This window comes from Vibrio rumoiensis (genome assembly GCF_002218045.2).
GTDB lineage: Bacteria > Pseudomonadota > Gammaproteobacteria > Enterobacterales > Vibrionaceae > Vibrio > Vibrio rumoiensis.
On the sequence record NZ_AP018685.1, the window covers coordinates 56905 to 287590 of the forward strand.

The 230686-nt window shown below is 43.0% G+C and carries 167 protein-coding genes, 15 tRNA genes, 10 rRNA genes, 3 pseudogenes and 3 riboswitches (2 of these 198 running past the window's edge); of the genes and pseudogenes, 130 read left to right on the forward strand and 65 right to left on the reverse strand.

From position 1 onward, the window contains the following. On the forward strand, positions 1 to 475 hold the 3' end of the coding sequence (locus VRUMOI_RS00295; RefSeq protein ID WP_089138069.1) for a class I adenylate cyclase. Its footprint begins 2066 nt before the window's first position; the window shows 475 of its 2541 coding nt (coding positions 2067–2541); its start codon lies off the left edge, out of view; it ends in the stop codon at positions 473 to 475. Positions 476 to 558: 83 nt separating this feature from the next. Here VRUMOI_RS00295 and fadA read toward each other — a convergent pair whose 3' ends face one another. Beyond that, positions 559 to 1728: an acetyl-CoA C-acyltransferase FadA gene (gene fadA / locus VRUMOI_RS00300; protein WP_089138070.1), complete on the reverse strand. Its 1170-nt coding sequence runs from the start codon at positions 1726 to 1728 to the stop codon at positions 559 to 561. Between the two features lie 24 nt (positions 1729 to 1752). Continuing rightward, entirely contained in the window at positions 1753 to 3918 is a 2166-nt protein-coding gene (fadB, locus tag VRUMOI_RS00305) for a fatty acid oxidation complex subunit alpha FadB (protein WP_089138071.1), read from the reverse strand. A gap of 217 nt (positions 3919 to 4135) precedes the next feature. Here fadB and VRUMOI_RS00310 point away from each other — a divergent pair, with 217 nt between their 5' ends. Together VRUMOI_RS00310 and VRUMOI_RS00315 are read left to right on the forward strand one after the other, a co-directional pair. After that, positions 4136 to 4756: a YigZ family protein gene (locus tag VRUMOI_RS00310; RefSeq protein ID WP_089138072.1), complete on the forward strand. Its 621-nt coding sequence runs from the start codon at positions 4136 to 4138 to the stop codon at positions 4754 to 4756. Between the two features lie 46 nt (positions 4757 to 4802). After that, positions 4803 to 5642 (forward strand): annotated as a pseudogene (locus VRUMOI_RS00315) (potassium transporter TrkG); the annotation flags it as partial. Between the two features lie 5 nt (positions 5643 to 5647). Here the strand turns inward: VRUMOI_RS00315 and VRUMOI_RS00320 are convergent. After that, positions 5648 to 6673 (reverse strand): IS630 family transposase, encoded by a 1026-nt coding sequence (locus VRUMOI_RS00320; RefSeq protein WP_110410610.1) that lies wholly within the window; start codon positions 6671 to 6673, stop codon positions 5648 to 5650. Between the two features lie 56 nt (positions 6674 to 6729). Here VRUMOI_RS00320 and VRUMOI_RS00325 point away from each other — a divergent pair. From VRUMOI_RS00325 to VRUMOI_RS00365, 9 genes and pseudogenes are all read left to right on the forward strand, one after another. Continuing rightward, positions 6730 to 7353 (forward strand): annotated as a pseudogene (locus VRUMOI_RS00325) (potassium transporter TrkG); the annotation flags it as partial. 6 nt (positions 7354 to 7359) lie between these two features. Continuing rightward, positions 7360 to 7890, forward strand: a complete 531-nt coding sequence (hemG, locus tag VRUMOI_RS00330) for a menaquinone-dependent protoporphyrinogen IX dehydrogenase (protein ID WP_110410611.1) — start codon at positions 7360 to 7362, stop codon at positions 7888 to 7890. A gap of 486 nt (positions 7891 to 8376) precedes the next feature. Continuing rightward, positions 8377 to 9915, forward strand: a 16S ribosomal RNA gene (locus VRUMOI_RS00335). A 92-nt stretch (positions 9916 to 10007) separates the two neighbouring features. Beyond that, positions 10008 to 10083 (forward strand) — tRNA-Glu (locus VRUMOI_RS00340). A gap of 1 nt (position 10084) precedes the next feature. Next, a tRNA-Lys gene (locus tag VRUMOI_RS00345) sits at positions 10085 to 10160 on the forward strand. A 43-nt stretch (positions 10161 to 10203) separates the two neighbouring features. Next, a tRNA-Val gene (locus VRUMOI_RS00350) sits at positions 10204 to 10279 on the forward strand. Positions 10280 to 10628: 349 nt separating this feature from the next. Continuing rightward, a 23S ribosomal RNA gene (locus VRUMOI_RS00355) occupies positions 10629 to 13510 on the forward strand. A gap of 123 nt (positions 13511 to 13633) precedes the next feature. Continuing rightward, a 5S ribosomal RNA gene (gene rrf, locus VRUMOI_RS00360) occupies positions 13634 to 13749 on the forward strand. The 16S, 23S and 5S rRNA genes sit together here with 4 tRNA genes alongside, the layout of an rRNA operon. 67 nt (positions 13750 to 13816) lie before the next feature. Further along, positions 13817 to 13907: transfer RNA gene (locus tag VRUMOI_RS00365), tRNA-Ser, on the forward strand. Between the two features lie 519 nt (positions 13908 to 14426). Here the strand turns inward: VRUMOI_RS00365 and plsB are convergent. Further along, complete coding sequence (plsB, locus tag VRUMOI_RS00370; protein ID WP_089139907.1) at positions 14427 to 16853, reverse strand: glycerol-3-phosphate 1-O-acyltransferase PlsB; 2427 nt, start codon at positions 16851 to 16853, stop codon at positions 14427 to 14429. Positions 16854 to 17076: 223 nt separating this feature from the next. On the opposite strand from plsB, the gene lexA reads away from it, so the two are divergent. From lexA to dinF, 3 genes are all read left to right on the forward strand, one after another. Further along, positions 17077 to 17700, forward strand: coding sequence for a transcriptional repressor LexA (gene lexA / locus VRUMOI_RS00375; protein ID WP_089125060.1), 624 nt, complete (start codon positions 17077 to 17079; stop codon positions 17698 to 17700). A gap of 100 nt (positions 17701 to 17800) precedes the next feature. Then, on the forward strand, positions 17801 to 18625 hold the full coding sequence (locus VRUMOI_RS00380) for a class I SAM-dependent methyltransferase (protein WP_089139906.1): 825 nt from the start codon (positions 17801 to 17803) through the stop codon (positions 18623 to 18625). A gap of 72 nt (positions 18626 to 18697) precedes the next feature. Further along, positions 18698 to 20065: an MATE family efflux transporter DinF gene (gene dinF, locus VRUMOI_RS00385; RefSeq protein WP_162598323.1), complete on the forward strand. Its 1368-nt coding sequence runs from the start codon at positions 18698 to 18700 to the stop codon at positions 20063 to 20065. 72 nt (positions 20066 to 20137) lie between these two features. On the opposite strand, the gene sthA is transcribed toward dinF, so the two are convergent. Beyond that, on the reverse strand, positions 20138 to 21538 hold the full coding sequence (sthA, locus tag VRUMOI_RS00390) for a Si-specific NAD(P)(+) transhydrogenase (protein ID WP_089139905.1): 1401 nt from the start codon (positions 21536 to 21538) through the stop codon (positions 20138 to 20140). A gap of 283 nt (positions 21539 to 21821) precedes the next feature. Between sthA and fabR the strand changes: the two genes are divergently transcribed. Then, on the forward strand, positions 21822 to 22436 hold the full coding sequence (gene fabR, locus VRUMOI_RS00395) for an HTH-type transcriptional repressor FabR (RefSeq protein WP_089139904.1): 615 nt from the start codon (positions 21822 to 21824) through the stop codon (positions 22434 to 22436). Between the two features lie 105 nt (positions 22437 to 22541). Here fabR and trmA read toward each other — a convergent pair whose 3' ends face one another. Continuing rightward, the gene (gene trmA / locus VRUMOI_RS00400) at positions 22542 to 23648 is read right to left on the reverse strand and encodes a tRNA (uridine(54)-C5)-methyltransferase TrmA (RefSeq protein ID WP_089139903.1); all 1107 of its coding nucleotides are present in this window, start codon (positions 23646 to 23648) and stop codon (positions 22542 to 22544) included. 156 nt (positions 23649 to 23804) lie between these two features. Continuing rightward, a riboswitch (cobalamin riboswitch) is annotated at positions 23805 to 24031 on the forward strand. A gap of 37 nt (positions 24032 to 24068) precedes the next feature. Here trmA and VRUMOI_RS00405 point away from each other — a divergent pair. Next, entirely contained in the window at positions 24069 to 25904 is a 1836-nt protein-coding gene (locus tag VRUMOI_RS00405) for a TonB-dependent receptor domain-containing protein (protein WP_089139902.1), read from the forward strand. Between the two features lie 126 nt (positions 25905 to 26030). Further along, complete coding sequence (gene murI, locus VRUMOI_RS00410) at positions 26031 to 26846, forward strand: glutamate racemase (RefSeq protein ID WP_089139901.1); 816 nt, start codon at positions 26031 to 26033, stop codon at positions 26844 to 26846. Here the strand turns inward: murI and VRUMOI_RS00415 are convergent. Continuing rightward, a complete protein-coding gene (locus VRUMOI_RS00415; RefSeq protein ID WP_089139900.1) occupies positions 26809 to 27264 on the reverse strand; it encodes an RNA recognition motif domain-containing protein in 456 nt (151 codons plus the stop codon). The genes murI and VRUMOI_RS00415 overlap by 38 nt on opposite strands. A gap of 605 nt (positions 27265 to 27869) precedes the next feature. Between VRUMOI_RS00415 and VRUMOI_RS00420 the strand changes: the two genes are divergently transcribed. The 13 genes from VRUMOI_RS00420 (at position 27870) to thiH (ending at position 41298) form a co-directional block, all read left to right on the forward strand. Then, positions 27870 to 29410: ribosomal RNA gene (locus tag VRUMOI_RS00420) — 16S ribosomal RNA — on the forward strand. A 70-nt stretch (positions 29411 to 29480) separates the two neighbouring features. Next, positions 29481 to 29557 (forward strand) — tRNA-Ile (locus VRUMOI_RS00425). A gap of 40 nt (positions 29558 to 29597) precedes the next feature. Next, positions 29598 to 29673, forward strand: a tRNA-Ala gene (locus VRUMOI_RS00430). Between the two features lie 295 nt (positions 29674 to 29968). Then, a 23S ribosomal RNA gene (locus VRUMOI_RS00435) occupies positions 29969 to 32856 on the forward strand. A gap of 123 nt (positions 32857 to 32979) precedes the next feature. Beyond that, positions 32980 to 33095 (forward strand): 5S ribosomal RNA (gene rrf / locus VRUMOI_RS00440). Between the two features lie 31 nt (positions 33096 to 33126). After that, positions 33127 to 33203, forward strand: a tRNA-Asp gene (locus tag VRUMOI_RS00445). A 184-nt stretch (positions 33204 to 33387) separates the two neighbouring features. Continuing rightward, positions 33388 to 33458, forward strand: a riboswitch (Fluoride riboswitch). Between the two features lie 47 nt (positions 33459 to 33505). Next, on the forward strand, positions 33506 to 34912 hold the full coding sequence (locus tag VRUMOI_RS00450) for a voltage-gated chloride channel family protein (RefSeq protein WP_231897467.1): 1407 nt from the start codon (positions 33506 to 33508) through the stop codon (positions 34910 to 34912). 71 nt (positions 34913 to 34983) lie between these two features. Beyond that, a riboswitch (TPP riboswitch) is annotated at positions 34984 to 35081 on the forward strand. A gap of 117 nt (positions 35082 to 35198) precedes the next feature. Continuing rightward, positions 35199 to 37166: a phosphomethylpyrimidine synthase ThiC gene (thiC, locus tag VRUMOI_RS00455; RefSeq protein WP_089139596.1), complete on the forward strand. Its 1968-nt coding sequence runs from the start codon at positions 35199 to 35201 to the stop codon at positions 37164 to 37166. Then, entirely contained in the window at positions 37163 to 38374 is a 1212-nt protein-coding gene (gene thiE, locus VRUMOI_RS00460; protein ID WP_089139595.1) for a thiamine phosphate synthase, read from the forward strand. The genes thiC and thiE overlap by 4 nt, the downstream gene beginning before the upstream one ends. Before the next feature lie 23 nt (positions 38375 to 38397). Further along, positions 38398 to 39147 carry a HesA/MoeB/ThiF family protein gene (locus VRUMOI_RS00465; protein ID WP_162598379.1) on the forward strand — a complete coding sequence of 250 codons (750 nt, stop codon included), beginning with the start codon at positions 38398 to 38400 and terminating at the stop codon, positions 39145 to 39147. A 44-nt stretch (positions 39148 to 39191) separates the two neighbouring features. Continuing rightward, positions 39192 to 39395: a sulfur carrier protein ThiS gene (thiS, locus tag VRUMOI_RS00470; protein ID WP_089139593.1), complete on the forward strand. Its 204-nt coding sequence runs from the start codon at positions 39192 to 39194 to the stop codon at positions 39393 to 39395. Between the two features lie 4 nt (positions 39396 to 39399). Next, the gene (locus tag VRUMOI_RS00475; protein WP_089139592.1) at positions 39400 to 40179 is read left to right on the forward strand and encodes a thiazole synthase; all 780 of its coding nucleotides are present in this window, start codon (positions 39400 to 39402) and stop codon (positions 40177 to 40179) included. A 6-nt stretch (positions 40180 to 40185) separates the two neighbouring features. Further along, on the forward strand, positions 40186 to 41298 hold the full coding sequence (gene thiH, locus VRUMOI_RS00480; protein ID WP_089139591.1) for a 2-iminoacetate synthase ThiH: 1113 nt from the start codon (positions 40186 to 40188) through the stop codon (positions 41296 to 41298). A 157-nt stretch (positions 41299 to 41455) separates the two neighbouring features. Here thiH and VRUMOI_RS00485 read toward each other — a convergent pair whose 3' ends face one another. Continuing rightward, positions 41456 to 43237: an aminopeptidase P family protein gene (locus VRUMOI_RS00485; protein ID WP_089139590.1), complete on the reverse strand. Its 1782-nt coding sequence runs from the start codon at positions 43235 to 43237 to the stop codon at positions 41456 to 41458. A 361-nt stretch (positions 43238 to 43598) separates the two neighbouring features. Between VRUMOI_RS00485 and tsrA the strand changes: the two genes are divergently transcribed. After that, positions 43599 to 43886, forward strand: coding sequence for an H-NS-like global regulator TsrA (gene tsrA, locus VRUMOI_RS00490; protein WP_089139589.1), 288 nt, complete (start codon positions 43599 to 43601; stop codon positions 43884 to 43886). Between the two features lie 6 nt (positions 43887 to 43892). Here tsrA and VRUMOI_RS00495 read toward each other — a convergent pair whose 3' ends face one another. Next, on the reverse strand, positions 43893 to 44819 hold the full coding sequence (locus VRUMOI_RS00495; protein WP_089139588.1) for a DMT family transporter: 927 nt from the start codon (positions 44817 to 44819) through the stop codon (positions 43893 to 43895). 96 nt (positions 44820 to 44915) lie between these two features. Between VRUMOI_RS00495 and rmuC the strand changes: the two genes are divergently transcribed. From rmuC to tatC, 7 genes are all read left to right on the forward strand, one after another. Then, entirely contained in the window at positions 44916 to 46430 is a 1515-nt protein-coding gene (gene rmuC / locus VRUMOI_RS00500) for a DNA recombination protein RmuC (RefSeq protein ID WP_089139587.1), read from the forward strand. A 50-nt stretch (positions 46431 to 46480) separates the two neighbouring features. Next, positions 46481 to 47263 carry a bifunctional demethylmenaquinone methyltransferase/2-methoxy-6-polyprenyl-1,4-benzoquinol methylase UbiE gene (gene ubiE, locus VRUMOI_RS00505; RefSeq protein ID WP_089139598.1) on the forward strand — a complete coding sequence of 261 codons (783 nt, stop codon included), beginning with the start codon at positions 46481 to 46483 and terminating at the stop codon, positions 47261 to 47263. Between the two features lie 9 nt (positions 47264 to 47272). After that, positions 47273 to 47878, forward strand: coding sequence for a ubiquinone biosynthesis accessory factor UbiJ (locus tag VRUMOI_RS00510; RefSeq protein WP_089139586.1), 606 nt, complete (start codon positions 47273 to 47275; stop codon positions 47876 to 47878). Beyond that, entirely contained in the window at positions 47875 to 49518 is a 1644-nt protein-coding gene (ubiB, locus tag VRUMOI_RS00515) for a ubiquinone biosynthesis regulatory protein kinase UbiB (protein WP_089139585.1), read from the forward strand. The genes VRUMOI_RS00510 and ubiB overlap by 4 nt, the downstream gene beginning before the upstream one ends. Positions 49519 to 49575: 57 nt before the next feature. Then, positions 49576 to 49830: a Sec-independent protein translocase subunit TatA gene (gene tatA, locus VRUMOI_RS00520; protein ID WP_089139584.1), complete on the forward strand. Its 255-nt coding sequence runs from the start codon at positions 49576 to 49578 to the stop codon at positions 49828 to 49830. Between the two features lie 3 nt (positions 49831 to 49833). Continuing rightward, entirely contained in the window at positions 49834 to 50253 is a 420-nt protein-coding gene (tatB, locus tag VRUMOI_RS00525; protein ID WP_089139583.1) for a Sec-independent protein translocase protein TatB, read from the forward strand. 66 nt (positions 50254 to 50319) lie between these two features. Then, entirely contained in the window at positions 50320 to 51093 is a 774-nt protein-coding gene (gene tatC, locus VRUMOI_RS00530; RefSeq protein ID WP_089139582.1) for a twin-arginine translocase subunit TatC, read from the forward strand. 77 nt (positions 51094 to 51170) lie between these two features. Here tatC and VRUMOI_RS00535 read toward each other — a convergent pair whose 3' ends face one another. After that, positions 51171 to 51935: a TatD family hydrolase gene (locus VRUMOI_RS00535; protein WP_089139581.1), complete on the reverse strand. Its 765-nt coding sequence runs from the start codon at positions 51933 to 51935 to the stop codon at positions 51171 to 51173. A 171-nt stretch (positions 51936 to 52106) separates the two neighbouring features. Between VRUMOI_RS00535 and hemB the strand changes: the two genes are divergently transcribed. Further along, the gene (hemB, locus tag VRUMOI_RS00540) at positions 52107 to 53144 is read left to right on the forward strand and encodes a porphobilinogen synthase (protein ID WP_089139580.1); all 1038 of its coding nucleotides are present in this window, start codon (positions 52107 to 52109) and stop codon (positions 53142 to 53144) included. 79 nt (positions 53145 to 53223) lie between these two features. On the opposite strand, the gene gppA is transcribed toward hemB, so the two are convergent. Then, positions 53224 to 54717, reverse strand: a complete 1494-nt coding sequence (gppA, locus tag VRUMOI_RS00545; protein WP_089139579.1) for a guanosine-5'-triphosphate,3'-diphosphate diphosphatase — start codon at positions 54715 to 54717, stop codon at positions 53224 to 53226. A gap of 14 nt (positions 54718 to 54731) precedes the next feature. Next, complete coding sequence (rhlB, locus tag VRUMOI_RS00550) at positions 54732 to 56033, reverse strand: ATP-dependent RNA helicase RhlB (protein ID WP_089139578.1); 1302 nt, start codon at positions 56031 to 56033, stop codon at positions 54732 to 54734. A 113-nt stretch (positions 56034 to 56146) separates the two neighbouring features. Here rhlB and trxA point away from each other — a divergent pair, with 113 nt between their 5' ends. The 13 genes from trxA (at position 56147) to rrf (VRUMOI_RS00615) (ending at position 68134) form a co-directional block, all read left to right on the forward strand. After that, complete coding sequence (gene trxA / locus VRUMOI_RS00555) at positions 56147 to 56473, forward strand: thioredoxin TrxA (RefSeq protein WP_089139577.1); 327 nt, start codon at positions 56147 to 56149, stop codon at positions 56471 to 56473. A 206-nt stretch (positions 56474 to 56679) separates the two neighbouring features. Beyond that, positions 56680 to 57939, forward strand: coding sequence for a transcription termination factor Rho (gene rho, locus VRUMOI_RS00560; RefSeq protein WP_089139576.1), 1260 nt, complete (start codon positions 56680 to 56682; stop codon positions 57937 to 57939). A 143-nt stretch (positions 57940 to 58082) separates the two neighbouring features. Further along, positions 58083 to 59081, forward strand: a complete 999-nt coding sequence (locus tag VRUMOI_RS00565; RefSeq protein ID WP_089139575.1) for a hypothetical protein — start codon at positions 58083 to 58085, stop codon at positions 59079 to 59081. Between the two features lie 129 nt (positions 59082 to 59210). Further along, a complete protein-coding gene (gene ubiD / locus VRUMOI_RS00570; RefSeq protein ID WP_089139574.1) occupies positions 59211 to 61079 on the forward strand; it encodes a 4-hydroxy-3-polyprenylbenzoate decarboxylase in 1869 nt (622 codons plus the stop codon). 6 nt (positions 61080 to 61085) lie between these two features. Next, positions 61086 to 61358 (forward strand): 2Fe-2S iron-sulfur cluster-binding protein, encoded by a 273-nt coding sequence (locus tag VRUMOI_RS00575; protein ID WP_089139573.1) that lies wholly within the window; start codon positions 61086 to 61088, stop codon positions 61356 to 61358. A gap of 12 nt (positions 61359 to 61370) precedes the next feature. After that, positions 61371 to 62084, forward strand: a complete 714-nt coding sequence (gene fre / locus VRUMOI_RS00580; RefSeq protein WP_089139572.1) for an NAD(P)H-flavin reductase — start codon at positions 61371 to 61373, stop codon at positions 62082 to 62084. A 516-nt stretch (positions 62085 to 62600) separates the two neighbouring features. Continuing rightward, positions 62601 to 64142 (forward strand): 16S ribosomal RNA (locus tag VRUMOI_RS00585). Positions 64143 to 64212: 70 nt separating this feature from the next. Beyond that, positions 64213 to 64289, forward strand: a tRNA-Ile gene (locus tag VRUMOI_RS00590). Between the two features lie 40 nt (positions 64290 to 64329). Continuing rightward, positions 64330 to 64405: transfer RNA gene (locus VRUMOI_RS00595), tRNA-Ala, on the forward strand. Positions 64406 to 64699: 294 nt separating this feature from the next. Next, positions 64700 to 67586: ribosomal RNA gene (locus tag VRUMOI_RS00600) — 23S ribosomal RNA — on the forward strand. A gap of 123 nt (positions 67587 to 67709) precedes the next feature. Continuing rightward, a 5S ribosomal RNA gene (rrf, locus tag VRUMOI_RS00605) occupies positions 67710 to 67825 on the forward strand. A 70-nt stretch (positions 67826 to 67895) separates the two neighbouring features. Then, positions 67896 to 67972 (forward strand) — tRNA-Thr (locus VRUMOI_RS00610). 46 nt (positions 67973 to 68018) lie between these two features. Continuing rightward, positions 68019 to 68134, forward strand: a 5S ribosomal RNA gene (gene rrf, locus VRUMOI_RS00615). A 41-nt stretch (positions 68135 to 68175) separates the two neighbouring features. Here the strand turns inward: rrf (VRUMOI_RS00615) and ilvY are convergent. Next, the gene (gene ilvY / locus VRUMOI_RS00620) at positions 68176 to 69066 is read right to left on the reverse strand and encodes an HTH-type transcriptional activator IlvY (protein WP_089138767.1); all 891 of its coding nucleotides are present in this window, start codon (positions 69064 to 69066) and stop codon (positions 68176 to 68178) included. 163 nt (positions 69067 to 69229) lie between these two features. Between ilvY and ilvC the strand changes: the two genes are divergently transcribed. Then, positions 69230 to 70714 carry a ketol-acid reductoisomerase gene (gene ilvC / locus VRUMOI_RS00625; protein ID WP_089138768.1) on the forward strand — a complete coding sequence of 495 codons (1485 nt, stop codon included), beginning with the start codon at positions 69230 to 69232 and terminating at the stop codon, positions 70712 to 70714. 174 nt (positions 70715 to 70888) lie between these two features. On the opposite strand, the gene ubiK is transcribed toward ilvC, so the two are convergent. The 4 genes and pseudogenes from ubiK to VRUMOI_RS00645 all read right to left on the reverse strand — a co-directional run bounded on the left by ubiK (position 70889) and on the right by VRUMOI_RS00645 (position 76091). Then, on the reverse strand, positions 70889 to 71143 hold the full coding sequence (gene ubiK / locus VRUMOI_RS00630) for a ubiquinone biosynthesis accessory factor UbiK (protein ID WP_089138769.1): 255 nt from the start codon (positions 71141 to 71143) through the stop codon (positions 70889 to 70891). A 168-nt stretch (positions 71144 to 71311) separates the two neighbouring features. After that, a pseudogene (locus VRUMOI_RS00635) lies at positions 71312 to 74359 on the reverse strand (multidrug efflux RND transporter permease subunit); the annotation flags it as partial. 11 nt (positions 74360 to 74370) lie between these two features. Then, on the reverse strand, positions 74371 to 75477 hold the full coding sequence (locus tag VRUMOI_RS00640) for an efflux RND transporter periplasmic adaptor subunit (RefSeq protein WP_089138771.1): 1107 nt from the start codon (positions 75475 to 75477) through the stop codon (positions 74371 to 74373). A 20-nt stretch (positions 75478 to 75497) separates the two neighbouring features. Next, positions 75498 to 76091: a TetR/AcrR family transcriptional regulator gene (locus tag VRUMOI_RS00645; protein WP_089138772.1), complete on the reverse strand. Its 594-nt coding sequence runs from the start codon at positions 76089 to 76091 to the stop codon at positions 75498 to 75500. 137 nt (positions 76092 to 76228) lie between these two features. Between VRUMOI_RS00645 and rep the strand changes: the two genes are divergently transcribed. Beyond that, the gene (gene rep, locus VRUMOI_RS00650) at positions 76229 to 78247 is read left to right on the forward strand and encodes a DNA helicase Rep (protein WP_089138773.1); all 2019 of its coding nucleotides are present in this window, start codon (positions 76229 to 76231) and stop codon (positions 78245 to 78247) included. 88 nt (positions 78248 to 78335) lie between these two features. Here the strand turns inward: rep and VRUMOI_RS00655 are convergent, their stop codons facing one another. Further along, a complete protein-coding gene (locus VRUMOI_RS00655; RefSeq protein ID WP_089138774.1) occupies positions 78336 to 78749 on the reverse strand; it encodes a c-type cytochrome in 414 nt (137 codons plus the stop codon). Positions 78750 to 79035: 286 nt separating this feature from the next. Here VRUMOI_RS00655 and VRUMOI_RS00660 point away from each other — a divergent pair. From VRUMOI_RS00660 to VRUMOI_RS00705, 10 genes are all read left to right on the forward strand, one after another. Next, a tRNA-Arg gene (locus tag VRUMOI_RS00660) sits at positions 79036 to 79112 on the forward strand. 30 nt (positions 79113 to 79142) lie between these two features. After that, positions 79143 to 79218, forward strand: a tRNA-His gene (locus tag VRUMOI_RS00665). 95 nt (positions 79219 to 79313) lie between these two features. Beyond that, positions 79314 to 79390: transfer RNA gene (locus VRUMOI_RS00670), tRNA-Pro, on the forward strand. 39 nt (positions 79391 to 79429) lie between these two features. Further along, a tRNA-His gene (locus VRUMOI_RS00675) sits at positions 79430 to 79505 on the forward strand. 95 nt (positions 79506 to 79600) lie between these two features. Then, positions 79601 to 79677, forward strand: a tRNA-Pro gene (locus VRUMOI_RS00680). Between the two features lie 834 nt (positions 79678 to 80511). After that, positions 80512 to 82227: a dipeptide ABC transporter ATP-binding protein gene (locus VRUMOI_RS00685; RefSeq protein ID WP_089138819.1), complete on the forward strand. Its 1716-nt coding sequence runs from the start codon at positions 80512 to 80514 to the stop codon at positions 82225 to 82227. 111 nt (positions 82228 to 82338) lie between these two features. After that, positions 82339 to 83886, forward strand: a complete 1548-nt coding sequence (locus VRUMOI_RS00690; RefSeq protein WP_089138775.1) for an ABC transporter substrate-binding protein — start codon at positions 82339 to 82341, stop codon at positions 83884 to 83886. A 149-nt stretch (positions 83887 to 84035) separates the two neighbouring features. After that, entirely contained in the window at positions 84036 to 85019 is a 984-nt protein-coding gene (locus tag VRUMOI_RS00695; RefSeq protein ID WP_089138776.1) for an ABC transporter permease, read from the forward strand. Positions 85020 to 85021: 2 nt separating this feature from the next. After that, positions 85022 to 85966 carry an ABC transporter permease gene (locus tag VRUMOI_RS00700; protein ID WP_089138777.1) on the forward strand — a complete coding sequence of 315 codons (945 nt, stop codon included), beginning with the start codon at positions 85022 to 85024 and terminating at the stop codon, positions 85964 to 85966. 115 nt (positions 85967 to 86081) lie between these two features. Further along, positions 86082 to 87062 carry a Gfo/Idh/MocA family protein gene (locus tag VRUMOI_RS00705; RefSeq protein ID WP_089138778.1) on the forward strand — a complete coding sequence of 327 codons (981 nt, stop codon included), beginning with the start codon at positions 86082 to 86084 and terminating at the stop codon, positions 87060 to 87062. Positions 87063 to 87177: 115 nt separating this feature from the next. Here VRUMOI_RS00705 and VRUMOI_RS00710 read toward each other — a convergent pair whose 3' ends face one another. The 5 genes from VRUMOI_RS00710 to VRUMOI_RS00730 all read right to left on the reverse strand — a co-directional run bounded on the left by VRUMOI_RS00710 (position 87178) and on the right by VRUMOI_RS00730 (position 92997). Beyond that, positions 87178 to 88308: an outer membrane beta-barrel protein gene (locus tag VRUMOI_RS00710; protein WP_089138779.1), complete on the reverse strand. Its 1131-nt coding sequence runs from the start codon at positions 88306 to 88308 to the stop codon at positions 87178 to 87180. A gap of 201 nt (positions 88309 to 88509) precedes the next feature. Beyond that, positions 88510 to 89151, reverse strand: a complete 642-nt coding sequence (locus tag VRUMOI_RS00715) for an outer membrane beta-barrel protein (RefSeq protein WP_089138780.1) — start codon at positions 89149 to 89151, stop codon at positions 88510 to 88512. A 75-nt stretch (positions 89152 to 89226) separates the two neighbouring features. Further along, the gene (locus VRUMOI_RS00720) at positions 89227 to 90378 is read right to left on the reverse strand and encodes a hypothetical protein (protein ID WP_089138781.1); all 1152 of its coding nucleotides are present in this window, start codon (positions 90376 to 90378) and stop codon (positions 89227 to 89229) included. A 326-nt stretch (positions 90379 to 90704) separates the two neighbouring features. Then, complete coding sequence (gene gorA, locus VRUMOI_RS00725) at positions 90705 to 92060, reverse strand: glutathione-disulfide reductase (protein ID WP_089138782.1); 1356 nt, start codon at positions 92058 to 92060, stop codon at positions 90705 to 90707. 100 nt (positions 92061 to 92160) lie between these two features. Next, positions 92161 to 92997, reverse strand: a complete 837-nt coding sequence (locus VRUMOI_RS00730; protein ID WP_089138783.1) for a 23S rRNA (adenine(2030)-N(6))-methyltransferase RlmJ — start codon at positions 92995 to 92997, stop codon at positions 92161 to 92163. A gap of 272 nt (positions 92998 to 93269) precedes the next feature. Between VRUMOI_RS00730 and prlC the strand changes: the two genes are divergently transcribed. Together prlC and VRUMOI_RS00740 are read left to right on the forward strand one after the other, a co-directional pair. Then, positions 93270 to 95324, forward strand: a complete 2055-nt coding sequence (gene prlC / locus VRUMOI_RS00735) for an oligopeptidase A (RefSeq protein WP_089138784.1) — start codon at positions 93270 to 93272, stop codon at positions 95322 to 95324. Positions 95325 to 95569: 245 nt separating this feature from the next. Then, entirely contained in the window at positions 95570 to 96424 is an 855-nt protein-coding gene (locus tag VRUMOI_RS00740; protein WP_089138785.1) for an AraC family transcriptional regulator, read from the forward strand. Here VRUMOI_RS00740 and VRUMOI_RS00745 read toward each other — a convergent pair. Then, positions 96413 to 97300 carry an ArgP/LysG family DNA-binding transcriptional regulator gene (locus VRUMOI_RS00745; RefSeq protein ID WP_089138786.1) on the reverse strand — a complete coding sequence of 296 codons (888 nt, stop codon included), beginning with the start codon at positions 97298 to 97300 and terminating at the stop codon, positions 96413 to 96415. The genes VRUMOI_RS00740 and VRUMOI_RS00745 overlap by 12 nt on opposite strands. 108 nt (positions 97301 to 97408) lie before the next feature. On the opposite strand from VRUMOI_RS00745, the gene VRUMOI_RS00750 reads away from it, so the two are divergent. Further along, positions 97409 to 98032: a LysE/ArgO family amino acid transporter gene (locus tag VRUMOI_RS00750; RefSeq protein WP_089138787.1), complete on the forward strand. Its 624-nt coding sequence runs from the start codon at positions 97409 to 97411 to the stop codon at positions 98030 to 98032. A 423-nt stretch (positions 98033 to 98455) separates the two neighbouring features. Here VRUMOI_RS00750 and VRUMOI_RS00755 read toward each other — a convergent pair whose 3' ends face one another. Then, on the reverse strand, positions 98456 to 100069 hold the full coding sequence (locus tag VRUMOI_RS00755; protein WP_089138788.1) for an isocitrate lyase: 1614 nt from the start codon (positions 100067 to 100069) through the stop codon (positions 98456 to 98458). Between the two features lie 222 nt (positions 100070 to 100291). Further along, positions 100292 to 102469 (reverse strand): malate synthase G, encoded by a 2178-nt coding sequence (locus VRUMOI_RS00760; protein ID WP_231897498.1) that lies wholly within the window; start codon positions 102467 to 102469, stop codon positions 100292 to 100294. Between the two features lie 259 nt (positions 102470 to 102728). Between VRUMOI_RS00760 and VRUMOI_RS00765 the strand changes: the two genes are divergently transcribed. After that, entirely contained in the window at positions 102729 to 104282 is a 1554-nt protein-coding gene (locus VRUMOI_RS00765; RefSeq protein ID WP_089138790.1) for a DUF3612 domain-containing protein, read from the forward strand. A gap of 53 nt (positions 104283 to 104335) precedes the next feature. On the opposite strand, the gene VRUMOI_RS00770 is transcribed toward VRUMOI_RS00765, so the two are convergent. Beyond that, entirely contained in the window at positions 104336 to 106219 is a 1884-nt protein-coding gene (locus tag VRUMOI_RS00770) for a PhoX family protein (RefSeq protein ID WP_089138791.1), read from the reverse strand. A gap of 191 nt (positions 106220 to 106410) precedes the next feature. After that, positions 106411 to 106875, reverse strand: a complete 465-nt coding sequence (asnC, locus tag VRUMOI_RS00775) for a transcriptional regulator AsnC (protein ID WP_089138792.1) — start codon at positions 106873 to 106875, stop codon at positions 106411 to 106413. 264 nt (positions 106876 to 107139) lie between these two features. On the opposite strand from asnC, the gene VRUMOI_RS00780 reads away from it, so the two are divergent. From VRUMOI_RS00780 to VRUMOI_RS00795, 4 genes are all read left to right on the forward strand, one after another. Then, entirely contained in the window at positions 107140 to 109407 is a 2268-nt protein-coding gene (locus VRUMOI_RS00780; RefSeq protein ID WP_162598324.1) for a sensor domain-containing protein, read from the forward strand. Between the two features lie 41 nt (positions 109408 to 109448). Beyond that, complete coding sequence (locus VRUMOI_RS00785) at positions 109449 to 110237, forward strand: class I SAM-dependent methyltransferase (protein ID WP_089138794.1); 789 nt, start codon at positions 109449 to 109451, stop codon at positions 110235 to 110237. Between the two features lie 95 nt (positions 110238 to 110332). Further along, positions 110333 to 110848, forward strand: coding sequence for an ATP-dependent zinc protease family protein (locus VRUMOI_RS00790; RefSeq protein WP_089138795.1), 516 nt, complete (start codon positions 110333 to 110335; stop codon positions 110846 to 110848). A 151-nt stretch (positions 110849 to 110999) separates the two neighbouring features. Continuing rightward, positions 111000 to 111671, forward strand: a complete 672-nt coding sequence (locus VRUMOI_RS00795) for a hypothetical protein (protein WP_089138796.1) — start codon at positions 111000 to 111002, stop codon at positions 111669 to 111671. Positions 111672 to 111696: 25 nt separating this feature from the next. Here the strand turns inward: VRUMOI_RS00795 and VRUMOI_RS00800 are convergent, their stop codons facing one another. Further along, positions 111697 to 112290, reverse strand: a complete 594-nt coding sequence (locus tag VRUMOI_RS00800) for a response regulator transcription factor (protein ID WP_089138797.1) — start codon at positions 112288 to 112290, stop codon at positions 111697 to 111699. Between the two features lie 21 nt (positions 112291 to 112311). After that, positions 112312 to 114129: a sensor histidine kinase gene (locus VRUMOI_RS00805; RefSeq protein ID WP_231897468.1), complete on the reverse strand. Its 1818-nt coding sequence runs from the start codon at positions 114127 to 114129 to the stop codon at positions 112312 to 112314. 141 nt (positions 114130 to 114270) lie between these two features. Between VRUMOI_RS00805 and dsrO the strand changes: the two genes are divergently transcribed. Genes dsrO through VRUMOI_RS00820 form a run of 3 tightly spaced genes read left to right on the forward strand, consistent with a single transcriptional unit; the run spans position 114271 to position 119240 of the window. Then, positions 114271 to 115032 carry a sulfate reduction electron transfer complex DsrMKJOP subunit DsrO gene (dsrO, locus tag VRUMOI_RS00810; RefSeq protein ID WP_089138799.1) on the forward strand — a complete coding sequence of 254 codons (762 nt, stop codon included), beginning with the start codon at positions 114271 to 114273 and terminating at the stop codon, positions 115030 to 115032. After that, on the forward strand, positions 115029 to 116144 hold the full coding sequence (gene nrfD, locus VRUMOI_RS00815) for an NrfD/PsrC family molybdoenzyme membrane anchor subunit (protein WP_089138800.1): 1116 nt from the start codon (positions 115029 to 115031) through the stop codon (positions 116142 to 116144). The genes dsrO and nrfD overlap by 4 nt, the downstream gene beginning before the upstream one ends. A gap of 9 nt (positions 116145 to 116153) precedes the next feature. Then, entirely contained in the window at positions 116154 to 119240 is a 3087-nt protein-coding gene (locus VRUMOI_RS00820) for a tetrathionate reductase subunit A (protein WP_089138801.1), read from the forward strand. Between the two features lie 67 nt (positions 119241 to 119307). On the opposite strand, the gene VRUMOI_RS00825 is transcribed toward VRUMOI_RS00820, so the two are convergent. Together VRUMOI_RS00825 and VRUMOI_RS00830 are read right to left on the reverse strand one after the other, a co-directional pair. After that, positions 119308 to 120180, reverse strand: a complete 873-nt coding sequence (locus tag VRUMOI_RS00825; RefSeq protein WP_089138802.1) for a carboxylate/amino acid/amine transporter — start codon at positions 120178 to 120180, stop codon at positions 119308 to 119310. 61 nt (positions 120181 to 120241) lie between these two features. Further along, the gene (locus VRUMOI_RS00830; RefSeq protein ID WP_089138803.1) at positions 120242 to 120667 is read right to left on the reverse strand and encodes a universal stress protein; all 426 of its coding nucleotides are present in this window, start codon (positions 120665 to 120667) and stop codon (positions 120242 to 120244) included. Between the two features lie 272 nt (positions 120668 to 120939). On the opposite strand from VRUMOI_RS00830, the gene ftnA reads away from it, so the two are divergent. The 15 genes from ftnA (at position 120940) to VRUMOI_RS00905 (ending at position 144608) form a co-directional block, all read left to right on the forward strand. Continuing rightward, positions 120940 to 121470: a non-heme ferritin gene (gene ftnA, locus VRUMOI_RS00835; RefSeq protein WP_089138804.1), complete on the forward strand. Its 531-nt coding sequence runs from the start codon at positions 120940 to 120942 to the stop codon at positions 121468 to 121470. An 85-nt stretch (positions 121471 to 121555) separates the two neighbouring features. Then, positions 121556 to 121879, forward strand: coding sequence for a universal stress protein UspB (uspB, locus tag VRUMOI_RS00840; RefSeq protein WP_089138805.1), 324 nt, complete (start codon positions 121556 to 121558; stop codon positions 121877 to 121879). A 188-nt stretch (positions 121880 to 122067) separates the two neighbouring features. After that, positions 122068 to 123255, forward strand: a complete 1188-nt coding sequence (locus VRUMOI_RS00845; protein ID WP_089138806.1) for a BaiN/RdsA family NAD(P)/FAD-dependent oxidoreductase — start codon at positions 122068 to 122070, stop codon at positions 123253 to 123255. 132 nt (positions 123256 to 123387) lie between these two features. After that, complete coding sequence (locus tag VRUMOI_RS00850) at positions 123388 to 124215, forward strand: TnsA endonuclease N-terminal domain-containing protein (RefSeq protein WP_089138807.1); 828 nt, start codon at positions 123388 to 123390, stop codon at positions 124213 to 124215. Further along, on the forward strand, positions 124202 to 126340 hold the full coding sequence (locus VRUMOI_RS00855) for a DDE-type integrase/transposase/recombinase (RefSeq protein WP_089138808.1): 2139 nt from the start codon (positions 124202 to 124204) through the stop codon (positions 126338 to 126340). Before VRUMOI_RS00850 ends, VRUMOI_RS00855 begins: the two co-directional genes overlap by 14 nt. Continuing rightward, positions 126337 to 127773 (forward strand): ATP-binding protein, encoded by a 1437-nt coding sequence (locus tag VRUMOI_RS00860; RefSeq protein WP_089138809.1) that lies wholly within the window; start codon positions 126337 to 126339, stop codon positions 127771 to 127773. The genes VRUMOI_RS00855 and VRUMOI_RS00860 overlap by 4 nt, the downstream gene beginning before the upstream one ends. Positions 127774 to 127792: 19 nt before the next feature. After that, positions 127793 to 129367, forward strand: a complete 1575-nt coding sequence (locus VRUMOI_RS00865; protein WP_089138810.1) for a TnsD family Tn7-like transposition protein — start codon at positions 127793 to 127795, stop codon at positions 129365 to 129367. A gap of 224 nt (positions 129368 to 129591) precedes the next feature. Beyond that, a complete protein-coding gene (locus VRUMOI_RS00870) occupies positions 129592 to 130569 on the forward strand; it encodes an AAA family ATPase (protein ID WP_089138811.1) in 978 nt (325 codons plus the stop codon). Between the two features lie 24 nt (positions 130570 to 130593). Continuing rightward, positions 130594 to 132954 (forward strand): S8 family peptidase, encoded by a 2361-nt coding sequence (locus VRUMOI_RS00875; protein WP_089138812.1) that lies wholly within the window; start codon positions 130594 to 130596, stop codon positions 132952 to 132954. Between the two features lie 145 nt (positions 132955 to 133099). Then, the gene (gene hsdR, locus VRUMOI_RS00880) at positions 133100 to 136621 is read left to right on the forward strand and encodes a type I restriction-modification system endonuclease (RefSeq protein ID WP_089138813.1); all 3522 of its coding nucleotides are present in this window, start codon (positions 133100 to 133102) and stop codon (positions 136619 to 136621) included. Between the two features lie 51 nt (positions 136622 to 136672). Further along, positions 136673 to 138274 carry a class I SAM-dependent DNA methyltransferase gene (locus VRUMOI_RS00885; protein ID WP_089138814.1) on the forward strand — a complete coding sequence of 534 codons (1602 nt, stop codon included), beginning with the start codon at positions 136673 to 136675 and terminating at the stop codon, positions 138272 to 138274. Further along, positions 138274 to 139650, forward strand: a complete 1377-nt coding sequence (locus VRUMOI_RS00890) for a restriction endonuclease subunit S (RefSeq protein ID WP_089138815.1) — start codon at positions 138274 to 138276, stop codon at positions 139648 to 139650. The genes VRUMOI_RS00885 and VRUMOI_RS00890 overlap by 1 nt, the downstream gene beginning before the upstream one ends. Positions 139651 to 139739: 89 nt before the next feature. After that, entirely contained in the window at positions 139740 to 141710 is a 1971-nt protein-coding gene (locus tag VRUMOI_RS00895) for an RNA-binding domain-containing protein (RefSeq protein ID WP_089138816.1), read from the forward strand. A 37-nt stretch (positions 141711 to 141747) separates the two neighbouring features. Beyond that, the gene (locus VRUMOI_RS00900; RefSeq protein ID WP_089138817.1) at positions 141748 to 143454 is read left to right on the forward strand and encodes an AAA family ATPase; all 1707 of its coding nucleotides are present in this window, start codon (positions 141748 to 141750) and stop codon (positions 143452 to 143454) included. Beyond that, positions 143454 to 144608, forward strand: coding sequence for a hypothetical protein (locus VRUMOI_RS00905; RefSeq protein ID WP_089138818.1), 1155 nt, complete (start codon positions 143454 to 143456; stop codon positions 144606 to 144608). The genes VRUMOI_RS00900 and VRUMOI_RS00905 overlap by 1 nt, the downstream gene beginning before the upstream one ends. A gap of 740 nt (positions 144609 to 145348) precedes the next feature. On the opposite strand, the gene VRUMOI_RS00910 is transcribed toward VRUMOI_RS00905, so the two are convergent. Further along, the gene (locus VRUMOI_RS00910) at positions 145349 to 146296 is read right to left on the reverse strand and encodes an IS30 family transposase (protein ID WP_110410612.1); all 948 of its coding nucleotides are present in this window, start codon (positions 146294 to 146296) and stop codon (positions 145349 to 145351) included. Positions 146297 to 146374: 78 nt separating this feature from the next. On the opposite strand from VRUMOI_RS00910, the gene VRUMOI_RS00915 reads away from it, so the two are divergent. Beyond that, positions 146375 to 147487, forward strand: a complete 1113-nt coding sequence (locus VRUMOI_RS00915; protein ID WP_089139931.1) for a hypothetical protein — start codon at positions 146375 to 146377, stop codon at positions 147485 to 147487. A 398-nt stretch (positions 147488 to 147885) separates the two neighbouring features. Here VRUMOI_RS00915 and norW read toward each other — a convergent pair whose 3' ends face one another. After that, positions 147886 to 149061: an NADH:flavorubredoxin reductase NorW gene (gene norW / locus VRUMOI_RS00920; protein ID WP_089139932.1), complete on the reverse strand. Its 1176-nt coding sequence runs from the start codon at positions 149059 to 149061 to the stop codon at positions 147886 to 147888. Further along, on the reverse strand, positions 149061 to 150635 hold the full coding sequence (norV, locus tag VRUMOI_RS00925) for an anaerobic nitric oxide reductase flavorubredoxin (RefSeq protein WP_089139933.1): 1575 nt from the start codon (positions 150633 to 150635) through the stop codon (positions 149061 to 149063). The genes norW and norV overlap by 1 nt, the downstream gene beginning before the upstream one ends. Before the next feature lie 235 nt (positions 150636 to 150870). On the opposite strand from norV, the gene norR reads away from it, so the two are divergent. From norR to VRUMOI_RS00940, 3 genes are all read left to right on the forward strand, one after another. Continuing rightward, a complete protein-coding gene (gene norR / locus VRUMOI_RS00930) occupies positions 150871 to 152436 on the forward strand; it encodes a nitric oxide reductase transcriptional regulator NorR (RefSeq protein ID WP_089139934.1) in 1566 nt (521 codons plus the stop codon). A gap of 345 nt (positions 152437 to 152781) precedes the next feature. Further along, positions 152782 to 153252 carry a Dps family protein gene (locus tag VRUMOI_RS00935; RefSeq protein WP_089139935.1) on the forward strand — a complete coding sequence of 157 codons (471 nt, stop codon included), beginning with the start codon at positions 152782 to 152784 and terminating at the stop codon, positions 153250 to 153252. A gap of 234 nt (positions 153253 to 153486) precedes the next feature. Further along, positions 153487 to 154950, forward strand: coding sequence for an SLC13 family permease (locus tag VRUMOI_RS00940; protein ID WP_089139936.1), 1464 nt, complete (start codon positions 153487 to 153489; stop codon positions 154948 to 154950). A 152-nt stretch (positions 154951 to 155102) separates the two neighbouring features. Here VRUMOI_RS00940 and VRUMOI_RS00945 read toward each other — a convergent pair whose 3' ends face one another. The 8 genes from VRUMOI_RS00945 to VRUMOI_RS00980 all read right to left on the reverse strand — a co-directional run bounded on the left by VRUMOI_RS00945 (position 155103) and on the right by VRUMOI_RS00980 (position 161624). Next, positions 155103 to 156842, reverse strand: coding sequence for a lysophospholipid acyltransferase family protein (locus VRUMOI_RS00945; RefSeq protein ID WP_089139937.1), 1740 nt, complete (start codon positions 156840 to 156842; stop codon positions 155103 to 155105). Positions 156843 to 156864: 22 nt separating this feature from the next. Then, on the reverse strand, positions 156865 to 157398 hold the full coding sequence (locus VRUMOI_RS00950) for a hypothetical protein (RefSeq protein WP_089139938.1): 534 nt from the start codon (positions 157396 to 157398) through the stop codon (positions 156865 to 156867). 23 nt (positions 157399 to 157421) lie between these two features. Further along, the gene (locus tag VRUMOI_RS00955) at positions 157422 to 157886 is read right to left on the reverse strand and encodes a YHS domain-containing (seleno)protein (RefSeq protein WP_089139939.1); all 465 of its coding nucleotides are present in this window, start codon (positions 157884 to 157886) and stop codon (positions 157422 to 157424) included. Next, positions 157883 to 158629, reverse strand: coding sequence for an NRDE family protein (locus tag VRUMOI_RS00960; RefSeq protein ID WP_089139940.1), 747 nt, complete (start codon positions 158627 to 158629; stop codon positions 157883 to 157885). Before VRUMOI_RS00960 ends, VRUMOI_RS00955 begins: the two co-directional genes overlap by 4 nt. Next, positions 158629 to 159183: a DinB family protein gene (locus VRUMOI_RS00965; protein WP_089139941.1), complete on the reverse strand. Its 555-nt coding sequence runs from the start codon at positions 159181 to 159183 to the stop codon at positions 158629 to 158631. Before VRUMOI_RS00965 ends, VRUMOI_RS00960 begins: the two co-directional genes overlap by 1 nt. Before the next feature lie 64 nt (positions 159184 to 159247). Then, complete coding sequence (locus tag VRUMOI_RS00970; RefSeq protein ID WP_089140073.1) at positions 159248 to 160336, reverse strand: D-alanine--D-alanine ligase; 1089 nt, start codon at positions 160334 to 160336, stop codon at positions 159248 to 159250. A 73-nt stretch (positions 160337 to 160409) separates the two neighbouring features. Next, positions 160410 to 161057: a DedA family protein gene (locus VRUMOI_RS00975; protein ID WP_089139942.1), complete on the reverse strand. Its 648-nt coding sequence runs from the start codon at positions 161055 to 161057 to the stop codon at positions 160410 to 160412. Positions 161058 to 161315: 258 nt separating this feature from the next. Then, positions 161316 to 161624: a DUF4870 domain-containing protein gene (locus VRUMOI_RS00980; RefSeq protein ID WP_089139943.1), complete on the reverse strand. Its 309-nt coding sequence runs from the start codon at positions 161622 to 161624 to the stop codon at positions 161316 to 161318. 135 nt (positions 161625 to 161759) lie between these two features. Here VRUMOI_RS00980 and uvrD point away from each other — a divergent pair, with 135 nt between their 5' ends. The 3 genes from uvrD to pfkA all read left to right on the forward strand — a co-directional run bounded on the left by uvrD (position 161760) and on the right by pfkA (position 166162). Continuing rightward, positions 161760 to 163931: a DNA helicase II gene (gene uvrD, locus VRUMOI_RS00985; protein WP_089140074.1), complete on the forward strand. Its 2172-nt coding sequence runs from the start codon at positions 161760 to 161762 to the stop codon at positions 163929 to 163931. Positions 163932 to 163953: 22 nt separating this feature from the next. Beyond that, positions 163954 to 164853: a CDF family cation-efflux transporter FieF gene (gene fieF / locus VRUMOI_RS00990; protein ID WP_089139944.1), complete on the forward strand. Its 900-nt coding sequence runs from the start codon at positions 163954 to 163956 to the stop codon at positions 164851 to 164853. Positions 164854 to 165199: 346 nt separating this feature from the next. Beyond that, the gene (gene pfkA / locus VRUMOI_RS00995) at positions 165200 to 166162 is read left to right on the forward strand and encodes a 6-phosphofructokinase (protein WP_089139945.1); all 963 of its coding nucleotides are present in this window, start codon (positions 165200 to 165202) and stop codon (positions 166160 to 166162) included. Positions 166163 to 166305: 143 nt separating this feature from the next. Here pfkA and tpiA read toward each other — a convergent pair whose 3' ends face one another. Continuing rightward, positions 166306 to 167076 carry a triose-phosphate isomerase gene (gene tpiA / locus VRUMOI_RS01000; RefSeq protein ID WP_089139946.1) on the reverse strand — a complete coding sequence of 257 codons (771 nt, stop codon included), beginning with the start codon at positions 167074 to 167076 and terminating at the stop codon, positions 166306 to 166308. Between the two features lie 219 nt (positions 167077 to 167295). On the opposite strand from tpiA, the gene VRUMOI_RS01005 reads away from it, so the two are divergent. Both VRUMOI_RS01005 and VRUMOI_RS01010 read left to right on the forward strand, forming a co-directional pair. Continuing rightward, positions 167296 to 167652, forward strand: a complete 357-nt coding sequence (locus tag VRUMOI_RS01005) for a 5-carboxymethyl-2-hydroxymuconate Delta-isomerase (protein ID WP_089139947.1) — start codon at positions 167296 to 167298, stop codon at positions 167650 to 167652. A gap of 16 nt (positions 167653 to 167668) precedes the next feature. Then, positions 167669 to 168094 carry a DUF805 domain-containing protein gene (locus VRUMOI_RS01010; protein ID WP_089139948.1) on the forward strand — a complete coding sequence of 142 codons (426 nt, stop codon included), beginning with the start codon at positions 167669 to 167671 and terminating at the stop codon, positions 168092 to 168094. 64 nt (positions 168095 to 168158) lie between these two features. Here VRUMOI_RS01010 and VRUMOI_RS01015 read toward each other — a convergent pair whose 3' ends face one another. The 3 genes from VRUMOI_RS01015 to glpX form a co-directional block, all read right to left on the reverse strand. Further along, a complete protein-coding gene (locus tag VRUMOI_RS01015) occupies positions 168159 to 169442 on the reverse strand; it encodes an MATE family efflux transporter (protein ID WP_162598380.1) in 1284 nt (427 codons plus the stop codon). Positions 169443 to 169561: 119 nt separating this feature from the next. After that, entirely contained in the window at positions 169562 to 170182 is a 621-nt protein-coding gene (locus tag VRUMOI_RS01020) for a helix-turn-helix transcriptional regulator (RefSeq protein WP_089139950.1), read from the reverse strand. 431 nt (positions 170183 to 170613) lie between these two features. Beyond that, positions 170614 to 171621, reverse strand: coding sequence for a class II fructose-bisphosphatase (gene glpX, locus VRUMOI_RS01030; protein WP_089139951.1), 1008 nt, complete (start codon positions 171619 to 171621; stop codon positions 170614 to 170616). 308 nt (positions 171622 to 171929) lie between these two features. On the opposite strand from glpX, the gene zapB reads away from it, so the two are divergent. Further along, complete coding sequence (zapB, locus tag VRUMOI_RS01035; protein ID WP_089139952.1) at positions 171930 to 172172, forward strand: cell division protein ZapB; 243 nt, start codon at positions 171930 to 171932, stop codon at positions 172170 to 172172. Positions 172173 to 172262: 90 nt separating this feature from the next. On the opposite strand, the gene rraA is transcribed toward zapB, so the two are convergent. From rraA to priA, 7 genes are all read right to left on the reverse strand, one after another. Beyond that, complete coding sequence (gene rraA, locus VRUMOI_RS01040; protein WP_089139953.1) at positions 172263 to 172793, reverse strand: ribonuclease E activity regulator RraA; 531 nt, start codon at positions 172791 to 172793, stop codon at positions 172263 to 172265. Between the two features lie 128 nt (positions 172794 to 172921). Then, positions 172922 to 173830, reverse strand: a complete 909-nt coding sequence (locus VRUMOI_RS01045; RefSeq protein ID WP_089140075.1) for a 1,4-dihydroxy-2-naphthoate polyprenyltransferase — start codon at positions 173828 to 173830, stop codon at positions 172922 to 172924. 191 nt (positions 173831 to 174021) lie between these two features. Continuing rightward, the gene (gene hslU / locus VRUMOI_RS01050; protein WP_089139954.1) at positions 174022 to 175359 is read right to left on the reverse strand and encodes an HslU--HslV peptidase ATPase subunit; all 1338 of its coding nucleotides are present in this window, start codon (positions 175357 to 175359) and stop codon (positions 174022 to 174024) included. A 108-nt stretch (positions 175360 to 175467) separates the two neighbouring features. Continuing rightward, positions 175468 to 175986: an ATP-dependent protease subunit HslV gene (hslV, locus tag VRUMOI_RS01055; protein ID WP_089139955.1), complete on the reverse strand. Its 519-nt coding sequence runs from the start codon at positions 175984 to 175986 to the stop codon at positions 175468 to 175470. Positions 175987 to 176233: 247 nt separating this feature from the next. Beyond that, on the reverse strand, positions 176234 to 176809 hold the full coding sequence (locus VRUMOI_RS01060; RefSeq protein ID WP_089139956.1) for an SPOR domain-containing protein: 576 nt from the start codon (positions 176807 to 176809) through the stop codon (positions 176234 to 176236). A gap of 246 nt (positions 176810 to 177055) precedes the next feature. After that, positions 177056 to 178078, reverse strand: a complete 1023-nt coding sequence (gene cytR, locus VRUMOI_RS01065) for a DNA-binding transcriptional regulator CytR (RefSeq protein ID WP_331813018.1) — start codon at positions 178076 to 178078, stop codon at positions 177056 to 177058. Positions 178079 to 178311: 233 nt separating this feature from the next. Then, positions 178312 to 180513: a primosomal protein N' gene (priA, locus tag VRUMOI_RS01070; RefSeq protein ID WP_089139958.1), complete on the reverse strand. Its 2202-nt coding sequence runs from the start codon at positions 180511 to 180513 to the stop codon at positions 178312 to 178314. 272 nt (positions 180514 to 180785) lie between these two features. Here priA and rpmE point away from each other — a divergent pair, with 272 nt between their 5' ends. Continuing rightward, entirely contained in the window at positions 180786 to 181004 is a 219-nt protein-coding gene (rpmE, locus tag VRUMOI_RS01075) for a 50S ribosomal protein L31 (RefSeq protein WP_089139959.1), read from the forward strand. Positions 181005 to 181164: 160 nt separating this feature from the next. Next, positions 181165 to 182421, forward strand: a complete 1257-nt coding sequence (locus tag VRUMOI_RS01080; RefSeq protein WP_089139960.1) for a malic enzyme-like NAD(P)-binding protein — start codon at positions 181165 to 181167, stop codon at positions 182419 to 182421. 128 nt (positions 182422 to 182549) lie between these two features. Here VRUMOI_RS01080 and metJ read toward each other — a convergent pair whose 3' ends face one another. Further along, positions 182550 to 182867, reverse strand: coding sequence for a met regulon transcriptional regulator MetJ (metJ, locus tag VRUMOI_RS01085; RefSeq protein ID WP_089139961.1), 318 nt, complete (start codon positions 182865 to 182867; stop codon positions 182550 to 182552). A gap of 323 nt (positions 182868 to 183190) precedes the next feature. Between metJ and VRUMOI_RS01090 the strand changes: the two genes are divergently transcribed. The 3 genes from VRUMOI_RS01090 to metF all read left to right on the forward strand — a co-directional run bounded on the left by VRUMOI_RS01090 (position 183191) and on the right by metF (position 187967). After that, positions 183191 to 184357 carry an O-succinylhomoserine (thiol)-lyase gene (locus VRUMOI_RS01090; protein WP_089139962.1) on the forward strand — a complete coding sequence of 389 codons (1167 nt, stop codon included), beginning with the start codon at positions 183191 to 183193 and terminating at the stop codon, positions 184355 to 184357. Continuing rightward, on the forward strand, positions 184358 to 186769 hold the full coding sequence (locus tag VRUMOI_RS01095) for a bifunctional aspartate kinase/homoserine dehydrogenase II (RefSeq protein ID WP_089139963.1): 2412 nt from the start codon (positions 184358 to 184360) through the stop codon (positions 186767 to 186769). Between the two features lie 310 nt (positions 186770 to 187079). After that, a complete protein-coding gene (gene metF / locus VRUMOI_RS01100) occupies positions 187080 to 187967 on the forward strand; it encodes a methylenetetrahydrofolate reductase (protein WP_089139964.1) in 888 nt (295 codons plus the stop codon). A gap of 77 nt (positions 187968 to 188044) precedes the next feature. Here the strand turns inward: metF and VRUMOI_RS01105 are convergent, their stop codons facing one another. The 3 genes from VRUMOI_RS01105 to argE all read right to left on the reverse strand — a co-directional run bounded on the left by VRUMOI_RS01105 (position 188045) and on the right by argE (position 192912). Beyond that, positions 188045 to 188596 carry a PadR family transcriptional regulator gene (locus tag VRUMOI_RS01105; RefSeq protein ID WP_089139965.1) on the reverse strand — a complete coding sequence of 184 codons (552 nt, stop codon included), beginning with the start codon at positions 188594 to 188596 and terminating at the stop codon, positions 188045 to 188047. 247 nt (positions 188597 to 188843) lie between these two features. Beyond that, complete coding sequence (ppc, locus tag VRUMOI_RS01110) at positions 188844 to 191474, reverse strand: phosphoenolpyruvate carboxylase (RefSeq protein WP_089140076.1); 2631 nt, start codon at positions 191472 to 191474, stop codon at positions 188844 to 188846. A 283-nt stretch (positions 191475 to 191757) separates the two neighbouring features. Further along, positions 191758 to 192912, reverse strand: coding sequence for an acetylornithine deacetylase (gene argE, locus VRUMOI_RS01115; RefSeq protein WP_089139966.1), 1155 nt, complete (start codon positions 192910 to 192912; stop codon positions 191758 to 191760). 268 nt (positions 192913 to 193180) lie between these two features. Between argE and argC the strand changes: the two genes are divergently transcribed. The 8 genes from argC to oxyR all read left to right on the forward strand — a co-directional run bounded on the left by argC (position 193181) and on the right by oxyR (position 203233). Then, positions 193181 to 194182, forward strand: a complete 1002-nt coding sequence (argC, locus tag VRUMOI_RS01120; RefSeq protein WP_089139967.1) for an N-acetyl-gamma-glutamyl-phosphate reductase — start codon at positions 193181 to 193183, stop codon at positions 194180 to 194182. 5 nt (positions 194183 to 194187) lie between these two features. After that, a complete protein-coding gene (gene argB / locus VRUMOI_RS01125) occupies positions 194188 to 194970 on the forward strand; it encodes an acetylglutamate kinase (protein ID WP_089139968.1) in 783 nt (260 codons plus the stop codon). A 104-nt stretch (positions 194971 to 195074) separates the two neighbouring features. Then, entirely contained in the window at positions 195075 to 196307 is a 1233-nt protein-coding gene (locus tag VRUMOI_RS01130; protein ID WP_089139969.1) for an argininosuccinate synthase, read from the forward strand. Positions 196308 to 196487: 180 nt separating this feature from the next. Beyond that, on the forward strand, positions 196488 to 198362 hold the full coding sequence (gene argH / locus VRUMOI_RS01135; protein WP_089139970.1) for an argininosuccinate lyase: 1875 nt from the start codon (positions 196488 to 196490) through the stop codon (positions 198360 to 198362). A 334-nt stretch (positions 198363 to 198696) separates the two neighbouring features. Continuing rightward, positions 198697 to 198936: a DUF1656 domain-containing protein gene (locus VRUMOI_RS01140; protein WP_089139971.1), complete on the forward strand. Its 240-nt coding sequence runs from the start codon at positions 198697 to 198699 to the stop codon at positions 198934 to 198936. Positions 198937 to 199024: 88 nt separating this feature from the next. Next, the gene (locus VRUMOI_RS01145) at positions 199025 to 199882 is read left to right on the forward strand and encodes an efflux RND transporter periplasmic adaptor subunit (RefSeq protein ID WP_089139972.1); all 858 of its coding nucleotides are present in this window, start codon (positions 199025 to 199027) and stop codon (positions 199880 to 199882) included. An 11-nt stretch (positions 199883 to 199893) separates the two neighbouring features. Then, on the forward strand, positions 199894 to 201999 hold the full coding sequence (locus VRUMOI_RS01150; protein ID WP_089139973.1) for an FUSC family protein: 2106 nt from the start codon (positions 199894 to 199896) through the stop codon (positions 201997 to 201999). 340 nt (positions 202000 to 202339) lie between these two features. Then, a complete protein-coding gene (gene oxyR, locus VRUMOI_RS01155) occupies positions 202340 to 203233 on the forward strand; it encodes a DNA-binding transcriptional regulator OxyR (protein ID WP_089139974.1) in 894 nt (297 codons plus the stop codon). Between the two features lie 98 nt (positions 203234 to 203331). Here the strand turns inward: oxyR and VRUMOI_RS01160 are convergent, their stop codons facing one another. Further along, complete coding sequence (locus VRUMOI_RS01160; RefSeq protein WP_089139975.1) at positions 203332 to 205896, reverse strand: penicillin-binding protein 1A; 2565 nt, start codon at positions 205894 to 205896, stop codon at positions 203332 to 203334. A gap of 222 nt (positions 205897 to 206118) precedes the next feature. Here VRUMOI_RS01160 and pilM point away from each other — a divergent pair, with 222 nt between their 5' ends. The 12 genes from pilM (at position 206119) to trpS (ending at position 218186) form a co-directional block, all read left to right on the forward strand. After that, on the forward strand, positions 206119 to 207135 hold the full coding sequence (gene pilM / locus VRUMOI_RS01165) for a type IV pilus assembly protein PilM (RefSeq protein ID WP_089139976.1): 1017 nt from the start codon (positions 206119 to 206121) through the stop codon (positions 207133 to 207135). Beyond that, entirely contained in the window at positions 207125 to 207715 is a 591-nt protein-coding gene (locus VRUMOI_RS01170) for a PilN domain-containing protein (RefSeq protein WP_089139977.1), read from the forward strand. Before pilM ends, VRUMOI_RS01170 begins: the two co-directional genes overlap by 11 nt. Further along, positions 207715 to 208299, forward strand: a complete 585-nt coding sequence (locus VRUMOI_RS01175; RefSeq protein WP_089140077.1) for a type IV pilus inner membrane component PilO — start codon at positions 207715 to 207717, stop codon at positions 208297 to 208299. Before VRUMOI_RS01170 ends, VRUMOI_RS01175 begins: the two co-directional genes overlap by 1 nt. Further along, a complete protein-coding gene (locus VRUMOI_RS01180; protein ID WP_089139978.1) occupies positions 208296 to 208805 on the forward strand; it encodes a pilus assembly protein PilP in 510 nt (169 codons plus the stop codon). Before VRUMOI_RS01175 ends, VRUMOI_RS01180 begins: the two co-directional genes overlap by 4 nt. A 42-nt stretch (positions 208806 to 208847) precedes the next feature. After that, on the forward strand, positions 208848 to 210644 hold the full coding sequence (locus VRUMOI_RS01185; RefSeq protein WP_231897470.1) for a type IV pilus secretin PilQ: 1797 nt from the start codon (positions 208848 to 208850) through the stop codon (positions 210642 to 210644). 242 nt (positions 210645 to 210886) lie between these two features. Next, positions 210887 to 211405, forward strand: coding sequence for a shikimate kinase AroK (gene aroK, locus VRUMOI_RS01190; protein ID WP_089139979.1), 519 nt, complete (start codon positions 210887 to 210889; stop codon positions 211403 to 211405). A gap of 24 nt (positions 211406 to 211429) precedes the next feature. After that, positions 211430 to 212512: a 3-dehydroquinate synthase gene (gene aroB / locus VRUMOI_RS01195; RefSeq protein WP_089139980.1), complete on the forward strand. Its 1083-nt coding sequence runs from the start codon at positions 211430 to 211432 to the stop codon at positions 212510 to 212512. A gap of 132 nt (positions 212513 to 212644) precedes the next feature. Beyond that, positions 212645 to 214090, forward strand: coding sequence for an AAA family ATPase (locus VRUMOI_RS01200; protein WP_089139981.1), 1446 nt, complete (start codon positions 212645 to 212647; stop codon positions 214088 to 214090). A gap of 97 nt (positions 214091 to 214187) precedes the next feature. Beyond that, a complete protein-coding gene (locus VRUMOI_RS01205; RefSeq protein WP_089139982.1) occupies positions 214188 to 215009 on the forward strand; it encodes a Dam family site-specific DNA-(adenine-N6)-methyltransferase in 822 nt (273 codons plus the stop codon). A gap of 392 nt (positions 215010 to 215401) precedes the next feature. Further along, positions 215402 to 216073, forward strand: coding sequence for a ribulose-phosphate 3-epimerase (rpe, locus tag VRUMOI_RS01210; RefSeq protein ID WP_089124953.1), 672 nt, complete (start codon positions 215402 to 215404; stop codon positions 216071 to 216073). A gap of 231 nt (positions 216074 to 216304) precedes the next feature. After that, positions 216305 to 216991, forward strand: a complete 687-nt coding sequence (locus tag VRUMOI_RS01215) for a phosphoglycolate phosphatase (RefSeq protein WP_089140079.1) — start codon at positions 216305 to 216307, stop codon at positions 216989 to 216991. Between the two features lie 178 nt (positions 216992 to 217169). Beyond that, positions 217170 to 218186: a tryptophan--tRNA ligase gene (gene trpS / locus VRUMOI_RS01220; protein ID WP_089139983.1), complete on the forward strand. Its 1017-nt coding sequence runs from the start codon at positions 217170 to 217172 to the stop codon at positions 218184 to 218186. A gap of 82 nt (positions 218187 to 218268) precedes the next feature. Here trpS and VRUMOI_RS01225 read toward each other — a convergent pair whose 3' ends face one another. Further along, on the reverse strand, positions 218269 to 219840 hold the full coding sequence (locus VRUMOI_RS01225) for a long-chain-fatty-acid--CoA ligase (RefSeq protein ID WP_089139984.1): 1572 nt from the start codon (positions 219838 to 219840) through the stop codon (positions 218269 to 218271). Positions 219841 to 219895: 55 nt separating this feature from the next. Beyond that, positions 219896 to 221569, reverse strand: a complete 1674-nt coding sequence (locus tag VRUMOI_RS01230; RefSeq protein ID WP_197712948.1) for an acyl-CoA dehydrogenase family protein — start codon at positions 221567 to 221569, stop codon at positions 219896 to 219898. 238 nt (positions 221570 to 221807) lie between these two features. On the opposite strand from VRUMOI_RS01230, the gene VRUMOI_RS01235 reads away from it, so the two are divergent. The 4 genes from VRUMOI_RS01235 (at position 221808) to VRUMOI_RS01250 (ending at position 225913) form a co-directional block, all read left to right on the forward strand. Beyond that, positions 221808 to 222386 carry an aminodeoxychorismate/anthranilate synthase component II gene (locus VRUMOI_RS01235; protein WP_089139986.1) on the forward strand — a complete coding sequence of 193 codons (579 nt, stop codon included), beginning with the start codon at positions 221808 to 221810 and terminating at the stop codon, positions 222384 to 222386. A gap of 222 nt (positions 222387 to 222608) precedes the next feature. Continuing rightward, positions 222609 to 223820, forward strand: a complete 1212-nt coding sequence (locus VRUMOI_RS01240; protein WP_089139987.1) for an aspartate aminotransferase family protein — start codon at positions 222609 to 222611, stop codon at positions 223818 to 223820. A 158-nt stretch (positions 223821 to 223978) separates the two neighbouring features. After that, positions 223979 to 225007, forward strand: a complete 1029-nt coding sequence (astA, locus tag VRUMOI_RS01245; RefSeq protein WP_089139988.1) for an arginine N-succinyltransferase — start codon at positions 223979 to 223981, stop codon at positions 225005 to 225007. Positions 225008 to 225115: 108 nt separating this feature from the next. Further along, a complete protein-coding gene (locus VRUMOI_RS01250; RefSeq protein WP_089139989.1) occupies positions 225116 to 225913 on the forward strand; it encodes a DUF1338 domain-containing protein in 798 nt (265 codons plus the stop codon). 66 nt (positions 225914 to 225979) lie between these two features. On the opposite strand, the gene spoT is transcribed toward VRUMOI_RS01250, so the two are convergent. The 4 genes from spoT to VRUMOI_RS01270 all read right to left on the reverse strand — a co-directional run. Beyond that, positions 225980 to 228106: a bifunctional GTP diphosphokinase/guanosine-3',5'-bis pyrophosphate 3'-pyrophosphohydrolase gene (spoT, locus tag VRUMOI_RS01255; protein WP_089139990.1), complete on the reverse strand. Its 2127-nt coding sequence runs from the start codon at positions 228104 to 228106 to the stop codon at positions 225980 to 225982. Between the two features lie 25 nt (positions 228107 to 228131). Continuing rightward, entirely contained in the window at positions 228132 to 228404 is a 273-nt protein-coding gene (gene rpoZ / locus VRUMOI_RS01260; RefSeq protein WP_027696467.1) for a DNA-directed RNA polymerase subunit omega, read from the reverse strand. A gap of 121 nt (positions 228405 to 228525) precedes the next feature. Continuing rightward, positions 228526 to 229149: a guanylate kinase gene (gmk, locus tag VRUMOI_RS01265; protein WP_089140080.1), complete on the reverse strand. Its 624-nt coding sequence runs from the start codon at positions 229147 to 229149 to the stop codon at positions 228526 to 228528. Between the two features lie 212 nt (positions 229150 to 229361). Next, positions 229362 to 230686: the 3' portion of a Na+/H+ antiporter NhaC family protein gene (locus VRUMOI_RS01270; RefSeq protein WP_089139991.1), read on the reverse strand. 31 nt of this gene lie beyond the right edge of the window; the window shows 1325 of its 1356 coding nt (coding positions 32–1356); its start codon lies off the right edge, out of view — the gene reads right to left on this strand; the stop codon is at positions 229362 to 229364.

Genomic DNA, 230686 nt, shown 5'->3' on the forward strand with positions numbered 1-230686 from the left:
GGCCAATCAAATGTATGGTCTCTTTTTCGAACGTCGCGGTGTGTCGGTGATGAAACTTGAGAATTCTATTGATTTTTATAGCAGCATATCGACCAATAAACTGCAGGGTGCGCCTTTACTTAAAGTGGGTAAAAACCAAGAATTGCCGCCACCTGATGTGGTGGATGCTTACGCCAGTGAAGGATTGATTCAGTTTTTCTTTGAAGGGGATGATGACGGCTTCAACATTTATGTTTTGGATGAAAGCAATCGAGTTGAAGTCTATCGACAGTTTGATGGTAATCGTGATGATATGGTGAGAACCGTGAATCGTTTTTACACCAATAACACTGAAGGGCTTGAATCTGAATCGAAATGTAATTTCAACCTACCGCAGTATTATCAGATTATTCACCCTGATAGTGGAGAAAGTTATGTGGTGCCATATCGCAGTACCGCGACCAATTGCTCTAGTAGCGAAATGCATGTCAAATAACGTTTTCCGAGCGACAAAAGTATAAAAATAAGGGCCACTTCATTTGAGTGGCCCTTGTTGTTTTTGGCTAAAATTAAAATGATTTAGCTATCGACGCGCTCAAAGACGGTTGCGATACCTTGGCCAAGTCCGATACACATCGTGGCAAGGCCAAACTGAACATCGTTGGCTTCCATTAGGTTAATCAGAGTAGTTGAGATGCGAGAGCCAGAGCAACCTAGTGGGTGACCAAGTGCAATGGCACCACCATTTAAGTTAACTTTTTCGTCCATCACATCCAGTAAGCCAAGGTCTTTAGCACACGGTAGCGCTTGGGCAGCAAAGGCTTCATTTAGCTCAATCATGCCCATATCTTCAATTGATAATCCTGCGCGTTTTAACGCTTTTTGTGTGGCAGGAACAGGGCCGTAACCCATGGTCGATGGATCGCAACCTGCTACTGCCATCGCGCGAATACGTGCACGAATTGGTAAACCTAGCTCTTTTGCTTTGGCTTCGCTCATCACCAACATTGCCGAAGCGCCATCTGACAGTGCTGATGAGGTTCCTGCTGTGACTGTGCCATTGGCTGGGTCAAAAACAGGGCGAAGTTGAGCCAGTGTTTCGACAGTGGTTTCTGGGCGAATCACTTCATCGTAGTCATATAACTTTAATGAACCATCTTCGGTATGACCTTCTGTCGGTAGAATTTCATTTTTGAAGCGGCCTTCTACTGTTGCAGCATGTGCACGACGGTGAGAGCGAGCTCCAAATTCATCTTGCGCTTCACGACTGATGCCATGAACTTTACCTAGCATCTCTGCGGTAAGTCCCATCATACCTGCCGCTTTTGCGACATTTTTTGCTAGACCAGGGTGGAAATCAACACCATGGTTCATTGGTACATGGCCCATGTGTTCCACGCCACCAATTAAGCAAATTTGTGCATCACCGACCATGATGGCTCGTGAAGCATCGTGCAGTGCTTGCATTGATGAACCACATAAACGGTTTACGGTGACTGCGCCTACATTTTTCGGCACTCCGGCAAGTAGAGCAGCATTACGCGCAATGTTAAAGCCTTGCTCTAAGGTTTGCTGTACACACCCCCAATACACATCTTCAATTTGAGTGGGATCGACCTGAGGGTTACGTTTTAAAATCCCTTTCATTAGATGAGCTGATAAATCTTCTGCACGTACATGGCGAAATGCGCCGGCTTTTGAACGACCCATTGGTGTACGAATACAATCGACAATAACTACATTATTCATTTTGATTTTCCTTATCCAACGTCGTTAAACAGCAGCGGTTTGACTGGCGTAAAAAGTGTCGCCCTTTTCGGCCATATCCAATAGTAATTGCGGTACGCGATACATTGGGCTTAGGTCGGCATATTGTGAGGCTGCTTGGATATATGTTTGTAATCCAATGCTATCTAGGTAACGGAACACACCTCCACGGAATGGAGGAAAGCCTAGTCCATAAATGAGCGCCATATCGGCTTCTTGCGGTGAAGCAATAATGCCTTCTTCTAAACATAAGACGACTTCATTAATCATTGGAATCATGGTGCGATTGATGATCTCTTCATCAGAGAAATCTTGCTTAGTGGCTGTGATACCTTCAAATAGCGATAGGACATCTTGATCAAAGGTTTTCTTTGGTTTGCCTTTACGATCCACTGAGTATTGATAGAAACCACTGCCATTTTTCTGACCATATTTATCGGCTTCAAATAATGCATCAATGGTATCTTTGCCGTCTTTACCCATACGCTCTGGGAAACCTTCAGCCATCACCGCTTGTGCATGGTGAGCTGTGTCAATACCGACGACGTCGAGCAAATAAGCTGGTCCCATTGGCCAACCGAATTTACGTTCCATTACTTTATCGATTTGGGTGAAGTCAGCACCGTCACGCATTAGCAGACTGAAACCACCAAAGTAAGGGAATAGCACACGGTTAACAAAGAACCCTGGGCAGTCATTGACCACAATGGGGGATTTTCCCATTTGAGCGGCATAAGCCACGACTTTATTGATCGTGTTTTCTGAAGTATGTTCACCACGAATAATCTCAACCAAAGGCATACGATGTACTGGGTTAAAGAAGTGCATACCACAGAAATTTTCTGGGTGTTTTACTGCTTGAGCTAATTGATTGATTGGAATGGTAGAAGTATTAGAGGCAATGATGGCTCCCTCTTTTGCATGTTGTTCCACTTCCGCCAGTACCGCGGCTTTGACTTTTGGATTTTCAACCACCGCTTCGACAACCACATCGGCTTGTTCAATACCTGCATAGTGTAGGCTTGGAGTGATCGACGCTAAAATTTGTGACAGCTTGAAACCATCGATTTTGCCACGTTCCAGTTGTTTGTTGAGTAGTTTGGAAGCTTCGGTCATGCCAAGGTCGAGCGAGGATTGTGCGATATCTTTCATTAAGACCGGCACACCTTTCGATGCTGATTGATAAGCGATACCACCGCCCATGATACCTGCACCTAGTACCGCGGCTCGTTCGGTTTTCTCTGAATTTTTACCTGCTTTTTTAGCCATTCCTTTGATGTACTGATCATTAAGGAATAAGCCAATCAGGGATTGAGCCACTTCTGTTTTGGCCATTTTAACGAAGTATTTACGCTCAATATCTAAAGCTTGATCTCGGCTAGAGGTTGACGCTTCTTCAATTGCTTTTACTGAAGCAATTGGCGCTGGATAGTGTGGCCCAGCTTTGGCTGAAATCATGCCTTTGGCCATAGTAAAGCTCATCAAAGCTTCCACTTTACTTAAAGATAAGGCGGAGGTTTTTTGCTGGCGACGAGCTTGCCAATCAATTTTGCCATCGATGGCTTGTTTGAGAGTTTCGATTGCAGAGGCTTCGAGTTGCTCTGTATTGACGATCGCATCTAATAAACCTAGTTTAATGGCTTCGCCAGCCTTTTGTTGTTTGGCCGTTGCGATCATTTCCATGGCATTATCTGCACCGATAACGCGAGGTAGACGAACGGTACCACCGAAACCAGGGATAATACCGAGCTTGGTTTCTGGAAGGCCAATCACTGCCGTGTTATCACCAATGCGTAGGTCAGATGAAAGAATCAGTTCGCAACCACCGCCCAATGCAAAACCACGGATTACCGATAATGTTGGAAAAGGTAGGTCTTCTAATTTGCAGAAAATATCATTGGCGTATTTTACCCAGTGATCCAGTTCTTCAGCTGGCTTGGCAAATAATCCGAGAAACTCTTTGATATCGGCTCCCACAATAAAGGCATCTTTATCTGAATTAAGAATTAACCCGGTAATTCCCGGTTGTGCTTTAATTGCGTCAATCGCTTCGTCTAAGGCGGCGAGAGTCTTTGTGTTGAGAGTATTGACGGAGCCTTCAGCGCTAAAAGTAAGCTGAGCGATACCATCTTGTAATTCTTTTACGTGTAGGGACGTATGTTGGTAAATCATTGTCTATCTCCATGACGAACAAACGGTATTGTTGTAGAGCAACTTATTATCGTTTTTCTCTGGTTTGACCAGGTTGTTACAGTCTTGATCGTGTAATTGTTAACTTCAATAACAATTCAAACAATTGTTTGAAATTTGTGCGCGAGGTCATTTTGTGGACCATCAAGGGCTACATCACGTGTTAAACTGAGGCACTTTATTTTTGAGGTCGTGTGTTATGAATGAGCAGCCATATTTAATTCCCGCTGATAGGGTGATATTTGAAGAGGAAATTAAGAAAAGTCTTTTTATTACTCAGCTTGCTCATACACCAACAATTGAAAGTGCTAAAGCGTTTATTGAGCAAGTTAAGTTACAACATGCTGCGGCTCGTCATAATTGCTGGGGCTTTGTTGCTGGAAGACCGGATGATTCTTTATTATGGGGATTTAGCGATGATGGTGAGCCTTCAGGGACAGCAGGAAAACCGATATTAGCCCAACTCTCCGGTTCTGGCATTGGTGAAATGACTGCGGTAATAACGCGTTATTCTGGCGGCATTAAATTAGGCACTGGCGGATTAGTCAAAGCGTATGGTGGAGGTGTGCAGCAAGCTCTCAAGCAAGTTCAAACTATTGAGAAAAAGATCACTACCCAATTGCAGCTAAGGTTAGACTACTCTTTAATGCCTTTAGTGCAATCTCTTATGGTTCAATATCAAGTGACTCAACTTGATGCAAAATTTGAACATCGCATTGACTTGTTAGTTGAGATCGATATAAGAGAGGCGGACGTGTTTAAACAGACCCTAGTAAATAAAACGGGTGCTAAGGTTGAGATCAAACCGAAACACATATAATCCTCAATTTTAAAAGGACTTTGGAAGCTTAGCTTCTCTACTTTATATGCAATTTCGTTCAATTATTCGAATTGTCGGCTTACTGCTGGCGTTATTTAGCCTCACTATGTTGGCACCTGCGCTGGTGGCTTTATTTTATCGGGATGGGGCTGGTGTGCCTTTTGTCACGACCTTTTTTGTGTTGTTCTTCTGTGGTGGCTTATGTTGGTTTCCCAATCGTTATAATAAATCAGAATTAAAAGCGCGAGATGGCTTCCTGATAGTGGTTTTATTTTGGGTGGTTATCGGTAGTGCAGGGGCGTTACCATTTTGGTTATCTGATGATCCTAATATTTCAGTGACGGATTCTTTTTTTGAATCTTTTTCTGCGTTAACGACGACTGGGGCAACGACAATTGTTGGCCTGGATACCTTACCGAAAGCCGTATTATTCTACCGACAGTTTTTACAATGGTTCGGAGGGATGGGGATTATCGTCCTCGCGGTGGCTATTTTACCTATACTTGGCATTGGTGGCATGCAGCTATATCGAGCCGAAATACCGGGGCCGGTAAAAGACAATAAGATGACACCACGAATTGCCGAAACCGCAAAAGTGCTTTGGTATATATACTTAAGCCTTACCATTGCTTGTGCGGGAGCGTTTTGGTTGGCGGGTATGAGCTTATTTGACGCGATCTGTCATAGTTTTTCGACGATTGCTATTGGTGGGTTTTCTACGCATGATGCCAGTATGGGATATTTTAATAGCCCAGTGATTAATATGATCACGGTCGTTTTTCTGCTTATTTCAGCGTGTAACTTCTCACTGCATTTTGCAGCCTTTGCGTCGGGCGGCGTGCACCCTAAATATTATTGGAAAGATCCAGAGTTTCGCGCTTTTATACCCAATCAACTTGAAGTTGCAGGTTTCAATACTTGAAAGTTATCATTAATTCGAGACATTAGTGAACTTGCAACTTCAGGTAAAGTCACATCAAAAAATGTATCGATGGCACCCTTAAAGGATGCCTTTGTGGGGAAATATACATTGTTTCTTGCATGTTCATGCATCACCTTCCACAGTCGCTCAATTGGGTTTAAATTGGGGCTGTAAGGAGGCAAATAATGAAGCTCAATATTCAGCATGGTTGCAAAGTCTTTGACTAACTGGCTACGGTGATAGCCTGCACCATCTAAAACAATGTGTACTTTTTGTTCTAATGGGTAATGTTCTTTCTTAAGTTTCCAAAGGAAACGAGCAATATTCTCACTGTTTACCGTGTCGTAATTTTCAACAACCGTGGCTGAAATATTATTTAAGTTTAAAGCACCAATGTAATTTAACCGAGTACGGCTACCCGTGGTTTCAATCACTTTATCTTCACCTTTACGGATCCAGCCGTAAGTGATTTTGGTCGCTTGGCTTGGATGCACAGCATCCATAAATAAGATAGGCTCGCCGCGTTGTTTCAGTTCACGATAATATTCAATGAAAGCGTGTTGAGCTTCAGGGTTAAACTTATGAGGAACACCTTTAGGTTGTTTGTAAGAAAAACCATTGTGATGTAGCCATTTGTTCATACCAGCAACCGTATAGGTGACCTGAAATTCAGACTGAACGTAATCAACAATTTGATGAGTATGAAAGTAAGTATTCTCAGCGAGGTGCTCAATAAGCGCCATTGTTTCCGCTGCATTGAGCTTACTCTGAGAACCGCCATTTTCTGGTGTGAGTTTTTCAGATTTCAAGTAATCATTGATATGACGAGTAACGGTAGTTTCATGAATTCGCAAAGCTTGCGAAATCATAGAATTTGACCAACCTTCAGACGCAAGCAAGACCGCTTTAATGCGGTCGCGCACTCGACCATCACGCGCAGAGTCATGCATTCGTTCGAGCTGTTTCTTCTTCTGGTTGGATAATTCTATTTTCATGTTTGTTAGCATGATCCTGTTAAAAGATAAAATCAAGCATCTTCAATGATCACGGGTATATTACGATTCAAGTTCTGTTGTTTTTTTTATGCTTTTCTATCTTACTTTTACACAGTAATGACTTAACAACATTTGAAACCTTTGATCAGGTATTGTTCCAGACGGTGTCGATCTCGACTACTGCTGGGTTTACCACAACAGGGTTTTCACAATGGCCTCTGTTTCTTCCTGTGTTATTGCTGTTTTCTTCTTTTATTGGTGGTTGTGCAGGCTCTACGGGAGGAGGCTTGAAAGTGATTCGAGTATTGTTGCTCACACTACAAGGCGGCCGTGAACTAAAACGTCTTGTCCACCCGAAAGCGGTCTTCCCGATTAAAGTGGGGGGAAAAGCGCTGCCACAACGGGTGGTCGATGCGGTATGGGGATTCTTCTCGGCGTATGCATTAGTATTTGTATTATGCATGCTTGGGCTTATCGCATCAGGTATGGATGAATTAAGTGCTTTTTCCGCTGTGGCTGCAACACTCAATAATTTAGGGCCAGGGTTGGGGGAGGTTTCGGTACATTTTGCTAATGTGAATGATGCCGCTAAGTGGGTACTTATTGTATCAATGCTATTTGGTCGATTAGAAGTCTTTACGCTTCTTATCTTATTTACACCGACATTTTGGAAAAGTTAGGTTTTCGTGAAAAGTACTATTATTTTATATTCAACCCGTGAGGGACAAACTCATAAAATTGCGCGGTTTATGGCGGAACAGATTGGTAGCGATAGTTGTGAATTGGTTGATCTACACCAAGCTGATGATTTAGATCTGAACTTATATAGCAATATCATCATTGGTGCGTCTATTCGTTATGGTCACTTTAATAAAAAGTTGTATCAGTTTATCGAGCAGCATAAAGCGCATTTAATCTCAGCGGGTGCTTCTTTTTATAGTGTTAACTTAACCGCTCGTAAACCAGGTAAAGATACGCCGGAAGGAAGTGTCTATATTCAAAAGTTTTTAAAACGCTCACCTTGGCAACCAAAATATATTGGTGTGTTTGCTGGTGGACTGTATTACCCACGATATTCATGGTTCGACCGAGTTATGATTCGATTTATTATGTCGATGACAGATGGTGAAACGGATACCAGTAAAGAAGTCGAATATACAAACTGGGAAAAAGTCGCTCTATTTGTCAAAAAGGTTACGAAACAGTCGACAAAATAGACAAAAAGAACAGCTTTAGATGCTTTTTTAATCGAAAGAAAAGAAAATCAAAAAAAAGTGGAAAAAGGGCTTGCCAATGTGAACTAGCTCTCTATAATGCGCCCTCACTGACACGGAGCACGCAGCCTAGCTGCAGCAACGAGTCAAGCGGTTCAGACCTTCTCAAAAAGGTTAACGAAATTAAATTGAAAAAGTGTTTGACACTCTCAATCAAATCGTTAGAATGGCCGCCCTGTTCAACGAGACGCAGTCACGAAGAACAGCGCTCTTTAACAATTTAAACCTATCAATCTGTGTGGGCACTCGTTGATGATAATCAATATAGCTTCTTAGGAAGCAACAATGATTTCAATGAACTGAGTGACCAATCAGTTATTAGTTTACTAATAATTGGCACAGTCAATTCATTATCATTCTGTTGGAATGATAATAGCTTTAAATTACTTAGGTAGTTTGAAGTCAGTATTCGTTGAGTCACAAAATCTTAAATTGAAGAGTTTGATCATGGCTCAGATTGAACGCTGGCGGCAGGCCTAACACATGCAAGTCGAGCGGAAACGAGAAGTAGCTTGCTACTTCGGCGTCGAGCGGCGGACGGGTGAGTAATGCATAGGAAGTTGCCCAGTAGAGGGGGATAACCATTGGAAACGATGGCTAATACCGCATAACCTCTTCGGAGCAAAGCGGGGGACCTTCGGGCCTCGCGCTACTGGATACGCCTATGTGGGATTAGCTAGTTGGTGAGGTAATGGCTCACCAAGGCGACGATCCTAGCTGGTCTGAGAGGATGATCAGCCACACTGGGACTGAGACACGGCCCAGACTCCTACGGGAGGCAGCAGTGGGGAATATTGCACAATGGGCGAAAGCCTGATGCAGCCATGCCGCGTGTATGAAGAAGGCCTTCGGGTTGTAAAGTACTTTCAGTTGTGAGGAAGGTTTCGTAGTTAATAACTGCGTTGCTTGACGTTAGCAACAGAAGAAGCACCGGCTAACTCCGTGCCAGCAGCCGCGGTAATACGGAGGGTGCGAGCGTTAATCGGAATTACTGGGCGTAAAGCGCATGCAGGTGGTTTGTTAAGTCAGATGTGAAAGCCCGGGCTCAACCTCGGAAGGTCATTTGAAACTGGCAAACTAGAGTACTGTAGAGGGGTAGAATTTCAGGTGTAGCGGTGAAATGCGTAGAGATCTGAAGGAATACCAGTGGCGAAGGCGGCCCCCTGGACAGATACTGACACTCAGATGCGAAAGCGTGGGGAGCAAACAGGATTAGATACCCTGGTAGTCCACGCCGTAAACGATGTCTACTTGGAGGTTGTGGCCTTGAGCCGTGGCTTTCGGAGCTAACGCGTTAAGTAGACCGCCTGGGGAGTACGGTCGCAAGATTAAAACTCAAATGAATTGACGGGGGCCCGCACAAGCGGTGGAGCATGTGGTTTAATTCGATGCAACGCGAAGAACCTTACCTACTCTTGACATCCAGAGAACTTTCCAGAGATGGATTGGTGCCTTCGGGAACTCTGAGACAGGTGCTGCATGGCTGTCGTCAGCTCGTGTTGTGAAATGTTGGGTTAAGTCCCGCAACGAGCGCAACCCTTATCCTTGTTTGCCAGCGAGTAATGTCGGGAACTCCAGGGAGACTGCCGGTGATAAACCGGAGGAAGGTGGGGACGACGTCAAGTCATCATGGCCCTTACGAGTAGGGCTACACACGTGCTACAATGGCGCATACAGAGGGCAGCAAGCTAGCGATAGTGAGCGAATCCCAAAAAGTGCGTCGTAGTCCGGATTGGAGTCTGCAACTCGACTCCATGAAGTCGGAATCGCTAGTAATCGTGGATCAGAATGCCACGGTGAATACGTTCCCGGGCCTTGTACACACCGCCCGTCACACCATGGGAGTGGGCTGCAAAAGAAGTAGGTAGTTTAACCTTCGGGAGGACGCTTACCACTTTGTGGTTCATGACTGGGGTGAAGTCGTAACAAGGTAGCCCTAGGGGAACCTGGGGCTGGATCACCTCCTTATACGAAGATTATTTTTGATGAGTACCCACACAGATTGATTAGGTTTATATAGAAAAGAGTTTTGAAAGCATCCCAATGCTTTCATAGTCCGTGTCCCGTTCGTCTAGAGGCCTAGGACACCGCCCTTTCACGGCGGTAACAGGGGTTCGACTCCCCTACGGGATACCATGGGTCGTTAGCTCAGTTGGTAGAGCAGTTGACTTTTAATCAATTGGTCGCAGGTTCGAATCCTGCACGACCCACCATTTCCTCCCACGGAAATGCTTACTTTAGGTAAGAAAACAATGTGGGCGATTAGCTCAGTTGGGAGAGCACCTGCCTTACAAGCAGGGGGTCACTGGTTCGAGCCCGGTATCGCCCACCACTCTTTAAACACTTTTACGATGCTTCGCATCCAATAATGATTTGGATGGGATTCTTTGTCGCCTAAAGTCTTTAAAAAGTGGTTTGTTTGAAAATAATAAACTCTTTGCTCTTTAACAATTTGGAAAGCTGACTAGATAAACATTTTAATGTTTATCTTAATAAAAGTTCTCAATGTTTATCCTTGTGATAAACACAACAACACACATTCAAGTGTCTTGTATTCAAATCAATTGCTTGCAATTGATTCTATTGAGTCCGGCAAACGACCGTTAAGATTACCCTCTTAACGGTCAAAAAACTAAAACCTTATTTAGTTGAACATACATTAAGACCCTTTTGGGTTGTATGGTTAAGTGAATAAGCGTACACGGTGGATGCCTAGGCAGTCAGAGGCGATGAAGGACGTATTAACTTGCGATAAGCGTAGATTAGGCAGTAAAAGCCACTTGAGTCTACGATTTCCGAATGGGGAAACCCACATGCATAAGCATGTATTATTAACTGAATACATAGGTTAATAAGGCGAACTCGGGGAACTGAAACATCTAAGTACCCGAAGGAAGAGAAATCAACCGAGATTCCGAAAGTAGCGGCGAGCGAAATTGGATTAGCCCTTAAGCTTTATATGCGTCAGGTGAAGGCTCTGGAAAGTGCCGCGATACAGGGTGATAGCCCCGTAACCGACAACGCATACTAAGTGAAAACGAGTAAGGCGGGACACGTGATATCCTGTCTGAACATGGGGGGACCATCCTCCAAGGCTAAATACTCCTGACTGACCGATAGTGAACCAGTACCGTGAGGGAAAGGCGAAAAGAACCCCTGTGAGGGGAGTGAAATAGAACCTGAAACCGTGTACGTACAAGCAGTAGGAGCACCTTCGTGGTGTGACTGCGTACCTTTTGTATAATGGGTCAGCGACTTATATTTAGTAGCAAGGTTAACCGTATAGGGGAGCCGTAGGGAAACCGAGTCTTAACTGGGCGTCGAGTTGCTAGGTATAGACCCGAAACCAGGTGATCTAGCCATGGGCAGGTTGAAGATTGAGTAACATCAATTGGAGGACCGAACCGACTAATGTTGAAAAATTAGCGGATGACTTGTGGCTAGGGGTGAAAGGCCAATCAAACCTGGAGATAGCTGGTTCTCCCCGAAAGCTATTTAGGTAGCGCCTCGGACGAATACTACTGGGGGTAGAGCACTGTTAAGGCTAGGGGGTCATCCCGACTTACCAACCCTTTGCAAACTCCGAATACCAGTAAGTAATATCCGGGAGACACACGGCGGGTGCTAACGTCCGTCGTGGAGAGGGAAACAACCCAGACCGCCAGCTAAGGTCCCAAAGTATAGCTAAGTGGGAAACGATGTGGGAAGGCTCAGACAGCCAGGATGTTGGCTTAGAAGCAGCCATCATTTAAAGAAAGCGTAATAGCTCACTGGTCGAGTCGGCCTGCGCGGAAGATGTAACGGGGCTAAGCTATACACCGAAGCTGCGGCATCATAGTTTACTATGATGGGTAGGGGAGCGTTCTGTAAGCCGTTGAAGGTGAACTGAGAAGTTTGCTGGAGGTATCAGAAGTGCGAATGCTGACATGAGTAACGATAAAGGAGTGAAAACTCCTCGCCGGAAGACCAAGGGTTCCTGTCCAACGTTAATCGGGGCAGGGTAAGTCGACCCTAAGGCGAGGCTGAAAAGCGTAGTCGATGGGAAACGGGTTAATATTCCCGTACTTCTTACAAATGCGATGGGGGGACGGAGAAGGCTAGGTGGGCCTGGCGATGGTTGTCCAGGTTCAAGTGCGTAGGCTAATTTCTTAGGTAAATCCGGGAAATTGTTAGGCTGAGACACGATGTCGAGCTACTACGGTAGTGAAGTCATTGATGCCATGCTTCCAGGAAAAGCCTCTAAGCTTCAGTTTGTAAGAAATCGTACCCCAAACCGACACAGGTGGTCGGGTAGAGAATACCAAGGCGCTTGAGAGAACTCGGGTGAAGGAACTAGGCAAAATGGTACCGTAACTTCGGGAGAAGGTACGCTCTAGCGGTGATGAGACTTGCTCTCTAAGCTGCCGGGAGTCGCAGATACCAGGTGGCTGCAACTGTTTATTAAAACACAGCACTGTGCAAAATCGTAAGATGACGTATACGGTGTGACGCCTGCCCGGTGCCGGAAGGTTAATTGATGGGGTTATCTTCGGAGAAGCTCTTGATCGAAGCCCCGGTAAACGGCGGCCGTAACTATAACGGTCCTAAGGTAGCGAAATTCCTTGTCGGGTAAGTTCCGACCTGCACGAATGGCGTAATGATGGCCACGCTGTCTCCACCCGAGACTCAGTGAAATTGAAATCGCTGTGAAGATGCAGTGTACCCGCGGCTAGACGGAAAGACCCCGTGAACCTTTACTACAGCTTGGCACTGAACATTGACCCTACATGTGTAGGATAGGTGGGAGACTTTGAAGCAATCACGCCAGTGGTTGTGGAGTCAACCTTGAAATACCACCCTTGTAGTGTTGATGTTCTAACTTAGCCCCATTATCTGGGGTGAGGACAGTGCCTGGTGGGTAGTTTGACTGGGGCGGTCTCCTCCCAAAGAGTAACGGAGGAGCACGAAGGTGGGCTAAACACGGTTGGACATCGTGTGGTTAGTGCAATGGCATAAGCCCGCTTGACTGCGAGAATGACAATTCGAGCAGGTGCGAAAGCAGGTCATAGTGATCCGGTGGTTCTGAATGGAAGGGCCATCGCTCAACGGATAAAAGGTACTCCGGGGATAACAGGCTGATACCGCCCAAGAGTTCATATCGACGGCGGTGTTTGGCACCTCGATGTCGGCTCATCACATCCTGGGGCTGAAGTCGGTCCCAAGGGTATGGCTGTTCGCCATTTAAAGTGGTACGCGAGCTGGGTTTAGAACGTCGTGAGACAGTTCGGTCCCTATCTGCCGTGGGCGTTGGAAGATTGAAGGGGGCTGCTCCTAGTACGAGAGGACCGGAGTGGACGAACCTCTGGTGTTCGGGTTGTCATGCCAATGGCATTGCCCGGTAGCTAAGTTCGGAATCGATAAGTGCTGAAAGCATCTAAGCACGAAGCGAGCCCTGAGATGAGTCTTCCCTGGCGCTTTAAGCGTCCTAAAGGGTTGTTCGAGACTAGAACGTTGATAGGCAGGGTGTGTAAGTGCTGCGAGGCATTGAGCTAACCTGTACTAATTGCCCGTGAGGCTTAACCATACAACACCTAAAGGGTTTTGGTTGGACTTAATAGATATAAGACATGCTTGAATGAGTGTGAGAACGAACAGCTTTCCGAATTAAGTTAAAGCATCCTAGTGGATGTTTTAACAAAAGAATTTGCTTGGCGACCATAGCGCTTTGGACCCACCTGATTCCATGCCGAACTCAGAAGTGAAACGAAGTAGCGCCGATGGTAGTGTGGGGTTTCCCCATGTGAGAGTAGGACATCGCCAGGCTTTGAATATCATTACTTTTAAAAGTAATAACATTATTAGTGCACAAACCTAATAATGAACAATTTGTGGAGGGATGGCTGAGTGGTCGAAAGCACCGGTCTTGAAAACCGGCAAGGGTTAATAGCTCTTCTAGGGTTCAAATCCCTATCCCTCCGCCACTATTTAAAACCCCGCTAGTTATCTAGCGGGGTTTTTTACTATATATCTTCTTACCAATATTTGATCTACTCCTTTTACGCTTGGTTAGATAACCATTTTTATATTGTATTGTTGTCTTCGCGATTATTTATAGTGCTTCCTTGTCTTTCTCATCACTAAGTGGTTATGTTATTGCGCGTAGAGGTTGGATTAATCCAGAGATATTGATTATTGCTCTTTCAATAAGCACACTGGTTCATATTTCGTGACTATCTCTCGAGAGTTAAGCTTAGAAGAGACCTCAGTTTGGTTTAGAAGTGAGTGGTAGTTGAGTGTATTCAGCAAGTCGTAGCATAGACATAGAGAGTGCCAGCGGTACTGGTGCTTATTCTAATTAGCCTCACCTGTCTTTATTTACAGAAAGGATAATTAATAGTTTGGGAAATGTGTTCAGAGAAAATAGAAGTGCAGAGTAGAGTTACTCTGCACTAGAGTTGGAGTAAATATAGAGTGATAATAACGAACGTGTTTTTGCTTAACTATTTTTTACGTATAATGCTTTCTTGTAACGTTAGCTGAACTTCTGGTGATAATAACTCACCCAGTAAATCGACTAAGGTTTCGATTTTGTGCTGCTGTTCAGTTTGTGGCGCTAAATAGCCTTGTTGTTTAAGCGTTTGGAATAAGGTGATAAATACCCCTTTATCGAAAAACTCGGGCGCATTAATGCCGTGTAACCTTCCTAAACGCTGGGCAATAGTTTGGCTTTGTTTTTCAAGTAATCCTTTATCAATCTCTGGCATGGCGACGAGTTGAGTCAGCGCAATCGCATAGCGTTGTAAGGTTTCCACAATCGTGCGAGAAAGTAGAATTAGCACCTGCACTTGAGAAGGATTAATCGAAATGACGCCATTATCTTCTTTAATCAACTCTTGGCGTAGTAGTTCATTGACTAAATCGGTGATTACCGTGTCGAGTTGATCTTGTTGGTAATGTAAGAACAATTCCGCTTTCAAGAATGGGTAGATCAAGCTAATTGCTTGGTGTAGTTCATCACGTGAAATGTGTTCTTTTTGTACCACTAGGTGAGCGATCAATGACGGCAAAGCAAATAAATGGATGATGTTATTACGGTAATAAGTCATCAGAACCGATTGCTGTCGATCGAGAGAAATAATATCGCCTTGTTCATCGGCTTCGACTACGAATTTATCTAATTTTTCTGCATGCTCTACCAATTGTGCGGCGCTGCTATCTGGCACGGTACTGGTTGGCGTGTAAGGTACTTGGGTTAATAGTGATAAGTAACAATTAATTTGTTGCTCAAGCTTACGGCGAGAAAGTGCACGTTGATTCGATGCTAATAAGGCCGTTGCACAAAGTGTTAGGGCATTGGCTGCTGCGGCATCATTAATATGCGTCATCATTTTATTGGCGAGCTTGTTGACCACTGGATTCATCCATTGTGGTTTTTGGCTGCTGTCTTGGGCTTGGTTTTCTTTACTCGACCAACCTGGCATTTCTTCATTAAGGTATTGGTTGAGGTTAATAGGTTCACCAAAATTGACATAGCCTTGGCCAAAGTTGCGTAACTTACGTAGCGTTTTTAGTACCATACCGGCACTTTCTTTTTCTTTACGCTTGCCAGTTAATTCTTTGGTGTAAGTCGACACTTCCATTACATGTTCGTAACCAATATAAACTGGCACTAAAGTGACTGGGCGGTTTAAACCACGAAGCATGGTTTGGATTGTCATCGCCAACATGCCGGTTTTGGCTTGCAATAAGCGACCGGTACGTGAACGCCCACCTTCACTGAAAAACTCGACCGAGTAGCCTTTCGTAAACAACTCCGCTAAATATTCACGAAAAATGGTGGAGTAGAGTTTATTGCCTTTAAAGCTACGGCGAATGAAGAAAGCGCCACCACGACGGAAAATCGGGCCTGCAGGGAAGAAATTGAGGTTCACCCCTGCGGCAATGTGCGGAGGAACCATACCTTCATGGTGTAACACGTAAGAAAGCAGTAGATAATCCATGTGACTGCGGTGACAAGGGACATAAATGATTTCATGACCATCTTGTGCCAGTTTACGTACCGCTGCCATGTTATTGATATTCAAGCCTTGATACAGCTTGTTCCACAACCAGCCTAAGAAGCGCGCACCGACACGAATTAAGGTATAAGAAAAGTCGGCGGCAATTTCTTCGAGTATGCCTTGCGCTTGTTTTTGCGCTTTCTCGAGTGAAATGTTTTTATTCTTGGCTTCCTCTTGAATGGCTTGTTGGATCTCTGGCGATTTTAACAAACGATTAAACAGCACTTGGCGTTGTGGCAAGCTAGGGCCAGAAGCGGCAAGTTTTTGGCGTGAAAAGTGGATACGCGCCACACGTGCCAGTTTATGAGCAATCGTTTCATCGACACCATGAGTGTCGGCCATGTAGCGTAATGACACGACAGGGCTAAAGCGGATCATGCAATCACGGCCAGAGGAGACTAATAAGCGACTTTTTTGACAAGCACTCATCGCCTGTAAGTATGGCTTTTCTTTACCTTCTTGATTTGGTTTGCGACCCCATAAAATTGAGGTAGGCAGCATTTGAATATCCAGCTCAGAATCGGCTTGATGCAGTTTGAGCAATTGAGTAAATAAATCAACGGATTGCTTAGGTAAGACTTGTTTGCTGTGAGTGGTCATGCCTTTTGAGGTGAGAAATACAAAGCGCGCAAATTCTTGGCCGTTGATTTGTAATGGCGTTAATGGATCGGGTAGACCGAGTGCTTTGGTTTGCGTTTGCAGACTGATTAAATCGATATCAGAATTAAAAGGTAGTGCATAGACAATTGGCTTGGTTAGATCTAACGTCAGTTCTTCAACCGGGTTGGCTGGGATGGTTTTACCCTTAACCAAAAAAGAAAGAGGTAACTTTAGAAGTGAGCGAGAAACGCGGTGTCCGTAAGACATAACAGTGTACAGCCTCAAATATAAAAAGTGGGGCTCAATCCCCACATACAATACGCAGCAAGTGGTCTATTCTATAGTTTATTCTCGTTAAATCACACCAAATGATAAAATATAGGTACTTTCCTCGGTTTAAATCAATGCTCAAAAAGTGATTCATATCTCTGGAGTTATATTAAATTACTGTATATACTCACAGTCAACTGTATAAAAAGACAGGTGAATTATGAAACCGTTGACGCCCCGCCAACAGCAAATCTTTGAATTGATCAAAGATAAAATTGATATGACAGGAATGCCACCCACGCGTGCGGAAATTGCTCGTGAATTAGGTTTTCGTTCGGCCAATGCAGCCGAAGAGCACTTAAAGGCATTAGCTCGAAAAAATGTAATTGAAATTATTCCTGGTGCTTCTCGTGGCATTCGCATTGTGCAAAGTGAGGAAGAATTGCTAGAAGAGCAAGGTTTACCTCTCGTTGGGCAAGTCGCCGCTGGTGAGCCTATCTTGGCGCAAGAACATGTGGAAAGTCACTACCATGTCGACCCTGCGATGTTTCGCCCACAAGCGGACTTTTTGTTGCGTGTTCATGGTATGAGCATGAAAGACATCGGTATCGTTGATGGTGATTTATTGGCGGTTCATAAAACTCAAGATGTTCGTGATGGCCAAGTGGTGGTTGCTCGCGTTGATGAAGATGTGACCGTTAAACGTTTAGAGCGCAAAGGTTCGAAGGTTTTCTTGCATGCAGAAAATGAAGAATTTAGCCCCATTGAAGTGGACTTAACGCAACAAGAGTTAACGATTGAAGGGTTAGCGGTCGGTATTATTCGCAATAACACTTGGATGTAATATCGCAATCGTCTGTTATGAGCCAATTGCACATAAATTGGCTTGTAAATTAAAATGATAATCATTATCATCAATTAATCTCAACCTAGGAGATTAATTGATGACAGCTTCTTCTGATCCAACGCCACCCACTGCTTGCCAAGCTTATCAAGTTCCTAGTGAACTACTTCAACCTTTGTGGTTACGTAGTCGCGAAAGTTTAATTGATGACGGTTTGGTCTATGATCCGATTGCCGCACGAGCTTGCCAACGCTGCCACCTTTCGGCTGAGTGCTTAGCAGGCGATATCGATCAAAAGCAGTTACTACACGCCACCCTTACTCAACTATGTGATATGGAAGTATCGCGCTTTCTTACTCGTCATCCTAATGCTTGGATCATCAATGTTGGTGCGGGGCTCGATACCCGTTTTTATCGTTTAGATAATGGTCTTTGTCATTGGATTGAAGTGGATGTCGATGAAACCTTGTTATGGCGACAAAAGCTCTTTCATCACAGTGAGCGTTATAAAATGATGTGCGGCTGTGTGCCGGATATGCAATGGCTCGATCAATTGGCGATTCCTGATAACGCGCCGGTCTTAGTGGTGTGTGAGCAAGCGTTGTTACTTCAGCCTCGTAAACAAGTGGCGCATTTTGTACAAAAACTTGGACGACATTTTTCACACGCTCATGCTTGTTTAGTATTGGCGGGCGATAAAACGCAATCACATTGGGGGAAGGGGATGGGCTGTTCGCTCTATCAGCATGGTTTAAAAGACCCCGTGACCAGTGTGTTATCTTGGCTGCCATGGATTGATCGCATTAAAGCACGCTCTCCTGTCGAACATAATTGTAAGCGTTGGCGAGCTTGGCAGAAATTGCTTTCCAAGTTGCCTTTTATCAAGCATAGGCTTACCCCAACCATGATTCATCTGAGTTGGTAGATCAATCCAGACTAATAATTTCTTTGTACTATAAAGCAAGGTAAACTGTCGCCTCATCTAAGTGAGGTTTTCGTGATCAAACAATCTTCGTCATTTCAACTGCTTCAACAAATTCTCTCGCAGCGCTCTTTGCATAAGCAGGTGTTGTTGCTCGCCATTCCAATGGTACTTTCCAATATCACAGTCCCTCTTTTAGGTTTAGTTGATGCTGCGGTGATCGGCCATTTAGATTACGCCTGGTATCTAGGTGGCGTTGCACTAGGTAGTACCATGATCAGCGTGACGTTTTGGTTGTTGGGTTTTTTACGTATGGCGACCACAGGGCTCGCCGCTCAAGCACAAGGTGAAGAAAGTCCACAAAAGTTAGCGCATGTTTGGTTGCAAGGGATGTTAGTGGCTTGGCTGCTAGCGGGTTTGTTTCTATTGTTTCATTCACCACTTGCTGAGCTGATTTTTTCGTTAAGTAATGCCAGTGCTGAAGTGAAGCATTACGGCATGCAGTACTTTTCGATTCGCGTGTGGAGTGCTCCGGCCGCACTCGCCAATTTTGTTATTTTAGGTTGGTTACTTGGCACGCAAAATGCCAAAGCACCGATGTGGCTGGTGATCGTAACCAACTTGGCCAATATTATTTTGGATGTTCTATTTGTCTTGGTGTTTGATTGGAAAGTTGCCGGTGCGGCGTGGGCTTCCGTTTTAGCGGATTATACAGGCTTAGTCTTGGGCTTGTTTTTCGTGATGCGCACCTGGATCAAGCAACAGCTTCCGAATGTATTGACCTTATTACCTTCTGCCACTAATGGCATGGGCAGAATGCTGCGCTTAAATAGTGATATTTTCTTACGCTCATTGTGCTTACAAGCGGTATTCAGTTTTATGACCTTCCAAGGTGCGGCACTAGGCGATGATGTGGTGGCTGCCAATGCGGTGTTGATGAGCTTTTTGATGATGGTGTCTTATGGCATGGATGGTTTTGCTTATGCAATGGAAGCGATGGTCGGTAAGGCGGTGGGGGCGAAAAGTCGTGGTCAATTACTCAATTCGCTAATCGGTACGTCATTTTGGGGTTTAGTCTGTAGTGTGTTTTTAACCTTGATGTTCTGGTTATTTGGCCATCAATTAGTTCGGCTGATCACCGATATTCCGAATGTACAGGCACAAGCGGATATTTACTTGCCTTGGCTAATTGTGATGCCATTGGTATCGATGTGGTGTTTTTTATTAGATGGCATTTTTGTTGGGGCGACCAAAGGCAAAGATATGCGCAATAGTATGCTTATCGCCATGTTGTGTTTTTTTGCACTGTATTTCAGTTTCGCGTCTTGGGGCAACCATGCTTTGTGGATGTCGATGCTGACTTTTATGGGAATGCGTGGTGCTGGGCTCGCGGTGATATTTATCACTCAGTGGAAGCAGCGACGGTTTATTGAATCGGTTTGATTATTCGTTCTTATCAAAAAAGGAGCCCAAGTTGGCTCCTTTATTGTTTGTTTACGATTATGGTTTCGCTTTTTAGAATAAACGATTGAGACCATTGAGCGCCGCTACCCGATAAGCTTCTGCCATGGTTGGGTAGTTAAACGTGGTATTGACGAAATATTCAATAGTATTAGCGGGGCCTTTTTGTTCCATAATGGCTTGTCCGATATGGATAATTTCAGCGGCGCGTTCTCCAAAGCAATGGATACCTAATATTTGCTTGGTTTCTCGATGGAATAAGATTTTCAGACTACCAATATCTTTACCAGCGATCTGCGCACGTGCTAAATGTTTAAATGAAGCACGCCCAACTTCATAAGGGATTTTCGAGGCCGTCAACTCTTGCTCTGTTTTACCAACCGAGCTGATTTCAGGAATGGTGTAAATGCCGGTTGGAATATCATCAATGAGGAATCCATCGGCTTTGCCTTTAGCTATCGCTTGAGCAACAAAACGTCCTTGGTCATACGCCGCGCTGGCAAGGCTAGGATAGCCAATTACATCACCTACCGCGTAAACATGGTCAACTTCGGTTTGGTAGTGTTTGTTGACGGAAAGTTGCCCACGAGAATCTGGGGTTAATCCCACCTGTTCTAAATCCAGTTTGTCGGTATTACCGGTTCGACCATTAGCATAGAGCAAACAGTCTGCTTTCATTTTCTTACCGGATTCAAGGTGTACGATCACACCATCATCGGTGCCTTCTACTTTGTGATAAGTCTCATCATTACGGATCACAACGCCACTATTCCAAAAGTGGTAAGAAAGGGCATCCGAGGTTTCGTTATCTAAGAACGCCAATAAGCGGTCTCGGGTGTTTATTAAATCGGTTTTGACTCCGAGTCCGCGGAAGATAGAGGCATATTCACAACCGATTACCCCTGCGCCGTAAATGATGATGTGTCTAGGGTCATGCTTGAGATTTAAAATGGTGTCGCTGTTGTAGATGCGTTCATGGGTAAAATCGACATCTTCAGGCTGATAGGGGCGTGAACCGGTGGCAATCACAAATTTATCCGCGGTATATTCTTCAAATGTGCCATCCGATTGTGCAACTGACACGCTATTTGGCCCAGTAAATTTGGCGCTACCAAATAATAGAGTGCAAGCATTACGATCATAAAAGCCCTGACGTAGACGAGTTTGTTGATCGATAACGCTTTTTGCATGGTCGAGAATATCGGAGAAGGAAGCGGTAAGACTGGTTTTGTTTTTGCAAAAAAGTGGGTTGTTATTGAATTCAATAATTCGGCTGACTGCATGACGGAGGGCTTTAGAAGGAATGGTTCCCCAGTGAGTACAACCGCCACCAACGCTACTTTCTCTTTCAATTATCGCAACGTTAAGTCCTGCTTTTGCCAACCCCATTGCGGCACCTTCGCCGCCAGGGCCACTACCAATGACAATGACATCAAAGTGTGTTGAATCCATCATGCTTTTCCCTTGATATTGTGTGAAATCCTGAAATGCATACCGAAATTGATACCGGTAGATCTATATCCAAGTTACTTGAGTATAAGATAGTAACGCATTCAATTATGGGGTAAATGATTGAGATAACAGACAGTCGTCACGATCACATAGATTGATGTTTAAAGAGAAAAATAACCGGTTGTTGAATAATTTATTGCGGGAAGCTCGGTGGTATACCCAAGTTGCTTGGGTATAGATGTATTTATCGGTATATTAGCGACATGGTGATCAACGAGAAAGCATAATGGGTATTCGAGCTCAACAAAAAGAAAAAACACGTCGCTCATTAATTGATGCCGCTTTTGGGCAGCTTAGCGCGGATCGCGGTTTTTCAAATTTAAGTCTACGAGAGGTGTCTCGTGAGGCGGGTATTGCACCAACCTCTTTTTACCGCCACTTTAAAGATATGGATGAACTCGGTTTAGTGATGGTGGATGAAGGTGGGCTGTTATTACGGCAATTAATGCGTCAGGCTCGCCAACGTATTGTGGCGGAAGGCAGTTTGATCCGTACATCGGTGCAAACCTTTATGGAGTTTATTGAGCAAAGTCCGAACGTGTTTCGTTTGCTATTGCGTGAGCGTTCAGGAACGTCTGCAGAATTCCGTGCCGCTGTGGCGCGCGAAATCCAACATTTTGGCGCTGAATTAACCGAATATTTAGTGGGAGCAGGAATGGCGCGAGAAGTAGCGGCTATTCAAGCAGAAGCCTCAGTAATGATAGTTTTTACCTCAGGAGCTGAAGCGCTTGATTTAGAAGATGATGCTCGTGATGTTCTTGCTGAGCGTATGATCTTACAATTACGAATGCTCGCGAAGGGGAGCGCTTTGATGAAAGGCTCGATAAAGAATAGCGATTAATCATTAAAAGCCTTTCCCTTTCCATGAAAATAAAAGAAGGGAAACGAAATAAGCCGCTGAATATTCAATATTCAGCGGCTTATTTGTTATTGCGTGTAGGAAAACTTATTTGCGTTCTAGGAAAACACCCACTTCCATGTGGTGAGTGAATGGGAACTGATCAAATAGCGCAAAGCGAGTAATATTATGAGTTTGCGCCAGAATGTCTAAATTGTCTTTTAAGGTTTCTGGGTTGCAAGAGATATACATAATGCGCTCGTAACCTTGTACCATTTTGCATGTTCCTTCATCCATACCTGAGCGTGGTGGATCAACAAAAATGGTATTGCAGTTATAGCTGGCTAAATCGATATTATTGTCTTTTAAACGGCGAAATTCTCTTTTCCCTTCCATTGCATCCGTAAAATCTTCTGCTGACATGCGAATGATTTGTACATTATCGATGTTGTTGGCTTTGATATTATATTGAGCCGAATCAACGGAAGGTTTCGCTAATTCAGTGGCAAGCACACGTTCAAAGTTTTGCGCTAAAGCCAGTGAGAAGTTGCCGTTACCACAGTAAAGTTCGAGTAAGTCGCCTTGACTTTCTTGCGTACAGTCGACCGCCCATTCCAACATCTTTTTTGCCACGATGCCGTTTGGTTGAGTGAAGCTATTTTCAACTTGCTGATAAATATAAGGCTTGCCATTCACGTGCAGCTTTTCTACCACGTAGTCACGGTCCATGACGATTTTCATTTTACGGGCGCGGCCAATGAGATCTAAGTTGAATCCTTCATCATTAAGACGTTGCTTAAGGGCGCGCGCTTCTTGTTGCCATTCGTCATTCAGTTGGCGATGGTAGAGTAGTGAAACTAAAATCTCACCACTTAAGGTCGATAGAAAATCTACTTGGAATAATTTGGTTCTTAATATCGGATTATCTTTCATGGCATCCATGAGTAACGGCATTAAGTCATTAATTAATCGACTGGCGGTTGGGAAGTGATCAACACGATATTTTTGGCGAGTCGCTTGGTCAAACATGATGTAGTACATGTCTTCGCCCTCGTGCCAGACACGAAATTCAGCCCGCATGCGATAATACTGTTCAGGGGATTCAAACACTTCGATTTCTGGCGTGGTAAATTCACCAAACATGTCGCCTAGGCGCAGCAGCTTGTCGTCGAGTTGTTGAGCGTAGCTGGTGGTGTCGCGAGTGTGAGTTGCCATAAGAAGCCTTTTGTTTGAAACAATGAACAAGGAGCGCAGATTTTATCCATCGAGCACCAGATGTCCAGTTTTGTGTTGATGTATTCATTTTTTGAATGAAGAGAGGAAAAATATCGTTCGGGTTTAACTATCAGTGGACATCAAGATCTTAGCACTTTAGGATGCTGTCAGCTGGTGTCTATCCTATTCATATACGAATAGTGATGGCTGAAAAGGGAATTTGGTGTAAATCCAGAACTGACGCGCAGCGGTAATAAGAACGAAACTTTTGGGTGAATAGCCAGACACTACCTTAATTAGGTGGGAAGTCGAAAGGAGTAGGTGATAGTAAGGAATACTGTCGAGCTTTAAGTCCGAATACCTGCCAGTGATTCAGAGCAATTGCTCATTATGTTTCTCGCGTTTTAGGACTTATTAACAATGAAAAAAACCGTTTTAGCAACCGCGATCAGTAGTCTCGCTGGTGGTGTCTTCCTTTCTTTATCTCCCTTTGCTTTGGCGCAAGAGTCATCAACTAATGCCACAACCGATGTGATGCTTGTTACCGCGACTAAGCGTACTGAACCTATTACTAATTTGATTACACCAGTTATCGAAATCACTAAAGAAGATATTGATAAAACCCAAGCTCAAACTTTAACGGAAGTTTTACGTCAGCTTCCAGGTGTGCAAATCACAACTAATGGTGGTGATAGTTCAAATACACGAGTTTATGTTCGTGGTAGTAACAATGTTGTGGTCCTTTTTAATGGCATGCGAATGGGTGGAGCTACAACTGGCTATGCTGATATGAGCCAGGTGCCACTTGCGGGTGTGCAAAAGATCGAATATTTACGCGGTTCTCGCGCCGCTGTGTATGGAGCTGATGCGACGGCTGGGGTGATTAATATCATAACCAGTAGTTCTAATACGGAGACAACTGGTTCTGTTAAAGCAACCGGTGGCTCTAATGGCTACCAAAGCTATGTTGGTTCAATAGCTATGGTACCAAGCTCTAAATCTTGGGTTAATGTGACCACGCAATATCAATATTCTGATAACTATGACATCTATGATGGCGCAGATGATGATAAAGATAGTTACGAGAATACCAATGTCATTGCTGACTGGGGTGTATATTTAGATGATAACTGGATTCTTCGGATGAATGGTTATTATCACAATGGTTTAACAGAATATGATGATACCTACGCAGTTGGGAATTTCTATAACGATAGAAATCAAATAGAAAATTATTCAATTAATGGTCAAGCAATTTATACCACGGATGTTTTTACCTCTAGTTTCGCTTATGGTTATAGCCAAGATGAGCGGGTGACTCAATCATCTTACCCAAGCTCTATTACAACGCATCGTGATGAAGTCAATTGGCGTAATAATTGGTTATTTACTAAAGTAGACAGCTTAGGTTTTGGTTATGAATATACCAATGATGATGTAGGTGATTCTGATATAAACTATAAGGAAACGGAACGTTATAATCATGCTGGTTATGTCAACCTCGCTCATAATGGTGAGATCCTTCAATTAGAAGGAAGTCTTCGTTATGATGATAATCAGCAATTTGGCAATAAAACTACATGGCAATTAGGCGCTGGATGGCAGTTTGCAGAGCAATTCCGCCTAACTGGTAATGTGGGAACTGGCTTCAAAGTGCCGACTTTTAATGACCTCTATTATCCTGATTTTAATGGTTTCCCATCTGCCAACCCTGATTTAGAGCCTGAAGAATCAACTAACTACGAAATTGCTTTGGAAGGGGAGCATAGTTTCTTAAGTTGGCGTTTGGCGGCCTTTTATAATGATATCGATAATAGAATTATTCTAGATAGTAACTACATTGGTCAAAATGTAGAAAATCAAGATTTGACGATTAAAGGTGTTGAATGGGTTGGTAGTTTTGATACTGGACCTCTATATCATCAAATCTCTCTGCAATATTTAAAACCTGAAGATAAGAATACCGGAGAAGATGCTGCTCGTATTGCTCGCCAGCAGTATAAATGGCAAGTAGGTTACCAAGGTGATCATTGGCAAACTAATGTTTCATATCGATACCAAGGTCATAGCTACGATACAAATGGTGCAAAGTTGAATGGGTTTAGCCTCGTTGACTTAGCGGCTAGCTACGATCTAACACCTGATTGGGTGATTTCTGCGCGTGTAAGCAACTTGTTTAATGAAGACTACGAAGTTATCGATAATTATATCGAGCCAGAACGTTCTTTCTATGGCTCGATAGCCTACCAATTCTAATATTATCAAATCTAAGTGCCCTCGATTCTTTGTTGAGGGCATTTTTATCTCACCGTGTGTTTTATTTCCATCCATTTAGTTAGCAGAGTATCATGTAACCAGTACTGTTTATCATGAGTAAGTGTTGTGCATCATTCAGCTAATTCTGTTCCAAAAGTATTAATCTTCGATTCTGGTGTCGGTGGGCTTTCTGTCTATCAACAGATCCAAGCGCGATACCCTCAGCTGGATTATCTCTACCTTTTTGATAATGAAGCATACCCATACGGTGAATTACCCGAGCCGATATTAATTGAGCGAGTGCTCCGCCTAATGACTCACATGGTGGCAAAAGAAGCCATTGATATTGTTGTTATCGCCTGTAACACCGCAAGCACCGTGGTGCTACCTCATTTAAGACAAGCATTAAACATCCCTGTTATTGGAGTAGTGCCTGCTATTAAACCTGCCGCGACCTTATCTAAATTAGCTATAGGGCTGATTGCAACACCTGCAACTGTAAACCGGTCTTATACCCATGATTTGATTTCGAAATTTTCAGCAGGTGTCGATGTAAAGCTTTTAGGGTCGACTCGACTGGTGATGATGGCAGAAGAAAAACTTAGAGGTACAAGTGTCGACTTAAAAGAATTAGAAGAGATTCTACAGCCATTATTTCAAAATATAGATGTTGCCGTGCTCGGTTGTACCCATTTCCCATTACTAAGAAATGAAATTCAGCAGGTGCTAGGAGTTAATGTGGCTTTAATTGATTCTGGTGAGGCAATCGCAATGAGAGTAGGGACGGTATTACAAATTAATCCTCGAAGAGATAATGATTTAAAACAAAAATTTTACCCTATATACAGCAGTGCCGCCCCATGGGAGGGTGCGGCACTGAATAATGGATTAGCCCAATTTGGTTTTAATCCAGTTGAGATTCTCCAGTTTCAGGATGCTTAGGATCATTAGCAACACGAACTTTCAAAGTACGTTGCATATAATCTTTTTCGTTAAGTGATGAAATAACGCTATCTGTATCTGATTCTGCAACCACGACAAAACCAAAACCACGGCGTTTTCCCGTTCTCTTATCTTTCATTAAGCGCACAGCAAAGACTTCGCCGTATTCAGAGAAAAGCTGACGAACATTAGACTCATTTGCTTTATAAGGTAGGTTACCTACGTATAGCGTTTGGGTTGATGCTTTTTCAGATGAGCTTTGAGATTGAGTTGAAGAAGAAGTAGACGTAATAAAAAAGGTCGCGACAACACCAATTAAAAAGCTTCCCCAAGCTGGGATAACATTAGTTAGGGAAAGGATAACGGTGCCAAGTACTGCAAGAGCGATGACCATTATGGTCGATTTTTTTGAGTTCATATCTGCATACTACTAGTTGAATAAAAGAAAATAAGAATACGTCTATATAAAGTAGACCATTAGATCTTACGTTTAATAACTAACATTTACCAACTTATTGCTGTGATACCGCTCAAAATGTTTAAATTATAATCACAAAACAACGATTTGATTCAAAAACAAGCAGTCGAAAATTAATTTTAAAAAACCTCTTGCTAAGCCCGAATAACTCCCTATAATTCGCCCTCACTGACACGGAGTAAGCAGCGATGCAGACCTTTGTAGTCAAGCGGTTTCAGCCTTTTAAAGGCAAGTAAAATAAATTATTAAAAAGTGTTTGACACCTTGATTTATTGAGCTAAAATGGCCGCCCTGTTCAACGAGACGCAGTCACGATGAACAACGCTCTTTAACAATTTAAACCTATCAATCTGTGTGGGCACTCGTTGATGATAATCAATATAGCTTCTTAGGAAGCAACAATGATTTCAATGAACTGAGTGACCAATCAGTTATTAGTTTACTAATAATTGGCACAGTCAATTCATTATCATTCTGTTGGAATGATAATAGCTTTAAATTACTTAGGTAGTTTGAAGTCAGTATTCGTTGAGTCACAAAATCTTAAATTGAAGAGTTTGATCATGGCTCAGATTGAACGCTGGCGGCAGGCCTAACACATGCAAGTCGAGCGGAAACGAGAAGTAGCTTGCTACTTCGGCGTCGAGCGGCGGACGGGTGAGTAATGCATAGGAAGTTGCCCAGTAGAGGGGGATAACCATTGGAAACGATGGCTAATACCGCATAACCTCTTCGGAGCAAAGCGGGGGACCTTCGGGCCTCGCGCTACTGGATACGCCTATGTGGGATTAGCTAGTTGGTGAGGTAATGGCTCACCAAGGCGACGATCCCTAGCTGGTCTGAGAGGATGATCAGCCACACTGGGACTGAGACACGGCCCAGACTCCTACGGGAGGCAGCAGTGGGGAATATTGCACAATGGGCGAAAGCCTGATGCAGCCATGCCGCGTGTATGAAGAAGGCCTTCGGGTTGTAAAGTACTTTCAGTTGTGAGGAAGGTTTCGTAGTTAATAACTGCGTTGCTTGACGTTAGCAACAGAAGAAGCACCGGCTAACTCCGTGCCAGCAGCCGCGGTAATACGGAGGGTGCGAGCGTTAATCGGAATTACTGGGCGTAAAGCGCATGCAGGTGGTTTGTTAAGTCAGATGTGAAAGCCCGGGCTCAACCTCGGAAGGTCATTTGAAACTGGCAAACTAGAGTACTGTAGAGGGGTAGAATTTCAGGTGTAGCGGTGAAATGCGTAGAGATCTGAAGGAATACCAGTGGCGAAGGCGGCCCCCTGGACAGATACTGACACTCAGATGCGAAAGCGTGGGGAGCAAACAGGATTAGATACCCTGGTAGTCCACGCCGTAAACGATGTCTACTTGGAGGTTGTGGCCTTGAGCCGTGGCTTTCGGAGCTAACGCGTTAAGTAGACCGCCTGGGGAGTACGGTCGCAAGATTAAAACTCAAATGAATTGACGGGGGCCCGCACAAGCGGTGGAGCATGTGGTTTAATTCGATGCAACGCGAAGAACCTTACCTACTCTTGACATCCAGAGAACTTTCCAGAGATGGATTGGTGCCTTCGGGAACTCTGAGACAGGTGCTGCATGGCTGTCGTCAGCTCGTGTTGTGAAATGTTGGGTTAAGTCCCGCAACGAGCGCAACCCTTATCCTTGTTTGCCAGCGAGTAATGTCGGGAACTCCAGGGGAGACTGCCGGTGATAAACCGGAGGAAGGTGGGGACGACGTCAAGTCATCATGGCCCTTACGAGTAGGGCTACACACGTGCTACAATGGCGCATACAGAGGGCAGCAAGCTAGCGATAGTGAGCGAATCCCAAAAAGTGCGTCGTAGTCCGGATTGGAGTCTGCAACTCGACTCCATGAAGTCGGAATCGCTAGTAATCGTGGATCAGAATGCCACGGTGAATACGTTCCCGGGCCTTGTACACACCGCCCGTCACACCATGGGAGTGGGCTGCAAAAGAAGTAGGTAGTTTAACCTTCGGGAGGACGCTTACCACTTTGTGGTTCATGACTGGGGTGAAGTCGTAACAAGGTAGCCCTAGGGGAACCTGGGGCTGGATCACCTCCTTATACGAAAGATTATTTTTGATGAGTACCCACACAGATTGATTAGGTTTATAAAGTTAAGAGTTTTAATGTTGGGTCTGTAGCTCAGCTGGTTAGAGCGCTCGCCTGATAAGCGGGAGGTCGGTGGTTCAAGTCCACTCAGACCCACCAATTTTCTTTCGAAAAGTTGGTCAACATTAAAAAATAAGATGGGGCTATAGCTCAGCTGGGAGAGCGCCTGCCTTGCACGCAGGAGGTCTGCGGTTCGATCCCGCATAGCTCCACCATCTTTAAATGTTTTTACACAGAATATTTAAAAATGGTTTTCATTAGAAAACTTGCTCTTTAACAATTTGGGAAAGCTGACTAGATAAACATTTAATGTTTATCTTAATAAAAGTTCTCAATGTTTATCCTTGTGATAAACACAACAACACACATTCAAGTGTCTTGTATTCAAATCAATTGCTTGCAATTGATTCTATTGAGTCCGGCAAACGACCGTTAAGATTACCCTCTTAACGGTCAAAAAACTAAAACCTTATTTAGTTGAACATACATTAAGACCCTTTTGGGTTGTATGGTTAAGTGAATAAGCGTACACGGTGGATGCCTAGGCAGTCAGAGGCGATGAAGGACGTATTAACTTGCGATAAGCGTAGATTAGGCAGTAAAAGCCACTTGAGTCTACGATTTCCGAATGGGGAAACCCACGTGCATAAGCACGTATTATTAACTGAATACATAGGTTAATAAGGCGAACTCGGGGAACTGAAACATCTAAGTACCCGAAGGAAGAGAAATCAACCGAGATTCCGAAAGTAGCGGCGAGCGAAATTGGATTAGCCCTTAAGCTTTATATACGTCAGGTGAAGGCTCTGGAAAGTGCCGCGATACAGGGTGATAGCCCCGTAACCGACAACGCATACTAAGTGAAAACGAGTAAGGCGGGACACGTGATATCCTGTCTGAACATGGGGGGACCATCCTCCAAGGCTAAATACTCCTGACTGACCGATAGTGAACCAGTACCGTGAGGGAAAGGCGAAAAGAACCCCTGTGAGGGGAGTGAAATAGAACCTGAAACCGTGTACGTACAAGCAGTAGGAGCACCTTCGTGGTGTGACTGCGTACCTTTTGTATAATGGGTCAGCGACTTATATTTAGTAGCAAGGTTAACCGTATAGGGGAGCCGTAGGGAAACCGAGTCTTAACTGGGCGTCGAGTTGCTAGGTATAGACCCGAAACCAGGTGATCTAGCCATGGGCAGGTTGAAGATTGAGTAACATCAATTGGAGGACCGAACCGACTAATGTTGAAAAATTAGCGGATGACTTGTGGCTAGGGGTGAAAGGCCAATCAAACCTGGAGATAGCTGGTTCTCCCCGAAAGCTATTTAGGTAGCGCCTCGGACGAATACTACTGGGGGTAGAGCACTGTTAAGGCTAGGGGGTCATCCCGACTTACCAACCCTTTGCAAACTCCGAATACCAGTAAGTAATATCCGGGAGACACACGGCGGGTGCTAACGTCCGTCGTGGAGAGGGAAACAACCCAGACCGCCAGCTAAGGTCCCAAAGTATAGCTAAGTGGGAAACGATGTGGGAAGGCTCAGACAGCCAGGATGTTGGCTTAGAAGCAGCCATCATTTAAAGAAAGCGTAATAGCTCACTGGTCGAGTCGGCCTGCGCGGAAGATGTAACGGGGCTAAGCTATACACCGAAGCTGCGGCATCATAGTTTACTATGATGGGTAGGGGAGCGTTCTGTAAGCCGTTGAAGGTGAACTGAGAAGTTTGCTGGAGGTATCAGAAGTGCGAATGCTGACATGAGTAACGATAAAGGGAGTGAAAAACTCCCTCGCCGGAAGACCAAGGGTTCCTGTCCAACGTTAATCGGGGCAGGGTAAGTCGACCCCTAAGGCGAGGCTGAAAAGCGTAGTCGATGGGAAACGGGTTAATATTCCCGTACTTCTTACAAATGCGATGGGGGGACGGAGAAGGCTAGGTGGGCCTGGCGATGGTTGTCCAGGTTCAAGTGCGTAGGCTAATTTCTTAGGTAAATCCGGGAAATTGTTAGGCTGAGACACGATGTCGAGCTACTACGGTAGTGAAGTCATTGATGCCATGCTTCCAGGAAAAGCCTCTAAGCTTCAGTTTGTAAGAAATCGTACCCCAAACCGACACAGGTGGTCGGGTAGAGAATACCAAGGCGCTTGAGAGAACTCGGGTGAAGGAACTAGGCAAAATGGTACCGTAACTTCGGGAGAAGGTACGCTCCTAGCGGTGATGAGACTTGCTCTCTAAGCTGCCGGGAGTCGCAGATACCAGGTGGCTGCAACTGTTTATTAAAAACACAGCACTGTGCAAAATCGTAAGATGACGTATACGGTGTGACGCCTGCCCGGTGCCGGAAGGTTAATTGATGGGGTTATCTTCGGAGAAGCTCTTGATCGAAGCCCCGGTAAACGGCGGCCGTAACTATAACGGTCCTAAGGTAGCGAAATTCCTTGTCGGGTAAGTTCCGACCTGCACGAATGGCGTAATGATGGCCACGCTGTCTCCACCCGAGACTCAGTGAAATTGAAATCGCTGTGAAGATGCAGTGTACCCGCGGCTAGACGGAAAGACCCCGTGAACCTTTACTACAGCTTGGCACTGAACATTGACCCTACATGTGTAGGATAGGTGGGAGACTTTGAAGCAATCACGCCAGTGGTTGTGGAGTCAACCTTGAAATACCACCCTTGTAGTGTTGATGTTCTAACTTAGCCCCATTATCTGGGGTGAGGACAGTGCCTGGTGGGTAGTTTGACTGGGGCGGTCTCCTCCCAAAGAGTAACGGAGGAGCACGAAGGTGGGCTAAACACGGTTGGACATCGTGTGGTTAGTGCAATGGCATAAGCCCGCTTGACTGCGAGAATGACAATTCGAGCAGGTGCGAAAGCAGGTCATAGTGATCCGGTGGTTCTGAATGGAAGGGCCATCGCTCAACGGATAAAAGGTACTCCGGGGATAACAGGCTGATACCGCCCAAGAGTTCATATCGACGGCGGTGTTTGGCACCTCGATGTCGGCTCATCACATCCTGGGGCTGAAGTCGGTCCCAAGGGTATGGCTGTTCGCCATTTAAAGTGGTACGCGAGCTGGGTTTAGAACGTCGTGAGACAGTTCGGTCCCTATCTGCCGTGGGCGTTGGAAGATTGAAGGGGGCTGCTCCTAGTACGAGAGGACCGGAGTGGACGAACCTCTGGTGTTCGGGTTGTCATGCCAATGGCATTGCCCGGTAGCTAAGTTCGGAATCGATAAGTGCTGAAAGCATCTAAGCACGAAGCGAGCCCTGAGATGAGTCTTCCCTGGCGCTTTAAGCGTCCTAAAGGGTTGTTCGAGACTAGAACGTTGATAGGCAGGGTGTGTAAGTGCTGCGAGGCATTGAGCTAACCTGTACTAATTGCCCGTGAGGCTTAACCATACAACACCTAAAGGGTTTTGGTTGGACTGAATAGATATAAGACATACTTGAATGAGTGTGAGAAGAAACAGCTTTCCGAATTAAGTTAAAACATCCTAGTGGATGTTTTAACAGAAGAATTTGCTTGGCGACCATAGCGCTTTGGACCCACCTGATTCCATGCCGAACTCAGAAGTGAAACGAAGTAGCGCCGATGGTAGTGTGGGGTTTCCCCATGTGAGAGTAGGACATCGCCAGGCTTTAAATTGCAACATGCTGAATAGACACTGCGGAGTGGTAGTTCAGTTGGTTAGAATACCGGCCTGTCACGCCGGGGGTCGCGGGTTCGAGTCCCGTCCACTCCGCCACTTATTTTGAGAAACCTGATTCGAAAGAATCAGGTTTTTTTTCATCTGTAGAAAATATTGATCAAGGATCTTCTTTAATTCATCAGCCTTTATTCTTTTTTATTAATGGCTTGGCGCATATCAACGGAAACTCTGTTATTGCTGTTGTTTAAATTTCTCTGTTCTATAGAATGTCATAGTGATTTTGATCACGGGTGATGGGGTTCCACCTTTAACCGCTCAAATTTATTTTGAGATGATGACTCCTGCAAGATGGGATAGATCTATCTGCAGGTTTTCAATTACTCTCAATGTATCTATCCTTGGCATTAATATTAATTATATTAGGTAGATATATGTCTCATCCACTAAACGCTAACCCAAAGCTGTTTGCTCAAATCCTCCGATGGATTGCCATCATTATTCCTGTTGCATCTGTTATCGGTGCGCTTAATGCTTTTTTCTTATGGATACTCTCTGAAGCGACTGCAATTCGTGAAGCGAATATTTGGCTTCTTTATCTATTGCCATTTGCAGGTTTAGTTATCGTTTATTTATATAAAGAATTGGGGAAAAACTCTGACGGTGGGAATAATCTCATAATGGATGAGATACATCAGCCTGGAGCAGGTATACCAACAAGAATGGGGCCTTTAGTTTTATTAACAACAGTGATTACCCATTTATTTGGTGGTTCTGCTGGGCGAGAAGGGACAGCTGTACAGATTGGTGGTGCTGCTTCTAATTATTTTGCCAAGTTATTTAAATTATCTGAATCCGATAAACGATTGTTATTAATCTCAGGTATTGCGGCGGGGTTTGGTGCAATTTTTGGCACCCCTTTGACTGGTGCAATTTTTGCGTTAGAAGTACTCGCTATAGGCCGTTTAAAGTACGATGCTATAGTTCCTGCTCTCTTTGCTGCCATTGTTGCAGATATGGTCTGTACGGCTCTAGGAGCTCACCATACCCACTATCGAATAGACTTTTTAGAGTCATATCAGTTACTTGACCATGTTGTGAAAGTCGACCCATTGTTATTGCTTAAAATCTTAGTTGCTGGTATTGGATTCGGATTAGCTGGTTATCTTTTTGGTGAGTTAACTCATTCGTTAAAGGACTTCTTTAAACTGACTTTGAAAAATCCATACTTGATAGTGTTTGTTGGCGGCATCCTAGTGATTTTAATTACTAAGCTTATTGGTAATTATGACTATATAGGCTTAGGTGTCTATAGCTATCGCGAGGGTGGGGTGAGTATTGTTTCAGCTTTCCATCAAGGTGGGGCTGAATGGTATAGCTGGTTATTTAAATTAGTATTAACGGCTCTTACTTTATCGGTTGGTTTTAAAGGCGGGGAGGTTACGCCATTATTTTTTATTGGAGCCACGTTAGGTAATACTTTAGCTTGGGCTCTAGGTGCGCCACCTGAATTGTTCGCCGCGTTAGGTTTTATCGCGGTGTTTGCTGCTGCAACCAATACTCCGCTTGCTTGTACTATCATGGGGGTAGAGCTATTTGGTTCAGAGTACATTTTATATTTTGCCGTTGCTTGTTATACCGCATACTATTTTAGTGGTCATACAGGCATTTACTCTTCACAACGAATTGCAGTACCTAAGTTATTTGATTTAAAAGAGACATCTAGATTTGATGGCAAAATTGGTCAATTACGAGAAACACAATCAAGTTTATTTGCATCATTAGTTAATAGATTAAAAAATAAATAATATATGAGCTGTTAGTTATCAACTTTGTGAATAATAAAGGTTGATGATTATAATTTGAGCGAATATACTTTTCCTACTTGTCGGAGTGCCATAAGGCTGAGACCGCTATGCGGGATCCGTTGAACCTGATCAGGCTAATACCTGCGAAGGGAACGAGAGAAGAGTAATCTATTCACATTACCCCTCTATTTGTGTATCTGTTTCTACAGATCCGCTCTTGTGCATCAAAATCCGTCAAGCATTTACCCTTCGGGGCTTCTAACTCATACAGTTAAAGGAAAATGCTATGTCGTCAAGTCGTAAACAAGCCAGAATGGACGCTAAGAATTTTATCGATTCTCTGTCTGTACAACCGTATCCCAATTCTCAAAAAGTTTATATTCAAGGTAGTCGCTCGGATTTACGTGTTCCGATGCGTGAAATTAGCCTTTCTAACAGCTTGGTAGGTGGTACGAAAGATAACCCTATTTTAGAGCCTAATGAACCTATCCAAGTTTATGATACCTCTGGTTTTTATACTGATCCCAACTATCAAATTAACTTATATGAAGGGCTTCCTAAGCTAAGAACCTCTTGGATTGAAGAACGAACGGATACTGACATTCTTGACTCCGTCAGCTCTGCCTTTACGCAACAGCGTTTGGATGATGACACGTTAAATGACCTTAGGTACGGAAACTTACCTCCAATTCGTCGAGCGAAACCTGGTTGTTGTGTAACGCAATTACACTATGCAAGGAAAGGTATCATTACCCCTGAAATGGAGTTTATCGCAATACGTGAAAATATGGGGCGCCAGAAATTTGCTGATGAGCAATTGAATCAGCAGCACCCGGGGCAAAACTTTGGTGCACATTTACCTCAAGAAATTACCCCAGAATTTGTTCGTCGTGAAGTCGCAGAAGGGCGAGCAATCATTCCATCCAACATCAACCATCCAGAATCTGAGCCGATGATTATCGGCCGTAATTTCTTAATTAAAGTGAATGCAAACATTGGAAATTCATCGGTGTCATCCTCTATTGAAGAAGAAGTAGAAAAGCTGGTTTGGTCGACACGTTGGGGAGGCGATACCGTAATGGACCTTTCTACTGGGCGTAATATTCATGAAACTCGTGAGTGGATTCTGCGTAATAGCCCGGTGCCAATTGGTACAGTCCCGATGTATCAGGCATTAGAAAAAGTAAACGGAGTTGCTGAAAATCTTAATTGGGAAGTGATGCGCGATACTTTAATTGAGCAAGCAGAACAAGGCGTAGATTACTTTACTATCCATGCTGGCTTATTACTGCGTTATGTCCCTATGACAGCAAAACGAGTTACCGGTATTGTCTCGCGCGGCGGCTCAATTATCGCTAAGTGGTGTTTAGCTCATCACCAAGAAAGCTTTCTTTATACTCACTTTCGAGAGATCTGTGAAATTTGTGCTCAGTATGATGTTGCTCTTTCTCTTGGTGATGGTTTGCGTCCAGGTTCGATTGCTGATGCTAACGATGAAGCACAATTTTCCGAGTTACGGACTCTAGGTGAACTGACTAAGATTGCTTGGGAATATGACGTTCAAGTTATGATAGAAGGCCCTGGCCACGTTCCTATGCACATGATCAAAGAGAACATGGATGAGCAATTGAAGCATTGCCATGAAGCGCCGTTCTATACATTAGGTCCACTTACTACCGATGTTGCACCGGGTTATGATCATATCACTTCTGGTATTGGCGCTGCGATGATTGGTTGGTTTGGTTGTGCCATGCTTTGTTATGTCACACCCAAAGAACACTTAGGTTTGCCAAATAAGGAAGATGTGAAAACAGGCTTAATTACTTATAAATTGGCAGCACATGCAGGCGACTTAGCGAAAGGCCACCCAGGCGCTCAAATTCGTGATAATGCGTTATCTAAAGCACGTTTTGAATTTCGTTGGCATGACCAATTTAATCTCTCGCTCGATCCAGAAACCGCATTGGCTTTTCATGATGAAACATTGCCTCAAGAGTCTGGCAAAGTTGCCCATTTTTGTTCTATGTGCGGACCGAAATTTTGTTCGATGAAAATCTCTCAAGAAGTTCGTGAATATGCCAAAGACAGTGATCAAGTTTTAGCAGATCAAGCTATTGAGGTGAAAATGGTCGGTGACCCACGTGAAGGAATGAAAGCTAAATCACGTGAATTTCTTGAAACTGGCTCAGAGCTTTATCATCCCGCAATACAAACAAAGGATAAGGTATTGGCAGAGCAAGAGGATAAGTCATGAATACGCTTATCTTTAATGGAGCTAAGGAACCTTTACTTAAACAGCAACTTCAATCTTGTATGGAAGCGGCTCAGCAAGCTGGATTTACGCTTCCTGATGTAGCGTTTTCAGAATTGCCAGCAATCGGTGACTTATCGACAGTGGTACATTTACCATCTGGTCCCAAGGTGATCTCTGCAGCATTTGGTATTGAGAAGCGAATTAAAGGCAGCGATGTTGCTTTGTGTTATCAGAATGAAGTAGATGCATTACTTGTTACTGAAGACGATGTTAGCTTAATTTCGGTGGCAGTAAATAATGGCGACATACTTACTGATAAAATCAGGCTGAAAGGTGGGGTTTCAGTTGATTTACATACTGTTAATTTAAAGTGGAATCATGAGTCGACTATTCGTCATTATTGTTGGTTCATCATGGCTTTGGGCTTAAGTTTCACTTTTGAAGATGCCTCTATTATTGCAAATGCTGCAGTGAAACAATACCAAAGTGTTTCACGTGAAACATGGCCGGTTGATGCTCACTTCTTCCCACAACTCGCTCAAGAAGCCACATTTCAAGCCTGTCCTACCTTCAAGTTTATACCACCGGCTATTGGCTTATATCCAGTAGTTGACTCGATTGAGTGGATCGAAATATTACTTAAACATGGTGTTAAAACGCTTCAGCTTAGAATGAAAGATTCGTTGGGCTCAGATATAGAAGCCAATATAAAGCATGCGATAGCACTTGGCCGAGACTATAACGCGCAGTTATTTATTAATGATCATTGGCAACTTGCTATCAAATATAAGGCTTATGGCATTCACCTTGGACAGGAGGATATGGAAGTCGCCGATTTACAGGCGATTCGCCAAGCAGGTCTACGATTAGGTATTTCAACTCACGGCTATTATGAAATTTTGCGAGCCAAGCAGTTGAAGCCTTCTTATATTGCTCTTGGGCATATCTTTCCAACCACGACGAAACAAATGCCATCGCAACCACAAGGACTGAATAAGTTATCGCTGTACCAAAAATTGATTGGTGATGATTTTCCTACTGTAGCAATAGGAGGGGTGAATTTGAATAACGCACAAGATGTTTGGCAAACCGGTGTGAATAGCTTAGCGGTGGTCCGTGCTATTACACAAGCAAATGATATACAATTGACGATAGATTCTTTCTATCAAATTATGGCTTCACCACGAAGTGATAAGGCTATTGTTTAACAGCTAATGAGTAACAAGGGAAAATAATGAACGACCAACAATTCCAACGCTATCAAAGACAAATTATGGTTCCAGAAGTATCGGAAGTGGGCCAAGAAAAATTGATTGGTAGTAAAGTGTTGTTGGTAGGCTGTGGTGGCTTAGGCTCGGCTGCAGCTCTTTATCTCGCCGGTGCGGGAATCGGTTCATTAGTCGTCGCGGATGGTGATGAGGTTGACTCCTCCAATTTACAGCGTCAAGTTATATACCGTGAATCTGATATTGGAAAGAATAAAGCGCAAGCGACTGCTGAACAATTAAAGCAATTAAATCCTAATTGCAAAGTTCGTTGTGTGAAATCTTTTCTTGCCGATGCTCAGCTGAATTTAGAAGTGATGCTGGCGGATGTAGTATTAGATTGCAGTGATAATTTTCCAACTAGACAGGCAGTTAATAAAGCCTGTCATGACGGAAAGACCCCATTAATTTCAGGTTCGGCGATCGGCTGGATCGGGCAATTAATGAGTTTTGACTTTAAGCACCATTCATCCCCTTGTTACCGTTGTGCTGTGCCATATCAAGATAATAGCGCAGGTTTGAAATGTTCAGAATCGGGAGTGATTGGCCCGGTCGTCGGTACGTTAGGTAATTTACAAGCGCTTGAGGCGATCAAATACTTAACTCAAAACGATAAACTAAAACCTGCGTCTCTTAATTTATTTGATGGGCAAACGCTATCTTGGCAGAAATTTAATATTGCCAAAGATTCTGAATGCCCAGTTTGTGGAAGCTGATTAGAACCGATCAGTCTCCACGAAGAAGGATCTGAGGAGACACCATGCAAGTCACGGTAAACCAACAAGTACATATTTTAGAGAAGAACCAAAACAAGCTGATTCAATTACTGTCTCAGTTACTGCTTAATCAGCAAGGTATTGCGGTTGCTATTAACCAAGATGTCATTCCTAAAACCCAGTGGGCAGAGACGACGCTCGCTGAGGGTGATGATGTATCGGTTTTCACTATGATCGCAGGAGGCTAATATCATGAATGTTATTCAAGATTCATTAGTCATAGCCGATCGCGATTTTCATTCTAGATTGTTTACTGGTACCGGAAAGTTTGCCAGTTCGAGTCTTATGTTAGATTCGCTTCAACATTCCGGATCTGAGTTAATAACCTTAGCGTTAAAGCGCTTAGATTTCCGCCAACAAACAGACGACATTCTACAGCCACTATTAAAAACCAATGTTCAACTCTTGCCGAATACTTCTGGTGCTAAAACAGCAAAAGAAGCGGTCTTTGCTGCACAATTAGCACGTGAGGTACTGGATACACCGTGGTTGAAATTAGAAATCCATCCTGATCCTAAATACTTAATGCCAGATCCGATTGAAACTCTAAAAGCAGCGGAGCAACTGGTGGAGCTTGGCTTTATTGTCCTACCTTATTGCCATGCTGATCCCGTGTTATGTAAACGCCTCGAAGAAGTAGGTTGTGCCGCCGTTATGCCATTAGCGGCACCGATTGGTTCCAACAAAGGTTTGGTATCGGAAGATTTCCTCAAGATTATTATCGAACAAGCGAACATACCTGTTGTCGTTGATGCTGGGATTGGCGCACCTTCGCATGCGGCTTATGCTATGGAGTTAGGTGCTGATGCAGTCCTGGTCAATACCGCAATTGCATCATCAGCTAACCCCATACAAATGGCGCAAGCTTTTAAACTCGCAGTGCAGTCTGGGCGTCAGGCTTATCTAGCTGGCTTAGGTAGTGTGAGCCAACAAGCAAGTGCTTCAAGCCCACTGACTGCATTTTTAGGGTAGGTGAAGATGACTTTTACAGACGTATTTAAAACCCTAGATTGGGATGAAGTTTACTTATCCATTCGCAGTAAAACAGCTGCTGATGTTGAGCGAGCTTTGGCAAAAAACAAGCTGGGCCTAGAAGACTTTAAAGCACTCATTTCGCCTGTGGCCGAATCTTATGTTGAACAAATGGCGCAACGTTCTTATACGCTTACTCGGCAGCGTTTTGGCCATAATATTCATTTTTATATTCCATTATACCTTTCAAATTTGTGCGCCAATGCGTGTACTTACTGTGGTTTTTCTATGGAAAATAAATTGAAACGTCGAACGCTAAATCAAGCTGAAGTTGAAGCTGAAGTTCAAGCGGTAAAAGCGATGAGTTTTGATAGTGTGTTATTGGTTACTGGGGAGCATGAAACCAAAGTTGGTATGAATTATTTTGCTGAGATGCTGCCTATCATAAAGCAAGAGTTTTCATATTTAGCGATGGAAGTTCAACCTTTGGACCAAGATCATTACAGTGAATTAAAATCCCTAGGGTTAGATGCGGTGATGGTCTATCAAGAAACTTATCACCCAAGTACTTATGCTAAACACCATTTGAGAGGTAATAAGCAGGATTTCTATTACCGGCTTGAAACTCCAGATCGGGTCGCGAGAGCGGGCGTTGATAAAATTGGAATAGGAGCACTAATTGGTTTAGAAGACTGGCGAACAGATTGTTTATTTACAGCTGCGCATTTACAGTATTTAGAGAAACAATATTGGACGTCTCGGTATTCGATTTCTTTTCCAAGATTGAGACCATGTGAAGGGGCATTACAACCAAAATCGGTGATGACTGATAAACAATTAGTACAACTTATTTGTGCTTTCCGTTTGTTTAATCATGAGGTCGAGTTGTCATTATCAACACGCGAACAACCAAGTTTTAGAGATAACGTATTGCCTTTAGGAGTGACTCATATCTCGGCGGCTTCAAAAACTCAGCCGGGTGGTTATGCGAACTCTGATGTTGAATTGGAGCAATTTGCTATTAGTGATGAGCGTTCAGTGGAAGAGGTTATTAAATCTGTTCGTCAACGCGGTTATGAACCCGTATGGACTGATTGGCATCACGCTTATTCCGGATGACTTTGTAAGCTAGTCTCAAATGGTTTCACGTGAAACAATAAAGCCCGATTCGGTTGGTATCGAAACGGGCTTTGTTTTTATTTAGCCTCAAGTGCGGTACTGAGTGATTTCAAGTTACTTACCACTGAAGATATTTATAATGACCAAATTCTATTGATCAAATCGCTAAAGTAGCCTGCTTTAACCATTCTTTTACCTCATCATCAACGAATGGGCTGACATCATTCCATACTTTTTGATGGTACTGATTTAGCCAATCTATTTCGCCAGTAGTTAATAGATTACGCTCAATAGCTCTCACATCAATTGGACAACGCGTTAGGGATTCGAAGCCAAGAATAGATAAATCACCTTGCGTTTGTTTCTCTGTGACTAACTCAAGGTTTTCAATACGAATGCCAAACTCGTTAGCACGGTAGTAACCCGGTTCATTTGATAACACCATCCCTGCTTGTAGAGCGACGCCATTGTAAGCAGGAGAAATACGTTGTGGTCCTTCATGAACACTTAAGAAGTGACCAACACCATGGCCAGTACCATGATCATAATTATAGCCTTCTGCCCATAGATATTGACGAGCCAACACATCAAGCTGACTGCCAGTAGTTCCGACAGGAAAGCGCGCGGTTGCCAATGCAATGTGTCCTTTGAGTACCAATGTGAATTGCTGCTTCATAAATGTCGAAGGCTCACCAATTGCAACGGTGCGTGTGATATCTGTAGTACCGTCTGGGTACTGGCCACCGGAATCGACAAGATAAAGTGAGTTTAATTCCAGCTTACCAAACTCTATTTGATCGGCGTGATTGTAATGACACATTGCCGCGTTACTTCCTGCGGCTGAAATGGTATCAAAACTTAAATCGGCTAATGACTCATCTTGTTTACGGAAATCATGCAATTGGTTAGATAGGGTATCTTCATCGTGCAAGCGACCGGCTTCAACTTCAGAATCAATCCAGCATAAGAACTTGGCCATTGCCACACCATCTCGCACATGACAATTAATCATGCCTTGTGATTCGGTTTTGTTTTTAACTGCCTTAGGGAGTAAACATGGATCATTACTAGCAATAATATGAGCATGGTTGCTTTGTAATACTTGGCTGAACCAGGCGTTACTGCTATTCGGGTCGACTATAACTTTTTTTCCAGCTAGTGAACTAAGCGATGCTTCAAGTTGAGAAGGTGACGAGATGGTTACCCCTTTACCAACATGCTGTCCAAATTCAGAAGGAATGCGTTCTGGGTTAATAAATAACTCTAAGCTGGAGTCGGCATGTAAAATCGCATGGCATAAAACCGCAGGTAAGCGCGGTACATCGAGACCACGAATATTGAGTAACCAACAAATAGAGTCTATTTGAGTCAATAATGCTGCATCGGCATTTTGCTGGCTAATGAGTTGTGCAATATTGTTACGTTTATCTTGTGAAGGCTGGCCAACGATGTCTAATGGCATTAAACGTAATGGTGATTCAACGGTTTGAGGGCGATCAGACCAAAGCATATCAATCGGGTTGCTTTCGACATCAATCATCTCAATTTGCCCATCGAGTTTATTTTGTGCTGCTTGATACCAAGTGGCGGAATGCATTTTAGGATTAATGGCTAAACGACTACCCGCTGGCATATTTTGTTGCAGCCAAGTAATCGGTGGCTCTTGAATAAAATGATGATAACTAAATAGCTCACCAGGAACTTGCTTGGTGACTTGAACGGTATAGCGGCCATCAACAAACATCGCTGCGCTATCTTGAGTAATGACCGCCGCGCCAGCAGAACCAGCAAAACCGGTTATCCAATGCAAACGTTCATTATGAGCGGGAATGTATTCTCCTAAAAACTCATCTTCATGTGGAATAATGATCGCGTCAAAATCATGTTGAACGAGCCACTGACGAAGTTGCTGGACACGCTCTGAAATAGCTTTATGCATCTGAATCATCCTTTTTGATTTAACGGTCTATGCCGAAATGCTATCAACATTGTCATTGATGTAATGGCTTAATACTACCATTGGAGTTTGAGTGTGTAATCTAATCCCGTTGAAATGTGCCAACTAAGGTAATGTTTCACGTGAAACCTTGTGGACAGGTTTGGAATAATGAGTGAGAAAAAGAGGAAAAATAAACGGTGGTCATATCAATTTCACTGGCTGGTCTTTTAAATTGTCATTAATAACCAAAATAGCAGTCCTAAACGGTATTTTTTGTTTTGCTTAACCATCATTCAGGCGTATATTTACTTCTGCTTTTTTACATTTCCTTCTTTGAATCACTCGGAATATAAAACAATCTATGTCACTAACTACTTATGAGATGGCTCGTATTTTAGAGCAATTGGACGAAAGCCCAGAAAAAGTTATGTTTGGTAAACTATTAACTGAGCTAGGCAATCAAAGCCAAGAAAGAATTCGTAGCGCAGCGAAACAAGTACCACTTGAATTATTAAGAGATATTATTTATCAGTTTCAAGTTATCGCGGATTCACGCAAGGGCGAACAAGTGCAATTACTTGCTGAACAGTTGAAAGCTCAAGGTCTTTCTGTTGATGATCTTAAGCGTTATATGGAAAAGACGAAATAACCGCTTTTATTTATTACTATCTGCGCAATTCCTATTTCGTGTTTTAAATTTTATTTGTTGTACGGCCAAGCCTAATAATATGCAAATCAACCCAACCACTGTTGATGGGTAAATGGTTTCGCCAATAATTTGAGCTAATAATATCAAGGAAATAAAAGGTGAGAGGAAAATTAAATTACTCACCTTGGCAGTATTGTGCGTCTTTTTCAGTGCGGTTAACCACAACACAAACGTTATTCCCATCTCAAATAAGCCTACATAACTGACGGCTAACCAACCTTGTAAACTGATCGAACTCCATCCCAACCCTTCGTACCAAGCGAGAAATATTGAGAATGGAAGGGAAACTAAAAACCCCAACAAGACGACTAAAATAGGATCGGTTTTATTTTTGGTATTTAAGATCCAATAACTGGCCCACAATAAGGTTGATAATAAAGCTAATCCAACCCCTAATGGACTATCAAACGATAGCGTAAGTAAATTGCCTTTGGTCGCAATAATCAAGACACCTAAATACCCTAAGAGACAGGCAAGCCAATCTTGTTTGCGGATTTTTTGCCCTAAAAACAACGCTGCCATTAACGTTAAGGTAATAGCCCAACTGTAGTTCAATGGTTGTGCCTGTGAGGCTGGCAACAAATCATAAGCTTTGAATAAAATAAGGTAGTACCCAAGAGGATTCACTAACCCAAGCAAAAAGAAGTATTTTGGGTTGGCTAAAAAAACGGAACTGAGCTGATTAATAGTGCCTTTTATTTGGCATATCACCAATAACACGATCACCGAAACGACACTCGCGACTAACAACATTTGAATAGGAGAAAACTCTCGCAGAGTGAGTTTAAAAGCGGTGGCAACTGTAGACCACAATAAAACAGCAGCAAGCCCATAAAGAAGAGCACTTCGTTCTGACTGTGCTGTATTTTCCATATTCGCCTCTGTATAACTAAATTAAGATATAAACTGGACATTTATCCAGTATTTAATATGATCTGATTAAATAAATGTCAGAAAGTAAGGGTACTTATGCAATGGGTTTTCAATCATAGCGATTTCATTTTGCTTTGCCTAATTGTGATTTCGATGCTGTCGGTTGGTGCACAACTTTGGATAAAAAACCGCCACAACCATCAACTTGAGATGTTAAAGCAACAGCATCAGTCTGAATTATCAAGCCATCTTCAAGCGCTACAATCTGCCCAACATCAAACTAAGCAGCTACAAGCGGAATTAGATCAATTAGATATCGAACGTGATAAATCGGAATTTGAAGCGAGAAAGAATTTTGGTCAGTTGATGGCAGCCAATGAGAGGTTGAAGCAACTGGAACAATTACAAAGCGAATTGCATCAAGTTAAGTACCAATATGAACAGTTAAATACTGAAAACTATGAGCTTAAGGCGCAACTGAGGGAACAGACTGTTAAGCATGAAGAAGAAAACCGATCGGCACAAGAGAAGTTAGCCTTACTTGAAAAAGCAGAACAGAGACTAAAAGTTGAATTTGAAAGTCTAGCGAATCAATTGTTTGACAATAAAGTGAAAAGTGTTGATCAGCAAAATAAACAAAGCTTGGAAAGTTTACTGAACCCGCTGAAAGAACAATTACATGGTTTTAAAAAACAGGTGACGGATAGTTATCATGCCGAAGCCAAAGAACGTCATACCTTGGTTCATGAAATTAAACAGTTACAAAAACTCAATGAGCAAATGGCGCAAGATGCGGTGAATTTAACTCAAGCGCTTAAAGGTGATAATAAGCAGCAAGGCAACTGGGGTGAAGTGGTATTAGCGAAAGTGCTACAAGATTCCGGCTTACGTGAAGGGCATGAATATCAAACCCAAGTGAGCTTAACGCATGCTAGCGGTAAACGTTATCAACCGGATGTGATTGTTAACTTACCTGAAGATAAGCAAGTGATTATTGATTCTAAAATGACGTTGGTGGCGTTTGAGCGTTACTTTAATGCTGAGAATGATAACCAAAAAGCCAAAGCATTAAATGAACATCTTATTTCAGTGAGAAGCCATATCAAACTACTCAGTCAAAAAGATTACCATCAACTAAAAGGGATCACATCGTTAGATTATGTCTTAATGTTTATTCCTATTGAGCCTGCCTTTCAATTAGCGATAGAGCGCGATCCGAGTTTAATTCGAGATGCGATGGAGCAGAATATTATTGTTGTCAGTCCGACAACCTTGTTAGTGGCATTACGTACCATTAACAACCTGTGGCGTAATGAAAGGCAGAATCAAAATGCCCAATTGATTGCGGAACGAGCAAGTAAGTTATATGACAAAATGCGTTTATTTGTCGATGACATGGAAGCCGTTGGGCAAGCATTAAATCGTGCACAAAATAGCTATCAAGGAGCGATGAATAAATTGTCGACCGGCAAAGGAAACCTAATTCGCCAAGCGGAAAGTTTTAAAACATTGGGGGTTGAAGTGAAAAAAGGCATTAGCCAGGAAATCACTGAAATTGCACAAAATGACTCCGACAAGCACAGACAAGCGGTTGAGGATAAAGTAAACTAACCGCAATTAAATGAGCTTACATCTGCGTTTAAGTTGGAGTAATGGAAAACATGACGGATAAGCAAATACAAGCCGACAACTCAAAGTCACAAGAAGAAACAACCCATTTTGGTTTTTCTACGGTCGCGAAAGAACAAAAAGTCGAAAAAGTCGCCGAAGTGTTTCATTCCGTTGCCGCAAAATACGACATTATGAATGATTTGATGTCTGGTGGTATTCATCGCCTTTGGAAACGATTTACCATTGATTGCAGTGGAGTGCGCCCTGGTCATAAGGTGCTCGACCTTGCTGGTGGTACCGGTGACTTAACCGCCAAGTTTTCTCGTATAGTGGGTGACAATGGTCAAGTTGTGCTGGCCGATATTAATAACTCAATGCTGAATGTAGGACGCGATAAATTACGTGATATCGGTATTGTTGGTAATGTCCATTACGTTCAAGCTAACGCAGAAGAATTACCATTTCCAGACGATCATTTTGACTGTATTACCATTAGTTTTGGCTTACGTAATGTAACCGATAAAGACAAAGCATTACGCTCGATGTTTCGTGTATTAAAGCCGGGTGGGCGTTTATTGGTATTAGAATTCTCTAAACCTAAAGTTGAGGCACTATCGAAAGTGTATGACTTATATTCCTTCCATTTACTGCCGAAGATCGGTGAGCTGGTGGCGAATGATGCGGATAGTTATCGCTATCTCGCTGAATCAATTCGCATGCACCCGGATCAAGATACATTAAAAGGTATGATGGAAGAGGCGGGTTTTGAGCAAACTAAATACTTTAATCTGACGGGGGGTATCGTTGCCTTACACCGTGGATATAAGTTTTAAGGAATAAATATGCCATTTGAACCATTGGTGACCGGGATTATTGAAACGACACTAAACCGTTTAATTATTGATGCACCTGAGCATCAGCATCAGGTTGCTCGTTTAAAAGGTAAAGTGATCAAAGTCCATTTACAGGAATTAGATCGCCAACTTATTTTTGTATTTAGCCACCAGGTGGATGTGCTGAGTTCCTATGAAGCAGAGCCGGATTGTTATTTGAGCCTGAAATTATCGGTATTACCTCAACTGAAAGACCAGTCCAATATCACTCGCTTAATCAAGCAAGATAAACTGGTGCTTGAAGGTGATATCCAACTCGCTCAAAAATTTTCACAACTGATGACCGACATTAAGCCGGACCCGGAAGAATGGTTATCCCGTGTGACTGGTGATGTTGTTGCCCATACCGTAGTACAAAGTGCTAAAAACCAAGCGGAATGGTTCAAGCAAGGGCTGCAGAATCAACAGAGAAAGTTGGGTACCGTTCTTACACAAGAATGGCAAGTTGCTCCTAATGCGTTGGAAGTCGCTTATTTTTGTGATCAAATTGATGAGTTGGCAAGTTCATTGTCGAGAATGGAACAACGTCTGGATAGGTTGGTGGCGAAACTATGACGCTGGGCGAAGTAAAACGTTTATATCGAATCATAAAAATCCAGTTAGAGTACGGGTTAGATGAGCTTTTACCTGAGCATCAACTCGTTAAAATGCCTCGCCGTCTGGTTAAGCTTTTATTCTGGATTCGCAAGAAACATCAAGATAAAGAAGTCGGTCAGCGGCTGCGTTTAGCGCTGCAAGAGTTAGGTCCAGTATGGATTAAGTTTGGACAAATGATGTCGACTCGCCGTGATTTGTTTCCTGATTACATTGCCAACCCCTTAGCTTTACTGCAAGATAAAGTCAGTCCATTTGATGGAAAATTGGCGAAACAGCAGATTGAAGCATCACTAGGTGGCCCATTAGAGCAATGGTTTGATGATTTTGATATTACGCCGCTTGCCTCTGCATCGATAGCTCAAGTCCATACTGCTAAAGTAAAAGAGACAGGGCAAGAAGTCGTTCTTAAAGTGATCCGTCCGGATATTCGACCTATTATCGAAGCGGATTTAAAGTTGATGTATCGTATGGCAAGGATCGTCGCTCGATTTATGCCTGATGCCCGCCGTTTAAAACCAGTTGAAGTCGTCGAAGAATACGAAAGAACGTTACTTAGTGAGTTAGATTTACGTATGGAAGCGGCGAATGCGTTGCAGCTGAGACGTAATTTTATTGGTAGCAAAGATCTATATGTTCCTGATGTCTTAATGGATTTTAGCTCTGAGCATTTAATGGTGTCGGAGCGCATTTATGGTATTCAAGTTTCTGATCTTGAAGGATTAGAAAAAAATGGTACCAATATGAAACGCTTGGCTGAAAAAGGCGTGACGGTCTTTTTTACTCAAGTATTTCGCGATAGTTTTTTTCATGCTGATATGCACCCTGGTAATGTGTTTGTTGCGTGGGACACACCAGACGATCCACTGTGGATTGGCTTAGATTGCGGTATCGTCGGAACCCTGAATAACGAAGATAAGCGCTATTTAGCTGAAAACTTTTTGGCTTTTTTTAATCGTGATTATCGACGAGTCGCAGAATTACATGTCGATTCAGGTTGGGTGCCTGCGGATACGAATCTTACCGACTTTGAAGCGGCAATCCGCACGGTGTGTGAGCCTATTTTTGCCAAACCATTGTGTGAAATATCCTTTGGTCATGTACTGCTAAACTTATTTAATACCGCGCGCCGTTTTAATATGGAAGTACAGCCGCAGTTAGTACTATTACAAAAGACATTATTGTATATCGAAGGATTGGGCCGGCAGTTATATCCACAGCTTGATTTGTGGGAAACGGCGAAGCCATTTTTAGAAAATTGGATGATGGAGCAAGTCGGTCCGAAAGCGGTATTGAATGCCGTAAAAGATAAAGCGCCATTGTGGGCAGAGAAACTGCCAGAGCTTCCTGAGCTACTCTACGAAACTTTAAAACGTGGGCGTGACTTAGATCAAAATGTAGCACGTTACTTTGCCCTATATTCGGCGGGTAAACGCAAACAGACGACAGGTAAGTTTTTATTTGGTATTGGAGCAACATTAGTCGTATGCTCTGCCATATTACAGTTAAGTGCGGCGGATTGGCACAATCAATTATCTGGTGGGTTTGTTATTGTTGGGGCTTTATTCTGGCTCGCGAGTTGGCGAACGTACCGTAATTAAATCGTAAACTTTGCACATTATGATGTGTTTCTTTTTATTTGACCCGAGGTAAAACAAATGGGCGGAATCAGTATTTGGCAACTTTTGATTATTGCAGTTATCGTTGTGCTGTTATTTGGAACTAAAAAACTACGCGGTATTGGTGGTGACTTAGGCTCTGCAGTGAAAGGCTTTAAAAAGGCAATGAGCGAAGAAGAGGCATCGAAGAAAACTGAATCAAAAGATGCGGATTTTGAAGCGAAGTCTCTTGATCAAAATAAAGTGGATTCAAGCGTAGAAACCGACGCTAAAAAAGAAAAAGAGCAGGGCTAATCGGTGTTTGATATCGGTTTTTGGGAGCTGGTATTAATATCGGTTGTCGCGCTTGTTGTGCTTGGGCCTGAGCGTCTGCCGGTCGCAATACGTAGTGTGAGTAAGTTTGTTCGCACGGCGAAAACGATGGCGAACAATGTTAAAGATGAATTGTCTCAAGAACTCAAAATACAAGAGTTACAAGATAATTTGCGTAAGGCCGAACAAATGGGGATGAAAGATTTATCTCCAGAGCTGCAATCTTCAATCGAAGAACTTAAGAAAGCAGCCCAAGACGTACAACGACCTTATGCCAAAGAGTCTGAAACAATCCCTTCAGCGCCTTCGCATTCGACAGATGAACTACCAGAAGAAAATCGTATTATGAAAGATGATGCTTCTGCTGATAGTGAGAAAAAAACGTCGGACAAAAAAAACGCATAACTCCCTGTTTTATTTGTTTACTCATTGGTAACCGCCAGTGGGTAAGCGTGCTCTCAAGAGGTTTACATGTCCACTCAAGAACAAACCCAGCCATTAATATCCCACCTAATTGAGCTGAGAAACCGAATCTTAAAAGCGATTGCATCTGTTTTGGTGGTCTTTGTTTGTCTGGTTTGGTTTTCTAGTAATATCTATGAATTTGTTTCTGCACCTTTAATTGATCGTTTGCCTGTTGGCGCGAGTATGATTGCAACCGATGTTGCATCACCATTTTTTACGCCTCTAAAACTGACTTTAGTGGCTTCGGTCTTTGTTGCGGTCCCTTTGGTGCTATACCAAATATGGGCATTTGTCGCGCCTGGTTTATATAAGCATGAGCGACGACTGATCGCACCTTTATTGTTTTCAAGCTCATTACTGTTTTATTGCGGTGTTGCCTTTGCCTACTTTGTTGTCTTTCCATTAATTTTCAGTTTCTTTACTGCCATTTCATTAGGTGGAGTACAGTTTGCTACGGACATATCGAGCTATTTAGATTTCGTTCTATCGTTATTTATGGCTTTCGGGATTGCCTTTGAGGTGCCGGTTGCGATTATCTTGTTATGCTGGACGGGGGCAACTGATGCGAAAACGTTAGCCCAGAAGAGACCATATATTATCGTGATCGCTTTTGTGGTTGGGATGTTATTGACACCGCCTGATATGGTATCTCAGACGCTATTAGCTGTGCCAATGTGTATCTTGTTTGAAATTGGTTTGTTCTTCTCTCGTTTCTATACCAAGCGAGGTGAAGGGGACGAAGATGAAGACCAAGATGATAACGATGAAGTGAAGTCTTAATTTTACATTGACGTATGAGATAAAAACGCAACCCAAGTGGTTGCGTTTTTTTATGGTTTCATGTGAAACATGTTCAACTATTTTAGTTGGAATAATTTTTCCGTATTACGGTCGGTAATCGCACAAACTTGTTCGAGAGGCATTTCTTTTAAGTCGGCAATACGTTGCGCGACAAGTTGCATAAATGCCGGTTCATTGCGTTTACCACGATGTGGGGTTGGCGCTAAATAAGGGCAATCTGTTTCTAAAATAATATAATCAAGATTCAATTCAGGGATGACTTTATCCATCCCACCATTTTTGAACGTCGATACACCACCGATACCTAAATGGAAACCGAGTTGGTTAATTGCCTTAGCTTGTTCGATTGAACCACCAAAGCAGTGGAAGACGCCAGATAGCGACCCATCTTGTTCTTGCGATAGAATGTCGAGGGTTTGGTCAATCGAATCTCGAGTATGAATGACCACAGGTAATGCTAACTCTTTCGCCCATTTCAACTGCTCGCGAAAGGCAAACTCTTGTTCCGCTTGAAAAGTTTTGTCCCAATAGAGATCGATGCCAATTTCACCCACGGCAATAAAGTTGTGTTTATCAAACCAAGCTTTAATGACCTCGAGATCTTGTTCTATGTTGTCATTAACATAGCAAGGGTGTAATCCCATCATCGAGTGGCAAGTGTCAGGATAGGCGGCTTCGGTCGCGAGCATAGGCTTAATTGAATTCAAATCGATATTTGGCAATAAAATTTTTTTTATGCCGATATCTTTGGCTCGTTGAACAACCTCATCTCGATCATGTTCAAATTCTTCGGCATAGATATGTGCGTGGCTATCAATCATAAAAAACTCATAGTTGGAGAATACTCAACCAGTATAAATGACTCAGTCGTGAAGATCATACTCGATTGTTAATTCCTGAATAATTGAGTCATTCTTTGCTTTCATGGCATGGTGAGGGTGATATGATGAGTGTAGAAAGAGTTATAGAACTTATCAGTAAGGAGAGTAAAGGTGTCAGTATCTATTCAAGGTCAATTTCCTGGTCGTCGTCTACGCCGTATCCGCAAACACGATTTTAGTCGTCGTTTAGTCGCTGAAAATAAGGTGTCAGTTAATGATTTGATCTACCCGATGTTTGTGTTGATGGGAAAAAATCGCCGAGAAGCGGTCGAATCAATGCCAGGAGTAGAGCGCCTTTCTATCGATTTATTACTGGAAGAAGCTGACTATCTCGCTAAATTAGGCGTGCCAGCGATTGCGCTATTCCCGGTCGTCAATCAAGATGTGAAGTCTTTATGTGCCACTGAAGCCTATAATTCAGAGGGCTTAGTGCAAAGAGCGGTCCGAGCATTGAAAGAGCATGTTCCTGATATCGGTGTGATCACCGATGTTGCGCTTGACCCATATACGACCCATGGGCAAGACGGCATTATTGATAAAGACGGTTATGTATTGAATGAGGAAACGACCGAAGTGTTGGTTAAGCAAGCATTGTCTCACGCTGAAGCTGGCGCAGATGTCGTTGCACCATCGGATATGATGGATGGCCGCATTGGTAAAATTCGCGAAGCTCTAGAAAAGGCAGGACATATTCATACGCAGATTATGGCTTATTCCGCTAAATACGCCTCGAATTATTATGGTCCGTTTCGTGATGCCGTCGGCTCAAGCAGCAACTTGAAAGGGGCGGATAAGAAAAATTACCAAATGGATCCTGCTAACAGTGATGAAGCGTTGCATGAAGTGGCGATGGATATCAATGAAGGCGCGGATATGGTGATGGTGAAACCTGGTATGCCGTATTTAGATGTGGTTCGCCGAGTGAAAACTGAGCTTCAAATTCCAACGTTTGCTTATCAAGTGTCGGGCGAATATGCGATGCATAAAGCCGCTATTCAAAACGGTTGGTTAAAAGAAAAAGAAACGGTGATGGAATCTCTGCTTTGTTTTAAACGCGCCGGTGCCGATGGTATTTTGACTTACTTTGCTAAAGATGTCGCAGAGTGGTTAGCGCAAGATAATATCTCTGCTGATAAAGTTGAAGATTAACCTTGGCGGTTTGAGCTTTGAGCAAAGATGAATAAAATGGGAGCCTTAAATTGGCTCCCATTTTTATAAAAAAGTCATTTTATAGGCTGGTGATCATGAGTGGCCATCCAATATCGGTTTGACGGTTGGCTTCAAGATCTAATTCTGCTTGAGTTAATGGGTTATCCGCTAACCAATCAGTATCCATTTTTAGTGTTAAGTTATCGTCTTGTGAAATGATCTCAAAACGTGGTTGTATTTGGGTGTTTCTACGGTGTGTTATCAAAACAGATAAGCGCAATAACCGAAGTAAACGCTTACTGCTTTGCCCTGATAAAGCGTGTTGCTCTGGCAGTGAAGATAAAGCATCTCGGTAGCGTCTTACCAACTCGGCGAGGAAATGCTTTTGCGCGCGAGTAAAGCCTGGTAGATCGAGATTTTGGAGTAGATAAGCGCCATGTTCGCCGCCTTTTTTGAAATCAATACTTAGGCCAATCTCGTGTAACTCTGCTGCCGCTTGTAATAAAAATGCTGCTTGGGCTTCTGGAATCCACTGTTGATGACCACATTGTTTCAATAATTGCATCGCGACATCGGCGACCTGAGAAGCATATTCAGTATCGACTTGATAACGGTGTTGCACACTCGATATTGTACGTTGACGAATATCGGATTGACGCATTTCTCCGATCATTTCATAAGCAAGCCCTTCACGTAATGCACCGCCCGCCAAAGTCATAGACTCTATATTAAGGCTTTCAAATATAGCGATTAAGATAGATAGGCCGCTCGGGAACACTAAAGCTCGCTCGAGTGTTAATCCGTCAATCTCTAACTCTTCAAGGTGAGAAGCCATCATGGCTTGTTTCTGCAAACGCTTTAATTTGGCAAGGGTAATGATTTCATCCATCCCTTGCGCAAGCATAATCTCTTGCAAGGCTTGAACGGTACCACTCGCTCCAACACAAACGTCCCAACCAAGCTCGCTGTACTTTTGTAAGATAGGCTCTAGCGTTGCTTTCGCCGCTAAGATGGCATTGTCGAAATTTTGCCGAGTTAACTGGCGATCATGAAAGTAATGATCAAGCCAAGTTACACACCCCATCGATAAACTTACGAGTGCTTTGGCTTCAAATTCTCGGCCAATAATTAATTCGGTACTTGCGCCGCCAATATCGACCACTAATCGATGACCTAGACCGCCAGAAGTATGAGCCACACCTTTGTAAATGGTGGCGGCTTCTTCTTCGCCTGAAATAATTTCAACAGGGTGGCCTAGGATTTGATTGGCTTTTTTGACAAACACATCGACATTGGTCGCTGAACGGAGTGCTGCGGTGCCAACAATACGAATATTATCGGCAGCAATATCTTGCAGGCGTTCAGCGAATAAGCTTAAACAGTCCCATCCTCGTTGCATGGCTTCTTGGCTTAATTGATTATTTTTATCTAATCCATTAGCCAAGCGAACTTTACGTTTGATTTTTGCCATTGTTTGGACGCTTCCGTCAATGTGACGTACGACCAACATATGGAAGCTGTTAGAGCCTAAATCAATCACGGCATATAAAGGGGATGATACTGTATTGCTCATAGACCAATCATACCTTAGCTAGGGTTACGCGGTTGGCGCGGACGACGATTATTACTATTGCGATTTGAGCCACGAGAGCCGCCCGTATTGGTTCTACGGTTGGTTTGTGGGCGTCGCTGTAATCGTAATGGTGCTGGTAAATCTGTTAACAATGCTTCGGCATCATATTCCGACATAGGAATTGAGTGCTCAATATATTCTTCAATTGCAGGAAGATTAATGGCGTATTGCTCACAGGCGAAACTGATTGATTTACCACTGGCACCTGCGCGGCCGGTACGACCAATACGGTGTACGTAATCTTCGCAATCATCCGGTAAATCAAAGTTAAATACGTGCGTTACGGCTGGAATATGTAAACCACGAGCAGCAACATCCGTTGCAACTAAAAAGTCGACATCACCACGAGTGAACTCATCAAGAATACGCTCGCGTTTTTTCTGTGGTACATCACCAGTTAATAAACCAACACGATGTCCATCTGCCGCTAAACTTCCCCAAACGGCTTCACATTTATGTTTGGTATTGGCAAAAATAATCGCGCGCTCAGGCCATTCTTCTTCGATAATCGTTTGTAATAAAGCCATCTTATGTTCGTTTGAAGGGTAGAATAATTCTTCTTCAATACGATGGCCGGTTTTTTGTTCCGCTTCAACGACAACATGCTCTGGATTATGCATGTGTTCAAACGCAAGTTCCTGTACTCGGTAAGATAATGTCGCTGAAAATAACATGTTGAGACGGTCACTTGGCTCCGGCATACGACGGAACAAGAAACGGATATCTTTAATAAAACCTAAATCGAACATGCGATCGGCTTCATCTAGCACGACAGCTTGGATGCTGTTTAAGCTAAAGACTTTTTGCTTGTAGAAATCAATGATTCGGCCACAAGTCCCGATCAAAATATCGACACCGTCTTGTAATTTGGTTAGTTGTTTATCGTAGCTTTCGCCACCATAAGCTAATCCAGCTTTAAGACCTGTGCTCGCAATAAGACCTTCGGCATCATTGTAAATCTGAATCGCAAGTTCACGTGTTGGCGCCATAATAATGGCCCGTGGGTGATCTTTTTTACGACCTTCTGGTTCTGGTGTTTTAAGTAAGTGATTAAAAGTAGCAGTAAGAAACGCGAGCGTTTTACCTGTACCCGTTTGGGCTTGGCCTGCAATGTCTTGGCCGGTGAGCAGTACCGGCAACGCCAAGGCTTGGATAGGGGTACAGTACTCGAACCCTTTTTTCTCCAATCCTTCAATGACTTGGGGTAATAAATCCAAGTCGGCGAATTTTTGCTCTGTGATGTGTGTCTTTTTCATTGCTATAGAATATCAGCTTAAGCTTGCAATACGAAAGTAAATCCATTCCAATAGGGAATCTAATTGCTGGTTATCATCCAACCAGATCATAAATATACACATTGGAGTGGAAGATGAGTGACAAGATTATGCAGCTTTCTGATGAAGGTTTCGAAAATGATGTAATCAAAGCTGCTGGTCCAGTTTTAGTAGATTTCTGGGCAGAGTGGTGTGGTCCTTGTAAAATGATTGCCCCAATTCTTGATGAAATTGCTGAAGAATATGAAGGCAAGCTCACCATTGGTAAATTGAATATCGATCAAAACTCTGGAACGCCACCTAAGTTTGGTATCCGCGGTATTCCAACATTACTTCTATTTAAAGATGGTGGTGTTGCTGCAACTAAAGTTGGCGCATTATCAAAAACGCAATTGAAAGCGTTTTTAGATGAAAACTTGTAAGCGTTAATGAAATGACAAACTAAACCGTGTATAAGTGACTTATATGCGGTTTTGTCTTTTTATAAAGCTAGACTAGTCTTTACTTTAGTGATAATTTATCGCACGTTAAATACACAAATGTTCATTTCTTGGCCGTTCCTATAGGTCAAACATATCTTATAAACAACCAACAGAATCCTATTTTGACAAAAAAAGCATCCACCACTATGAACCTAACAGAACTGAAAAACAGACCTGTATCTGAGCTTGTTGCGCTTGGTGAAAGCCTTGGTTTGGAAAACTTAGCCCGTTTACGAAAGCAAGATATTATTTTTTCCATCCTTAAAGCGCATGCGAAAGGTGGTGAAGATATTTTTGGCGATGGGGTTTTAGAAATTCTTCAAGATGGCTTTGGCTTCTTACGCTCGGCAGATTGTTCTTACCTTGCTGGCCCCGATGATATTTATGTATCACCAAGCCAAATTCGCCGTTTTAATTTACGAACCGGTGATTCGGTAGCCGGGAAAATACGCCCACCTAAAGATGGTGAACGCTATTTTGCTCTTCTAAAAGTCAACACTGTTAACTTTGACCGCCCGGACAACGCTCGCAATAAAATCCTTTTTGAAAACTTAACGCCTCTTCATGCGAATGAACGCATGGTGATGGAGCGTGGTAATGGTTCAACTGAAGATATTACCGCGCGTGTTTTAGATTTAGCCTCTCCGATTGGTAAAGGTCAACGTGGCCTGATTGTTGCTCCGCCAAAAGCGGGTAAGACAATGCTACTGCAGAATATTGCTCAAAGTATTGCCCACAACCACCCAGAGTGTGAGTTGATGGTATTGCTTATTGATGAGCGTCCAGAGGAAGTTACCGAAATGCAACGCCTTGTTAAAGGTGAAGTAATTGCGTCTACTTTTGATGAGCCAGCTTCTCGTCACGTTCAAGTAGCTGAAATGGTAATTGAAAAAGCGAAACGCCTTGTTGAGCATAAGAAAGATGTTGTGATTCTACTTGATTCGATTACTCGTCTTGCTCGTGCATATAACACCGTGGTGCCTTCATCAGGTAAGATTTTAACCGGTGGTGTTGATGCTAACGCATTACATCGTCCGAAGCGTTTTTTTGGTGCAGCTCGTAATGTTGAAGAAGGAGGTAGTCTAACTATCATCGCAACAGCGTTAGTTGATACCGGCTCTAAAATGGATGAAGTTATCTATGAAGAGTTTAAAGGTACGGGTAACATGGAATTACACTTAAACCGCAAGATTGCGGAAAAACGTGTTTTCCCTGCGATCGACTTTAACCGTTCTGGTACCCGTCGCGAAGAGTTGTTGACGAAGTCTGATGAACTGCAAAAAATGTGGATTTTACGCAAGATTGTTCATCCAATGAGTGAAACCGATGCGATGGAATTCCTAATCGACAAGTTAGCGATGACGAAAACAAATAATGAATTCTTTGATGCAATGCGCCGTCAATAAATTCTGAATTTACCGTTAACCCATCGATAAATACAATCACCGCTCACATTGGGCGGTGATTTTTATTGTCTAAAGGGCAATTTACTTGCACCATATTCGTGGAGCTTCTAATCGCTTTCGATTTTTTATATTAGGAAGAGCAAATGCGACAAGGACTGTCTGCGATTATTTTCCTGCTGTTTATTGTACTGTTTGGGCCGATTGCACAAGCGAGCGAAATGACTCAAAGTGAAGTCTCTTCGTGGCTAAATAACCCGAGTGCCCAATCTTCAGCGGATCACATCTATCAATTAGCTTTGCAAGACAAAGTACCTGACATCCAAGATTCATTGGAAAGTATTCCTTTGCCTAAACAAGAAGCTGTGCGCTATCTACTATTAAAAAAAATAGAAGATGCAAATTTAGTGCTTACTCCTCGCATGGCTATTTTTATCCAATCACAACAAACTCATCAACCTGTATATCAGTTTACGGAATCTGGTGATGGCTATAGTGTTACTTTACCCGCTTTTAATGCTTCACTTGTTGCGACTCGTTTAATTAATGATTGGAAGCAAGATCAGACCACCATAGATTTTATTATTGATGCCGAAAATAATCAGCTGCAGTTAGCAAATTGGCTGCAAGGCAATACTTACGATGTTCAACAAAAAGAGATGTTATTTTTAAAAGAAGCCGATAGCTTGTCTCTTCAAGCACTACAATATTTGTCTAATCAGCTAGTCGGCAATAGTGTCGTAAACTGGCTACCTTCGACATCGGTTGTGATTAAACTAGCTCAGTTAACTGATGATGAGCAGCTCTATTCTTTGCTTTGGAAGATGAAAGCGGATGATCATACGATTCAAGAACTGCAACGCTTAGCTCAAGTGGGCGATGAATTTGCTCTTCAACAAATCATGAATGCAACACAGAACCCGACTATAAAATTAATGGCTATAAACCAGCTTGTAGCAATCAAACCGATGACCGAGCAAGTGCATGCTTTTCTTGTTGAAAAATTAAATCACACACGTGATGGTTTAATGGTGGCACAGGCTTTATCTTCGACCGAACACCATGACTGGCTTATTTCTTTACTTCAATCCGGCCAGGTTGAGCAATCTCAAATATTATTGAATGCTTTGGCGGTTGCAGAATAAGGCTAAAGAGAATAGTGTGATAAAAAGATTAGCTAATGATAATGATTGCGATTTTATTTTGACACCTCATGCATATTACGCCTGTTGTGTATATAATAGCCGCCATCGGATACTGCCAGTGGAAAGGTTATGAGTTTTAAAGATTTACGTGACTTCATTGATCATTTAGAAACGAATGGTTTACTCAAGCGAATTTCTCATCCTGTAGACCCTCATTATGAAATGACTGAAATCAGTGATCGTACTTTGCGCGCTGGTGGTCCTGCTCTATTGTTTGAAAATCCTATTGGTTACGACTTGCCTGTGTTGACCAATTTATTTGGCACCGCTGAACGTGTCGCGATTGGAATGGGACGGAGTGAGGTTAGTGAGTTACGTGAAGTTGGTAAGCTGCTGGCGTTCTTAAAGGAACCTGAGCCACCAAAAGGCTTTAAAGATGCATTTGAAAAGTTACCTTTATTCAAGCAAGTATTAAATATGCCGGTAAAAAGGTTACGCTCGGCACCTTGTCAAAAAATTGTCTGGCAAGGTGATGATGTCGATTTAGATAAAATTCCAGTAATGAGCTGTTGGTCTGGTGATGTCGCACCACTCTTAACTTGGGGTTTGACTATTACGAAAGGCCCAAATAAGAAACGCCAAAATTTAGGTATTTATCGTCAGCAAAAAATAGCTAAGAATAAAATTATTATGCGCTGGCTCGCTCATCGTGGTGGGGCGTTAGATTTACGTGACTGGATGGAAAAATATCCAGGTAAACCTTTTCCTGTTTCGGTGGCTTTTGGTGCCGATCCTGCAACGATTCTTGGAGCGGTTACGCCTGTACCTGATTCGTTGTCGGAATATGCATTTGCAGGTTTATTGAGAGGTAGTAAAACCGAGGTTATTAGATCGCTTAGTAATGACTTAGATATTCCCGCTAGTGCCGAGATGGTGTTTGAAGGTTACATTGATCCGAAAGAGTTTGCAGATGAAGGTCCTTATGGTGATCACACCGGTTACTATAATGAGGCAGAAAAACACCACGTCTTTACGATTACTCACATTACGATGCGTGAACAGGCGATTTATCATAGTACCTATACCGGACGGCCACCGGATGAGCCCGCGGTATTAGGGGTAGCGTTAAACGAAGTCTTTGTACCTATTCTACAAAAACAATTCCCTGAAATTATTGATTTTTATTTGCCACCAGAAGGTTGTTCATACCGGATGGCTGTTGTGACCATGAAAAAGCAATATCCTGGTCATGCTAAGAGGATCATGATGGGGGTGTGGTCTTTTCTACGTCAGTTTATGTATACCAAGTATGTTTTAGTTTGTGATGAAGATGTCAACGCCCGGGATTGGAGTAGTGTCTCTCAGGCGATGATTGAGAATATGCAACCTGAAAGAGATACGCTATTTATCGATAATACTCCAATTGATTCTTTAGATTTTGCTTCTCCAGTCGTCGGCCTAGGTTCCAAAATGGGCATGGATATTACTAAAAAGTGGCCAACGGAACTTGAGATTGCTTCAGTATCAAATATCAAAAGATCGGAAGTGCTATCTTCTTCTGCAATATTGGAACAACAATCTATCGATGCGCTATGCCAACATATACCGGAAATAAAAGAACTTCATTTTCCACTTCAAGATAGCACTCATCAAATGATGATCATTAAAATGGATAAATGTTTATGTGGTCAAGGATTTGATCTGATTAAAAAAATTAAGCATTTTGTGCAAGATGAATTGAATCTAAAGTTCATTATTGTTTGTGATGGTGATGTCGATATTACGGATTGGAATGATGTTATTTGGGCGATCACGACTCGAATGGATCCATCTCGAGACACGATGATGATCTCTGATTTATATGGATCCATGATGGGGCTTGATGCCACGAATAAGTTACAAGATGAAGTGACAAGAGAGTGGGGAACCCCAATTATTAAAGACTCTAAATTGGTCGATAAAATTGATCGAGTTTGGGATAGCTTAGGTATCTTCTAATCCTAGATGATTTATCAAGTAATGATTAAGCCTAGTAATGTTGAGTTCAGTATCGATTCTGAGCAAACCATATTATCTGCGGCGATGGAACAAGATGTGATACTGCCATATCGATGTAAGGTCGGGGCATGTATGACATGTATTTGTAAGAAAATTGAAGGGGAAGTGGAATATCGTCACCTTGAACCAATGCTGACATATAAAGAACAGCAACAAGGTTGGATATTCCCTTGCCAAGCATACGCAAAGAGTCACTTAATTTTGACATTTGAAGAGTGACAAGAGGGAATCATGACCGTTGAATGTAAAGTAAAATCAATCGAACCATTAGCAAGTAATACGTTTCGCATTTTATTGCACCCAGAAACCCCAGTACCATTTAAAGCTGGTCAATACTTAATGGTTGTTATGGGCGAGAAAGATAAACGTCCATTTTCAATAGCAAGCAGCCCTTGTCGTCATTCTGGTGAATTAGAGTTGCATATCGGTGCGGCAGAGCATAATGCTTATGCAATCGAAGTGGTGGAAGCCATGAACCAAGCATATGCTGATGGAGGTAGTATCCAAATCGATGTACCTCATGGAGATGCTTGGTTGCAAGAAGATAGAGACTGTTCATTATTGCTTATCGCTGGTGGTACGGGATTTAGTTATGTTCGTTCGATTTTGGATCATTGCCTTAGTCAAAATAAAATCCAACCTATTTATTTGTATTGGGGAGCCAAGGACAGTAGTCAGCTATACGCAATGCAAGAGCTTAAAGAGATAGCTCAAAAAACAGCAAACGTTCATTTTATTCCCGTGATAGAAAATGAAGAGCAAAATTGGGAAGGGAAAGTCGGTAATGTATTAGAAGCCATTGACCAAGATTTTGAGTCCTTAGCTAATTTTGATATCTATATAGCAGGACGGTTTGAAATGGCAGGCGCTGCACGAGATCAATTTGTGGATCATAAGCAAGCCAATAAGAATCGTATGTTTGCTGATGCTTACTCTTTTATATAAGAGAAAAGCATTAAATTGATGGCTTTATAGACAAAAAAGGAGGTTTTAGCTCCTTTTTTAATCGAACAATAAAAAAGTTAAAAAAAACGATAAAAAGATCTTGCTAACTAAAAAGATCTCCCTATAATGCGCCCTCACTGACACGGAGCACGCAGCCTAGCTGCAGCAACGAGTCAAGCGGTTCAGACCTTCTCAAAAAGGTTAACGAAATTAAATTGAAAAAGTGTTTGACACTCTCAATCAAATCGTTAGAATGGCCGCCCTGTTCAACGAGACGCAGTCACGAAGAACAACGCTCTTTAACAATTTAAACCTATCAATCTGTGTGGGCACTCGTTGATGATAATCAATATAGCTTCTTAGGAAGCAACAATGATTTCAATGAACTGAGTGACCAATCAGTTATTAGTTTACTAATAATTGGCACAGTCAATTCATTATCATTCTGTTGGAATGATAATAGCTTTAAATTACTTAGGTAGTTTGAAGTCAGTATTCGTTGAGTCACAAAATCTTAAATTGAAGAGTTTGATCATGGCTCAGATTGAACGCTGGCGGCAGGCCTAACACATGCAAGTCGAGCGGAAACGAGAAGTAGCTTGCTACTTCGGCGTCGAGCGGCGGACGGGTGAGTAATGCATAGGAAGTTGCCCAGTAGAGGGGGATAACCATTGGAAACGATGGCTAATACCGCATAACCTCTTCGGAGCAAAGCGGGGGACCTTCGGGCCTCGCGCTACTGGATACGCCTATGTGGGATTAGCTAGTTGGTGAGGTAATGGCTCACCAAGGCGACGATCCCTAGCTGGTCTGAGAGGATGATCAGCCACACTGGGACTGAGACACGGCCCAGACTCCTACGGGAGGCAGCAGTGGGGAATATTGCACAATGGGCGAAAGCCTGATGCAGCCATGCCGCGTGTATGAAGAAGGCCTTCGGGTTGTAAAGTACTTTCAGTTGTGAGGAAGGTTTCGTAGTTAATAGCTGCGTTGCTTGACGTTAGCAACAGAAGAAGCACCGGCTAACTCCGTGCCAGCAGCCGCGGTAATACGGAGGGTGCGAGCGTTAATCGGAATTACTGGGCGTAAAGCGCATGCAGGTGGTTTGTTAAGTCAGATGTGAAAGCCCGGGGCTCAACCTCGGAAGGTCATTTGAAACTGGCAAACTAGAGTACTGTAGAGGGGGGTAGAATTTCAGGTGTAGCGGTGAAATGCGTAGAGATCTGAAGGAATACCAGTGGCGAAGGCGGCCCCCTGGACAGATACTGACACTCAGATGCGAAAGCGTGGGGAGCAAACAGGATTAGATACCCTGGTAGTCCACGCCGTAAACGATGTCTACTTGGAGGTTGTGGCCTTGAGCCGTGGCTTTCGGAGCTAACGCGTTAAGTAGACCGCCTGGGGAGTACGGTCGCAAGATTAAAACTCAAATGAATTGACGGGGGCCCGCACAAGCGGTGGAGCATGTGGTTTAATTCGATGCAACGCGAAGAACCTTACCTACTCTTGACATCCAGAGAACTTTCCAGAGATGGATTGGTGCCTTCGGGAACTCTGAGACAGGTGCTGCATGGCTGTCGTCAGCTCGTGTTGTGAAATGTTGGGTTAAGTCCCGCAACGAGCGCAACCCTTATCCTTGTTTGCCAGCGAGTAATGTCGGGAACTCCAGGGAGACTGCCGGTGATAAACCGGAGGAAGGTGGGGACGACGTCAAGTCATCATGGCCCTTACGAGTAGGGCTACACACGTGCTACAATGGCGCATACAGAGGGCAGCAAGCTAGCGATAGTGAGCGAATCCCAAAAGTGCGTCGTAGTCCGGATTGGAGTCTGCAACTCGACTCCATGAAGTCGGAATCGCTAGTAATCGTGGATCAGAATGCCACGGTGAATACGTTCCCGGGCCTTGTACACACCGCCCGTCACACCATGGGAGTGGGCTGCAAAAGAAGTAGGTAGTTTAACCTTCGGGAGGACGCTTACCACTTTGTGGTTCATGACTGGGGTGAAGTCGTAACAAGGTAGCCCTAGGGGAACCTGGGGCTGGATCACCTCCTTATACGAAAGATTATTTTTGATGAGTACCCACACAGATTGATTAGGTTTATAAAGTTAAGAGTTTTAATGTTGGGTCTGTAGCTCAGCTGGTTAGAGCGCTCGCCTGATAAGCGGGAGGTCGGTGGTTCAAGTCCACTCAGACCCACCAATTTTCTTTCGAAAAGTTGGTCAACATTAAAAAATAAGATGGGGCTATAGCTCAGCTGGGAGAGCGCCTGCCTTGCACGCAGGAGGTCTGCGGTTCGATCCCGCATAGCTCCACCATCTTTAAATGTTTTTACACAGAATATTTAAAAATGGTTTTCATTAGAAAACTTGCTCTTTAACAATTTGGAAAGCTGACTAGATAAACATTTAATGTTTATCTTAATAAAAGTTCTCAATGTTTATCCTTGTGATAAACACAACAACACACATTCAAGTGTCTTGTATTCAAATCAATTGCTTGCAATTGATTCTATTGAGTCCGGCAAACGACCGTTAAGATTACCCTCTTAACGGTCAAAAAACTAAAACCTTATTTAGTTGAACATACATTAAGACCCTTTTGGGTTGTATGGTTAAGTGAATAAGCGTACACGGTGGATGCCTAGGCAGTCAGAGGCGATGAAGGGCGTATTAACTTGCGATAAGCGTAGATTAGGCAGTAAAAGCCACTTGAGTCTACGATTTCCGAATGGGGAAACCCACGTGCATAAGCACGTATTATTAACTGAATACATAGGTTAATAAGGCGAACTCGGGGAACTGAAACATCTAAGTACCCGAAGGAAGAGAAATCAACCGAGATTCCGAAAGTAGCGGCGAGCGAAATTGGATTAGCCCTTAAGCTTTATATACGTCAGGTGAAGGCTCTGGAAAGTGCCGCGATACAGGGTGATAGCCCCGTAACCGACAACGTATACTAAGTGAAAACGAGTAAGGCGGGACACGTGATATCCTGTCTGAACATGGGGGGACCATCCTCCAAGGCTAAATACTCCTGACTGACCGATAGTGAACCAGTACCGTGAGGGAAAGGCGAAAAGAACCCCTGTGAGGGGAGTGAAATAGAACCTGAAACCGTGTACGTACAAGCAGTAGGAGCACCTTCGTGGTGTGACTGCGTACCTTTTGTATAATGGGTCAGCGACTTATATTTAGTAGCAAGGTTAACCGTATAGGGGAGCCGTAGGGAAACCGAGTCTTAACTGGGCGTCGAGTTGCTAGGTATAGACCCGAAACCAGGTGATCTAGCCATGGGCAGGTTGAAGATTGAGTAACATCAATTGGAGGACCGAACCGACTAATGTTGAAAAATTAGCGGATGACTTGTGGCTAGGGGTGAAAGGCCAATCAAACCTGGAGATAGCTGGTTCTCCCCGAAAGCTATTTAGGTAGCGCCTCGGACGAATACTACTGGGGGTAGAGCACTGTTAAGGCTAGGGGGTCATCCCGACTTACCAACCCTTTGCAAACTCCGAATACCAGTAAGTAATATCCGGGAGACACACGGCGGGTGCTAACGTCCGTCGTGGAGAGGGAAACAACCCAGACCGCCAGCTAAGGTCCCAAAGTATAGCTAAGTGGGAAACGATGTGGGAAGGCTCAGACAGCCAGGATGTTGGCTTAGAAGCAGCCATCATTTAAAGAAAGCGTAATAGCTCACTGGTCGAGTCGGCCTGCGCGGAAGATGTAACGGGGCTAAGCTATACACCGAAGCTGCGGCATCATAGTTTACTATGATGGGTAGGGGAGCGTTCTGTAAGCCGTTGAAGGTGAACTGAGAAGTTTGCTGGAGGTATCAGAAGTGCGAATGCTGACATGAGTAACGATAAAGGGAGTGAAAAACTCCCTCGCCGGAAGACCAAGGGTTCCTGTCCAACGTTAATCGGGGCAGGGTAAGTCGACCCCTAAGGCGAGGCTGAAAAGCGTAGTCGATGGGAAACGGGTTAATATTCCCGTACTTCTTACAAATGCGATGGGGGGACGGAGAAGGCTAGGTGGGCCTGGCGATGGTTGTCCAGGTTCAAGTGCGTAGGCTAATTTCTTAGGTAAATCCGGGAAATTGTTAGGCTGAGACACGACGTCGAGCTACTACGGTAGTGAAGTCATTGATGCCATGCTTCCAGGAAAAGCCTCTAAGCTTCAGTTTGTAAGAAATCGTACCCCAAACCGACACAGGTGGTCGGGTAGAGAATACCAAGGCGCTTGAGAGAACTCGGGTGAAGGAACTAGGCAAAATGGTACCGTAACTTCGGGAGAAGGTACGCTCTAGCGGTGATGAGACTTGCTCTCTAAGCTGCCGGGAGTCGCAGATACCAGGTGGCTGCAACTGTTTATTAAAAACACAGCACTGTGCAAAATCGTAAGATGACGTATACGGTGTGACGCCTGCCCGGTGCCGGAAGGTTAATTGATGGGGTTATCTTCGGAGAAGCTCTTGATCGAAGCCCCGGTAAACGGCGGCCGTAACTATAACGGTCCTAAGGTAGCGAAATTCCTTGTCGGGTAAGTTCCGACCTGCACGAATGGCGTAATGATGGCCACGCTGTCTCCACCCGAGACTCAGTGAAATTGAAATCGCTGTGAAGATGCAGTGTACCCGCGGCTAGACGGAAAGACCCCGTGAACCTTTACTACAGCTTGGCACTGAACATTGACCCTACATGTGTAGGATAGGTGGGAGACTTTGAAGCAATCACGCCAGTGGTTGTGGAGTCAACCTTGAAATACCACCCTTGTAGTGTTGATGTTCTAACTTAGCCCCATTATCTGGGGTGAGGACAGTGCCTGGTGGGTAGTTTGACTGGGGCGGTCTCCTCCCAAAGAGTAACGGAGGAGCACGAAGGTGGGCTAAACACGGTTGGACATCGTGTGGTTAGTGCAATGGCATAAGCCCGCTTGACTGCGAGAATGACAATTCGAGCAGGTGCGAAAGCAGGTCATAGTGATCCGGTGGTTCTGAATGGAAGGGCCATCGCTCAACGGATAAAAGGTACTCCGGGGATAACAGGCTGATACCGCCCAAGAGTTCATATCGACGGCGGTGTTTGGCACCTCGATGTCGGCTCATCACATCCTGGGGCTGAAGTCGGTCCCAAGGGTATGGCTGTTCGCCATTTAAAGTGGTACGCGAGCTGGGTTTAGAACGTCGTGAGACAGTTCGGTCCCTATCTGCCGTGGGCGTTGGAAGATTGAAGGGGGCTGCTCCTAGTACGAGAGGACCGGAGTGGACGAACCTCTGGTGTTCGGGTTGTCATGCCAATGGCATTGCCCGGTAGCTAAGTTCGGAATCGATAAGTGCTGAAAGCATCTAAGCACGAAGCGAGCCCTGAGATGAGTCTTCCCTGGCGCTTTAAGCGTCCTAAAGGGTTGTTCGAGACTAGAACGTTGATAGGCAGGGTGTGTAAGTGCTGCGAGGCATTGAGCTAACCTGTACTAATTGCCCGTGAGGCTTAACCATACAACACCTAAAGGGTTTTGGTTGGACTGAATAGATATAAGACATACTTGAATGAGTGTGAGAAGAAACAGCTTTCCGAATTAAGTTAAAACATCCTAGTGGATGTTTTAACAGAAGAATTTGCTTGGCGACCATAGCGCTTTGGACCCACCTGATTCCATGCCGAACTCAGAAGTGAAACGAAGTAGCGCCGATGGTAGTGTGGGGTTTCCCCATGTGAGAGTAGGACATCGCCAGGCTTTATTTTGAAAGAGCCCGTGTTGAACGGGCTTTTTTATGTTCGAAGCAAAATTATTGCTGAGAATATATGCTGATATAGCTCAGCCCGGTAGAGCGCACCCTTGGTAAGGGTGAGGTCCCCAGTTCGAGTCTGGGTATCAGCACCACTATTTAGAATTGAACGGCCTCATCAAATTTGCCGTAACAGTTTTGCTTAGCGACAATAGCACTTTGGACCCACCTGATTCCATGCCGAACTCAGAAGTGAAACGAAGTAGCGCCGATGGTAGTGTGGGGTTTCCCCATGTGAGAGTAGGACATCGCTAGGCTTATATTTTAAAGCCTCCCTCAATAGGGAGGCTTTTTCCGTTTATGCCTTTATAAATTTATTTTGTGATACTTGCCATAGAGCTTTTATTAACGGGTTTTGTAGCTGTGATTTTTGGCAACAAATTCCTAATTTAAAAGGTTTAATAGGTGCAACTTTTAAACGTTGGATTTTATCTTTGACTGGGCTGTTATTAATAACAACATCGGGAGCTATTCCAACACCTAATCCAAGAGCCACCATACTTACAACTCCTTCATGCCCTGATGTTTGAGCATAAATATTAGGTTTAAACTTCATATCTCTAAACCAAGTGTTACTTCTATCTCTAGCGGTGCCTGCTTCTGGAATAATAAAAGGAATTTGAGTCCAGTCAGGTTGTTCCTTTTGTAGTTCAGTAGTAAAACTGCTGTGAGCATTTGGAGCAATCACTGATAAGGGGATCTCTCCTATGGTCTCAAATTCTAAACGAGCAGGTAATTGTGTTGGCAAAGCGCTGATGACAATGTCAGCTTCATCATTTAATAGTTTATCGATAGCTTTAGCTGGATCTCCGGTCGACAGCTTTAATTCTATTTTGGGATAGGCCAGCCTAAAATCGGTTAAAATCTCTGGTAAATGACTAAAGCTTGCCGTAACCGAGCAAAATACGCGAATCTCTCCCGTTAGTTGCTGTTTATTACCTTGCAAGCTACTGCAAAATTGTGTCCATTCTTGAGTAATATGAGTCGCAACAGGAAGGAGCTTTTTCCCTGCTTCTGTTAATTCAACGCTCCGGTTATCTCTAACCAATAACGATTGGCCGACTTCTTCTTCGAGCTTTTGAATCTGTCGGCTTAGAGCTGATGGGCTAATATGCATTGCAGATGCCGTCTTGCTGAAGTTTTGACTACTGCATAAATGGACAAATAAGTGAAGACTGCGAATATTCATTGTGATCCTATTAGTGTTCTTGCATTTTTCGCAATGATTACTTGTGAATATATCACTTTGAGCAATGGGATTCGTGTTTTAATATCAACTCATCGAGTAATATTGTGATTACATCTAAACTTACTCACCTTTATGGATTAATTAAAAACAGGACTTTTAGATTATGGCTAACTATTTCAACACTTTGAATCTACGTGAGCAATTAGACCAACTAGGTCGTTGTCGTTTTATGGATCGCGAAGAATTTTCGCAAGAAGCTGATTACCTAAAAGGTAAGAAAGTCGTAATCGTAGGGTGTGGTGCTCAAGGTCTAAACCAAGGCTTGAACATGCGTGATTCTGGTTTGAATGTTGCGTATGCCCTTCGTCAGGCTGCGATTGATGAACAACGTCAATCATTTAAAAACGCCAAAGATAATGGTTTTGAAGTAGCAAGCTATGAAGAATTGATTCCACAAGCGGATCTAGTCGTGAACTTAACCCCAGATAAGCAGCACACTAATGTGGTTGAAACCGTAATGCCATTGATGAAACAAGGGGCTGCCCTTGGTTATTCGCATGGTTTCAATATCGTTGAAGAAGGCATGCAAATTCGTAAAGATATTACGGTTGTGATGGTCGCTCCTAAATGTCCGGGTACTGAAGTTCGTGAAGAATATAAGCGTGGATTTGGTGTTCCAACTCTTATTGCAGTTCACCCTGAAAACGATCCTCAAGGTGAAGGTTTAGAGATAGCTAAAGCATGGGCCGCTGCAACTGGTGGCCATCGAGCTGGCGTTTTAGAATCATCTTTTGTTGCTGAAGTTAAATCCGACTTAATGGGTGAGCAAACTATCCTTTGTGGCATGCTTCAAGCTGGTTCAATCGTTTGTTATGAAAAAATGATCGCTGATGGTATTGAACCTGGGTATGCTGGCAAGTTGCTGCAATATGGTTGGGAAACCATTACCGAAGCATTGAAATTTGGTGGTGTGACTCACATGATGGATCGTCTATCTAACCCTGCTAAAGTAAAAGCATTTGAGTTATCAGAAGAGCTTAAAGACTTAATGCGTCCACTGTATAACAAACATATGGATGACATCATCTGTGGTGAGTTCTCACGCACTATGATGGAAGACTGGGCTAATGATGATAAGAATTTATTGGGTTGGCGTGAAGAGACGGGTCAAACTGCATTTGAGAATTATCCTGAATCCAATGTAGAAATCTCTGAACAAGAATACTTTGATAACGGTATTTTAATGATCGCAATGGTTCGTGCTGGAGTTGAACTAGCATTTGAAGCCATGACCGCTTCTGGCATTATTGATGAGTCAGCTTACTATGAGTCACTACATGAATTGCCATTGATTGCTAACACCGTTGCACGTAAACGTCTATACGAGATGAACGTGGTTATTTCTGATACAGCAGAATACGGTAACTATCTATTTGCTAATGTTGCGACGCCGTTACTACGTGAAAAGTTCATGCCAAATGTTGGTACAGATGTAATTGGTAGAGGGCTACAAGAAGAAAGTAATCAAGTTGATAACGGTCAACTGATTGAAATTAACGACGCACTACGTAATCACCCTGTTGAGTGGATTGGTCAAGAGCTACGTGGGTATATGAAGGATATGAAACGTATTGCCGTTGGTGGTTAAATTTCTTTGTGATAGCGGGATATTCGTTGTCGAAAATACTCATTTGCTCGCTGCAAACACCGTGTTTTCTTCTAGAATATCCCATCAATCACTTCGAAATTCCGTTCTAGATAAAACAGAAAGGCTTGCCTATTGATGGGCAAGCCTTATTTTTTCGAAACTCGAAACTCGAAACTATTCTTTCTCGCTTAACTTGCTTTCTAAGTCAGCCAATTTTGATTCAAGATCATTTAATTTCTGACGAGTACGCAGTAATACCTGAGTTTGTACATCAAACTCTTCACGTGAAACGACATCTAACTTGTTGAGTTGACCTTGGATCACTTGGCGGACTTTTTGATCAACGTCGGAACCAAGGTCTTTTACTGGCTGAGGCATTGATTCGTGAATTTGTTTGGCAATTTGCTCAATTTTCTTAGCATCAAACATTTGGTTAGCTCCTAAATAGTATTGCGTTATTTTATGCAAATCTGTTCAAAATGTCTCGGCTTGTTGTCGCTAAATAAAAGAAAGGCTACCCATTTAGCTGGTAGCCTTTGTATTTACTTTAGTCAGTATGAAGACTTAGTGCTTTGGTTCTTCGATGGCAGGAATGCTCTCATCAAACTCTGGTAGCGGTTTATGCTCGCTTGCCAAATAGCTGTAAATTACAGGCAATACAAACAAGGTAAACAAGGTACCAATAGCTAGCCCTGCTACGATAACGATGCCAATACTAAAGCGCTGAGCTGCACCTGCACCAGTGGCATATAATAGAGGTATCAAACCTGCAATCATTGCTGCTGTTGTCATTAAGATTGGTCGTAAACGTATTTTTGCGGATTCCATTACCGCTTCCATTTTTGACTTGCCGTGATGTAATTGCTCTTCTTTGGCGACTTCACAAATCAAAATACCGTGTTTGGTGATAAGGCCAACCAACGTAATCAACCCCACTTGTGAGTAGATATTCATGGTTGCAGCTCCCCAAGCAAGAGCTATCAGGGCGCCACAAATCGCAAGTGGTACCGATACCATGATAACCAACGGATCTCGGATAGATTCAAATTGAATTGCCAAAACCAAGAAGATAATAGCTAGCGCTAAACCAAATGTTGCATACAGTGCACTACCTTCAGTTACGAATTGTCTTGCTTCACCTAAATACTCATGGCTATAGCCTAGAGGTAGTTTGCTTTCAGCAATATTTTCAAACCAATCAACCGCTTGTCCCATAGAAGCCGTTGGTGCTGGAACTGCGCTAATATTCGCTGAATTCAGCTGGTTTAAGTGAGGTAGTGACAGTGGCTGTGCTACAACTTCAATGTTAACTAAACCGCTAAGTGGCACCGAATGTCCGTTAGACGCTCGAACATAATAACCTTTCATCGATTCAGGGTTAAGGCGAAACTTACGTTCTACTTGCGGTATAACCTCATAAGAGCGCCCATTAAGGTCGATACGGTTAACATAACCATCAGACATCATTGTACCGATCGTCACGGCAATATCCTGCATGGTCACGCCGTAAGCACCAGCTTTATCTTTATCAATATTGATTTTCATCGTTGCTGAATCAAAATTGAGATCCAATGTTGAATACACAAACAATGGGCTTTTACCTACTTCAACCAAGATATCACTGGCAATTTGGAATAAGCTTTCAAAGCTGTTTGGTGTTGTAATCACAAACTGCATTGGTAAGCCTGAACCTGCACCTGGTAATTCTGGCATTTGGAAAGCCGATACCGCCATGCCAGGGATATCTTTCATGAGATTACCGACACGTTCGGTTACTTCCGATTGGCTAGCTTCACGCTGACTCCATGGTTTCATCGAAGCAATACCAAACGCTTGGTTAGAAGCTGGAACACCAGTGAATGCTTGTGCATATTGGATCTCTGGTTGATCAACAAGTACATTATTGACTTCATCCATGGTGTTTTGTAGATAATCTAAGTTAGCATTCGATGGACCTGTACCCATCAAAACAACCACTCCTTTATCTTCCGATGGCGCTAGTTCACTTGGAATAAACTTAAATAAGAGCGGTAAGCTTGCCATAACAATTATCGCAAATGCGATCATCACAGGACGGTGTTGCATTACTGCGCGCAACATACGTTCATAACGATTGGTCATGCGATCTAGTACGCTATGTACCACTACTTCAAAGCGACTAGGCTTAGAGTGGGCTTTGAGCATCTTAGAACACATTACTGGGGACAAGGTTAAGGCGATGATGCCCGACACAAATACCGCGCCCGCGAGAGTCAAAGCAAACTCTTTAAATAGTGAACCAGTTATACCGCCCATCAAGGCAATCGGAGCATATACCGCACCTAAGGTTAATGTCATCGCGATAACGGGAACCGCGATCTCCCGAGTTCCTATAATTGCCGCTCTAAATGGTGTTTCACCGAGCTTGATATGCCTATCGACATTTTCCAATACAACGATGGCATCATCCACCACCAGTCCTATCGCAAGTACCATGGCAAGTAAGGTCATCAAGTTCCACGAGAATCCCATTCCCTGCATAACGACGGCTACACCAACCAATGACAGAGGAATCGTGATAATTGGAATGATAACCGCACGCAGTGAGCCTAAGAATAAAGTAATCACAACTAATACGATCAATGCCGCTTCTAATATGGTATGAATTACCTCATTGATCGACTCATTAATCGCAACGGTTGAATCATAAAGGATTCGCATTTCAATATTGCTAGGCAAGTTTTTTTCTAAGTCTGGCAAGAGCGCTAAAATATCATGAGCGATATTGATTGGGTTTGCCGTTGGAGAAGCATCAATTGCCGCTACTACCGCCTCGGAACCGTTAGATGTTGCGCGATAAGTATCGTGACTTTTGGCTAACGTAACCTTGGCAATATCACTTAGTCTGACGACTTGCCCTTTATCGGATTTAACCACTAAGCGTTCCAGCTCAGCCGTATTCTCGACTTGAGTGTTAGCACTGCCGTTATAAACAACAAACTCACCAGTAGACTGACCGGTTGCGGATTGGTAGTTGTTGGCATTTAAAATGCCCATCACATCCGTTGCTGTTAAATCGAAAGCCGCCATTTTGGCTGGATCAAGCCAGATACGTAACGCGTACTTTTGACCGCCATACAGATTGACCTTTGATACACCATTCACCGTAAATAATTGAGGATTAATTACACGCTCAAGGTAATCAGTGATTTGGCTAGATGCGAGCTCATTAGAGGTAAAGCCAATATAAAGTACCGACGTGGTTGAGCCGGTTGACATTGTTACCGTTGGGTCTTCAGCTTCTTTAGGCAATTGGGAACGAACCGAATTGGTTTGTGCCAAAATATCCGCTAACGCGCCGTTGGGATCGGTATTCAGCTTCATCGTAATCGTAATGGTTGATGAACCTAACACAGAGCTGGAGGTCATGTAGTCGATATTATCGGCCTGGGCGATCGCTTGTTCCAAAGGTTGTGTAATAAAACCTTGGATCAAGTTGGCGTCCGCACCGTAATAGCTTGTCGTTACCGTGACTACGGTATTCGTCATTTCGGGGTATTCGCGAACAGACATTTTGAAGATGGCTTGAAAACCAAGCAATGCAATCAAAAGACTGATTGATACCGCCAAAACTGGACGTTTTATAAAAACATCAGTAAAGCGCATAATGCCTCCAGTTACAGCATTGGGGTTTGGGCTGGTGGAGTCGTTGCATCGCTCTCCACAATCTTAACTTTCGAATTGTTACTCAAACGAACTTGTCCTGATGTGACAATAGTTTGGCCTGGCTCTAAGCCTTCCATGATATGAGCAACACTACCCGCACGCTCGCCAACTTTCACTACGGTCTGGATGACACGTTTAACACCATCTTTTTCTTCAAGCACATAAATACTGTCGCCATAAAGGGTATATGTGATTGCCGTTTGAGGTGCAATGATTTGGTCTTTTAATGTTGGCAGCACAATGCTGGCACGAGCAAACATACCGCTGCGCAATTTGCCGTCATTGTTTGGAATTTGTGCTTGTACTTGAATTAAGCCGCTTTGTGCATTAACCGCAGGCGCAATGGCACTAATAGAACCTTCAAAGGTTTTATCGGCAAAAGAATCGACAGTAATATTGACTTGCTGACCAACATGAATCTTACTGATATCGGTTTGTGGTACGGTAAAGCGTAAACGCATCACACTGGTATCTTCCAAGCGAACAACTTCAGTTCCTGTTTCTAAAAATTGACCAAGGAAAACGTTACGCAAGCCTACGATACCATCAAAAGGTGCGGTAACCGTACGGCGTTCAATCGAAGCTTTCAAGCTCGTAATATCAGCAGAAAGAGACAAATAGGTTGCTTGCGCTTCATCATACGCTTCTTTTGATACTGAACCTTTCGAGTAAAGATCTTTATAACGAAGATATTTAGCCTTTGCCGCTGGTAACTTAGCTTGAGAGCTTTGTAATTGCGCTTTTTCTACTTTTGAATCGACTTCAACTAATACATCGCCTTTTTTAACATTAATACCAGAATCAAAACGAATCGCATCAATCTGACCACTGGTTTGGGCTGTTAATGTTACGCCTTGAATCGGCTCGACGAAGCCAATGGCATTAATCGTTGGAGTCCAATCTTCAGGGTTAACTTTAGTGACAGTAACCGGAAATTCGGGCTCAGGCATGTTTGCCATGTATTCGGCAATTTTCTTCTGTTTAAACATATTAAAGCCAATCACGCTACCAAAAAGCAGTATTGCGATGATTAGCATAACGAAAGTCCACTTTTTCATTTCGTTAGAACTCCAAAATATTAATGTTGAATAACCGCATCCCAACTTGCTTCAATAGCAGAGTCAAGAGCAGCATCTGTGATGACATAACAACCAAGTACGTGTTTTCTTGCGATTGATAAACAAACATCTAAACTCAGACTGGCGAGCAAATGATTATCCAAAGGTTTAAACACACCGAGATCTTTTCCTTCATTAAACATAGCTTCGATTTTATAAAATAATTTACGCTCCATCTCAGAACCACAAGTTGGCTTCGTCGGTAAGGATTCATATTGAATACGATTTAGAATGACATCAACTTCATTTTGAGTCGTTGTAACATGGGCAACATTTTTCCAAATATGCACAAATCTTTCTTTGAGAGGCATGTGCTCTTCTACACCTTGCTGTACCATATCGGCGACACGCTGAAGAACATGAATACGAACCGCTTCAACCAGGTCATCTTTATCTTGAAAATAACGATAAATGGTTCCAGCTGCCACTCCAGCTTCTTGAGCGAGTTTATGCATGGATAAACCTTGAAATCCCGCTTTAGCAATTAATTGCTCTGCGGTATTCAAAAGCAACTGCCGCTTGTCCAAGGAAGAATTAACTTTTAAATTGACCATAGATAAAAACTGGTAATGAGTGAACGTTCATTCATTATATATTTAACTTAGTAGTTCGCCAGTGAAATTATAAAATAGTATTGATTTGTTACATCTTGAGCATGTAGCAATAAATACGCCATAAAATTGAGAGAAAAATGAAATTAAATCCTAGACAAGATGAAGCTGTGAAATATGTTTCCGGTCCCTGTTTGGTGTTAGCGGGCGCAGGTTCGGGTAAAACTCGCGTGATCACCAATAAAATGGCTTATCTTGTTCAGCAATGTGGTTATCAAGCTAGACATATTGCAGCGGTGACCTTCACCAATAAAGCAGCACGAGAAATGAAAGAGCGTGTCGGTCAAACCTTAGGGAAAAAAGAAGCACGAGGTTTGATGGTATCGACGTTTCACACCCTTGGGCTGAATATTATCCGTCGTGAATACAAAGCATTAGGATTAAAGGCAGGCTTTTCTCTATTTGATGATCAAGACCAACTCGCCTTACTTAAGGATTTAACCGAAGAGCAATTAGATGGCGATAAAGACCTGTTGCGTCAATTATTAAGCCGTATTTCAAATTGGAAAAATGATATGTTGACCGCCGATCAGGTGAAAGCGCAAGCGAGTTCTGAACAAGATCATCTATTTGCTTTTTGTTTTGAAAAATACCTAAATCAAATGAAAGCTTATAATGCGCTTGATTTTGATGACCTGATTGCCATGCCAGTGCTATTACTGAAAACCAACAGTGATGTTCGCGAACGCTGGCAGTCTAAAATTCGTTATTTATTGGTGGATGAGTATCAAGATACCAACACCAGTCAGTATGAATTAGTACGCTTAATTGTAGGTGAAAGGGCACGTTTAACGGTAGTTGGCGATGATGATCAGTCGATTTACTCCTGGCGTGGTGCGCGTCCGCAAAACCTTGAGTTACTCAATCAAGACTTTCCTCAATTAAAAGTGATCAAGCTTGAGCAAAATTACCGCTCGACCAGTCGTATTCTACGCTGTGCCAATATTCTGATTGCCAACAACCCACATATATTTGAAAAAAAACTGTTTTCAGAAATCCCAGATGGTGAGAAGTTAAAGCTGCTCACCGCTAAAAATGAAGAACACGAAGCTGAGCGAATTACTGGTGAAATTATCGCTCATCGTTTTTTAAATCATACCCAATATAAAGATTACGCCATCTTGTACCGTGGGAATCATCAATCTCGCCTGATTGAAAAATCACTGATGCAAAACCGAGTACCTTACAAAATCTCTGGCGGAACATCATTCTTTGCGCGTGCGGAGATTAAAGACATAATGGCGTATCTACGTGTTCTGGTTAACCCTGATGATGACAATGCTTTCTTGCGGATTGTGAATACACCTAAGCGTGAAATTGGCCCTGTGACGCTCGAAAAACTGGGTAGTTATGCCAATATGCGAGGTAAAAGCTTATTTGAGGCCAGTTTTGAATTGGGACTTGAACAACATTTATCTGGCCGAGGTTTAGAATCGCTAAGACGTTTTACTCATTGGATAGTACAAATTTCTGAAAATGCTGAAAGAGGCAATACTGTAGAAGCAGTACGCTCATTAGTGCGAGATATCAATTATGAAGATTGGTTGTATGAAACGTCAGCGAGCCCTAAAGCCGCCGAGATGCGGATGAAAAATGTTTCAGATCTCTATTCTTGGATTACCGCAGATTTAGAAGGCGATAATTACGATCAAGAAGTCAAAACACTTAAAGAGGTGGTTCAACGTCTGACATTGCGCGACATGATGGAACGTGGGGAAGGCGATGATGATGCCGATCAAGTGCAGTTAATGACATTACACGCATCGAAAGGCTTAGAGTTTCCTTATGTTTATCTTATGGGGGCAGAAGAAGGTATTTTGCCGCACCAAACTAGCATCGATGAAGAGAATGTCGATGAAGAACGTCGCTTAATGTATGTCGGTATTACACGAGCTCAAAAAGAGCTGACCTTCACGATGTGCCGTGAGCGCCGCCAATATGGTGAGTTAATTAAACCAACACAAAGTCGCTTCTTAGACGAATTACCTTTCGATGATGTGGAATGGGAGCTACAGAAAAAGCCACAAAGTGCTGAAGAAAGAATGGAAAAGGGCCAAGCCCACATTGCTAATTTACGAGCCATGTTTAATAAGAAATAAAGTGTTTTAAGCCAGTAATCTTCATTGTAGAGATAAACCCATGACGCATTGCGAGCCATGGGTTTTTTATTGATCGTTTGGTAATAAATTATAAACCTGCTGCCATGTGCTCAATAGCGGCTTTGATTTCATCATCAGAACAATCCATACACGTTCCTTTTGGAGGCATGGCATTAAAACCTTCAATTGCGTGCTTGATTAAGGTTGCTTCACCTTGTGCAACACGCGGTGCCCAATCACCAGCATCACCTTTTTTCGGTGCTCCGCTCACGCCTGTACCGTGACAAGCCACACAGAAAGTGCCATACACTGCAGCACCATCGCGAGGGCCTGATGCTTCAGCCGCTGCTGGCTCACTACCTGCAAGGTAGACATCTCCAACGGGTTTTATGCGATCAGCGATCGCGGCTCGTTCGCTATCACTTATTCCAGAAGCAAAAGTGAAAGATGAAAAGGTTAGTGTGGCGGTCAGTATCATTAAAGTTTGGCGAATCATATCCATAAACTCACTATATGCTTAGGTCAATAAAAAGACCTAGATAAAAACAAAGCTTCATTACTCTCGAAAAAGCAGTATATCGTTATAAATTTGTAAATAGGAGGTGATTGTAGCCTTTTACTATGTTGCCATAAACTATAAGATTGTCGTGACATGGTGTGCGTCACATCCTAAATACGTTTATTTATTGCTTAATTGCTGAAAAACGCATCAAACAGTAAAAAAAGTGCAAAAAACACTAGACGCCCTAGTGCGATATACGTATTATTCCACTCCGCCGATAGGGCATGCGCCCGTAGCTCAGCTGGATAGAGCGTTGCCCTCCGGAGGCAAAGGTCGAAGGTTCGAATCCTTTCGGGCGTGCCATTCGGAAGCGGAAAATCGGTAAAAATAGTGGTGGCTGTAGCTCAGTTGGTAGAGTCCCGGATTGTGATTCCGGTTGTCGCGGGTTCAAGCCCCGTCAGCCACCCCATATTATGGTAACCTTGAGTTTCCAGTTTCGATTTATCGAGGCGAAATGCTTAAATTAGTTACCCAGCTAATTGTTAATAGGCAAAGTGAAACATTCGGTGAATAGCGCAGCTTGGTAGCGCATCTGGTTTGGGACCAGAGGGTCGGGGGTTCGAATCCCTCTTCACCGACCATATTTTAAAGCCTCACTTATGAGTGAGGCTTTAACTTTGGTGGCTATAGCTCAGTTGGTAGAGTCCCGGATTGTGATTCCGGTTGTCGCGGGTTCAAACCCCGTTAGCCACCCCATATTATGGTAACCTAGAGTTCCCAGTTTCGATTTATCGAGGCGAAATGCTTAAATTAGTTACCCAGCTAATTATTACTAGGCAAAGTAAAACATTCGGTGAATAGCGCAGCTTGGTAGCGCATCTGGTTTGGGACCAGAGGGTCGGGGGTTCGAATCCCTCTTCACCGACCACTTTGAAAAAGCCACATCGAAAGGTGTGGCTTTTTTACATTTAAGCCCGACGAGTCGGGGATTCGCCAGTATTAGAATCGTGGCTCTTCACCGACCACTTTGAAAAAGCCACATCGAAAGGTGTGGCTTTTTTGCATTTAAGTCCGACGAGTCGGAGGTTCGCTAGTATTAGAATCTTGGCTCTTCACCGATCACTTTGAAAAAGCCACATCGAAAGGTGTGGCTTTTTTGCGTTTAAGCCCGACGAGTCGGGGGTTCGCCAGTATTAGAATCTTGGCTCTTCACCGGCTACTTTTAAAAACCACATAAGCAATGATGTGGTTGTTTTTCGTTTTAACCCTTTCTTGACTTCGATTGAAAGTGCAAACCGGTAGCTTTTTATATCAAGCACTCAATATATTTTTAGCGACTCGATTGATCGATGAATATTGATCTGAAGTAATCGGCTTAAAAAATGACTGGTTATCGATTTAATTTTTATACTTATGTATCTCCCAGCCTTATTACTTTGATTTTCACAACATGATGTGCTTATTTATGCATTATTGAGATTATTTTCCTCTGTGATCTCCTGCATACTTTTCAGGCTAAATCTGTTGTGTTGTTTATTTTGTCAGCAATATTATCTATGCTCTGTTGAATTTTTGTTAATAAATGTGCTTAAGGCGGCTTTTTTTGCCGTTTAATATGCTGTTTTATTGCATTTTCATTAATTGTTTGCCAAATTGGAATGCACAATTTGTCTCCCCTCTCTTTATTGATGGGGATTACAACGAATGGATTCGTTTTTTTACAGACAAGGCAGAAAGCTGTCAAAGCAGTAGAGGTCTGGTAATGCCACTTTTAGAAGTTAAAGATCTGCGGATTGAATATCCGTCACGTCACGGTGTTCACGCCGCGGTAAAATCCCTTTCTTTCAGCATTGAACGCGGCGAAATCGTCGGTGTTGTTGGTGAATCTGGTGCAGGAAAATCAACCGTCGGTAACGCGGTCATTGATCTGTTAAGCCCTCCAGGACGAATCGCTGGTGGCGATGTTTTCTTGGATGGAGAGAAAATCTCAGGTTTAACACCTGAGCAAATGCGTTCAGTACGTGGTTCGAAAATTGGATTTATTTTTCAAGATCCAATGACATCGCTAAATCCACTGTTTACGGTTGAGCATCAATTAACCGAAACTATTCATGCCAATATGAAAGTATCGGAAAAAGAAGCTTACAAACGCGCATTACACCTAATGAATCAGGTTGGAATTCCTCAGCCTGAAAACCGCTTAAAACAATACCCACATCAGTTTTCTGGTGGGATGCGTCAGCGTGTGGTGATTGCCATTGCATTGGCAGGGGAACCTGACTTAATTATTGCCGATGAACCTACCACGGCTCTTGATGTTTCTATTCAAGATCAAATTCTTTGCCTTATCCGAGAGCTATGCATTAAGAATAATGTCGGCTGTATGCTGGTGACTCATGATATGGGCGTTGTCTCTAACGTTACCGATAAAGTGGCTGTGATGTATCGTGGCGATTTAGTCGAGTTTGGTCCTACTGCTAAAGTTCTTGGCACGCCAGAACACTCTTATACACGTAGTTTGATATCCGCGGTCCCTCGTTCAGATAAAAAATTCGACCGATTTCCATTGGTGAGTTATATCGAAGAAGCCCATGAACTAGAACCTTTAGATGTTAAAACTCACTGGCTTGGTCAAAGCCAAGATCAGCGTGATTATACGGGGCCATTATTGAATGTCGAAAATGTTAGCCTACGCTTTACCACGAAAGACTCGTTTTTCGAATCTCGTCGAGAGTATGTTCAAGCTTCCAATAATGTCAGTTTTGAAGTTTATGAAGGTGAGACGTTTGGTCTGGTAGGTGAATCCGGTTCTGGTAAATCGACGATTGCTCGTGTTATTGCCGGTTTATATGCACCGAATGAGGGCAAAGTAACCTTTGAAGGGATTGATTTAACTGCGATTAAATCCGAACGTGAGCGTCGACCATTCCGCCGCCAAATGCAAATGGTGTTCCAGAACCCTTATACCTCGATGAACCCACGGATGAAAATTTTCGACATCATTGCCGAGCCGATTCGCTTTCATAAATTAACCCGTGATGAGAAGGAAACTCGTAAGATCGTACACGATCTATTAGATCACGTTGGTTTAGGCCGCATGGCTGGGGTGAAATATCCGCATGAGTTCTCGGGGGGGCAACGTCAGAGAATTTCGATTGCTCGCGCTTTAGCGACGCGTCCTCGTTTATTGATTTGTGATGAACCGACTTCCGCACTCGATGTATCCGTTCAGGCACAGATCTTGAATCTATTAAAGGACTTACAAGATGAGCTGAATTTAACCATGTTATTTATCAGCCATGATTTACCGGTTATTCGTCAAATGTGTGATCGAATAGGTGTGATGAAAATGGGGCAATTATTGGAAGTGTCTCCAACCGAGCAATTATTTACTGAGCCTCAACATGAGTACAGTAAACAACTCATTTCTTTAATGCCGGAATTTACCGGGTTACGAGAAGACATTAAAACTGCTTAATCACAGTTTTAATTAGTGCTGTGAATACAGACAAGTTACAGATGTAGAAATACGACATTTACACTCTAAATAAAAACAAGGGATGTCCTCCCGCATGAAGGAGTTATGCAAATGAAAATGATGAAGACCAAATTGACAGTGGCTTTAATGGCAGCTGGTTTGAGTTTTAATGCGCTTGCTGCCGATATTACGGTTGCCTATGATGCTGATCCAGTATCGCTTGACCCACATGAGCAGCTGTCTGGTGGTACGCTTCAACTTTCTCACATGGTATTTGATCCACTGGTTCGTTATACCCAATCACTAGAGTTTGAACCTCGTCTTGCTACAAAGTGGGAGCGTATTGATGATCACACTATGCGTTTTCATTTGCGTGAAGGCGTAAAATTCCACTCAGGCAATACAATGACGGCTGATGATGTGATTTGGACCTTTAAGCGCCTACAACAATCGGCAGACTTTAAAGGTATCTTCACGCCATTTACCGATATGGTAAAAGTGGATGATTACACCATTGATATTAAAACCGATGAAGGTTTCCCATTGGTGCTGCAAACGGCCACTTACATCTTCCCAATGGACAGCAAGTTCTACTCAGAGTCACCAGATAAAGGTGAAATCGTTAAGCACGGTAACTCTTTCGCTTCTACCCATGAATCAGGTACTGGCCCATTTATCGTTTCTTCTCGTGAACAAGGCGTTAAAGTCGACTTCACTCGCTTTAAAGATTATTGGGACAAAGACAGCAAAGGTAATGTTGATCACTTAACACTAAAACCAATCAAAGAAAATGCGACACGTGTTGCGGCACTACTTTCTGGTGGTGTGGATATGATTGCTCCGGTTGCTCCTAATGACCAAGAGCGTGTTAAAGATGCTAAAGGTTTCGATCTCGTCACTTTACCTGGTACGCGTATTATTTCGTTCCAATTAAACCAAGACAGTAATCCGGCACTAAAAGACGTCCGAGTACGTAAAGCGATTGTGTATGCCATCAATAATGAAGGTATCGCAAAACGTATTATGAAAGGTTTTGCAACGGCTGCTGGCCAACAAAGCCCTGAAGGTTACGCAGGCTACAATCCGGATCTTAAACCTCGCTACGATCTGAAAAAAGCCAAAGAGTTAATGAAAGAAGCCGGTTATGAGAAAGGCTTTAGCATGACGATGATCGCGCCGAATAACCGTTATGTGAATGATGCGAAAATCGCGCAAGCGACGGCTGCAATGCTATCGAAAATTGGTATTAAAGTTGACCTCAAAACCATGCCAAAAGCGCAATACTGGCCTGAGTTTGATAAATGTGCAGCAGACATGCTGATGATCGGTTGGCACTCCGATACCGAAGATTCTGCAAACTTAACTGAATTCTTAACCATGACTCGTAACGAAGAAACTGGTAAAGGTCAGTACAACTGTGGCCACTACTCGAACCCAGAAGTGGATAAGTTAATCGCAGAAGCGAACGTGAATACCGATCCATCATCTCGTGCACAGCAACTACAAAAAGTAGAAGCGATTTTGTACAAAGATGCGGCATTTGTTCCACTACATTGGGAAAACCTAGCATGGGCTGCGAAGTCTAATGTTCATATTGCACCTATCGTGAACGGCATGAACTTCCCATACTTCGGTGATTTAGTCGTAGATGAAAAATAAGCTAATGTAATGCAGTTAATGCGTTGTTATTAGTGAACAATAGGCCGTATGCTCTTCGAAACTCGGTATACGGCCCTATAAAAATAAGCTGGTTACTTCTGAGAAATATGGAGCTAACCAGCATTTAATGGATTATTAAGGGGCAAGGAATGTTTACGTTTCTGGTCAAGCGCCTGTTTCAGGCACTGATAGTGATGTTTGTGATCAGTTTGGTTGCGTTTTCCATACAGGATAACCTAGGTGACCCGTTGCGTGAGCTTGTCGGACAGTCTGTCTCACAAGCTGAACGTGATGCTTTACGTGATGAAATGGGGCTTAATGACCCGTTTATCGTGAAATATCATCGTTTTGTCGTCAATGCATTGCATGGCGATCTTGGTACGTCTTACTTTTTCAAAAAGCCCGCCGCGGAAGTCATTCTTGAAAAGCTGGTGGCAACCTTAGAATTAGTGTTTGGTGCCTCTCTTATTATCGTATTCTTATCTATCCCGCTCGGGGTGTATTCCGCGATTCACCCGAAGAGTATTTTAACCAAAGTCATTATGGGCTTTAGTAGTATTGGTATTTCTATCCCGGTGTTTTTAACCGCCATCATGTTGATGTATGTCTTTTCGATTGAGTTGGGCTGGCTGCCGTCTTATGGTCGTGGTGAGACAGTCGAAGTGTTGGGCAGTGGCTGGCATTCTGGTTTATTTACCCTTGATGGTCTAGCGCATCTTGCTCTGCCTTGTATTTCACTTGCATCGATTATGCTGCCTCTGTTTATTCGTTTGGTACGCTCTGAAATGCTGGAAGTGCTTGGTTCGGAATACATTAAATTTTGTCGAGCGAAAGGCTTGGCGATGAACAAAATTTATTACCAACATGCACTGAAAAATACCATGCTACCGGTACTTACCGTAGGTGGTGTGCAGATTGGTACTATGGTGGCGTACACCATTTTGACCGAAACCGTATTCCAATGGCCGGGTACTGGCTTTCTTTTCCTAGAAGCGATTAACCGTGTAGATACACCGTTAATTACCGCTTACGTTATCTTCGTTGGTTTGATCTTTGTCGTGACCAATACCATCGTCGATTTACTTTATGGCTTGGTGAACCCAACCGTCAACATCACAGGAAAAGGAGCATAATTATGAATCAGCAAACTTCATCGATTGTTCCTACTCGTTGGGAACGCTTTAAACAATCCGATATCTTGTATTACTTCTTACGTGACAAAGTGGCGATGGTCAGCTTTGCGGTATTTATGGCGTTTTTTGTGGCGGCTATTTTATCGCCTTGGATTGCACCCACGAACCCGTATGATTTAACTTCAATTGATATCATGAACTCTGAATTGCCTCCATCTTGGATGGATGGTGGCGATAGCGCATTCTGGTTAGGAACCGATGACCAAGGGCGCGATATCTTTTCGACCATTTTGTATGGTTCGCGCTTGTCATTGATGATCGGTTTTTGTGCCGTAGCAGTGCAGTTGTTTTTAGGCATCATTATTGGTCTGTCTGCTGGTTACTTCGGTGGCCGTATTGATAGCTTTTTGATGCGCTTTGCCGATGTGCAATTATCGTTTTCGACTATGATGGTGGCGATCATTGTGTCGGCTATCTTCAAAGCGAGCTTTGGCGGTGAGTTTTATAGCCAATATGCTGTGTTGATGCTGATCGTGATTATCGGTGTCGCAGAGTGGCCGCAGTATGCCCGTACCATTCGTGCTTCAGTATTAGCCGAGAAGAAGAAAGAATATGTCGAAGCGGCGCGTGTAATGGGTTTCCGTTCACCACGCATTATGTTCCGCCATATTTTGCCGAACTGTTTATCACCAATTTTGGTAATTTCAACAGTACAGATCGCGAATGCGATCATGTCGGAAGCCGCGCTCTCTTTCTTAGGACTAGGCTTACCGGTTGACCAACCATCACTCGGTTCATTGATTAGTATTGGTTTTAACTACATTTTCTCAGGTTCTTGGTGGATTACTGCGTTTCCAGGTATCGTGTTGGTGACGATCGTATTGGTGATTAACTTACTAGGCGATTGGTTGCGTGATGTGTTTAACCCTAAATTGTATAAAGGGTAAGTCTTTCGATAAGGTTAAAAAAATTATCTAAGCGAAATAAATTTACGTATGATGCAAACCGTAGGAGATAACTTCTGCGGTTTTCTTTTTTTGAATAGAAAGTAAAAGGATCACTATGCTACGTCTAGCCATTATAGGGACAAACTGGATCACTGAGCGTTTTGTGCAAGCGGCATTAGAAGTCAATGAGTTTGAATTAACCGGCGTGTACTCTCGCACCGAAGCGCGAGCAGCCGAGTTTGCCGCGCCGTTTAACGCAAAAGCACAATGTTTTACTGATTTACAAGCGATGGCGCAAAGTGATGCGTTTGATGCGGTCTACATCGCTAGCCCGAACTCTCTGCACTATGAGCAAAGTGTGTTGATGCTAGAAAATGGCAAGCATGTGATTTGTGAAAAGCCGATTGCCTCGAATATCACCCAAGCCGAGCACATGTACCAAGTGGCAGAACAAAATGGCGTAGTGTTATTTGAAGCATTCAAAACCGAATACTTACCTAACTTTGGACTGATTAACCAACATCTCGATAAGCTTGGTAAATTGCATAAAGTGTTTATTAACTACTGCCAATATTCATCGCGTTATCAGCGCTATCTTGATGGTGAAAATCCGAATACCTTTAATCCTGAATTTTCGAATGGCTCAATCATGGATATCGGTTTCTACTGTGTATCCAGTGCAGTAGCGTTATTCGGTGAACCTCAACACATTAAAGCGAGCGCTCACTTACTTGAATCGGGTGTTGATGCACACGGTACGGTTATCCTGAGTTATCCAGAACATGATGTGGTGATTTCTCACTCTAAAGTGTCTGATTCGAATATCCCAAGTGAGATCCAGGGTGAAGCGGGTTCAATGATTATTGAGCACATTTCAGAATGCGATCATATTGTATTGAAATTGCGTGGTGAAGAAGCACAGACTCTGAGCGTTCCTCAAGTTGAAAACACCATGACTTATGAAGCTTCCATTTTTGCTGAGCAAATCAAGCGAGGTCAGCTGTGCCAAACAGCCAAAGCGAGAGCATTGGGAGTTTCGCGCATTAGCACTGAAGTGAGAAAGCAAGTTGGGGTCGTTTTCCCGGCGGATCAATAATCGCATTTCCAGCAGAGGTTGAAGCTAAATAAGCGCTATCTCTAAATAACAAAGCGCCAGTTAATCGAATTAGCTGGCGCTTTGTTGTTCATATTACAATAAGAAGAGTGAAAGCTTAGAATCGCCCATTGACCATTAAGATCATTTGTCGGCGATCGCCCACCACCCCAGTGTACTCAATGGCTGATGATAAATGTTTATTGATATTAAAGTTTACCCCTAAAATACCGCCCCATTTGTCGGTGTTTTCTTGGTCAACTTTAAATGCAATGGTATGTGGCGAATCGAAATCTCGAGAGGCCTCCATGGTTTCAAGGTTAAAGCCACCCGAAATCGTTTGATTACTATCCATATAACTCGCACCGGTGTACAGGTTTAACTCTAAGCCATGCTCGAGGGCAAAGGTATAGCCTACCCGAGGTTGAATGTTCAGTGTGCCACCCGATACATTGGTTTTTTTCATATTGGTTTGGGTATAAACGATAGGCATCGTATAAAACCAATCGCCACTAGCTCCTGCTAGCATCGCCCCAAAACTGTAGTTATAACCCTCAATCTCAGCTTCAGCATTGAGACGCCAAGGTTCACCATTAAAAATATCCGGTGGTGTATCTGGTTTCAGTGCACTACCTGCTCGGCATTTTACGGGGTTTTTGGCACAGTAAGCCTGTATGCCATCATTAATTGCATTGGTAACCGGATCGCTAGTTACCACGCTGCCTTTGGGCATACTCATCTTAATATCTATGGTGCCCTTAATTCGGCCAACGGTAGCAAACACATTGAGAAAAGGTAAAACCCATGCATCGAGTTTTAATTGGGGCGTGTTGGTTTTACTACGAAATCGATCAAAAGATAGAAAGTTAATATCAATATTTGCCGGGCCGCCATAGCCGACTTTCATATTGCTAATAGTCTGATCTTGCTCGATATAACTGTATAAAAAACTGACACCAAAAGGCAGAGGTAAATCGTAACCATTGTAAATAGCGACCTGCCCACCAATCGGTAATATTCTATCCCACACCTTATCTGAGTTAGCAGGGCGATTGGGCCCTGGGTTAATCACTTTAGGTTTACCCGTCTCCGCTGGGCTTTCTGTAACCATTGTTTTAGGGACAGTCGTGACTTCTCCAATTTGGCTAGCGGCATAAGCGTAAGAAAGCAAAGCACTGGCACTATAAGCAGCCATGATGGTTAATAGGCGTGTAATAGGATAATGCCAAAGATAAGGTCGGAGCGACATAGAATAAGTCCATTCATCTCTATTGTGACATTGATGGGGCGTTAAGTGACTATTATTAGTGTAGTAATAATTAACATCAATGTATTGGTATTTTGAAAATGATATGTTAAAGGATATTTACATTGATTACACACAAATTAGCTGGCTGAACAGTAAATATTTACCGTCAAGAATTAAGCATGAACAGCAATGTGTGAAAGGCTAGTTTGAAACGCGAATATAAAAACCAATATGACCATCGTGATCGTCGTAACTGGCTTTACCGCCCAATGCAATATTCTCGGTAAAGTAATAGTTCATTTCGGCAGACGTTTGTAGGTAAGCACGGTCATAGGCGTATTTTGCTCCGATGTCGGCCCCCATTTCAAGATTACGGCTCAAGCTATAGCGAAGCCCCGCTAATCCACGAACTCCAATACTATGATCATCATAATCGATACCGATAATTTCATCGGCAGTAGAGCTGGTATCACGATCTTTATACCAGTCATAACCTAATTCGCCACCAAATACGGCATCAAGGGAAGGATTAAGAGGTATGCGATATAGTGCACCAAATGCGAGATCACTTTGGTTGAATTTGGAGTCGTAAGCATCTTTACCAGTAGGAAAGTCACCATCATGAAGAAAGTAGTTTTGGTAATGGCCAGTAAAGATCCAATTTTCATTGATCATGTAACTGCCTGCTAATTTGATATCTAAACCATCGGTTTGCCAACCGGCACCAATTTGAAAATTATTGTAATTATAAGGCGAGTCGTAAGCTCGGTAATCTGGGTTGGTTAAGCTCGTGATTGGAGTTCCTGTCCAATACGAGAGTAACGAAAAAAGCAAAATGAACATAACTGAGTCTAATCCTTGAAGGCGATGTTTAAAATTCTACGTCAATGATGCTGATAAAAGACGAGTAAAAAATGCTTAAAAGCGAGTGTTAAGCATAAACAAGAACTGTTTACGGTCGCCGCCTAACCCGGTGTATTCTAAATCCGTGGATAAGTATTGATTAATATCGAGTGCAAATCCAATAATTCCGGCCCATGGTCGCTGATTTTCTTGATGGACGCTAAATGGCAAGCTGTTGTCAGCATGAATATCATCAACCGCTTTTCTTTCATCTAAGCTAAAGCTACCAAAGATATCTTGGCTGGTTTTCATATAACCGGCGCCAGTATAAATATTTAGCTTAGTTCCATAGTTTAAATCAAAGCCATAACCCACACGCGGTTGAATATTAATGGTATTGCCGTCCACACTGGTTTTTTTCATGCGAGTCTGAGTATAGGTAATTGGCATAGTATAAAACCACCGGCCTGAGGCTCCAGCAATTAGCGCACCAAAAGTATACGTGTAGCCATCTAATTCGGCTGATGGGTGAATATGCGCATCGCGCGAGAGTGTACTACCAATTTTCTCTCGTAATCTACGGCATGCGGCACCTGATATACCTGGATTACATGGGTTAAGGTGTGGTGCAATATCGTTAACAAGTCTCTCACCACCGATCGTCATATCTAAATCGGCATCTCCTTTGAGTTTACCGACCGTCGTAAAGATATTTAAAAAGGGGAGAACCCAAGCATCAAACTTGATTTGTGGTGTTTTGGTTGTGGTGTAGAAGTTATCGAATTTGAATAGATCTGGATTGATATCCGACATAGGAATTGATAAGCGACCGCCCAACGAGTTAGCCCCAACACGGATATTACTAATGTCTTGGTGTTGCTTTACTTGAGTGTATAAAAAGCTGATACCGAATGGCAGTGGGAGGTCATAACCATTATAAATGACTTGTTGGCCGCCAAATGGCAGAACATGATCCCAAACCCGCTTATTTTTTTTAGATGCTTCAGATTCCTGATGAGAGTGATTTGATGATGATGTTTGAATGGTTGATGAAAAGACGTCGCTATCATTAATCTCAGTTTGAGATGCTTGCTCGTTTGGTGAGAGCATGATGCTGGCCGAGGCTTGAGTTCCAGCATAGGCTGGTATAATACAGGCGAATGTCGCCCCAAGCACCGATATTAATCGAGGCAGCACTTCAAGAGGAGAAGAAAAAATTGGTTTCATGTGATGATGTCTTTTTATTATAGGTATAAATAGCGAAAAATATCGTCGTTATCCATAACTAAGTATCAGCGTAATAAAAAATGCGCTGACAATGAATCATCCTAATGCATTGGTATTGTTATATTGAAACTTGGGTTATCAGGCTATTTAGGCTGGCTGATAAAAAATAGCGAGGTGCTAAATTAACCCTATGATTACTGGTGTTATATTACACACTTGGGCAGTAAGTGTCACGGTTGTGATGAAAATCACTGAAATTAGGAAGCATTAAAAATAAAAAGCCCCACGAAAGAGTGAGGCTTCATCATCACGATTGGTGAGTTAAATTAACGCATGGTCACAAACTCTTCAGAGCCCGTTGGGTGAATCGCGACAACCGCGTCGAAATCGGCCTTGGTTGCGCCCATCTTCATTGCTACCGCAAAACCTTGGATCATTTCATCGACCGTGAAGCCAATGCCGTGGAGGCCAACCACTTTTTCATCTTCCCCAGCGCATACTAATTTCATTTTGCATGGCTGACGATGTGAAGTCACCGCGGTGTACATCGCTGTAAAACCTGAGGTGTACACTTTGATGTTGTCTTCACCGTATTGGGCTTTGGCATCTTGCTCGGTTAGACCAATCGTACCAATTGGTGGGTGGCTAAATACTACTGTTGGTACTAGGTCATAATCCATCTTAGCGTTGGTTTTACCGTTAAATAAACGCTCAGACAATTGACGACCCGCTTTTACCGCAACCGGAGTCAGCTCAATGCCGCCTTCCATGATGTCACCCACACAGTAGATGCCTTTGACATTGGTTTCTTGGTATTCATCCACTTTGATGTAGCCACGTTCGTTAGTAGCTACGCCGGTTACATCTAGGTTAATCGCATCAGTGGCAGGGTGGCGACCAATCGCCCAGATTAAAGTATCCACATTTTGGCTTTCACCGTTTTCTAGGTGTAGGGTAATGCTGCCGTCGGCTTCTTTAACCACTTCTTTAGGTACGGAATTCGTGTGTAGGGTTGGACCTTCAGTATTCATCACTTCCACTAAGGTCTCGACAATCATTGGATCGAAGCTACGTAGTGGGGATTCTTTACGGACAAAGAGATGGGTTTCTGTACCTAGTGCACTTAATACACCTGCAATCTCAACCGCGATATAGCCTGCACCCACCACAGCAACACGTTTTGGCTGCTCATTGAGCTCAAAGAAACCATTAGAATCAATACCGTGTTCAGCACCCGGAACGTTTGGAATGGTTGGACGGCCACCTACCGCGATCAGAATATGATCGGCGGTGTATAGCTCGCCGTTTACTTCAACGGTTTTTGCATCAACAAACTTAGCAAAGCCACGGATAACATTGATTTTGTTATTGCCGAGTACGCGATCGTAAGACTGGTGAATACGGCCAATATACGCTTGACGGTTTTCCACCATTTTGGCCCAGTTGAAACTTTTCAGTTCAACATCAAAGCCATAATCTTTGGAGTACAGGTTGATTGCTTCCGCCACTTGAGCGCCATGCCACATGACCTTTTTTGGTACACAACCCACGTTTACACAGGTGCCACCTAGGTCTTGAGCTTCGATCAGCGCCACTTTTGCGCCGTACATGGCTGCGCGATTCGCAGAAGCAATACCGCCGCTACCACCGCCAATACAAATATAATCAAAATGCGTTGTCATTCTGTTCTCCGTAACCTGTTATGTATATGTTGTTCATAATGAGGGTGCTGAATGGATTCTACAACCCTATTGTTATTCTGTTGTGACTTTGCCGCCGATTCTATTCTGGAACGATCCATTCGACTTTATGATGGCCAGTATTTGGTGCAATTGCTTGTTGCAGCATCGGTAAAATCTCAGTCATTTGGCTTTCTAATTTCCACGGTGGGTTAATTACGATCATACCCGAAGCGGTCATGCCTCGTTCCGTGCTGTCAGGAGACACACCGAGTTCAATTTGCAGAATTTTACGAATGCCTAAATCTTGCAGACCAGCAATCATGTCATCAATCGTGCTGCGATAGACCACAGGGTACCAAATTGCATACACACCGGTAGCCCAACGTTTATAACTTTGTGCGATGGCTTTCACCACATCTTGATATTCATGCGCCAACTCGTAAGGCGGATCGATCAACACTAAGCCGCGACGCTCTTTGGGTGGCAAACACGCTTTTAAGTGTTCGAAGCCATCTTTTTGATGAATGCTGACTTGGCGATCACGATGAAACTCTTGTTCTAAAAGCGGGTGATCGCTTGGGTGTAACTCAGTCAATACCATACGGTCATTGGGGCGTAAGTGAGCACGTGCTACGCGTGGAGAGCCCGGATAATAACGCAATTCGTCATCACCATTTAATGCTTTTATGGCCGCTAAGTAGCTGCTGACATCTTCCGGTAAATCTTGCCCCCAAATACGTGCAATGCCTTGTTTGTATTCGCCTGTTTTCTCCGACCATTCGTGGGTTAAGTCATAGCGGCCGACACCTGCATGGGTATCGTGGTATACGAAAGGCTTATCCTTTTGCTTAAGCGCATTTAAAATTAAGCTTTGTACGATGTGCTTTACGACATCGGCATGGTTGCCGGCGTGAAAACTATGGCGATAACTCAGCATGGTCTATCTCTTGGAATTGGGTCAATATTGTGTTCTATGATACCGAATATTATGGTGCCTTGCCTGATAAAAGAGAGCCCAAAGCAGTTTTTACTTTCAGTGCCATTGAAATTTGCCTCGTTAGGCTACATTTATACCGAGATAAGAGTTTATAAATATAGAAGAATCACTATACCCAAAGTCATTGGGGTTGCAGTCAGGCGATCGGCGAATGAACGCTGTCAACCAAGCAACGTCAAGTACAAAGGGGATACACGACTAAGGAAGCATTCATGTCTAATCCGTTACTCTCGTTCGTTGAATCTCAAGATGGTTTACCACCGTTTTCTCAAATTAAACCAGAACACGTACAACCTGCTGTAGAACAAGCGATTGCTGATTGCCGCGCGCAAGTTGAAAAGGTACTTGCTGGTGGCCTAACTCCAAGCTGGGATACCATCTGCGAGCCATTAACGGAAACCGATGATCGTTTAAGCCGTCTTTGGTCGCCTGTGAGCCACTTAAACTCGGTGCAAAATAGTGAAGCATTACGTGAAGCCTATGAAGCTTGTTTGCCTTTGTTATCTGAGTACGGCACTTGGGTTGGCCAACATAAAGGTTTGTATGAAGCGTATAAAGCCATTAAAGCAAGTGATGAATTTACAAGCCTTAATACCGCACAGCAAAAATCGATTACCGATGCCTTAAAAGACTTTGAATTATCGGGTATTGGTTTGCCTGCCGATCAACAAAAACGTTATGGCGAGATCAGCAAGCGCTTATCAGAACTGGGCTCTAAGTTCTCAAATAATGTGCTCGATGCCACTATGGGTTGGAGCAAACATATTACCGATGAGGCTGAGCTGGCGGGCATGCCAGAATCCGCAATGGCCGCAGCCAAAGCCAATGCCGAAGCGAAAGAATTAGACGGTTGGTTACTCACGCTAGAAATGCCATCTTACATTCCAGTGATGACTTATTGTGATAACCAAGCACTGCGCCAAGAAATGTATGAAGCGTTTGTGACTCGCGCCTCTGATCGTGGTCCAAATGCGGGTAAGTGGGACAACACTGAAGTGATGGCAGAAGAACTAAAACTGCGCCATGAAATCGCGCGTCTGCTTGGCTTTAACTCTTACGCTGAAAAATCACTGGCGACCAAAATGGCTGAAACGCCGGCGCAAGTGATGGAGTTTTTAAATAACTTAGCCACCAAAGCTAAGCCACAAGGTGAACGCGAAGTCGAAGAATTACGTCAATTCGCTGAGCAAGAATGTGGCGTGACCGAATTAAACCTGTGGGACATTGCGTACTACAGCGAAAAGCAGAAACAAAAACTGTTCCAAATTTCAGATGAAGAACTGCGTCCATATTTCCCAGAATCCAAAGCGGTTTCAGGCCTATTTGAAGTATTAAATCGTGTGTTTGGTATGACGGTTACCGAAAAGCAAGGCGTGGATGTATGGCATGACTCGGTACGTTTCTTTGAAATCACCGATAGCCAAGGCCAGTTGCGTGGTAGCTTTTACTTAGACTTATACGCTCGCGAGCACAAACGTGGCGGTGCTTGGATGGATGAGTGCCGGGTGCGTCGTCAACTTGCCGATGGTTCAACCCAATCGCCAGTGGCCTACTTAACTTGTAACTTCAACAAGCCTGTCGGTGGCAAGCCTGCACTATTTACTCATGATGAAGTGGTGACGTTATTCCACGAATTTGGTCACGGTATTCACCACATGCTGACGCAAGTTGATGTGGCGGCGGTATCGGGCATTAACGGTGTGCCTTGGGATGCGGTTGAATTGCCAAGTCAGTTCCTAGAAAACTGGTGCTGGGAAGAAGAAGCGCTATCGTTCATCTCGGGGCATTATGAAACGGGTGAACCTTTACCAAAAGCGATGCTCGATAAAATGCTCGCGGCGAAGAACTTCCAATCAGCGATGTTTATTTTACGTCAGTTAGAATTTGGTCTATTCGACTTCTCGCTGCATTCACAATACGACCCTGAAATTGGCGCAAAAGTGCTAGAAACTTTAGCGGAGGTGAAATCGAAAGTCGCGGTTCTGCCAAGCTTAGAGTGGAACCGTTTCTCTCATGCCTTCAGCCACATTTTTGCTGGTGGTTACAGCGCGGGTTACTACAGTTACTTATGGGCCGAATTGTTATCAAGTGATGCCTACTCTCGTTTTGAGGAAGAAGGGATTTTTAATAAACAAACGGGTCAGAGTTTCTTGAACAACATCCTAGAAATGGGCGGCAGTGAAGAGCCGATGGAATTGTTCAAACGCTTCCGCGGCCGTGAGCCACAAATTGATGCGCTATTGCGTCATGCGGGAATTGAGGGATAGGAAGAGCGGTTACTAGTCCCTAGTTTCTGGGCGTAGTCGTTGCAAATCGATAAGCGATCAATATTTTGTATTGGTCGCTTTTTTTATGAGTTAATTGGGGTCGTTTGCTCGGAAATGATAGGCGAGACTTATACTGATGTTTATCTCCGCAATTTAGGTTAAGTAAGCAATTTATTTTTATCTGATACTTGTTGGCGAAAGAGAGGTAAAGAGTGAATCAAAATAAACAACAGTATATACAGCGGATGCATAAGGTGTGTGAATACATATATCAAAACATTGATAACACACTGACTTATGAAGCGTTGAGCCAAGTTGCCCATTTTTCGAGCTTTCATTTCCATCGTCAGTTTTCAGCTATATTCGGTATGAGTACGACGACTTTTATAATGAAAGTAAGATTAAAGCGTGCAGCCTATCAATTGGTTTTTCAGCCACATAAAAGCATTACTGATATTGCTCTTGATGCCAGTTTTGATTACTTAGAATCTTTTTCGCGCGCCTTTAAGCGCCATTTTAACCAATCGCCATCTCAATTTCGTCGAGATCCGACATGGCCAGATTGGTATGAGCAATTTGATAGCAAGGTAGGAATTAAGATGAAAGATATTAATAACCACGCATTACTTGATGAAATCAGTGTCAAAAATTTAGAAACGATTTTGGTTGCCGTTAAAGAGCATTCGGGCTCACCAAGTTTATTGAATAACACGATTGGTCAATTTATTGATTGGCGTAAAAACACCATGCATTCACCCGTCGATTCTTCGCGAACGTTTGGCATTGTGTATAACGATCCCAATAACACCCCGGCGGAGCAATTTCGTTTTGATGTCTGTGGTGAAGTGCAACAAATGGTCGGCCAAAATCCATTCGGTATCGTAGATAAATCGATTGAAGGTGGGCGCTATGCTTGCTTGCGCCATATTGGCCCTCATTATTTAATGGACGATAAAATCTATTTTATTTTCGGCCAATGGTTGCCACAAAGTGGCGAAGAGCTCAGAGATCAACCGATGTTTTTTGAGTATAAGAATGTCTTTCCTGAAGTGGCAGAGCATGAACTTATTACGGATATTTATGTACCGTTAAAAGACTAGCGCTTTGGTGTTATTGGACATTAATACATCCGATAATTTATTCAATACCGAGCCGCTTTGGTGCCAATAATGCCAGTATAAAGGGACATGGATACCTTCTCGGTCGGGGAAAATATCCACGAGTTTATTGGCAAAAGGTTGAGCTTGAATCATAGGTAAGATGCCATAAGCTTGCCCACTTAAAATCATGTCGGCCAGCCCTTCGCTTGATGGGCAAATATGGTAGGGGAATTGGGTGGGTAAGCCCCATTTTTGAAACTGTTGTTTTTGTAATTTATCGTCAGCGCCAAAAATTACCGCAGGAGCAATCTGTAATATGTCAGCAAGATTTTGTTCCGATTGCGAAGTCTGGAAGTACCTTTTCTTAAAATCTGGTGAACAATAAAAACGGTATTCCATAGTGCCTAAATACTCACAACGAATACCTGCTAACGTCTTATTAGAGCTGCATAAACAGCCCATCGCTAACCCTTCTTCGAGATGCTTTAAGCCTTCACTTTGATCTTCAATTAAGATATCGAACATCACATTATGCTGTTGATGGAAGCTTTTGGTTGCTTTAAACCACCAAGTGGCAAGGCTGTCGGCATTGATGACTATTTTTAATGGATGCGAAACACCGTCTTCACCCAATAAATGATGCAATTCAAATTCAAGCTGTTTCACTTTCATGGCGTGATTAACCAGATTTTGTCCGGTTGGCGTTAGAGCTAAATTTTTGCCTCGTTGAACCAAAATAGATCCGACGCGTTGCTCTAGATTCGTGATTCGTTGGGAAATGGCAGATTGAGTGATGTTGAGCTCTTGCGCTGCTGCTTCAAAGCTTTTCAGTGCTGCAATTCTTTCTAATGATTCTAATAATTTGTAATCAAACATACTCACGCCAACTTAAGTTAATCTAATGAAGCTTTAATTATTTTAATTTTAACTTAAGTACTTTGTAGCGCAATATTAGTGTGAACAATAATCATTAGGGATAAAAACATGTTGAGCGTGGCACTAAAAGGCGCATTTGTATCAGGTAGCCTAATTGTGGCGATAGGTAGCCAAAATGCTTTTTTATTGAAATCAGGCCTTAAAAATAATTATGTGATGCTGGTGGCAACCATTTGTTTCATGGGTGACATTTTATTGATCAGTACTGGGGTGTTGGGAGTTGGTGTTTTACTGCAACAAGCGCCTATTTTGACCGAAATCTTAACTTTAATCGGTATCGCATTTTTATGTTGGTACGGTTGGCTGTCTGCTAAATCAGCGTGGCGTGGGCAAAGTCACTTAGATATTGATCACTCAGAAGTCAGTCGTAATTGGGTAAAAGTTGCAATGATGACTTTAGCCATGACCTTTTTAAATCCACATGTGTATCTTGATACGATTGTGGTTTTAGGTGGCATTACCTCCTCGCTTAATTTTGAAGAAAAACGTTGGTTCTTAGTGGGGGCGTTATCAGCCTCGGCAATTTGGTTCTATGGCGTGGCGTATATAGCTAAAAAGCTGATTCCACTGTTTGCCAATCCGAAAACATGGCAGGTGTTAGATAGCGTGATCGCGGTAATTATGTTTTCGATTGCTGTGGGGTTGGGGAAGACTTTAGTTTTTAGTTTTTAGTTTTTAGTTTTTAGTATCGAGGTGCGAGGACGCTTCGCTCGGGAGCCGAAAAGAGTGTGCGTGACTCGGTGCTCGGGCGCTTCGCTGCTTGTCACTCGAGGGGCGGCGGAAGCATTTAAAAATGGTCATCCCTGAAACGACGACGAAGTTATCAGGGATCTATATTCATCGCGCTGTGATTAGATTCCTGCTCTCGCTAAGGCTCGGCGGGAATGACGGAAAAAGTAAAGGCTCAGGTCGTTTGGGATTTTAGTCTTTTTCTAGTCACGAGTAGCAACGCGGCCAAGATTCCGAGCTTCGAATAACGATAAAAAAAGGCTTCCACATTCTCGCCAACTGAGAAGTAGGAAGCCTTTTGGTTAAGGGAACTCGTTAAATCTTTTTCGAGCCACGAGCAGCGTAGCGCCCGAGACCCGATTTCCGTTAAGAAAACTGATTCATCGTATTATTCTCTCCCGAGGCTTTCAGAGCTTGCTCACCGGAGAAATACTCTTTGTGATCATCCCCTATGTTCGAGCCGGACATATCTTGGTGTCTTACCGAAGCCAGCCCTTGGCGAATTTCTTTACGTTGAACACCTGCAACATACGCCAACATACCTTGCTCACCGAAGTAGTCTTTGGCTAGGTTATCGGTGGAAAGCGCCGCGGTGTGGTAAGTCGGTAGCGTAATCAAGTGGTGGAATATACCCGCTTGCGCTGCCGCATCACGTTGGAAGCTTTGGATTTTAGCATCCGCTTCTAGTGCCAGTTCTGAGCCGTCATATACTTGGTTCATTAGCTGGTCACGGTCATAAGCTGAGACATCTTTACCCGATTCTGCCCAGATATCGAATACTTGCTGACGGAAGTTCAGTGTCCAGTTAAACGATGGGCTGTTGTTATAAACCAATTTGGCATTGGGGATCACTTCGCGGATACGATTTACCATACCAGCGATTTGACCAATATGCGGCTTTTCAGTCTCAATCCACAGTAGATCGGCACCATTTTGTAGCGAAGTGATGCAATCAAGTACTACGCGATCTTCACCTGTATTGGGTTTGAAGCGAATCAGACCATTTGGTAGACGAGTAGGCTTAATTACCGCATCACCTTGTTTAATCACCATATCACCTGAGTTCAATTCGGTTAGAGAGTGAATTTCCACGCCATCAATATAAGCATTGTATTGGTCGGCTAAATCGCCAGCGCTTTGTGATACTGGGATTTTTTGTGTCAAACCGGCACCCAAGGAATCGGTACGCGCGACAATCACACCATCTTCTACGCCAAGTTCTAGGAATGCGTAGCGAACGGCGTTGATTTTCGCTAAAAAGTCTTCGTGTGGAACGGTCACTTTACCGTCTTGGTGGCCACATTGTTTGGCGTCTGACACTTGGTTTTCGATTTGAATACAACATGCGCCTGCTTCGATCATTTTTTTCGCTAGCAGATAGGTCGCTTCTTCGTTACCAAAGCCTGCATCAATATCGGCAATAATTGGTACCACATGGGTTTCAAAATTATCGATTTGTTTTTGCACGGCTTGTACTTTGATTTGGTCGCCAGCTGCTTGCGCTGCATCAAGGTCTTTAAATAGATGATTCAGTTCACGCGCATCGGCTTGTTTTAAGAAGGTGTACAACTCTTCAATTAACATCGGCACCGAGGTTTTCTCATGCATTGATTGGTCAGGCAGTGGACCAAACTCAGAGCGCATTGCTGCCACCATCCAACCTGAAAGATATAAGTAACGGCCACGAGTGGTTTCAAAATGCTTCTTAATGGAAATCATTTTCTGTTGGCCGATAAATCCATGCCAGCAGCCTAGTGATTGAGTGTAGTTCGCTGGGTCTTGGTCATAAGCATTCATGTCTTCACGCATGATTTGGGCAGTAAAGCGCGCAATATCAAGACCGGTACGAAAGCGGTTTTGCAGGCGCATACGAGCCACGTACTCCGGTGTGATGGCATTCCAAGTTTCATTACCTTCAATCGCTTTGGTTGCGTCAGCTAGCTGGCTTTTGTAGCTATTTTGAGTTGTTGTATTTGGCATAATGATTCCCTTCTTGTTTTCGTTGCTAGAGCGCTTCGCTTCTCGTGTTTCGTTGCTCGGACGCTCTGTGTTTTTCGTTATTGGATTTGGTATGTTGTTAAAATTATTATCGTCATCCTGAACAGCGACGCAGGAGCGTGATTCAGGATCTCCTACAGCGATTTGAGTCTCAATGCACTGTGGGAGATTCCGGATAACTCGTACCTCGTTTCCGGAATGACGCTATTTATTTTCGTTCTTCACCCAAGAACGGTATTGATGCAATAGCGGTTCGGTATAACCATTCGGCTGATTGCGACCTTGAAAAATCAATTCTCGAGCCGCTTGGAATGCCAGACTTTGTTCGACATTCGGCAGCATAGGTCGATAGCCTTCAGAGCCTTCATTTTGTCCATCAACCACTTGGGCCATTTTGTGCATGCTTTCCATTACTTGCTCTGGGCTGCAAATCTTGTGTAGCAACCAATTGGCAATATGTTGGCTGGAAATACGCAGGGTGGCGCGGTCTTCCATTAGTTCAATGTTGTTAATGTCAGGTACTTTCGAGCAACCAATCCCCATTTCAACCCAGCGCACCACATAGCCAAGAATGCCTTGAATATTGTTATCGAGTTCGGCTTCAACTTGCTGTGGAGACAGCGTTTCCTCTAATAACTCAAGGGTTAATAGTTCGGATTGATTGGTTGCTGGGCGCTCTGCAATCGTTTGTTGCTCGGCAAATACATCCACTTGGTGATAGTGCAATGCATGCAATGTGGCTGCAGTTGGCGAAGGTACCCAAGCGGTATTGGCGCCCGATTTTGGATGAGCGACTTTAGCCGCCATCATGGCTTTCATTTCATCTGGCATTGCCCACATGCCTTTGCCAATTTGCGCTTTACCGGCAAAACCACACGCTAGGCCAACTTCGACGTTGTTGTTTTCATAAGCTTGAATCCAGGTTTGGTGCTTAATGTCTGCTTTTGGTTTAAAAGCACCGGCTTGCATGCTGGTATGAATTTCATCACCAGTGCGATCTAAAAATCCGGTGTTGATGAAAACCACGCGTGATTGAGCGGCGCGGATACATTCTTTTAAGTTAACGGTCGTGCGACGTTCTTCATCCATAATTCCCATTTTGATGGTATTAGGTGCAAGATCGAGCATGTTCTCTACACGTTCAAATAACTCATTGCTGAAAGCAACTTCTTCAGGGCCATGCATTTTCGGTTTTACGATATAAATGCTGCCAGTGCGGCTATTGCTGACGCGACAAGCCTGTGGGTTCTTAATTTCAATCGCAGCAATTAAGGCGGTGATCACGGCGTCAATTAACCCTTCGGGCATATTTTTCCCTTGCGCGGTTTGCACCAAATCACTGGTCATTAAGTGGCCGACATTACGTACCAATAACAATGAGCGGCCATGTAAGTTGTAGTCATCGCCATTTTTATCGGTATAGCTACGGTCGCAGTTCAAGCGGCGGATTTGAGTTTGGTTACCTTTGCTGATCGTAGCTGTTAGGTTGCCGGTGATTAGGCCAAACCAATTGCGATAGGCTTCAAGTTTATCTTGGCTATCGACGGCGGTGACAGAGTCTTCAAAATCCATAATGGTCGACAACGCTGATTCCACTTGAATATCGTCGAGACCAGCAATGTCATGCTGACCAATTGCCCCTTTGCGGTTAATGATTAACTCAATGTGTAAGCCGTGGTTTTTCAACACGATAGACGTTGGTTCTACATCAGGGTTGCTGGATGCAACAAACTGACAAGGCTGCGCCAAACCGGATTGACTGCCATCTGGGAAAGTGGCTAATAGATGACGAAAGTATACGGTGTATGCTTGAACGTCGTGATGTGAGCCGTGTTTTAATGGGAAGTTGTCATCCAAAAAGGTTTTAGCCAATCCAATGACGTGATTGCCACGAGCAGGGTTGTATTTTTTGCCTGCTTTCAAACCTTCGCTTTGGGAAATGATGTCACTGCCATAAGCGGCATCGTATAGGCTACCCCAACGAGCATTGGCTGCGTTCAGTGCAAAGCGTGCATTTTTAATTGGCACCACCAATTGTGGACCAGCCAAAGTGGCAATTTCTTGATCAACATTTTGGGTGCTGATTTGGAAGTCTTCGCCTTGTTCTACTAGGTAACCAATGTCTCGCAGAAACGCTTGGTACTGCGCCGGATCAAATGTCGGATTCGCTTTGTGCCAATCATCAATCTGTTGTTGTAGATGAGTGCGAGTTTCTAGTAGTTCTTGGTTTTTCGGCGCAAGATCATTAAGAAGTTGGCTGAAATTAGCCCAAAATTGTTGCTGATCGAGTCCGGTTAGCGGCAACACTTGTTGATTGACGAATTGAACTAGCTCGGCATTGAATTGGTGTTGAGTGGTTATTGTGGTCTGTGTGTTGGTCATAGGACCATCGATGGTTTGTGCTAAGTTCATAATTTATCCCTCGTGTTGCGACTCGTTTTTGTAGCAGTGGCGATGATTTGATATTGGCTTTATGACGACTTGGTTTTTGAATCCCTGTTTTCTCAATCAGTGACCGCGGTCTTAAAGTTGAACATCAAATGCTGCTTTTTCATCCTGTGATTAAAAGAATAGCGATAAACTGACTAAAATTTCACAAAGAAAATTACACAGTGTAAATTTTACAAATATGAGGTCAGGGATGAAGGCATCAAGTTCGTTAAACAGGCAGTCTCACTTTTTGGGTACTAAGGTTCGTAACCTACGGAAACGTAACGGTTTAACCTTGGAGGATTTATCTTCTCGATGTGTAAAAATTGATCCTGAAGATGCGCCTTCAGTGTCATACCTTTCGATGATTGAACGTGGTAAGCGAGTACCCAGTGAAGCGATGTTGGATGTGATTGCGCAGGTATTTCAAAAGCCGTTGCATTGGTTTTTAGATGATGCCAGCGAAGAGCAAGAAATTACGCCGGAAAAAGGCACTCGTGGCGGGATTAACGGCATGGTGCTTGAACCAAGCTTCTTGTTTTCCAATGATATTCTGCAAATTGCGATCCCTGAAATGTTGTCGCAGACCGGCACGACAGGCCATCAATTTGCCCACCTTCTTATTCGTGCTCATCAGGAACACCATCAAAACCATTTCCCAGATCTAGAAAAAGCGGCTGAAAAAGTGGGGCAAAAACGCATGCCGCTCTCGGTCGAGGATTTGTTGGACATTTGCCAGCAGGTTGGCGTCAAAGTGAAATGGTTTGATGAGCCGTCACAAGATGTGGTGGATGCACATGGGGTGAAATCTAAGCATATTGTGCGCTCTTATGCGGAAGCGCCCGGATTAATACGCATTAATAGCGCATTAAAAGCCACGCCGGAGAAGCTCAAATATGATTTAGCGGTGCATATTGGTCATAAGGTGCTGCATAACAGCGATGGAGAAAAAAACGTCATAGCGTCAGATAACCGTAACTTATCCACCTTAAAGCCCGATCAAACTCGTGATGTCAGTAATTTAGATTCCAAACATATTCTGCAAGCATGGCGAGATTTTGAGTGCTCATTTTTTGCCGGCGCTTTGTTGTGTCCGAAAGTACCGTTTCGTCAATTGCTTGACCGCCATGGGTATGAGATCAGCGTGAGTAAATTGATTGGAGTGTCAGAGTCGGTGGTGATGCGCCGTATGACGGCAGTCTCGCCGTATCCTCATTGGCATTATTTCGATGCCTATAATCCGGGGAAACTGAAAGCGGTCTATCGTGGTAATGGTATTCCGTTGCCCTGGGGCAATATGCGAATGGTCGAAGACCCGTGTCAACATTGGTCGGTGTTTCGCATGATTGGGATTCCGGGCAATACACCGGTCGCGCAGATTTCAGTGCTTAACCAAGATGGCGTACCACATATTTATTGTTGTGAGTCGGTCAAAGTGAAAGACATGGCGGGCAATTATCATGTGCTCTGTTCCGGTGTGGATTTAAACCCAGCATTAGAAGCGCAAGGCGAAGATGCGGTGGCGATTGCCAGTGCGTTGCAAAAAGAATGTGTGCGCAAAGGTGGGCAATGTGAAATTCCTTACCAAATTAAACAGCAATTACTCACCGTGGCGCGGATTTTAAATATCAATTGGATTGAGCGCGGCATTGAAAATCAGGCGAGAGTGATTTGTTCCCGGGGCGGAATGTGTCCAAGGCAGCCGAGGTGTTATAAAGAAAAAGCCGAGTCTCGTAGCTCGAATGCTCGAAGCTCGGCTCTGTAGTTGAAGCAATAGCGCGTCTCTCGAGTCACGAGCACCCGAGAGACGAGTAACGCTTACGCTCCTATCACACCACCATCTTGTCGAGTGATTTTCATGACAGTAGAGCGAGGAATGCCGTCAATCGCGGAGAAGCTATCACTTGGATGCTGAACACCGACAAATAAAGTGCGATTGTCTGGGCTAAACGTCAGGCCAGTGATTTCACAGCCGATAGGGCCAGTTAAGAAACGTTTGATTTCACCGGTATTGGGATCGCCACACAGCATTTGGTTATTGCCCATGCCGGCAAAATCACCAGAATTAGAATAGTTACCATCGGTTTGAATCCACAAGCGACCTGCATTATCAAAGCCAATGCCATCAGGGCTGTTAAACATATTGTCTTTGTTGATGTTATCAGAGCCAGAGCGAGGGTTATCATTACTGTATTGCTCTGGGTTACCCGCTAATACATAAATATCCCAGAAGAACTTGTCGGAAGCATGGTTACCATTTTTCGGCTGCCAGCGAATGATGTGACCATAGATGTTATTTTCGCGTGGGTTGGCAGGGTTGGTTTCCATGCCGTCATTACCGCGTTTGGAGTTGTTGGTTAGAGTGCAAAATACTTGCTCATTATCCGGATGAACGGCCACCCATTCTGGGCGATCCATAGTAGTGGCACCGACTTGAGTGGCCGCTTGGCGAGTAAAGATCAACACATCCGCTTGACTAGTAAAGCCATTTTCTGGGGTTAAGCCATTTTTGCCAAAGGTTAATTCAATCCACTCTCCTTTGCCGTGCATTTCGCCATCTTGAGCGGTAAATTTCGCGACATACAGAGTACCTTCATCCAGTAAATCACGATTCTTTTCAGGCTTATGCTCGTTGTATTTGCCTTTTGAGACAAATTTATAAATGTGTTCACCACGCTCATCATCCCCGAGATACACCACCACTCGGCCATTTTTGTTGATGGTTAAGGCGGCATTTTCATGTTTAAAGCGCCCTAAAGCGGTGCGTTTTTTCGGTTTAGAGTGAGGATTCATTGGGTCAATTTCGACGACCCAGCCATGGCGATGGTTTTCATTAGGCTCTTTTTCGATATCAAAACGCTCATCAAATTGATGCCAGTTAAAAGCGCCGTTGCCTGAGCGGATGCCATAACGCTTATCTTTTTCTGGGACATCAATGTTCTTTTCGCTACCAAAGAAGCCATTGAAGTTTTCTTCACAGGTAAGGTAAGTGCCCCACGGTGTTGCACCGTTAGCGCAGTTGTTAAAGGTGCCAAGCACTTGCGTACCCGTTGGATCAGCATGGGTTTTGAGCTGCTCATCGCCTGCCGCAGGGCCAGTGAGTTCCATTTGGGTATAAGCGGTAATTCGGCGGTTTAAGCGACCATCGACATTGACGACCCAGCCTTGTGGGCCTTTGCGTAATTCAACAATCGACACCCCAACTGCAGCTTGTGAACGACGTACTTTGTTTGCAGTTAAGTTTTGCCCGTGATCGTCAAATAAAGTGTCGTAATCGGTGCTTTCGTTATTAACGGCTAAAACCGCGCGGTCACGGCTTAATGGTAGGAATGTCATACCATCATTATTATCACCAAATTGTTTTTCTTGATCGGCGGCAGAGTTAAATTGAGAAAAAGGGGTAGCCGCTGGATGAATCGCATCGCCCCAAGCAATAAGGGGTTCAGCTTGATAGCCGGTTGGAACGACAATGGTATCGAGTGTTGAGGTTGGAATGGCATCAAACCCTAGTAATGGTTTCGCTTTCGGTGGTCGCGCCATCGCATTGGCTATTGGTGAGGCGGCAAAAAAGGCAACCGAACTGCCGGCAGCGGCGGTTTGTAAAAATCGACGACGACTTAATCCATTTTCGATGATTTGCGAGAAATCCGACGCTTCAGTAGTTAAGTTATTGGAGTGATCATCGTGTTCAAAATGACTCATAATTGCATTCCCTTATTTTTATATATCAGTGCTATGCCTATAGATAAGAGGCTTAAATGACAAACAGGGCAAAGGCTAAAGGGAGAATATGAACAATAGATGATGGTTTGTTTAACTAATTAAGTCACTCGCGGGGAATGTGGCGTGGTTGGCCAAAGAGCGTACCTATCACTCTTTGGCAGGAGAGAGGGTTATGGATTAACGTTGCGATTAATTGGATTTTGCAGCGAAATCAATGTTTCAGTTGATTGAACCTCATCGATTGCTTGCAGTTTATCGATCAAAACATATTGCAGCTCTTCAATATTTTTGCACATCAACTTCACGAAAATATTGTAGGCGCCAGTGGTGTAGTAGGCTTCGACCACCTCGTCTAATGCATTTAACTTTTCAATCGCGGAGTGATAATCGCGCGCGGCATTTAAATTAATGCCAATAAAGCAACACACGTCGTAGCCAAGTTTTTTGGCATTGACGACCACTTCGGTTCCCTCAATAACCTTAGCGGCTCTCATTTTTTCAACACGCACATGCACGGTTGCAGGGCTGACATCAAATCGTTTTGCCATTTCAGCATAAGGGGTGCGCGCATCTGCCATTAAAATGGTCAAAATGGCTTTATCAAGTTCATCTAAACGAACACTGGGATCCGGCATAATTATTCCTTTTTTGAGTGTGCATTTGTTGCTTTATACTACGAATATAACAAACAAAACTTAAAATAGTTGGTAAGGTTGATAACATGGGTCATATTATAAGTATCCGTTATTTATAGACTCTTTATATCAGATGATTGATGGTTTCAATATCTACTCGTTGCCTTACAACAGAGTTTCTACTCAATGAATTTTAATTTTAGACATTACATCGCCGTCATTTTTACCCTATCAAGTTTCTTAACATGGGGGAGTGAACAGAACGTGACCTCAAATTTAGAATCATCACTGCTCCCAGAAAAATCGTCAGAGATGGCATCTCAATCTAACTCCGTATTCGGAGATTCTTATGATGGTATCGTGATGTTTATCTTTTTCGGTGTCATGACTTGCATCGCTTTTGTGTTGCTTTTGAATCATTTAAAGCGTCTTCGAATCACCGAAAAGCAATCTCAACAATATCAATATTTACTCGAAACCGTTTATGATTTAAGCCGACAAGGGATCGGTATTGTGGATGCAAAAGGGCGCTTGATTTCCAGTAATCAAACATTGCAAGAGTTAGCCTACGATCCTAATTTTGATTATGATCAGCCAGTGTGGAAGTTTAAAGGTTGGTCAGAATCCAGTCGTAACAAAGTAGAGCTGGCTTTTATTGAAGCCAACCTAAAAGGTGTCGTTCGGTTTGAATGTGAGCTGGTGGACAGTAATATTGGCCCGGCTATTTTCGATTTGACCATCAAAAAGCTGCCCAGTGTTGAAGGGGAAGATGCTCAGTTTTTATTTGAAGGTAAAGACATTACCGCTCGCAAGTTAACCGAAAAACGTCTCATTGAAAGTGAAGCCAATTTTAGAAATTATTACGAATTACAACCGGTAATGATGTTGACCGTAGATGAGCATGATTGCATCCAAGCGGCGAATAAGTTTACTAGTGAGCTGTTGGGTTATGACAATTTAACGATGCTCGGAAAAAAATTGAAGAGTTTTTATGCGCAGGAATATGAATTAACCGCGCGTGAAAAATTAAATCAGCCACAAAAAAAACATGCCTTGGTTGCGCGTAGAGAGATCCAATATATTACCGACGCGAATCAAGTGGTATGGATAAGAGAAAATATCCGTCAAATCCCCGAGACTCGCCAATTGTTGATTGTCGGGGAAGATATTTCAGAAACCCATTTGTTGTCAGAACAACTCGAACATCAAGCCCATCATGATGGCTTAACCGGTTTGTACAATCGTAATCATTTCGAACACGAATTAGTGATTGCCTTACAAGAAGTAAAAGGCAATGTACGTGCTCATGCCTTATTTTATCTCGATTTCGATCAGTTCAAATTAATCAACGATACGGTTGGTCACGAAGCGGGTGATGCGGCGATTGTCTATGGCGCGGAGTTATTGACTCAAGTCATCCCGGACACCGCCGTGTTAGCGAGAACTGGTGGCGATGAGTTTGCGATTTTACTGCGTGATTGTGATGAAGATAACATAACGGAATTTGCTCAGTCGATTTTAAACGCGTTCAATCAAAGCCAATTTATATGGCGAGGCATCAATTTCAACTTGAACTGTTCTATCGGCATCCGCAAGATTGATTACACTGCCAAATCGGCTCAAAAAGTGAATGCTCAAGCGGATACGGCCTGTCACTTAGCAAAAGAAGAAGGGCGTAACCGAGCCCACCTTTATCGAGAAGATGATGAGAATTTCCGCCGTCGAGAGCTAGAAATGGAGTGCGTCAATCAAGTGTATGACGCATTGGCGAATAATCGATTGGATTTATACGCCCAACCTATCTTAGATCTTTCTGCGTCGCCAAGTAAAAAAATGCATTTTGAAATCTTAGTGCGTTTACGTGATGAGAATAATGAATTGATGTCGCCAAGCATTTTTATGCCTGCGATAGAACGTTATAACCTTGCTCATTTAATCGATCGTGAAGTGTTTAAGCAAACTCTTGCTTGGTTTGAAGCACGACCAGAAGCTGTGGCCAAACTGGGGCGTTGCTCGATTAACTTATCGGGTCAATCGATGAGTGATAAAAACTTCATTGCTTTTTTAATTGAATTACTACAAAACACCTCGGTACCGAAAGAAAAAATCTGTATTGAAATCACCGAAACGGCGGCAGTAGGAAATATGCAACAAGCGATGCACCTGTTTACTCGCTTAAAGCAATTAGGTTGCATGATTGCTCTTGATGATTTTGGTTCGGGGTTATCCTCTTTTGCCTATTTAAAAACTTTGCCATTAGACATCGTGAAAATAGATGGCTGCTTCATTCGCGACATGCACCAAAATGACATGGATTATATTCTAGTGAGAGCGATCCATGATTTGGTTAAGCAATTGGGTAAACAAACCGTGGCTGAATTTGTCGAAAATGAAGCTATTTTGTCGCACTTGATTGAGCTTGGTGTCGATTATGCTCAAGGTTATTTGATCAGCGCGCCAGCACCGCTAGCACAACTGGTTGAAGGTTTTATTGCTCAACCTGCTTCATCTTATCTTCCAGATCACGGATAATGCAGACTCATCATTGAATTTGTTAGAATTTTGGAGCTCGTGTGCAGCTGAATTTATGTTGTGACAACCCGCAACGACAATCTGAGTTGGATGCTATTGCCACGCGTTGGCAACTAACCCACCAACCAGACAGTTTGTTCGCTTTAGTATTAACCGAGCATCGCTTAGAGCTACGTAAATTAGACGAACCGAAATTGGGGGCAATTTATGTGGATTTGGCGGGTGGCGCGGTGGCACATCGACGTAAATTCGGCGGTGGTAAAGGCCAAGCGATTGCTAAAGCGGCAGGCTTAAATAAAGGTGCAACCCCTAGTGTTTTAGATGCGACCGCAGGCTTAGGCCGCGATGCATTTGTCTTAGCCTCATTAGGTTGCAAAGTGCAAATGGTAGAGCGTAATCCAGTGGTCGCCGCGTTGCTTGATGACGGGCTAACGCGTGCGAAACACGACCCAGAAATTGGCGAGTGGGTTAGTGAGCGCATGAGCCTATTGCACGCTTCGAGCCACGATGCCTTACAGCAATTAATGGCGCAAAGCGATTTCATTCAGCCGGATGTGGTTTATCTTGACCCTATGTATCCTCACCCTGAAAACAAAAAGAAAAGTGCGTTAGTCAAAAAAGAAATGCGCGTGTTTCAGTCTTTGGTTGGCGCGGATAATGACGCCGATGGTTTATTAGAACCGGCCTTACAATTGGCGAGCAAACGTGTTGTGGTGAAACGCCCCGATTATGCCCCTTGGCTTAATCAGCAAAAGCCCAGCATGGCCATTGAAACCAAGAAAAACCGTTTTGATGTGTATGTTCTCAACAGTATGGTGACACAAAACTGACAGAATAAATGGAATTAACATGAGAGTATCCGGTCTGAATTAGAGTCCGTACCCAAATAAATTGGGCTGTTATGTTAAGACATTAAAAGGTGCTTATGAAATTCTCTCGAGTGTTACTTGCCGCTTCATTATTCATTCCTTTATCTTCGCTTGCGGTCGCTGCCGAGCCGCAACAAGATGTCGCTCAATTATTGCAACATAAAATCGTAGTGGGCCAAAAAGAGTGGGTCACAGTGTTAAATACCGAACAACGTACTATTGCCAAAATAGACACCGGTGCCACTACTTCCTCAATTAACGCGGTTGATATCCATGACTTTGAAAAAGATGGCAAAGATATGGTGTCGTTTAAAATCAAAGCCAAAGATGATGTCAGCAAAGAAATCACCTTGCCGGTGAAACGTTGGGTACACATCAAACAATCTTCCAGCCCGGAAACGTCTCGTCGTCCCATCGTTGAGCTAGATATTAAGCTGGGCGATAAAACCTATACCACGCCATTTAACCTGGTGGATCGCGATCATATGATCAACGCTATTTTGATTGGTCGCTCATTCCTTAACCCTGTCGCTTTAGTGGATGTTGAACAAAAATATATACATAAGAATTAAACTGAAAATCAAACCTTTGTCATAACTGCTTGCGAATGCGAGTAGTTTTCACTTGTATTGAGCAATATTTACCTCTATAAATGAAATAAGAATCGTTATTATTTATTGTCAATATAACGATGGGTCATTTCACTGAGGTAGGTGTGCAGTTATGGCAAAGTCTTTATGTAAGTTTTCTCGCCGCGATATTAAAGCTGGAAAAATCGATAAGTTAGTGTTGGATTCACAATTTTATTGTGGTTCTTGTGCGCGCACGTCGAACCAAAAAGGCGCGCTGTGTAAGCCTATCTCTCTTGCCAAGCTTTCTCAATCGAATCAACTTGATAAAGAAGTGACTCAAGCACTATTACCTATCCAGGCCAGTAATGTGCCTGACGTGATCGCCAAAGCCAAAGCATTGAAAGCGCAACGCGAATATACTCAACAAGCGACCATCAAGCCGCTTAATAATGGCGTTAACTTAGTCGTGCCATCAAAAGTGATTGCGACACCTAGCATTGCGCCAACCATGCCAGAACTTGAGGCCCAACCTTTACTCGCTCCTAATGAAATCAAGCAGCAACTGCAAACTTTGAAGAAAGGCTTAAAGGAACAGAAGAAACAGCAAAAACAAATGAAAAAACTGCTGAAAAAGCAGCGTAAGTTAGCCAAAAAGCATAAGAAAGTCTTAAAGCAAGAGCTTAAATTGAATAAGCAAGAAGCCAAGATTGCCAAGCAAGAAGCGCGTATTGAAAAACGTTTATCGAGCTTTAATTCGGTTGAACCAATCCAGTTTCCCAAAAAAATTGCAGGAAAAGTCGTCGGCTTGAAATCACTGCATTGAATCCGATTTTCGGTGAGCGAGTCCGCTAGTGGTTAAGCTGAGCATATTGCATCACCAATTCAGCAATGCTTTTAGCGGCAAATTTCTTCATTAAATTTGAGCGGTGGACCTCGACCGTTCGTACTGCGATACATAACGCCTCGGCGATTTGTTGATTCTTCATTCCTTGCACGACCAATCCTAAAATAGCTTGCTCTCGCTCCGTTAACGATTCAAATGCCTTTTGTATCGTCATTGCTTGAGTTGCTTGCTCAGAATACTCACACGCCTTATTGATTGCCTCTACCAGAACCTTGCCATCTATCGGTTTTTGCAGGAAATCCACTGCGCCTTGTTTTAATGCCTCCACCGCCATAGGTACATCGCCGTGACCGGTTAAATAAATCACACCTAATGGGCTATGTTGTTGCTGCAATACTTGGTGTACTTGTTGGCCACGCATTGTTGGCATGCGGCTATCTAATACCACACAACCGGCTTGGTCGAGTTTGGTTTGTTGTAAGAAGTCCTCACCACTGGCAAAACACTGCACTTGATAATCAAATTCTTGCAATAAAAAGGCGAGGGAATCGAGTACCGATTCATCATCATCGACTAGGTAAATGGGTAAATGACTCATGATGTTCCTTTCCCTATTTTGTTAAATGCTGGAAGTTTGATAAGGCAATTGAATGTGCGCTTCGCAGCCGTGTGGTGATATGGACGATAAACTAAAATGGCCATGGTGATCTTCAATAATATCGTGGCAAATCGACAGCCCTAACCCCAAGCCTTTTTCTTTGGTGCTGACAAATGCGCTTTGTAATTCGTGAGTTGGTTGCGCAAGCCCTGCACCATTATCTCGTACATAAATATGGAGATGTTGCTTGGTATAGTGGGTGATAAGCTCAATACGATTAGAGGGCTCCTGAGCGAAACTTAAACAAGAATCTGCCGCGTTGTTGAGTAAATTTACCAACACTTGTTGCAGGCCAACAGCATCGGCATAAATTGTACGAGCAGTACCATGCGTTCTCACTTTAATGGCAATCTTCTTATCGGTTAAATCATGGTTGAGTAACGCTAAGGTGTCTTCAATTAAGGTGGTTATGTCTAGTTCTTGTTTCGCCACGGTACGCTTGGTGATCAAAGTACGCAGCCGTTGCACAATCGCATCCACCCGTAGTACTTGTTGTTCAATCTTATCAATAATTGGCGTCAAGCTGGTCGCTTCGGCTCCTTTTTCTATGCGTAATTTAGCCCCTTGGCTGTAATTGCGAATAGCGGAAAGTGGCTGATTAATTTCATGGGCGAGGTTAGTACCTAAGCCACCGACAATCGCCACCCGCTGAGCATGTTCTAACATTTGGCTTTTTTGTTTCAGCTCTAATTGCGCTTGATTAAGCAGTTTTTGATTGCGATTAAAACGATATTCCAACCAAAAATGATAAAGGTTGAGTGCGATAAATAAAATGGCCGCACCCCAAGCCCATTGTTGATGTTGCTTTAACCACAATAGCGCTTGTTGCCACCAAGGCGTTTGCATTGGGTGAATGTTGAGGTTGCGATACATTTTTTCCACGCTCAATGCACTAATCGGAGAAGACCAACCTTTGGATTGCGCCGCAATTGCTGCCGGGCTGTTTGGAGGTAATCGTAATAATGCTTGAGTGACCGCTGTGGCGAGCACTTCATCGGCTTGGCTGGTTTTGGCGAATGACCAATTGGGATACAGCGGGGTGGAGACCGCACACGGGAAGTTTTGTGGTGAAGTATTATTGATCACGCGAAATTGTTTTTTATCGATCAAGCCTTCTTTGCTCATGCTTTCTAATAAGCAAGCCGGAGTGATGGCCACATCCGATTGGTGATCGCGCAAGTGATACAGCATGGCATCAATGGGAAAACCCAGATAATCAATTTTTTTGAAAAACAGGCTTGGGTCTTGCTGCTTGGATTTGAGGTACTGGCTTAACGTTAAAAAGCCCCCAAAAGCCTCTGGAGAAACCGCCACCGCATGACGGTTTTGCAAATCTTCTAGGTCGATAAACGGGCTGTCATTTCTGACAACTAAGGTACTGCCAAGTGCTTGACGGCTGCCATCTGGCCACGGGCCTTTTAATGTAGCAATCCAAGATAATGGATATTGCCAACCCAGTTTGACCGATTGGCCTGGATTGGTGATCACAAATTCAACGCTGCTATTTTTTATTACCCCTTCCATTTGCTCAAGATTTTTGGGGTGCAGGGTAAATTGATATTGAGGTAATTGTTGGTTGAGCCAATCAATGGTGGGTTGCCAGCGTTGAATAGCCTGAGTGTTACCGCGAGTTGCCAGAACGGCGACTTTAATCGTTTTAGCTTCAGGCTTCGCCTCTTGTGCATAAACAGAGGCATTCATCAGCCATCCTAACGTGATCAAGAAAACACAAAATACCCACCATCTAGGTTGAATGAGCGGTTGGATCAAGCGGTTCACATGCTTTCCTCGGTTGAAATAGTTCACGCAAAACTTGTTTTAGATCAAGTTAGGTTGGGTTATGTGGAAAACCACAATAGAGCAAAAAGTATCCATTGGTGAGAATACCTCTTAAGAGTTATCACCATCAAGGTCAATCTCATGGATCAAACGAAACGACGCTTTTTACGCGGTCTCGGCGCAGTCTCTGCTGGGGCTGCAATCATCCCAGTGGCGACCGCCGCACCTATCATTCGTAATAATCAAGAACCGGGCCGCCAAGGCATGAAGGGCAAACGCTACGCGATGGTCGTTGACCTGCGTAAGTGTGTTGGTTGCCAGGCTTGTACCGTTGGTTGCAGTATCGAAAATCAGGCTCCCATTGGCCAGTTTCGTACTACGGTAAAGCAATATGAAGTCACTCTAGATGACGGCTCTACCGCCCAACAAGAAACCAAGATGTTCACTTTACCACGTCTTTGTAACCATTGTGAAAACCCACCTTGTGTTGCGGTGTGTCCTGTACAGGCAACGTTCCAACGTGAAGATGGCATTGTGATGGTCGATAACAAACGTTGCGTGGCTTGTGCTTATTGCGTGCAAGCGTGTCCTTATGATGCGCGTTTTATTAATGAAGAAACCTTGACCGCCGACAAATGTACGTTCTGTGCTCATCGCTTAGAAGAAGGCTTATTACCCGCTTGTGTTGAAACCTGTGTCGGTGGCGCGCGCGTGATTGGCGATATTAAAGATCCTAACAGTGAAATCAGTCGCTTATTAGCTGTTCATAAAGACCAAATAAAAGTATTGAAGCCTGAAGCTGGCACTCAACCGCATGTGTTTTATATCGGTTTGCAGGATGAGTTTACTTCACACATTGAAGGCAAAGCGGCGATTTACGATCCTCAAGGAGGACACTCATGAGTATTACTGAAATTTTGATCCCATCTCAGACGGTAGCTTGGCTTCCGTGGGCTGTGCAGTATTTCTTTTATATTGGTTCCGCTTATGCCGCGGCAATCTTGTTTTTTGTTAGCCTAGTTTTACGAGATAAAACCAGCCACCCATTACGCGTAGCATTGGCATTATGTTTAGCGATTTGTGCCATTGTTGGCCCATTAGCGTTAACTGCCGATTTACACCAACCGGGGCGGGCTTGGCATTTCTTCCCTCACTTAACCTCTTGGTCTTGGATGTCGCGTGGCGCGATTTTATTGCCAATTTTCTCTATGTTATCGGTGTTAGCGGCGTGGTTATATTTACGTCCCGACATTGCCAAACTTGAAAGCAGTGACAATAAACTGATGCGCTTAGCGACGCTATTGACGCTCGGCAAGTGGCAAGTTTCCAACAAATTGATCACCTTAGTTGCAGGTTTAACCTTATTGTCGGGCTTATCGATAGCGTTATATACCGGCATGGAAATCTATGCGGTCGCTGCTCGCCCAATGTGGCACCAACCGGCTTCTCCGATTTTATGGTTCGTCACCGCTTTCTTTGGTGCGATTGGTTTTACGTTGTTGATTTTGACTTTAATGCCAACCCCAAACAAAGCGATTGAGTTGACGCATAGCGATGTGAGTTTATTGAAGCGTTGTGTGGCGAGTTGCTCGGTATTGTCGCTCATTCTATTACCCATTTGGATATCTAATGGCGCATATATGGACTTGCTGCAATACGGTAGTTGGTTTAGCAACCTAGTGTTGATGATGGCTGCGTTTGTCGCTTGTTTAGCCATGGCATTCATCGTGATGCGTGGCCAACAATTTAAACGTTTATCGCTATTAGTGTGTAGTGGGTTAACCATTTCAACCTGTTGGGCCATTCGTTGGATGACCATGATTGAAGTGCAAACCTTACCTAAATATGACCAAGGCCCATACCCGTACGATTTGCCATTAGGCGCACCGGGCATGTTGGGCGTCGTTGGCATGGCTGGTTTGTGGTTAGTTATGGCAGTGGTCTTAAGCGAAGTCGTGTCATCGAAATCTGACCAATCAGTGGTATCAAACACTCCTTTATCAACTCAAGAGTAAGAGGTCATCATGGATAACAAGCGTCGTAAGTTTTTAAAATCAGGCCTTGCCGTTGGTGGTGGCGTTGCCTTTGCTGCAGGTTACGCTTCAACAGCGAAACATACGGTTGAAGGGATTGTTGATGGGACATCGGGTGAAAAAACCAAGCATGCCCATTTTGGTAACTCGTTAGAACCAGAATATAAAGTGAATAATGGCAAGCTGATTAGCAACCCAAAACAACGTGTCGCCCCATCGATGTGTTTTGGTTGTTGGACATTATGTGGGGTTCGCGTTCGCGTTGATAATGAAACCGATGAGATATTGCGTATTTCGGGTAACCCGTATCACCCATTATCAAGCGAGCAAAAAATTCCTTTTGAAACCCCGGTTAAAGAGGCCTACTTATCACTGACTGGCGAAGCTGGGATTGAAGGGCGTTCTACCGCGTGTGCCCGTGGCAATGCCATGATGGATGTGCGAACGAGCCCTTATCGTATTACTCAACCGTTAAAACGAGTAGGCAAACGTGGTGAAGGGAAATGGCAGCCAATCAGTTATGAACAATTGTTAAAAGAAGTGGTTGAAGGGGGCGACTTATTTGGTGAAGGGCATGTCGATGGCCTCAAAGCGATTCGTGATGTTAAAACACCGCTGGATAAAAATAACCCTGAATATGGCCCATTAGCCAACCAATTGTTGATGACCAATGCGGGTAATGAAGGTCGTGATGACATTCTAAAACGCTTTGCTTTTAATAGCTTTGGTACTCGTAATTTTGGCCACCATGGCTCTTATTGTGGTTATGCATTTCGTGCTGGCTCTGGCGCATTTATGAATGACTTAGATAAGTTTTCACACATGAAGCCCGATTTTGAATATGCAGAGTTTGCGTTATTTATTGGTACTGCGCCTGCTCAAGCTGGTAACCCATTTAAGCGTCAAGCTCGTCAGTTAGCTAATGCACGTACTCGTAATGATTTCGAATACACCGTGGTCACACCAACGTTGCAGGTATCGACCAGTCTTGCGACGGGGAATAATAACCATTGGTTGGCGATCAAACCGGGTACGGATTCAGCCTTAGTATTGGCCATCATTCAATGGATGCTGACTCACGATAAATACGACAAAAACTTCCTCGCTCAACCTAGTGCCGCGGCGATGAAAAAAGCCGGTAATGCTCATTGGTGTAATGCCACTCATTTAGTGATTGTTGAGCAAGGCCATGAGCGTCAAGGTAGCTTCTTACGTGCCTCTGATTTAGGTTGGCCATACCAAGGTGACAAGCTATCAGAGGGCGATCATTATGTGATCGTCGATCAAGCCAGTGGCCAACTGACGGTCAATAGTCAAGATAAGCCCGCTCAGTTATTGGTGAAACAAAACGTGACGACGCCAAATGGTGACATCGCGGTTTGCTCATCAATGCAAATGCTAAAACAAGCCGCGTTTGAATACACCATGGATGAATTTGCAGAATTATGTGGTGTGCCTGTCGATAAAATTAATAAGTTGGCAGCGAAATTACACCAACATGGTAGTAAGTCTGTGGTCGATAGCCATGGCGGCAACATGCACAGTAATGGCTTTTACAATGCCTTTAGTATTGTAATGCTCAATGCCATGTTGGGTAACATCAACAAAAAAGGCGGCATGAAAGCCAAAGCAGGGGGCTATCCAACCTCAGCGGCGGGGCCACGTTATGATTTCACGCAATTTGATGGCAAGGTTTCGCCGAAAGGGGTTTTCCTTTCTCGCTCTAAATTTCCTTATCAAAAAACCAGTGAATATCAGCGTCGTGTGGCGGCTGGTGAATCACCGTATCCTACTCGCGCCCCTTGGTATCCTATCTCTGCGCCGTTATTGACCGAGCATTTATCCGCCGCGATTGATGGTTATCCATATCGCTTGAAAGCATGGATTAACCACATGGCAAACCCTTTGTATGGGGTGCCCGGTTTAACCACATTATTGCGTGATAAGCTAAGTGATCCGAAAGAATTGCCGTTGATTGTCTCGGTCGATGCCTTTATCAATGAAACCACCGCGATTTCAGACTATATCGTGCCAGATACCGTGACTTATGAAAGTTGGGGGATGGCAGGTCCGTGGCATGATGTTCCAACGAAAGCGGTGACGGCGCGTTGGCCGATAGTAGAAGCTCGCACTGACAAAACCGCCGATGGCCGTGAAATTTGCTTAGAAACCTTCTTAATTGATATGGCGAAAAGCATGAAATTGGGCGGTTTTGGTGACAAGGCAATTAAAGATGCGCAGGGAAATTGGCACGGCATTCATAACGCTGCTGATTTCTATTTACGTTCAGCCGCCAACCTTGCTTACGTCGCGGGCGGTACGCCAAAGGCCAGCAGCGATGATATCTATTTCTCAGGGTTAGAGCGTTTATTGCCGGATATGCAACGAGTGCTAAGCCCGGATGAGCAAGCCAAAGTGGCCTTTGTTTATGCTCGTGGTGGTCGCTTTGAAAACGCCAGTGAAGCCTACAAAGGTGACGTCATGAAATATCAATGGCAAAAACCGGTGGCGATTTGGAATGAAACACTCGGCACGTCGCGTAATACCATGACAGGTGAGTTGTATTCTGGTTGTCCGACTTGGTATCCACAAAAACTGGCAGATGGCACACCGATGGAAGAACAATATCCAAAATCTGAATGGCCATTTGTGTTGACCAATTTTAAGTCGAATATTCACAGTGCGGTGTCTAATTTGTCGCCTCGTTTGAATTCGATTAAGGGGATTAACCCGGTGTATATTCATCCAGAAGATGCTAAACAATATGACATACAAACCGGCGATCAATTTACGGTGCAAACTCCAACCCATCAAATGGAAGTCACTGCGATGTTGGTTGAGGGGATTCATCGTGGCGTATTGGGCTTTGAGCATGGCTTTGGGCATACCGAACTCGGTGAGCGATCCCACTGGATTGGTGATAAACAACAACCCGTTAAAATGAAGTCGAGCGATGGGGTGAATATTAACGACATCGGCTTGATTGATCCAACTCGTGAAGGCAAAGGGGTACTACTGGATTGGGTGGTTGGTGCCGCCGCCCGTCAGGCGCTACCGGGTAAGATTAAGTTGTCTTAATTGATAGACTTGAACGAAAAACGGACGCTCAGTGAAGCGTCCGTTTTTTATTGCATCATTGGTTTGATTACACGCTACACGGCAATGCTTTACGCTTCACCCAAGTTTCATTGACCCATAACGACAACATAATCACTGCGCCACCTAGTAATAAGCGGGTTAAATCGACATCGCGATTCCAAATGACAATGTTGACGATTAAACCTGCCGGCACTAGGGCATTATTCATCACTGCTAATGCGCCAGCGTTAACTAAACAAGCGCCTTTATTCCACAAGAAATAACCTAAGCCAGAAGCAATCAATCCTAAGTAGATTAAGATTCCCCATTGCAGATTGGTGGTCGGCAATTTGTCCGCGTTGCCCATTAAAGTAAACGCAACAGAAGCCACTATAAAGGCACCAATATAGAAATAACCAAAAACGGTACGCTGTGAAATGTCGACTTTATTTTGTTCCATCACATGTTTATAACCCACCTGACCGAGAGCAAAACACAGGTTAGCACCTTGAACGACGAAGAATCCGTTGAGAAAGTTTTCATTCACTCCTGCAAATTTAATGATAGCCGCGCCCGCCACCGCGATCACCGCCGTTAATAAATACCAAGGTGAAAAACGGCCTTTTAATAGATCATAAATCAGCGTGACATAAATTGGCGTGAAGACGGTAAATAGCAAGACTTCAGGTACGGAAAGCAGTAGAAAAGATTGATAATAAAAGCAATACATCAAGCCGAGTTGGATGCCGCCAATCGCCATTAATTTAGTGATTAATTTTGCCGGTATGCCTTTAAATTTCAGGAAAGGAAGAAACACTAAGCCTGCAAGAGCGATACGGATCCACACCGAAAACCAAGCATCAACTTGACCGGCAAGGTAAACGCCGATCAAGCTAAAGGAAAACGCCCACAGAAGCGTGACCGCAGAAAGATAAAACATAACTCACCATGTAAACTAAAAAGTATTTTTGAAGTTTACATTAATTCAAATTGAAAGCATATCAATCTTCTAAAGGTACGATCAGCATATCTACTGAGGTATCGTTAATGAGCTGGCGAGAAGTGGAAAGCAGCTTGCTCCAAAAATCTTTATGGTGGCCACACAGCACTAAATCGATATGCTGTTTCTCGATAGCGTGTGCAATTTCATTGCATAAATCGCCGCTAGAAACGATGGTTTCGGTGATCGGAAAATCAATACTCTTAACTAAGGTTTGAATTTTCTTTTGTGCCGCTTCAAGCATGGCATTTTGCGTTTCAGCAAAGTTGATTTCCATGAAGCCGGTGTACATGTCTGTAAAATTGACATCAATGTGAATTAGCGACAATTTAGCGTCGCAGGCTTTGGCTAATGCGGCGGCTTTATTGACGAGAATAACGCTGTCATCTGATAGGTCTACAGCTACAAGGATATGTTTGTACGTCATAATGCGCTCTCCAATTATTATCATTTCAACGCTTTATTTTATAGATAAAAAGCACTGAGTCTGTATTGAGACTATCATTAACATAGCGCAAAAAGTGTTGTTGATCTCTCACTATCTTACGCTGGTAACTAAATTTCCATTGTTGGAATTAGCAACAAAAACACAAATGAAAGCGCTATTTTTGTGATGATTTTTACCTCAACTAGCGAGTTTAATTTATGGGCGTGATATAGTGCCGGGAGGTGTTTATAAAGAGTTTAAAGGAGTACAGCATGCTTTCTAAAGCGATGATTGAACAATTGAATGAGCAAATTAACCTAGAATTTTTCTCATCTAATCTATACTTACAAATGAGTGCTTGGTGTGAAGATAAAGGGTTTGAAGGCGCTGCTGAATTTTTGCGTAAACATGCCACCGAAGAAATGGAACATATGCAACGCCTATTTACTTATGTCAGTGAGACTGGCGGACTGCCGATTTTAGGTGCGATTGAAGCGCCAAAACATCAGTTTAAAAGTTTAGGCGATGTGTTCCGTGAAACTTACGAACATGAGCAAATGATCACGCAGTGCATTAACAAGCTCGCGCATTTAGCTTTTACTAGCCAAGATTATTCAACCTTTAACTTTTTGCAGTGGTATGTGGCTGAGCAGCACGAAGAAGAGAAATTGTTTAAAGGGATTTTAGACAAGCTAGAATTAGTGGGTGAAGACGGCAAGGCGCTATTCTTCATTGATAAAGATCTAGCTGAATTAGCAAAACAAGGTTCATCATCTGTGATGGCAGGATCTACAGCGGTGTAAATCGTTGTTAAAGCGACACTCCCACTGATTGGGGTTGGTTGTGATCGTCTTTTTCTCCTGTTATGCGTGATGTTTGGAGGAAAAGATGATCAGTGCAGATACCCTATTAACCGCGTTAACCGTTGTGACTCTTATCAACTTAGTGCGATATATTACCGCACTGCGCGCACTCATTTTCATTATGAGAGAAGCGCATCCTCTACTTTACCAGCAGGTCGATGGCCGAGGCTTTTTTAGCACTCATGGCAACATGACCAAACAAGTTCGCCTTTACCATTACCTGAAAGAAAAAGAATATCTACATCATCATGAAGATGTGTTTATCAATAAATGCAGTAAAGTCCGTGAGTTATTTGTGCTCACCTCTGGCTTAGCGTTGTTAACCCTAGTGATGGCCTTTGTTGCCTAAGTTAGTGGCTTTAGTTGAGTTACTTAATTTAATTGCTGCGAATCCCAACAAGGCTCGTATCGATGGATAAAGCGAAAGCTGAGTGAAAGCCACTTAAAGGATGTGATATTGAAAGGATGTGCGTTAAAATCGCGCGTCCTTTTATTTTGCCCATTATTTGTGGGTAAGCAGAACAAGAGAAAGTAGTTATGAGTACTCATTATGATGTGGTGATTATCGGTGCTGGTGCCGCGGGCTTAATGTGCGCAGCGGAGGCCGGCAAACGAGGTCGCACAACCTTAGTGATCGATCATGCGAAAAAGCCAGGGCGAAAAATCCTTATCTCGGGCGGTGGCCGTTGTAATTTTACCAATTACGATGTCAGTGCTAATAACTACTTATGCCAAAACCCACATTTTGTGAAATCAGCGTTATCGCAATACACCAATTGGGACTTCATCAGCTTGGTGTCTAAGTATGGTATTGAGTTTGAAGAGCGTGAACACGGCCAGCTGTTTTGTGTTGATTCAGCTAAGCAAATTGTCGACATGCTGCTTAAAGAGTGCGATTACCCTAATGTGTCACAGCGCTACCGTTGTGATATTCACGATATTGAAAAAACCGACACCGGTTTTCGTTTTAAAGCCAATAATGATGAAATCACTTGTGAATCGTTAGTCGTGGCAACCGGTGGGCTTTCAATGCCAAAACTTGGCGCAACGCCTTTTGGTTATAAAGTGGCGGAACAGTTTGGTTTATCTGTGGTAAACACTACCGCTGGCCTAGTACCATTTACCTTACATAAAGAAGACAAAGAAGATTTTGCCGAGCTTTCTGGGATTTCCGTTCCTGCTGAGATCACCGCGCAAGATGGCACGGTGTTTAAAGAAGCACTACTGTTTACCCATCGTGGTTTATCTGGGCCTTCGGTACTGCAAATTTCCTCTTACTGGCAAGCGGGTCAAACCGTCACCATCAACCTTATTCCTCAAGTCGATGTATTCGAACTGTTGACACAATCTCGTGAAAAACACCCGAATCAAAGCCTCAAAAACACCTTAGCAAAAGTGCTGCCTAAGCGCTTAGTCGAAGTGCTGATTGAGCGCAAAATGTTTGAAGACAAACCATTAAAACAGTTCAATCAAAATCAACTACAAGCGATTGACCAACAATTGCAAAACTGGCAAGTATTGCCGAACGGCACAGAAGGTTATCGCACCGCCGAAGTCACATTAGGTGGCGTGGATACCAAGCATCTTTCATCAAAAACCATGCAATGTAACAGCGTTCAAGGGTTGTATTTTATCGGTGAAGTAATGGACGTCAGCGGCTGGCTCGGAGGCTACAACTTTCAGTGGGCATGGGCCTCAGGTTTTGTTGCTGGGCAGTGGGTGTAAACGTGTGTAGATACAATAAAGTTTACCCGTAAGCTCTAAAGTTTGCCCGTAAGAGGATTTTGAAACAATAAAGTTTGCCCGTAGTGACTTACCTTACTATTATAAATGTAGGTAGCTATGATTGGATTGAGTATGGGACGTGGGCGTAAACTGGAGTCGTTGAAAGACTTTGAGCGAGCATTAAAAAACAAATATGGAATTGGTCAAGGTTCTGAGTACAAGCCTTGGCTCAGAATTCAGGACGTAAAATCTGAAGGAAAACGTTCGCTAATTTATGGTAGGAAGTCTCAAAGGGACCACCATATGATGTCTTCGATAGAAAGTGAGCACTTTCATCTCGCTGAGTTTTCGCGCAGTGTGGTTGATATCAGAGAGCAATTCCCTATTTTCCCTCTAAATTTTACGCAGAAAGTTGCTAAAATCCTTGGTGTTGAACACCCAACCCATCCTCATACGAAAGAGCCAATCATCATGACAACTGATCAGTTGCTCACGATAGACACTCCGGAAGGCATTATATACAACGCTGTTTCAGTCAAACCTGAAGGTAATTCTAGCGATCTCCGAGTACTTGAGAAGATAGATATCGAGCGAGTATGTTGGGAGTTGCTTGGCGTTAAGTTTAGATACTTTACCGGTAATGAATTAACTAGGATCCAAAGTAGCAACCTTGAGTGGACATCATCCCCTTTTCGTGAGAATCCGATCTGTTTTTCTTTTGAGCAATTAGATTGTGCCCTCTCAGTAATAAATGTTGGACAATTCTTCATTGAAGACCTTTGTAATCAGTTTATTTCAATGAATATTACCTCCCATGATGATGCTTTGTTGCTAGTTCGTTTCCTCATAGCCGACCACTTAATCGAGGTAGATCTATCAAAAAATATTTCTGAATCAGGGCTTATTGATGTGATGTATGTTGCTGATTATCAAGGAGGTATGCGATATGGAGCTTCCTAGAAACAGCGTTTGGATCGTACATGATTCGGAGTTGCTTAAAGACGGACTCTATCGTTTGCTGGATATCTTTCAGGATGTTGAATCTGTTATTTTATTCTCGTTAGACGATACTTCCGCAACAGTAAGGCCTATAGCAGTTTCACTAGAAAGTTTTATTGAGCTTTTTTCTAGCCGTAAAGCCCAAAAAGCACATTATGAATTGCCGAGTTATCTTCTTGTTGATGAGGAAAATATTTCAGATGATCACATTGGTCGTCGAGATAAAAACTATGGTTTCATCAAAGGTATTGTATTCGACAGATCCTTTGTCTTTGATTATGCAACCAAAAAACGCTCCCCTCAGCTTGCTGAATATGCAAAAGAAATTAGTGTCGACCGTAAATCTTTAGCTAGATTGCTTACCCTATATTGGAGAAATGGTCAGGACAAAATGGCTTTGTTACCTGCCTTTTCTAAAAGTGGAGGTGCTGGGAGAGACCGAATCCCAACAACAAAACCTTTGGGGGCGCCCAAACAACCAAGAACCACCGCTTTTGATAGAGCGGCTAAGTTTATTGTTAGTGATGATGATAAGAAAAAATTCAAAAAAGCGTTACGGAAGTATTACCTCAAAGAGTCAGGGTTGACGCTAGCAAAAACTTATAAAAATTTGCTCAAAGATAGTTATTCAAAAGAGATAAGCTTGGCTGAGGCATGTGGCAGGTATCCGTTGATACCAACTAAAAAGCAGTTTAGTTACTGGTCCACAAAGTTATTCAGTAAAGAACAGATAATCAAGCAACGAACATCGGAAAACGAATATCTCAGAAATAAAAGGAGTGTACTCGGTAGTATTACCGATCAAAGCTACTTACCTGGAGTTCATTTTGAAATTGATGCAACTGTTGCTGACGTACATATTGTATCTGAACTTGGATCTCAGTATGTTTTAGGGCGGCCGACGATTTACATAGTGGCTGACAGAGCGAGTCGAATGATAGTTGGTATGCATGTGTCTCTATACCACGCTTCATGGCGTGCTGCCCGCCAGGCATTAACTAATAGTTTCCTTTCTAAATCTGATTACTGTAAGAGCTTTGGTTTGGAGATAGCTGATTCAGAGTGGCCTTGTGCTCATATACCTAAAGAATTGGTTTGCGACAATGGAGAAATGATTGGCATACAGCCACAGAAAGTTCTGGCACCAATGACACAACTATCTTTTACGCCACCGTACCGACCTGATTGTAAAGGTGTTGTAGAAAAACGATTTGATACTCTTAACAATGAGGTTGTTCACGAATTACTAGGTACAACGAGAGGCGGGAACGTTGTTCGAGGGAGTCGAGATCCAAGAAAAGACGCAATTTACACACTAAAAGAAGTTACAACAGAAATAATAAAAGCAGTACTAGAGCACAATCGCTCAATTCTTGATGGTTTAGCCTATTCTAGCCCTTTACTTATAGAGAATAACCTATCTCCGACTCCTTTGAACTACTGGAAAGTACATCTAGCAAAACATAAGCATCAACTTCAATCTGCTAATAGTGATGAAGTTATAGCTAGATTGCTGCCTTCAGCTGAAGTCAGTATGACTCGAAGCGGAATATATTTTAATGGTATGTACTATTCTTGTTCAGAAGTTGAAGAGCGTAATCTAGCATCTGTCGCTAGGTCGTCAGGACGCTGGAGACTTGAAGCTCGAATTGATGAAAATACAACAAATTATATTTATGTTCGCTTAGATAAAAACAGAGAATTCATTAAGTGTAATTTGTTACCTCGAAGTCGTATGTTGGGTGATAAGTCTATGTATGAATCGGAGTTTATTCAGGATTGGCTCGATACTAAGAAAGAGTTAACACCAATAACGAAGACCTCAATTGATGATCATAAGCATCGTCAGGAAGTAACTCGGCAAGCGAAGCATAGAAATAAAGATGCTGAAAATGTTTCTTTTAAAGATAAAACGAGCAACACCCGTCAGCGCCGAAAGGAAGAATTAGAAGCTACAACAAATATAATTGCACCAGATTCTGAGACTTCATTTACTAATAATAGCCCTGATTCTTTCCCTTTAGGTAATAAAATTATTCCGTTACCAAAAGGTAGAAAAAGAAGAACCAATGGAGGTGGGTCATGAGAGTTGAGCCTGCTGTATATAAAAAGGCAATTTTACCTGAGCATCAAGGCAATCCGCTTATAGAAGCACTCCCAACTAAGAAATCATGGGAAAGTGTCATGGAGGATTTTAGTAATTACCCTGACTACTCAGAAGAAATTGCTGATCACCCTGATCCATTGGTTCGCGATGAGTATCTAAATCGTATTGAAGAAATTAGGCAACCACTGACTGATTATGAAGCATGTTTTAGAGCAGTAGAGAGGTCTATCAAAAAGGGTTATTCAGCCAAGAATCCACTTAGCCCTACCACTGCACAGTACCTACATTATTTAGTTGATGAAAGACCTGACATAGAACCTCGAACAGGCTTTTTTCAACCTAAAGGAGATGGGCTTACTCTTATTGGTGAAAGCGGTGTAGGCAAAACCTCGATGATTGAACAAATTCTGGGTTACTTCCCAAATGTTATTATTCATGAGTCCTATCAAGGTCAGCAACTAGAAATAAGAAAACAAGTGGTCTGGATAAAAGTTGACTGTCCTAGCAACTCAAGCGTTAGGGATTTGTGTGAAGAAATATTATCAACGTTAGACCTCACACTTGATCGTGAAAAAACTAAGCCTGCAGGAACGATAGGTGCTTTAATTCGACAGCTAGAACGGTGTATCAAGTCTAGTTTTCTAGGCATGTTAGTTATTGATGAAATGCAGAACCTCAAATTCAAAAGAACAGGTGGTGAGAACAATTTATTAAAGTTTTTGCATAGATTGGTGAACAAGCTAGGCGTACCACTTTTCTTTGTTGCAAACCCTCCATTTGATCAGTCTCTTATCAAGGAGCTCAAAGCTGCCCGTCGAGCCGAAAGTGGTTACCACCATACTATGTCTGTCTTGGCAAGGGACAGTGTTTCATGGAATGCATTTATAGAACAGCTTTGGCAATACCAATGGACAAATGTTTATACAGAGCTCACAGAAGAACTTAATGATGTTCTTCATTCGCTTTCGGTTGGTAATATTGATATGGCAAGCCGCACATACCGAGAGGCTCAACGGTTAGTTATTGGATCTGATGACGAACGTCTTACCTCTGCTTCATTAAGGGCTGGTAATACTGTTGCTTGTGGGCTTTCAAGGCAAACCGATGAAGTCAATGCGCTGAAAAGCACTATCGTTTCTCTGCCTAAAGGTAAGCAGCGTAATACTCTAAATACAAATAAATTGGCGATAAAAATAGTCGATAAAACTGGTGATATAACTAAACCCCAACATCCAGAGTTTGCTTCTCAGGTTATGGAATTGTTAGGTGCAGTAGATTTATCAAGCAGAATCAATGACCCGAACCTGTTTCAACAAGCTGCGGAAGTTGATGACCCTATTCAATATTTGAGAAAGCGAAAGGTTTTGTTAGACGATCCTTTATCAGAACTATCCTATAGTTCAATAAATTGATTAACGGAAAAGGTTCATTATGCATTTGCCGGACGCATTGCCAGATGAAACCCTTTTTAGTCGTGTTGTCCGATATCTTTCTTTATCTGGAACTCTTAAAGAGCAGTGTTTAAAAGACTTAGTTGGTAACCGGCGAGCTGTTATTCACCCTTATCTTACAGCAGATCTAACAGCTATTAGCGCATTTACTAGTGAATCTGCTGTGGAGCTGTGTCGTAAGCAAACGTTAAGACCTTGGTTTGCTCATTATTTGCCACGCTACCAACAAACAATTTGTAATTCTTCTATAAAAACTCATGAACTAATCAGAGCTTGCCAGCTATCGACTTTCAGAGAGACTGAGCCATTGGCCGTTAAGTTTTGCCCGTTGTGTTGTATAGATGATATACAGAATATAGGGGTAGCTTATTGGCATTGCCTACATCAAATTCCTGGAGTGGATGTTTGTTCGAAGCACGGTGTCTGGTTGTCATATTATACCCTTAATGATCGAGAGCATCTTAGTGAGAACTTTTTACCTACTCCTAATCGCTGTCAGAACAAATGCGAACCATTAGCGATAGAGTTCGCGCAATTTGCAGAGAGAAAATTGCGCTCTATTCAATCCCACCCTTTGTATAATCAAGATACGAAAAAATACATATTTCAGTTGGCTAATAAAGGGCTTGTAACAAATAATGGTAGAGTAAAACGAATTGAGTTAATGGCTGCACTTTATGGCTTGTCTGTACAAATTCTTCTCCCCAATAATCCTCTTCGCATAACGTCAAATCAAGATTTTAGGTATGTGGAATCATTGCTTAATAGCTCATATCAGGCTCATCCATTTAAGCACCTGTTACTCGAGTTTTTCCTTGCTCAAGGCTATGTTAACGAAGACTCACAGACACAATATATATCGACAGAGATAAGAGAACGTGATTTTTGTGAAGTAGAAGCTCGTTGTTGTGATTTGTTGCAACAGGGGGCTTCAATGGCACAGGTTGGTCGTGATATCGGTAAAAGCCGATGTTACGTTAAGGCTATCGCTCTTAAGCATCATATTCCAGTAAATCTGAAGCCCTATAAAATAACTAATAGTGTTAAAGATAAGATTTCCAAAATGGCATTCAAGGGAAAACATCGAGCCGCTATTGCTCAGCAACTAGGAATATCTTCAGGAAGCGTAGAAATGATTATTTCTTCGGTTGAGGGGTTAGTGGAGTGGAGAAAAAAATGCAAAGCGGACTCGAAAAGAAGGCGTTATCAATATCAAATTTTACGGTATGTTCAGCAGTATCCTCAAAGAATGAGACAGAGTGTTAAGGAAGAATGTGAAGCAGCATTTTTCTGGTTGTACTTACATAATCCAGATTGGTTGGAGCAACATCTTCCGAATCCACTGAAAACCCAACATGTTGATAGAGTTGATTGGGGTGAAAGAGATAAAGAATTGGCGCAGCGCGTTGTTCAAATTATGGATAAGGCTGGCTATGCAATTTCGCGAACTCAACTAGATCGTGAGCTTGGCTCTCATGGTTGGTTAACTGCGAAGAAAGAGAATCTTCCTTTAACCCTACAAGCTTATTATCAATGGATTAACTTGAGAAAATAGTTGTTGCTAGGATATCTGTGTTAAAAGCTTGGAATGTGGCTAGGTTTTAACCTCTTTCATGTTAATATTGTCCGTTTTTGGCACTGTATCTATCATGTGGTTGGTATGGAGCAAAAATCTGATTATCTTCTCACCTAAGGCATATGTGTTTAGGTTATTATTGTAAGTGTTTTTTGTTTGTCAATTGCTTATTTTATGAGTAAGCGAAAGTGATTGGGGGATGTATGGCTAGTGGAAAATTGTTGAGATTACTTGTTCAATCAGGTGCTTCCGGCGATCCTACAGCCTTTAGATGTGCTACAGAGCAATTGATAAAAGAAGAGCGCCAAAAGCAGCATAACTTATTAGCAAATGACTTAGAGCGTATCCTCTATGGGGATAGAGCTACACCGAACACGACGGCTCATAATATTTTACCAGAAGCCCCGACAGATAAAGAAAGTGGTGTTGCGTTAGTTGATATTAGACAGGCCAATCGTTCTATAGAAGAGCTGGTTCTAAATCAGAGTACGTTAGAGATTATTGAAAATGTACTTGAGGAACATCGTCGTGAGGATGTTCTCAGAAGCTATGGAATGATGCCAGCGGAAAAGATTCTCTTTTTTGGTCCTCCAGGCTGCGGTAAAACTTTATCTGCAGAAGCTATGGCCTATGAGCTAGATCGACCACTCGTTATTGTTCGCTTGGATTCTCTAGTTTCTTCATTTCTTGGTGAAACAGCCGCAAATTTACGTAAGGTCTTTGATTTTATATCCAAGCATAGACTGATTGTTCTTTTTGATGAATTTGATGCTTTAGGAAAAGAGCGTGATGATGGATCTGAACATGGAGAGCTAAGACGGGTTGTAAATGCTGTTCTTCAAATGATGGACTCATATGATGGAAAAAGTATTATCATTGCTGCTACTAACCATGAGCAGATACTTGATAGTGCTATTTGGCGTCGATTTGATGAGATCGTAGAGTTTCCTGTATTAGAGCAATCCCAACTTCAAAATTTATTACAACTCAAATTACGTGGTGTGAGGAGAGAGTTTGATTTAGACACTCCGGAACTTCACACTATTTTTGATGGGAAATCACCTGCAATCATTGAACGTATAATAAGACGTGCAGTAAAACGTATGATTTTAAAACAAAAAGAGTTCTTAACCATCAGGATGCTAAAAAGTGCATTAGAACTGGAAAGTCGAATTAAATGAGAACCATAAGCAAAGGAATGTAGCATGGCAGGAGCTTATCCTCACCTTTCTTTTTCCAAAGAAGTACCGTTAACTCCACGAAGATCTCGTAATGGTTTCGGTTCCGTAATTGAGCGTGATAACCCTAAAGAGCATGCTAAGAATCTACAGGAACAAATAGCAACCTTCCAAAAGGTCATATCATCACAACTGGGTGGCAGTGAATCTCGTAATCTTATTCAAATAAAATTGATTGAGAAAATGAGCTTTGAAGAAATTACAAAGCACGGTATTTCCATTGTCGGTCAAGAAGATCAAACGATTTACATTGCTTTTGCTGATGAACAGCAACTACATGAATTTAACGAACGCCTATCTAAGCTTGTTGATGGTGAACACGTTACATACGCGAGCTTGTTATTTGCTATTGATAAAATTGATGCTTGGAGTGCTGAAGATAGAAAAAGCTGGGCAGTAAAACATTTTGGATTCCCTTCTGAGGATACCTTCCGAGTCGATGTTGAGTTATGGCCATTGGGCTATGTGGGTAGCGCAGAGCGGAATAGTGTTGTTGACGACTTTGTATCGTGGTTATCTTCTGAGAGCATTCAGTGTTTAGATAAGGTTAACCGAGACAGCTTAGTGATGTTCCGTGTTAATGTTAATTTAAAGCAAGCTCAAGACTTATTGCTGCACAAAGATATACGTCAAGTAGATCTACCACCTAAAACAGGAGTAGATTTTTCCCAATTGAATGTCGATATGAACATTCTTCCTCCTAAACTTAACAACCTAACCGAATCAGCAAGCAAAATTTGCGTATTGGATAGTGGTATCAATGCTAACCATGTCCTGCTGCAAGGTGCTGTTGGTGATGCCCAGAGTTTTATTGAAGGTGAAGATGAATTTGATTATGTCGGACACGGAACAGCAGTGGCTGGTGTTGCTTTGTTTGGTGATTTGGAAGAGCGCATAGAAGCGAATGACTGGACTCGAGAGCTGTGGCTTTTTAGCGGAAAAGTGCTGACTAAAAACCAATATGGGGAAACTGAGTTTGATACAAAAACTATTGAAACAACATTGATTGATGCTATCACGTATTTTCATAGTGAGTATGGATGTCGAATTTTTAATTTATCCCTTGGTAACCAGAACGCTCCGTACCAACATACTCATGTATCAGGTATGGCCGTTATCTTAGATGAACTGGCTCGGGATCTTGATATATTAATTGTTGTGTCAGCAGGAAATTTTAGCGGCTCTGAGAGGATAAATAACTGGCGAGAAGATTATCCGCATTATCTTCTATCTGATGATGCTGCATTAATAGATCCCGCCCCGGCAGTGAATGTAATAACTGTAGGAGCTTATGCTAAACATACTGCTACTTATAATGAGCGTCGCTTTCAGCAGCAAGGTGATATCAATGAGCTGCATGTAGCGAATGAAGGCCAAATTTCTCCATTTTCCCGAAGTAGTCAAAGTGACAAAGCTCCGCTGAAGCCTGACTTACTCGCTCATGGTGGAAATTTTGCAATATCGGCACGATTAGAAGATAAAGGTTGGAAGCCAATATCAAAACACCTTGGCGTAGTGACGCTAAACTATAGCCCACAGGGAAATACATTGTTGAGTGAATATAGTGGGACTAGCTTTTCAGCGCCATATATTACTCACTTAGCGGGAAGAATTTTAAATAACTACCCAGATTCGTCTGCTAACTTGCTTCGAGCTCTTTTGGCTAATCATGCTCATGTAACTCAAGAAATATCTTCCTCTTTTAAGGAAAAGGAACACGTAAAGCGTGTTGCAGGGTATGGGATTGTGGATGAGGAAAGCTTATTTAGGTCATCCGAAGAGCATGTGGTTTTAATTAGTGAAGACGAAATTGAAAACGATAAGCATCAGTTTTTTGAGTTGCCAATTCCTGATGATTACTTTCGAAAAGGGAAAGCAACCAGAACGATTACAGTTAGTCTTGCTTACAGCCCCTCAGTCCGTACGACTCGATTAGAATATCTTGCAACCAAGATTAAATTTCACTTAGTTCATGGTGATTCATTAGAAGCGGTTGCGGAGTCATTTAACAATGACAATAAGAAAACCATCAAACCTATTCCTGAATGCGATAGTTCTAAGAGAAATCTTACCCAAGACGACAGAAGCCGAGGTACGCTTCAATCTAGCACTTGGACTTATAATCAATTCAATAAACCAAGAAAGTTGTTCCTCGTAGTAACACGTCAAGATTTACCATGGGCAACTAACCAAGTAAAAGAGAAAGAAAGTTACGCGCTAGCTATATCTATCACTGATAGAGAAAACGAAGAAGCTAGGCTGTACCAACAAATTTCTGAAAAACTTCAAGCTAGAGAGAAAGCTAGAGCTAGGGCAAAGCTTGGTTAGGTTTTTGTGTTTGAATACATTGCTTTTAATTCGTTGGATAACTTATGCATTACTATGAGTTAATTAGCTACTGTGTATAAGCTACCTTTTACATATATCGATTCGTGTTAATATTGACCGATAACGCTGGTTAACGGATTGATATATGGATATTAAGAGCACGAGCAATTTTTCTTTTTTAGCAGAACATGACCCGTTGTTTCTTGAGTTGGCGATAGGTGCTGAGCGAGCTTTCTCTAGTGACCCCAACACAACGTTGATTAAGCTTCGTCAACTTGGAGAAGCGATTGCCCAACATATTGCCGTTTTGGTTGGTGTCGAGTTCGATGATAAAACTACACAAGCCGACCTGATCTATCGTCTCAACCGTGAACTGAAATTTGAACCCGTCGTTAAAGAGCTATTCCATACTCTTCGTATTGAGGGCAACAAAGCAACCCATCAGTTCAAAACACAGCATAAAGAAGCCTTAGATGGACTGAAATTAGCTCGAGCGCTGTCCATATGGTTTCACCAATCTTTCGGTAAACAAGGCACTCAATTCAAACCAGGGGCGTTTGTTCCACCACAGGACCCGAGTAATCAATTACGCCAATTTCAATCAGAAATTGAGAAGCTTAAGTCCGATCTTACACAAGCTAATGTTGAACTCGATTCCAGTAAACAATTGCATGATCTTATCGCACAAGAAAAAGCGGAGTATGAAGCTTTAGCGCTTGCGATGGATGAAGAATCTAAGCAGCTTGCTGACTTAGCCGCTGAGCATGAAAGCGCGCTAATCAAACAAAAGAAAGAATACGAAGCGAAGCTTCAGGCTTTGCAGCAGCAACTTGAGCAGCAAGATGAAAAAGACACAGCTACTCAGAGGCAACAAGTCAGTAATAAAACTCGTAAAGCCAGTCAACAAATAGTGTTGAGTGAAGAACTCACACGCATCCTTATTGATCAACAGTTGATAGAATCAGGCTGGACTGCAGACAGTCAGGAGCTAACTTACAAAAATGGCACTCGACCTGAAAAAGGCATAAATAAGGCAATTGCAGAATGGCCCACTAAACATAATGGCGAGAGTGGTCGAGCTGATTATGTATTGTTCCTTGGGTTGACACCTATTGCTGTGGTTGAAGCAAAAAAAGAAAACACCAATGTAGCCGGAAAAATTACTCAGGCAGAACGTTATAGTCGAGGATTCCAGGTCGATTCTTCAATGATTGGTGCTTGGGAATTCGAAGGGCTTACTATTGCATGGCCCGATGAGGATGAAGGCCACTACAAGGTGCCATTTGTCTATTCCTGCAATGGGCGTCCATATATTCCTCAGTTAGCAGAACAATCTGGCAAGTGGTTTAGGGATGTTCGCAAACCAAGCAATACCAAAAGAGCCTTACAAGAGTTCCATACACCAGATGGCCTTATTGATTTACTTAAGCGAAATAAAGAAATTGCCGAACGTAAACTACAGCAAGAGGGATTTAGCTATCTCAAACTGCGGGATTATCAGGAAAAAGCCATTCATGCAGTAGAAAGCACGCTAGCAAAAGATATTCGAACAGCATTGCTTGCAATGGCGACTGGTACCGGTAAGACACGCACTATCGTCGGCTTAATGTACCGATTTTTAAAATCTGAACGCTTCAAACGAATCCTGTTTTTGGTTGACCGCACTGCGTTAGGTGATCAGGCGACTGACACCTTTAAAGAGATGCCGTTGGAGCAAAACCAGACGCTATCAAAAATCTATAACATTGCCGAGTTGGGCGATATGGCTGCTGAAGCGGAAACCCGAGTTCAAGTAGCAACAGTTCAGGCAATGGTTAAGCGCATTTTTATGTCGGATACCCCACCAGCCATTGATGAGTTTGACTGCATTATTGTTGATGAAGCTCACCGTGGTTATACCTTGGATCAAGAGATGACTGAAGGTGAATTAGCAACTCGTGATGCTGGTCAGTATCTTTCTAGTTATCGTCGTGTACTCGATTATTTTGATGCGGTTAAAGTTGGCCTAACAGCGACTCCTGCTAAACATACCAGTGAAATCTTTGGTAAGCCTGTTTACACCTACTCATACAGAGAAGCCGTTGCAGCTGATTGGCTTATCGACCATGAACCTCCAGTACGATATGAAACTTTATTGACTCAAAAAGGCATTCATTTCGACAAGGGCGATAAAGTCTCAGCAATTAATACTCAAACAGGCGAAGTAGAATCAGCTGAACTGGAAGATGAAATGCAGTTTGAGGTAGATGCCTTTAACCGCAGAGTAATCAATGAGAACTTCAATCGAGTGATCTGTGAGCAACTTGTTGAAGAACTTGACCCTTTCGGTGAAGAGAAAACACTCATTTTTTGTGCCACAGATCTGCATGCAGATATGGTTAAGCGCCTTTTAGATGAGGCATTTAAAGACTTGTATGAAGATGAATACAACCAGGCAGCAGTAGAGAAAATTACTGGGAAAAGTGACAAAGTGGATCAGTTGATTCGCAAATATAAAAATGAAACTTATCCGAACATTGCAATCACGGTGGATTTACTTACAACAGGTATTGATGTACCCAAAATCTGTAATCTTGTGTTCTTACGTCGGGTAAAATCACGCATTCTTTACGAGCAAATGATTGGCCGTGCAACACGTCGATGCGATGACATCGGTAAGACGGTTTTCCGCATTTATGACCCCGTTGATATTTATGCTGCGCTGAGCGAAGTCAATACCATGAAGCCCTTGGTAAAAGACCCCAGTATCACTATTGAACAGCTTGTTGATGAACTGGTTGACCCTGAGAAGTTAGAGCAGGCGCTAAGTAGTCCCGGAGACCAACAAGGTGAGTCGCAAGCGGACGCGGTGTTGAGCCAGTTAACTCAGAAAGTGATGCGTGTACTGCGAAAAGCTGAGAAAAAGGCTGATGCTAAACCAGAGCTTCGAGAGAAACTGAATGAGCTACAGACGCTTTGGGGAGTGGAGCCCAAGTTGTTGCATAAGCATTTGCATCAGCTAGGTCCTCAGCAGGCATCTCAGTTTGTTCAGCAGCATTCAGGGTTACTCAGCCAGTTGGAAGAAGTGGTGACGTTAATTGGTAGTGAAAGAAAGCCAGTGCTCTCTAATCATGAAGATGAAATACGAGATCGTCGGCAGGATTATGGTGCTAATAAACGTCCTGGGGATTACTTAGAAGACTTCGAGCAGTTTATTAAGCGACAGCTTAACCAATCGGCGGCATTAGCTGTCATTGTCAATAAGCCAAGAGATTTAACCCGAGAACAGCTTCAAGAAGTGAAGTTGTTGCTTGATGGTGAAGGTTATTCAGAAGCGAAACTGCGAGCTGCGATTCGAGAGGAAACGAATCAAGATATTGCAGCGAGTATTCTTGGGCACATTCGTCGAGCGGCATTAGGTGAGCCATTAGTGCCATTTGAGCAGCGCGTGATGCAGGCAATGGACCGTATTTATAGTAGCCATAAATGGACCCCAAATCAGAGGAAGTGGCTTGAACGTTTGGCTAAGCAACTGGTGCATGAGGTGATCGTTGATCGTGAGTATGTCAATGAACGGTTTGCTGAAAAAGGCGGCGCTAAACAGCTCGATAAGGTTTTAGTCAACAAGCTGGATGACGTATTATCTGAGCTAAATGATGCTATGTGGCCAGCACAAGCAGCAAATTAACAACGAATTGTCATGGCATCTTGCCATGCAAACCAAAAATCAGGAAATAGAATGACTAACGATAATATCGTTCAAAAACTCTGGAACCTATGTGATGTACTGCGTGATGACGGTATTAACTATTCTGACTATGTAACAGAATTGGTTCTATTGCTATTTATTAAAATGGTTCATGAGAACACAGAAGCTAAGGTATTAGATAAATACACCTTGCCGCAAGGTTGTCAGTGGACGGATTTGAATACCAAATCTGGCATCAATTTACTGAATGATTATCGAGCTATCTTACTTGCACTATCTACGGGTAAGAGAGTTGAAGCGGATCCTGAAAATCCAGGTTCAACTAAAGAAGTGGAAATCCATAATGACCCACTGATTCGTGCTATTTATGCAGATGCTCAGACTCGCCTGCGTGAACCTCGCCACTTAGAGCAGTTGATTAAGTCTCTGGATCAAATTGACTGGTTCAGTGCGCAAAAAGACGGTTTAGGTAACCTGTATGAAGGTTTATTACAGAAGAACGCCAATGAAACCAAATCCGGTGCAGGGCAATACTTTACTCCTCGTGATTTAATTGATTCGATGGTGCGTTGTATCAAACCTCAAAAAGGTGAAAAGATTCAAGATCCTGCGGCGGGTACTGCAGGGTTCTTAATCGCAGCCGATCGCTACATTCGTGAACAAACCGATGATTATTTTGATCTGACTCATCAAGAGTTACGTTTTCAAAAAGATAAAGCCTTTGTTGGTGTTGAACTGGTTCCTTCTACGCGCCGTTTAGCATTAATGAACTGTTTGCTGCATGGTATGGAAGGTGATGATGAAGGTGTGGTGCATTTAGGCAATGCTTTAGGGCAAGTGGGTGCAAGCCTCGAAAGAGCCGATGTGATTCTCGCCAACCCGCCATTTGGTACGAGTAAAGGTGGCGAGGCATCTATCACTCGTGATGATTTGACCTATCCGACCAGCAACAAACAACTGGCGTTCCTGCAGCACATCTATCGCAATTTAAAGCCTGGCGGTCGAGCCGCCGTGGTATTACCCGATAACGTCTTATTTGAATCGGGTGTAGGTACGGATGTTCGTCGTGATTTAATGAACAAATGTAACCTTCATACTATTCTGCGTTTACCAACAGGTATATTTTACGCTCAAGGTGTGAAAACCAACGTATTGTTTTTCACGAAAGGTAGCAAAAACAACATGTTACAGGAAGATGGCTGTACTGAAAATGTCTGGGTTTATGACTTACGTACCAACATGGATAACTTCGGTAAGCGTAATCCATTTAATGACTCACATCTCGCACCATTTGAAAAAGTATATGGAGACGATCCAAATGGTCAAAGCCCCCGTCAAGAGGGTGAATGGTCGTTTGATGCTTTTGAAATTGAAGTCGATAAGTCAGCTAGTGAAGAAAATCAAAATGTTGATAATAATTTAGCGCACAGCCGTTGGCGCTGTTTTAGTCGCAAATGGATTAGTGAAGTTAAGGATGATTCACTCGATATCAGTTGGTTAAAAGATAAAAACAGTGTTGACGCTTCAAGTTTACCGGAGCCAAGTGTATTGGCAAGTGAGGCAAAAGAAGAATTAAAGGTTGCATTGAGTGAGCTAGATGGCTTACTTGCTTCGTTGAAAGGAGCAAATTAATGGCCCCTACAAAATTACCTGATGCTTGGATTAAAGCTACTGTATCAGAAATTAACGACTATAAGCCATCTAGTATGCAGCCTAAAAACCATCAGGGTGATGTTTTTGAACTATTTAGCGTTCCAATTTTCCCTGAAGGAAGACCTGAAGTATTGAAGGCCGAAGACATTGGGTCGAGCAAGCAATTTGTAAACTGTGATGATGTATTGGTTTGCAAAATCAATCCAAGGATTAACAGGGTATGGTGTATTCCTCATTCCAATAGTTTAAAGCAGATAGCTTCTTCTGAATGGATTGTTATACGCCAAAGTAACGTCCATAGTAATTTCTTGACTTGGTATTTTAGGTCAGAAAATTTTAGAACAATGTTATGCGCTGATGTCACCGGTGTGGGAGGGTCGCTAACAAGAGCGCAACCTAAAAAAGTAGCTACTTTTGAAGTTCCTTTTCCCCCTCTAGCCGAACAAAAAGTTATTGCAGAAAAACTCGATACCTTACTTGCTCAGGTTGAAACCACCAAAGCTCGCCTTGAAAGTACTTTAGAAACACTGAAACAATTTCGTCAATCGGTGCTGGCTGCCGCTGTTAGCGGGAAGTTGACGGAGGATTGGAGAGGCCTGCACGAAAAATATGTTGAGTTTTGCGGCTATACGGTTCCTGCATCTTGGCTTAATAGCTCTATCGGGAATGAGTCTGAATATGTAACGAGTGGTTCTCGTGGATGGGCTAAATATTATTCTGATTCTGGGGCTTTATTTATTCGCTCACAGGATATAAATTCAGATGAGCTAAATATCCAAAATGCGGCATATGTGCAGCTACCTGATAAAATCGAGGGCCAAAGGACGAAGGTTCAAATAAATGATTTGTTGGTAACGATTACAGGGGCAAATGTCACGAAATGTGCACGTCTAAAAACTAATTTAGATGATGCATATATTAGTCAACATGTAGCATTAATCAGACTGAAATCCCCCGAAAATTCAGCTTTCTTTGAGCTTGTTCTGAAAGCCCTAAATGCGGGAAGAAAACAACTCAACGCGATGGCATATGGTGGTGGTAAACCAGGACTAAATTTACAGAACATAAAAGATGTTGAGTTTGCTAAACCAAGTTCCTCTATAGAAGCTGATGAAATTGTTAGAAGAGTGAATAAGCTTTTTGCTGGTGCTGATATAACCGAACAGCTGGTTAATCAAGCATTAGAGCGTATCAATAATCTCACTCAGTCTATTCTCGCCAAAGCATTCAGAGGTGAACTAACCGAGCAATGGCGTAAAGATAACCCTGAACTAATCTCGGCGGATAATTCAGCTGAAGCATTGCTGAGAAAGATTAAAGCAGAGCGTGCAGCGGCTAAGTCAAAAAAGCAATAGTTAGGGTTCTTATTTAGGAAAAATGCATTTTCAGATCTGGAGTTCGTACAATAGCTTCGTAAAAACATCAGGTGATAAGCGATAACGATATGTTTCAAATACAGGATTTAGTAGATCTTCAAACCTTGTCTGAGTCAGCAGAGTTAGAATTTAAGTTAGCTCAAGGGCAAGATGGCAAAGGTAAATTACCAGATGATTTTTGGCCAACGTACAGTGCAATGGCGAACTCTCGAGGCGGCTATGTGGTTCTTGGTGTTCGAGAGAAAAAAGGGCAACTAACCTTAGCTGGGATTGAAGCAATAGAGGTGGTTCGCAAGCAACTTTTTGATATTGCAGGTAACAACGCCAAGGTAAATATGAATTTGCTGACTGATGATAACGTTCAAGTTGCTACCATTGATGGCAAATCTTTATTAGTGATAGAAATACCGGCCGCACGCCGTGACCAAAAGCCTGTTTATCTGAAAAATCAGCCAATGAAGGAAACGTACACTCGCCTTCATGAGGGGGACCACCGTTGTAGTGAGGAACAGGTTAAGCGGATGATGGCTGAACAGGTTGAGGATAGCCGGGACGATAAGATTCTCACCGGCTTTGATTTTACTGATATCGATATGGATAGCTTGAAGGCATACAAGAACCTATTTGCTGTAGCAAAGCCTCAACATCCGTGGTTGGAATTAGACCTGTTTGAATTGTTTAAAAAGCTGGGTGGATGGCGTAAAGACCGTCAGGCTGGTGTTGAAGGCATTACTTTAGCGGGAGTGTTAATGTTTGGCACTTGGGATGCAATTCAGGATGCAGTTCCCAATTACTTTGTTGATTACAGAGAACGAGATGAAGCCAGTGTTGAACGCTGGATTGACCGTCTCTATCCCGATGGCTCTTGGTCTGGAAATGTCTTTGATTTCTATCGACGTACCTACCGGAAATTAGTTACTGACTTAAAGGTGCCATTTGAGCTTCAAGATGGTATTCGCTTAGATGATTCAAAAGCTCATGAGGCTATCCGCGAAGCATTAGTTAACACTCTCGTTCATGCTGATTACACCGGACGTAGCTCTATCCTGATTGTTAAACGCCCTGACTTGTTTGGTTTCCGTAATCCTGGGTTGATGCGCGTTCCCCCTGAAATAGCAGTGAAAGGCGGAGAAAGTGATTGTCGTAACCGCCGAATGCATCAGATGTTTCTGATGATTGGTGCGGGAGAACGAGCGGGTTCTGGTATCCCTAAGATATATAGTGGCTGGGAGTGGGCTAAATGGCGAACTCCGAAACTGTATGAAAAATATGAGCCATCAGAGCAAACATTATTAGAGCTATCTACGGCTAGTCTTATCCCTGAAGAAGTAACTCAACTGCTAGCAGTGATGTTTGGTAATAGCTTCTATTCACTGAATGAGCTTGAGCAAATGATCGTTGTAACGGCAGCAATTGAAGGCTGGGTTAACCATGAGCGTGCTTGCCAGTTAACCAGTAAACATTCACGAGACGTCACTTTAACGTTACCTCGCCTTGTTGATAAAGGTTTTCTAGTAGCAAGCGGAGAAAAAAGAGATAAATCGTATAGTTTACCTGGAATGGAGCCTCCATCACCTGAAGATGTTTTTTCTAATGCGTTAACCCCAACAAGTAACTTAACGCATAACGTCGACAGCTTAACGCATAAAGTTAATAACTTAACGCATAGCGACAATAACACTGATGATACTAGTGATGTTAGAGACAGCAAAGGTAGGTTTATCAGTGCATTAATCGATAAGCCATTTATTGATAGTCTGGAAGCATTAAGTGAGGTTTTCCGACAACAACTTAACGCTTTAGGTGCTCCAGCTAGAGAGCAGCACCGATTAGATACAGAGACAATGAAGTTTCTGATTACTGAGTTATGTCGAGAGCATTATATATCCGTCTCTGTATTGGAAATGCTATTAGATCGTAAACCTCAAAGTTTACGGCAAAACTATTTGAAGACTATGGTCTCTGACGGACGACTAAAAATGGCTTTTCCTCACAAGCCTAACTCACCAAAACAAGGGTATACCTCGACGGATGAATAGTCGTGATATCAATCCTAAATAGAAGGAAATTGCAAAAATGAAGTTAATATCTTTAACTTTGGATGGTGAGTATAAAGGACTAGCTAATCAGAGTTTTAATTTCAGCCAGACGCAAGGCAACATACTAGCTCTGATTGGGCTTAATGGTTCAGGAAAGTCGCAGTTACTTGAATTAATTGCTGAAATTTTTGCTTTTTTGGAAAGAGTACAACGAGAAGATTTTAAAGTAAGAACTTCCTTAGGGTTTGGGTTTGAACTGATTTATCAAATCAAAGTGGATGTTGGGTCTAACTTCTCCAAAACAAACTTCTCTTCATGGTCTTTTGCAACAACAGAAACTCTTACCTATCGAATTGTTTTGGATATCGATAGTAAAAAACCACAGTGTTATATAGTGACGGATGGTGAAGATGACTCTCTGGATATAGACAAAATTCGATTGCCATATGTGGTTGGGTATGCGTCTGGTTTGAATGAAAATTTACAGCGTAGTTTTATGAAAAATGCTGTGCAATTTTATGAGATTATGCGGGTGAGACATCGCCGTAGGAAAGCTCTTGAAAATGTCGAGGGAGGTGCCCTCAGAGCTGAAATAAATCGGTCATACTTATCGAGGTACCCACATATTTTCAGTTTAAGAGAGCCTGATAGTAGTTTTTCTGATTATTTCTTCCCTGAACATGAAATCTTAGAGTCGGATACTCCCATCAGTAACATGGTGTTCCTCGATTATGATTGCGTTGGTATCATGCTGGCTTGTTTATCTGTTTTTTCCACAAAAAATATAGATAACATATTGGAAGAACTGTCTTTTTATAAGCCTAATAAATTAGTTTTGCAGTATGATTTTAGTGTTGGAATCATCGAGGAAGATGTTATTAAAGATATTAAAATGCTTCTTCGAGTCGCAGGAACGAATAAATTTAAAGGAATTGGTAAGCCTAGTACTCCCGAGGAGTATGATACTTATGAACTTGATTACTTATCTGGCGAAATTGAGTTAGATCTAACAGATGTTTCTTTGGTTAGTCAGCTTAAAGAAGATAATTATGGAGATCCTCGAGTACTGTTTTTCCGTTTGCTTAAGTTACAGCTTTTGGGTATTAAAAATTGGCAACGAGTATCCCGACAGAGGTTGTTAAGTGATAACTTCTTTGAAACGTTAAAAAAACCTTTAAAAACAAAATTACCATTGTCGGTAATTAAGCTGTATTTATCTGGATCCGATAACCGGATGGTTAATTTTGACGATTTATCTGATGGAGAAAGCCAGTTAATACAAATCATTGCTACTTCTGTGGTCTTTAGAGATGAGCAAGCGATCTTTTTATTTGATGAACCAGAAACTCATCTGAATCCTTCATGGAGAACATATTTTCATCACTATCTTAGCAAGGCTTTAGGCACTCAGGAGTACAATTCTCAGGTGTTTGTTTCTACTCATTCGCCATTCATGATTTCCTCTTTGAAAAAAGAAGATATCCTGTTTTTCGAGCGTGATGAGCATGGCAAGATTTTAATGGAGCCAATTGGAACGCAGACTTATGGTTCTTCCTTTGACGTGCTTATAAAGCAACACTTTGGTTTACGCTCTCTGATATCACAAACAGTTGTTGAAGCAGTAAAAGAACATCTTCCAAAAGATGATCATCAAGCTTCTATTCAAGAAGCAAGGAGATGGATAGAGAGCAACCTAGGTGATTCGATGGAAAAAGCTTATTTACTAAGGAAGTTGCAAAGCTGATGTTATTCCCTCTTGACCCTAATACCCCTCAATGTGCAGTGTTCGAAGTACTTAATAATGAGCTTCTACATTTCCTTCATTCATCAATCCATACTCGTGTATTTGATGAGAACCTTTTTTCTGAGTATCACTTCGATGGTGAAGACATTAGAAGTGTTTGTTGGACTAATGAGAAGACTAGAGAAAAATTTCAGGTTCTTTGGAATGAACTACCGGCAGGCATCGGTGACAGGCAAGCCTTATATGATCTGGTTTTAACTGGGCAGGATATTGCCGGATATTTTGATAACCTTAATGTCCAGCTCCCGGTATTAGAAGATAGGGAATTGTTCGAGGCTTTTAAATCTCTGACTACTTACTTATTTACTCAAACAATGAAGTTAAGTAGTACTCGAAAGCAAAGTGATAGTTCAATAAATCAGCACTACGGCGCATTTAGACAGGCTAACCAAAATACCTCTTTATGCTATATATGTGGTACGGAGTTGTTGTCTCAAGACCGTATTGAGTTAAGTGCTGATGATAACTGGCGTGCCGATTACGATCACATCCTTTGTAAGGATAAGTACCCAATCTACTCTGCACATCCGGGTAACTTTATTCCTACCTGCCACACTTGTAATAGTAAAGCCAAAGGGGCAAAAGATGCTCTCAATGACCGCCGCGGTCGACGGAAAGCATTCTATCCATTGCCACCCTCGCAAGAGTCTTGTTACCTGTCTGCAATTATAGTCCCATATTTCTTAGAACTTGATGATTTCATAGGCGGTGATTGGGAGTCACCGCTATCGGCATCGCCCGTTACGTTTCCAAATGCTTCTGCCGCTATTACTTCAAAAATTAATGTGTGGAAAGAGCTTTATGAAGTTCCACAACGAGTTGAACAACATATCGTGACCAATTTTTGCGAACGTATTGCAGGGGACCTTAACTTGACCGATCAAGATGATTTTGACGACTTTACTCGCCAACTAAATAGAGCCGTTAGACGTGAACCTGCTGATATAAAAAAGTCTGAGTGGCGGTTTTGGTTTTATCTGCTTTATGGTTTTTTGCATGATCAAAGTATTGACTATAAAAGAGATATTTGGACTATGCTTCAGTGGAAGTTGAGTTTAAGTAACGAAGGTGATATGAATGAAACCTTTGTGTGATGTAGTTGTACACTGATTTTGGGCAAAGGTTTGTTCCGAAGTGTACATATATGTTTATGAAAAGTACTCAGGCTAAGTTGGCAATTTTGCTTAGTGGTGTGGTTGAGTAAATGGAAAAATAAGAGCTGACTTAGATGAATTTACCCACCAATTGACAGTGATGAAGTGTATAACGAAATTTTTGAGCAGGCTGAGAACTTTAACCGTAATGCGGCATAATTTACTAGTAATTAATAGAAATCTGGATCTGAACGCTTAAAGCATTATTGAATACAAGCTGAAATCTATGATATTTAAAAATAAATCGCAATAGGGATTACAAAAAAGTTTCAAGATACGACTAATGAATATCAAAATATCTGATTGAAAATATGAAGGAACTCTTGGTCATTTACTACTGTAATAAAAAAAGAACCAAGTCTTGCCTTCATTGTTATATAGAGGCGTCATTGGATCATCTCCCTAAGTCATACAATGACGATTTTGGGCCTAATACCTGTCCGGAAGTGTTTATGTATCTTTATCTGAGACATCTTTGTAGAGAAGCGAATATCTACAGTGGTTAAAGTATTTGAGGGCGAAACACTTTTTAGCTTTTTGTTTCGTAATTATCTTGTCTATGGTACCTATGATATTGGAAACCTAGTTTCAACAGCTGGCAATATAAATTTATATCCTAAAGTTAACCTTGCAGATTTATCAAGCCCGAATTCAACTGCGAAGTGCGACACTCTCCAATATCAAGCAGCCAATGCCATTTCTTTAAAGACAATCGCTGGTTGCTTGAAGTCTAAACACTTTTTCGGGCGATAATTTATCCGTGATACAGCGAATTCAATATCGCTGTCTGTTACCGTTGTTAAGTCGGTTCCTTTCTTCACATATTGCCTTAAAAGCCCGTTAGCATTCTCATTGGCTCCACGCTCCCAAGAGCTATAAGGATGGGCAAAGTACACATCAGCCTCCAACGCCTTTGCGATGGTTTCGTGGCCTGCAAACTCTCTCCCATTATCTGCCGTGATGGTATGGACATGTTCCTTATAAGGCATGAGTAGCTCTATGGTGGCTTGGGTGACATCATCTGCTGACTTCGATGGCACTTTCTTGACCACGTAAAATCGAGTTTTACGCTCTAAAATGGTCACCATAGCACCAGTGCCATGTTTACCTAATACGGTGTCGATTTCCCAATCACCCAATCGCTCCTTACTGTCAACGATGCTTGGCCTATCATCGATAGAAACAGCATTCTTGATCGCTGGCGCTTTCTCTTTTCTACCGCGACGATACCGCTTGTGACCTTGCCTCAAGTGGCGATATAACTTGCCTCCCAAGCGTTTATCCTGCGCAACAAATCGGTAGATCCACTCATGACTGACAGCGGCACCGACTCTATTTAATACACTGGAAATCTGCTCTGGACTCCAATCTGCTTCTAGAAGGAGGCGGATAAAATCAACACGCTCCTTTGGTATTCTGTATTTACGCGCTGATGTGCGTTTTTTGATTGAGAATGCCTGAGCTTCGCTTGGGCAATAATGACTGCCTTTGCGGCCGCGTTTAAGCTCCCGATATACCGTAGAGCGATGGCACTGAACGGTTTTGGCTATTTCAGAAACCGAAATTCCCCGTTCCAAAAGAGCAGAAATCTGGTATCTTCTGCCCTCGGTCAACTGCTGATAATTCATGGTAGTACTGCTTGTTTCTTTGGAGAGAAGAGCGTACCACTTTCAGCAGTTGGCTTCCTCTTCTACACCTTTCCATGAATGTCGCACTTATTATCTGAAATCGGGGGAAACTACTCCGAAAGTGATCTAGCAGAACTATTAGAAGTGAATGGTATTATATCGAGAGAGCGACAGCTTTTAGTAAGTCCGGACCACTATTTGCACCATATAAAATATTACTTTTATAATAACGATAAAAATGAAGGGCCTTATAACGGTAACCAGATTTTCTATTGTCATTCTTGTATAAAAAACAATATAGCTGAATATGGCGTGGGATATTTAAAACATGAATGGTTTAGGAACCATTCATGTAGTATTCATAGTGATAAAGTATTTACAATTTCATGTTCTTCCAGGTCGCAAACTTTGAGGGCTTTGAAAACGATTCTGTCTGGTCGAGTTCCACCTGGTTCAAAAATTAATGAGGAAATAAAAAGTACCAGTCGTAGGAAGTATAAAGAGTCACCAATCGTAATGGCTAGTTGTCTTGAATATAAGTTTTATCTTTGGGTGTTTAGAAACAGAAAAAGAATAACTGATGATGTAGCTTGTAGACTCGGATTTACAAACGCAAAGAGAATGTTACTTTCTATGAATAATAGTCGGCATATATATAAACCTTCGGATATGAACAAGGTGTCATCAAGTGCCTCTAGATTAGAGTCTGTATTTTATGCTTTCTGGGATTCTGGTGATGAAGCATTAAGATCTTTTTTAAATGCACACTCTAAGTCTGTTAATGTGTACTTTGGTGTTTTTGATCGTCGTGCGATTCAGAGTAAGATTTGGAAATTTAACAGCTATGATTGTTATCGTTGTCCTCGTATGAAATGGTCTGAATCATGTCTTGCTAGCCAAAGCATTGTTCGATGGCGCTTATACTATCCAGTTATTGAGTATGGCGGGGACATAAGGGTTCTTCATGAAGATGTTTCTTATAGGAGATACCCTTTGACCATAGAATCTATTGCTGTTTTTATATCTAAGTATTGGCCTGATGCGAAATGTCCTGTTTATTCTAGGGACATACCGCTAGTAGTAACAAATTTTTTGGGGTGGATCGATAGTCAATGCATAAGTCAAAAAAAAGAAGATTCAAACATTGAACTGCCTACAGTTAAGGGAAAAGGGATAAGTGTAGCGGTGTAGCAATCGACCTATGATTGACGGCATTGAAAAGAAAAATAGACTGAAACGAGAGTGTACTTACGGGCAAACTCTTTTGTCTCAAAACTCTCTTACGGGTAAACTTTATTGTCATTGCACAAAACGATGATTTTTTAAATATCGCAATGCATATTAAACAACATAAGTAACCTTAAATTGGTCACTTATGTTGTATCGGTATAGCAAAAAACACTTACTTGGTTGTTATCTGATAATACTCACAAGCAAGCTCATGGTGGAGTGAGGAGGATTCTAGTTCGCACTCTCTTGATTTATGTTGGTTTCGACGGTTCACCATGTTTGCTGACCATTTTTCCCATGATGCTTTCAGTTCATTTATATAATGATTGAGCACTTTCATATCTTCTCTCTCTCTTGAACTACAGTAATGTTGGTAATGTTTTGAGCATTTTCAACGCATTACTCATGTGGTTTTGTGTGGTGACAAAGCCCACTAGTTCATTATTGTCATCAAATGCACGTGCAGTGATGCCTTCCGGATCTAATTCAATCGACCACTTTGGTACGGATTGACCAGTTTGTCCTGCTAATTGAATTGGAAAATTAGTCGTTTTTACTTTTACTAGCATAGCCGGCAATTTTAACGTTGCTGCTGGGCCTGCTGTTTGTAATAAGCTTTCGGGTTGTAATAAGACTTTAGCTAATACGTTGGCGCTTAATAAGGTTGGCTGCAGATATGAAAGAACTTTATTCTCAATTTGAGCACAATCACCAAGTGCATAGATATTTGAGTCGGATGTTTGTAATTGACGATTGACTACTATGCCTTTATCTACTGATAAGCCAGTCTGTTGTGCTAGTTGGATATTGGGCTTGATCCCTGAAGCGGAAATAACACTATCGACAAGAAATTGTTCACCAGAACTAAGAATAACCTCTATGCCAAAATCCGTTTGTTCGAGTGCTTGCACGGTATTATTTAAATGTAACTTTACGCCATCTTGGGTTAACTTTTTCTGTAAAGGAGCAGAAATGGCATCTGGTAACATGGTTTGCATGACGCTGTCGCAAGGGTCAACAACCGACACTGTTTTACCTGATGTTGAAAGATCCATTGCCAGTTCTGTGCCAATTAATCCTGCGCCAATAATGAGTACATGTTCTGCTTGGTCCAGTTTATGCTGCGCTGCTTGATACTCTATACGGCTATTGAGTGTTATCACCTCTTTAGCCGCTGAGCCATTCATCGCTGGAATAAAAGTTGAAGCGCCGGTCGCCAATACCAGTTTTGAATAGCTAAGTACATCACCTTTGGTTGTTGTCACGTTTTGTGCGTGGCGATCAACCATTTCCACTTTGGTTTGGGTATAGATTGTGATCTCATTATCTTGTGCGAAGTTATCTGCAGTTTGGCGGATAAGCGCATCAGCCATGTGTTTGTTGGTAAACACATGGCTAAGATCGGGCTTATTGTAGTCATGGCCATCATCAGTGGTAATTACTGTAATTAGGGTTTGTTTATCTGAACGGCGTAATGCCTTCACTAATTGATAGGCAGCGAAACCACTGCCTATGATCATAATTGGATTACTCATTACGCCACCTGAGATTGGTTATCTTTATCGATATTGTTGCCTAATGTGCTTGTGCAAGGTTCAAACACTTCTTTACCAATGCCACACTCAGGGCATAAGAAATCTTCAGGCACTTTTGCCCAAGTTGTTCCAGGTTCAACACCTTGGTTGGGCTCACCAAGTTCAGGCTCATAGACCCATTGGCAAACGGTGCATAACATTGCTTGCTGATCTTCGGCTGACGAGTTTTTGCTATTCGTTGGCTCGACAGTTGTCGGTTCGATTGCGGGTTCAATCACATTGGCAGCTTGAGTATGATTAATCGATTGAGCAGCAGCCTTATTTACCATAATATTGGTGACGTTTTTAGGCGCAGAATGACTCACATTAGATAGATCATACAGTGCCCATTCTTTGGCTATTTGACGACCATAATCACGACATTCTTGCATTGCTTTGCCATCAGGACGCCATTTGGTTTTCTTACTCATTACTGTTTCAAAGCCGCAATCCATCAAGCGGGTGTGGATACGGTCAACTGCTCCGCCATTCCAACCATAGCTACCAAATGCCGCAGCTTTTTTATTCTTAAAGCGTAATCCTGTGATTTCTTCTAGCATGCCAGCTACTTTAGGCATCATGACGTTGTTCATGGTAGAAGAACCAACCAAGATACCTTTTGAACGGAATACATTAGATAAGATTTCATTTTTATCGTGCAAAGAGACGTTAAATACTTTCACCGCCACATTTGGATCAACATCATTAATGCCTTGTGCAATAGCATCAGCCATCATGCGTGTGTTGTTCGACATTGAGTCATAAAATAAAGTGATACGATCTTCTTGGTAGTTATCCGCCCATTCTAGATATTGGTGAATAATTTGAGTTGGGTTATCGCGCCATACAATACCATGAGCCGTTGCGATCATATCAACAGGTAGCTCAAGACTAAGCACCTCTTTGATTTTAGATGTTACTAATGGGCTAAATGGTGTCAGGATATTGGCGTAATAACGTAAACATTGCTCATAAAGCTCAACCTGATCGACTTCATCATTAAATAGGTGTTCATCACAATAGTGCTGACCAAATGCATCGTTACTAAATAGCACAGCATCTCCGGTCATGTAGGTCATCATGCTATCTGGCCAATGCAGCATTGGAGACTCGACAAATACAAGCGCTTTGCCATTACCTAAATCGATGCTGTCTCCGGTTTTAACCACATTAAAGTTCCAATCAGGCTGGTGGTGGTGACCAGTGATCGAATCAACGGCATTCTCAGTACAATAGATTGGCGTGTTAGGGATTTTGGCTAATAGCGCGCCTAAAGCTCCGGCGTGATCTTCTTCAGCATGGTTGATAACGATGTAGTCAATCTGGTTCAGATCAATTTCCATTTCTAAGTTTTGGACAAACTGCTGGCTAAAACGATGATCGACTGTATCGATTAAAACGGTTTTTTCTTCTTTAATTAGGTAGCTGTTATAGCTGGTGCCACGTGTGATTTTATATTCTGTACCATGGAAATTTTGCACTTCCCAGTCACGTTGGCCAACCCAGTGGATATTATTTTTAACATGAATAGACATAAACGACTCCTAAGTATGAATTCTAAATTTCGGTAAAAAGTAAATTAATAAATTTCTTATCCATACTATTGCATCATGCGTGCCAACTTTTAAATTACTTACTATTCAAATGCTTATTAATTCCTCCTTGTTTGTGGTGTCATAATGACAGTGTTGTTTTGGTGTCAAATAGACATTAGGTGTGTCATATTGACATGAAGTTTAAAGAGGTAGGAAAATTAAAGAGGGCAGGAAAATGCAGAAGTTTCATTCACAAATAACGCAACTCGCACTTGATTTGACGTTAGGGATTTCCAATCAAGACCGCTTTGATCGTCTTCTAGAAGTATTAAGGAATATTTTAAATTGTGATGCTGCGGCATTGCTTGCTTATCGAAACCAACAGTTTGTGCCATTAGCGATTGATGGTTTGTATGATGAAGTGATGGGACGACGATTTAATCTTGATGAGCATCCCCGTTTAGAAGCGATTGCACGCGCGGGGGATGTGGTTCGATTTCCTGCCGATAGTGATATAGCTGACCCTTATGATGGACTGATCCCGAATAAAGGGGATCAGTTACATGTCCATGCTTGTGTTGGATTACCGCTAATTGCACATGGCCATTTGATTGGTGCGCTGACGATTGATGGTTTTGATGCTCATCAGTTTGACACTTTCACTGATGGTGATTTACGGACCATTAGTGCGTTGGCAGCCGCGAGTTTACATACTTCCTTATTAGTGAAGCAATTAGAGTCACAAGTGGTTAATACCAGTGATGCGAACTCGCATATCACCAAAGAAATTAATTTAAGTGAGGAGATGATTGGTCAGTCGGGCGCGATGATGGATTTAAGAATGCAGATTCAAGCGGTAGCTAATACTGATCTTTCAGTTTTGATTATGGGAGAAACGGGGGTAGGGAAGGAGCTTGTCGCGACTGCTATTCATAATCAATCAAACCGTGCTAAGCAAAATTTGGTGTATTTAAACTGTGCGGCTTTACCTGAGTCGGTGGCGGAAAGTGAGTTATTTGGCCATGTAAAAGGGGCTTTTACTGGTGCGATTAGTCACCGTAAAGGCAAATTTGAATTAGCCGATAATGGCACGCTATTTTTAGATGAAGTGGGTGAATTACCTTTAGGGCTACAATCCAAGTTATTGCGAGTATTGCAATATGGCGATTTGCAGCGAGTTGGCGATGACAGTGTACTTAAAGTGAATACCCGCATTGTAGCAGCAACCAACCGAGACTTGCATCAAGATGTAGTGAACGGCAAGTTTCGGGCTGATTTATATCACCGCTTGAGTGTCTTTCCTATTCATGTTCCGGCACTCAGAGAGCGGACTGGGGATATTACCTTATTGAGTGGCTTTTTTATTGAAAAGTGTAAACACAAACTGAATTTGAATCATCTAAGTATTTCTCCTGCGGCTTTGCGGTTATTTGGGCAATATAGTTGGCCGGGTAATATTCGTCAGCTTGAGCATGCTATCCATCGTGCAGCAGTGTTAGCAAGAACAGAAAATAACCAGTCTAGCCCGATTACTTTACAGCCTCATCATTTTGAATTGATACAAGCGGAATCCACCTTACTGCAAGGTATTGAGAATCAAAAACAGCTAGTGAATACCGTTAATTCAGATATAGCTAAGAACTACTCCTTAGGTCTAAAAGCGGCTACTGAGACATTTCAGGCGCAAGTGATCATGGAGGCACTAAACAATAATCATCAAAACTGGTCTGCCACCGCTCGTGAGTTGAAAATTGACAGTGGTAATTTACATCGATTAGCCAGACGCCTAGGATTAAAGTAATAATGTTGCCATACGTCAAGACGTTCACTAAATCGCGATATCTATCATGATATTAATGGGTAATTAAGGGTATATATGAACCATTTAGTCATTCCAAAACATTGGAAAATCCGACGCTCTACTCACTTTTTTAATAAAGCCATGTTTAAGAGCTCAAGAATTCATAGCAAACCAATCGATGGGTTATTAGGTAATGAGTAAGCTGATTAATCATTTCTAATTAGTTAATAGCTTATACCTATCAAATCGATATATTTAACCCATTATCCCTTGTTATTACTAAGGGTTATTATCTCTCCATAGCAAAGTTAATGTTAATCACTCACTAGATTAAGGGGCGATGAAATGGAAAAGAATATGATTGGTTTAGATAAACAACAAACAGCGACATTGGTGGGGGATCTCAACCTGTTACTGGCAGATTACCAAATTCTTTATACTAATGTACGTGGTTATCACTGGAATATTAAAGGTCGCGATTTCTTTGAATTACACGCAAAATTTGAAGAGATCTATAACGACTTAGTATTGAAAGTGGATGAAATCGCTGAACGTATCTTGACGCTAGGTGGTACACCGGTACATGGCTTCTCGCGCTATTTAGCTATGTCAGATCTTGAAGAAACGCTCAATGTTTCTAATGGTAGAGAAGCTGTGGGGCATATTTTGTCGGCTTACCGAGTTTTGTTGAATAAGCAGCGTCAAATTGTCAAAGCGGCAGCGGAAGTCGATGATGAAGGTACCGTTTCTTTGATGAGCGATTATATTAGCCAGCAAGAAAAAGAAACCTGGATGTTGAACGCTTACCTTCAATAATGCAGTGTTATCAACGTAATGAGTTCAATTTCTAATATCACGCCCAGTCTTTACATTAAAGACTGGGCGTTTTTTATTTCTCACCCAATAACCATTAAAACAATATGGTTAACAAATCACAAAATGAAAACAATAAGTTACACCTTGATCACGAACTGACAACCTGCCGATTCATTTTTATGTGAAAGCGTATTAAAAATAGCACCCTAATATGCAGTATAGGTAGATTGTGCTATGTCGATGCTAGAAAAAGAATCCGTTATCCCGGGAAATTCCCGTTACTTAGGTCTTATCCTTGGACCTTTGGTGTTAATCCTGACATTAATTTTTCCTGCCCCATTTGAAGGGATGAGCGAACCGGCTTGGCGTATGGTGGGCTTGGCGACCTTTATGGCGATTTGGTGGGTAACCGAGGCGGCGCCGATTCCTGTGACGTCATTTTTACCGATCATTCTTTCTCCTTTGCTTGGCACGGCAGATATTAAAACCGCGACAGCGGCTTATGCGAATCCATTAATCTTTCTGTTTTTGGGCGGCTTTATGTTGTCGATTGCGATGGAAAAATGGAACCTGCATCGGCGCGTTGCCCTGATTGCGATGTTAGCGGTGGGCAATAAACCCGCCCATCAAGTCGGTGGATTAATGTTGGTGACGGCTTTTCTTTCGATGTGGATGAGTAATACTGCGACTGCGGTAATGATGCTGCCGATTGGAATGTCGATTATCGGCATGGTATGCGGCGAAAAAGGCGATAAAAACCCGCAATTTGCTAGCGCGTTATTATTGGGTATCGCCTATTCCGCTAGTATTGGTGGGCTTGCGACTTTAATTGGTACGCCGCCTAATGCTTTGCTTGCGGCATATTTATCTAACACCTATCAAATTGAACTAGGGTTTGGTCGCTGGATGATGGTGGGGTTACCTCTTACTATTGTGATGCTGACACTGGCTTGGGTGTGGTTGACTAAGGTGTCTTATAAGTTGCCGAATGAAGAAGCGGGTGATGCTCGCAGCTTATTGAAAAACCAATTGCAGTTATTGGGTAAATTAAGCAAAGGCGAAAAATGGGTGGCGGTGATTTTTGTCGGTGCCGCAGTCAGCTGGATTATTCGTCCGTTGCTTGCCAAATGGACTGGCTTGCCAATTAATGATACCAGTATTGCCATTTTTGCGGCTTTATTGCTGTTTGTGATTCCAGTCAACGTGAAAACACAGCAGTTTGTTTTAGATTGGGAAAGCACCAAGAAATTGCCTTGGGGCGTACTACTACTGTTTGGTGGTGGCTTAAGTTTAGCGGCGCAGATTAAATCGTCTGGTTTAGCGGATTTCATTGGTGATAGCCTAGGAGCGACTAGTGGTATGCCGATTATTGTTGTGATGTTGATTGTTACTGCAGCAATTATCTTCTTAACTGAAGTCACCAGTAATACCGCTACGGCAGCCGGCTTTTTACCATTACTTGGCCCAATTGCTATTGCGATGGGGGAAGGCCCAATGATGTTGGCGATCCCAGCCGCACTTGCCGCAAGTTGCGCCTTTATGATGCCAGTGGCAACACCGCCAAACAGTATCGTATTTGCTTCCGGTCAGCTTAAAATTAAAGAGATGATCCGCGCAGGTTTTGCATTGAATATCATGGGCATTTTCATCATCACTGCATTAAGTTACACGCTAGCCGCTTGGGTGTTTGGGATGTAGGCGAACGTTGTTCGGGCGCTTTACTTCTAGGGCGCTACGCTTCTCGTAACTAGACAAAAGCGTTATAAAACAGTAACAAAGCCGAGAGATATTAACCGTTCTCGGCTTTTTTCTTTTCCTAGACACGAGCGACGAGAAACGGAGTGCTCGAGTTACGTTTTGTGTTTTTTTAAATACGCCAAACTTTCCTCTTTTCCCATATATTTCGCTAGGGTTCGCTGTGGCACTTTACGTAGATCAACCACGATTAAGCCATCTAGTGCATCATTAAAGTCTTTATCAACATTAAAGCTGATCAGTTTGCCATTTAGGTTTAAATACTGCTTTAACAACACCGGAATGCTTTGTTGTCCTAAGCGGGTTAATAGCTTAGATAACAGTTGAATATCGGCCAATGACGACAACATATCGGCGCGCCAGAAGTTGCGGCGGCTTTTTTTGAGTGGGTTAGTTGCTTTCACTAAGCTGGCACTTTGCTGATCAAAATGATGCATTTCAAGGGTGGAAACCATTAATTCGCGCGCGGTGGGGCTGTATTCACTGCTAATGCTAACCGGACCAAACAAATGAGTATATTGTGGGTTTCGGTAAGCGTAAGTCGCGATCCCTTTCCACAATAGTAATAACGCGGTCAGGCTACGTTGATAAGGCAAGTCGATCACCGAGCGGCCCATTTCAATGGCATGACCAAACTGGCTGATGAGCTTGTGATCATAATGAAACAGGGTACGAGAATACAAACCTTGGACGCCTTTTTGCTGCACGATTTGGTCGGTTAAGCCTAGTCTATAAGCACCAACTAATCGCTGAGCTTCGTTATCCCAAATAAAGAGGTGTTGATAGTCGTGATCAAATTCATCTAAATCACATTCTTTGCCCGTCCCTTCATTGACTAAGCGGAAATTGGTTTCGCGAATTCGACCAATTTCCTGCAATACATTTGGTATAGCCGTGCTGTCGCAGCAATAAACGTCAAAATGTTTAAAACTTAATAAGTGGGCTGATGTTGCGAGTCCATGAATATCCGAGATCAATCGATCTTGTATGATCGGTGCGATCACCGGGGTGTGATGAGGCAAACTAGGCGCTTGGTGTTCGGCTCTAGGGGCAAGTAAGTAGGTATTTAATCTCAGATAATCAACGATGTGTTGCTCACTAGATAAATTCTCAATCTCATTTCTATCAATCAACTCACCAATTGAAATATCAATGACTTGATTGGTTTTATTGAGCATTTCACGTCCTAGCATTGCCGTTCGTAAATAGGGATGGACCATACCTGCCCAATAAAAAGATTTACTATTATGACCGTTGATATGCATGGCGAGTGCGTTGGCATTGCTACGTTTGATCAATTTGGCGACGGAGCGACTCCAAGGTTTGTCATTGAGTTGTCCTTGTTCATCAAAGGTCGATACTTCTCCGGCAGGAAACACCAACAATACGCCATTATTGTGTAGGTGTTTCAGGCCTTCACGTAGTGCTTTGATATTGGCACCGACCGCATTTTTTCCTTCGAAGACATCGACACTAATAAAGAGTGGCGCGAGCTCAGGCAGCCTTTTTAAGAACTGATTGGCCAGTATTTTTACATCGGGGCGCACTTGCAGCAGCATCTCCGCCAATATGACGCCTTCGACGGCACCGAGTGGATGATTGGCGACAATCACCAAAGGACCAGTGGCTGGAATATCACTTAAGTGCCCAGCTGAGACTTGATATTGCACGCCCAATTTTTCTAAGGTGTGGCGTAAAAAGCTTTTAGTGTCGAGATGCCTTGGTAGCTGTCGATAATAAGTATCTAAGGTGTGCAGGCCGGTGATCCTTTCCGCCGCTCGTTCGAGTAGGCGAAAAGGAGTCACATTAGGTAAACGAAAAGGACTGGTTTGCATATCAAGCTCCTAAATTCACGCTTTAGCTAAATAACTTTCTCAAGTTACTGCTTGGATCTTTCAATTGTTTTACAGTCAAGGTCAAAGCCGAGAGCCAGACGACGCACGCCATGATAAATAAGGTGCCAGAATCAAAACCCGTCGGAATAAAAAGCAGGTCATCTCTAATGACATTGTACTTTTCATCGGTTGTGGCCATGGTTAAGGCATGAATGGCGGCATCACTATTGAGCGAGAAGGAATTAGCATAATTTGGCATGGGGATGCCGAGTGGCGTAAATAAATGGAAGATAATCGCACCACTGATCACCGCTAAAGCCATCATGGCACCGAAAGCATGCCAGCGAGTAAACAATAAGATACTGGCGATCAATTCCACCAATCCCACCATATAACCGCCATAGTTGCCAAACCAAGGGAACCCTGACCATTGCCCCAATGTGCTGAAGATATAAATGGTTTCCGGCGCGTCAGTAAATTTAAAAAACATCGATTGAATAAAGATAAACGCGATCACAACCGATAGTAGGTTTTTTAAGGTTAAGTAGGCTTTCATTGCATCATCCTTGATTGAAGTGGCTAGTTTAAAACTTTGGGCCAATTCGCATCGGCGCTTTGGATAAAGGCTTCTTTTTTAGGAAGCCAGGTATCTTGCACACTTTGGTCGTAGTTGATGTATAACTTTCCTTGATGGATAGTCCATTGATGAGGGTCGCCCGGTGCTAATTGGTTTTTTGCACCTACCGCCCAAGCGCAATAGCCACCGTATTGAGGGGCGTATTTATCAGGGTCATTGGTAAACATATCGAGGTGCTCTTTGCTGGTAAACCACCATTCTGCACCTTGGTATTTCGCTTTAAATTTATCGCTCCCTTTGACGGGTTTTCCATCGGTGAAGTAGGCGACGGTGTCATAACCTTCGAGCGCTTTGTTGCTGAAAAAACCAGTATAAATCGGGTCACTTGCCGCCATTGCTTGGGTACTAAACAAGGCTTGGCAAGCCAATAACAAAGCAAAGGTTAAGGTTTTCCAATAAGTTCTCATGGTTCTATCTCCATTTTTATTGTTCTTGCATCAGTGAGGCTGTGTAAGGTTTGAGGTTGACATGGTGAGCCTGGGTGGTAATCCATGGTGACTTGATTGGCGTCGACACGGATCATCGTCAGGCTGACAGTTTCGGCATCATCACGATGCATGCATACCGAATGCGCATTGGCTTGTGGCATGTGGCTCATGTGGTATGCGAGTAATTGACAGAAGCTGGGTTGCCTCTGATGTTTGGTTTGGTTGTTGAAGTGTTTAATACGAGCCGCTTGTACTTGCTCAAATTCGAACGAAGATGAGGTCACCGGGCTGGTTTTTTCACTGTGTCTCACCTCAATGCCATTCCAGATAATGGCTGTCATTGCGGAGCTTTGTTGAACCTTATGAGGATCGAAGATGAGTAAGGTAAAAGGTGGAAAATCACTCCAACGAATGGTTTCTAATTGCGCTTCGAATTGTTGGTAGTTATGACAAAACGCCAATTGTCTCACGAGTTGTCCACGGCTTTGTTTTACGGTCGTCGGGATGTGGCCTTGATAATGATTCAATAGGCATAAGCTAACGCCATAGCTATTGGTTGAAATCCAAGAGCCTTGTCCATCAGGGTCGATGGGCATGAATGCGTTGCAATCGCCTTGTTGAAAGCTTTGAGGTGGTAGTGCAATCGAACGCGTTTTTTGTTCGTCGCGATTAAACAGCACTTGATAACCCTGATCGGTGATTCGCCAAGTTAAGGTACACATTAGCCTAAACTCCTTAAATAACTGGCGGTGGCCGGCGCATAAGAGAATATATCGTTGGTTTTAATTTGGCAGGCTTCCGCATTGACTCTCATGACCGAAAAATGGTGAGTGGTATGGCTCGACACAAACAGCAACTCTCGCTGTAGACTAGAAGGCATCTGACAGACTTGTTGTTGGTAAATGGACGTTTCACTTTTTATGGTGACGGGTGCCGATAATTCTCGTTGTTCAAGCGCGAGTAACCAATGCTTTATCGCGTGTAATTCATCAATACCAACTTCTCGCTGAGTTTCGACCAATGCACCGCGGCGACGTTGGTCGTAATCGATCTCACCTTGTTGCTGGTAGTTCATTAGGGCAAAGTACATGTCATTAATATGGCGCAAGTGAGCACCGATACTACTTTGCACATAAGGTTTGGCTACGTAGGTGTATTGAGCGTTATCAAGTTGCTTCAGTAGATGCAGAGCTTGCTCAATGCCTTCAAGATTGGCGCTCACTAATGGATGGTAAGCGTTGTGATTGTCTGATGGTGCTGCCATAGAGGTCGACATTCCTTATCCTTATTACTCTTATAAAGTGTTTAAGCTGCGTATGCTCAAACCTTTTATTCGTTCTCTAATCAGTAGATGGATAGTGTTTAATCAGTTCTTTTTCTTGCTTTAATGCGCGGAACAATTCACGAAACGTGGGGACTTGATGACCGGCTTTTCTTTGCAATGCGCCAATTTCATACAAGCAGCGATATTGATAAAGCAAGGTGCTGAAAATCTCTTTGAGTGAGGTGTTGCTATCCCAAATATGTCCTGCCTCACTGCTGGCACCATTCATTTCTAAAATATCGAAATCTTTGCCTTGCATGAGCGATTCAATGTCTTTGAATTTCACATCTAAACGCCCAAAGTGATAACCGGGGTAATCATCAAAAATGCGGTCAAGACGTTCAGCGAGGGCATCGGTGATGTAGGCATTGCCGTTTTTAAAAATGCAGCCACGACTATGACTTCCTGCAAAGGCCAATTGGAAAGGTTTACCGTGTCCTAAAACGTGTTCGAGTTTGTCTTGATGACGAGGCAGATATAAGTGGGCAAGTTGACTGGCTCGTGGGTCTCGTTCAATCAGTTGCTGTAGGGTATGTTCACCAGTACCTACCACAACAGGAGAATATTTGAGAGTAATAGAAAAGACTTGTCCTCGCTCTTGATTGGGGTAGCGGATATAAAACAATCCGGCTTCGGCTTGGTATGGTGATTTTTTTTGCAGCATGTAACGCGCATTCTCAGGGAAAGCGGCTACGTATTGTTGTAAGTCTTGATCGGATTCAACCAACTGGACACCAACCCCGCGACAGCCTTGATCGGGTTTCGCGACGACTGGATAGTGTAATCCCGCGTTAATCATGGCTTTTTTCGCCTCTAACCATTGTGCTGAAATCGAATTGCGAGAAGATTCGGTTTGCTTGGTTAAGGTGACAAACGGTGGGATCCATTGTTTTGCATAATCGCCGGCAAGTTCCAGAATCTCTTGTTTGGATTCCCCCACCATGCCACTTAATTTAATCGCTGGGTTGGCCACTAGAGGTAGGCGAAAATCTCGGTACTTAACCCCATGCCATAAGCTTTGTAAGATCACTGGGGTATAGAAGAACCAAGTTGGCCAAAACTCAAAGCGTGAAACCGCTTTACCTGAATTATCCATGGTTGGCATGCCTTGGTTGGGTAAAGCCGGTTGTTGAGGCTCTGTCGTGATGGTTGGTGGTGGCTCAGGGTTTAAATACATATTAGAGTTCCCCTTTTGAAGCTGTATGAGATTTTGAAATGGGATAAACACCGCTTGAAGACGGTCTTTTAGGTTTGGCATGATGGTTGTTTTGTTGAAAAGATCGTTTAGCCATACGGTTAAAGGCCAGCAGGACGAGCAATGCTATTGGGCCAAATAACCACTTCAGAGGATGTTGTTGTAACCAGTCTGAATTACCTACTTGGTAAATGAGGCCGAATACGAAGGCTGTCCATGCCGCAGTGGCCAATAACACAGCAATCAAAAATCGATTAAATGGGATTTGGAAATAGCCACATAAAGTGAAGCCGACGCTGCGAAGGCCGGGGATAAAGCGGATGATGACAATATTAACGATGGCATGATGTTGTAGCCTACGTTTGGCTTGACGCAATAATGGCATGGTAAGCAGGCGATAACGCAATCCACGCCAACGTCTCGACCATAAACCTAAGGCGTATAACAAAGCGTCGCCACTGGCAATACCGATAAAAATAGCCAATAACGCCGCTTCAAAAGATATCGAACCGTGGCTTGCCATTACCGCCGCGGTGACAATGGCCAGATCCTCTAACAAGTACGACAGCAACACGATGCCAATAAAGGCCAACCATGTGTTTTGTTGGATTAGCGTTATGTAATCTTCCATGTTCACCACATATTCATTCAGGTTTGTTTAAAACGGGTTTCAGTATTTCTGTCAGCGCGGTGCTTGCTTAATTAAATACTGCTCAATAAAACATCACTGATAAAGAACCTGATAAGTTGGATTAAATTTCAAACTCAGCTGGTTAATTGGCTAACATTCTGAATAAGTAAGCAATTTTATTGGCTTCTTTTATTGTGATTATTGCCCATTTAAGCTGCAAAATAATGACGAGAGGCTTTCACTATTCATATGTCTGCCTTACTTAATTAACCTGAGGTTAATCGGTACTTGATACGCTTTGCCTTTTAAGCAAGATGCCATACCGAGTAAACAGAACACCAAATGAATCGCACCGAGCAGAGTGAAGAGGAGTTTGCTGCCAAATAGCGAAGCGGCGATAACCGCTAGCCATAATGTGATTCCCCAGTTCAGGGCCTCTTTGGCTTGTTGATGGATAAAGGCATCTTCTCGTTTGAAGATTAAGAAAAGTAACCCAGATAATATGCTGAAAAATACGCTCAGCAGCCAAACGATAGCGGCAGTGACCGTTGATTTGCTTGCTTTCATAGGATTTCCTTTTATCTAAAGGCTATTTTTAGTGTAGTTGTCTATGTTAAGAATGAAACCTCATCACACCCCCTAAAATCCTGTATCAAGTTGGTGTATACTCTGCTTTTATGTATAAATAACCAGTAGATGACGATGGATCCTTCTTTATTACTCGACGGTCTAAATGACAGACAACGTGAAGCGGTTGCCGCTCCATTGGAAAACTTACTCGTATTGGCGGGCGCAGGCAGTGGTAAAACTCGCGTGTTGGTCCATCGAATTGCTTGGTTATTATCGGTTGAGCAAGCTTCGCCGTTCTCGATTATGTCGGTGACCTTCACCAATAAAGCCGCTAAAGAAATGCGTGGTCGAATTGAAGAGCTGATGATGGGGACTTCATCGGGGATGTGGAACGGCACTTTCCACGGTATTTGCCACCGTATTCTGCGCGCCCATTATATGGATGCCAAACTGCCTGAAGATTTTCAAATCCTCGATTCAGAAGATCAAATCCGTTTATTGCGCCGTTTGATCAAAGCGCAAAACCTTGATGAAAAACAATACCCAGCTAAGCAAGCCAGCTGGTGGATCAACGGTAAGAAAGATGAAGGTTTACGCCCAAGCCATATCGATACTTATCACGATCCGGTCGCCAAAACTTATCTGCAAATCTATCAAGCTTATCAAGAGGCTTGTGACCGTGCGGGCTTAGTCGACTTTGCGGAAATCCTACTGCGTTGCCATGAATTACTGCGTGATAAAGTGCATGTTCGCGAACATTATCAAGCTCGTTTTAAGCATATTTTGGTTGATGAATTTCAAGATACCAACAACATTCAATACGCTTGGTTGCGCATGATGGCTGGGGCAGATTCACACGTAATGATCGTGGGTGATGATGACCAGTCAATTTATGGTTGGCGTGGCGCGCAAATCGAAAATATTCAAAAGTTCTTACGTGAATTCCCCGGCGCGCACACCATTCGCTTGGAGCAGAATTACCGCTCAACCAAAAATATCCTAAACGCCGCTAATGAGTTGATCAGCAATAACACAGAGCGGATGGGCAAAGATTTATGGACCGATGGCAATGATGGTGAGCCTATCTCATTGTATTCGGCTTATAACGATTTGGATGAAGCACGCTTTGCGGTCAATAAAATTAAAGAATGGCATGAAAAGGGCACACCTTTAGTCGATTGTGCAATGTTGTATCGTAACAACGCACAATCGCGTGTGCTTGAAGAAGCATTAATTCAAGCGCGCCTGCCGTATCGTATTTATGGCGGCATGCGCTTCTTCGAACGTCAAGAAATCAAAGATGCCTTGAGCTATCTGCGCCTAATGAACAATCGTAATGATGATGCGGCATTTGAGCGTATCGTCAATACGCCAACTCGTGGTCTTGGCGACAAAACCCTTGAAACCATTCGTATGACGGCGCGTGATAGGGGCACCACTTTATGGCATGCCGGCGTTCAGTTGATTGATGAAAAAGTCTTATCGGGCCGTGCTGCTAGTGCCTTTAGTCGCTTTATTGAGTTAGTGAATGCGCTAGAAGATGACACCTTTGATTTGGCGTTGCATGAGCAATTTGACCATGTGATTAAATCGTCGGGTTTGTTTGCCATGTATGAGATGGAAAAAGGCGAGAAATCCAAAGCACGTATTGAGAACTTGGAAGAGCTGGTAACCGCGGCTCGTCAATTTGAAAAGCCCGAAGAAGCGGACGACATGAGCATGTTGTCGGCATTTTTATCACACGCAGCACTAGAAGCGGGTGAAGGGCAGGCCGATGAGTTTACCGATGCGGTGCAATTAATGACGTTGCACAGTGCCAAAGGTTTGGAGTTCCCATTGGTGTTTATGGTGGGCGTTGAAGAGGGCATGTTCCCTAATCAAATGTCGGCGGAAGATGCGGCGCGTTTAGAAGAAGAACGCCGTTTGTGCTACGTCGGCATGACGCGCGCCATGGAAAAACTGTACATCACTTATGCGGAAATGCGCCGAGTATATGGCCAAGATAAATACCATAAACCATCGCGTTTTATTCGCGAAATTCCAGAAAGCTGTGTTGAAGAAGTGCGCATGAAAGCCCAAGTGAGTCGTCCAGCGACCTCGGGTCGATTTGGAGCCACGGCGGTAAAAGAGAACTTTAACAGTACCGGTTATTCATTAGGCCAGCGAGTGAAGCACGCTAAATTTGGCGAAGGGACCATCATCAACTTTGAAGGCAGTGGTCCGCAAAGCCGGGTGCAAGTGGCGTTTAATGGTGAAGGCATTAAGTGGCTGGTTACCGAGTATGCTCGTTTAGAGAAATTATAATTAATGGCGAAAGAGGAAAAGCGTGGATAAGAATTATTCGAAGTTGGTGAATTCAGCCGCTTGGGCAGCCATGGTGATCGCGACTATTTTATTATTAGTGAAATTAGTCGCTTGGTGGCAAACCAACTCAGTCAGTTTATTGGCGTCATTAGTTGATTCCTTCTTGGATATGGCCGCGTCATTAACCAATTTATTGGTGGTGCGTTATGCCACTCAACCAGCGGATGACGAACATCAATTTGGTCATGGTAAGGCTGAATCGTTGGCCGCTCTGGCGCAAGCGATGTTTATTTCAGGTTCAGCATGTTTCTTATTGTTGAATGGGGTGGATCGTTTTTTCCGTCCGCAAGCATTAGTGTCACCAGAGATTGGCGTGTGGGTCAGTGGCTTCGCCATTTTAATGACCTCAGGTTTAGTGCTCTTTCAAAAACATGTGGTGCGCAAAACGGGCAGCCAAGCGATCGCCGCCGATTCATTACATTATCAAACTGATTTATTTATGAATATCGCGATCATGATTGCATTAGTGTTGAGCTGGTATGGCTTAAAGCAAGCCGATGCAGTGTTTGCGGTGGGGATTGGTTTGTACATTCTGTATAGCGCGTATCAAATGGCGCAAGAAGCGGTGCAATCATTATTAGACCGCCAATTACCAGAAGAAGAAGTGCAGGCGATTCATTCAGCCTGTTTGTCGATTGAAGGTGTATTGGGCGTTCATGATTTGCGTACTCGTATGTCAGGGCCGGTGCGCTTCATTCAAGTACACATTGAGCTGGATGATCATCTTCCATTAGTCGAAGCGCATCGTATTTCTGACGAAGTAGAAGCGAAACTGGATGATTTATTTCCGCATTCGGATGTTTTAATTCATCAGGACCCTATTTCCGTAGTTCCAGCCGCAAAATATCAGCCGTTAAGCTAATTTGAATTCAGGTTCAGTTAGCCGAAAAGCAGGATATAGCGTAAAATTATGTGACTTGCCGCATTCTACCAAAGACAATCGGCTGACAATTGTCTATCTTATGGACAAGTAAAATGCGGTTGATAGTGATATGAATCAACATAACTAAACGTCAAACTTGTATATTACGTTTATTATTTATTGAGTTTTTTGTCGTGAACGCGGATTGTTTGCCGTTGAAGCAATGTTCGTTTAATGAAGATTTGGATTGAGTTACAACCTAAGTATTAGGCTAGAAAAAGACATAGCCAGTTTTTGTAATTCAATAGAAGCATTTCGTTTTTTAATATTTTTTTAGAGGGTGATCATGGTTAAGAAGATCGGTGTTTTAACAAGTGGTGGCGATGCACCAGGCATGAACGCAGCAATTCGTGGTGTAGTACGTACTGCGCTAAGCAAAGGCATTGAAGTTTGTGGTATTTATGATGGTTACCTTGGCCTTTATGAAGGTCGCATCGAAAAATTAGAACGCTCAAGTGTTTCGGATGTAATTAACCGTGGTGGTACTTTCTTAGGTTCTGCGCGTTTCCCTGAATTTAAAGAAGTGGCCGTTCGCGAAAAAGCGATTGAAAACCTAAAAGCACATGGCATCGAAGCGCTAGTGGTTATTGGTGGTGACGGCTCTTACATGGGCGCGAAAAAATTGACTGAAATGGGTTACCCATGCATCGGTCTTCCAGGCACAATCGATAACGATATCGCCGGTACGGATTACACCATTGGTTATATGACGGCATTAAACACGGTTATTGATGCGATTGACCGCTTACGTGATACATCATCATCTCACCAACGCATTTCTATCGTTGAAATCATGGGCCGTCACTGTGGTGATTTGACTTTAATGTCTGCGATTGCCGGTGGTTGTGAGTACATCATTACGCCTGAAAATGACTTAGATAAAGACGCGCTGATTCAAAATATCCAAGACGGTATCGAGAAAGGCAAAAAGCACGCGATTATTGCGATGACAGAATTGCAAATGGATGCGGATGAACTGGCTAAAGACATCGAAAAAGCAACGGGTCGTGAGACTCGTGCAACCGTTCTTGGTCACATTCAACGTGGTGGTTGCCCGACGGCATTCGACCGTATCCTTGCTTCTCGCATGGGTAACTATGCGGTTCACCTACTACTTGAAGGCCATGGCGGTCGTTGTGTTGGTATCCAAAAAGAAGAGTTGGTTCACCACGATATTATCGATGCGATTGAAAATATGAAGCGTCCGGTGAAAAAAGATCTTTATAAAGTGGCTGAAGAGTTATTCTAATTCTTAAGTCATTATTTGATTGATGAAAACCGTTGGCGAAAGTCAGCGGTTTTTTTATGCGCTCGAGAAACGAGAAACAAAAAAAGACTGACACATGGCCAGTCTTAATGTTTATTCTTTCGAGCTTTCGAGCTACGAATAAATTACGCTTTTGCTTCAGCTGCTGCTTTAGCGATAGCGGCAAAGCTTTTTGCATCAAGTGCAGCACCGCCAACTAGAGCACCATCGATGTCTGGTTGTGCGAAGTAAGCTGCTGCGTTTTCTGGTTTAACAGAGCCGCCGTATTGAATAACTACGTTTTTCGCGACTTCTTCTGATTTCTCAGCAATGTGAGCACGGATTTGAGCGTGGATGCGTTGTGCATCTTCAGCGGTTGCTGCTTTACCAGTACCGATCGCCCAGATTGGTTCGTAAGCGATGATTGCGCCGTTAAGAGCTTCAACACCTAGAAGGTTGATAACTGCGTCGATTTGACGTGCACATACTGCAACGGTTTCGCCCGCTTCGTTTTGTGCTTCAGATTCACCGATGCAAAGAACTGGCGTTAGGCCATTTTCTTTTAGGAAAGCGAATTTCTTAGCAACAAACTCGTCTGATTCGTTGTGGTATTCACGACGCTCAGAGTGACCGATGATGATGTGAGAAGCACCGAATTCTTTCAACATCGCTGGAGAGATATCACCAGTGAATGCACCGCTGTTGTTTAGATCAGTGTTTTGAGCACCTAGAATGATCGCGCTACCCGCGTCAGTTAATGTACGCTCAGCAAGATCAATGAATAGTGCTGGTGGCGCTACTGCAACGTCGACGCCTGTTACGCCTTCAAGTTCAGCATTTAGACCAGTTAGCAAATCAACAACCATTTCTTTGCTGCCGTTTAGTTTCCAGTTACCCATAACTACAGGATGACGCATAGGATATTCTCCAATTCGATTAAATTAAAATTAAGGCCGAATGACCTTAAATGAGCTACCAAAGAATATAACAGAATAATGTGATGAGATCATGATTCTCATCATGTCAAAACGATCAATAATGTTAGTTTAATTTATCGACACTTGCCATTAAGCTCAAGCATTGATGAAGCGGTGTCTTTGACGTCTATTTTTAACGTTTTTAACTAAGGATTTTACATGCCAAATGTTGTTATGGAGTATTCCAACTCAATTGAAGAGAGAGTGAATGTACAGGCGTTGCTAGAAAATTTACATCAAGTAACGATTCAAAGCGGTTTATTTGAGATTAGGGATGTAAAATCGAGAACCTTAAGAACTCACCATTGGCTTGTCGGAGATTTGGACGATAGTGTCGGGTTTATTCATGTCACCGTTGAATTACTTGATGGCCGCAGTGATGAGCAGAAGAAAGCTTTATCTGCAGCGTTGATGCAAGCATTACAAAATAAGGCTGCTTTTGTCGCCAGTTTAACCGTCAATATTCGCGATATGGAGCGAGGCTGCTTTCAAAAAGTGACCAATTTTACAAATTAAAAAGGTAACAAGTGTTATGACAATCAAACATTGGCTTCTTTCTTTCCAAGGTCGTATTGGGCGCCAGCGTTTTTGGATGTGGAATTTATTTTATTACCTGGTCATGCTCGCGATTATCGGTGCCGCATCACAAAACTTATTTGGTAGTTTTACTGGCATCGCTATTTTTATTATTAGCGCCGCTCTATTGATGCCAGACCTAGCTGTAACCGCCAAGCGTTGGCATGACCGTGATAAATCGAATTGGTGGCTTTTAATGCATGTTCCTTTGATTGCAGGTCGTTTGATGGCGCCGATTGGTGGTGCAGAAACGGTTGAACCATCGATGATGCAAACTGCGGTATCTGTTGTTGCGATTATTTGCGGCTTATGGATGTTGGTTGAATGTGGCCTGTTAAAAGGCACCAAAGGCAGCAATCGCTACGGTGCTGAACCGAGTTGATTTTTTAGTGAGTTTATAAAGGAAAGGCACCTCGACAGGTGCCTTTTTTATATTGAACATCCAGTTATTCATCTTTGAAGTGAGTGGCTTGGCTTTTCGTGATTTGCATAAACTTCTTACGAAAGATCAACCAGGCATTCAACCCAGCCAGTAAGTTACCTAACAACGCACCAATGAACAGCCCTTCAATACCACCTAATTGTGAACCTAACCATAGGCAAGGTAGGAAGAAGACAAATAATCGCAACGCGGAAATCAATAACGCCGAATAAGATCGGCCAATAGCATTGGATAGTGAGACCATCAACATACACACCCCTAATGAACCAAGGCTTAGTGGTACGATGGTGAGATGCCAATGCAAAATATGGCTCACGTCTTGATCGCTCGTCATTAAGCTTGATAAACCATGAGCGGCGAAGAAGGTGATGAAGGCAATGAACAGTTGAAAAGCTAAGATAAAACGAATCGCAATAGAGGTCAGCTTTTTAATATCATCATATTGTTTTGCACCTAATAGTCGACCGACCATTGGTGGCATAGACATAGTGAGTGCTAACACTCCAACAATCGCAAAGAATTCATAACGTGAGCCGATTGCCCATGCCGCAACCGCGGTAGTGCCAAAGCTGGCTAATAGCTTAGTTGCAAGCATTGATGACACAGGCGGCAGTAATTGACTAACCATCGCTGGACCCATAATGTTAGTCAGTGAACCAATGCTGCGACGAATATTTAAGTCACTCCAATCAAAGTCTATCCAACCCTTCGCCCACACTTTGGGCATGACCACCATCAAACCGATTGAAAAAGATAATAGCGTCGCAATAGCCGCGCCATTAATGCCGAGTTTAAACGTGAAAATGAATAACGGATCTAACGCTATGTTCAATAAGCTCGTCACCATCATCATTGAGCCGGGCAAGATAGTGTTGCCATTCGCGCGACACAAACTATAAAAGAAATACAACAAAGCGCCACACCAGGCACTGGCAAGCCAGTAAATCCAATAGCTCTCCACGATCGGCTGAATGGTCTCCGGCGCACTTAATAGACTGAGGATTGGGTTACGTAGGCCATAAATAATCAGCGCAAATAAGGCGATACCGACACTACCAATCGTCACGACTAGCCCGCCTAATTGTTTGGCGTAGTGCACATTATTTTGCCCTAATACTTTTGATATCACTGCGGTTGTTGCGATACCTAAGCCAACTTGTAAGCCAATAATGATCATTTGAATGGGTTGGGTAAAGCCTTGAGCGGCCAATGGTAATACGCCGAGTTGACCAATAAAGGCACTGTCGACTAATTGAAAACTCATCAAAGAGAGGACGCCAAAAAGCATTGGCCAAGTTTGCTGAAATAATTGTCGAGCTAACGAAGGTGTGGGTGATGAATTCACAGGTAATAGATATCCATGGTTAAGATTGAGATAGTGGATGATGTGTCGAAAGATGGATTAATTCATTGAGTGAGAGTAATCCGATAGCGGCAACGATGTGAGCCCTTGATGATATGCTCTTGGCGAACGATCTGGCATTCTTCTTTGAGTAAAGCTTGAAAGATATTGATTTCAGATTGGCATAAGGTTGGGCATTGTTTCGCTGCGTGGCAAATAGGGCAGTGATTTTCAGTGAGCAGATATCCATCTTCTGTGATTTCAAGTTCCGCCATATAACCTTCTTGTTCTCGTAATAAAACGAGAGTGTGTAGCTTCTCTTCAATACTTGAACATAGCGATAATCGTTGTTGATAACGTTGAAAAATTTTAGCTTCTCGTTCGGCGATGATTTTATTAATACCTGATTGACCAAAAGCGTGATCGATAGCATCAATAATATCAATGCTAAGATCTTGGTGACGATCAATAAATTGGTTATGCCCTTTTTGAGTTAAAAACCAATGACGGGCAGGTCGGCCAACTTTTACTTTGATATCGGAGTAGTTGAGTAATCCATCATCTTCTAACGCTTGCAGGTGCTGCCGCGCTCCCATACTAGTGATCGACAAGTCATCCGCTAATTGGCGTGCAGTGATTTGGCCTTCACGCTTTATTTTGTGGAGAATTTTATCGCTCGTTTTCATCTATGGCCTTTGGCTTCGGAACCGTTCTGCATTCTTGAAGTAGTTTGGATATATGATGGCTCAAAAAATAAATAAAGCAAATGCTTAACATATCTAGGGTCTGTTGATCTTTGGTGCTTAAATTTTGTTCGCGATAAAAGCGTTTTAGGCAAGGCAAGTCGACTGTAGCCTAGTTATTCTAAGTAAATGAGACTTAACGAAGCATAAAGTGCTTTTAGCCGAACCCTTCGGGCAGCGTTTGTTGGTCATTTCTACTGCGTTATCGGCTCCTCGTGTAGGCTAGCTACACCACGGAGCCTCTGCCTTGTACAAATACCCAACAACTCGCTGCAAAAATAATCACGAAAGGTCAACAGACCCTAGAAATTCATTTGTTGAGGCAATAAAAAACGCAGCCCGAAAGCTGCGCTTATGTATTGAGTAAACACGTTTTATAAGATGTGTTGTTTTACTTCATCATCTTTACGCTCAAGGTAGTGAATCGACTTGATGCGACGAATAGTACGGCTCTTACCGCGAATCACTAACGTTTCTGTGGTGGCAATGTTACCGGTGCGAGTGATGCCTTCAAGTAGGTCACCTTTGGTAATGCCGGTTGCAGCAAAGACCACATTATCGCTGCGCGCCATGTCATCCATCTTTAAGATAACGTTGGCTTGTACACCCATCTCGGCACAGCGTTGCAGTTCTAATTCACCGTGAGCACGGTTCTCTGGCGTATCGCCTTTTACTTCATGACGAGGAATTAAACGGCCTTGCATGTCACCATCTAATGCACGAATGACGGCAGCTGATACCACACCTTCAGGTGCGCCACCGATGCAGTACATCATATCGACTTCGCTATCTGGCATGCAGGTTAAAATCGATGCCGCGACATCGCCATCTGGCACAGCAAAAACGCGGGCACCCATTTGTTGGATTTTCGCAATAACGTCATCATGGCGAGGTTTCGCCAGAGTGATCACGGTTAATTCGCTCAGCGGTTTATTTAAGGCTTTAGCAACATTGTGAATGTTTTCTTCTACTGACTTGGCAAGGTCAATACAGCCTTTCGCACCTGGACCAACCACGAGTTTTTCCATGTACATATCAGGTGCTTTTAAGAAGCTACCTTTTTCACCCGCAGCCAGTACGGCTAAAGCATTAGATTGACCCATCGCAGTCATGCGAGTGCCTTCAATTGGGTCAACCGCGATATCGACTGCATCACCGCCTAGGCCAACTTGTTCGCCAATATAAAGCATCGGCGCTTCATCAATTTCACCTTCACCGATAACAATTTCACCACTGATTTCAGTGTCGTTCAGTAGGGTACGCATCACGGCTACTGCGGCTCCATCGGCAGCGTTCTTATCGCCTCGGCCTAACCATTTATATCCGGCAAGCGCAGCACCTTCAGTCACTCGAGAAAATGCCAATGCTAAATCGCGTTTCATACTGACTCCAAACAAAACAAAGGGAAGAAAATTATGCGGCGCATTTTAACACAGCTAGAACGGTAACGTTTGCTTTTTTGGTGGGGCGGTTTGTGAAAAAGCAATGTGAGTCGTTTAAAGTGTGTTGGTTTAGCCTGCAATGTCATAATTGGGTTAGGTTTGATGGTTTTTTGCCCAACTGAACATAAATAGTTTAATAAGACAGTGGCGATTACAAGTAAGCTGAGTAGAATGAGGGTAACAAACGTGGTAAGGCGCAGTTTAGGGTCGCTTTATTGCTCATCATGATCATTTAACAGGTAGCAGAGATGTCTTTCGAAGTATTAGAACAGCTAGAAGCAAAAATTCAAACCGCGGTTGATACCATCGCATTATTACAAATGGAAGTTGAAGAGCTTAAAGAAAAGAATGAGCAACTGACTTCTGAAGCAAGTCAACTGCGTGAAGGTCGTGTTGAGCTTGAAGAGCAAACTCAAGCAATGCGTCAAGAGCAGCAAGCTTGGCAAGAACGTATCCGTAACCTACTTGGTAAAATGGATGACGTTGAATAATTCATACTATTATCGTTCTCGATAGCAGTATAGAAACAAAAAACAGAGCCTATTGAGCTCTGTTTTTTTATGGTTTTTTTAGAGAAAAGATTAATCGTTTAGAGGTTCAATGTCGTCCAGCTCTTCATCCAGTTCGAGATCAACATCAAGAGGTTCCTGAGAAATGATCACACCGGTATTATCGGCATAAAGATGATCTTCTGGTAAGAAGGTTACTCCACCAAAGTTGACCGGCACATCGACTTCACCAATGTTATTTTGGGTGGCACCAACCGGAATAGCGGCAATCGCCTGAATGCCAATTTCCATTTCTTCTAAATCGTCGATTTCACGAACACAACCGTAGACAACTAAGCCTTCCCAGTCATTTTCTTCAGCTAATGCTGCAATTTCAGCATCAATCAGTGCACGGCGCAGAGAGCCGCCCCCATCAATCAACAGCACGCGACCAGTACCATCTTCTTGTAAAATTGAGCGAATGATGCCGTTATCTTCAAAGCATTTCACTGTGGTCAACTGGCCAGCGAATGAGGTTAAGCCACCAAAATTACTGAACATAGGCTCAACAACATCAACTTGGTCTTGGTAAATGTCACACAGTGCAGAGGTATTATATTCCATAGTGGTTTTTCTCTTTGCTTGCGGGGGATGATTAACGAGTATATAGGGTCATTATGGCTTTGCAATGACAAAGGACAATTTCCTGAAAAGACTTTGATCTTATCAGGATAATCGTCCTGATTAGGGGGTTATTGACCTACAACCATAATAATTGAAAACACGATATTGGTGATAAAAGCGCATTTCACCATATCGGGTAACATCGGCACAAATTGCTTAGCTTGCTGGATATTCCAGATGGTTTTGCCATGTTTAAACACGAGTAATAGCGGTAGCAACATAAACACATTTAACCAAATTGGCTGAGTATGCATCACTAGGTAAATGGCCATGGTGAGCCATCCAAAAGCCAGTAAGCCCAAATGGTAGCATTTGGCTTTTTCAATACCAATGCGAACCACCAAAGTACGCTTATTACTCACGGTGTCATTTTCCACATCACGCATATTATTGATGTTCAATACACCCATTGAGAATAAACCAGAGCCAATTGCAGGCAGTAACAGACTTGGTTTAACTGTACCTGTATGTAAGAAGTAGGTGCCTAAAATCGCTAATAGACCAAAGAAGATAAAGACAGATATATCCCCAAGGCCAATGTAACCATAAGGCTTGCTGCCCATGGTGTAAGCGATAGAACTTACGATAGAAAGTAGGCCTAAGAATAGAAAGGCTGCAATACTCGTTGGGCTTTGTAGCGCATAAAACACCAAAGCTAACCCACTGATCACAATAAAGACAATGTTAATAGTGATCGCTTTTTTCATGCCTTGTTGAGTAATGATCCCTTGTTGCATACCACGGATAGGACCAATACGGTCATCGTTATCAGTACCTTGGACTGCATCTCCGTAGTCATTGGCAAGGTTAGATAAAATTTGCAGTAACGTTGCTGTGAGTAATGCCAAAACAGAAATTGCGAAAGAAAAGTGGTGGTCGGCATAGGCAAGGCTACTTCCAGTTGCAATGGCAGCGATCGCAAGCAGTAAGGTTTTGGGTCTAGCGGCATCAAGCCAAATAGCAAAGGATGATTTCATAGTCTTATACAGTAAAGGTGAATGATGAATACCAACCACAAATAAGTAACAGCTCATGCTAGCTTATAAAAAGTTCGCTAATTTAGACTACTGACTTATTTTGATTGGCATAAGTATATCAATTAGTTGTCACAAATAACAAAAAGCTCGCAATCGTGCGAGCTTTTTGGATTTATACAGTAAAGATGATTTTACAGGATAAAGCGACTTAAATCTTCATCGGCAACAAATTCACCCAGACGTTGCTTAACGTAATCACCATCAATCGAGACTTTCATTCCCGGATTATCGGTGGCATCAAACGAAATATCGTCCATTAAGCGCTCCATCACGGTATGCAAACGGCGCGCACCAATGTTTTCGGTGGTTTCGTTAACTTGCCATGCCGCTTCGGCAATTTGTGTAATGCCGTCTTCGGTAAATTCGATTTCGACATTTTCGGTTGCCATTAATGCGCAATATTGCTCGGTTAGCGAGGCATTAGGTTCCGTTAAGATGCGCTTAAAGTCATGACTGCTTAACGCTTCTAATTCAACACGAATCGGTAAACGACCTTGTAATTCAGGAATTAAATCAGAAGGGCGAGCGACTTGGAATGCGCCTGATGCCACAAATAATATGTGGTCAGTACGAACCATACCGTGCTTAGTGGAAACCGTACTGCCTTCAACTAATGGTAATAAATCACGCTGTACCCCTTCACGAGAGACATCGCCGCCACCAGTTTGATCGGCACGTTTACAAATCTTATCAATCTCATCAATGAACACGATACCGTTGTTTTCAACGTTGAAAATCGCTTGTTCTTTTAAGTCTTCTTGATTGACGAGTTTGGCGGCTTCTTCTTCGGTTAACGCTTTGAAGGCATCTTTTATTTTCATTTTGCGGCTTTTCTTGGTATCGCCCGCCAGATTTTGGAACATGCCTTGTAGTTGATTGGTCATTTCTTCCATGCCTGGAGGTGCCATGATTTCCACGCCCATTTGCGGCGCGGCCACATCAACATCAATTTCTTTATCGTCTAATTGGCCTTCACGTAGTTTTTTACGGAACACTTGACGCGTATTTGAGGTACTTTCTTGTGATTTTTCATCCTGTCCCCAACCTTCGCGTGGTGGCGGTAATAACGCATCAAGAATACGCTCTTCCGCTTGCTCTTCAGCACGGAATTTTACTTTTTCCATTTCACGCTGATGAGTTAGCTTGATTGAGACATCGGTGAGATCACGAATGATGGATTCAACTTCTTTACCAACATAACCGACTTCGGTGAATTTAGTCGCTTCTACTTTAATGAAAGGTGCATGAGCGAGTTTAGCCAAACGGCGAGCAATTTCAGTTTTACCTACACCGGTTGGGCCGATCATTAAAATATTTTTTGGTGTCACTTCTGCACGTAGATTTTCATCGAGTTGCATACGACGCCAGCGGTTACGTAAAGCGATCGCTACGGCACGCTTAGCCTTATCTTGACCAATAATGTGTTGGTTGAGTTCATGAACAATTTCACGAGGTGTCATTTCCGACATAACGTTATCCTTTTACCCTAATTAATAAGCCATGAATCTGGGTTCATGGGTGGGAAATCTGATGATTAGCCTTGAGCTAGAAAGCGAAAGACAAAGGCCAATAGTGATTTATAGTTCTTCGATTGTGTGGTGATGGTTGGTGAATACACAAATATCACCAGCGATTTTTAACGATTTCTCGGCAATTTCACGAGCTTCGAGATCGGTGTTTTCTAATAGAGCAATCGCGGCTGCTTGGGCGAAATTGCCACCAGAACCAATCGCAATTAAATCATTTTCAGGCTGCACCACATCACCATTACCAGTGATGATCAGCGATGCCGTTTCATCTGCTACGGCTAATAAGGCTTCTAACTTGCGTAAAGCACGATCACTGCGCCAATCTTTAGCCAGTTCAACCGCCGCTTTAGTGAGATGACCTTGGTGCATCTCTAGCTTACGTTCAAAACGTTCGAAAAGCGTAAAGGCATCAGCGGTACCGCCGGCAAAGCCTGCTAACACTTTATCATGATATAAACGGCGAACTTTTTTAGCATTGCCCTTCATGACAGTGTTGCCTAATGAAACTTGGCCGTCACCTGCGATAACGACTTTATTGTTGCGGCGTACAGATACAATAGTAGTCACGAGAAACCTCTTAGTTATTCTGCTGTTTTAACTGATATGAGGTTGGGGTAAAAAGAATTCAAGAGAAAGGGTAATAAAATGTCTTTGGGGTCGTTAAGAATATAGGAAGCTTTTAAGGAAAGTATTTGTTGCTCACAAAGCAAAACCGAGAGGCGAGGACGCTGCGCTCGGGAGCCGAAAAGAATGATTGACACCGACAAGGTAGCAACCAAAAATTCTCGGCTCTCGGCTCTCGGCTCTCGGCTCTTTATTTTAAGGTGTCTTTCATGATGATACATGGCTCGATTTTAGCACGTTGCAAAACATGCTGATCTTTTACCGCTTCACGTTTAAACGTATAAGGCCCTAAAATAATTCGATACCAACTGCTGCCTTCAAGCTTCACCACTTTACTGCTCAATCCTTGGAACGCGATATTAGCTTTACGTTGATCCGCTTGTGATGCAGTTTTATAAGCGCCGCATTGCATTATGTATGGGATCTTAGGTATTTCAACTTCTTTGGCTTGAACCTCAATCTCACGTTTCGGCAACGTCTCCATGTAATCCCACTTTTCTTGTGGTGGAGGCGGTAGCGATTCCGTTGGCTTTGGGGTGACCTTTACAGGCACGGTATTAACTGCTGGAACGACCGGTTCTGGGTCATTGCTAAGCATAGAGAGTAAAGAGATCAAGCCTGCTAATAAAAGGACCGCAATAATCGCGGCTTTCCATGGAATAGCACGCGGTGCTGGCTTCTTTTTTTGAGCCGGTTTTCTTTGATTTCTATTGTTGTTTTTTTTATTTGGAGTTGGACTCTTTCTTACATAATCTCGATTAGCCACGGTATTTCAATAACTCAATAGAATAAAAAAGGAGCTATATGTTAATGCAGTTTTTTAACCAATACTATGATTAATACTGTAAGAAAAAGGCCACTGGCTTTGAATTGAAAGTTGCAGCTTGGTTAGCGGAGTTGATTCTGCCCAATCGCATCGTTTCGTTATGCTTATGGTGCTTCATGTTCCTGCCGCTTTACTGCAACTTCTTTGGGGGGATATTGTTCTAAAGGCCTATGTTTTTTTAGGCTATTAGCTTCGCGGTGGTGCAGCACTATTTCTGATCACAAGATTGGCTTCAAGTAATCGAGAACCAGCACGAACCTCTCTCCCTTTTAATATTTCTAACAACATTAACATTGACTGTTTACCGATCTCATAACGGGGTTGAGCAATAGTGGTGAGTGGCGGATCGCAGTATTGAGAGAATTGAATGTCGTCAAAGCCAACAATGGAAAGGTCTTGTGGTATTCGGAAACCTTGTTTTTTCGCTTGTTGAATAGCGCCAATAGCCATGCTGTCGTTATGACAAAAAATGGCGGTTGGAGGCTCAGGTAAAGACAGTAATTTATTCGCCGCACTCACACCAGACTCTAAAGTAAAGTCACCTTGTGTTTGGTAGGCCGGATTCATGTCTATGCCAGCGCGTCGCAAGGCTTGTTGGTAGCCTTGATGGCGGAATTGACAAAGTGATGCATCGGATGGACCGGACATTTCAGCGATTTTCTTATGTCCCATTTGGGTGAGGTAATTCACGACATCAAATGCGGCGGTTAAATTGTCAATATGAACCGTAGGAAGCTCTAGTTCCGGCGCGTATTCACAGGCCATGACAAGCGGCGGTAAGTTTTTTTGTTCAGGTTTACTGACGTCAAAAGGAACATCGGTACCCAATAGCAACATGCCATCAGCTTGCTTGGTAAAGACTAAATTCACAAAGCTGCTTTCTCGTTTGAGTTGCTGCCCGCTGTCACCCAGTAGAACTAAATAATTATGTTCCGCGGCGGTATCTTCGATGCCTCGGATGATCTCTGTGAAATAAGGGTCACAGATGTCGGGCACAATTACAATGATGGTTTTCGATTCATTACGTCGTAGATTGCGTGCTAAAGAGTTCGGTGAGTAGCCCGATTCTAATACCGCATCTTCTACGCGCTTTCGTGTTGCATTGGAGACTTTCTCGGGATTCATCAGCGCACGGGAAACCGTCGCCGTTGATACCCCAGCTAGTTGGGCAACCTCCTTCATTGTCGCCATAAGTTTTCCTCTCTTCACTTTTTATACCCAAATGGGTAAGACAAACGCTTATATCAAAAAACACAGACTATATAAGCAAAATGTGAGGAGTTTCCTTTAGTTGGTTTTCCTCATCACGAATAACGACATCTTAATGTTATTTAAATATTTTATGTTCTAAATTAGCTGGTTAATAGCTCGAGTATAGTAATTCTTACATTCCAATGGTGATATGCATCACATAGAGGGTTTTTAATACCCTTACTTTTTACTCAGCTTAGGTCCTGAGGCTCTATATCCATATTCCAACGCACTTTTTTGGCGAGTGGCAATAATTGAATTGCCGACTTAGATGAGGCAATGATACGTTGCATTTGACGACGAGTACTCACTTGCAACATTAACTGCCAGCGATATTTCCCCGCTCGTCGGGCGAGTGGTGCAGGCATTGGGCCGAGTACCATGCATTGCTCATCATAAAGTGGGTGAGCTTCCAGTGTGTGGCGTATTTGACGTAAAAAGGCTTCAACGTCGTCGTTATTGTTGCCTTCAGCACGAAACAGCGTCAAAAAGCTGTAAGGGGGAAGCTGGGCCATTTTTCGTTCGGCCAGCGCAGTTTGAGCAAAGTGTTGATAATCTTTGTGTAATAGCGATTGCAATAAGGCATGTTCAGGGTGATGTGTTTGCAATAATACTTCACCCGGCTTACTGGCTCGGCCTGAACGTCCCGCGACTTGAATAAACAGTTGAGCAAGGCGCTCGGATGCTCGAAAGTCACTACTATAAAGTGAGCCATCAACATCCAATAAACCAACCAAAGTGACATCCGGGAAGTGATGGCCTTTCGCCAGCATCTGGGTGCCGATAAGGATTTGATATTCACCTTTACGAATCGATTCTAGCGCGTTTTCTAAGCTGCCTTTGCGGCGGGTACTATCACGGTCAATTCGTATGGTTTTAAATTCAGGGAACAGTAACTCTAGCTGTTTTTCGAGTTGCTCTGTCCCCACACCAACGGAAACAAGCTGAGTCGAGCCACAGCCTTGGCATTGTTGAATCACTGGGCGTTGTGAGCCGCAGTGATGGCAGCGAATTTCTTGGCTACCTTGATGAAAGGTGTAATAAGCATCACAGCGCTTACACTCGGCAATCCAACCACATTCATGGCACATTAGGGCAGGAGAGAAGCCACGGCGGTTTAAAAACAACATCACCTGATTGCCCGCGTTAAGATGGCGACGCATTTGAGCAATTAATGGCGCGGATAACCCCCCTTCTAAATAGAGGCCTTTAATATCTAAGACATGATGTTTGGCTGGTTGTGCATTACCGGCGCGCTTAGTTAATGTTAAGTAATGATATTTGCCTGTTTTAGCATTATGTAGCGTTTCTAAGGCTGGCGTCGCTGACCCAAGCACTACTGGGAAGTTTTCTTTGTGGCCGCGCATTACCGCGACATCTCGAGCATGATAACGCAGCGTATCTTGTTGCTTATAAGACGCGTCATGTTCTTCATCGACGATGATGATTCCAAGATCGGCAAAAGGCGTAAATAACGCAGAGCGAGTGCCAATAATGATCCCCGCTTGTTTGTCACGTGCGGAAAGCCATGCATTTAATCGTTCGGTTTCGTTTAAGCCAGAATGCATCACTTCAACTGGCACATTAAAGCGGCGCTTAAATCGGTTAATCGTTTGTGGTGTCAAGCCGATTTCGGGGACGAGTATTAATGCTTGTTTACCTTGTTCAAGCACAGGTTTGATAATGCTTAAATAGACTTCGGTTTTACCTGAACCGGTTACCCCATCAATTAAAAAACAGCCAAATCCAGGATGGTTATTAATACTGGCAACTGCAATGGCTTGTTCTTCATTTAAGTGTGGTTTGTGTTGCTCGTTTTCCAATTGAGCAGACCATTGAGGTTGAGTCGGCTGAGTGTGTTTAGCTTCAATCCACCCTTTCTCTTGTAGCGTTTTTAAGGTAGTGCTGCTGATGTCTTCATCAATCATGGCTTGATGTGGCAAAGCGCCGTGATCGAGCATACGAACCACTTTCGCTTGTAGGTGCGCTCGGCCGAAGCCGGCAGTTAATTGGTTTTTGCCCGCTTCGGTAATGTGCCACTCTTTGAGGCTCGTGAAATCGGCAGGTTTGCCCTTTTTCAATAATGAAGGTAAAGCCATCGCCAGCGTATCACCAAGTGGGTATTGATAAAATTGGCTACACCAGTGCAATAATTGATAGAGCGGTTGAGGCCAGACTGGTTTAGCATCTAAACAGGCTTTAATCGGTTTTAATTGCTCAACCGGGAAGTCCGAATGATTGACAATACCAACGACAATTCCAATTAAGGTTTGTCGACCGAAAGGTACAGAGACGCGGCCACCAACAACGGGAAATAGGTAATTAGGAATAAGGTAGTCAAAGCACTTATCTAAAGGAACGGGTAGAGCAACTTGAGCAATATTAGGCTGCATAAGTAAGAAAATTGTCCTTTCGACAGTAGGGTAAGACAAATGAAAGACTATGATAAAACAGCCGTTATCGATATAAAACTGAAATATTGTAGAAAAAGGGAGCAAATGTGTTGATCGATGGAGGCGGATTCACTATTATACTGCGCCTCTAACGATGTATATTTTTACATCATTTTTTAGTAACAACGTATGGTGTCTGACTGCTTGAATACTCGCAAGAGATATTTCAGTAAGAATCGGATAGCGATACGGACCAATAAAAGGTTTGTCCTATGAAAACTGGTATCCACCCAGAATACAAAGCTGTAAATGCAACTTGTTCTTGCGGTAACTCTTTCGAGTTCAACTCTACGCTAGACAAAGACACTATCCACCTAGACGTATGTGACAAATGTCACCCGTTCTACACTGGTAAGCAACGTATCGTTGATACTGGCGGCCGTGTTGATCGCTTCAACAAGCGTTTTGGTGCACTTAGCAGCAAAAAATAATCTTCCACTAAACGACTTTAGTGAAAGACAGAATTTGAAAGGGATGCTTCGGCGTCCCTTTTTTATTGTCTGAAATTAACGGTATTGACTACCAAGTTAACTTTTGATCCTTTAAAATCATCTCCCCCCTACTAAATAGAATAATTAGGAAACGCTCACTATGTCTGATGATCAGCAACTCAATGATTTTCGCCAAAAAGCACTGGATTACCACGCTCAGCCTACCGCAGGTAAAATTGCCATTGCTTTAACTAAACCAGCCGATACGGCGGAAGATCTAGCTTTGGCTTATAGCCCTGGTGTTGCTGAGCCGGTACGTGAAATCGCACTAAACCCTGATAATGCTTATAAATATACTGCTAAAGGTAATACGGTTGCCGTTATCTCAAATGGTACCGCTATTCTAGGTTTAGGTAATTTAGGTCCATTAGCCTCAAAACCAGTTATGGAAGGTAAGGCGCTGTTATTTAAACGTTTTGCTGGATTGGATTCTATTGATATTCAGGTTAAGCATCGTACTATCGACGAGTTTGTTGATACGGTGGCTAATATTGCTGATACTTTTGGTGGCATTAACCTAGAAGATATTAAAGCGCCAGATTGCTTTGAGATTGAGCGCCAACTGATTGAGCGTTGTGACGTGCCTGTTTTCCATGATGATCAGCACGGTACGGCGATTGTGACGGCAGCCGGTATGCTGAATGCAATAGAGCTACAGGGCAAGAAGCTGTCTGAGTGTAAAATTGTTTGTTTAGGCGCAGGTGCTGCGGCAGTCGCCTGTATGGAGCTACTGATCAAATGTGGCGCATTACGTGAAAAAATCTACATGCTTGATCGTAAAGGCGTGATTCATACACGTCGTGATGACTTGAATGAGTACAAACAATTGTTTGCTAACAACACTGATATGCGTACTTTGGAAGATGTGATTGAAGGCGCGGATTTATTCCTAGGTGTATCTGGTCCAAATCTGTTACCACCAGAAGCGCTTGCGTTAATGGCTGATAAGCCGATTGTGTTTGCTTGTTCAAACCCTGATCCTGAAATCAAGCCAGAGTTAGCCATCAAAGTCCGTAATGACTTAATCATGGGTACGGGTCGTAGTGATTATCCGAACCAAGTTAATAACGTTATTTGTTTCCCATTCATTTTCCGTGGCGCATTAGATGTTCGTGCCAGTGAAATTAATACCGAAATGAAATTGGCGGCAGTTGAAGCGATTCGTCAATTAGCGAAACAAGAAGTACCAGCCGAAGTATTAAAAGCGGCAGGGGTTGAAGCGCTATCATTTGGTCCGGATTACATCATTCCAAAACCAATGGATCCGCGTTTATTGTCTGAAGTGGCTGGTGCGGTTGCTCGTGCTGCGGTTGAGTCTGGTGTCGCACGTATCGAATTGCCGGATCAGTATAAGTAAAAAATAAACTCGAATACTAGGGCGCTTCGCTTCTTGTCGCTCGAATACAATAAAGCCCGCTCAAATGATTTGAGCGGGCTTTATTTTTTCTTTTTCGAAAAACGAGTTACGACAATCCGAGTAACGTATTAATCATCAAACGCTTCGAATTCAATGCCCATTTCGGTCATTAAGCGTTTTACTTCGGTTGGGATATCGTCTGGTCGATCTTTACGCAAATCTTCATCTGTTGGTAAAGGTTGGCCAGTATAAGCATGTAAGAATGCTTCACACAGTAGTTCACTGTTGGTCGCATGACGCAAGTTGTTGACTTGGCGGCGAGTGCGTTCATCGGTTAAGACTTTAAGAACCTTTAATGGAATAGAAACTGTGATCTTTTTGACTTGTTCACTCTTTTTTCCATGCTCTGCATACGGGCTAATGTACTCACCATTCCAATCTGCCATCACGCACCTTCGTTATTTAATATCTGTAATTAGTGGCTGAATGCCAATTTTAGGTGCATTTACTGCCGAAAGTAAAGACACTTAGATGGCTAGAGGTCTTGACGTCTCAATTTGTGAGGGATAAAGTATCACTCTGTCTAGCTTAAGAATAAACCATTGCAGGGTGATTTATGTGATCGCTCTTGTTTTAAAAGCGGTAAAATAATGTCTCTTTTAAAATTGAGTTGGTGCAAATAGCACTTTGGTTATATTTGGGTATAGTAGGTTTTAGTATCAGCCTCTGTGTATATTGATTGCGAATGCAAAAGGAAAGGAATACGCCAATGAGTTCAAGAAAGCCAGCAACAGTCGCGGTTCGTACCGGTATTGAATCGGATAGCCAATTTCACGCGGTCGTTCCGCCTATTTATTTATCGACCAATTATGGCTTTCCTGCTTTTGGTGAAGTGCCTAAGTATGACTATACTCGCTCAGGTAATCCAAACCGTGGTTTACTTGAACAGGCGTTATCTGAACTTGAAGAAGGTGCTGGTGCGGTGATCACCAATTGCGGTACTTCAGCACTCAATTTATGGGTTTCAGCCTTTATTGGCCCTGATGATCTGATTGTTGCCCCACATGACTGTTATGGCGGCACTTATCGCTTATTTAATACTCGAGCACAAAAAGGCGACTTTAAAGTTCAGTTTGTTGACCAATCAAACCAAGCTGAATTTGATGCTGCGATTGCTCAAAAGCCTAAATTGATTTTATTAGAAACCCCCTCAAACCCATTAGTGCGAGTGGTGGATATTGCTAAAGCTTGCACAAAAGCTAAGCAAGTCGGTGCGTTAGTAGCCGTGGATAACACCTTTTTGACACCGGTGTACCAAAAACCATTAACCTTGGGGGCCGATTTTGTGATTCACTCGACGACTAAGTACATCAATGGTCATTCTGATGTGATTGGTGGGGTGGTTATCTCTAAAGACCCTGAGCATGTAGAAACGCTTTCATGGTGGGGCAATTGCATTGGTGCAACCGGGACACCTTTTGATAGCTACATGACATTACGTGGCTTGCGAACCTTAGCGGCACGTATGCGAGTACATGAAGAAAGTGCTCAAGATTTGTTGGCATATTTACAGCAGCAACCATTGGTTGGCACGATTTATCATCCGAGTTTGCCGAATCATCCCGGTCACGATATTGCTAAAGCGCAGCAACGTGGTTTTGGCTCAATGTTGAGCTTTGAAATAAATGGCAGCATGGAACAGTTAAAGACCTTTGTCGGTCAATTAGAATTATTCTCTCTGGCTGAATCGTTAGGCGGAGTAGAAAGCTTGATGTGTCATCCTGCATCCATGACCCATCGAGCGATGTCAGATGAAGCACAAGCAGAAGCGGGAATCTCACCGTTACTACTACGTGTTTCTGTTGGATTAGAAGATAGTCAGGATTTAATCGCTGATTTAGAGCAAGCTTTTAGAAAAGCACAAGAGGTAGCGTAAATGACATCCGCTCGTCAGTTACACAAATTTGGTGGTAGTAGTCTGGCCAATCCAGAGTGCTACAAACGAGTCGCCAATATCTTAAAAGAATATTCATCGCCTGCTGATCTCGTCGTGGTTTCAGCCGCCGGTAGCACCACTAACCGTTTAATTGACTGGATTAATGCGCTTGATAAAGATGGCCGTATTGCCCATGAAATTTTGCAACAATTACGCCAATTCCAAATTGGTTTAGTCGAAGAGCTATTGCCAGAAGATAAAGCTCAGCCTTTATTGGAATTGCTAAGCCAAGAATTCATGTTATTGGGTGATATTAATGGCCCAGTCAATGACGTTATGCGAGCGAGCATTTTAGGCCATGGTGAAGTGTGGTCATCTCGCTTATTGGCCGAGTTACTTTCTCATCTCGATATGGAAGCGGTGCAACTTGACTCTCGTGATTTTTTACGAGCTGAACGAGGGGCTCAACCAGAAGTCGATCGTGGGCGTTCACTGCCGCTATTAAAAGAAAAACTGGCCCAGCACGGTAAATTACGAGTGGTGATCACTGGATTTATGGCGCGTAATGATGCGGGTGAAACGGTATTGCTTGGACGTAATGGCTCGGACTATTCTGCTACCGTGATTGGCGCATTAGCTGAAGCCATTAGAGTGACTATTTGGAGTGATGTGGCTGGCGTATATAGCGCAGACCCTCGTAAGGTCAGTGATGCTTGTCTATTGCCATTATTACGCCTCGATGAAGCGAGCGAATTAGCGCGTTTAGCGGCACCTGTATTACATAGCCGCACCTTGCAACCTGTCGCACAAAGTGCCATGGATTTAAGCTTACGATGCAGCTATCAACCGGAATCGGGTTCGACTCGTATTGAGCGGGTACTTGCTTCCGGTCGCGGTGCCAAAATTATCACCTCACTTGACGAAGTGCTACTGATTCAAATTCACTTTGGCGCGGGTCATGATTTCTCTCGTTTAGAATCAGAATTAATGCGTTCGTTAACTCGCGCTCAATTACAACCATTAGCCATGCAGTCTCAACCCGATCAAGGTTTAGTATCTTTGGCTTACACGGCTGAAATTGCGGCAAGTGCGTTGACGTATTTACAAGATACCGCAGTAGGTGCTGAAATTAAGTTACGCGAAGGCTATTCGATGGTGGCGGCCGTTGGTGCAGGGGTGACGATTAACCCTAATCATTGTTACGGTTTTTATCAGCAGCTAAAAAATGCCCCGGTTGAATTTATCTCTGAGGCGGAATCCGGTTTAAGTTTAGTCGCTATTTTACGCAAAACGGATGTGGCTAAATTGGTGGTGGATGTCCACTCACAATTGTTCCAAGCGCAAAAGAGAGTGGCCATTGCTTTGTGTGGTAAAGGTAATATCGGTTCAAGCTGGTTGGAGTTATTTGCTGAACAAAAAGAAGAACTCGAAAAACGTCGTGGGATGAGTTTCGATTTGGTTGCGGTCATCGATAGCCAAACTTATTGGTTAGATTTGAATGGAATTGACCCTACTCAAGCATTGACACGCTTTTCTGATGAGTCGGTTGCGAATGATGGTCAGTCTTGGCTGAAAACTTTAGCGCATCAAACCGATTATCATGAAGTGGTGGTAATGGATGTGACGGCCAGTGCTGAATTAGCGCTTCAATATGAAGAAATCGCCGAGCATGGTATGCATCTTATTTGCGCCAATAAAGTCGCGGGATCGGCGCCTACCGAACAATATAAACGTGTTCTGAATGCCTTTGATAAAACGGGCCGCCATTGGTTGTATAACGCGACCGTTGGTGCTGGATTGCCGGTTAACTATGCGATTCGTGACCTGCGCAATAGTGGCGATCAAATTACTGCGGTTTCGGGGATCTTTTCGGGGACTTTATCTTGGTTGTTTCAACAATTTGATGGTTCGGTTCCCTTTACGGATTTAGTCGATTTAGCATGGCAGCAAGGTTTGACAGAACCGGATCCTCGTTCGGATTTAGATGGCTCGGATGTGATGCGCAAGTTGGTGATTGTGGCGCGTGAATCGGGCTTGGAAATTGAACCGGAAAATGTCAAAGTTGAATCTTTAGTGCCTGATGAGCTCAAAGATCTTTCCACCGATGATTTTTTTGATAAAGGTAAAGTGTTAAACGAGTTGTTATCAGAGCGTTTAGCCAAAGCCCAGAAGCAAGGCAAAGTGTTGCGTTATATCGCTCGCTTATCTCGAGATGGCAAAGCCACAGTTGGCGTGGAAGCTTTATTACCGGAGCATGCGCTAGCCAATTTACTACCGTGCGATAACGTTTTTGCGATTGAAAGCAAATGGTACAAAGACAACCCATTAGTGATTAAAGGTCCTGGTGCGGGAAGAGCGGTGACGGCGGGTGCTCTGCAATCGGATCTTAATCGTTTATCTAATTTGATTTAGAGAGTATTAGAGGCTGTAAGCTGTAGCTTCACTTTAATACAACGAAACGAAGAACCGAGTTATGCCACTTCAAAGATTGAAGTGGCATTTTTTATTTTTGAGAGTTGCTCACCAATTATATGAATAAAATTCATGATAAGAAGATTGACTTTAGATCCTATTCAATTCATTCTGTAGACATATAGACGTCTAAATGACTTCGAAAAATTTTTACTTAAGTATGATAGATATAAGGATACTTTTCAGATTCATACTTTTTGGGTGAGTTAAGTTTTGATGAATTGAGTGGCTTGGCCACAGGGAGTTAAACATGAGTTATTCACACGCAGGCCACATTGATGCGTTAAATCATAATGTTGCTGATCTTGCGGGCAAAATTAATGTTTCTTTTGAATTTTTTCCACCGAGCAGTGAAAAGATGGAAGAAACCCTGTGGAATTCAATTCACCGCTTAAAAACGCTACAACCTAAATTTGTCTCCGTTACTTACGGGGCGAATTCTGGTGAGCGTGACCGTACTCACTCAATTATCAAAGAAATTAAAGATCAAACCGGTCTGATTGCGGCACCACACTTAACCTGTATTGATGCTTCACGTGATGAATTAAAAGAGATCGCCAAAGACTACTGGAATAATGGTATTCGCGATATCGTGGCTTTACGTGGTGATTTACCGCCCAACGGTGGCAAACCAGATATGTACGCATCGGATTTAGTTGAATTACTAAAAGGGGTGGCAGATTTTGATATTTCGGTGGCCGCGTATCCGGAAATTCACCCTGAAGCAAAAAATGCTCAAGCGGATTTAATTAACTTAAAACGTAAAGTCGATGCTGGAGCAAATCGTGCCATTACTCAGTTTTTCTTTGATGTTGAAAGCTACTTACGGTTTCGTGACCGCTGCGTAACCGCAGGTATTGATGTAGAAATCATCCCAGGGATTTTACCTGTTTCTAATTATAAGCAAGCGAAGCGTTTTGCTGATATGACCAATGTGCGTATTCCAAGCTGGATGGCCAAGCAATATGAAGGGTTAGATGATGATCCGGTGACACGTCAAATGGTCGGTGCAAGCCAAGCGATTGATATGGTTAGAACATTGAGTCGTGAAGGGGTGAAAGATTTTCACTTTTATACGCTTAATCGTTCAGAAATGACCTATGCGCTTTGCCATACTCTAGGTGTTCGCCCGCGTTAATTATTTTCATCAAGACCAATTATTAAAAACAAAGGCTTACTGACGTTCAGTAAGCCTTTTTTATCTCTGCTTGCCCATTATTGCTCTGGCTGTGAAAAGGTTGCTAATTGTTGTTTCACTTCGCTTGCCCATTCAATCCAAGTACTACGCTCTAAAATATTACGCCTTAAGATTAAATGTTCCAATTTGGCGTGCTGATCAAGAGAATGATGGTTTCGATAAAATTGATTTTCAAGTTGCTGATAGTGTTTCAATAAGGCTTCAGCTTCAGGGATAAGCAAGTCTAATTGCTGAATAAAACGGTCGGCCGATTCAACGGTGCAGGCCATTAACTTTGCGGAAAATTCATCTCGGGTGGCTGTATAAGGGGTTGGTTGGTTAAACCATCCGGTTAATTCTGTGCGACCGAGTGAGGTAATGGTATAAATCTTTTTATCTGGTTTACCAATCTGAGGGTGAATGGTCGATGTCACCCATTCCTGTTTTGCCATCTTGGCAAGTTCCCGGTACACCTGCTGATGGCTGGCCTTCCAAAAATGTCCAACGTTATGTGAAAACGCTTTGCTGATGTCGTAGCCGGTCGCAGGCTCTCGACTTAATATGGTTAAAATAACGTAAGGCAGTGACATGTAAGCTTCTAATTTTCTTAATAGTAGGGATAAGATAACGTAATCGAGGCAGATTATGTACTGATGACAAAATTAATATTAAAAAAGAAGAGCTAAATCAAACCTTGTCAGCTATTTGTTTTGAATTTGACCAATAGATTGTTTGCTTTGTTTAAAAGAAAAAAGAAAAAAGAAAAAAGAAAAAAGAAAAGCCGCACTTAGTTGATAAGTGCGGCTTCTTACATTTAGACATGACAGATTAAGAGGTTTAACCCGTATTACGCATACCTGCTGCGATACCTGCAATTGTCAGCATTAACGCTTCTTCTAATTCAGAAGATGGGTTATCGCTTTGACGAGTACGGTATAGCAACTCGGCTTGTAGCATGTTCAATGGCTCAACATAGATATTGCGTAAGCGAATAGACTCTAAACCCCAAGGGTCGCTTTGCATTAGGTTCTCGTTATTTTCAACGTTTAGAACCGTCACGATATCTTTTTGCAACTGTTCACGTAAACGCTCACCAAGAGGCCATAATGACTCATCGGTTAGACGTTGATCGTAGTAACGAGAAATATCAATATTACACTTAGAATACACCATTTCTAGCATGCCAAGGCGAGTAGAGAAGAATGGCCATTCGCGGCACATTTCTTCCAACATTGGCTGGTGGCCTTGTTCGATGGCGTGTTGAATCGCTTCACCCGCTCCGAGCCATGCTGGTAATACTAGACGGTTTTGGCTCCATGAGAAAATCCATGGAATAGCACGTAAGCTTTCCACGCCGCCATTTGGATTACGCTTCGAAGGACGAGAGCCTAGAGGCAATTTACCGAGTTCAAGCTCTGGTGTTGCGGCGCGGAAGTAAGGAACAAAATCCGGTTCGCCACGTACTACAGCACGATAAGCGTCACAAGAGACATCCGAAATCGTATGCATCAGATCGCGCCATTCTTTTTTAGGCTCCGGAGGCGGAAGCAGATTGGCTTCTAAGATCGCGCTCGCGTATAGATTAAAGCTGTTCACTGCTACATCAGGCAAACCCAGCTTAAAGCGGATCATCTCACCTTGTTCGGTAACGCGTAAGCCACCTTTTAAGCTACGAGGTGGTTGAGAAAGTAGGGCAGCATGTGCTGGCGCACCACCACGACCAACTGTACCACCACGGCCGTGGAAGAGTGTAAGGTCGATACCTTCGGCGTCGGATACTTTCACCAGTTTATCCATGGCGTCGTACTGTGCCCAACCAGCGGCCATTACACCGGCATCTTTGGCTGAGTCAGAATAACCAATCATTACCATTTGGTGGTTATTGATAAAGTTGCGGTACCAATCGAGCGAGAATAATTGCTTCATGACCGCTTCAGAATTGTTCAAGTCATCTAACGTTTCAAACAGTGGGCAAACATCCATGCGGAATTTGCAGCCCGCTTCTTGCAAAATGAGATGCACGGCTAATACGTCAGATGCGGTACGCGCCATCGAAATAACATAAGCGCCAAAGGCTTCACGTGGGTGTTCAGCCATCACTCGACAAGTATCGAGCACTTCTTGAACTTCTGGCGAAGGTTCCCAGTTACGAGGCAACAATGGACGCTTTGAGCTTAGTTCTTTAATTAAGAATTCAACTTTTTCATCTTCTGTCCATTGATCGTAGTCACCCATATCTAGGAAACGAGTCATCTCAGTAATCACATTGGAATGACGAGTACTTTCTTGGCGAATATCTAAGCGTACTAAGTGAATACCAAACGCTTTTACACGACGTAGGCTATCGAGTAATGAACCTTCTGCGATGATACTCATGCCACATTCGTGTAGTGATTGGTAACAGGCAAGTAATGGATCCCAAAGTTGTTCAACGCGCTCTAAAATTGGCAGGTTAGGTACTTCGGTTCCGTTGATACGTGCATCTAATACGGTACACGTATTATTGAGCAGAGTACGTAAGCGCTTCAGGATGGCACGGTAAGGTTCGTGCTCTTCACCTGATAATTCGCGAACCGTATCGTTACAAGCGGTCATTGATAGCTCGGTGATCAAATCTTGAATATCGGTTAGATAAAGATCGGCCGCTTTCCAACGAGAAAGTAACAATACTTCAGCAGTAATTGGGTGGGTAACATTTGGGTTACCGTCACGGTCACCGCCCATCCAAGATGAAAAGTGTACTGGACGTGCATCGATAGGCAGCGCTTCGCCTGTGAAGTTTTTCACTCGGTCATTGAATTCACGTAAGAATTCAGGAACGGCTTGCCATAATGAGTTTTCAACGACCGCAAATCCCCATTTCGCTTCATCTAGAGGTGTTGGGCGTTGTTGGCGAATAACATCAGAGTGCCAAGATTGGGCAATCAGACCTTCTAAACGACGCTCTGTTTTCAGACGTTCACGACTAGAAAGATCACTGTGCTCTAATTGGGATAGACATTTATTAATTTTGACCAATTTATTGATCATGGTGCGGCGAGCAATTTCGGTTGGGTGTGCTGTAAGAACCAGCTCAATATTCAATTCTTTGATTGCTTGCGCGGCATTTTCTTTGCTGATGTCATTTGACGCTAACTTACCAAATAAAGAGTTAATCGCGTCTGGTTCACATACGTGCTCTTCGCAATGGCGAGAAATCGTATGAAACTGCTCTGCAATATTAGTTAAGTTAAGGAATTGACTGAAGGCATGAGCAACAGGGGTTAATTGCTCGTTAGGTAGGTTTTTTATTTCTTCGATTAAGCTTTCTCGATCTTCCTGATTACCAGCTCGAGCTGATTTGGAAAGCTTACGAATGGTTTCAACTTTTTCAAGAATAGCATCACCATGAGCTTCTTGAATGGTTGCGCCGAGTAAGTCTCCGAGCATGCGAACATTACTCGTTAAAGCGGCATATTTTTCATTCATCGTCGTTTCACCTTGTAATTTAATTACATCCATTTAATTTTTAGCCACTACAATCTAGCGAAAATATTTGCACTGAGTCAAATATTTGCCGTGATTGTGTAAAAATAATACCAATATTATTGATGCAAATCAGTTATCAGAAGATGGGTAAATTGATTTGGTTGTTGTGTAAACCCTTTGTTATTTATACCTTATTTCATCATGTTAACCGCATTCATATTCATAGAATGCGGCATGATTCATTCTTTCAATTTGTCAGATTGTATCCAATTCGCTCGTCGATTTATCCAAAACAGTAGTGGCGCATCGACTTGGATAAAATATTAATGGTCGGATCGATAAACTCAAAGGCTAGGAATTCATCCGGCTGATGCGCTTGATCGATCGAGCCTGGCCCCATCACTAAGGTTGGGCACACTTGTTGTAAAAACGGTGCTTCAGTACAGTAATTGACGGTTTCTGATGGTATTTGTGTTAACGCTTCCATGCTCTTGATGAAAGGGTGGTCATGTTGACACTCATAACCTGGAATAGGTTCATGCAAAGGCTGTATCTCAATACGCTCTGGCCATTTGGCTTGCACTTCTTTGAGGGCTGACTGCAACATATTGTTCAGTCCGTCTAAACTGATCCCCGGCAATGGGCGAACGTCATAATGCAGCTCACAACAGCCACAAATTCGATTCGCACTGTCGCCGCCATGAATGTGCCCTAGATTTAATGTAGGAGTGGGGATCTCAAAGCCTGGGTGGTGATATTCTTTAATGAGCTGGTTACGCAGTTGCATTAAGGCAAACAGTACCTCATGCATGATTTCTATCGCATTGACACCTAAAGCCGGGTTTGATGAGTGACCAGAGTGACCGGTGACTCGGATAGCATTCGCGACATGGCCTTTATGCCCGCGAATGGGCTTTAGACTTGTCGGCTCACCGATGATGCAATAGTCTGGTTTATAAGGCGCATCACCATTTAAACAGGATTCTGTAAAGTGGCGCGCACCTAGCATGCTGGTTTCTTCATCACAAGTGGCCAGAATATAAAGCGGCTTGGTTTGTTTTGACCAATCAACCTTTTGGACCGCTTCAATTATAAAGGCGAAAAAGCCCTTCATATCTGCGGTGCCTAATCCATAGAATCGGTTGTTATGTTCTGTTAAGGCGTGTGGATCAAAATTCCAACGTCCTTCATCAAAAGGCACGGTATCAGAGTGGCCCGATAGCAATAATCCACCTTCCCCTTGACCTTTTTTGGCGATCAAGTTGTGTTTTCCGGGGGCGACTTCAATCACTTCTACTGAAAAATCGAGATCCTTTAACCATTGCGCAAGTTTGGCAATCACTTCGGCATTCCCTTCATCCCATGTAGGGTCGGTTGCACTAATTGAAGAGGTGGAGATCAATCCGCGATAAACATCTAAAAATTGAGGTGTGCCCATAAAAACTCCATTTCGTGTGATGGCTTTGCCTGTATGCTAGCCATTGTGGTTGATAACCGGACTATTGACAAGAAGCTTATAAAACGATAAAACACATATTAAATCATTATTTGTGAATAAAAAATCGAATAATAAGGTTTTTTTAGAGTGGATAGTCATATTTTTACGATTGAAAAAGATTTGTTTTCAGCATGAAATAGTTCAATAACGTAACGAAAACCACTTAAATAAAATATAAATAGCGCGCAAAACAAACGGATAGGTGAGTATGCTAAAAACAGTCATTATTGGAGCAAGCGGTTACACCGGTGCAGAGTTGGCCTTGATGGTCGAAAAGCATCCTGAGCTGACGTTATCTGGCTTATATGTATCAGAAAATAGTGCCGATGCTGGTAAACCTATTTCTCAATTACATGGCAAGTTGCATGGATTGATTGATCTTGCTGTACAGCCCTTAATCTCACCTCAAGAAGTTGCGCAGCAATGTGATGTCGTCTTTCTCGCCACGGCTCACGAAGTCAGCCATGATCTCGCGCCGACTTTTCTTGCCAATGATTGTGTTGTTTTAGACTTATCCGGTGCTTATCGAGTGAAAGCGGATGGCTTTTATCCTACATATTATGGATTTGAACACACGCAATCTCAGTGGCTTGATCAAGCGGCTTACGGTTTAGCGGAGTGGAATCAACCGCAGATCGCTCAAGCGCAATTAATTGCTGTACCGGGCTGTTACCCTACCGCCTCTCAACTAGCGATTAAACCTTTGGTCGAAAATGGATTATTGGATCTCAACCAATGGCCGGTAATCAATGCCACGAGTGGCGTGACTGGCGCGGGGCGTAAAGCCACGATGACCAATAGTTTTTGCGAAGTGAGCTTACAACCTTATGGTGTGTTCACGCACCGTCACCAACCTGAAATTGCTTCACATTTAGGTTGTGATGTTATTTTTACGCCGCATTTAGGTAATTTTAAGCGTGGCATTTTAGCAACGATTACCATGAAGTTAGCTTTAGATGTGACTGACGAGCAAATTGAACAAGCCTTTAGTGAGGCCTATCAAAGCAAGCTTGCGGTTCGTTTACTTTCTGATATTCCTCGTTTGCAAAATGTTGAAAACACGCCGTTTTGTGATATTGGTTGGAAGCGTCAAGGTCAGCATCTTATTGTCGTGTCTGCGATTGATAACCTATTGAAAGGTGCATCAAGCCAAGCGATGCAATGTTTGAATATTCGTTTCGGTTTCCCTGAAATGACGGCTTTAGTGTAAGGATAATGACCATGGCTCCTTTAGTGATCAAATTAGGTGGCGCGGTATTATCCGATTTGGATACCTTAGCTAAATTATTTGGTGCAATTCAGCAATATCAAAAAGATGCACAGCGTCAAATCGTCATCGTACATGGTGGTGGCTATTTGGTGGATGAGTTGATGGCAAAGTTGCAATTTGAAACGGTAAAAAGAGATGGCTTACGGGTCACGCCTTTCGAGCACATTAATTACATTAGTGGTGCTTTGGCGGGAACAGCGAATAAATTATTGCAAGGCCAAGCGATCAAGCTAGGATTAACCGCGGTGGGGTTAAGTTTGGCGGATGGCGGTTTATGTCAGATCACTCAGCTATCTGATGATTTAGGCGCAGTCGGAGAAGCCAAAGCTGGAAATGCAGCGGTCTTAAAAGCAATTTTACAAACCAATGCATTGCCGATTATTAGTTCAATTGGTATTACCGCTGAGGGTCAATTAATGAATGTCAATGCTGATCAAGCCGCGGTGGCGGTGGCGACGGCACTGGATGCAGAGTTAGCACTACTTTCAGATGTGGCAGGGGTACTCGATGCGGATAAGCAACTCATTTCACAACTAGACCAATCACAAGTTGATCAACTGATTGAACAGCAAGTGATCACCGATGGCATGATAGTGAAAGTACAAGCAGCATTAGATGCGGCCAATCAACTCGGTCGAGCCATCGAAGTCGCTGGTTGGAAAAGCCCTGAAAAGTTAGCGCAACTGTTTGCCGGTCAAAGTATAGGAACACGTTTCTTGCCTTTGTAGAGGGGAGAAGCAAAATAAATAATCCACGGAATTCACCCAAACATGATTCCAGGGAAGGCTATATACCCCAGAACAACGGGTAAAATAAATTTTGGAGAAATAACATGGCTAAATTAAGTGTCGATAAAGCAAGCATCAACAAAGTGGTAGTCGCATACTCGGGTGGATTAGATACCTCAGTGATCATTCCGTGGTTAAAAGAAAACTACGATTGTGAAGTCGTCGCCTTTGTAGCGGATGTCGGCCAAGGTGATGAAGAATTAGTGGGCATTGAAGAAAAAGCCATCGCTTCAGGTGCATCAGCATGCTATATCGCCGATCTTAAAGAAGAAATGGTTGCCGATTACATTTACCCAACGTTGAAAACGGGGGCGTATTACGAAGGTAAATACCTACTTGGCACTTCAATGGCTCGTCCAATCATTGCGAAAGCGCAAGTGGAAGTGGCACGTAAAGTCGGCGCAGATGCGTTATGTCATGGCTGTACGGGTAAAGGGAATGACCAAGTTCGTTTTGAAGGTGCTTTTGCGGCACTAGCCCCAGACTTACATGTGATTGCCCCTTGGCGTGAGTGGGATCTAGTGAGCCGTGAAGAGTGCTTGGACTACCTTGCAGAACGTAATATTCCATGTACCGCTTCTTTAACTAAAATCTATTCACGTGATGCGAATGCATGGCACATTTCAACCGAAGGTGGTGTGTTAGAAAACACTTGGAATGCACCGAATGAAGATTGTTGGGCATGGACCGTTGATCCTGAGCAAGCGCCGGATCAAGCAGAATATGTTACATTGAAAGTTGAAAAAGGCGCCGTGGTTGAGGTCGATGGCCAAGCGTTATCACCATACCAAGCTTTAGTCGCGTTAAATGAAAAAGGCGTGAAGCATGGTGTTGGGCGTATTGATATTGTTGAAAACCGTTTAGTCGGTATGAAGTCTCGTGGTTGTTATGAAACTCCAGGGGGCACGATTATGATGGAAGCCCTGCGTGCCGTTGAGCAACTGGTGCTTGATAAAGCTTCTTTCGAATTTCGTGAAGAGCTTGCTGTAAAAGCTTCGCACCTTGTGTACGATGGTCGTTGGTTCACGCCGCTATGTAAATCGCTTTTGGCAGCAACTGAAGCGTTAGCGCAAGATGTTAATGGTGAAGTTGTAGTTAAACTTTATAAAGGCCAAGCGACGGTGACTCAAAAACGTTCTGATAACAGCTTATACTCTGAAGAGTTTGCGACGTTCGGTGATGATGAAGTTTACGATCAAAGCCATGCCGGCGGTTTCATCCGTTTATATTCTTTATCAAGCCGCATTCGTGCGCTTAATGAAGCGAAGAAGAAATAAATACGAATACTCGTAACTCGAATGCTCGTGACTCGGAAAAGAAACGCCTAGTGACGAGCATTTAGAGGTTAATAGTAAAATTAAATATAATAATAAATCATGGATAATCGAGAAGCGAAGCGCTCTAGTAACGTAGTGTTCGAAAATCGATAAATACAATGGATTAGCAGGAGATTCACAATGGCATTATGGGGCGGAAGATTTACCCAAGCAGCAGACACTCGGTTTAAACAGTTCAATGATTCATTGCGCTTTGACTACCGATTGGCTGAGCAAGACATTGTGGGATCGATTGCTTGGTCTAAATCGTTGCTATCCGTTGGGGTATTAACCGAAGAAGAGCAGCAAAAGCTAGAGCTCGCGCTAAATGAATTGAAGTTAGCCGTGATGGAAGATCCTGAGCAAATTTTGCAATCGGATGCCGAAGATATTCACAGTTGGGTGGAAACTCAACTGATTGGCCGCGTTGGAGATTTAGGTAAAAAACTGCATACTGGCCGTTCTCGTAATGACCAGGTCGCGACGGATTTAAAACTGTGGTGTCGTCAACAAGGCCATCAGTTACTGATTGCTTTAGACCGTTTGCAATCGCAAATGGTGTCGGTGGCCCGTGAACATCAAGCGACGGTTTTACCAGGTTATACTCACTTACAACGTGCTCAACCTGTCACGTTTGCACACTGGTGTTTAGCGTATGTCGAAATGTTTGAGCGTGATTATTCACGTCTATCGGATGCGATTAAGCGTCTTGATACTTGTCCATTAGGCTCTGGAGCACTAGCGGGCACCGCGTACCCAATGGATCGTGAGCAACTCGCCCATAATCTAGGTTTTCAACGAGCGACCCGTAATAGTTTAGATTCGGTGTCTGATCGCGATCATGTGATGGAACTGATGTCGATTGCTTCGATTTCTATGTTGCACCTTTCGCGTCTTGCGGAAGATATGATTTTTTATAATTCGGGCGAGTCTGGTTTTATTGAGTTGGCGGATACCGTGACTTCGGGCTCTTCCTTGATGCCACAAAAGAAAAATCCCGATGCTTTAGAATTGATTCGTGGCAAAACGGGCCGTGTCTATGGCTCACTGGCAGCGATGATGATGACGGTCAAAGCCCTGCCATTGGCTTACAATAAAGATATGCAGGAAGACAAAGAGGGCCTATTTGATGCGCTTGATACTTGGAACGACTGCATGGAAATGGCGGCACTTTGCTTTGATGGTATTAAGGTCAACGGTGAAAGAACATTAGAAGCGGCCAAACAAGGTTACGCAAACTCAACGGAACTGGCGGATTATTTAGTGTCGAAAGGCATTCCTTTCCGTGAAGCGCACCACATTGTTGGCGTTGCGGTCGTGAGTGCAATTGAGCAATCTTGCGCGTTAGAAGAGCTATCACTTGAGCAACTCAAAGCATTCTCTCCCGTGATTGAAAATGATGTGTATAACATCTTAACCATTGAATCTTGCCTAGAAAAACGTTCAGCGTTAGGTGGCGTGTCACCACGACAAGTCAATTATGCGGTGAATCAAGCGCAGAAACGTCTAGATGAACGTGACAATTCAGGAGTAACCGTGCGGGCTGCACGTTTAACCGATATTGATTCATTGGAAGGAATGGTCGCTTACTGGGCTGGTTTAGGTGAAAACTTACCTCGTAGTCGTAATGAATTGATTCGAGATATTGGTTCTTTTGCTGTCTCTGAGCATCATGGTGAAGTGACGGGCTGTGCTTCTTTATATGTTTATGATTCCGGCTTGGCTGAAATCCGTTCATTAGGAATTGAAGCCGGTTGGCAAGGTCAAGGGCAAGGTGCAGCGATCATTAAGCATTTGGTCGATAAAGCGCGTCAAATGGCGATCAAAAAAGTATTTGTGTTAACTCGCGTGCCTGAATTCTTTATGAAACAAGACTTTATCCCAACTTCGAAAACATTGTTACCGGAAAAAGTATTGAAGGATTGTGACCAATGCCCACGCCAACATGCCTGTGATGAGGTGGCCTTAGAGATTAACTTAAATGAACAAGTCATTATGAAAGTGAGTGTCGCTTAAAAAGCACCCTAAATGTAGTTTTAACACTCCGACAGTAGGTTTTTGGTTCTATGTCGGCGTGATTTATGAAAAAAAAGCATTAAACTTTGTAATGTCTTTGGCGTATAATCGAACCCGAGTTAATTTAACTACTTGGGTTCTTTCGTTTTTTGCTTTAAAACACTTTTTCTTTATTGCCTGTAGTTCAATAAATTAACCCTCATACTATTTTCTCTTCTGGCATCTAGTCACTTAAACGCTAATATCATAAAAGGACATTATGTTTGCGGTCACTTTTTCGGTGAATCGTTAGCGTATGTGACTTTATGACAGTGACTTTTCAAAGGTGTACAGTTTGAACGTTGATTTTCTTCAAGTTGGTCTCCCAATCCCAGACTTAATTGTCGGGGCATCTCTGTATTTTCCACCCATGTTTAAAGCCTTTTTACTTGGTATATTGTTGTGGGGAATTATTCATCGCTTGCTAAGAAACTGGATGTACTCCGGTGAGGTTTGGCATCCAACATTAATGGACCTATCTTTATTCGTGCTATCTGTATTTTCAGCATTAATGTTGATTATTCGGGTGACGTGATTTTGCTTTTATAAAAAGATCATTTGCAACTTTGTACTCATTTTATCTAGAACTCTAATCACAAAAGGTCAACTGACCTAGGTAATGTATGAAATTTAAAACGTTAAGATACTTTTCCACTGTCGCTGTTTTTACCATAGCCTTGTGCGCGGCGTGGTGGATGTGGAATTACTATATGCAATCCCCTTGGACTCGTGACGGAAAAATTCGTGCTGACGTGGTCGATATTGCTTCTAGCGTTAATGGTACCGTTGAGGCACTGTATGTTGAAGACAATGAATTTGTTAAAAAAGGAACGTTATTGATGGAAATCGATCCTGAACCTTTTTTAATTGAAGTCGATGAAGCTCAAGCGGCGCTAGAAACCGCTCATGCGAACGCTGAGAATGTACAGCGCGAATATGTGCGTCGCCGTAATATGAACCAAAGCACCATTTCAAAAGAAGAGCTAGAATCTGCAGAAAGTAATGCGAAATCGACGGCTGCACAATATAAATCGGCTCAGGCTTCACTGGCGAAAGCGAAGTGGAAGTTAAGTGAGACCAAAGTGTACGCACCAGTTGATGGTTATATTAGCCACTTAAAAGTTCGTAAAGGTCGCTATGCTATTTTAGGCATTCCTTTGATTGGCTTAATTGATGCGAATTCATTTTATGTTCAAGGGTATTTTGAAGAGACAAAGTTAAAACATATTCAAGAAGGCAGTCAGGCGGATATCACTTTGTTCGCTTCGAACCAAAAATTAACCGGTAAAGTTGAAAGTATTGGTCGTGGTATTGTGGATCAAAGTGAAGTGCCTTCAACTGAATTACTTGCCAATATCAAGCCTAATGTGCCTTGGGTTCAACTTGCTCAGCGCGTGCCAGTTCGAATCAAATTAACGGACCTTCCAGATGATTTACGTCTAATCGCTGGAACGACATGTAGTATTTCTATCCATTACTAATTGAGCTGATTATGAGTTTTCATTGGTTAGACTGGTCACAAACGCCATGGGGTAAAGCGACAGCACCTCAGTGGCGCTATGCGATACGTAATGCTCTAGCTCTGACATTAGCTTTGTATGTGGCCTTTGTGCTTGATCTTGAACAACCATACTGGGCTCTCACCTCTGCTGCTGTTGTTGGTTTTCCAACCTTTGGCAGTGTGATTAGTAAAAGTTTAGGGCGTATTTTAGGTAGCTTGTTAGGTGCGTATGCTACCTATCATATCGTTGGCCACACCCTAAATGATCCATGGCTGTTTACTTTTTACATGTCGATGTGGATGGCGGTATGTACTTATGTGGCAAGCCACTATGAAAATAATGTTTCTTATGCATTTTCATTAGCGGGCTATACCGCAGCCATTATTGGTTATTCCATAGTAAATACTACTGATACACATATGTTGTTTGAAATTACTCAAGCAAGGGTATGTGAGGTGGTGGTAGGTATTTTATGCGGTGGCGTGATGATGATGATCTTGCCAAGTACTTCAGATGGGGTGACCTTAATTAGTACGCTGCGTAAAATGCAGTCACAATTACTCGAACACTTTGAGTTGTTATCTCACCCTGAATCTTATCATCCCGCTACACATACTGAAGAAATGGATGACAAAATTCGTCAGTCACATGAAACGGTGATTGGCAAAATATTGTCGATGAACCTATTGAGGGTTCAGGCCTATTGGAGTCATTATCAGCTCCGTTATCAAGACAGTTATCTGAATCATTTATTGCAGCAGCAATTGCAGATGACGAGCCATATTTCAAGTTTACGAAGAATGCTAGTCAACTGGCCAAATCCGCCTCAGAATTTGTCTGAGGTCATGCTTGATATTCAAAAAGAGTTGCAAGCGGGGACGTTTAATCAATATGGGTTAGCACAACAATTAGCGTTAATTAAGCCAACGAAAGATGATGATTTCCGTCATCATGCTTTTTGGCTGCGATTAAATCAATTTTGTAAGCTTTATCTTCGTTGTGCTGATAAATTACACCAAATTGAAAATACTTCACCGGGTCATCAACGCTCATTAGGTGTAGTACCGAAAAGAAGCCGAGTTCGCCGACACACCGATAACACAGAAGCGTTATATAACGGGTTACGAACCTTCGTTTGTCTAATTTTATTTGGTTGGTTCTGGATTAATTCACAATGGGATCTAGGAGCGGGTGCCGCGACATTAGCAGCAGTGAGTTGTCTCTTAAACTCCACCAGTCCTGCGCCGATGGTGGCGATTACCACTATGCTGCGTTCTGTGTTGTGGCTGTGTGTGGCTGTTTTTGTTGTTAAGTTTGGCTTGTTAGTGCAGATCAGCACTTTTGCTCCTTTTGCGATCTTACTGATTATCGTCGTCATAACCATGGAGCTTAAAAAGTTGCAATCGGTACGAAATGCCGGTTTATGGGGGATCATGATTGTTTTTATGGGGACTTTCATGTCGATTACCAACCCGCCAACCTACGATTTTCAAAGCTTTGTTAACACCTGTATGAGTATGCTGGTTGGGATCTTATTTTCAGCCGTGGTTTTTCATGTGTTTAAGCCGAGCTCAGACCGCCGTCGAGGGTTACGGATTGCGAAAGCATTACGTCGAGATGTCCTCATCCAGCTTTCAGACCACTCTGGAATGGATCATTTTGAGTTTGAGTCTTTGGTGTATCACCGCATAAACCGTTTGAGTCAGAGTAAAGATAAAGCCACTCGTTTAGGTTTGTTACGTCTTGGGGTGGTCACTCTAAACTGCCAGCATGCGGTGTATCAATTACAAAATATGCATTCAGAATCCGCCGCGGATGTTTTACAAGAAGTGCGTATTTATCTGTATCAGGTGTATTATTCGATTGTTATTAAGCAAGTATGGTTTATCGCACATGATTGGAAATACCATTATTCTCACGATGAAACCATTTTGCAAAATGCTTTAGATTCTTTGTTGGCATTGAGTGAATCATTATCCTCTCAAGGCGAGGTTGCTTTATCTGGGTTGATTTGGCGTTTGTATTGCAGCTTATTACAATTACAACAAATTGATTTTAGCGAAGCGGATAAAAAGTTGGAACTTTCTACTGAATAGTCAGTCTCAATTAATACACTGCTTTTTCTTAATTTGAATCGCACAATGATTTTTTTAAGATAGCCCCGCGTTCTGATTTGAATGTGGGGTTTTTTATTTCAGGGCTATCCTCCAACATTTTTTGACCAATTTGGGCCTATTTCATTCCCATCAATGAAATATAATGCGGTGTGCCAACCATCTTGTATGTTCTTTATTTTATGGATGATTGTTTTCATCTTTGTTCCTCGAAGTAATGAAATGCATGAATAATTTATACCACTACTATGGCTAAAAAACTTTGATAGTCACAATCGTTTAGTGTTATCGTTTTGATAGCTTCAAACTATTATGGTGCAATATGAATATTCGTGACTTTGAATACCTTGTGGCATTGGCTGAGCATAAGCATTTCCGTAAAGCGGCAGAAGCTTGTTTTGTCAGTCAGCCAACGTTAAGTGGTCAAATTAGAAAACTAGAAGATGAACTGGGAACATCATTACTTGAGCGCAGTAGCCGCCGAGTATTATTTACAGATTCTGGTCTACAGCTTGTCTCTCAAGCTAAGCGAATTTTGGCTGAAGTAAAGACGTTTACTGAAATGGCGAGCTTGCAAGGTAAAGATATGAGTGGCCCTTTACATATTGGGTTTATTCCTACGATTGGGCCTTATTTATTACCTCTCATCATTCAACCGTTAAAAAAAGCCTTTCCTGATCTGGAGCTTTTTTTGCATGAAGCTCAAACTAATCAACTGGTTAGGCAGTTAGAAGAAGGGCGCTTAGATTGTATTATCTTAGCCTCTGTCGCGGAAACAGAACCGTTTATTGAGTTAGATATGTTTAATGAACCTCTGATGATGGCAGTACCTGAAAACCATCCTTGGGCAGATAAAACAGAGTTAGACATGGTCGAATTAAAAGGACATACGGTGCTTTCTTTGGGGGATGGACATTGCTTAAGAGATCAGGCATTAGGGTTTTGCTTTGCTGCCGGCGCTAGTGATGATGATCGCTTTAAGGCCACGAGTCTTGAAACTTTACGTAATATGGTTGCCGCGGGCGGTGGCGTGACTTTGCTTCCACAATTGTCGGTACCAAAAGAAAAAGTAAAAGATGGAGTGAGCTATTTAAAGGCGGTAAATCCAACGCCAAGTCGTAAAGTGGTTCTTGCTTATCGACCGGGTTCACCATTGAGAAAGCGTTTTGAGCAGCTCGCCACCTTCATTTCCAAAACAGTCAATATTAGTCAATAACGGTAAGAGTAATTACTGGTTATCAAAATAAAAAACGAATAAAAAAATAGGCCATCAATCGATGGCCTATTTGATTTTTGAAACACTAAATTAAATGATTAAAATAGGCTATCGCCATCTTCATCTTCAGAGTAGAGATCGGTGCTTTTCTCATCGGACACGTACTCGGTTGGTTGAGTGCCAGCTTCAAAATATTCCCACATAGAAGAATCATCATTCTTGTTTGTGAGCAAACCACTGTCACGGTCAATACGTACACGGATAATGCCCGGTGGTAATTGTTTCTCTTGTTCCGGTACATCTTTGAGAGCGATTTTCATGAAATCTACCCAAGCTGGTTGGGCCGTTGTTGCCCCGGATTCTCCACCGTTGTATTGCTCTTTACGGTCAAAGTTTGCATTCGCTGCTGTATAACCGAGTGGGCGGTTAGCTTGGTCAAAACCAACCCAAGTGCTCGCGACAATACCAGGTGCGTAACCGTTATACCAAGTATCGACTGAGTCATTGGTGGTCCCGGTTTTTCCGCCAATATCACGACGTTTCAATACTTGTCCACGCCAGCCTGTACCGTTCCAGCCAGTGCCGTTACTCCAAACACCACCCCCCCAAATATTGCTATACATCATTTCACGAACTAAGAAAGCCGTTTGCGGTGAAATCACTTTTTCAGCATATTTAGGTTGTTCTTCAGTACCTTGGTCATCCACTACCATAGGATCGTGTGAACAGTTATTCTGGCAGACTTTCGTTGGGTTTGAACGGAAAACCAAATCACCGTATGGGCTGTTAACGTGATCAATATAGTAAGGCTCTACGTAGTAACCGCCATTAGCAAATACCGCAATACCTTGTGCCATTTTGATTGGGGTTAAGCTACCCGCACCCAGTGCGATGGTCTCTGAATGAGGCAGTTTCTCAGGGTCAAAACCAAAGCGAGGTAGGTAATCTAAAACATTATCTAAGCCTACACGACGTAACGTGCGTACGGCCATGACGTTTTTAGATTGAGCTAAACCACGACGCAACATGGTTGGGCCAAGGTAAACAGGAGGTGAATTCTTCGGACGCCATGCGGTGCCTTGGCCTTCATCCCATTGGTTGATCGGCGCATCATTAATTAATGTAGCTAAGGTTAAGCCTTTATCTATTGCTGAAGAATAAATAAAAGGTTTAATACTTGAACCAACTTGACGTTCAGCCATGGTGGCTCGGTCAAATTTGCTATGCACAAAATTAAAACCACCAACAAGCGAGAGCACTGCACCATCTTCAGGGTTGAGAGCGACAAAAGCGGTATTCACAATCGGCACTTGGCTTAGCTGCCAAGATGATGTCGCGAGTGGATCGGCTTGTACTTCTTCTGCGTCTTGTTTGGTTAATGTATTTTCCGTTTCTTCTGCGGCCGGCTTTTCTTGTAATACCCCCATTGGACGAACCCAGATCTGCTGACCGATTTCAAGCATATCCGCTGCTTTACTTGGGGCAGGCCCTTGGCGTTTATCATTGTAGTATTTACGAGCCCACTTTAAGCCGTCCCACTCAATGGTTTGTTCACCACGATTTTTGATATACACCGTCGCAGAGCGTTGAGAAATACCCGTCACCAAGGCAGGGTGAATTAAGCCAAATGTTGGCTTAGTTTTTAGGTATTTGTCCATTTGCTCTTGAGTGAAAGCCGTTTCTTTAGGTTTCCAAGCAATGGCCTCTGGGCCACGGTAGCCATGGCGCTCATCATAATTTAATAAATTACCAATCGCAGCCTCATTTGCGGCTTCTTGAAGGTCTGATTTCACCGTAGTGTAAACCTGTATACCAGAACTATAAGCGTCTTCACCGTAACGTTTTACCGCCCAGCCACGAGCTAATTCCGCGACATAAGGTGCATTCACTTCAATATGCGCGCCATGATAGTTACCATCGATAGGTTCGGCATCGGCCGCATCAAACTCTTCTTGAGTGATGTATTTCTCTTCTAGCATACGCAGTAGTACTACGTGGCGACGAGTTTTAGCTCGATCAATGGAATAGATTGGGTTCATGGTTGAAGGGGCTTTCGGTAAGCCTGCAATGATCGCCATTTCACCTAAAGTTAAGTCTTTTGGCTCTTTACCAAAATAAGTTAAAGAGGCAGCACCGACACCATAAGAGCGGTATCCGAGATAAATCTTATTAAGATAAAGTTCTAGGATTTCCTGCTTATTAAGCACTTGCTCAATGTGAATTGCGATGAATATCTCTTTGATCTTACGCATGATTTTTTTGTCATTTGACAAGAAGAAGTTACGCGCAAGCTGTTGAGTAATGGTACTCGCCCCTTGTTTTGCCGAGCCCGAAATCGCCACGACAACGGCCGCACGAACGATACCAATTGGGTCAATACCATAGTGTTGGTAATAACGGCTATCTTCGGTTGCGATGAAGGCTTCTTGCATTTGCAGAGGAATATCATCGAGTTTTAGAGGTATACGTCGTTTTTCACCAAATTGAGCAATCAGCTTTCCATCTTGGCTAAAGACCTGCATTGGGGTTTGCAGTTGTACGTTCTTCAAAGTTGCTACGTCTGGGAGCTGAGGTTTTAGGTAATAATAGAACCCAAAAATTGTTGTCACTCCAAGAATCATGCAAACGAATGAAAATATGAGCAATGGCTTTATGAACTTCACCGGATATTCCCTGATTGAGTAAGGATGTGTCGATATAAACACCTGTACAGTAGGTGCACATATTAGCATATCGCTAAAAAAAAACGTTCTTAACTTTATTTTTCATTAAGAACTTTTATTTAAGACAGCGAATTGATTCAACGAGCTTCGTTATTCCGTTCGCTTAATTTTAGTCATCCCACATTTTCAGAGGTCATGTTCCTCTAGCTGGAGCCTAGCAATATGGGTAAATCTTTCGTCACGGGCATTGATATTGGCCACCACAGTATAAAAGCTGTGGTCATGAAACCCGCTGGAGAACTGTTTGAACTGGTGAGTTATAAGGAAGTGCCAGCAACAGAAGGTATTTTTTCAGATAACCACACCTTTAATCATCAAGAAATTGTCAAAAAATTAAAAGAGTTAAAAAAGCAGCTGCCGATGATGGCAAAAAATGTGGTGCTTTCGGTACCAGATAACGCTGTTATTAGCAAAGTATTGCACATTGATAGTGAGCTTGAAGAGCGAGAGAAAGAGTTTGCCATTTATCAAGTCTTCGGCCAACAGTCTCCTTTTCCTGTTGAAGAGCTCAGCTTAGATTATGTCAAAGTTGAATCTGAGACTTTAAAACGAGCCCCTACGTCAAGTTATCAAGTTTATGCTACTCGCAAGGAAGTCATAGAAAGTCGCATGGAAGCCGTAAAAAAGTCGGGTTTCAAACCTATTGTGATGGATATTCAGGCGCATGGTCTGTTGCGAGTATGGCAATTAGCGACTCAATTAGATTCAAGTAAAGAAAGCTGGTTATTAATCGATATTGGTCAAAGCCAAACCTCGGTGTGTATCGAGCCGAATAATCGTCCTGCTTATTACAAAGATCTTCCTTTTGGTACACAAAATATTAAGCCATCAAAAGCCTTGAGTATGGATGAGGCTTCACCAAGTTTAGATCTCGCTCAGCAAGATGAGTTTATTATTGAGTTATCTGAACGCTTAACTCGACAGCTCAGTATGTACAGTTCAGTTAATCAGCAACAAAAAATTGAGGGGCTTTGGTTGACTGGCGGGGGGGCAACCTTAGCGGCGATTGATGAGCACTTGTCCGAAAAACTGAATCTCCCCGTTGAAATCCTAGACCCGTTAGCGCTATTGCAAAGCAAAGTGAAAAATAAAATTGACGCTGAGCCTTGCACTTTTAGTGTTGCGGCCGGTTTAGCAATCCGAGGCATTCAGTGGCAAGGAGGGAAGCATGTTGCATGACATTAACCTTTTGCCTTGGAGAGAAGAAAAGCGGCAAGAATATAAGCAACGCTTTTACGGCATGGTGGTTTTGGGGATTTTAGCGGCTTTAGCGCTGCAGTGGTTGGCCAGTCTCTATATTGATCATTTAAAAGATCAGCAAAGACATCGAAATCAGCAATTGCAGGCTTATATCACTAAGTTAGATCAACAATTGGTGAACCTGAAAGAAATTGAAGCTAAGCATAAATCTATATTGACGCGATTGAGACTGGTTGAGTCACTGCAAAATGATCGAAATAAAACCACCGACTTCATGAACTTAATGCCGGAGTTAGTTCCTGAAGGTGTTTATGTCGACAAAATAAAAATGAGTGGTCGAGAGATTGAGATGGCAGGAGTCAGTGATAGCACCGCTAGGTTGGCCACTATGCTTGATAACTTTGAAAGCTCGACGTGGTTGTCTGATGTCGAAATGCATTCGATTATTTCAGGGAAAGTATTGTTTGGTAAGAAATTTCAAAGCTTCAAGTTGTCGTTTCGCTTTGAAGAAGATGAACCAAATGAGAGCCCGACGATAGCTCAGCAAGGGGGTCAATGATGATTGATTTTAGAGACCTTGATTTTGAAGATATGCCAGAGTGGCCGCTGTTACCTCAATTGTTAGTGATTGGGGCTTTAATTATCGTTCTACAAGTTGTTGGAGCATGGTTTTATTTATCTCCACAAAATGATGAGCTTGAACAAATACGCCAGCAAGAAGTAACACTTAAAAGTTCAATTCGAATTAAAGCTGCAAAAGTGGCAGCGTTACCACAACTGCAAGCGCAGCTGGATGAATTAAATACTCGTTATCAATACTTATTAAAGCAGCTACCGGTTCAAAAAGAGTTGGCGAGTATGCTGTCATCCGTTAATGACATCGGGATCAAAAACGATCTGAGTTTTACTCGTGTTGATTGGGGGGAGAAACAAGTACAGGAATTTCTCTATCGCCTCCCTCTTAATATTGAATTAACGGGAGATTATAACGATATCGGTCATTTCTCTGAAGCGATAGCTAAATTACCACGCATTATTAGTTTACATAACGTGGAGTGGCAACGAGTGAGTCAGGAGAGCAGTACTTTGCACTTTCGTGTTCGTGCTTATACCTACCAGTTCAAACCGGAGGAAGGGCAATGATTAAATCAAATCTAGTTATGTTCTCTGCGTTGATATTGGTTGGATGCCAACAATCGAATGATTCTATCGCGAGTTTTATTTCTCAGGTCGAGAACCAATCTCGTAAAGAAATAGCTCAATTAGAGCCAGAAAAAACGTTTCAAGCGACTCAATATAATGCGAGCCAGCTACGCGTTCCTTTTCGTCTACCGGCTATCGCGATCGCGAATCAGCCTCGTATTAAACAAGATTGTTGGCAACCGGGATTACGCAGCAAAACAGGGCAATTAGAACAATACCCATTAGAACAGTTGCACCTAAGAGGGGTAATGGGGAGTCAAGGTAATATATCCGGGTTAGTTCAAACCCCTAAAGGCACTTTAGTGAAAGTACAAGCTGGTGAATATCTCGGGTTGAATAATGGCAAGGTCGCAGAGGTCGCACCAAAGTTTATTTTAATTAAAGAAACACTCCCAGATGGATTGGGATGTTGGCAACAGCGAAGCGTTAAGTTAGCGCTGAAGTAAATAATCACCACAGACGTGAAGATAATAATTGAGTATTAAATTATGCATAAAGGATTAACGCTGACAGCTTGGGTTCGCCAATTTACGTTGATGTCGACCATTGCCTGTACACTTCTTTCGGGACACTCTGCTTTAGCTGCAACAACATCGAGTAAAAAGGAGGTAAGTCAATCATCGGAACAGGGTTTAAGTAATCAGTTTATCGGCCTCGATTTTCGTCTAAATAAAGAGAAAGAAGGGGTGATCGTGGTAAAGCTCGCGTCATCGGCTTCCGCGGTAGATATTAAGAAAAACCCTCAAGGTTTGAGTATTGATTTGATCCATACTCAAGTGAAAGATGATGATTTATATGTCATTGATGTCAATGATTTCTCAACGGCGGTGAAGACCGTTGAAGTGTTTCGGGATAAACCGAATACTCGTTTACAAGCCTCTATATCGGGTGACTTTACTTATGATTATCGTCTTAAAGGTAACAACTTAGAAATCACGGTGACAGAGGTAAAACCCAAGGCCAAATCGACCGCAGTAAAACAAAAAAACGCTTTGGATAAAGAAAACAAAGTGATTTCGATAAACTTCCAAGACATTCCGGTTAGAAATGTATTACAGCTAATTGCCGATTATAACGGCTTTAACTTAGTGGTTTCCGATTCGGTCACCGGTAATCTCACGCTACGATTAGATGGTGTACCTTGGCAACAAGTGCTGGACATTATTTTGCAAGTTAAAGGGTTGGATAAAAGGGTAGAAGGCAATGTCGTGCTGGTTGCTCCAAAAGCTGAATTGGATGCTCAGCAAAAACAACGTTTAGAGCAAGCGCGCATGGAAGAAGAGTTAGGTGATTTAAGCTCTGAATTAATTCAAATTAATTTTGCTAAAGCGTCAGATATTGCCGAATTGATTGGCGGTGAAGGTGATATTAGCATGCTATCGAGTCGCGGTAATATTACTGTCGATGAGCGTACCAATTCGTTACTCATTCGTGATTTACAAAGCAATATTGAGATCATCAAAGGAATTGTTGAATCATTGGATATTCCAGTGAAGCAAGTTCAAATTGAAGCGCGAATTGTGACGGTCAATGAAGGTAATATGCAAGACTTGGGCGTTCGCTGGGGCATTGCGGAAACTAACGGTTCATTTTCTGCGGGCGGTTCAATTGAGAGTAATGTCGGGCAGATTGGTATTGCAGATGGAAGAGATGGTATTGATCTCAATGGCGGTAATAAAAAAGTGGGACTTGATGACTTCTTGAATGTCAATTTAGCGGCTACTAGCTCTAATGCATCGAGTATCGCGTTTCAAGTGGCCAAATTGGGTTCAGATACTTTACTTGATTTAGAACTCTCAGCATTACAAGCTGAATCGAAAGCAGAAATTATTTCTAGTCCACGTTTGATCACAACCAATAAGCAACCGGCTTATATCGAGCAAGGTACAGAAATCCCATATCTTGAAGCTTCATCGAGTGGTGCTACTTCGGTCAGTTTTAAAAAGGCAGTGTTAAGTTTAAAAGTGACACCACAAATCACACCAGATAACAGACTCGTTTTAGATTTGAGTGTCACTCAAGATAGACCTGGCTCGGTGGTAAAAACCGGTGATGGTGAAGCGGTCGCTATTGATACTCAACGCATTGGCACTCAAGTTTTGGTGAATAATGGAGAGACGGTTGTTTTAGGTGGAATTTATCAACATTCGGTTCAGACCAGTGTCGATAAAGTGCCTTTATTAGGGGATATTCCTTATTTAGGTGCGTTATTCCGCCGTAGTTATGAGAATTATGGCAAAAGTGAGTTATTGATTTTTGTTACACCAAAAGTAGTCTTACAGTAGTGACGTCAGTGCCTAGCAAGCAATTTGCTTATCGACAGCACAAATATAAATGGACTGTAAGTAAAATTAAAGTTGCATTAGTGGCACCATACTTAGATAATTTCGGGTCTGATCACGAATTATCTGTGAGGAATTAGGTGCCACAATGATATCTGATTTAGGCTTTTGCACGTATAAAGCAAAATCTTGAATAGAATATCGGATGGCAATTTCATTAAATTAACGTTGAATTACTGCTAAACATGGCCGAAAAACGCAATATTTTTCTTGTTGGCCCAATGGGTGCCGGCAAAAGTACAATTGGTAGACATCTAGCTCAACAGCTGCACATGGAGTTCTTAGATTCTGATACGGTTATTGAACAAAGAACTGGTGCAGATATCAGTTGGGTATTTGATGTTGAAGGTGAAAAAGGTTTCCGCGTTCGCGAAGAAGCTGTCATCAATGACTTAACTCAAGAACAAGGTATCGTATTAGCGACTGGTGGTGGCTCAATTATGAGCAAAGACAATCGCAATTACCTATCTGCTCGAGGTCTTGTTGTTTATCTTGAAACTACCATCGAAAAGCAACTCGCTCGTACCAATCGAGATAAGAAACGTCCTTTATTACAGACGGGTGAGCCGCGTGAGGTGCTAGAAGCACTAGCCGCTGAACGTAACGCTCTCTATGAGGAAATCGCGGATTACACTGTGCGCACTGATGATCAAAGCGCAAAAGTAGTCGCAAATCTTATTGTTAAGATGTTAGAAGAAAATTAGTCGATAGCTTAGGAGACCCAAACCATGGAACGGATTAATGTGGATCTTGCTGAGCGAAGCTATCCCATCTCGATTGGCGCTGGATTATTAACTGATCCAGCGCTTTTCTCTCATCTAAAAGCCCATCAAAAAGTCGTCGTGATCAGTAATGACACGGTTGCTCCTTTATATGCAGAGCGTTTAATTCAAACATTAACGAGCCTGCAATGCCAAGTCGATTTACTTAGTTTGCCTGATGGTGAGCAATACAAATCGCTCGAAACATTCAACTCAATTATGAGCTTTTTGTTAGAAGGCAATTATAGCCGTGATGTGGTGTTAGTTGCGCTTGGTGGGGGCGTTATTGGTGATTTAGTCGGGTTTGCCGCAGCGTGTTATCAGCGCGGAGTTGATTTTATTCAAGTTCCGACCACGTTATTGTCTCAAGTTGATTCATCCGTCGGAGGCAAAACCGCCGTGAATCATCCATTAGGTAAAAACATGATTGGGGCTTTTTATCAGCCTAAATCTGTGGTGATTGATACTGACTGCCTCGATACTTTACCTGAGCGTGAATTTGCTGCTGGTATGGCTGAAGTGATCAAATATGGCATCATCATTGATGGTGATTTTTTCACTTGGCTTGAACAGAATATGTCTAAGTTAGTGGCGTTAGATAATAAAGCCTTGTGCTATGCTATTGCTCGTTGCTGTCAAATCAAAGCTGACGTTGTGGCTGCGGATGAAAAAGAATCCGGTATTCGTGCTTTGTTGAATCTTGGTCATACTTATGGGCATGCGATTGAAGCTGAAATGGGATACGGCAATTGGCTGCATGGTGAGGCGGTTTCTGCTGGCACTATGATGGCGGCACATACTTCTCGACTTAGAGGTTTAATCAGTTCAGAGCAAGTTGAACGAATTAAGAATATTCTTGTCGAAGCTAAGTTACCAATTCATACTCCTGAAACAATGAATTATGAGCATTTTATCAAGCACATGATGCGAGATAAGAAGGTATTAGCAGGTCAGTTACGCTTAATTTTACCCACAGGAATTGGTTCATCTGAAGTATTAGCCAATACAGATGAATCTATAATCATGCAAGCCATTGAAGCTTGCCGCTAGAAAAAAGAGTGGTTCATTTTCATTGTTCAGCCATTTATAACGCATTAATTTATTTGTGTTTTTTTGACATTATTTATTTGTTAGCGTGCTATTTATAGAGCATTCGTATTTTGACGTAGAAAGAGGCTAGTAATGAGCATGACTCATGATGGTGCACATATTGTGCAATTGGAATCGCAAACTGAATTACTTGAAAGTTTGCAGATGTTTACTCGCCTTGATTCAAACGTGATATGCGTTGAAGGGGAGAAAGGTTCTGGTAAATCGTGGCTTGCACAACGCTTCCTTAATACTGACAAAAAAATTCAGACGCTCTCATTCTTAATTTGTCTTCCCTCTCAAACCGCTGAGCAGCAACGCAGTGTGCTATTAGGCCAACTACTGTCAGATAGCTTTTGTACCGGTGAAGAGACCTTAGTTGAAAGTTTATCCGCATTTCGTAAAGACCAAGATTGTAAAGCTACGATTATTGTTGATGATGCCAACTTGCTTGCTGAGCATTTATTAGATGAATTATCGCAATTAGTACTGGCGTCTCAAGCTAATCCATTATGGCAAATCAGTGTGATCTTGTTCACTGAACCAAATGCGATTGATGAATCATTATTAAATACCAACCCCAAACCAGAATTTAAACGTATCGCTATTTCTCCCCTGAGTGATAACGAAGCGACGGATTTTATTGATCAATTAGTCATCCCACTGGCTCACATTGATTCTGAGAAGAAAAAACAAGCCATTCATCATTCAGCCCTGTCTGTGGTCAATTACCCTGGTAATTTATTGGCATTATCTGAATCGCATAAAAAGCCAGTGGTATGCTGGGTGAAGCGTTCATTGATCGCCTTAATTATTATTTTATTAGCGCTCGGTGGTTGGTCTTGGTGGACCAGTTATCAAGCTCGAGTTCAAGATCAGCAAACCGAGGCTGACGTTATAGAGTCAACAGAAATCAAGCAAGGTGACAACGACACTCTTGCCAACCAGACTAGTGCCGCGATCAACACACTATCAGGTGCAGAGTCGACATTATCTGGTGATCAAGTAGAAGCGCCTCAAGAAGAGGATACGCTACCTCAAGCAGTGACGGATAAAACGTTAACCGTAGGGGATGAGTCTGACTCGGAACAAAAACGTGTTGTGGTTCCATCAAAGGTTGTCGATGCATTGCTTGATGGCGACTCACCGAAAGATGCCAAGGTTTCTAGTGATGAAATGACATCTGCTCAAGCTTCATCGGTTAAAAATACGGGTAGCTCATTAAAAGGTGATCAGCTTACTTTAGCTGATGATGTGTTATTAGCCGTACCCGCTGAACGATATACTTTGCAATTGGCGGCAGTAACCAAGCAACAAGAAGCCGTTAATTTCATTAAAATGTATAACCTAGATGGCAAAGTTCGAGTATATCGAACCATCCGTAATCAACAGTCTTGGTATATCGTCACTTATCAAGATTTTGCGAGTATCAAGCAAACGCATGAAGCCTCTCAAGAATTACCGTTAGCGCTACAAAAAGAACAACCTTGGCCAAAATCGATGGCTCAAGTACATCAAGAGATTGAACGAGTGAAATAGCGCAGACCCTAGCGCTGAAATATGTTACATTCCTCAGCCCATCAATAATTGTGGTGGGGTTGATGAAAACACTTGTGGTCGGTGAGTAGTAAAATAGATGAAGAAGCAGCGAGCTTTCCTCAAATGGGCAGGCGGTAAATACGGTTTAGTTGAAGATATTCAACGTCACCTACCAGAAGGTAGAAAGCTGGTTGAACCTTTCGTAGGCGCTGGTTCGGTATTTTTAAATACCGATTATGACCAGTATCTATTGGCCGATATCAACCCAGATCTCATTAATCTGTATAACTTATTAAAACAACAGCCAGACTTGTTTATTCAAGAGGCGCAGCGTTTCTTCACACCTGAATATAACCGCAAGGAAGTGTACCTAGGGGTGCGTGCTGACTTTAATCAAAGCCAAGATACCTTCTTTCGTTCCCTTGCTTTCCTTTATATGAATCGTTTTGGCTTTAATGGATTATGCCGTTATAACAAAAAAGGTGGCTTTAATGTGCCTTTTGGTTCTTATAAGAAACCTTACTTCCCTGAAAACGAAATGTTGAATTTTGCGGATAAAGCAAAGAAGGCGACGTTTGTTTGTGAAGGCTACCCACAGACGTTTGCCCGAGCGCGTAAAGGTTGCGTGGTGTACTGTGATCCCCCTTATGCTCCATTAGCTCAAGCGAGTAACTTTACGTCTTACGCGGGTAATGGCTTTTCATTAGATGATCAAGCAGAATTAGCGAGTATTGCCGAGCACACCGCAGTGCAGCGCGATATTCCAGTACTTATTTCCAATCATGATACTGCATTGACTCGCCGTCTATACAAAGGCGCTCAGCTGAACGTGGTAAAAGTAAAGCGTACTATTAGTCGCAATGGCGCAGGCCGTAACAAGGTTGATGAGTTGTTAGCGTTGTTTGAAGCGAAGGGGTAAATTCGTTCCTAGTTCCTAGTTCCTAGTTCCTAGTTCCTAGTTCCTAGAAGCGAGAATGCTAGGCTAGGGGGCCCAAAAGCAAAGGATTGGTTTCGAATTGCGTGTTTTGTGTAACGCGTAAAAGCAAAAATAAAAATATTCATTGATATAAATAAGTTCACCGGCAAAATCTTCTCGGCTCTCGGCTCTCGGCTCTCGGCTCTCGGCTCTCGGCTCTCGGCTCTTCTTAGCAGCGAAGCGAAACTAGGGACTAGCCACCTAGGAACTAACCCAGTCCTTTATCTACCAAATCGTGACCTGCCACTTCTTCCATTTCTTGTATATAAACGTTTGCTTGGGTAAACTTGCGCCAATTTCACCCCCATTGATTTAGGCCATACTCGGAGTTAGCCATGAAAGACTTTCTGATCGCACCATCCATCCTCTCTGCAGATTTCGCTCGTTTAGGCGAAGATGTCGAAAGAGTACTCGCTGCTGGTGCTGATGTTGTTCACTTTGATGTGATGGATAATCACTATGTGCCTAACCTAACTTTTGGCGCGCCAATCTGTAAAGCGCTGCGTGACTACGGGATTACCGCGCCGATTGATGTTCATTTAATGGTGAAGCCGGTGGATAGTATTGTGCCTGAGTTTGCCAAAGCAGGCGCTTCAATGATTACCTTTCATATTGAAGCATCAGAACATGTCGATCGTACTCTACAATTAATCAAAGAGCATGGTTGTCAAGCTGGCGTTGTCTTTAACCCTGCAACACCGCTTCATCACTTAGATTACATCATGGATAAAGTTGATATGATTTTGTTGATGTCAGTGAACCCAGGTTTTGGTGGTCAATCTTTCATTCCATCTACATTAGATAAATTACGTGAAGTACGTAAGCGTATTGATGCGAGCGGTCGTAATATCCGTTTAGAAATTGATGGCGGAGTAAAAGTCGATAATATTCGTGAAATCGCAGAAGCAGGGGCGGATATGTTTGTGGCTGGGTCGGCGATTTTTAACCAACCAGATTACAAACAAGTGATTGATCAAATGCGTGAAGAGCTAGCGAAAGCCAAATAAACGCTATACCCTTCGTACTTGAAGCTACAGCTTTGTTAACGGCGTTCATTCACCGCAATCATATAGACTAGCTATGCTCATGGGGCCTCATTTACTTGTTGCCTCACTGCAACTCCAATTACTTTGGGTAAATGTCCTTAGGTAATGAGTGGTCGATATCGAAAGAGGCTTGAGATAAACTCAAGCCTCTTTTTGGTTTTAAATGGAAGTGTGTTGTAGATGGAAGCGGTAATGACGTTACAAGATATTCAATTAATCGCATTTGATTTAGACGGCACTTTACTTGATAGCGTGCCTGATTTGGCGGTTGCAGCGGATCAAGCAGTGCAAAGCTTAGGCTTTCCATCGGTAACGGAAGAGCAAGTTCGAGATTGGGTCGGTAATGGCGCTGACGTATTGATTGGTCGTGCGTTAAGTCAGAATATTAAGGTTGATGAATCATTGGATGCGGATTTGCTGAAACAAGCTCGTGAACGTTTTGATGAGTTTTATCATCAAGGGGGCCACCAACTCAGCCATTTATATTCTAATGTAACTTCGACATTAAAGGCTTTGCATCGCGCTGGCTATAAAATGGCGATTGTTACCAACAAGCCTTCCGCTTTTGTGCCAGATATTCTTCAGCAACATGGTATTGCCGATTTGTTTGTCGATGTGATTGGCGGTGATGACTTCTCTAATAAAAAGCCTGATCCAATGGCTCTTAATTGGCTGCTCGATAAGCATAAAGTGAGTGCACAACAAATGCTCATGGTCGGCGATTCAAAAAATGACGTATTAGCTGCGCAAAATGCAGGGTGTCATAGTTTTGCACTGACTTATGGTTACAACCACGGTGAGCCAATTTCTGACTCAGCACCAGACTATGTCGCGGATAACATTGCTGAGATGCTAGATGTGCTGAGTGTTTCTCAATAATTGTGATTATTCGAACAATTAGCTTGATAAAACGCTAGTCAAACCGAGCTAGATCAGTAAACTGAAATGCCTGCTTATCTCTTATTCTGATTGGATAAAGAGAAGCGGGCATTATTTTTAATTTCAGCCCAATATTCGATAATGAATATCCATTGGGGCGACAGTAAGGGAAAGAAACATGAGCAAACCCATAGTATTAAGTGGTGTTCAACCATCTGGTGAACTGAGTATTGGTAACTACTTGGGTGCTCTACGTCAATGGCAACAAATGCAAGATGACTATGATTGCCAGTACTGCGTTGTTGATCTTCATGCTATTACGGTTCGTCAAGATCCTAAGGCTCTATATGAAGCAACATTAGATGCATTAGCAGTTTGTCTTGCGGTTGGTGTTGATCCTAAGAAGAGCACGTTATTCGTTCAGTCACACGTACCGGAACATGCTCAACTAGGTTGGCTTCTTAACTGTTATACCCAAATGGGCGAACTGAATCGAATGACGCAGTTTAAAGATAAATCTCAGCGTTACGCGAATGATGTCAATGCGGGCCTTTTTGCTTATCCAGTATTAATGGCGGCGGATATTTTGTTATATGGCGCTCACCAAGTACCTGTCGGCAATGATCAAAAGCAGCACTTAGAGCTTGCTCGTGATATTGCGACTCGTTTTAATAATGTGTACAGCCCTGACAATCCAATTTTCCAAATTCCAGAGCCTTACATTCCACAAGTGAATGCGCGCGTAATGAGCTTACAAGATGCGACCAAAAAAATGTCTAAATCGGATGATAACCGTAAAAACGTTATTACTCTTTTAGAAGATCCTAAGTCGATTCTGAAAAAGATCAATAAAGCGCAAACCGATGCTGAAACGCCACCACGCATTGCCCATGATGTGGAAAATAAAGCGGGTATTTCTAACTTGATGGGCTTGTACTCAGCGGCAACAGGCAAGTCTTATCAAGAAATTGAAGCGCAATATGCGGGGGTTGAGATGTATGGCCCATTCAAGAAAGATGTCGGTGAAGCGATTGTGGCAATGCTTGAGCCAATTCAAAGCGAATATAAGCGTATCCGTGAAGATCGTGCTTATATGGATGAAGTAATGAAAGTGGGTGCAGAAAAAGCCTCAGCCAAAGCGGCGGTGACGTTAGCTAAAGCATACCAAGCGGTAGGTTTTGTGCCTCGCGGCTAAACTCCACCCTTAAATACACCGATAAAAACCGCTGAAGTTGATATTGCAGCGGTTTTTTGTTTTTATGACTTTGGTTTTTTCACTATGCTGTGCGTAATTCTCGGCGTAATACTTTACCTACCGTCGATTTTGGTAATGCTTCAAGAAAGATAATTTTACGAGGCACTTTATAAGCGGCTAAGTTTTCACGGCAATAAGCTTCGATTTCTTGTTGGGATAATTCCATACCAGAATTAAGCACAACATAGGCAATGACACATTCCCCTGTTTTTTCATCCGCAGCACCGACGACAGCAGCTTCCATAATATCGGGATGCTGACATAGCACTTCTTCAATTTCATTCGGGTAAACGTTAAAGCCTGACACAATAATCATGTCTTTCATGCGATCGACAATTCGAATCGCACCATTGTCTTGTTCAAAACCGATATCACCAGTGAGAAAGTAACCATTAATAATACTTTTTGCAGTATCTTCTGCACGGTTCCAGTAACCTTTCATCACTTGCGGGCCTTTGACAACTAATTCGCCTACTTCACCTTGTTTCAGTGGTTGATTGTTTTCATCCCATACTTGAATGTCGGTGTCGTTAAGTGGTGTTCCCACACAGCCAGCTTCTTGCTGACTAAACTCATTGAGCGTTACAACCGGAGAGGTTTCCGATAGTCCCCAACCTTCTGTGATAGTGCAGCCTGTTACTTTTTTCCAGAGATCAAAGGTCGAGGAGTTCAATGCAGAGCCACCTGAGAAGGTCACTTGTAAGTGAGAAAAGTCTACATTTTTAAAATCAGGATGATGGCATAAGCCCACAAATAAGGTGTTAATGCCTGCCATTCCGATAAATGGGGCGCTCTTGAGCGTCTCAACAAAGCTGGCAATATCTCTTGGGTTTGGAATCAAGGTATTTGGGATCCCTAAACCAAAAAGTGAAACCATATTTATGGTAAACGCATAGATATGATAAAGCGGTAGCGGACAAATAAAATTACCGCCTTTTAGGGTTGGAAGTTGCTCAATACGATGCGCCACTTGTGAGGCATTCGCGAGGATATTCGCGTGAGTTAGGCTTGCCCCTTTAGCAACACCAGTTGTCCCACCAGTGTATTGTAAAATAGCAATATCATCTGATTTGGCTTGGCTAGGCATCAAGTCTGGTAGCCGTGAGCCTTGTTCAATCAATGACATTAAATCAAGGTAACCCTGTTTGACTTCGCTTGGCATGATGAGATCCGTTGCCTTAGTCACAATCACTTGCTCGATACCAACTTGATCTTTAATCGCTTCATATTTTGGTAGTAAGTCTTCCAACACAATTAATGCTTTCGCGCCAGAGTCATTGAATTGGTGGTGCATTTCTCTAGGCGTATAAAGCGGGTTGGTATTGACGATGATTAAACCTGCTTTGAGTGCCGCATAAGCGACCACCGGATATTGGGTAAGATTAGGTAATTGAATAACGATACGATCGCCTGCTGTTAAGCCGCTAGAATGTTGCAACCATTGGGCGAAATGCGTTGATAACTGATCGATTTCAGCATAAGTATGATTTTTGCCTAAACACTGGTAAGCAGTTTGATCTGGGGCACGTTGGCAAGTATCTTCGATATATTGCGCTAGGTTCTGATACTGTGTAATGGATTGCCAATTATTCATGATTGCGCTCCTTGCATGGGCTGTCTTATTGTTTTGTTAATAATTTAAAATGGGTTTATTGGTGTGCGAGGGCTCGCTCAATAATGGCTTTGCAATCTATCGTGGCGGGGATCGTGCCATATTGATGATAAGTCGCTGAGGAGAGCCGTGATTCAACAAAGGCCCTAGCAATCAGTTCTTCTCCATAGATGTAAAGCGTTGATGCTTGCCAAGCGAGCGCTAAGCTTTCCATGATCTGACGAGCACGGACTTCAACGGTTTGAGAATCACTAAATAAAGGTCTGAGTTTGTCTAAGTGTTGGTCAAGTAATGGATGTTTGCCTCGTGCTAGTTCAAACTCTGCCAGTAAAACGTCAAGTGTATGTGGCTCTTTATGTAACACGCGAAGTAAATCCAAGCATTGAACATTACCTGAACCTTCCCAAATGGAGTTGACTGGTGCTTCTCGGTAAAGACGGCTAATGACATTTTCATCGACATAACCGACACCGCCTAAACATTCCATGGCCTCAAAAGTATGCTGTACTGCACGCTTACAAATCCAATACTTGCCAATTGACGTTGCACTGCGTACCAAAGACGCTTGTGTGGGATCGTCGAGATTATCGAGCGCGTGAGAAATACGCATCGTGATGGCTAAAGCCGCTTCGGCCTCAATGGCCAGATCAGCCAATACATTCAGCATGAGTGGTTGCTGGTGTAAGTTTTTTCCAAATACTGAGCGGCCAGATGTATGCCAAATCGCTTCTTTAGCGGCTTGTCCCATTAAGGCGCTAGAGCCGATCATGCAATCATAACGAGTTAAGGCGACCATCTGAATAATCGTACGAATGCCGCGGCCTTCCTCACCGAGTAGCCAACCATGGGCTTCTCTAAATTCAATTTCTGAACTCGCGTTAGATTTATTGCCAAGTTTATTCTTGAGACGCTGAATATGAATCGGGTTCTTACTGCCATCTTCACGCCAGCGTGGTACTAAGAAGCACGACAGTTTGTCATTGGCTTGAGCTAAAACGAGAAAAGCATCGCACATTGGTGCCGAACAAAACCATTTATGGCCGACCAATGAATAGGGATTCCCTGGTCCAGATTGCTCAATTGGTGCGGCGATCGTGGTGTTGGCTCGCACATCCGAACCGCCTTGTTTTTCTGTCATCGCCATGCCAATAGTCACGCCTTGCTTTTCAAAATAAGGCTTATTACTGCCATCGTATTGAGTCGCGGTGATTTTGGGCATCCAGATTTCAGCCACGTTGGGCTGCTGTTGAATGGCTGGCACGGAGGCAAATGTCATGGTAAGTGGGCAGCCTGACCCCGGATCAACATGGTTATGCATATACGCGAGTGCAGCACGGGCGACGTGAGAACCTTGTTTAGGATGAGTCCAAGGTAGGCTCGTATGGCCCGACTTGATCGCCGTCGACATTAGTTGGTGATAGGCCGGGTGGTAATCCACTTGATCTATTCGGTAACCGAATCGGTCATGTGATTGAAATTCGGGTAGGTGTTTATTGGCCAAAAAACCGGCTTCAATTAAGTCGCCACCAACGTGAGAGCCAAATGTTTCTAATTGACCGGTTGCCCACTCACCGTTGAATCGGTTAACCCAATATTTCAGCACTTGGTCTGACTGATAAGCGTTATAGTCGAGCAGTGGCTTGGGTTGATTAAATACTGTGTGAGTGTCGTATTGACGTTGTTTTTGGCTTGTGTCGACATTCTGTGTCATGAAAATATTCTCTGCCATCCTTAATTAACAACAAACTATTAACACATCTATCATTAAAGTTTTTAGCGAGATAATAATAATGTGGAGTTAAACACGTGTTTGAAGAAAATTGTTGATGTTTTTATGAACGAAATCATCTTGACGGAGAAAAAATTATTCACTTTATATAGTGAGAAGCTTGCCTTTATTTGTCGCTATTGCAGAATACACTTCCCTTACTCGGTATTAAGAACTCAAGATGTTGCTGATTATTGATAATTACGATTCCTTTACCTACAACCTCTACCAATATTTTTGTGAGCTAGGGGCGAAGGTGCAAGTTATACGTAATGATGAAATTGATATCGCCGGTATCGAAGCGCTGAATCCAAGTCATTTAGTGATTTCTCCGGGGCCATGTACGCCAAATGAAGCGGGAATTTCATTGCAAGCTATTCAATATTTTGCCGGCAAACTACCAATATTAGGTGTGTGTTTAGGCCATCAAGCGATCGCCCAAGCGTTTGGCGGAGAAGTTATAAGAGCTAGGCAAGTGATGCATGGCAAAACCTCTCCGATTGTTCATAATGGACAAAGCGTGTTTCGGGATTTACCTAATCCTTTAACCGTGACGCGTTATCATTCTTTAGTGGTTGAAACTTCCAGCCTACCAGAATGCTTTGAGCTCACCGCATGGACCACGCGGGAAAATGGTGAGCTTGATGAAATCATGGGCTATCAACATAAAACCTTGCCGATAGACGCCGTGCAATTTCATCCGGAGTCGATCAAAACCGAATGTGGGCATCAAATCCTAGCCAATTTCCTTCAGCGATAAATTCTGCCTAAAAGTTACAAAAACGTTAATTGTTCCACAACCTTGTGATTTAGATTTTATCCTATTCTAAAATTCCACTATCCTCTAATGCATACACCTGAATGTGAGTTCAGGGGCGTTCTCGTTTGAATAAATATTTATAATAATTAAATAAAAAGTCATTGATGCGTTTTGCTTACTTAGCTAGATTAGTAGTAAGTGAATAAACAAAGAGGATTAGGGATGTCAGTTGATACGCAAGTGCAAAGAAGTTGGTTTGAAGATGTCATGGTACCTTGTTACAACCCAATGGAAATGATTCCAGTACGTGGGCAAGGTTCGGTAGTTTGGGATCAAGACGGTAAGGAATATATTGATTTCGCCGGTGGTATTGCGGTGAGTTGCCTTGGCCATTGTCACCCAATTATGGTTGAGGCTCTGACAGAGCAAGCGCATAAAATTTGGCATTTAAGTAATGTGATGACCAATGAGCCGGCATTACGTTTAGCGAAAAAACTGACGGAAATTAGTTTTGCTGAAAAAGTATTTTTTGCGAATTCTGGCGCCGAAGCCAATGAAGCCGCATTAAAGCTGGCTCGTCGCTGGGCGAAAGAAACCCATGGTGAAGAAAAAAATGAAATCATCGCGTTCACTCAAGGTTTCCATGGCCGTACCTTCTTTACAGTAACCGTTGGTGGGCAGCCAGCTTACTCGGATGGGTTTGGACCAAAACCGGGCGGCATTACTCATATTCCTTATAACGATCTTGAGGCATTAAAAGCCCACTTATCAGACAAAACCTGCGCGGTGATGATGGAGCCTTTGCAAGGTGAAGGCGGGGTAGTTTCTCCGGATCCTGAGTTTGTACAAGCGGTGAGAGATCTTTGTGATCAACACCATGCGCTATTGATCTTTGACGAAGTTCAAACCGGCAATGGTAGAACGGGCCACTTCTATGCTTATCAAGAGCTTGGCGTGACGCCGGATATTCTATCTACCGCCAAATCGCTTGGTGGAGGTTTTCCTATTGGCGCCATGCTCACGACCACTGAGTTAGCACAACATATGAAGCCGGGCGTACATGGTTCAACTTATGGCGGTAACCCATTAGCTTGTGCCGTCGCTGAAGCGGTCGTCAATCACATTAGTCAACCATCAGTGCTACAAGGTGTTGCTGAGCGTGAACAGTGGCTAAAACAAGGTCTATCAGCATTAAACGATAAGTACGGTTTATTTGCGGATATTCGTGGTAAAGGTTTACTGATCGGTGCCGAGCTCAATGAGCAATGGAAAGGTCGTGCACGTGATATTTTGGTAGCAGCAGGGCAACACGGCTTATTACTATTAGTGGCGGGTGCCAATGTTGTGCGCTTTACGCCGTCTCTAGTGATAACCCAAAAAGAAATTGAGCAAGGTTTGGCTAAACTCGATCAAGCCATTGCATCACTGGTTTAATCCTTTACTTCTTTTTTAAGTAGAGGGTTCAGTTTCTTTTTGAATACATAGGGTAGCAAGAATATGGCTGCCCTATGTTTGTTATCGCTCTCATTCTGGGTTTTGACGCCACTTGGTATTAATGCCAAGGACGCAAGCTAAGAGAAGGAGGAGGCAATATGATCATCGTCCGCCCCATTCAATTGTCTGATTACGATGCGCTGTATCGCTGCGCCGAAGACTCTGGTCATGGCTTTACGTCGCTACCGCTTAATCAAGAGATATTGACTCGCCGCATCGAGAATTCACAACAAAGCTTTTTGAAACCATCAATAGACGGGCAATTTACGCGCCAAGATGAAAGTTACCTTATGGTTGCTGTTGATAGTGAAAGCAATGAAATTATTGGCACCACCGGTATTGAAGCATCGATTGGTTGGGATGTGCCTGCTTACAGTTATCACATCAGTAAAGTGGTGCACAGCTCAAACAAATTAAAAGTACGCAATGAAGTCAAGGTACTGACTCTTGGTAATAACTACACAGGCAGCAGCGAACTGTGTACTTTATTTCTGCGTCCTGAATACCGCCAAGGTCTCAATGGCCGATTGCTCTCTAAGTGCCGCTTTCTCATGCTGGCACAATTTCCGGAACGTTTTTCTGACACAATTATTGCTGAAATGCGGGGTGTCAGTGATGAGCAAGGTAATTCACCTTTTTGGCAGTGGCTTAAGCAACATTTCTTCTCGATTGATTTCACGTTAGCCGACTACCTCACCGGAATTGGTAGCAAAGGCTTTATTGCTGATTTAATGCCTAAGCTACCGATTTATGTCAACTTGTTAAGCCCAGAAGCACAAGCGGTGATTGGTCAAGTTCATCAGCAAACTGCTCCTGCATTAAAACTGCTCGAACGTGAAGGGTTTTCTTGCCGAGGTTATGTCGATATTTTTGATGCAGGGCCAACGGTTGAGTGCGATCGTGAGCGTATCCATTCGGTGCAGCAATCACTTCTCACCAAAGTGGAAGTACGAGCTCACTCTTCTTCACAGCAATACCTCATCGCTAACACTAAGCTGCAAGACTTTCGAGCAACATTAACCAAAGCTGCCTATGATTCTGAACGTAATACGCTTTATCTTGCGCCAGAGGTGGCGGAGCAATTATTGGTGGAAACCGGTGATAGCTTAAGAGTATTAGCTCAGTGAGCCATGTATAGATTGTGAGCTTTTTGAAAGAAATGAACGTGTTAAATATTGAAAACGCGAATGTGAACTATAGTTTTAGTGCAGCAATATTAATTTGGAGAGGAAGCCATGGTAACGGTTGAACAATTATTTGAGCAACTTTGGCAAGATTATGCCAAACGCTTGTGTCCTTCAGCGTCAAAAGTGCAAAAATTATTGAGTCAAAAAAGTGATAAATTAATCAATGATCATATTGCATTGCGAACTTTCTCAGGCAGCAAGTTAGGGCTCGCTCAACTTGCTAAGCATTTTGTTGAGCTTGGTTATCAGCCGGCGGGAGAGTACCACTTTGAAGCAAAAAAATTGTATGCTCAACATTACCAACATCCCGATCCTCTATACCCTAAAGTATTCATTAGTGAATTATGTTTGGATCAATGCTCAGACGCGCTTCAGCAAATCGTTAATAAGCTGCTGCATGACTTGCCAAGCCAATATAGTGATGATGTTCGGTTTTTATTTCAAGGTCGACCTTGGCGTGTTAGCAAAGACGATTATCAAACACTCGCGCAAGAAAGTGAGTATGCCGCTTGGGTTGCCGCCCATGGTTTTGGCGCCAATCATTTCACCGTCAGCGTCAATCATCTAGCGGGGTTTCTCGATTTGGAACAAGTGAATGACTTCTTAGTGTGGCATCACTTTGAAATGAATCATTCGGGTGGTGATATTAAAGGCAGCAAAGAGGTTGGTTTACAGCAATCTTCAACTTTAGCGGACAAAGTTAAGGTGGAATTTAGCGATGGCGAATTGGTGATCCCCGGTGGGTTTTATGAATTTGCTAAGCGCTTTGAGATGGAAGCTGGTGGCTTATATCAAGGTTTTGTCACCGCATCAGCCGATAAGATTTTTGAAAGTACCAATATGTAATATGCTCGTTTCCCGTTATTCGAAAAATTAAGCTTTTCGAGAAACGAGAAACGAGAAACGAGATGCCTAGTTACGAGCTCGACGCACTTTGAGTGCATGAGGCATCACTCGAATGCGTCTCATGACTTCAGCAAGATGTACTCGGTCTTTTGTCGTTAATAGTAAAGTGATGGTATATAAACGCCCATCACGTTCTTCGGTGGCAATACCGTGAATATTCGAGCCAGTAGAAGAGACAACATTGGTCAAATCGGCTAGCGCACCTTGACGGTTCTGCATATCGACTTTGAGTTCAGTAATGAATTCTTGCTCAAAATCCTTCGACCATTCAACTGCCATATAACGCTCAGGCTCTTTCTGGTAACCACGGATATTTGGGCAGGTTTCACGGTGGATCACCAAACCTCGTCCCGGTGAAACATGCGCAACAATGTGATCATCTGGGATCGGGTGACAACATTTCGCGTAAGTCAGCAAGATGCCTTCTGCACCACGGATAGGCAGTTTCTTCTTGGAAGAAGATTCGCCATCGGGCGTTGGAAGTTCGGTCAGTTCATCGGCATCACCAAGTAAACGACGAGCAATGACAATACTCATCAATTCACCTAAGCCAATCGAAGCCAGTAATTCATCCAATGATTTCAGTTTAAGGTCAGATAACACATGCGCGATGTTGCCTTCGCTGATATCACTGATAGACAGATCGCCCAGTGCATGATTGAGCAAACGACGGCCAAGCGCGACCGATTCATCACGGCGCATCGTCTTCAATACTTGACGTATTTTAGTACGAGCGCGGGAGGTCACCACATAGTTCAACCATGCGGCATTCGGACGAGCTCCTGGAGCACTGATGATTTCAATGGTTTGGCCATTTTTCAGCGCTTTGCTTAACGGGTATGGGTTACGATCAACACGAGCACCGACACAGGTATTACCGACGTCAGTGTGTACCGCATAAGCGAAGTCGACCGGGGTTGCACCCGCGGGCAATTCAATGATGCGACCTTTCGGGGTAAATACAAAAATCTCATCAGGGAAGAGATCGGATTTAACGTGCTCGATAAACTCAAACGAGTTGCCGGCACTTTGTTGTAATTCGAGCAAGCTTTGCATCCAACGCTGCGCTTTAATTTGCGCAGTGGTGCCGGAGCTATCACCATTGGCTTTATACGACCAGTGTGCTGCCACACCTTTGTCCGCCATTTGATCCATATCTTCAGTACGGATCTGAACTTCAACCGGTACGCCATGTGGGCCAACCATTGAAGTATGTAACGATTGATAGCCATTGGCTTTTGGTACCGCAATGTAATCTTTCATGCGGCCAGGGCGAGGCTTGTACAGGTTATGTACTTGACCTAATACTCGGTAGCAAGTGTCGGCAGTATCGACAATCACGCGGAAAGCATAAATATCCATAATAGTATGGAAACGTTGCTCTTTCGTGCGCATTTTATTGTAGATAGAGTATAGGTTTTTTTCTCGACCGAGTACGCGAACTTGTAAGCCGGCTTCTTGTAAGCGACCTTCAATTTCACTGTGAATGCGTTGAATCATTTCTTTACGGTTGCCGCGCGCCGCTTTCACTACTTCTTTCAATACTCGGTAGCGATTAGGATACAAAGCTTCAAAACCGAGCTCTTCGAGTTCAGTCTTTATGTTGTGAATACCTAAACGGTGGGCAAGGGGAGAGAAGATTTCAACTGTTTCACGGGCGATACGGCGACGTTTATCTGGGCGTAATGCGCCAAGGGTGCGCATATTGTGGGTACGGTCAGCCAGCTTAATGAGAATCACGCGAATGTCTTGCACCATGGCTAAGATCATTTTACGGAAGTTTTCAGCTTGAGCTTCTTTACGATCGCGGAATTTGAGTTTGTCGAGTTTAGAGACACCATCAACTAATTCGGCAACGGTTTCACCAAATTGAGCGGCGAGATCTTCTTTAGTGACCTCGGTATCTTCAATCACATCATGCAACAACGCCGCCATTAAGGTTTCGTTATCGAGATGCATTTCAGCCAGAATACGGGCGACCGCAACTGGGTGGATGATGTAAGGTTCGCCACTCGAGCGAGTTTGGCCTTCATGAGCCTCTTTTGCGACCAAAAAGGCTTCACGCAGAGTCTCAATTTGAGACTCTGGCAAATATTCTTGGGCAACGGCCTTTAAACTTTCAAATAAGTACAATTGTTATACGCCCAGAATAGAGAGATTAACGGTGGTGAACGATGCTGCTTACTGCTGCTAGTTCTGCCGCGTCTTGCTCTTGTTGTTCTTGGCGCTCACGTGCGTCTAGTACTTCTTTGGTGATCAAGCCTTCTTCGATTTCGCGTAGTGCGATAACCGTGGTCTTATCATTTTCTTCAGGAACCAATGCATCTTTGTTGCCAGTTTGCATTTGACGAGCGCGGCGAGCCGCAATTAGGACTAGGTCGAAACGGTTACCGACTTTTTCAACAGCGTCTTGGACAGTTACGCGTGCCATGGTGACTCCAATTAGTGAATTTTATTTAGAATGACGGGAAATTATACAGCCTTACTGCTAGAGATTCTAGCAATAAGATAGCTGTGTACTTATTTGTGTGTTTTAAGAGAAAAACTCTAATTTATTCAGCCAGTAAGGCTTGTAACATGCCGTTATATTTAACCGCTTGTTTGTCTTGTCTTAGACGCTCAGCACGAATAATGGCTTTAAAGTCCATTAATGCAGCATCGAAGTCATCATTGATGATCAGATAATCGTATTCATCATAATGCGAAATTTCAGATTTTGCTTTACTCATACGACCGGCGATCACTTCTTCGCTGTCTTGCCCTCGAGTATTCAAACGGCGCTCTAGTTCACCGTTTGATGGTGGCAAAATAAAAATGCCTTTGGCGTGTGGCATTTGGGTACGAATTTGACGCGCACCTTGCCAATCGATATCTAAGAAAATATCAATGCCTTTATTGAGGTTTTCTTCAATCCACACACGAGAGGTGCCGTAATAATTACCAAACACTTCAGCATGTTCGAGAAATACACCTTGTTCCATTAACTCAATAAAGTGATCTTTTTCAACAAAGTGATAATGAACGCCGTCTTCTTCACCTGGGCGTTGATCACGAGTGGTATGTGAAATGGACACCTTCATCGCATAGTTAGGGTTTTTTTCTAACATTGCAGAAATAAGGCTAGATTTACCCGCACCACTGGGTGCAGAAACAATATAAAGGGTACCTTTACCGATCATTATTCATTCACTTTTGTTGGGACTTATCGTTATCATTTTAGTCAACAAGGTGGTTTCACCAAAGCATTAAAAACAATAAGGATAAAAAAAGGGAGCGCAGAGTAGCATAAGGTGTTGAGAATTTGAATCTGTAAGCTGGCTTTGCCGATAAAATTAAAGCCACTTAACCGGTAAGCGGCTTTCATTAGAAGGCATATTTCACTATTAAACTAGGCGTGACGGTTTTTCACAAATACCGCAATGATCGCGCAAGCAGCCAAAATAAAGCAGTAGAAAGAGTTAGAGACAATTTCTAGCGGTGATAATTGAAATACCGAGCCCAATAATAAGATTTGAGCACCATAAGGCAAAATGCCCTGAGTGACACAAGAGAAAATGTCGAGCAAGCTAGCCGAGCGTTTCTCGCTGACGCCATTTTGTTGTGACAATTCACGAGCCACACTGCCCGATACAATGATGGCGACGGTATTATTAGCGGTACAGAAATTGGTTAGAGAGACTAAAATGGCAATGCCGAGTTCACTGGCACGTGAGTTCGCTTTAGCAGAATGTTTTGCGCCGAATTGATGGATGATGCGGCTGGCTAATTGGGTTAAAAATGCCAGACCACCTTGTTGACGCATCAGTTCACTTAATCCACCAATTAACATCGACAATAAGAAGATTTCTTGCATGTTGCCAAAGCCAGCATAGATATCTTTGCCCAGTTGGCTGAGTGCGTAATCCGGTACTGAATATAAGCTGACGCCACCGGCTAACACAATGCCCAAACTTAGCACCACAAACACATTCAGACCTGAAACCGCCAACACCAGAATGGTGAGATAAGGCAGGATTTTCAACCATTCAATATCACCGGTGGCTGGCGTTTGCGTCGCCGTACTGCTTAAAGCAAAAATGACAAGCGCAATCAATGCAGCTGGAATGGCGATTTTAACGTTTTCTCGGAATTTATCTTTCATCTCACAGCCTTGTGAGCGAGTCGCTGCGATAGTGGTATCAGAGATGATTGATAAGTTATCACCAAACATCGCCCCACTTAATACGACACCAGCGGTGAGTGGCATGCTCATTCCTGCTGATTGCGCGATCCCGACCGCCACTGGCGCAACCGCGGCAATAGTGCCCATCGACGTACCCATCGCAGTCGCAATAAAAGCAGAGATTAAAAAGATACCCGGTAGGATCATACTGGTAGGCAATAACGATAAGCCTAGGTTCACCGTAGCATCAACGCCACCAGAAGCTTTCGCGACCGCCGCAAAAGCACCCGCAAGCAAGTAGATCATGCACATCGCGATGATGTCTTGATGACCAACGCCACTTAAAAATTGTTCAATGGCTTTATTGATCTTTTCTTTGCTTAATAAAATCGCCACCACAATAGCAGGCAATGCTGCAATAGGGGCGGGCAGTTGATAAAACGCAAAATCCACTCCTTGCATGGTTAAGTAAGTGCCTACTCCAATGAATAACGAGAGAAATACACCTAACGGTAATAATGCCAATGCGGACGGTGCAGGGCGATGAGATG

Bases quoted from the DNA above. Each gene is read 5' to 3' on its own strand.
- fadA (WP_089138070.1), bottom strand. From the start codon at position 1,728: ATGAATAATGTAGTTATTGTCGATTGTATTCGTACACCAATGGGTCGT.
- fadB (WP_089138071.1), bottom strand. From the start codon at position 3,918: ATGATTTACCAACATACGTCCCTACACGTAAAAGAATTACAAGATGGT.
- VRUMOI_RS00310 (WP_089138072.1), top strand. From the start codon at position 4,136: ATGAATGAGCAGCCATATTTAATTCCCGCTGATAGGGTGATATTTGAA.
- VRUMOI_RS00320 (WP_110410610.1), bottom strand. From the start codon at position 6,673: ATGAAAATAGAATTATCCAACCAGAAGAAGAAACAGCTCGAACGAATG.
- plsB (WP_089139907.1), bottom strand. From the start codon at position 16,853: ATGTCTTACGGACACCGCGTTTCTCGCTCACTTCTAAAGTTACCTCTT.
- lexA (WP_089125060.1), top strand. From the start codon at position 17,077: ATGAAACCGTTGACGCCCCGCCAACAGCAAATCTTTGAATTGATCAAA.
- VRUMOI_RS00380 (WP_089139906.1), top strand. From the start codon at position 17,801: ATGACAGCTTCTTCTGATCCAACGCCACCCACTGCTTGCCAAGCTTAT.
- sthA (WP_089139905.1), bottom strand. From the start codon at position 21,538: ATGATGGATTCAACACACTTTGATGTCATTGTCATTGGTAGTGGCCCT.
- fabR (WP_089139904.1), top strand. From the start codon at position 21,822: ATGGGTATTCGAGCTCAACAAAAAGAAAAAACACGTCGCTCATTAATT.
- trmA (WP_089139903.1), bottom strand. From the start codon at position 23,648: ATGGCAACTCACACTCGCGACACCACCAGCTACGCTCAACAACTCGAC.
- VRUMOI_RS00405 (WP_089139902.1), top strand. From the start codon at position 24,069: ATGAAAAAAACCGTTTTAGCAACCGCGATCAGTAGTCTCGCTGGTGGT.
- VRUMOI_RS00415 (WP_089139900.1), bottom strand. From the start codon at position 27,264: ATGAACTCAAAAAAATCGACCATAATGGTCATCGCTCTTGCAGTACTT.
- thiC (WP_089139596.1), top strand. From the start codon at position 35,199: ATGTCGTCAAGTCGTAAACAAGCCAGAATGGACGCTAAGAATTTTATC.
- thiE (WP_089139595.1), top strand. From the start codon at position 37,163: ATGAATACGCTTATCTTTAATGGAGCTAAGGAACCTTTACTTAAACAG.
- thiS (WP_089139593.1), top strand. From the start codon at position 39,192: ATGCAAGTCACGGTAAACCAACAAGTACATATTTTAGAGAAGAACCAA.
- VRUMOI_RS00475 (WP_089139592.1), top strand. From the start codon at position 39,400: ATGAATGTTATTCAAGATTCATTAGTCATAGCCGATCGCGATTTTCAT.
- thiH (WP_089139591.1), top strand. From the start codon at position 40,186: ATGACTTTTACAGACGTATTTAAAACCCTAGATTGGGATGAAGTTTAC.
- VRUMOI_RS00485 (WP_089139590.1), bottom strand. From the start codon at position 43,237: ATGCATAAAGCTATTTCAGAGCGTGTCCAGCAACTTCGTCAGTGGCTC.
- tsrA (WP_089139589.1), top strand. From the start codon at position 43,599: ATGTCACTAACTACTTATGAGATGGCTCGTATTTTAGAGCAATTGGAC.
- VRUMOI_RS00495 (WP_089139588.1), bottom strand. From the start codon at position 44,819: ATGGAAAATACAGCACAGTCAGAACGAAGTGCTCTTCTTTATGGGCTT.
- rmuC (WP_089139587.1), top strand. From the start codon at position 44,916: ATGCAATGGGTTTTCAATCATAGCGATTTCATTTTGCTTTGCCTAATT.
- ubiE (WP_089139598.1), top strand. From the start codon at position 46,481: ATGACGGATAAGCAAATACAAGCCGACAACTCAAAGTCACAAGAAGAA.
- VRUMOI_RS00510 (WP_089139586.1), top strand. From the start codon at position 47,273: ATGCCATTTGAACCATTGGTGACCGGGATTATTGAAACGACACTAAAC.
- ubiB (WP_089139585.1), top strand. From the start codon at position 47,875: ATGACGCTGGGCGAAGTAAAACGTTTATATCGAATCATAAAAATCCAG.
- tatA (WP_089139584.1), top strand. From the start codon at position 49,576: ATGGGCGGAATCAGTATTTGGCAACTTTTGATTATTGCAGTTATCGTT.
- tatC (WP_089139582.1), top strand. From the start codon at position 50,320: ATGTCCACTCAAGAACAAACCCAGCCATTAATATCCCACCTAATTGAG.
- VRUMOI_RS00535 (WP_089139581.1), bottom strand. From the start codon at position 51,935: ATGATTGATAGCCACGCACATATCTATGCCGAAGAATTTGAACATGAT.
- gppA (WP_089139579.1), bottom strand. From the start codon at position 54,717: ATGAGCAATACAGTATCATCCCCTTTATATGCCGTGATTGATTTAGGC.
- rhlB (WP_089139578.1), bottom strand. From the start codon at position 56,033: ATGAAAAAGACACACATCACAGAGCAAAAATTCGCCGACTTGGATTTA.
- trxA (WP_089139577.1), top strand. From the start codon at position 56,147: ATGAGTGACAAGATTATGCAGCTTTCTGATGAAGGTTTCGAAAATGAT.
- rho (WP_089139576.1), top strand. From the start codon at position 56,680: ATGAACCTAACAGAACTGAAAAACAGACCTGTATCTGAGCTTGTTGCG.
- VRUMOI_RS00565 (WP_089139575.1), top strand. From the start codon at position 58,083: ATGCGACAAGGACTGTCTGCGATTATTTTCCTGCTGTTTATTGTACTG.
- ubiD (WP_089139574.1), top strand. From the start codon at position 59,211: ATGAGTTTTAAAGATTTACGTGACTTCATTGATCATTTAGAAACGAAT.
- VRUMOI_RS00575 (WP_089139573.1), top strand. From the start codon at position 61,086: ATGATTTATCAAGTAATGATTAAGCCTAGTAATGTTGAGTTCAGTATC.
- fre (WP_089139572.1), top strand. From the start codon at position 61,371: ATGACCGTTGAATGTAAAGTAAAATCAATCGAACCATTAGCAAGTAAT.
- ilvY (WP_089138767.1), bottom strand. From the start codon at position 69,066: ATGAATATTCGCAGTCTTCACTTATTTGTCCATTTATGCAGTAGTCAA.
- ilvC (WP_089138768.1), top strand. From the start codon at position 69,230: ATGGCTAACTATTTCAACACTTTGAATCTACGTGAGCAATTAGACCAA.
- ubiK (WP_089138769.1), bottom strand. From the start codon at position 71,143: ATGTTTGATGCTAAGAAAATTGAGCAAATTGCCAAACAAATTCACGAA.
- VRUMOI_RS00640 (WP_089138771.1), bottom strand. From the start codon at position 75,477: ATGAAAAAGTGGACTTTCGTTATGCTAATCATCGCAATACTGCTTTTT.
- VRUMOI_RS00645 (WP_089138772.1), bottom strand. From the start codon at position 76,091: ATGGTCAATTTAAAAGTTAATTCTTCCTTGGACAAGCGGCAGTTGCTT.
- rep (WP_089138773.1), top strand. From the start codon at position 76,229: ATGAAATTAAATCCTAGACAAGATGAAGCTGTGAAATATGTTTCCGGT.
- VRUMOI_RS00655 (WP_089138774.1), bottom strand. From the start codon at position 78,749: ATGGATATGATTCGCCAAACTTTAATGATACTGACCGCCACACTAACC.
- VRUMOI_RS00685 (WP_089138819.1), top strand. From the start codon at position 80,512: ATGCCACTTTTAGAAGTTAAAGATCTGCGGATTGAATATCCGTCACGT.
- VRUMOI_RS00690 (WP_089138775.1), top strand. From the start codon at position 82,339: ATGAAAATGATGAAGACCAAATTGACAGTGGCTTTAATGGCAGCTGGT.
- VRUMOI_RS00695 (WP_089138776.1), top strand. From the start codon at position 84,036: ATGTTTACGTTTCTGGTCAAGCGCCTGTTTCAGGCACTGATAGTGATG.
- VRUMOI_RS00700 (WP_089138777.1), top strand. From the start codon at position 85,022: ATGAATCAGCAAACTTCATCGATTGTTCCTACTCGTTGGGAACGCTTT.
- VRUMOI_RS00705 (WP_089138778.1), top strand. From the start codon at position 86,082: ATGCTACGTCTAGCCATTATAGGGACAAACTGGATCACTGAGCGTTTT.
- VRUMOI_RS00710 (WP_089138779.1), bottom strand. From the start codon at position 88,308: ATGTCGCTCCGACCTTATCTTTGGCATTATCCTATTACACGCCTATTA.
- VRUMOI_RS00715 (WP_089138780.1), bottom strand. From the start codon at position 89,151: ATGTTCATTTTGCTTTTTTCGTTACTCTCGTATTGGACAGGAACTCCA.
- VRUMOI_RS00720 (WP_089138781.1), bottom strand. From the start codon at position 90,378: ATGAAACCAATTTTTTCTTCTCCTCTTGAAGTGCTGCCTCGATTAATA.
- gorA (WP_089138782.1), bottom strand. From the start codon at position 92,060: ATGACAACGCATTTTGATTATATTTGTATTGGCGGTGGTAGCGGCGGT.
- VRUMOI_RS00730 (WP_089138783.1), bottom strand. From the start codon at position 92,997: ATGCTGAGTTATCGCCATAGTTTTCACGCCGGCAACCATGCCGATGTC.
- prlC (WP_089138784.1), top strand. From the start codon at position 93,270: ATGTCTAATCCGTTACTCTCGTTCGTTGAATCTCAAGATGGTTTACCA.
- VRUMOI_RS00740 (WP_089138785.1), top strand. From the start codon at position 95,570: ATGCATAAGGTGTGTGAATACATATATCAAAACATTGATAACACACTG.
- VRUMOI_RS00745 (WP_089138786.1), bottom strand. From the start codon at position 97,300: ATGTTTGATTACAAATTATTAGAATCATTAGAAAGAATTGCAGCACTG.
- VRUMOI_RS00750 (WP_089138787.1), top strand. From the start codon at position 97,409: ATGTTGAGCGTGGCACTAAAAGGCGCATTTGTATCAGGTAGCCTAATT.
- VRUMOI_RS00755 (WP_089138788.1), bottom strand. From the start codon at position 100,069: ATGCCAAATACAACAACTCAAAATAGCTACAAAAGCCAGCTAGCTGAC.
- VRUMOI_RS00760 (WP_231897498.1), bottom strand. From the start codon at position 102,469: ATGACCAACACACAGACCACAATAACCACTCAACACCAATTCAATGCC.
- VRUMOI_RS00765 (WP_089138790.1), top strand. From the start codon at position 102,729: ATGAAGGCATCAAGTTCGTTAAACAGGCAGTCTCACTTTTTGGGTACT.
- VRUMOI_RS00770 (WP_089138791.1), bottom strand. From the start codon at position 106,219: ATGAGTCATTTTGAACACGATGATCACTCCAATAACTTAACTACTGAA.
- asnC (WP_089138792.1), bottom strand. From the start codon at position 106,875: ATGCCGGATCCCAGTGTTCGTTTAGATGAACTTGATAAAGCCATTTTG.
- VRUMOI_RS00790 (WP_089138795.1), top strand. From the start codon at position 110,333: ATGAAATTCTCTCGAGTGTTACTTGCCGCTTCATTATTCATTCCTTTA.
- VRUMOI_RS00795 (WP_089138796.1), top strand. From the start codon at position 111,000: ATGGCAAAGTCTTTATGTAAGTTTTCTCGCCGCGATATTAAAGCTGGA.
- VRUMOI_RS00800 (WP_089138797.1), bottom strand. From the start codon at position 112,290: ATGAGTCATTTACCCATTTACCTAGTCGATGATGATGAATCGGTACTC.
- dsrO (WP_089138799.1), top strand. From the start codon at position 114,271: ATGGATCAAACGAAACGACGCTTTTTACGCGGTCTCGGCGCAGTCTCT.
- nrfD (WP_089138800.1), top strand. From the start codon at position 115,029: ATGAGTATTACTGAAATTTTGATCCCATCTCAGACGGTAGCTTGGCTT.
- VRUMOI_RS00820 (WP_089138801.1), top strand. From the start codon at position 116,154: ATGGATAACAAGCGTCGTAAGTTTTTAAAATCAGGCCTTGCCGTTGGT.
- VRUMOI_RS00825 (WP_089138802.1), bottom strand. From the start codon at position 120,180: ATGTTTTATCTTTCTGCGGTCACGCTTCTGTGGGCGTTTTCCTTTAGC.
- VRUMOI_RS00830 (WP_089138803.1), bottom strand. From the start codon at position 120,667: ATGACGTACAAACATATCCTTGTAGCTGTAGACCTATCAGATGACAGC.
- ftnA (WP_089138804.1), top strand. From the start codon at position 120,940: ATGCTTTCTAAAGCGATGATTGAACAATTGAATGAGCAAATTAACCTA.
- uspB (WP_089138805.1), top strand. From the start codon at position 121,556: ATGATCAGTGCAGATACCCTATTAACCGCGTTAACCGTTGTGACTCTT.
- VRUMOI_RS00845 (WP_089138806.1), top strand. From the start codon at position 122,068: ATGAGTACTCATTATGATGTGGTGATTATCGGTGCTGGTGCCGCGGGC.
- VRUMOI_RS00850 (WP_089138807.1), top strand. From the start codon at position 123,388: ATGGGACGTGGGCGTAAACTGGAGTCGTTGAAAGACTTTGAGCGAGCA.
- VRUMOI_RS00855 (WP_089138808.1), top strand. From the start codon at position 124,202: ATGGAGCTTCCTAGAAACAGCGTTTGGATCGTACATGATTCGGAGTTG.
- VRUMOI_RS00860 (WP_089138809.1), top strand. From the start codon at position 126,337: ATGAGAGTTGAGCCTGCTGTATATAAAAAGGCAATTTTACCTGAGCAT.
- VRUMOI_RS00865 (WP_089138810.1), top strand. From the start codon at position 127,793: ATGCATTTGCCGGACGCATTGCCAGATGAAACCCTTTTTAGTCGTGTT.
- VRUMOI_RS00870 (WP_089138811.1), top strand. From the start codon at position 129,592: ATGGCTAGTGGAAAATTGTTGAGATTACTTGTTCAATCAGGTGCTTCC.
- VRUMOI_RS00875 (WP_089138812.1), top strand. From the start codon at position 130,594: ATGGCAGGAGCTTATCCTCACCTTTCTTTTTCCAAAGAAGTACCGTTA.
- hsdR (WP_089138813.1), top strand. From the start codon at position 133,100: ATGGATATTAAGAGCACGAGCAATTTTTCTTTTTTAGCAGAACATGAC.
- VRUMOI_RS00885 (WP_089138814.1), top strand. From the start codon at position 136,673: ATGACTAACGATAATATCGTTCAAAAACTCTGGAACCTATGTGATGTA.
- VRUMOI_RS00890 (WP_089138815.1), top strand. From the start codon at position 138,274: ATGGCCCCTACAAAATTACCTGATGCTTGGATTAAAGCTACTGTATCA.
- VRUMOI_RS00895 (WP_089138816.1), top strand. From the start codon at position 139,740: ATGTTTCAAATACAGGATTTAGTAGATCTTCAAACCTTGTCTGAGTCA.
- VRUMOI_RS00900 (WP_089138817.1), top strand. From the start codon at position 141,748: ATGAAGTTAATATCTTTAACTTTGGATGGTGAGTATAAAGGACTAGCT.
- VRUMOI_RS00905 (WP_089138818.1), top strand. From the start codon at position 143,454: ATGTTATTCCCTCTTGACCCTAATACCCCTCAATGTGCAGTGTTCGAA.
- VRUMOI_RS00910 (WP_110410612.1), bottom strand. From the start codon at position 146,296: ATGAATTATCAGCAGTTGACCGAGGGCAGAAGATACCAGATTTCTGCT.
- VRUMOI_RS00915 (WP_089139931.1), top strand. From the start codon at position 146,375: ATGTCGCACTTATTATCTGAAATCGGGGGAAACTACTCCGAAAGTGAT.
- norW (WP_089139932.1), bottom strand. From the start codon at position 149,061: ATGAGTAATCCAATTATGATCATAGGCAGTGGTTTCGCTGCCTATCAA.
- norV (WP_089139933.1), bottom strand. From the start codon at position 150,635: ATGTCTATTCATGTTAAAAATAATATCCACTGGGTTGGCCAACGTGAC.
- norR (WP_089139934.1), top strand. From the start codon at position 150,871: ATGCAGAAGTTTCATTCACAAATAACGCAACTCGCACTTGATTTGACG.
- VRUMOI_RS00935 (WP_089139935.1), top strand. From the start codon at position 152,782: ATGGAAAAGAATATGATTGGTTTAGATAAACAACAAACAGCGACATTG.
- VRUMOI_RS00940 (WP_089139936.1), top strand. From the start codon at position 153,487: ATGTCGATGCTAGAAAAAGAATCCGTTATCCCGGGAAATTCCCGTTAC.
- VRUMOI_RS00945 (WP_089139937.1), bottom strand. From the start codon at position 156,842: ATGCAAACCAGTCCTTTTCGTTTACCTAATGTGACTCCTTTTCGCCTA.
- VRUMOI_RS00950 (WP_089139938.1), bottom strand. From the start codon at position 157,398: ATGAAAGCCTACTTAACCTTAAAAAACCTACTATCGGTTGTGATCGCG.
- VRUMOI_RS00955 (WP_089139939.1), bottom strand. From the start codon at position 157,886: ATGAGAACTTATTGGAAAACCTTAACCTTTGCTTTGTTATTGGCTTGC.
- VRUMOI_RS00960 (WP_089139940.1), bottom strand. From the start codon at position 158,629: ATGTGTACCTTAACTTGGCGAATCACCGATCAGGGTTATCAAGTGCTG.
- VRUMOI_RS00965 (WP_089139941.1), bottom strand. From the start codon at position 159,183: ATGTCGACCTCTATGGCAGCACCATCAGACAATCACAACGCTTACCAT.
- VRUMOI_RS00970 (WP_089140073.1), bottom strand. From the start codon at position 160,336: ATGCCAACCATGGATAATTCAGGTAAAGCGGTTTCACGCTTTGAGTTT.
- VRUMOI_RS00975 (WP_089139942.1), bottom strand. From the start codon at position 161,057: ATGGAAGATTACATAACGCTAATCCAACAAAACACATGGTTGGCCTTT.
- VRUMOI_RS00980 (WP_089139943.1), bottom strand. From the start codon at position 161,624: ATGAAAGCAAGCAAATCAACGGTCACTGCCGCTATCGTTTGGCTGCTG.
- uvrD (WP_089140074.1), top strand. From the start codon at position 161,760: ATGGATCCTTCTTTATTACTCGACGGTCTAAATGACAGACAACGTGAA.
- pfkA (WP_089139945.1), top strand. From the start codon at position 165,200: ATGGTTAAGAAGATCGGTGTTTTAACAAGTGGTGGCGATGCACCAGGC.
- tpiA (WP_089139946.1), bottom strand. From the start codon at position 167,076: ATGCGTCATCCTGTAGTTATGGGTAACTGGAAACTAAACGGCAGCAAA.
- VRUMOI_RS01005 (WP_089139947.1), top strand. From the start codon at position 167,296: ATGCCAAATGTTGTTATGGAGTATTCCAACTCAATTGAAGAGAGAGTG.
- VRUMOI_RS01010 (WP_089139948.1), top strand. From the start codon at position 167,669: ATGACAATCAAACATTGGCTTCTTTCTTTCCAAGGTCGTATTGGGCGC.
- VRUMOI_RS01015 (WP_162598380.1), bottom strand. From the start codon at position 169,442: ATGCTTTTTGGCGTCCTCTCTTTGATGAGTTTTCAATTAGTCGACAGT.
- VRUMOI_RS01020 (WP_089139950.1), bottom strand. From the start codon at position 170,182: ATGAAAACGAGCGATAAAATTCTCCACAAAATAAAGCGTGAAGGCCAA.
- glpX (WP_089139951.1), bottom strand. From the start codon at position 171,621: ATGAAACGCGATTTAGCATTGGCATTTTCTCGAGTGACTGAAGGTGCT.
- zapB (WP_089139952.1), top strand. From the start codon at position 171,930: ATGTCTTTCGAAGTATTAGAACAGCTAGAAGCAAAAATTCAAACCGCG.
- rraA (WP_089139953.1), bottom strand. From the start codon at position 172,793: ATGGAATATAATACCTCTGCACTGTGTGACATTTACCAAGACCAAGTT.
- VRUMOI_RS01045 (WP_089140075.1), bottom strand. From the start codon at position 173,830: ATGAAATCATCCTTTGCTATTTGGCTTGATGCCGCTAGACCCAAAACC.
- hslU (WP_089139954.1), bottom strand. From the start codon at position 175,359: ATGTCGGAAATGACACCTCGTGAAATTGTTCATGAACTCAACCAACAC.
- priA (WP_089139958.1), bottom strand. From the start codon at position 180,513: ATGCAGCCTAATATTGCTCAAGTTGCTCTACCCGTTCCTTTAGATAAG.
- rpmE (WP_089139959.1), top strand. From the start codon at position 180,786: ATGAAAACTGGTATCCACCCAGAATACAAAGCTGTAAATGCAACTTGT.
- VRUMOI_RS01080 (WP_089139960.1), top strand. From the start codon at position 181,165: ATGTCTGATGATCAGCAACTCAATGATTTTCGCCAAAAAGCACTGGAT.
- metJ (WP_089139961.1), bottom strand. From the start codon at position 182,867: ATGGCAGATTGGAATGGTGAGTACATTAGCCCGTATGCAGAGCATGGA.
- VRUMOI_RS01090 (WP_089139962.1), top strand. From the start codon at position 183,191: ATGAGTTCAAGAAAGCCAGCAACAGTCGCGGTTCGTACCGGTATTGAA.
- VRUMOI_RS01095 (WP_089139963.1), top strand. From the start codon at position 184,358: ATGACATCCGCTCGTCAGTTACACAAATTTGGTGGTAGTAGTCTGGCC.
- metF (WP_089139964.1), top strand. From the start codon at position 187,080: ATGAGTTATTCACACGCAGGCCACATTGATGCGTTAAATCATAATGTT.
- VRUMOI_RS01105 (WP_089139965.1), bottom strand. From the start codon at position 188,596: ATGTCACTGCCTTACGTTATTTTAACCATATTAAGTCGAGAGCCTGCG.
- ppc (WP_089140076.1), bottom strand. From the start codon at position 191,474: ATGAATGAAAAATATGCCGCTTTAACGAGTAATGTTCGCATGCTCGGA.
- argE (WP_089139966.1), bottom strand. From the start codon at position 192,912: ATGGGCACACCTCAATTTTTAGATGTTTATCGCGGATTGATCTCCACC.
- argC (WP_089139967.1), top strand. From the start codon at position 193,181: ATGCTAAAAACAGTCATTATTGGAGCAAGCGGTTACACCGGTGCAGAG.
- argB (WP_089139968.1), top strand. From the start codon at position 194,188: ATGACCATGGCTCCTTTAGTGATCAAATTAGGTGGCGCGGTATTATCC.
- VRUMOI_RS01130 (WP_089139969.1), top strand. From the start codon at position 195,075: ATGGCTAAATTAAGTGTCGATAAAGCAAGCATCAACAAAGTGGTAGTC.
- argH (WP_089139970.1), top strand. From the start codon at position 196,488: ATGGCATTATGGGGCGGAAGATTTACCCAAGCAGCAGACACTCGGTTT.
- VRUMOI_RS01145 (WP_089139972.1), top strand. From the start codon at position 199,025: ATGAAATTTAAAACGTTAAGATACTTTTCCACTGTCGCTGTTTTTACC.
- VRUMOI_RS01150 (WP_089139973.1), top strand. From the start codon at position 199,894: ATGAGTTTTCATTGGTTAGACTGGTCACAAACGCCATGGGGTAAAGCG.
- oxyR (WP_089139974.1), top strand. From the start codon at position 202,340: ATGAATATTCGTGACTTTGAATACCTTGTGGCATTGGCTGAGCATAAG.
- pilM (WP_089139976.1), top strand. From the start codon at position 206,119: ATGGGTAAATCTTTCGTCACGGGCATTGATATTGGCCACCACAGTATA.
- VRUMOI_RS01170 (WP_089139977.1), top strand. From the start codon at position 207,125: ATGTTGCATGACATTAACCTTTTGCCTTGGAGAGAAGAAAAGCGGCAA.
- VRUMOI_RS01175 (WP_089140077.1), top strand. From the start codon at position 207,715: ATGATTGATTTTAGAGACCTTGATTTTGAAGATATGCCAGAGTGGCCG.
- VRUMOI_RS01180 (WP_089139978.1), top strand. From the start codon at position 208,296: ATGATTAAATCAAATCTAGTTATGTTCTCTGCGTTGATATTGGTTGGA.
- VRUMOI_RS01185 (WP_231897470.1), top strand. From the start codon at position 208,848: ATGCATAAAGGATTAACGCTGACAGCTTGGGTTCGCCAATTTACGTTG.
- aroK (WP_089139979.1), top strand. From the start codon at position 210,887: ATGGCCGAAAAACGCAATATTTTTCTTGTTGGCCCAATGGGTGCCGGC.
- aroB (WP_089139980.1), top strand. From the start codon at position 211,430: ATGGAACGGATTAATGTGGATCTTGCTGAGCGAAGCTATCCCATCTCG.
- VRUMOI_RS01200 (WP_089139981.1), top strand. From the start codon at position 212,645: ATGAGCATGACTCATGATGGTGCACATATTGTGCAATTGGAATCGCAA.
- VRUMOI_RS01205 (WP_089139982.1), top strand. From the start codon at position 214,188: ATGAAGAAGCAGCGAGCTTTCCTCAAATGGGCAGGCGGTAAATACGGT.
- rpe (WP_089124953.1), top strand. From the start codon at position 215,402: ATGAAAGACTTTCTGATCGCACCATCCATCCTCTCTGCAGATTTCGCT.
- VRUMOI_RS01215 (WP_089140079.1), top strand. From the start codon at position 216,305: ATGACGTTACAAGATATTCAATTAATCGCATTTGATTTAGACGGCACT.
- trpS (WP_089139983.1), top strand. From the start codon at position 217,170: ATGAGCAAACCCATAGTATTAAGTGGTGTTCAACCATCTGGTGAACTG.
- VRUMOI_RS01225 (WP_089139984.1), bottom strand. From the start codon at position 219,840: ATGAATAATTGGCAATCCATTACACAGTATCAGAACCTAGCGCAATAT.
- VRUMOI_RS01230 (WP_197712948.1), bottom strand. From the start codon at position 221,569: ATGACACAGAATGTCGACACAAGCCAAAAACAACGTCAATACGACACT.
- VRUMOI_RS01235 (WP_089139986.1), top strand. From the start codon at position 221,808: ATGTTGCTGATTATTGATAATTACGATTCCTTTACCTACAACCTCTAC.
- VRUMOI_RS01240 (WP_089139987.1), top strand. From the start codon at position 222,609: ATGTCAGTTGATACGCAAGTGCAAAGAAGTTGGTTTGAAGATGTCATG.
- astA (WP_089139988.1), top strand. From the start codon at position 223,979: ATGATCATCGTCCGCCCCATTCAATTGTCTGATTACGATGCGCTGTAT.
- VRUMOI_RS01250 (WP_089139989.1), top strand. From the start codon at position 225,116: ATGGTAACGGTTGAACAATTATTTGAGCAACTTTGGCAAGATTATGCC.
- rpoZ (WP_027696467.1), bottom strand. From the start codon at position 228,404: ATGGCACGCGTAACTGTCCAAGACGCTGTTGAAAAAGTCGGTAACCGT.